Origin of the sequence: Idiomarina sp. 017G (assembly GCF_004362265.1) — a bacterium.
Taxonomy (GTDB): domain Bacteria; phylum Pseudomonadota; class Gammaproteobacteria; order Enterobacterales; family Alteromonadaceae; genus Idiomarina; species Idiomarina loihiensis.
In genome coordinates this window covers 402,451-633,136 of record NZ_SNWT01000001.1, presented here as the reverse complement: position 1 = coordinate 633,136, position 230,686 = coordinate 402,451, and the positions used below count along the sequence as shown (strand labels likewise).

The 230,686-nt window shown below is 46.1% G+C and carries 225 protein-coding genes, 6 tRNA genes, 2 pseudogenes and 1 riboswitch (2 of these 234 running past the window's edge); of the genes and pseudogenes, 89 read left to right on the top strand and 144 right to left on the bottom strand.

Features of this window, described 5'->3' with window-relative positions:
- From htpX to DEU30_RS03110, 3 genes are all read left to right on the top strand, one after another.
- A protein-coding gene (gene htpX / locus DEU30_RS03120) for a protease HtpX (protein ID WP_034823144.1) crosses the window boundary here: on the top strand, positions 1–526 show its 3' portion. The gene continues 338 nt to the left of window position 1, outside the view; the window shows 526 of its 864 coding nt (coding positions 339–864); the start codon falls outside the window, past its left edge; it ends in the stop codon at positions 524–526.
- A 72-nt stretch (positions 527–598) separates the two neighbouring features.
- Positions 599–1,957 carry a 3-deoxy-7-phosphoheptulonate synthase class II gene (locus DEU30_RS03115; RefSeq protein WP_114981305.1) on the top strand — a complete coding sequence of 453 codons (1,359 nt, stop codon included), beginning with the start codon at positions 599–601 and terminating at the stop codon, positions 1,955–1,957.
- Between the two features lie 40 nt (positions 1,958–1,997).
- A complete protein-coding gene (locus DEU30_RS03110; RefSeq protein WP_114981306.1) occupies positions 1,998–2,795 on the top strand; it encodes a DUF1338 domain-containing protein in 798 nt (265 codons plus the stop codon).
- Positions 2,796–2,825: 30 nt separating this feature from the next.
- Here DEU30_RS03110 and DEU30_RS03105 read toward each other — a convergent pair whose 3' ends face one another.
- Positions 2,826–3,635, bottom strand: a complete 810-nt coding sequence (locus DEU30_RS03105) for a pyruvate, water dikinase regulatory protein (RefSeq protein WP_114981307.1) — start codon at positions 3,633–3,635, stop codon at positions 2,826–2,828.
- 107 nt (positions 3,636–3,742) lie between these two features.
- On the opposite strand from DEU30_RS03105, the gene ppsA reads away from it, so the two are divergent.
- Positions 3,743–6,109 (top strand): phosphoenolpyruvate synthase, encoded by a 2,367-nt coding sequence (ppsA, locus tag DEU30_RS03100; protein WP_114981308.1) that lies wholly within the window; start codon positions 3,743–3,745, stop codon positions 6,107–6,109.
- A 2-nt stretch (positions 6,110–6,111) separates the two neighbouring features.
- Positions 6,112–9,141 (top strand): FAD-binding and (Fe-S)-binding domain-containing protein, encoded by a 3,030-nt coding sequence (locus tag DEU30_RS03095; protein WP_114981309.1) that lies wholly within the window; start codon positions 6,112–6,114, stop codon positions 9,139–9,141.
- A 26-nt stretch (positions 9,142–9,167) separates the two neighbouring features.
- On the opposite strand, the gene DEU30_RS03090 is transcribed toward DEU30_RS03095, so the two are convergent.
- From DEU30_RS03090 to DEU30_RS03065, 6 genes are all read right to left on the bottom strand, one after another.
- The gene (locus tag DEU30_RS03090) at positions 9,168–10,205 is read right to left on the bottom strand and encodes a Glu/Leu/Phe/Val dehydrogenase dimerization domain-containing protein (RefSeq protein WP_011234560.1); all 1,038 of its coding nucleotides are present in this window, start codon (positions 10,203–10,205) and stop codon (positions 9,168–9,170) included.
- Positions 10,206–10,337: 132 nt separating this feature from the next.
- On the bottom strand, positions 10,338–11,480 hold the full coding sequence (locus DEU30_RS03085; RefSeq protein ID WP_114981310.1) for a cupin domain-containing protein: 1,143 nt from the start codon (positions 11,478–11,480) through the stop codon (positions 10,338–10,340).
- On the bottom strand, positions 11,477–12,847 hold the full coding sequence (purB, locus tag DEU30_RS03080; RefSeq protein ID WP_016341327.1) for an adenylosuccinate lyase: 1,371 nt from the start codon (positions 12,845–12,847) through the stop codon (positions 11,477–11,479). Before purB ends, DEU30_RS03085 begins: the two co-directional genes overlap by 4 nt.
- 54 nt (positions 12,848–12,901) lie before the next feature.
- Positions 12,902–13,522: a high frequency lysogenization protein HflD gene (hflD, locus tag DEU30_RS03075; protein ID WP_011234557.1), complete on the bottom strand. Its 621-nt coding sequence runs from the start codon at positions 13,520–13,522 to the stop codon at positions 12,902–12,904.
- The gene (gene mnmA, locus DEU30_RS03070) at positions 13,519–14,634 is read right to left on the bottom strand and encodes a tRNA 2-thiouridine(34) synthase MnmA (RefSeq protein ID WP_011234556.1); all 1,116 of its coding nucleotides are present in this window, start codon (positions 14,632–14,634) and stop codon (positions 13,519–13,521) included. The genes hflD and mnmA overlap by 4 nt, the downstream gene beginning before the upstream one ends.
- An 80-nt stretch (positions 14,635–14,714) precedes the next feature.
- Positions 14,715–15,290, bottom strand: a complete 576-nt coding sequence (locus DEU30_RS03065) for a pseudouridine synthase (RefSeq protein WP_011234555.1) — start codon at positions 15,288–15,290, stop codon at positions 14,715–14,717.
- A gap of 106 nt (positions 15,291–15,396) precedes the next feature.
- Between DEU30_RS03065 and DEU30_RS03060 the strand changes: the two genes are divergently transcribed.
- Positions 15,397–16,152 carry a hypothetical protein gene (locus tag DEU30_RS03060; protein ID WP_110013131.1) on the top strand — a complete coding sequence of 252 codons (756 nt, stop codon included), beginning with the start codon at positions 15,397–15,399 and terminating at the stop codon, positions 16,150–16,152.
- 7 nt (positions 16,153–16,159) lie between these two features.
- Positions 16,160–17,005: a glucosaminidase domain-containing protein gene (locus DEU30_RS03055; RefSeq protein WP_114981311.1), complete on the top strand. Its 846-nt coding sequence runs from the start codon at positions 16,160–16,162 to the stop codon at positions 17,003–17,005.
- Between the two features lie 68 nt (positions 17,006–17,073).
- Here DEU30_RS03055 and ttcA read toward each other — a convergent pair whose 3' ends face one another.
- The 15 genes from ttcA to DEU30_RS02990 all read right to left on the bottom strand — a co-directional run bounded on the left by ttcA (position 17,074) and on the right by DEU30_RS02990 (position 31,683).
- Positions 17,074–17,976: a tRNA 2-thiocytidine(32) synthetase TtcA gene (gene ttcA / locus DEU30_RS03050; RefSeq protein WP_110013130.1), complete on the bottom strand. Its 903-nt coding sequence runs from the start codon at positions 17,974–17,976 to the stop codon at positions 17,074–17,076.
- A gap of 66 nt (positions 17,977–18,042) precedes the next feature.
- Entirely contained in the window at positions 18,043–18,969 is a 927-nt protein-coding gene (uspE, locus tag DEU30_RS03045) for a universal stress protein UspE (protein WP_011234551.1), read from the bottom strand.
- 65 nt (positions 18,970–19,034) lie between these two features.
- Positions 19,035–19,706 carry a sulfite exporter TauE/SafE family protein gene (locus DEU30_RS03040; protein WP_227016294.1) on the bottom strand — a complete coding sequence of 224 codons (672 nt, stop codon included), beginning with the start codon at positions 19,704–19,706 and terminating at the stop codon, positions 19,035–19,037.
- Positions 19,678–19,863 (bottom strand): cbb3-type cytochrome oxidase assembly protein CcoS, encoded by a 186-nt coding sequence (ccoS, locus tag DEU30_RS03035; RefSeq protein WP_114981313.1) that lies wholly within the window; start codon positions 19,861–19,863, stop codon positions 19,678–19,680. The genes DEU30_RS03040 and ccoS overlap by 29 nt, the downstream gene beginning before the upstream one ends.
- Positions 19,860–22,238, bottom strand: coding sequence for a heavy metal translocating P-type ATPase metal-binding domain-containing protein (locus tag DEU30_RS03030; RefSeq protein WP_114981314.1), 2,379 nt, complete (start codon positions 22,236–22,238; stop codon positions 19,860–19,862). The genes ccoS and DEU30_RS03030 overlap by 4 nt, the downstream gene beginning before the upstream one ends.
- A gap of 4 nt (positions 22,239–22,242) precedes the next feature.
- A complete protein-coding gene (locus DEU30_RS03025; RefSeq protein WP_011234547.1) occupies positions 22,243–22,740 on the bottom strand; it encodes a FixH family protein in 498 nt (165 codons plus the stop codon).
- A 53-nt stretch (positions 22,741–22,793) separates the two neighbouring features.
- Positions 22,794–23,747, bottom strand: coding sequence for a cytochrome-c oxidase, cbb3-type subunit III (gene ccoP, locus DEU30_RS03020; protein WP_114981315.1), 954 nt, complete (start codon positions 23,745–23,747; stop codon positions 22,794–22,796).
- Positions 23,740–23,922: a cbb3-type cytochrome c oxidase subunit 3 gene (locus DEU30_RS03015; protein ID WP_011234545.1), complete on the bottom strand. Its 183-nt coding sequence runs from the start codon at positions 23,920–23,922 to the stop codon at positions 23,740–23,742. The genes ccoP and DEU30_RS03015 overlap by 8 nt, the downstream gene beginning before the upstream one ends.
- On the bottom strand, positions 23,922–24,542 hold the full coding sequence (gene ccoO, locus DEU30_RS03010) for a cytochrome-c oxidase, cbb3-type subunit II (RefSeq protein ID WP_114981316.1): 621 nt from the start codon (positions 24,540–24,542) through the stop codon (positions 23,922–23,924). Before ccoO ends, DEU30_RS03015 begins: the two co-directional genes overlap by 1 nt.
- A gap of 11 nt (positions 24,543–24,553) precedes the next feature.
- On the bottom strand, positions 24,554–25,990 hold the full coding sequence (gene ccoN, locus DEU30_RS03005; RefSeq protein ID WP_011234543.1) for a cytochrome-c oxidase, cbb3-type subunit I: 1,437 nt from the start codon (positions 25,988–25,990) through the stop codon (positions 24,554–24,556).
- A gap of 142 nt (positions 25,991–26,132) precedes the next feature.
- Positions 26,133–27,773: a methyl-accepting chemotaxis protein gene (locus DEU30_RS03000; protein WP_114981317.1), complete on the bottom strand. Its 1,641-nt coding sequence runs from the start codon at positions 27,771–27,773 to the stop codon at positions 26,133–26,135.
- A gap of 99 nt (positions 27,774–27,872) precedes the next feature.
- Positions 27,873–28,184: an efflux RND transporter permease subunit gene (locus DEU30_RS13765; RefSeq protein ID WP_347813347.1), complete on the bottom strand. Its 312-nt coding sequence runs from the start codon at positions 28,182–28,184 to the stop codon at positions 27,873–27,875.
- A complete protein-coding gene (locus DEU30_RS13760) occupies positions 28,168–28,716 on the bottom strand; it encodes an efflux RND transporter permease subunit (protein WP_347813346.1) in 549 nt (182 codons plus the stop codon). The genes DEU30_RS13765 and DEU30_RS13760 overlap by 17 nt, the downstream gene beginning before the upstream one ends.
- Complete coding sequence (locus DEU30_RS02995; protein ID WP_243734114.1) at positions 28,713–30,611, bottom strand: efflux RND transporter permease subunit; 1,899 nt, start codon at positions 30,609–30,611, stop codon at positions 28,713–28,715. The genes DEU30_RS13760 and DEU30_RS02995 overlap by 4 nt, the downstream gene beginning before the upstream one ends.
- Positions 30,604–31,683: an efflux RND transporter periplasmic adaptor subunit gene (locus tag DEU30_RS02990; protein ID WP_114981318.1), complete on the bottom strand. Its 1,080-nt coding sequence runs from the start codon at positions 31,681–31,683 to the stop codon at positions 30,604–30,606. Before DEU30_RS02990 ends, DEU30_RS02995 begins: the two co-directional genes overlap by 8 nt.
- A gap of 102 nt (positions 31,684–31,785) precedes the next feature.
- On the opposite strand from DEU30_RS02990, the gene DEU30_RS02985 reads away from it, so the two are divergent.
- On the top strand, positions 31,786–31,977 hold the full coding sequence (locus tag DEU30_RS02985; RefSeq protein ID WP_114981319.1) for a CPXCG motif-containing cysteine-rich protein: 192 nt from the start codon (positions 31,786–31,788) through the stop codon (positions 31,975–31,977).
- A 16-nt stretch (positions 31,978–31,993) separates the two neighbouring features.
- Here the strand turns inward: DEU30_RS02985 and DEU30_RS02980 are convergent, their stop codons facing one another.
- Entirely contained in the window at positions 31,994–32,554 is a 561-nt protein-coding gene (locus DEU30_RS02980; protein WP_114981320.1) for an NAD(P)H-dependent oxidoreductase, read from the bottom strand.
- A gap of 115 nt (positions 32,555–32,669) precedes the next feature.
- Here DEU30_RS02980 and DEU30_RS02975 point away from each other — a divergent pair, with 115 nt between their 5' ends.
- The 3 genes from DEU30_RS02975 to fabA all read left to right on the top strand — a co-directional run bounded on the left by DEU30_RS02975 (position 32,670) and on the right by fabA (position 36,413).
- Complete coding sequence (locus DEU30_RS02975) at positions 32,670–33,581, top strand: LysR family transcriptional regulator (RefSeq protein ID WP_114981321.1); 912 nt, start codon at positions 32,670–32,672, stop codon at positions 33,579–33,581.
- A gap of 319 nt (positions 33,582–33,900) precedes the next feature.
- Positions 33,901–35,817 carry a Lon protease family protein gene (locus DEU30_RS02970; protein ID WP_114981322.1) on the top strand — a complete coding sequence of 639 codons (1,917 nt, stop codon included), beginning with the start codon at positions 33,901–33,903 and terminating at the stop codon, positions 35,815–35,817.
- An 83-nt stretch (positions 35,818–35,900) separates the two neighbouring features.
- On the top strand, positions 35,901–36,413 hold the full coding sequence (fabA, locus tag DEU30_RS02965; protein ID WP_114981323.1) for a 3-hydroxyacyl-[acyl-carrier-protein] dehydratase FabA: 513 nt from the start codon (positions 35,901–35,903) through the stop codon (positions 36,411–36,413).
- 73 nt (positions 36,414–36,486) lie between these two features.
- Here fabA and rmf read toward each other — a convergent pair whose 3' ends face one another.
- The 5 genes from rmf to rlmKL form a co-directional block, all read right to left on the bottom strand.
- A complete protein-coding gene (gene rmf / locus DEU30_RS02960; protein ID WP_011234532.1) occupies positions 36,487–36,663 on the bottom strand; it encodes a ribosome modulation factor in 177 nt (58 codons plus the stop codon).
- 174 nt (positions 36,664–36,837) lie between these two features.
- On the bottom strand, positions 36,838–38,583 hold the full coding sequence (locus DEU30_RS02955) for a DUF3466 family protein (protein WP_114981324.1): 1,746 nt from the start codon (positions 38,581–38,583) through the stop codon (positions 36,838–36,840).
- Positions 38,584–38,586: 3 nt separating this feature from the next.
- The gene (locus DEU30_RS02950; RefSeq protein ID WP_011234530.1) at positions 38,587–40,533 is read right to left on the bottom strand and encodes an ATP-binding cassette domain-containing protein; all 1,947 of its coding nucleotides are present in this window, start codon (positions 40,531–40,533) and stop codon (positions 38,587–38,589) included.
- Complete coding sequence (locus tag DEU30_RS02945) at positions 40,530–40,769, bottom strand: glutaredoxin family protein (RefSeq protein WP_011234529.1); 240 nt, start codon at positions 40,767–40,769, stop codon at positions 40,530–40,532. Before DEU30_RS02945 ends, DEU30_RS02950 begins: the two co-directional genes overlap by 4 nt.
- Positions 40,770–40,772: 3 nt before the next feature.
- Complete coding sequence (gene rlmKL / locus DEU30_RS02940; protein WP_114981325.1) at positions 40,773–42,887, bottom strand: bifunctional 23S rRNA (guanine(2069)-N(7))-methyltransferase RlmK/23S rRNA (guanine(2445)-N(2))-methyltransferase RlmL; 2,115 nt, start codon at positions 42,885–42,887, stop codon at positions 40,773–40,775.
- 202 nt (positions 42,888–43,089) lie between these two features.
- On the opposite strand from rlmKL, the gene DEU30_RS02935 reads away from it, so the two are divergent.
- A tRNA-Met gene (locus tag DEU30_RS02935) sits at positions 43,090–43,166 on the top strand.
- A gap of 112 nt (positions 43,167–43,278) precedes the next feature.
- On the opposite strand, the gene DEU30_RS02930 is transcribed toward DEU30_RS02935, so the two are convergent.
- The 16 genes from DEU30_RS02930 to DEU30_RS02855 form a co-directional block, all read right to left on the bottom strand.
- On the bottom strand, positions 43,279–43,833 hold the full coding sequence (locus DEU30_RS02930; protein ID WP_011234527.1) for a cell division protein ZapC domain-containing protein: 555 nt from the start codon (positions 43,831–43,833) through the stop codon (positions 43,279–43,281).
- 64 nt (positions 43,834–43,897) lie between these two features.
- Positions 43,898–44,902 carry a quinone-dependent dihydroorotate dehydrogenase gene (gene pyrD, locus DEU30_RS02925; protein ID WP_114981326.1) on the bottom strand — a complete coding sequence of 335 codons (1,005 nt, stop codon included), beginning with the start codon at positions 44,900–44,902 and terminating at the stop codon, positions 43,898–43,900.
- A complete protein-coding gene (locus DEU30_RS02920) occupies positions 44,902–49,749 on the bottom strand; it encodes an NAD-glutamate dehydrogenase (RefSeq protein WP_114981327.1) in 4,848 nt (1,615 codons plus the stop codon). The genes pyrD and DEU30_RS02920 overlap by 1 nt, the downstream gene beginning before the upstream one ends.
- Positions 49,750–49,945: 196 nt before the next feature.
- On the bottom strand, positions 49,946–50,173 hold the full coding sequence (locus DEU30_RS02915) for a DUF2835 domain-containing protein (RefSeq protein ID WP_011234524.1): 228 nt from the start codon (positions 50,171–50,173) through the stop codon (positions 49,946–49,948).
- Between the two features lie 23 nt (positions 50,174–50,196).
- On the bottom strand, positions 50,197–52,788 hold the full coding sequence (gene pepN, locus DEU30_RS02910; RefSeq protein WP_011234523.1) for an aminopeptidase N: 2,592 nt from the start codon (positions 52,786–52,788) through the stop codon (positions 50,197–50,199).
- A 60-nt stretch (positions 52,789–52,848) separates the two neighbouring features.
- Positions 52,849–54,303, bottom strand: a complete 1,455-nt coding sequence (nhaC, locus tag DEU30_RS02905) for a Na+/H+ antiporter NhaC (RefSeq protein ID WP_011234522.1) — start codon at positions 54,301–54,303, stop codon at positions 52,849–52,851.
- 12 nt (positions 54,304–54,315) lie between these two features.
- Positions 54,316–55,701 (bottom strand): sodium-dependent transporter, encoded by a 1,386-nt coding sequence (locus DEU30_RS02900; protein WP_011234521.1) that lies wholly within the window; start codon positions 55,699–55,701, stop codon positions 54,316–54,318.
- Between the two features lie 110 nt (positions 55,702–55,811).
- Positions 55,812–57,869, bottom strand: a complete 2,058-nt coding sequence (gene prc / locus DEU30_RS02895; RefSeq protein WP_011234520.1) for a carboxy terminal-processing peptidase — start codon at positions 57,867–57,869, stop codon at positions 55,812–55,814.
- Positions 57,870–57,878: 9 nt separating this feature from the next.
- A complete protein-coding gene (gene proQ / locus DEU30_RS02890) occupies positions 57,879–58,505 on the bottom strand; it encodes an RNA chaperone ProQ (RefSeq protein WP_011234519.1) in 627 nt (208 codons plus the stop codon).
- Positions 58,498–58,788 carry a hypothetical protein gene (locus DEU30_RS02885; RefSeq protein WP_011234518.1) on the bottom strand — a complete coding sequence of 97 codons (291 nt, stop codon included), beginning with the start codon at positions 58,786–58,788 and terminating at the stop codon, positions 58,498–58,500. The genes proQ and DEU30_RS02885 overlap by 8 nt, the downstream gene beginning before the upstream one ends.
- A gap of 1 nt (position 58,789) precedes the next feature.
- Positions 58,790–59,263: a GAF domain-containing protein gene (locus tag DEU30_RS02880; RefSeq protein WP_011234517.1), complete on the bottom strand. Its 474-nt coding sequence runs from the start codon at positions 59,261–59,263 to the stop codon at positions 58,790–58,792.
- A complete protein-coding gene (locus DEU30_RS02875; RefSeq protein WP_011234516.1) occupies positions 59,260–59,559 on the bottom strand; it encodes a DUF1315 family protein in 300 nt (99 codons plus the stop codon). Before DEU30_RS02875 ends, DEU30_RS02880 begins: the two co-directional genes overlap by 4 nt.
- A 3-nt stretch (positions 59,560–59,562) precedes the next feature.
- Positions 59,563–59,892 carry a Zn-ribbon protein gene (locus DEU30_RS02870; RefSeq protein WP_011234515.1) on the bottom strand — a complete coding sequence of 110 codons (330 nt, stop codon included), beginning with the start codon at positions 59,890–59,892 and terminating at the stop codon, positions 59,563–59,565.
- Positions 59,893–60,022: 130 nt separating this feature from the next.
- Entirely contained in the window at positions 60,023–61,699 is a 1,677-nt protein-coding gene (locus DEU30_RS02865; RefSeq protein WP_011234514.1) for an AGCS family amino acid carrier protein, read from the bottom strand.
- Between the two features lie 46 nt (positions 61,700–61,745).
- Positions 61,746–62,873 (bottom strand): M14-type cytosolic carboxypeptidase, encoded by a 1,128-nt coding sequence (locus DEU30_RS02860; RefSeq protein WP_011234513.1) that lies wholly within the window; start codon positions 62,871–62,873, stop codon positions 61,746–61,748.
- A 66-nt stretch (positions 62,874–62,939) separates the two neighbouring features.
- Positions 62,940–64,385: a glyceraldehyde-3-phosphate dehydrogenase gene (locus DEU30_RS02855; RefSeq protein ID WP_011234512.1), complete on the bottom strand. Its 1,446-nt coding sequence runs from the start codon at positions 64,383–64,385 to the stop codon at positions 62,940–62,942.
- A 189-nt stretch (positions 64,386–64,574) separates the two neighbouring features.
- Between DEU30_RS02855 and DEU30_RS02850 the strand changes: the two genes are divergently transcribed.
- On the top strand, positions 64,575–65,330 hold the full coding sequence (locus DEU30_RS02850; protein WP_011234511.1) for a DUF2989 domain-containing protein: 756 nt from the start codon (positions 64,575–64,577) through the stop codon (positions 65,328–65,330).
- On the opposite strand, the gene msrB is transcribed toward DEU30_RS02850, so the two are convergent.
- Positions 65,312–65,713 carry a peptide-methionine (R)-S-oxide reductase MsrB gene (gene msrB, locus DEU30_RS02845; RefSeq protein WP_011234510.1) on the bottom strand — a complete coding sequence of 134 codons (402 nt, stop codon included), beginning with the start codon at positions 65,711–65,713 and terminating at the stop codon, positions 65,312–65,314. The two genes, DEU30_RS02850 and msrB, sit on opposite strands and share 19 nt — an antisense overlap.
- 103 nt (positions 65,714–65,816) lie before the next feature.
- Here msrB and pyk point away from each other — a divergent pair, with 103 nt between their 5' ends.
- Entirely contained in the window at positions 65,817–67,247 is a 1,431-nt protein-coding gene (gene pyk, locus DEU30_RS02840) for a pyruvate kinase (RefSeq protein WP_011234509.1), read from the top strand.
- Here pyk and DEU30_RS02835 read toward each other — a convergent pair.
- From DEU30_RS02835 to DEU30_RS02820, 4 genes are read right to left on the bottom strand one after another with little or no spacing between them, the layout of a single operon-like run.
- Positions 67,244–68,089: a DUF6279 family lipoprotein gene (locus tag DEU30_RS02835; RefSeq protein ID WP_011234508.1), complete on the bottom strand. Its 846-nt coding sequence runs from the start codon at positions 68,087–68,089 to the stop codon at positions 67,244–67,246. The genes pyk and DEU30_RS02835 overlap by 4 nt on opposite strands.
- A gap of 2 nt (positions 68,090–68,091) precedes the next feature.
- Complete coding sequence (locus DEU30_RS02830) at positions 68,092–68,910, bottom strand: LytTR family DNA-binding domain-containing protein (RefSeq protein WP_011234507.1); 819 nt, start codon at positions 68,908–68,910, stop codon at positions 68,092–68,094.
- The gene (locus DEU30_RS02825) at positions 68,907–70,001 is read right to left on the bottom strand and encodes a histidine kinase (protein ID WP_011234506.1); all 1,095 of its coding nucleotides are present in this window, start codon (positions 69,999–70,001) and stop codon (positions 68,907–68,909) included. The genes DEU30_RS02830 and DEU30_RS02825 overlap by 4 nt, the downstream gene beginning before the upstream one ends.
- On the bottom strand, positions 70,001–70,690 hold the full coding sequence (locus tag DEU30_RS02820) for a flagellar brake protein (RefSeq protein WP_114981328.1): 690 nt from the start codon (positions 70,688–70,690) through the stop codon (positions 70,001–70,003). Before DEU30_RS02820 ends, DEU30_RS02825 begins: the two co-directional genes overlap by 1 nt.
- A gap of 76 nt (positions 70,691–70,766) precedes the next feature.
- Between DEU30_RS02820 and DEU30_RS02815 the strand changes: the two genes are divergently transcribed.
- Positions 70,767–72,536, top strand: a complete 1,770-nt coding sequence (locus tag DEU30_RS02815) for a PDZ domain-containing protein (protein WP_114981329.1) — start codon at positions 70,767–70,769, stop codon at positions 72,534–72,536.
- Here DEU30_RS02815 and DEU30_RS02810 read toward each other — a convergent pair.
- The 3 genes from DEU30_RS02810 to DEU30_RS02800 are packed head-to-tail and all read right to left on the bottom strand — an operon-like array spanning position 72,533 to position 74,938.
- The gene (locus DEU30_RS02810; RefSeq protein ID WP_114981330.1) at positions 72,533–73,354 is read right to left on the bottom strand and encodes a M23 family metallopeptidase; all 822 of its coding nucleotides are present in this window, start codon (positions 73,352–73,354) and stop codon (positions 72,533–72,535) included. The two genes, DEU30_RS02815 and DEU30_RS02810, sit on opposite strands and share 4 nt — an antisense overlap.
- Positions 73,347–74,231 (bottom strand): 6-carboxytetrahydropterin synthase, encoded by an 885-nt coding sequence (locus DEU30_RS02805; protein ID WP_114981331.1) that lies wholly within the window; start codon positions 74,229–74,231, stop codon positions 73,347–73,349. The genes DEU30_RS02810 and DEU30_RS02805 overlap by 8 nt, the downstream gene beginning before the upstream one ends.
- Before the next feature lie 59 nt (positions 74,232–74,290).
- Positions 74,291–74,938: a LysE family translocator gene (locus DEU30_RS02800; RefSeq protein ID WP_227016295.1), complete on the bottom strand. Its 648-nt coding sequence runs from the start codon at positions 74,936–74,938 to the stop codon at positions 74,291–74,293.
- Positions 74,939–75,018: 80 nt separating this feature from the next.
- Here DEU30_RS02800 and DEU30_RS02795 point away from each other — a divergent pair, with 80 nt between their 5' ends.
- From DEU30_RS02795 to alkB, 6 genes are all read left to right on the top strand, one after another.
- Positions 75,019–75,903: a LysR family transcriptional regulator gene (locus tag DEU30_RS02795; RefSeq protein WP_227016296.1), complete on the top strand. Its 885-nt coding sequence runs from the start codon at positions 75,019–75,021 to the stop codon at positions 75,901–75,903.
- Between the two features lie 108 nt (positions 75,904–76,011).
- Positions 76,012–76,530, top strand: a complete 519-nt coding sequence (locus DEU30_RS02790) for an acyloxyacyl hydrolase (protein WP_114981333.1) — start codon at positions 76,012–76,014, stop codon at positions 76,528–76,530.
- Positions 76,531–76,605: 75 nt separating this feature from the next.
- Positions 76,606–76,896, top strand: a complete 291-nt coding sequence (locus tag DEU30_RS02785) for a PepSY domain-containing protein (RefSeq protein ID WP_114981334.1) — start codon at positions 76,606–76,608, stop codon at positions 76,894–76,896.
- 22 nt (positions 76,897–76,918) lie between these two features.
- Positions 76,919–77,449: a cytochrome b/b6 domain-containing protein gene (locus DEU30_RS02780; protein WP_114981335.1), complete on the top strand. Its 531-nt coding sequence runs from the start codon at positions 76,919–76,921 to the stop codon at positions 77,447–77,449.
- Entirely contained in the window at positions 77,433–78,041 is a 609-nt protein-coding gene (locus DEU30_RS02775) for a GNAT family N-acetyltransferase (RefSeq protein ID WP_011234496.1), read from the top strand. Before DEU30_RS02780 ends, DEU30_RS02775 begins: the two co-directional genes overlap by 17 nt.
- Entirely contained in the window at positions 78,041–78,694 is a 654-nt protein-coding gene (alkB, locus tag DEU30_RS02770; protein WP_011234495.1) for a DNA oxidative demethylase AlkB, read from the top strand. The genes DEU30_RS02775 and alkB overlap by 1 nt, the downstream gene beginning before the upstream one ends.
- Positions 78,695–78,699: 5 nt before the next feature.
- On the opposite strand, the gene DEU30_RS02765 is transcribed toward alkB, so the two are convergent.
- The gene (locus DEU30_RS02765; RefSeq protein ID WP_114981336.1) at positions 78,700–80,010 is read right to left on the bottom strand and encodes a hypothetical protein; all 1,311 of its coding nucleotides are present in this window, start codon (positions 80,008–80,010) and stop codon (positions 78,700–78,702) included.
- 407 nt (positions 80,011–80,417) lie between these two features.
- On the opposite strand from DEU30_RS02765, the gene DEU30_RS02760 reads away from it, so the two are divergent.
- The 4 genes from DEU30_RS02760 to DEU30_RS02745 all read left to right on the top strand — a co-directional run bounded on the left by DEU30_RS02760 (position 80,418) and on the right by DEU30_RS02745 (position 84,202).
- Positions 80,418–82,760 (top strand): YdbH domain-containing protein, encoded by a 2,343-nt coding sequence (locus DEU30_RS02760; protein ID WP_227016297.1) that lies wholly within the window; start codon positions 80,418–80,420, stop codon positions 82,758–82,760.
- 12 nt (positions 82,761–82,772) lie between these two features.
- The gene (locus DEU30_RS02755; RefSeq protein ID WP_011234492.1) at positions 82,773–82,958 is read left to right on the top strand and encodes a YnbE family lipoprotein; all 186 of its coding nucleotides are present in this window, start codon (positions 82,773–82,775) and stop codon (positions 82,956–82,958) included.
- 18 nt (positions 82,959–82,976) lie between these two features.
- Positions 82,977–83,330, top strand: coding sequence for a YdbL family protein (locus DEU30_RS02750; RefSeq protein ID WP_114981337.1), 354 nt, complete (start codon positions 82,977–82,979; stop codon positions 83,328–83,330).
- A gap of 74 nt (positions 83,331–83,404) precedes the next feature.
- Positions 83,405–84,202 (top strand): hypothetical protein, encoded by a 798-nt coding sequence (locus DEU30_RS02745; RefSeq protein ID WP_114981338.1) that lies wholly within the window; start codon positions 83,405–83,407, stop codon positions 84,200–84,202.
- Positions 84,203–84,396: 194 nt separating this feature from the next.
- Here the strand turns inward: DEU30_RS02745 and DEU30_RS02740 are convergent.
- The 11 genes and pseudogenes from DEU30_RS02740 to DEU30_RS02695 form a co-directional block, all read right to left on the bottom strand.
- Positions 84,397–84,483 (bottom strand) — tRNA-Leu (locus DEU30_RS02740).
- Positions 84,484–84,508: 25 nt separating this feature from the next.
- A tRNA-Cys gene (locus tag DEU30_RS02735) sits at positions 84,509–84,582 on the bottom strand.
- 6 nt (positions 84,583–84,588) lie between these two features.
- Positions 84,589–84,664: transfer RNA gene (locus DEU30_RS02730), tRNA-Gly, on the bottom strand.
- Positions 84,665–84,760: 96 nt separating this feature from the next.
- Positions 84,761–85,309 carry a CDP-diacylglycerol--glycerol-3-phosphate 3-phosphatidyltransferase gene (pgsA, locus tag DEU30_RS02725; protein WP_011233905.1) on the bottom strand — a complete coding sequence of 183 codons (549 nt, stop codon included), beginning with the start codon at positions 85,307–85,309 and terminating at the stop codon, positions 84,761–84,763.
- Between the two features lie 23 nt (positions 85,310–85,332).
- On the bottom strand, positions 85,333–87,171 hold the full coding sequence (gene uvrC / locus DEU30_RS02720) for an excinuclease ABC subunit UvrC (protein WP_114981339.1): 1,839 nt from the start codon (positions 87,169–87,171) through the stop codon (positions 85,333–85,335).
- On the bottom strand, positions 87,168–87,818 hold the full coding sequence (locus DEU30_RS02715; RefSeq protein ID WP_034820779.1) for a response regulator transcription factor: 651 nt from the start codon (positions 87,816–87,818) through the stop codon (positions 87,168–87,170). The genes uvrC and DEU30_RS02715 overlap by 4 nt, the downstream gene beginning before the upstream one ends.
- Before the next feature lie 208 nt (positions 87,819–88,026).
- Entirely contained in the window at positions 88,027–88,620 is a 594-nt protein-coding gene (locus DEU30_RS02710; RefSeq protein WP_114981341.1) for a DNA-3-methyladenine glycosylase, read from the bottom strand.
- 7 nt (positions 88,621–88,627) lie between these two features.
- Positions 88,628–89,422 carry a thioesterase family protein gene (locus DEU30_RS02705; RefSeq protein ID WP_114981343.1) on the bottom strand — a complete coding sequence of 265 codons (795 nt, stop codon included), beginning with the start codon at positions 89,420–89,422 and terminating at the stop codon, positions 88,628–88,630.
- A gap of 29 nt (positions 89,423–89,451) precedes the next feature.
- Positions 89,452–90,081 (bottom strand): hypothetical protein, encoded by a 630-nt coding sequence (locus DEU30_RS02700; RefSeq protein WP_227016318.1) that lies wholly within the window; start codon positions 90,079–90,081, stop codon positions 89,452–89,454.
- Between the two features lie 12 nt (positions 90,082–90,093).
- A pseudogene (locus DEU30_RS13640) lies at positions 90,094–90,360 on the bottom strand (DUF3667 domain-containing protein); the annotation flags it as partial.
- Between the two features lie 119 nt (positions 90,361–90,479).
- Positions 90,480–90,571: transfer RNA gene (locus DEU30_RS02695), tRNA-Ser, on the bottom strand.
- A gap of 245 nt (positions 90,572–90,816) precedes the next feature.
- On the opposite strand from DEU30_RS02695, the gene DEU30_RS02690 reads away from it, so the two are divergent.
- From DEU30_RS02690 to DEU30_RS02670, 5 genes are all read left to right on the top strand, one after another.
- The gene (locus DEU30_RS02690) at positions 90,817–91,485 is read left to right on the top strand and encodes a Bax inhibitor-1/YccA family protein (protein ID WP_011233911.1); all 669 of its coding nucleotides are present in this window, start codon (positions 90,817–90,819) and stop codon (positions 91,483–91,485) included.
- Between the two features lie 66 nt (positions 91,486–91,551).
- The gene (gene tusD, locus DEU30_RS02685; protein ID WP_011233912.1) at positions 91,552–91,896 is read left to right on the top strand and encodes a sulfurtransferase complex subunit TusD; all 345 of its coding nucleotides are present in this window, start codon (positions 91,552–91,554) and stop codon (positions 91,894–91,896) included.
- Complete coding sequence (locus DEU30_RS02680) at positions 91,896–92,219, top strand: DsrE family protein (RefSeq protein ID WP_011233913.1); 324 nt, start codon at positions 91,896–91,898, stop codon at positions 92,217–92,219. The genes tusD and DEU30_RS02680 overlap by 1 nt, the downstream gene beginning before the upstream one ends.
- Positions 92,216–92,485 (top strand): hypothetical protein, encoded by a 270-nt coding sequence (locus tag DEU30_RS02675; protein WP_011233914.1) that lies wholly within the window; start codon positions 92,216–92,218, stop codon positions 92,483–92,485. The genes DEU30_RS02680 and DEU30_RS02675 overlap by 4 nt, the downstream gene beginning before the upstream one ends.
- A gap of 9 nt (positions 92,486–92,494) precedes the next feature.
- A complete protein-coding gene (locus DEU30_RS02670; protein ID WP_011233915.1) occupies positions 92,495–92,824 on the top strand; it encodes a TusE/DsrC/DsvC family sulfur relay protein in 330 nt (109 codons plus the stop codon).
- A gap of 1 nt (position 92,825) precedes the next feature.
- On the opposite strand, the gene serS is transcribed toward DEU30_RS02670, so the two are convergent.
- The 6 genes from serS to lrp form a co-directional block, all read right to left on the bottom strand.
- Positions 92,826–94,118: a serine--tRNA ligase gene (gene serS, locus DEU30_RS02665; RefSeq protein ID WP_011233916.1), complete on the bottom strand. Its 1,293-nt coding sequence runs from the start codon at positions 94,116–94,118 to the stop codon at positions 92,826–92,828.
- A gap of 7 nt (positions 94,119–94,125) precedes the next feature.
- Positions 94,126–94,515 (bottom strand): fluoride efflux transporter CrcB, encoded by a 390-nt coding sequence (crcB, locus tag DEU30_RS02660; protein ID WP_011233917.1) that lies wholly within the window; start codon positions 94,513–94,515, stop codon positions 94,126–94,128.
- Positions 94,508–95,794 (bottom strand): replication-associated recombination protein A, encoded by a 1,287-nt coding sequence (locus DEU30_RS02655; RefSeq protein ID WP_153849289.1) that lies wholly within the window; start codon positions 95,792–95,794, stop codon positions 94,508–94,510. Before DEU30_RS02655 ends, crcB begins: the two co-directional genes overlap by 8 nt.
- Before the next feature lie 59 nt (positions 95,795–95,853).
- Positions 95,854–96,456 (bottom strand): outer membrane lipoprotein chaperone LolA, encoded by a 603-nt coding sequence (gene lolA / locus DEU30_RS02650; RefSeq protein ID WP_011233919.1) that lies wholly within the window; start codon positions 96,454–96,456, stop codon positions 95,854–95,856.
- A 3-nt stretch (positions 96,457–96,459) separates the two neighbouring features.
- Positions 96,460–98,865: a DNA translocase FtsK 4TM domain-containing protein gene (locus DEU30_RS02645; protein ID WP_114981346.1), complete on the bottom strand. Its 2,406-nt coding sequence runs from the start codon at positions 98,863–98,865 to the stop codon at positions 96,460–96,462.
- Between the two features lie 94 nt (positions 98,866–98,959).
- Positions 98,960–99,454 carry a leucine-responsive transcriptional regulator Lrp gene (lrp, locus tag DEU30_RS02640; RefSeq protein WP_041291753.1) on the bottom strand — a complete coding sequence of 165 codons (495 nt, stop codon included), beginning with the start codon at positions 99,452–99,454 and terminating at the stop codon, positions 98,960–98,962.
- 138 nt (positions 99,455–99,592) lie between these two features.
- Between lrp and ald the strand changes: the two genes are divergently transcribed.
- The 5 genes from ald to infA all read left to right on the top strand — a co-directional run bounded on the left by ald (position 99,593) and on the right by infA (position 103,503).
- A complete protein-coding gene (ald, locus tag DEU30_RS02635) occupies positions 99,593–100,720 on the top strand; it encodes an alanine dehydrogenase (protein ID WP_011233922.1) in 1,128 nt (375 codons plus the stop codon).
- A gap of 147 nt (positions 100,721–100,867) precedes the next feature.
- Positions 100,868–101,827: a thioredoxin-disulfide reductase gene (gene trxB / locus DEU30_RS02630; RefSeq protein ID WP_114981348.1), complete on the top strand. Its 960-nt coding sequence runs from the start codon at positions 100,868–100,870 to the stop codon at positions 101,825–101,827.
- A gap of 9 nt (positions 101,828–101,836) precedes the next feature.
- On the top strand, positions 101,837–102,547 hold the full coding sequence (aat, locus tag DEU30_RS02625) for a leucyl/phenylalanyl-tRNA--protein transferase (RefSeq protein ID WP_114981350.1): 711 nt from the start codon (positions 101,837–101,839) through the stop codon (positions 102,545–102,547).
- Positions 102,547–103,275: an arginyltransferase gene (locus DEU30_RS02620; protein ID WP_114981352.1), complete on the top strand. Its 729-nt coding sequence runs from the start codon at positions 102,547–102,549 to the stop codon at positions 103,273–103,275. The genes aat and DEU30_RS02620 overlap by 1 nt, the downstream gene beginning before the upstream one ends.
- 9 nt (positions 103,276–103,284) lie before the next feature.
- Positions 103,285–103,503: a translation initiation factor IF-1 gene (infA, locus tag DEU30_RS02615; protein WP_008489926.1), complete on the top strand. Its 219-nt coding sequence runs from the start codon at positions 103,285–103,287 to the stop codon at positions 103,501–103,503.
- A gap of 70 nt (positions 103,504–103,573) precedes the next feature.
- Here infA and clpA read toward each other — a convergent pair whose 3' ends face one another.
- Both clpA and clpS read right to left on the bottom strand, forming a co-directional pair.
- Positions 103,574–105,844, bottom strand: a complete 2,271-nt coding sequence (clpA, locus tag DEU30_RS02610; RefSeq protein ID WP_114981354.1) for an ATP-dependent Clp protease ATP-binding subunit ClpA — start codon at positions 105,842–105,844, stop codon at positions 103,574–103,576.
- A gap of 27 nt (positions 105,845–105,871) precedes the next feature.
- Positions 105,872–106,180 (bottom strand): ATP-dependent Clp protease adapter ClpS, encoded by a 309-nt coding sequence (gene clpS / locus DEU30_RS02605; protein WP_011233927.1) that lies wholly within the window; start codon positions 106,178–106,180, stop codon positions 105,872–105,874.
- Positions 106,181–106,397: 217 nt separating this feature from the next.
- Between clpS and cspD the strand changes: the two genes are divergently transcribed.
- On the top strand, positions 106,398–106,613 hold the full coding sequence (gene cspD / locus DEU30_RS02600; RefSeq protein WP_011233928.1) for a cold shock domain-containing protein CspD: 216 nt from the start codon (positions 106,398–106,400) through the stop codon (positions 106,611–106,613).
- Positions 106,614–106,690: 77 nt separating this feature from the next.
- Here the strand turns inward: cspD and yejK are convergent, their stop codons facing one another.
- Entirely contained in the window at positions 106,691–107,734 is a 1,044-nt protein-coding gene (yejK, locus tag DEU30_RS02595; protein ID WP_011233929.1) for a nucleoid-associated protein YejK, read from the bottom strand.
- A 67-nt stretch (positions 107,735–107,801) separates the two neighbouring features.
- On the opposite strand from yejK, the gene DEU30_RS02590 reads away from it, so the two are divergent.
- Entirely contained in the window at positions 107,802–109,436 is a 1,635-nt protein-coding gene (locus tag DEU30_RS02590; protein ID WP_114981356.1) for a DUF3413 domain-containing protein, read from the top strand.
- Positions 109,437–109,522: 86 nt separating this feature from the next.
- Positions 109,523–109,599 (top strand) — tRNA-Pro (locus tag DEU30_RS02585).
- 31 nt (positions 109,600–109,630) lie between these two features.
- Here the strand turns inward: DEU30_RS02585 and DEU30_RS02580 are convergent.
- The 3 genes from DEU30_RS02580 to DEU30_RS02570 form a co-directional block, all read right to left on the bottom strand.
- Positions 109,631–110,686 (bottom strand): Fic family protein, encoded by a 1,056-nt coding sequence (locus DEU30_RS02580; RefSeq protein WP_114981358.1) that lies wholly within the window; start codon positions 110,684–110,686, stop codon positions 109,631–109,633.
- Positions 110,687–110,754: 68 nt separating this feature from the next.
- Entirely contained in the window at positions 110,755–111,159 is a 405-nt protein-coding gene (locus tag DEU30_RS02575; RefSeq protein WP_011233938.1) for an HIT family protein, read from the bottom strand.
- Between the two features lie 3 nt (positions 111,160–111,162).
- Entirely contained in the window at positions 111,163–111,663 is a 501-nt protein-coding gene (locus DEU30_RS02570; protein ID WP_114981360.1) for a YqiA/YcfP family alpha/beta fold hydrolase, read from the bottom strand.
- A 115-nt stretch (positions 111,664–111,778) separates the two neighbouring features.
- On the opposite strand from DEU30_RS02570, the gene DEU30_RS02565 reads away from it, so the two are divergent.
- Positions 111,779–112,621, top strand: a complete 843-nt coding sequence (locus DEU30_RS02565; protein ID WP_114981362.1) for a TIGR02285 family protein — start codon at positions 111,779–111,781, stop codon at positions 112,619–112,621.
- On the opposite strand, the gene DEU30_RS02560 is transcribed toward DEU30_RS02565, so the two are convergent.
- The 5 genes from DEU30_RS02560 to asnA form a co-directional block, all read right to left on the bottom strand.
- Complete coding sequence (locus tag DEU30_RS02560; protein ID WP_114981364.1) at positions 112,618–113,001, bottom strand: glutathione S-transferase N-terminal domain-containing protein; 384 nt, start codon at positions 112,999–113,001, stop codon at positions 112,618–112,620. The two genes, DEU30_RS02565 and DEU30_RS02560, sit on opposite strands and share 4 nt — an antisense overlap.
- Before the next feature lie 84 nt (positions 113,002–113,085).
- Positions 113,086–114,069: an LLM class flavin-dependent oxidoreductase gene (locus tag DEU30_RS02555; protein WP_114981366.1), complete on the bottom strand. Its 984-nt coding sequence runs from the start codon at positions 114,067–114,069 to the stop codon at positions 113,086–113,088.
- A 6-nt stretch (positions 114,070–114,075) separates the two neighbouring features.
- Positions 114,076–114,813 (bottom strand): SDR family oxidoreductase, encoded by a 738-nt coding sequence (locus DEU30_RS02550; RefSeq protein ID WP_114981368.1) that lies wholly within the window; start codon positions 114,811–114,813, stop codon positions 114,076–114,078.
- Between the two features lie 23 nt (positions 114,814–114,836).
- Positions 114,837–115,424, bottom strand: a complete 588-nt coding sequence (locus tag DEU30_RS02545) for a TetR/AcrR family transcriptional regulator (protein ID WP_110014008.1) — start codon at positions 115,422–115,424, stop codon at positions 114,837–114,839.
- 56 nt (positions 115,425–115,480) lie between these two features.
- Positions 115,481–116,461, bottom strand: coding sequence for an aspartate--ammonia ligase (gene asnA, locus DEU30_RS02540; RefSeq protein ID WP_114981370.1), 981 nt, complete (start codon positions 116,459–116,461; stop codon positions 115,481–115,483).
- Between the two features lie 150 nt (positions 116,462–116,611).
- Between asnA and asnC the strand changes: the two genes are divergently transcribed.
- The 11 genes from asnC (at position 116,612) to DEU30_RS02485 (ending at position 130,717) form a co-directional block, all read left to right on the top strand.
- Positions 116,612–117,082 (top strand): transcriptional regulator AsnC, encoded by a 471-nt coding sequence (gene asnC, locus DEU30_RS02535; protein ID WP_114981371.1) that lies wholly within the window; start codon positions 116,612–116,614, stop codon positions 117,080–117,082.
- Complete coding sequence (gene selD / locus DEU30_RS02530; protein WP_114981372.1) at positions 117,079–118,119, top strand: selenide, water dikinase SelD; 1,041 nt, start codon at positions 117,079–117,081, stop codon at positions 118,117–118,119. The genes asnC and selD overlap by 4 nt, the downstream gene beginning before the upstream one ends.
- Positions 118,120–119,124 carry a tRNA 2-selenouridine(34) synthase MnmH gene (gene mnmH, locus DEU30_RS02525; RefSeq protein ID WP_114981373.1) on the top strand — a complete coding sequence of 335 codons (1,005 nt, stop codon included), beginning with the start codon at positions 118,120–118,122 and terminating at the stop codon, positions 119,122–119,124.
- A 94-nt stretch (positions 119,125–119,218) separates the two neighbouring features.
- Complete coding sequence (locus DEU30_RS02520) at positions 119,219–121,837, top strand: M14 metallopeptidase family protein (protein WP_114981374.1); 2,619 nt, start codon at positions 119,219–119,221, stop codon at positions 121,835–121,837.
- A gap of 137 nt (positions 121,838–121,974) precedes the next feature.
- Positions 121,975–122,148, top strand: coding sequence for a DUF1328 domain-containing protein (locus DEU30_RS02515; protein ID WP_016341288.1), 174 nt, complete (start codon positions 121,975–121,977; stop codon positions 122,146–122,148).
- A gap of 122 nt (positions 122,149–122,270) precedes the next feature.
- Positions 122,271–123,950, top strand: a complete 1,680-nt coding sequence (locus DEU30_RS02510; RefSeq protein WP_110014012.1) for a carbon starvation protein A — start codon at positions 122,271–122,273, stop codon at positions 123,948–123,950.
- 20 nt (positions 123,951–123,970) lie between these two features.
- Positions 123,971–124,243, top strand: coding sequence for a cory-CC-star protein (locus DEU30_RS02505; RefSeq protein ID WP_011233950.1), 273 nt, complete (start codon positions 123,971–123,973; stop codon positions 124,241–124,243).
- A gap of 35 nt (positions 124,244–124,278) precedes the next feature.
- Complete coding sequence (locus DEU30_RS02500; RefSeq protein WP_114981375.1) at positions 124,279–125,289, top strand: ArsA family ATPase; 1,011 nt, start codon at positions 124,279–124,281, stop codon at positions 125,287–125,289.
- Positions 125,290–125,362: 73 nt separating this feature from the next.
- Positions 125,363–126,379 carry a zinc-binding alcohol dehydrogenase family protein gene (locus DEU30_RS02495; RefSeq protein ID WP_011233952.1) on the top strand — a complete coding sequence of 339 codons (1,017 nt, stop codon included), beginning with the start codon at positions 125,363–125,365 and terminating at the stop codon, positions 126,377–126,379.
- A 69-nt stretch (positions 126,380–126,448) separates the two neighbouring features.
- Positions 126,449–127,603 (top strand): efflux RND transporter periplasmic adaptor subunit, encoded by a 1,155-nt coding sequence (locus DEU30_RS02490; protein ID WP_011233953.1) that lies wholly within the window; start codon positions 126,449–126,451, stop codon positions 127,601–127,603.
- Positions 127,604–127,615: 12 nt separating this feature from the next.
- Positions 127,616–130,717, top strand: a complete 3,102-nt coding sequence (locus DEU30_RS02485; protein ID WP_110014016.1) for an efflux RND transporter permease subunit — start codon at positions 127,616–127,618, stop codon at positions 130,715–130,717.
- Positions 130,718–130,781: 64 nt separating this feature from the next.
- Here the strand turns inward: DEU30_RS02485 and DEU30_RS02480 are convergent, their stop codons facing one another.
- The 5 genes from DEU30_RS02480 to DEU30_RS02460 form a co-directional block, all read right to left on the bottom strand.
- Positions 130,782–131,825: a bifunctional glycosyltransferase family 2/GtrA family protein gene (locus tag DEU30_RS02480; RefSeq protein ID WP_114981376.1), complete on the bottom strand. Its 1,044-nt coding sequence runs from the start codon at positions 131,823–131,825 to the stop codon at positions 130,782–130,784.
- 21 nt (positions 131,826–131,846) lie between these two features.
- Positions 131,847–132,215, bottom strand: coding sequence for a hypothetical protein (locus tag DEU30_RS02475; protein ID WP_114981377.1), 369 nt, complete (start codon positions 132,213–132,215; stop codon positions 131,847–131,849).
- A gap of 75 nt (positions 132,216–132,290) precedes the next feature.
- A complete protein-coding gene (locus DEU30_RS02470) occupies positions 132,291–133,964 on the bottom strand; it encodes a M28 family metallopeptidase (protein WP_114981378.1) in 1,674 nt (557 codons plus the stop codon).
- Between the two features lie 41 nt (positions 133,965–134,005).
- On the bottom strand, positions 134,006–134,479 hold the full coding sequence (locus DEU30_RS02465) for a DUF192 domain-containing protein (protein ID WP_227016298.1): 474 nt from the start codon (positions 134,477–134,479) through the stop codon (positions 134,006–134,008).
- Positions 134,480–134,568: 89 nt separating this feature from the next.
- Positions 134,569–135,975: a protein adenylyltransferase SelO family protein gene (locus DEU30_RS02460; protein ID WP_114981380.1), complete on the bottom strand. Its 1,407-nt coding sequence runs from the start codon at positions 135,973–135,975 to the stop codon at positions 134,569–134,571.
- A gap of 106 nt (positions 135,976–136,081) precedes the next feature.
- Between DEU30_RS02460 and yvcK the strand changes: the two genes are divergently transcribed.
- Positions 136,082–136,978, top strand: a complete 897-nt coding sequence (gene yvcK / locus DEU30_RS02455; protein ID WP_114981381.1) for a uridine diphosphate-N-acetylglucosamine-binding protein YvcK — start codon at positions 136,082–136,084, stop codon at positions 136,976–136,978.
- Here the strand turns inward: yvcK and dcd are convergent.
- The gene (gene dcd, locus DEU30_RS02450) at positions 136,975–137,562 is read right to left on the bottom strand and encodes a dCTP deaminase (RefSeq protein ID WP_011233961.1); all 588 of its coding nucleotides are present in this window, start codon (positions 137,560–137,562) and stop codon (positions 136,975–136,977) included. The two genes, yvcK and dcd, sit on opposite strands and share 4 nt — an antisense overlap.
- A gap of 45 nt (positions 137,563–137,607) precedes the next feature.
- Positions 137,608–138,594: an iron-sulfur cluster carrier protein ApbC gene (apbC, locus tag DEU30_RS02445; protein WP_227016299.1), complete on the bottom strand. Its 987-nt coding sequence runs from the start codon at positions 138,592–138,594 to the stop codon at positions 137,608–137,610.
- A gap of 105 nt (positions 138,595–138,699) precedes the next feature.
- Here apbC and metG point away from each other — a divergent pair, with 105 nt between their 5' ends.
- Positions 138,700–140,733 carry a methionine--tRNA ligase gene (gene metG / locus DEU30_RS02440; protein WP_114981383.1) on the top strand — a complete coding sequence of 678 codons (2,034 nt, stop codon included), beginning with the start codon at positions 138,700–138,702 and terminating at the stop codon, positions 140,731–140,733.
- 12 nt (positions 140,734–140,745) lie between these two features.
- Here metG and DEU30_RS02435 read toward each other — a convergent pair whose 3' ends face one another.
- Positions 140,746–141,048 (bottom strand): PilZ domain-containing protein, encoded by a 303-nt coding sequence (locus DEU30_RS02435; RefSeq protein WP_011233964.1) that lies wholly within the window; start codon positions 141,046–141,048, stop codon positions 140,746–140,748.
- Between the two features lie 98 nt (positions 141,049–141,146).
- Between DEU30_RS02435 and hspQ the strand changes: the two genes are divergently transcribed.
- Positions 141,147–141,458, top strand: coding sequence for a heat shock protein HspQ (gene hspQ / locus DEU30_RS02430; RefSeq protein WP_011233965.1), 312 nt, complete (start codon positions 141,147–141,149; stop codon positions 141,456–141,458).
- Between the two features lie 61 nt (positions 141,459–141,519).
- Positions 141,520–141,888 (top strand): histidine triad nucleotide-binding protein, encoded by a 369-nt coding sequence (locus DEU30_RS02425; protein WP_011233966.1) that lies wholly within the window; start codon positions 141,520–141,522, stop codon positions 141,886–141,888.
- 5 nt (positions 141,889–141,893) lie between these two features.
- Here the strand turns inward: DEU30_RS02425 and DEU30_RS02420 are convergent, their stop codons facing one another.
- On the bottom strand, positions 141,894–142,334 hold the full coding sequence (locus tag DEU30_RS02420; RefSeq protein ID WP_114981384.1) for a hypothetical protein: 441 nt from the start codon (positions 142,332–142,334) through the stop codon (positions 141,894–141,896).
- Between the two features lie 6 nt (positions 142,335–142,340).
- Complete coding sequence (gene ggt, locus DEU30_RS02415) at positions 142,341–144,080, bottom strand: gamma-glutamyltransferase (protein ID WP_110014022.1); 1,740 nt, start codon at positions 144,078–144,080, stop codon at positions 142,341–142,343.
- Between the two features lie 77 nt (positions 144,081–144,157).
- On the opposite strand from ggt (DEU30_RS02415), the gene rrtA reads away from it, so the two are divergent.
- Positions 144,158–144,727, top strand: a complete 570-nt coding sequence (gene rrtA / locus DEU30_RS02410; protein ID WP_110014023.1) for a rhombosortase — start codon at positions 144,158–144,160, stop codon at positions 144,725–144,727.
- Positions 144,728–144,735: 8 nt separating this feature from the next.
- Here the strand turns inward: rrtA and DEU30_RS02405 are convergent, their stop codons facing one another.
- From DEU30_RS02405 to pspA, 14 genes are all read right to left on the bottom strand, one after another.
- Positions 144,736–147,219, bottom strand: coding sequence for a prolyl oligopeptidase family serine peptidase (locus DEU30_RS02405; protein ID WP_114981385.1), 2,484 nt, complete (start codon positions 147,217–147,219; stop codon positions 144,736–144,738).
- Positions 147,220–147,249: 30 nt separating this feature from the next.
- On the bottom strand, positions 147,250–147,888 hold the full coding sequence (maiA, locus tag DEU30_RS02400) for a maleylacetoacetate isomerase (RefSeq protein WP_110014025.1): 639 nt from the start codon (positions 147,886–147,888) through the stop codon (positions 147,250–147,252).
- Positions 147,888–148,913 carry a fumarylacetoacetate hydrolase family protein gene (locus tag DEU30_RS02395; RefSeq protein WP_114981386.1) on the bottom strand — a complete coding sequence of 342 codons (1,026 nt, stop codon included), beginning with the start codon at positions 148,911–148,913 and terminating at the stop codon, positions 147,888–147,890. The genes maiA and DEU30_RS02395 overlap by 1 nt, the downstream gene beginning before the upstream one ends.
- 6 nt (positions 148,914–148,919) lie before the next feature.
- Positions 148,920–150,050, bottom strand: a complete 1,131-nt coding sequence (locus DEU30_RS02390; protein ID WP_011233973.1) for a homogentisate 1,2-dioxygenase — start codon at positions 150,048–150,050, stop codon at positions 148,920–148,922.
- Positions 150,043–151,116: a 4-hydroxyphenylpyruvate dioxygenase gene (gene hppD / locus DEU30_RS02385; RefSeq protein WP_034820687.1), complete on the bottom strand. Its 1,074-nt coding sequence runs from the start codon at positions 151,114–151,116 to the stop codon at positions 150,043–150,045. Before hppD ends, DEU30_RS02390 begins: the two co-directional genes overlap by 8 nt.
- 190 nt (positions 151,117–151,306) lie before the next feature.
- Positions 151,307–152,887 (bottom strand): transcriptional regulator TyrR, encoded by a 1,581-nt coding sequence (gene tyrR / locus DEU30_RS02380; protein ID WP_110014027.1) that lies wholly within the window; start codon positions 152,885–152,887, stop codon positions 151,307–151,309.
- A gap of 115 nt (positions 152,888–153,002) precedes the next feature.
- Positions 153,003–153,344: a 4a-hydroxytetrahydrobiopterin dehydratase gene (locus DEU30_RS02375; RefSeq protein WP_011233976.1), complete on the bottom strand. Its 342-nt coding sequence runs from the start codon at positions 153,342–153,344 to the stop codon at positions 153,003–153,005.
- A 19-nt stretch (positions 153,345–153,363) separates the two neighbouring features.
- Positions 153,364–154,158 (bottom strand): phenylalanine 4-monooxygenase, encoded by a 795-nt coding sequence (gene phhA / locus DEU30_RS02370; RefSeq protein WP_011233977.1) that lies wholly within the window; start codon positions 154,156–154,158, stop codon positions 153,364–153,366.
- A 69-nt stretch (positions 154,159–154,227) separates the two neighbouring features.
- A complete protein-coding gene (locus DEU30_RS02365; RefSeq protein ID WP_011233978.1) occupies positions 154,228–155,454 on the bottom strand; it encodes an aminotransferase class V-fold PLP-dependent enzyme in 1,227 nt (408 codons plus the stop codon).
- A gap of 107 nt (positions 155,455–155,561) precedes the next feature.
- Positions 155,562–156,551: a TIGR01620 family protein gene (locus DEU30_RS02360; protein ID WP_034820673.1), complete on the bottom strand. Its 990-nt coding sequence runs from the start codon at positions 156,549–156,551 to the stop codon at positions 155,562–155,564.
- Positions 156,548–157,921: a YcjX family protein gene (locus DEU30_RS02355; protein ID WP_114981387.1), complete on the bottom strand. Its 1,374-nt coding sequence runs from the start codon at positions 157,919–157,921 to the stop codon at positions 156,548–156,550. Before DEU30_RS02355 ends, DEU30_RS02360 begins: the two co-directional genes overlap by 4 nt.
- Entirely contained in the window at positions 157,918–158,301 is a 384-nt protein-coding gene (gene pspC / locus DEU30_RS02350) for an envelope stress response membrane protein PspC (protein ID WP_034820668.1), read from the bottom strand. Before pspC ends, DEU30_RS02355 begins: the two co-directional genes overlap by 4 nt.
- Positions 158,298–158,540 carry an envelope stress response membrane protein PspB gene (gene pspB / locus DEU30_RS02345; protein ID WP_011233982.1) on the bottom strand — a complete coding sequence of 81 codons (243 nt, stop codon included), beginning with the start codon at positions 158,538–158,540 and terminating at the stop codon, positions 158,298–158,300. The genes pspC and pspB overlap by 4 nt, the downstream gene beginning before the upstream one ends.
- 15 nt (positions 158,541–158,555) lie before the next feature.
- Positions 158,556–159,230 carry a phage shock protein PspA gene (gene pspA / locus DEU30_RS02340; protein ID WP_034820665.1) on the bottom strand — a complete coding sequence of 225 codons (675 nt, stop codon included), beginning with the start codon at positions 159,228–159,230 and terminating at the stop codon, positions 158,556–158,558.
- Between the two features lie 190 nt (positions 159,231–159,420).
- Between pspA and pspF the strand changes: the two genes are divergently transcribed.
- From pspF to ggt (DEU30_RS02300), 8 genes are all read left to right on the top strand, one after another.
- Entirely contained in the window at positions 159,421–160,497 is a 1,077-nt protein-coding gene (gene pspF / locus DEU30_RS02335; protein WP_114981388.1) for a phage shock protein operon transcriptional activator, read from the top strand.
- Positions 160,490–162,115, top strand: coding sequence for an ABC transporter substrate-binding protein (locus tag DEU30_RS02330; RefSeq protein WP_034820659.1), 1,626 nt, complete (start codon positions 160,490–160,492; stop codon positions 162,113–162,115). The genes pspF and DEU30_RS02330 overlap by 8 nt, the downstream gene beginning before the upstream one ends.
- Complete coding sequence (locus DEU30_RS02325; protein WP_034820656.1) at positions 162,112–163,140, top strand: ABC transporter permease; 1,029 nt, start codon at positions 162,112–162,114, stop codon at positions 163,138–163,140. Before DEU30_RS02330 ends, DEU30_RS02325 begins: the two co-directional genes overlap by 4 nt.
- Positions 163,127–164,020 carry an ABC transporter permease subunit gene (locus DEU30_RS02320; RefSeq protein WP_034820655.1) on the top strand — a complete coding sequence of 298 codons (894 nt, stop codon included), beginning with the start codon at positions 163,127–163,129 and terminating at the stop codon, positions 164,018–164,020. Before DEU30_RS02325 ends, DEU30_RS02320 begins: the two co-directional genes overlap by 14 nt.
- Positions 164,020–165,012: an oligopeptide/dipeptide ABC transporter ATP-binding protein gene (locus DEU30_RS02315; protein WP_011233988.1), complete on the top strand. Its 993-nt coding sequence runs from the start codon at positions 164,020–164,022 to the stop codon at positions 165,010–165,012. Before DEU30_RS02320 ends, DEU30_RS02315 begins: the two co-directional genes overlap by 1 nt.
- The gene (locus tag DEU30_RS02310) at positions 165,009–165,821 is read left to right on the top strand and encodes an ATP-binding cassette domain-containing protein (RefSeq protein ID WP_114981389.1); all 813 of its coding nucleotides are present in this window, start codon (positions 165,009–165,011) and stop codon (positions 165,819–165,821) included. Before DEU30_RS02315 ends, DEU30_RS02310 begins: the two co-directional genes overlap by 4 nt.
- A gap of 23 nt (positions 165,822–165,844) precedes the next feature.
- The gene (putP, locus tag DEU30_RS02305) at positions 165,845–167,377 is read left to right on the top strand and encodes a sodium/proline symporter PutP (RefSeq protein ID WP_114981390.1); all 1,533 of its coding nucleotides are present in this window, start codon (positions 165,845–165,847) and stop codon (positions 167,375–167,377) included.
- Positions 167,378–167,482: 105 nt separating this feature from the next.
- Positions 167,483–169,192, top strand: coding sequence for a gamma-glutamyltransferase (ggt, locus tag DEU30_RS02300; protein ID WP_114981391.1), 1,710 nt, complete (start codon positions 167,483–167,485; stop codon positions 169,190–169,192).
- 67 nt (positions 169,193–169,259) lie between these two features.
- Here the strand turns inward: ggt (DEU30_RS02300) and rssA are convergent, their stop codons facing one another.
- Positions 169,260–170,237 (bottom strand): patatin-like phospholipase RssA, encoded by a 978-nt coding sequence (gene rssA, locus DEU30_RS02295; RefSeq protein WP_114981392.1) that lies wholly within the window; start codon positions 170,235–170,237, stop codon positions 169,260–169,262.
- A gap of 80 nt (positions 170,238–170,317) precedes the next feature.
- Between rssA and DEU30_RS02290 the strand changes: the two genes are divergently transcribed.
- Positions 170,318–171,640: an anti-phage deoxyguanosine triphosphatase gene (locus DEU30_RS02290; protein ID WP_114981393.1), complete on the top strand. Its 1,323-nt coding sequence runs from the start codon at positions 170,318–170,320 to the stop codon at positions 171,638–171,640.
- Positions 171,641–171,702: 62 nt separating this feature from the next.
- Here the strand turns inward: DEU30_RS02290 and recA are convergent, their stop codons facing one another.
- Complete coding sequence (gene recA / locus DEU30_RS02285) at positions 171,703–172,821, bottom strand: recombinase RecA (RefSeq protein WP_011233994.1); 1,119 nt, start codon at positions 172,819–172,821, stop codon at positions 171,703–171,705.
- Between the two features lie 99 nt (positions 172,822–172,920).
- Positions 172,921–173,427: a CinA family protein gene (locus tag DEU30_RS02280; protein WP_114981394.1), complete on the bottom strand. Its 507-nt coding sequence runs from the start codon at positions 173,425–173,427 to the stop codon at positions 172,921–172,923.
- A 30-nt stretch (positions 173,428–173,457) separates the two neighbouring features.
- Between DEU30_RS02280 and mutS the strand changes: the two genes are divergently transcribed.
- Entirely contained in the window at positions 173,458–176,073 is a 2,616-nt protein-coding gene (gene mutS, locus DEU30_RS02275) for a DNA mismatch repair protein MutS (protein ID WP_181813901.1), read from the top strand.
- Positions 176,074–176,112: 39 nt separating this feature from the next.
- Here mutS and rpoS read toward each other — a convergent pair whose 3' ends face one another.
- The 9 genes from rpoS to ftsB all read right to left on the bottom strand — a co-directional run bounded on the left by rpoS (position 176,113) and on the right by ftsB (position 182,656).
- Positions 176,113–177,081, bottom strand: coding sequence for an RNA polymerase sigma factor RpoS (gene rpoS, locus DEU30_RS02270; RefSeq protein ID WP_114981395.1), 969 nt, complete (start codon positions 177,079–177,081; stop codon positions 176,113–176,115).
- Between the two features lie 78 nt (positions 177,082–177,159).
- Positions 177,160–178,077, bottom strand: a complete 918-nt coding sequence (locus DEU30_RS02265) for a peptidoglycan DD-metalloendopeptidase family protein (protein ID WP_114981396.1) — start codon at positions 178,075–178,077, stop codon at positions 177,160–177,162.
- Complete coding sequence (locus DEU30_RS02260) at positions 178,078–178,662, bottom strand: YqaA family protein (protein ID WP_114981397.1); 585 nt, start codon at positions 178,660–178,662, stop codon at positions 178,078–178,080.
- Positions 178,659–179,303, bottom strand: a complete 645-nt coding sequence (locus DEU30_RS02255) for a protein-L-isoaspartate(D-aspartate) O-methyltransferase (protein WP_114981398.1) — start codon at positions 179,301–179,303, stop codon at positions 178,659–178,661. Before DEU30_RS02255 ends, DEU30_RS02260 begins: the two co-directional genes overlap by 4 nt.
- Entirely contained in the window at positions 179,300–180,052 is a 753-nt protein-coding gene (surE, locus tag DEU30_RS02250) for a 5'/3'-nucleotidase SurE (RefSeq protein WP_011234001.1), read from the bottom strand. Before surE ends, DEU30_RS02255 begins: the two co-directional genes overlap by 4 nt.
- Positions 180,049–181,101 carry a tRNA pseudouridine(13) synthase TruD gene (locus DEU30_RS02245; RefSeq protein ID WP_114981399.1) on the bottom strand — a complete coding sequence of 351 codons (1,053 nt, stop codon included), beginning with the start codon at positions 181,099–181,101 and terminating at the stop codon, positions 180,049–180,051. Before DEU30_RS02245 ends, surE begins: the two co-directional genes overlap by 4 nt.
- On the bottom strand, positions 181,101–181,580 hold the full coding sequence (gene ispF / locus DEU30_RS02240; protein WP_114981400.1) for a 2-C-methyl-D-erythritol 2,4-cyclodiphosphate synthase: 480 nt from the start codon (positions 181,578–181,580) through the stop codon (positions 181,101–181,103). Before ispF ends, DEU30_RS02245 begins: the two co-directional genes overlap by 1 nt.
- A gap of 14 nt (positions 181,581–181,594) precedes the next feature.
- On the bottom strand, positions 181,595–182,356 hold the full coding sequence (ispD, locus tag DEU30_RS02235; protein WP_114981401.1) for a 2-C-methyl-D-erythritol 4-phosphate cytidylyltransferase: 762 nt from the start codon (positions 182,354–182,356) through the stop codon (positions 181,595–181,597).
- Positions 182,357–182,374: 18 nt separating this feature from the next.
- A complete protein-coding gene (gene ftsB, locus DEU30_RS02230; RefSeq protein ID WP_011234005.1) occupies positions 182,375–182,656 on the bottom strand; it encodes a cell division protein FtsB in 282 nt (93 codons plus the stop codon).
- Between the two features lie 92 nt (positions 182,657–182,748).
- On the opposite strand from ftsB, the gene DEU30_RS02225 reads away from it, so the two are divergent.
- Positions 182,749–183,471, top strand: a complete 723-nt coding sequence (locus DEU30_RS02225) for a sulfite exporter TauE/SafE family protein (protein ID WP_114981402.1) — start codon at positions 182,749–182,751, stop codon at positions 183,469–183,471.
- A gap of 40 nt (positions 183,472–183,511) precedes the next feature.
- On the top strand, positions 183,512–186,001 hold the full coding sequence (locus DEU30_RS02220; protein ID WP_011234007.1) for an EAL domain-containing protein: 2,490 nt from the start codon (positions 183,512–183,514) through the stop codon (positions 185,999–186,001).
- A gap of 1 nt (position 186,002) precedes the next feature.
- Here the strand turns inward: DEU30_RS02220 and DEU30_RS02215 are convergent, their stop codons facing one another.
- Positions 186,003–186,269 carry a DksA/TraR family C4-type zinc finger protein gene (locus tag DEU30_RS02215; RefSeq protein ID WP_011234008.1) on the bottom strand — a complete coding sequence of 89 codons (267 nt, stop codon included), beginning with the start codon at positions 186,267–186,269 and terminating at the stop codon, positions 186,003–186,005.
- A 107-nt stretch (positions 186,270–186,376) separates the two neighbouring features.
- On the opposite strand from DEU30_RS02215, the gene DEU30_RS02210 reads away from it, so the two are divergent.
- Positions 186,377–186,679, top strand: coding sequence for a DUF2007 domain-containing protein (locus DEU30_RS02210; RefSeq protein ID WP_034820623.1), 303 nt, complete (start codon positions 186,377–186,379; stop codon positions 186,677–186,679).
- Positions 186,680–186,710: 31 nt separating this feature from the next.
- Positions 186,711–187,133, top strand: coding sequence for an MAPEG family protein (locus tag DEU30_RS02205; protein WP_011234010.1), 423 nt, complete (start codon positions 186,711–186,713; stop codon positions 187,131–187,133).
- Between the two features lie 26 nt (positions 187,134–187,159).
- Here the strand turns inward: DEU30_RS02205 and DEU30_RS02200 are convergent, their stop codons facing one another.
- Complete coding sequence (locus DEU30_RS02200; RefSeq protein WP_034820619.1) at positions 187,160–187,816, bottom strand: Fe2+-dependent dioxygenase; 657 nt, start codon at positions 187,814–187,816, stop codon at positions 187,160–187,162.
- 88 nt (positions 187,817–187,904) lie between these two features.
- Between DEU30_RS02200 and DEU30_RS02195 the strand changes: the two genes are divergently transcribed.
- From DEU30_RS02195 to thiH, 11 genes and pseudogenes are all read left to right on the top strand, one after another.
- Positions 187,905–188,699 carry a hypothetical protein gene (locus DEU30_RS02195; protein WP_110014049.1) on the top strand — a complete coding sequence of 265 codons (795 nt, stop codon included), beginning with the start codon at positions 187,905–187,907 and terminating at the stop codon, positions 188,697–188,699.
- Positions 188,700–188,918: 219 nt separating this feature from the next.
- A pseudogene (locus DEU30_RS02190) lies at positions 188,919–189,227 on the top strand (cytochrome c); the annotation flags it as partial.
- 33 nt (positions 189,228–189,260) lie between these two features.
- The gene (locus DEU30_RS02185; RefSeq protein WP_114981404.1) at positions 189,261–190,418 is read left to right on the top strand and encodes a multicopper oxidase domain-containing protein; all 1,158 of its coding nucleotides are present in this window, start codon (positions 189,261–189,263) and stop codon (positions 190,416–190,418) included.
- A 10-nt stretch (positions 190,419–190,428) separates the two neighbouring features.
- Complete coding sequence (locus DEU30_RS02180; protein ID WP_110014050.1) at positions 190,429–191,181, top strand: formylglycine-generating enzyme family protein; 753 nt, start codon at positions 190,429–190,431, stop codon at positions 191,179–191,181.
- Positions 191,174–191,818: an SCO family protein gene (locus DEU30_RS02175; RefSeq protein WP_114981405.1), complete on the top strand. Its 645-nt coding sequence runs from the start codon at positions 191,174–191,176 to the stop codon at positions 191,816–191,818. Before DEU30_RS02180 ends, DEU30_RS02175 begins: the two co-directional genes overlap by 8 nt.
- A gap of 40 nt (positions 191,819–191,858) precedes the next feature.
- Positions 191,859–191,977: riboswitch (TPP riboswitch) on the top strand.
- 83 nt (positions 191,978–192,060) lie between these two features.
- Complete coding sequence (thiC, locus tag DEU30_RS02170) at positions 192,061–193,764, top strand: phosphomethylpyrimidine synthase ThiC (protein ID WP_114981407.1); 1,704 nt, start codon at positions 192,061–192,063, stop codon at positions 193,762–193,764.
- Positions 193,761–195,278 (top strand): thiamine phosphate synthase, encoded by a 1,518-nt coding sequence (gene thiE, locus DEU30_RS02165; RefSeq protein ID WP_227016300.1) that lies wholly within the window; start codon positions 193,761–193,763, stop codon positions 195,276–195,278. Before thiC ends, thiE begins: the two co-directional genes overlap by 4 nt.
- On the top strand, positions 195,268–196,026 hold the full coding sequence (locus DEU30_RS02160) for a HesA/MoeB/ThiF family protein (RefSeq protein WP_114981411.1): 759 nt from the start codon (positions 195,268–195,270) through the stop codon (positions 196,024–196,026). Before thiE ends, DEU30_RS02160 begins: the two co-directional genes overlap by 11 nt.
- A complete protein-coding gene (thiS, locus tag DEU30_RS02155; protein WP_114981412.1) occupies positions 196,010–196,210 on the top strand; it encodes a sulfur carrier protein ThiS in 201 nt (66 codons plus the stop codon). Before DEU30_RS02160 ends, thiS begins: the two co-directional genes overlap by 17 nt.
- Before the next feature lie 3 nt (positions 196,211–196,213).
- Entirely contained in the window at positions 196,214–196,984 is a 771-nt protein-coding gene (locus tag DEU30_RS02150) for a thiazole synthase (protein WP_114981413.1), read from the top strand.
- Positions 196,981–198,123, top strand: coding sequence for a 2-iminoacetate synthase ThiH (gene thiH / locus DEU30_RS02145; protein ID WP_114981415.1), 1,143 nt, complete (start codon positions 196,981–196,983; stop codon positions 198,121–198,123). Before DEU30_RS02150 ends, thiH begins: the two co-directional genes overlap by 4 nt.
- On the opposite strand, the gene DEU30_RS02140 is transcribed toward thiH, so the two are convergent.
- From DEU30_RS02140 to DEU30_RS02055, 18 genes are all read right to left on the bottom strand, one after another.
- Positions 198,074–198,751 (bottom strand): hypothetical protein, encoded by a 678-nt coding sequence (locus tag DEU30_RS02140; RefSeq protein ID WP_114981418.1) that lies wholly within the window; start codon positions 198,749–198,751, stop codon positions 198,074–198,076. The genes thiH and DEU30_RS02140 overlap by 50 nt on opposite strands.
- Complete coding sequence (eno, locus tag DEU30_RS02135; RefSeq protein ID WP_114981420.1) at positions 198,705–199,997, bottom strand: phosphopyruvate hydratase; 1,293 nt, start codon at positions 199,995–199,997, stop codon at positions 198,705–198,707. The genes DEU30_RS02140 and eno overlap by 47 nt, the downstream gene beginning before the upstream one ends.
- A gap of 39 nt (positions 199,998–200,036) precedes the next feature.
- Entirely contained in the window at positions 200,037–201,674 is a 1,638-nt protein-coding gene (locus DEU30_RS02130; protein WP_114981422.1) for a CTP synthase, read from the bottom strand.
- Between the two features lie 152 nt (positions 201,675–201,826).
- Complete coding sequence (locus tag DEU30_RS02125) at positions 201,827–202,207, bottom strand: DUF6404 family protein (RefSeq protein ID WP_114981424.1); 381 nt, start codon at positions 202,205–202,207, stop codon at positions 201,827–201,829.
- Between the two features lie 16 nt (positions 202,208–202,223).
- Positions 202,224–202,454, bottom strand: a complete 231-nt coding sequence (locus tag DEU30_RS02120; protein ID WP_114981426.1) for a hypothetical protein — start codon at positions 202,452–202,454, stop codon at positions 202,224–202,226.
- A gap of 127 nt (positions 202,455–202,581) precedes the next feature.
- On the bottom strand, positions 202,582–205,713 hold the full coding sequence (locus DEU30_RS02115) for a CusA/CzcA family heavy metal efflux RND transporter (RefSeq protein WP_114981428.1): 3,132 nt from the start codon (positions 205,711–205,713) through the stop codon (positions 202,582–202,584).
- Positions 205,714–205,723: 10 nt separating this feature from the next.
- Positions 205,724–206,629, bottom strand: a complete 906-nt coding sequence (locus DEU30_RS02110; RefSeq protein WP_114981430.1) for an efflux RND transporter periplasmic adaptor subunit — start codon at positions 206,627–206,629, stop codon at positions 205,724–205,726.
- Complete coding sequence (locus tag DEU30_RS02105; RefSeq protein ID WP_114981432.1) at positions 206,626–207,873, bottom strand: TolC family protein; 1,248 nt, start codon at positions 207,871–207,873, stop codon at positions 206,626–206,628. Before DEU30_RS02105 ends, DEU30_RS02110 begins: the two co-directional genes overlap by 4 nt.
- 49 nt (positions 207,874–207,922) lie before the next feature.
- Positions 207,923–208,249, bottom strand: a complete 327-nt coding sequence (locus tag DEU30_RS02100) for a hypothetical protein (RefSeq protein WP_227016301.1) — start codon at positions 208,247–208,249, stop codon at positions 207,923–207,925.
- A gap of 67 nt (positions 208,250–208,316) precedes the next feature.
- Entirely contained in the window at positions 208,317–210,287 is a 1,971-nt protein-coding gene (locus DEU30_RS02095) for a hypothetical protein (protein WP_114981434.1), read from the bottom strand.
- Positions 210,288–210,324: 37 nt separating this feature from the next.
- Positions 210,325–211,035, bottom strand: coding sequence for a hypothetical protein (locus tag DEU30_RS02090; protein ID WP_114981436.1), 711 nt, complete (start codon positions 211,033–211,035; stop codon positions 210,325–210,327).
- Positions 211,036–211,231: 196 nt separating this feature from the next.
- Positions 211,232–211,624, bottom strand: a complete 393-nt coding sequence (locus tag DEU30_RS02085) for a hypothetical protein (protein WP_110014063.1) — start codon at positions 211,622–211,624, stop codon at positions 211,232–211,234.
- 47 nt (positions 211,625–211,671) lie between these two features.
- Positions 211,672–212,316, bottom strand: a complete 645-nt coding sequence (locus DEU30_RS02080; protein WP_114981438.1) for a class I SAM-dependent methyltransferase — start codon at positions 212,314–212,316, stop codon at positions 211,672–211,674.
- 28 nt (positions 212,317–212,344) lie between these two features.
- Complete coding sequence (locus DEU30_RS02075; RefSeq protein ID WP_114981440.1) at positions 212,345–212,971, bottom strand: HAD-IB family phosphatase; 627 nt, start codon at positions 212,969–212,971, stop codon at positions 212,345–212,347.
- A gap of 109 nt (positions 212,972–213,080) precedes the next feature.
- Complete coding sequence (locus DEU30_RS02070; RefSeq protein WP_114981441.1) at positions 213,081–213,299, bottom strand: type II toxin-antitoxin system Phd/YefM family antitoxin; 219 nt, start codon at positions 213,297–213,299, stop codon at positions 213,081–213,083.
- Between the two features lie 60 nt (positions 213,300–213,359).
- On the bottom strand, positions 213,360–213,725 hold the full coding sequence (locus DEU30_RS02065) for a cupin domain-containing protein (protein ID WP_114981443.1): 366 nt from the start codon (positions 213,723–213,725) through the stop codon (positions 213,360–213,362).
- Between the two features lie 30 nt (positions 213,726–213,755).
- The gene (locus DEU30_RS02060; protein WP_114981445.1) at positions 213,756–214,994 is read right to left on the bottom strand and encodes an aminotransferase class V-fold PLP-dependent enzyme; all 1,239 of its coding nucleotides are present in this window, start codon (positions 214,992–214,994) and stop codon (positions 213,756–213,758) included.
- Positions 214,995–215,066: 72 nt separating this feature from the next.
- Entirely contained in the window at positions 215,067–216,095 is a 1,029-nt protein-coding gene (locus tag DEU30_RS02055) for a DUF2157 domain-containing protein (protein ID WP_114981447.1), read from the bottom strand.
- 91 nt (positions 216,096–216,186) lie between these two features.
- On the opposite strand from DEU30_RS02055, the gene DEU30_RS02050 reads away from it, so the two are divergent.
- From DEU30_RS02050 to DEU30_RS02040, 3 genes are all read left to right on the top strand, one after another.
- Positions 216,187–218,517 (top strand): glucose/quinate/shikimate family membrane-bound PQQ-dependent dehydrogenase, encoded by a 2,331-nt coding sequence (locus DEU30_RS02050; RefSeq protein WP_114981449.1) that lies wholly within the window; start codon positions 216,187–216,189, stop codon positions 218,515–218,517.
- 122 nt (positions 218,518–218,639) lie between these two features.
- Positions 218,640–219,128: a hypothetical protein gene (locus tag DEU30_RS02045; protein ID WP_011234042.1), complete on the top strand. Its 489-nt coding sequence runs from the start codon at positions 218,640–218,642 to the stop codon at positions 219,126–219,128.
- Between the two features lie 91 nt (positions 219,129–219,219).
- The gene (locus DEU30_RS02040; RefSeq protein WP_011234043.1) at positions 219,220–219,999 is read left to right on the top strand and encodes an acetoin reductase; all 780 of its coding nucleotides are present in this window, start codon (positions 219,220–219,222) and stop codon (positions 219,997–219,999) included.
- A 58-nt stretch (positions 220,000–220,057) separates the two neighbouring features.
- Here DEU30_RS02040 and DEU30_RS13715 read toward each other — a convergent pair whose 3' ends face one another.
- Both DEU30_RS13715 and DEU30_RS13710 read right to left on the bottom strand, forming a co-directional pair.
- Complete coding sequence (locus tag DEU30_RS13715; RefSeq protein ID WP_208107274.1) at positions 220,058–220,402, bottom strand: DUF3179 domain-containing (seleno)protein; 345 nt, start codon at positions 220,400–220,402, stop codon at positions 220,058–220,060.
- Between the two features lie 22 nt (positions 220,403–220,424).
- Positions 220,425–221,225 carry a DUF3179 domain-containing (seleno)protein gene (locus tag DEU30_RS13710; RefSeq protein WP_011234045.1) on the bottom strand — a complete coding sequence of 267 codons (801 nt, stop codon included), beginning with the start codon at positions 221,223–221,225 and terminating at the stop codon, positions 220,425–220,427.
- A gap of 168 nt (positions 221,226–221,393) precedes the next feature.
- On the opposite strand from DEU30_RS13710, the gene DEU30_RS13630 reads away from it, so the two are divergent.
- The 3 genes from DEU30_RS13630 to yiaY all read left to right on the top strand — a co-directional run bounded on the left by DEU30_RS13630 (position 221,394) and on the right by yiaY (position 224,714).
- Positions 221,394–222,521: a TonB-dependent receptor plug domain-containing protein gene (locus DEU30_RS13630; protein ID WP_227016303.1), complete on the top strand. Its 1,128-nt coding sequence runs from the start codon at positions 221,394–221,396 to the stop codon at positions 222,519–222,521.
- Positions 222,522–222,529: 8 nt separating this feature from the next.
- Entirely contained in the window at positions 222,530–223,375 is an 846-nt protein-coding gene (locus DEU30_RS13625; protein WP_243734113.1) for a TonB-dependent receptor, read from the top strand.
- Positions 223,376–223,565: 190 nt separating this feature from the next.
- Positions 223,566–224,714: an L-threonine dehydrogenase gene (gene yiaY / locus DEU30_RS02025; RefSeq protein ID WP_011234047.1), complete on the top strand. Its 1,149-nt coding sequence runs from the start codon at positions 223,566–223,568 to the stop codon at positions 224,712–224,714.
- A gap of 88 nt (positions 224,715–224,802) precedes the next feature.
- Here yiaY and DEU30_RS02020 read toward each other — a convergent pair whose 3' ends face one another.
- Positions 224,803–225,249, bottom strand: a complete 447-nt coding sequence (locus tag DEU30_RS02020; protein WP_034820539.1) for a hypothetical protein — start codon at positions 225,247–225,249, stop codon at positions 224,803–224,805.
- Positions 225,250–225,339: 90 nt separating this feature from the next.
- Between DEU30_RS02020 and DEU30_RS02015 the strand changes: the two genes are divergently transcribed.
- Together DEU30_RS02015 and DEU30_RS02010 are read left to right on the top strand one after the other, a co-directional pair.
- Entirely contained in the window at positions 225,340–225,948 is a 609-nt protein-coding gene (locus DEU30_RS02015) for a superoxide dismutase (RefSeq protein ID WP_034820536.1), read from the top strand.
- A gap of 5 nt (positions 225,949–225,953) precedes the next feature.
- Positions 225,954–226,838, top strand: a complete 885-nt coding sequence (locus DEU30_RS02010; RefSeq protein ID WP_227016304.1) for a ZIP family metal transporter — start codon at positions 225,954–225,956, stop codon at positions 226,836–226,838.
- 510 nt (positions 226,839–227,348) lie between these two features.
- Here the strand turns inward: DEU30_RS02010 and DEU30_RS02005 are convergent.
- From DEU30_RS02005 to DEU30_RS01985, 4 genes are all read right to left on the bottom strand, one after another.
- Complete coding sequence (locus tag DEU30_RS02005) at positions 227,349–227,585, bottom strand: hypothetical protein (protein ID WP_016341294.1); 237 nt, start codon at positions 227,583–227,585, stop codon at positions 227,349–227,351.
- Between the two features lie 55 nt (positions 227,586–227,640).
- Positions 227,641–228,788 (bottom strand): IS3 family transposase gene (locus DEU30_RS02000; protein WP_114981451.1). Its coding sequence is split into 2 segments (ribosomal slippage): positions 227,641–228,551 and positions 228,551–228,788, totalling 1,149 coding nucleotides; the frame shifts between segments, so codons are not numbered across the junction.
- Positions 228,789–229,106: 318 nt separating this feature from the next.
- The gene (locus DEU30_RS01990) at positions 229,107–229,709 is read right to left on the bottom strand and encodes a hypothetical protein (RefSeq protein ID WP_016341296.1); all 603 of its coding nucleotides are present in this window, start codon (positions 229,707–229,709) and stop codon (positions 229,107–229,109) included.
- A gap of 187 nt (positions 229,710–229,896) precedes the next feature.
- Positions 229,897–230,292: a helix-turn-helix domain-containing protein gene (locus DEU30_RS01985; RefSeq protein ID WP_011234052.1), complete on the bottom strand. Its 396-nt coding sequence runs from the start codon at positions 230,290–230,292 to the stop codon at positions 229,897–229,899.
- Positions 230,293–230,371: 79 nt separating this feature from the next.
- On the opposite strand from DEU30_RS01985, the gene DEU30_RS01980 reads away from it, so the two are divergent.
- On the top strand, positions 230,372–230,686 hold the 5' portion of the coding sequence (locus tag DEU30_RS01980; protein ID WP_011234053.1) for a DUF2938 domain-containing protein. 177 nt of this gene lie beyond the right edge of the window; the window shows 315 of its 492 coding nt (coding positions 1–315); the start codon lies at positions 230,372–230,374; its stop codon lies off the right edge, out of view.

Here is a 230,686-nt window from a genome sequence, read left to right as displayed (position 1 = left end):
CGGGCGCAGTAAAAATGCTTCGTTGGTTGCGGTCAGTACCGGACTATTACAAAGCATGAATGCTGACGAAGTTGAGGCGGTTCTTGCACATGAAATGAGTCATATTGCTAATGGCGATATGGTGACGCTGACCTTAATCCAGGGCGTGATAAATACGTTTGTCATGTTTTTTGCGCGGATCATTGCCAGCGCGATAATGCGGGGCGGTGATAACCAGCGGGGCGGTGGGTTCGCCTATTATGGTGTCGTGATGTTGCTGGAAATCGTATTTGGCGTCTTAGCCAGCACTATTGTTATGTGGTTCTCTCGTCAGCGTGAGTTCAGAGCAGATGCCGGGTCCGCAGATTTAGTCGGTAAACAAAAAATGATTGCTGCTTTACGTCGCTTACAGCAAGGCAAAGAGTCGGAGCTCGATGGCACTATGCTGGCGTTTGGTATTAAAGGAAAACGCTCAACTATGTCGAAATTGTTTATGAGTCACCCGCCTTTAGAAGAACGAATTCATGCTCTTGAGCAACGGCGTTAGTCGTTGCTTTTCAAGGGATACAGAGGTACATTCTTAACTCTTACTCACCGATAAAGCGGATAAATTTTTGTTATGGCCCAATGGAGTGCGCGCAGTTGGCGCGATAAGCCAATAGAACAACAACCGAAGTATTCCGATCCGTCGCAGTTGCAGGCAGTAGAACAGCAACTGAGTCAGTTCCCGCCACTGGTGTTCGCAGAAGAGATACGAGCGTTAAGAAACCAGTTAAAGAATGTCTGCGTAGGAGAGGGTTTCCTGCTGCAGGGCGGCGATTGTGCAGAGTCGTTTAGTGACTTCAACGCACCGAAAATTCGTGACACTTTTAAGGTCATTCTGCAGATGGCCATTGTCATGACGTTTGCAGGTTCCTGTCCGGTGACAAAAGTTGCACGCATGGCAGGGCAATATGCCAAGCCGCGCTCTAGTGATTTTGAAACCATTGGTGACCTGAGTTTGCCTAGTTACCGTGGTGACATCATTAATGGCTCAGAGTTTGATGAAATGGCTCGTCAACCTGACCCTGAACGTATGATTAAGGCTTATCATCACTCCGCAGCGACCATGAACTTGTTGCGAGCGTTTGCGCAGGGCGGTCTGGCCAACTTGCACAAAGTGCATAAATGGAACTTAAGTTTTATTGCCTCTAATCCTTTAAAAGAGCGTTACCAGAAAATAGCTGAAGAAATTCAGTCGGCGCTGCGCTTTATGGAAGTATTGGGTATTAACTCAGAGAATAACGCGGCCATTCACGAGACTTCACTATTCACCTCGCATGAGGCATTGTTATTGCCTTATGAACAAGCTTTAACCCGCACCGACACTTTAACCGGATTGCCGTATGACTGCTCTGCGCATATGGTCTGGATTGGTGAACGCACTCGTAAGTTAGATCAAGCTCATGTCGAGTTTATGCGCGGCATTCATAACCCGGTTGGAGTAAAAGTGGGCCCAACAATGCCAGGGGATGAGCTCATTCAGTTAATTGACGCATTGAACCCTGACAACGAACCCGGACGTTTAACATTAATTACTCGTATGGGCGCCGATAATCTGGCTAATAAATTGCCCGAGTTAGTGCGCCGTGTAAAACAGGAAGGTCGCAACGTGGTCTGGTCAAGTGACCCCATGCATGGCAATACGATTAAGGCTGATAATGGCTTGAAAACCCGGAATTTTGACGCCATACATAAAGAACTAAGACATTTCTTTGCGATTCATCAAGCTGAGGGCACTTATCCGGGCGGCATCCATCTGGAAATGACCGGTGAAGATGTTACAGAATGTACCGGCGGTGCCTACCGTATAAGTGAAGCAGATTTGTCCAGTCGTTATCGCACCCAGTGCGATCCACGACTGAACGCCGATCAAGTGCTAGAATTAGCGTTTTTAGTCGCAGAATCATTAAAAGCAGCTCGCAACGGCGCGGGTTGATCATCCCCTTTAACCGGATATTTAAGAGGTAATTTTTTATATGTCGCAACAGGTAGAAGTGTTATTTGAAAACTTGTGGCAAGATTATTTATCGCGTACACCTTCAGCAAAAAAGGTGCATCAAATTTTAGGCGAAGGGCATCCGATCGTTAATGATCACGTTGCTTTTCGGACTTTTGATATCAGTCCTGTTGGTCTGGAAGTACTGGCACAACACTTTTTGGACTTAGGTTACAAAGAGGGTGGTGACTACCACTTTGAAGCGAAAAAACTGCGCGCAAAACATTTTGAACATGAAGATCCTGAGTTACCAAAAGTATTCATTAGCGAATTAATGACGGCTGAATTTTCTGATGAACTGCAGAGCAAAGTCAAAGATATGGTGGCTCAGGTTTCGGCTGAAGACACTAAAAAGCCGGACTTTCTTTATTCAGGTACGCACTGGAAAGTCAGTTATGCCGATTACCAGTCATTGTTGGAAGAGAGTGAGTACGCTGCGTGGATGGCTGCATTTGGCTATTGCGCTAACCATTTTACGGTCAGCGTTAACCAGTTACCGGGCTATAAAACGCTTGAGCAGGTAAACCAGAAGTTAAAAGACAATGGTTTCAAACTGAATACGTCGGGTGGTGAAATCAAAGGTTCTCCGGACGTTTATCTGGAACAATCATCAACTATGGCTGACCGTCACCCAGTTGAGTTTTCTGATAAGACTGTTGAGATCCCCAGTTGCTTCTATGAGTTTGCTAAGCGCTACGAAATTGAAGACGGCAAACTGTATACTGGCTTTGTTGCAGCGTCGGCGGACAAAATTTTTGAAAGCACCAACGCGAAGTAAAGTGTAGCTTCTCAGAATATTAGAGCGGCATTAATAACGGTGCCGCTCTAAGTTTGTTTTAGCCAGAATTTTTGCGGCTATTTCTTCTACTGAATAATGGGTTGAGTTGATAAAAGGTACTGCCTCCCGGCTATAGAGCCTTTCAACTTCAGCTAGCTCAAACCGACACTGCGCCATAGAAGCGTATTGGCTGCCTTCCCGTCTTTGACTTCTAATTTCATGTAAACGCTGTGACGACAAGGTCAGGCCAAACAGCTTATGACGATACTGCTTAAGTTCTTTAGGCAATTGCAGTCGTTCAAAGTCGTCATCGTCGGTCAGAGGGTAGTTGGCAACTTTAATTCCGTATTGCATGGCCAGGTATAAGCTGGTCGGCGTTTTCCCTGTACGCGACACTCCAATTAAAATCAGGTCAGCTTTATCCAATTGATTTAAGCGTTTGCCATCGTCGTTATCCAGCGCGTAATTAATGGCATCTATTCTGAAGTTGTAGTTTTTATGTACACCATGAGTACGGTGTGTTTTCGGTTCCGCTTTGACGCCCAGCTCTTTTTCCACCGGAGCAATAAAGTGGTCTAAAAAGTCGTAACAAATGCCTCCACAGTCGGTAATTTTTGCTTTTAGCTTCTCGTTAACGAAAGTATGGAAGATTAAAGGCGGCTCACCACTGTCGGAAACGGCTTTTTTTATTGTTTTACACACCTCATTCGCTTTTTCCTTATTATCGATAAAAGGTAATGTTTTGTGCTCAAAATTGACTGGGAACATGGACAAAAGCGCGTGGCCAAAGGCCTCGGCGGTTAATGCTGTACCATCTGAAATGTAAAATGCATAGCGCACTGGCAAATCTCTTTTTAACCGATTGTAGGTTCGATATTAACTTGTTGGGCCACAGCGTGTAAAATAGGTGCCACTTCCATGCCGAAAAATCAATTAAGGATTGTGACGTGCAAGAATACGTAGTTTGGTACCAACATCTGGGAATGCATGACGTAAACCGAGTGGGTGGCAAAAATGCCTCGCTGGGTGAGATGATCAGTAACTTAGCCGGAGCAGGAGTTGAAGTGCCCGGTGGTTTTGCAACAACGGCTGATGCCTATAACCAGTTTCTGGAGCAAAGTGGTTTAAACGATCGTATTCACGATTTGCTCGACACGCTTGATGTTGACGACGTACAGGCCTTGGCTAAGGCTGGCAAAAAAATCCGCCAATGGATTATTGATACGCCGTTTCAACCAGAATTTGAAGCGGCTATTAAAGACGCTTTTGCTGAGTTAAGTGAAAACAACGAGGAATTTAGCTTTGCGGTACGCAGTTCAGCGACGGCAGAAGATATGCCGGATGCTTCATTTGCCGGGCAGCAAGAAACTTTCCTGAATGTACGTGGCTTAAGTAGTGTAATGGAAGCCATTAAACACGTGTTTGCTTCATTATTTAACGACCGCGCTATTTCCTATCGTGTTCATCAGGGCTACGACCACCGCGGTGTTGCGTTGTCGGCTGGTATACAACGTATGGTGCGCAGTGACATTGCCTCTTCCGGGGTTATGTTCAGCATTGACACTGAGTCAGGCTTTGATGATGTGGTTTTCATTACCTCGTCGTATGGTTTAGGTGAGATGGTCGTGCAGGGTGCAGTTAACCCAGATGAATTCTACGTACATAAACCAACGTTAAAAGCAGGCCGCCCTTCAGTATTGCGCAGAACTCTGGGCAGCAAGAAAATCCAGATGATTTTCTCTGACGACAGAGAACATGGAAAACAGACATTAATAGAAGACATAGAAAAGTCGAAGAGCCTGACCTTCTCGGTAACAGACGAAGAAGTCGAAACACTGGCTAAGCAAGCTCTTATCATTGAAGAGCATTATGGTCGTCCAATGGACATTGAGTGGGCAAAAGATGGCGTCGACGGCAAGCTGTATATTGTTCAGGCACGTCCTGAAACGGTTCAGTCAAACCAAAAAGGGCAAGCCATTGAGCGTTTTGCGTTAAAAACTAAAAGCGACGTTGTCTGCACAGGGCGCGCTATTGGCCAGCGTATTGGTCGTGGTGTTGCTCGTGTTCTGAATGATATTAGCGAAATGGATAAAGTGCAGCCGGGCGATGTATTAGTTACCGATATGACCGACCCTGACTGGGAACCGATTATGAAACGTGCGGCGGCCATTGTTACTAACCGCGGTGGTCGTACTTGCCACGCAGCGATTATTGCACGCGAACTGGGCATTCCGGCGGTTGTTGGTTGCGGTGATGCAACTGACCATATCAGTAATGGTCAGGCCGTTACGGTTTCTTGTGCCGAAGGCGACACCGGTTATATCTACCAGGGTGAACTGGACTTTGATATTACCGAGTCACAAATTGACGCTATGCCGGATCTACCACTGAAAATTATGATGAATGTGGGTAACCCGGACCGTGCGTTCGATTTTGCCAGCTTGCCGCATGCCGGTATTGGCCTGGCTCGCCTCGAGTTTATTATTAACCGCATGATAGGGGTTCACCCTAAAGCCTTGCTTAATTATGATCAGCAAAGCGATGAGCTGAAAAAGACAATTGATAGCATGATGGCCGGTTACAGCAGCCCTCGCGAATACTACGTAGCGCGTTTAGCCGAAGGCATTTCTACCTTAGGTGCTGCATTTTCGCCAGAACGCGTCATTGTGCGTATGTCTGACTTTAAGTCGAACGAATATGCGAACCTTATTGGCGGAAAGCAGTATGAACCTGGTGAAGAAAACCCAATGTTAGGTTTCCGTGGCGCGTCGCGTTATATCTCTGAAGAATTCCGTGACTGCTTTGCACTGGAATGTGAAGCTATTAAACGCGTTCGTAACGATATGGGTCTGACCAATATCGAAATCATGATCCCGTTTGTCAGAACTCTTGAAGAAGGCCGTAAGGTTATTGAGCTTCTGGCCGAGCAGGGACTGGTTCAGGGCGAAAATGGTTTACGCGTTATTATGATGTGTGAGTTGCCTTCTAATGCTCTGCTGGCTGACGAATTCCTCGATATCTTCGACGGTTTCTCTATTGGTTCTAACGACTTAACTCAGCTGACCTTAGGTCTTGACCGGGATTCCGGTGTTATCGCGCACTTATTTGATGAGCGTAACGAAGCTGTGAAGAAACTGCTGGCCATGGCCATTCAAACCGCGAAGAAACGCGGTAAGTACGTTGGCATTTGTGGTCAGGGACCGTCGGATCATCCTGATTTTGCTGCCTGGTTGGTTGATCAGGGCATTGATTCGGTATCGCTGAACCCCGATACCGTTATTGAGACCTGGATGTACCTGGCGGAAAACCTATAAGTATGACTGTATTACCTGAGATTGCTGCTGAGAATGCGTTACCAGATGACTACCGGCACTTTATTGAGCAGGTAAGAAGCTCAGAGTTTGCAGGTGAAATTGACGTGAGTTATTCGGGCCGTTTAATCGCGGCCACGGATAACAGCGTTTACCAAAACCTGCCTCAGGCTGTTTTGTACCCTCTTAATCAAACCGACCTTGTATTGCTGATGAAGCTGGCAGGTCAGGAAAACAACAGCAGTGTGCAGTTCTCACCCCGTGGTGGCGGCACCGGCACCAATGGTCAGTCTTTAACTTCCGGTATTGTGGTGGACTTAAGTCGCCACATGAATAAAGTGTTGGAAGTTAACCCGAAAGAAGGCTGGGTGAGGGTGCAGGCGGGGGTAGTCAAAGATCAGCTTAACGATATATTGCGTCCCCATGGTTATTTCTTCTCGCCTGACTTATCGACCAGTAATCGCGCGACTCTTGGCGGAATGATTAATACTGACGCTTCCGGTCAGGGGTCGTTGGTTTATGGGAAAACCAGCGATCACATTCTTGGTTTAAAAACTGTATTGCTGGACGGCTCTGTACTGGATAGCGGATCGGTTTCGCTTGAACAGGCGGAAACCGTTGCGCGACAGGATAATCGTATAGCTCGAATTTACCGACAGGTTATTGATACTTGCGTGGGTGAAGCTGAGAGTATTCGTGAGAAATTTCCGCCGCTGAATCGTTTTTTAACCGGTTATGACTTGAAACATGCCTATAACGCCGGGCAGCAAAAGATAGATGTTTCACGAATCATTGCTGGCTCAGAGGGAACCTTAGGCTTTGTCAGTGAAGCCCGGTTGAATATTACTCCTATTCCCAAACATCGGGTGTTGGTGAACGTAAAATATTCAAATTTCCAGGCTGCTTTAGAAAACTCGCCTTTCTTAGTTGATGCCAAAGCAACCTCTGTAGAGACGGTTGACAGTACCGTACTGAATCTTGCACGTCAGGATATAATCTGGAAGTCAGTTGAGCCGTTGTTGTCTGATGTTGAAGGTCAGCGCATGGATGGCATCAACATGGTTGAGTTCACCGGGTTAAATCAGGAAGAAATAGACAGTAAAGTTAATTCTTTAACCCAACGTCTGGACAAGCTGATTAAAAGCAAAGACAGCAAAGGGGTTATTGGCTATCAAGTCTGTGACGATTTGCCCAGTATCCAGCTTATTTATGCTATGCGGAAAAAATCCGTGGGCTTGCTGGGCGCTACAAAAGGGCGTCGTAAACCCGTTGCTTTTGCTGAAGACACCGCTGTACCTCCGGAGAAACTGGCTGATTTTATTAACGAGTTTCGTGCTCTTTTAGACGCTAACGGCCTGCATTACGGCATGTTTGGGCATGCAGATGCCGGAGTTTTGCATGTGCGCCCGGCACTGGATTTGTGTGAGCCTGAAGATGAAGTCATGCTCAGACAAATCAGTGATAAAGTTGCCGAGCTGACACAAAAGTACGGTGGACTCATGTGGGGCGAACACGGTAAAGGGTATCGCTCAGAGTACGTACCGGCATTTTTTGGTGAGCATCTCTATACCGAATTGCAAAAAATTAAGGCCAGCTTTGACCCCTTTAACCAGCTAAACCCGGGGAAAATCTGTACGCCGTTTAACACCAATGCCGAGCTTATTTCTGTCGATGCCGTTAAGCGCGGCTTCTTTGATCGTCAAATACCGGTGGCTACACGCGACAGCTATAAAAATGCGATGGACTGTAACGGTAATGGCTTGTGCTTTAATTACGATCCTAAGTCCGCTATGTGCCCCTCTTATAAGATAACGCGGGACCGTCGTTATTCTCCTAAAGGGCGGGCAGGGCTTTTGCGTGAATGGTTGCGGTTAACTCACAACGCCGGCTATAACGCGGCTGAAAAGCCAGAATCATTGGGCTTTGCCAAACGCCAGCTTAACCGGTTTACCGGAAAAAATGACTTCAGCCACGAAGTGAAAGAGTCCATGGACAAATGCCTGGCTTGTAAGGCGTGTACCAACCAATGCCCAGTCAGTGTCGATGTGCCGACGTTCCGCGCTCGTTTTTATGATCATTACTACAGTAAATACGCTCGTCCGTTAAAAGACTATCTGGTCAAAGGTATTGAAAAGACCGCGCCGATAGCGAGTAAGTTTCCCCGGTTGAGTAATGTACTGATTAATAATCCGTTAAGCCGGTTTGTACTCAAATACGGTATTGGCTACGTCGATACGCCGTTATTCTCAACGCCTAATTTAAGGACTGCCTGGCGCCGGAACGGACTTATTGAGTTAACCACAGAGCAGGTGATGAGCCTGACTGAGGATGAGAAGTCAAAAGCGGTGGTTATTGCGCAGGACCCGTTTACAACCTTCTACGAGGCCGATCTGGTTCTGAAACTGGGGCTGCTTATCAGAAATTTAGGTTATACGCCTGTGTTACTGCCGTTTATAGGGCATGGCAAGGCTCAGCACGTAAAAGGCTTTATCAGCGACTTTGAGAAAACCGCCGAAAAAGTGACTGAACAGTTAAAACCTATTTCTGATGCTGGTATTCCATTAATTGGACCTGACAGCTCCACGGCATTGATATTCCGGGACGAGTATCGCAAGGCGAGCGATGGTCAACTACCCGAAGTTAACGTCATGACGGTTGTAGAATGGCTTAATACTTTGAACTTTGATGATATTAATTCATTTACTACCAGCCACTACGGTCTATTGCTGCACTGTACCGAACAGAGTTTCGTGCCTGAGTCAGCTAAACAATGGCAAGCCTTATTCCAAAATCTGGGACTAAAACTGGATATTGTTAATGTGGGCTGTTGCGGTATGGCCGGTACATTTGGTCATGAGAAACAGAACCAGGAAGACAGCCAGGGACTTTATCAAATGGGCTGGCAACAAGCGGTTCAGGAGTATGGAAGCAGTGGAGTACTGGTTACTGGATTCTCGTGTCGCTCACAAATAAAACGGATAGAAAAAAAGCGGGTGAGACACCCGCTTGAGATAATCTTACAAAGCCTGAGTTAACTCAGGCTTTTTATTTGCAGTGACGTTTACTGCTTACCTTTGGCGATAATTTCGCGAGCCATTTCATCAGCGACTGTTCCGGTAGGGCGGTCTTCGTCCTGTGCCCGGGCAAAAAGCTGATCTAAGGTATCGTATATACCGCGCACACGTTTTTCTGTTTCTTCCACAGTAAAGTTGGCGGCTTCTGAACAGATATGAATAACGCCACCGGCATTAATCACGTAGTCCGGAGCGTATAAAATACCCATATCTTTAACGGCTTTATCATGTTTAGGGTTAGCTAACTGGTTATTCGCGCTGCCGGCGATAATTTTGACTTTAAGTTGCTTCAAAGTCTCATCATTGATGGTGGCACCTAAAGCGCATGGTGCGTACACGTCAGCGTCTACGCCATAAATTTCATCCAGACCAACAGCTTTCGCGCCCAGTTCTTTAACGGCACGCTCGATGGCTTCTTCGTTAATATCGGTAACAATAAGTTCAGCACCGTCTTCTGCGCAGTACTTGGCGAAATCGTAGCCAACAGCACCCAGACCCTGAATGGCAATTTTAACACCTTTAAGATCTTCGCTACCTAATTTGTGTTTTGCTGCCGCTTTAAGACCAAGGTAAGTACCCAGTGCTGTATGAGGTGAAGGGTCGCCGGCTTTATCGGCCGTGCCTGCAACGTAGCTGGTCTCTTTTGCGACCATACCGATGTCTTCAGTACGAATGTTGACGTCTTCAGCGGTAATGTAACGACCACTTAAAGACTCGATGAAGCGACCATAAGCGCGGAAGAGTTCTTCGCTTTTGATTTTTTTCGCGTCGCCGATGATAACCGCTTTACCGCCACCTAAAGGCAGACCTGCCATTGCACTTTTATAAGTCATACCACGAGACAAACGCAGTACATCGGTGACCGCTTCGGCAGAAGAAGCGTAATTCCATAAACGAGTACCACCAAGGCTTGGACCTAAGGTTGTATCGTGGATGGCAATAATGGCTTTTAAGCCTGATTCCTGATCATGACAAAACACCACTTGCTCGTGGTGATCAAATTCGGGATGCTCGTATAGAGACATGAGTTTCACTTCCTCATTGCTTCAAAAATTGCGCGAACATTACCATTTAGATAAGGCTCGCGCTACTTTAAGATGTGAATAAATTTAGGTATTTAAACGGGCGTTTATCAACTCTTGTTTACACAGAATCACTTAAGATTCATCAATGTATAAGTAGATGATTCCCTGGTTAATTGTTTCGGCAATTAGCTCGCACCCGGCAACAGATTTTGCCAATTTAGCTAATTCTTCAGTAGCTTCAGAACCTTGCAACTGCGCCAGCCATTCAGCAGCTGGTAATGCCTCTTGTATAACGTGAAAAACTTCGCCATTACCGTAAAACTGGGTATCGCTGAGTTTTAAGAAACGTGCGCCCGAGGTCTTTTCTATAAATGCATTTTGCTGCGCGAGCAGAGTCGGAATTTGCTCAGCGGTGGTCGGCAGCTCTGGCTCGGGAAGAGGGCGTTTAGACTGGGAGATGATTTTTGCTAATAATGCGTCGGTTTCATCGCTTTCTAAAGCGTCTTTTAAAAACTGCTTTAATGCACTTAGCTGCGTTTTTTCAATAACCCATGAAACGTCTTCGCTGCTTAGAGCCGGGTCTTGATAGCGCTCCTGCAATGACTCCTGTTGCATCGCAATATCACCTAACTGCAGCAGTAGCTCGGCTTTCGATGGAGCACGAAAACCAACAGAGTAGTTTAAAGACGGTTCCAGCGAGATACCGTCATGAGGACAGCCAGCTGGAATATATAAAACGTCGCCGGCAGTCAGGTGTTCATCAATAACAGCGTTGAATTCACCTTTTATCTGGCATAGGTCTTCCGCGGGCTGATACTCCTGCATGGCTTGTCGTTCACCGACCCGCCAATGTCGGGAGCCTGCGCCCTGAATAATAAAAACATCGTACTGATCCAGGTGAGGGCCAACACCGCCGTTTTCGCAGGAAAAACTGACCATTACGTCATCAATGCGCCAGTCGGGCAAAAAGCGGAAAGGGGTTATCAATTCACCTACGTCTGGTAGCCATTCGTTTACTGACTGCACCAGCAAAGTCCAGTCAGTTTCTCCGAACTTTTCGTAGTCCTCAAATGGGCCATGAGTCACTAACCAACCCGATTCAGTGTCTGCTTTTGACTCAATAACTCGCGAGTCAGCGCCTTCTTCCATCGCCAGCCCAGCCAGAATTTCAGGGCTGACAGGGTCGGTAAAATCGGCAAAGCCCTGTCGAATAAGACAAGGCTTTTTCTGCCAGTAGTTCGTTAAAAAATCGTCTTTATCAAACACTAATTTCATAGGAGATCATCAACAAACTGAGTGGCGCGGCCAATGTAATTTGCCGGAGTCAGTGCTTTCATTTCGTCTTTAGCAGCATCGGGCACGTCTAAAGAGTCAATAAATTTCGCCAGATCATCGCTGGTAATGCGCTTACCACGAGTTAGGGTCTTTAGCTTCTCGTATGGCTTTTCAACACCGTAGCGGCGCATAACGGTTTGTACTGGTTCAGCCATCAGCTCCCAGTTTTCATCCAGCTCAGCCGCTAAACGGGCTTCGTTAACTTCCAGTTTACTCAAACCTTTTAAGGTAGCCTGGAATGCGATAACAGTATGGGCAACACCCACGCCTAAATTACGTAAAACGGTTGAGTCAGTCAGGTCGCGCTGCCAGCGTGAAATAGGCAGTTTCTGAGCTAAATGCTGCATAACAGCGTTTGCAATACCCAGGTTACCTTCTGAGTTTTCAAAGTCGATAGGGTTTACTTTATGAGGCATGGTTGATGAGCCAACTTCGCCTTCAACAGTACGCTGTTTGAAGTGGTTCAATGCAATATAGCCCCATACGTCACGATCAAAATCAATGAGTACGGTATTAAAACGAGCTAATGCATCAAAGTATTCAGCAACATAGTCATGCGGCTCAATTTGCGTTGTGTAAGCGTTCCAGCTCAAGCCTAATGAAGTAACAAATTGCTCTGAAATGTGGTGCCAGTCCACGTTAGGGTAGGCTGCCAGGTGCGCGTTGTAGTTACCGACAGCACCATTTATTTTACCCATAACGTCTACAGCTTTAAGCTGTTCCAGCTGACGTTGTAAACGCACGGCAACGTTTGCAAATTCTTTGCCCATTGTGGTTGGCGTTGCCGGTTGCCCGTGTGTACGGGCCATCATAGGAACGGTTTTGTGTTCTTTCGCCAGTTCTTTAACCCGGTCGACCAACTCCTGCATCATAGGCAGTAGTACTTCATCGCGAGCCGTGTTCAACATTAAACCGTGAGAAAGGTTGTTGATGTCTTCGGACGTACAGGCAAAGTGGATGAACTCGGAAACTTTATTCAGCTCTTCGTTATCTGCCACTTTCTCTTTCAGAAAGTACTCAACCGCTTTCACGTCGTGGTTGGTGGTACGTTCAATAGTTTTTATGCGTTCAGCGTCGTCGACCGAGAAATTCTCAACAATAGAGTTCAGTATCTGTGTTGCTTCTTTACTTAGCGCAGGTACTTCTTTAATACCGTCAACGTCGGCTAATAATTGTAACCAACGAACCTCAACAGTCACTCGAAATTTAATCAGTCCGTACTCACTAAAAATAGGACGTAACATTTCTGCTTTTGAGGCGTATCGTCCGTCAACAGGTGACACCGCCGTCAAGGAGGAAAAGGGCAACATAAACTGGCTCTCCGAGGGTTAATTAAATCGTTAATTGTTACTTGTTACTGGTTATGCGACATGCAGCAGTTGCTGCGCTGTATCTAACATTTTCTTTCTAGAAAACACGAAATGACGACGCTTGCCGCCTACTTGCTGCCAAAGCACGGCACTGCGAATGCCAGCTAGCAGCAGGGTTCTAATATGGTGTTGATTTGAGTCCCGTTTTAAAAACTCCGGGTTACCATTAATGCGAATAGGTTGTCCCAGGGGGCTTATCAGTTCGCGATAAATGCCCGCCAAACTTTGCTGAATACGGTAGTTTTCAAACTCAAACTCTTCTTTTTGACGTTTTACCTGGGTAATACGCTCGCCCAGTAAATTGAGTATATCTGGTTGCTTTAAGAGCCTTCTGGATAAATGAATGAGGCCTATCAGATAGCGGGTAACCTCAATGTCCTTATTTTTATTGCTGCCGGCCTGGCGAATAAACGCCTGGATACCGGGCTTAATGTTGTCCAGTCCGCCGTAAATATCTTCGATATTGTCCGGGTTTTGCTGTAAAAGGCTGTGCACTAAGGTATTGCTAATAGATTCCGGGTAAAGCTCTCCGCTGCGAGCCAGCTTTTGCACAGCCATAGCACTTAACGACATGCCAGCTAAGGCAATTACCCGTTGCTGCCATTCGTTCATAGCTTAACCTCAAAGTCGGTAATGCGTTGTTCAATAATGCCGCCACCTAAACAAACATCATCACTGTAGAATACCGCAGACTGTCCCGGAGTAACTGCTGCGACCGGTTCTTTAAATTGAACCTGAAAGTCACCGTTACTAAGCGGCGTAACCCGGCAGGGAATGTCCTGCTGGCGGTAGCGCGTTTTCACCGTGCAATCGAAGGCCTCCGGTGGGGCGTTTCGACTAACCCAGTGCAGTTGTCCGGCAATAAGGCCTTGAGAGTATAGACGCGGATGTTTCTTCCCCTGCGCTACAATTAAAACGTTACGTTCGACATCTTTGTCGACAACATACCAGGGTTCGCCAGAATTATCGGCCATTCCACCTATATGCAGACCTTTACGCTGACCCAGAGTGTGGTACATCAGGCCTTCGTGTTCGCCTAAGGCTTCACCTTCAACGGACTCAATGGGGCCGGGTTTAGCAGGCAGGTACTGCTGCAAAAAGTCCTTAAATTTGCGCTCGCCAATAAAGCAAATACCGGTTGAGTCTTTTTTGTCGGCCGTTACCAGACCTTGTTCTTCAGCAATTCGACGAACTTCTGGTTTCTCCAGTTCTCCGACCGGGAACAGAGTTTGTGCAATGTGCTCGTGGCTCAAGGTATACAAAAAGTAGCTTTGATCTTTATTACTGTCTAAGCCGCGCAGCATTTCCCATTTGCCATCACGCTGTTGACGACGCACATAATGTCCGGTCGCAATATAATCGGCATCTAATGCTTCAGCGGCAAACTCGAGAAAGGCCTTAAATTTAATCTCTTTGTTGCACATAATATCGGGATTAGGCGTGCGACCCGCCTTGTATTCTTCCAGAAAATACTCGAATACATTGTCCCAATATTCTGCAGCGAAATTGATTGTGTGCAGCTCAATACCCAGCGTTTCACACACTTTTTCAGCGTCAGCTAAATCGTCGGAAGCAGCGCAGTATTCGTCAGTATCGTCTTCTTCCCAGTTCTTCATAAACAGGCCTTCTACCTGATAGCCCTGTTGCATAAGAAGGTAAGCTGAAACCGAGGAGTCGACGCCCCCGGACATTCCGACAATGACTTTTTTACTGGCATTTGACATAGGTTGACCCTAACTGACTATAGCTCCTGAATTGGCTGCGCATTCTATCATTTTAGCGCGCACGAGGGTAGCTCAGGAAGTTACCAAACTGGTGGCTCTGAACGCCATTCGCCGGGCTGCATTGTTTTTAACTGAAAAGGACCCACAGCGGCCCGTATCAGGCGAAGGGTAGGTAACCCAACATGCGCTGTCATACGGCGAACCTGGCGGTTTTTGCCTTCACGTATTTTAAGGCAAAGCCAGCTGTCAGGAACGCTTTTGCGCTCACGAACGGGAGGGTTTCGTGGCCATAAGTTCATTGGTTCAGGCATAACGAAGGCTTCAGCTGGGCGGGTCATTCCGTCGTTTAACTCGACACCGTTCCTTAATTGCTCTAACTGCTCTTCGCTTGGGTCACCTTCTACCTGCACCCAATAGGTTTTCCAGACTTTGTACTTAGGGTTAGCAAGGCGAGCCTGATAAACGCCGTCATTGGTTAGCAACAACAACCCTTCGCTGTCTTTATCAAGACGTCCGGCGGGGTAAACGTCGTTATGGGGAATGAACGGCTTTAAAGTCTGGTCGCCTTCTTCTCCGGTAAACTGAGATAAAACGCCGTAAGGCTTGTTCAGTAAAACCAACTTGGGGTTTGCCGGTCGTTTTGTCTGCGATTTCATGACTGCCTCAGATTGTTCTGTCGATTTAAATTGGATCGTACCAGAGGATACTCTAGTATATCGGGCGCTAGTTTATCTTACTGATCAAAAAAGTGTGGGAATTTCTGTGGATGATAACAAAGTAATAATTGGTGGTTCATTAGTTGAATCGCTTAAAGGAAACTATCAGCTGTCGTTGCGGCAAGTTTTTGAACAGGCTTTTAACATTACCAAATCAAACTTGACCCCGTTAATTGGTGGCTTTTTGGTTTTACTGGGTATTAATGTGGTAATGGTACTCATTTTGATGAACGTGTTTTCGATTGAGAGCCTGCAAACATCAATAAAACTTCAGTACTTTTCCAGCATTATACAAGCTGTAATCAGCGCTCCTTTATTAGGTGGCTTGATGTTAATGGGTATCAAGCACAGCGTCGGTATTGGCACAAAAAGCGCAGATGTTTTTAACGGTTTCAATGTGATGTTCCCTTTAATTGCTGTCGCTCTAATAAGTACTTTGTTAAGCATCGTAGCCAGTCAATTATTTGGGTTGATTCATCCAAATATTTCTATTTTGGCGCAACTTTATATTACGGTTATTTTGACACTCGCCATGCCATTAGTTATTGAGCGAGGAGTTGGCCCGTTAAACGCCTTGTACTATTCAATAAAAATTATCCATTTCAAGCTGCCTAAATTTATCTTGTTATTTTTGATTCTTGCGGGCTTGTTACTTCTGGCCATTATCCCCTTCGGGCTAGGACTTATCTGGATGTTACCAATGATTTATAACCTTATTGGAGTGGTCTATAGAGAAGTCATTGGCGTAACAGTTATTGAGAAACCCAAAAAAGACAGTTCGTCTGAAAATATTTCAGCCTGAGGAATACATGCGATTATTAACCATACTACTATTTATTGTACTGAGCGTAGCGGCATTACTGTTGCCGTGGCTTATTAAAGAAACTGAAATAGAAACTCCGGAGCAATCGGTTACAGCTCATTTACCGGCCATTCCTGACGTGCCTGTGCATAGAGATTTACCTGACTTTATGTCGATGACCGATGTTACGGAAAAGAAAGAAGAGTTTTTTCGCTTTTTACTGCCTATGGTAGAAGCTGAAAATATACGTATATTGCATGACAGGGCTTACCTTAAAGCAACTTACGAGCGTTTTAAAAACAATGAGTTAACTGAGGCTGATAAAAAACAGCTAGCGGACTGGATTGAGTATTACCGTCTGGAAGACGACATTGCAATTGATGAAAATTTATTTGGCTTGCTAAAACGCCGCATCGATATTATTCCGGAAATGATGGTACTTGTTCAGGCTGCAAATGAATCGGGCTGGGGAACGTCCAGGTTTTCACGTAAAGGCCTGAACTTATTTGGTCAATGGTGTTATTCCAAAGGCTGCGGCTTAATTCCAACTGGCAGAGATGAAGATGGACGCCATGAAGTTGCGCAATTTGATTCGGTCAACGCTTCAGTAAAAAGTTACATGCGTAATATTAACACTCATGGTGCTTATCTGGATTTACGTTTGCTGCGAGAGCAAAAACGCCTGGATAACGAGGACATACTGGCAAGAGATTTAATTACCGGCTTATCAAGCTACTCTGAACGAGGAGAAGAGTATATTGATGAACTCCGCGCAATGATTCGTATCAATCGACCCATTGTGAAACGAGTCAGCGAGGAATTGAATACGCCGGAAGTTCCGCAGCCAGAGTAAAGTTTAAGCGAAATTATATTGGCAAAACATAAGAGAGGCTCAATTCAGAGCCTCTTTTTGTATCTGGTTTAGGCCAAATGTTTGATGGGAATATTGCTGGCAAAAACAGGACTCTCTTCAGTTTCAAAGTTTGAAGTAAAGCTGTCAGTATCAAAAGCTTTATCGCCATTTTCATCAGCAACGCCGTCTGCGGTAACGGCCTTAAAATCAAACAGGGCACTGTCGGCCAAATGTGAGGGTACAACGTTTTGCATTGCCGTAAATAAGCTTTCAATTCTGCCCGGAAATTGTTTGTCCCACCCGTTAAGCATTTGCTTTATTTGTTTTCTTTGCAGGTTTTCCTGAGAGCCGCATAAGTTACAAGGGATAATAGGAAACTCCATTGCAGCTGAGTATTGTTCTATATCCTTTTCACGGGCATAAGCCAAAGGGCGAATAACTACATGCTCACCATTGTCACTGGCCAATTTTGGCGGCATAGACTTTAACTTGCCACCGTGAAACATATTCAGAAAAAGGGTTTCAATCATGTCATCGCGATGATGACCCAGAGCTATTTTAGTCGCTTTTAACTCTTTCGCTGTGCGATACAAAATGCCTCGTCTAAGACGGGAACATAACGAACAGGTTGTTTTTCCTTCGGGAATTTTGTCTTTTACGATGCTGTAGGTGTCTTCTTCAACAATTTTGTAGTCAACACCAAGCTTATCCAGATAGGCCGGAAGCACATGCTCCGGAAACCCGGGTTGCTTTTGATCCAGGTTGACCGCAACCAGAGAAAAGCGAACAGGAGCAACTTTTTGCAGATAGAGAAGGGTGTCCAGCAAAGTGTAACTGTCTTTGCCGCCTGACAGACACACCATAATATGATCGCCGTCTTCAATCATGCCGAAATCTTGTATGGCTTTTCCCGCATCGCGACGAATACGTTTCTGTAGCTTGTTGAAACTGTATTTATTTTCACTGGCCATAGTGGCTCCTGCAACCTGTGTCATCTGGAAGTTCTGAGGAGCCGGATTATACCTGAGGCATTAAACTCAAGCGAGGGGACTGACAAAGTCTTCTGGTTTAATTGCCAGCACGTCACAATTTAACTGGTCCAGTACGTGTTCAGCTGTGTTACCTAATAAGGCGGCGCTTAACCCCGTGCGGCCAATGGTGCCTAATACCACCAATTCCGCATCGAGTTGTTTTGCTGCTTCGGGAATAACCTGTTCCGGCAAACCTTGCGACAAATGCTGGTAGTGGCTGGAAATGCCGTAATCACGTCCCAGCGCGGCCATACGGTTCACGTGGTGCTGCTCGAGTGCATCGCTGTATTCGCTGACATCAAATTCAGGAATCTCCACCGCTACGTTAACCGGAGCGCTGGGGTAAGCATTGACCAGGTGCACACTTGCATTCAGTACTTTGCTCATGGACTGCGCGTGTTCAATAATACGTTTATTTAACTGTTGGTGATGTTCTTCTTCAGAACCGGTATGAACGGCAGCAATGATCTGCCCGTGGCTTGGCCACTCATGTTCTTTAACCAGCAAAACCGGGCAGGGAGCTTTTCGTAACAAGTGCCAGTCAGTTGGTGTGAAAATTAAATTCTGGAAGCTGGCACTGACCTGAGTACCTTTTATTATAAGGTCGTGCTTGTGTTTTATCGCTTCTTTAATAATGGCTTCAAAAGGTCGGTTATGCCAGACCACATCAATATCAATGCGAACCGAATCGGTATCAAATTCGCTCAATACGTCGGTTAACCAGGCTCTTCTGTCCGCTATAAGATTTGAACGCATAACGTCGCGTTCCTCACTGGATAGCATGGTTGTCATTTCGTAAGAAAAGTCATAAATAGACAAAAACAGCGTTAATCTGGCATCGCTCAATCTAGCCATATGTAAAGCGCGTTTTAATGCTTTGTGCTGCTCATCTGCAGCGTCTATAACAACTAAAATATGACGGAATGCGTCCATACTGACCTCGTAGTTAATCTATGTTCATTGTTAAGATTAGACGAAAGCAGAACGCTTTGCAGGCTTTATTGGAAAAAAGGTTTGATTAAGGTCAACATGCTCCATAAAGCATAGATTATTAGCAAAACACCCATAGCTGTACGCACGCCCTGGGCGCGTAAAAAGCGGTGCAAAAATTGACTGAAATGTCCGGCGGCTATCATTGCTGGCAAGGTTCCCAGACCAAAAGCAGCCATGGTTAGCGCTCCACCGCTAGCTGAGCCACTTAAAGCTGCCCAGCTGAGGGCACTATAGACCATGCCGCAGGGTAACCAGCCCCATAAAGCCCCGGCAAAGAAGGTGGCAAAAATACCAGGCTTGTTTCTGAGTTTTGCGGCCAGAGGCTGTATTTTCTGCCAAATTGGACGTGCTGACTTTTCCAGATACACCAATCCTGAAAACCATCCGGTAAAATACAGTCCGAGCAAGAGGAGAAAAGCAACAGCTAACCAGCGAAGAATGATTGTTGTATAACCACCTTCCGGAGCAAACAAGCCAATAGCTCCCCCGACCAAAGCTCCAATAAACATATAGGAACAAACCCGGCCTAAGTTATATAGCCAGACATGGTAGGGGCGGGTATTAATGCCCATGGCACTGGCAATGCCCCCGCACATCATTAAGCAATGCCCGGCACCGGCCAGCCCCATCAAAAAGGCTGTAACTAAATCAGCGCTTGGGTTTATCGGATTCATCATCTGCGTTATTGGTATTATCTTCGTCGTCCATCAGAATATTGAGTCCCTGGCGTTCAATGTCCTCAAACTGGTCGGAGCGTACCGCCCAGAAAAAGACCGCAACAGCGATAATAACGAAAATTATAGCGATGGGAATTAATGCGTAAATTACACTCATTTTCGATACAACCTTAGGGAGTTTCCTATTACCAGAAGAGAACTAAGCGACATACCAAGTGCTGCTGCCCAGGGAGCAATCATACCGATAGCAGCTACAGGTAATACAGAAACATTATACACCAATGCCCAAATGAAATTCTGTTTCATAATCTGGCGTGTTTTGAGAGCGCTTTCTATTACCACTTTAATTTGATTCAGGGATTCAGACATCAACACAACATCGGCTGCCGTTTGCGCTAAATCAGATGCTTGAGAAAACGTCATTGAAAGGTCGGCTTTTGCCAGAACCGGGCTGTCATTAATGCCGTCGCCGACCATCCAGACCGTATGCCCAGCTTCTTGTTGAGCTGTGACAAAAGCAAGCTTTTCTGATGGTTTCAAGGCACTGTGATATTCAGGGATACCCAGTTCATGAGCCAGAGACTGAACTCTTGATTCGCTATCTCCGCTTAGAATAATGGGTTGATAACCGTTGTTTTTTAACCAGTTAATGGTTTTAGCAGCATCTTCTCTTATTTGATCTTCCACTCTGAACTCGGCCAGGATGCGTTCTTTACTGGCAATGACGACCTGGTGCTTGTTAGTCGCTTTAAACTCCGGATGCCACTGCTGAATGTAAGTTTCACTACCTGCGCGATATGACTGACCGTTGAATTCTCCTTGCAGGCCAAAACCCATCTCGTTAGTGACATCCTGAAATGACGCTGGGGTGTCCGACAGCTGGCTTAAAGGAACCGAAAGAGGGTGTTCGGAAAAAAGCTCCAGTCCGCTAATCAGTTCATCAACGGTGTTAGAGTCTATGTAGTCATTTCGCTCAACCAGCCGAAACTTTCCCTCCGTTAGGGTACCGGTTTTATCCAGACACACTTTATCAAGGTGTTTAACGGACTCAAGGACATCCGAGCCTTTTAATAAAATACCATCTCTGTTTAGTCGATGAATGATGCCAGTTAATGCTGTCGGTGCCGCGAGAGACAAAGCGCAAGGGCAGGTGGCAACTAAAACAGCCAAAGTAACCCACAAAGCATGATCTGGCTGGATCCACCACCAGCTAAAATAGGTAATAACTGCAACGGTTAAAATTGCAGCAATGAAATAGCCCGCCAGTTTATCGATAACTTGCTGTGCCTTGGGTTTAACCGCTAAAGCAGAATCCTGCATTGCGATAATGCCGGCCAAAACTGTTTGCTGAGCGGTTGCTGTTACTTTTATCCGTATTGGAGAGTGTTGATTAATACTGCCGGCAATAACCGCGTCTCCAAGTTTTTTTGATCTGGGCAGGCTTTCTCCGGTCAACAAGCTTTCATCAACCTGAGCTTGCTTATTCAGTAATTCACCGTCTGCAGGAATAGTTTCACCGGCTTTCACACGAATAATGTCACCGGTTTCCAGCAATTTAATAGCAACGGATTCATAGCCCTCGGGAGTTTCACGGTTAGCCAGCTTAGGCAGTAAGGTCAGACGGTTAGTGGCAAATTTTAATGCTCGTTCTTTTGCCAGTAACTCCAAAAAACGGCCCGTCAACAAGAAGAAAGTAAACATGGATATGGATTCGAAATAAACCTCACCCGTATTGGTTATTGTCGCGTACACACTGGCACTGTAGGCGCCTAATAAGGCGATACTGACGGGAATGTCCATGTTCAAACGCGATGCCTGTAAAGCTCTTAGGGCACCTGCATAAAAAGGTTGTGCGCTATAAAGAATAACAGGGGTCGCGAAAACCAGACTGACGCTCCAGAGAAAGCGTTGTAAGTCAGGTGATAAGTCGCTGACAACGCCGAAATACAGGCCAAAGGCAATCATCATAACCTGCATAGTAGCAATGCCCGCTACGCCTAATCGACGGATATAACTCTTTCGCTGCCTTGCATATTGTTGCTCGGCTTCATTGGGCTGGAATGGCAGAGCCTTGTATCCAATATTGGCTAAAACTCTTAAAATATCGCTTAGTTTTAATTGAGCAGGAGACCAGCTAACCTGAACCCGGCGGCTGGTAACATTAACCACCGCTTTTTGTATACCTTTAAGGCGCAATAGCTCACGTTCAATTAGCCAGCCACAGGCGCCACAGGTAATGTTCTCTACGGTGAGAGTTGCCAGCTCGGTGTCGGCTCCCTCATGCCTTACAAACTCTTTTTGTAAGTCAGGGTTGTCGTAGAGATCTAAATCATTTAATTCTTCAGGAAGAACGGGAGAGTCCTGTAATTGAGATGTGTCTCTGTGTTCGTAATAAGCGTGCAGGTTGTGCTGAATGATGGTTTGTGCCACAGCTTGACATCCAGCACAACAGACCGGTTTCTCAGAACCTTTGTACTCAACAGCAAGATTAACCCCTTTGGGAACCGGCTGCAGGCAGTGAAAACATTCCATTCAATCAAACTCCGTATAATAACGGACGAAGTTTAGTCAACTCGGATTTTGGTAGTTGATATTTTTCGCTTACTTTCCAGACTTCATTAAAAGGCTCAACGGTTATGGTCCACTTGCCCTCTATCTCTTCAGGAATATCTGCTCGATAGGTACCATCTGAAGCAACCGTCAACATGCGGGTAAAGTCTTTTTCATCTTGTGTAGCGTGAATAAAAAACACTCGTAGAGCAGACAGCTCTTCCGGCTGGCCAGAAGCATATTTAAGAGTAAACAGGCCTTTATCAGCAGTAAACTCAAAAGAGATATTACGGCGTTGTGCTTCTTCAACATGCTCGATAATTGCGTTGATGGTTTTGCCGCGTTTGTAGTAGTCATCAACCACCATGGAAACACCGCCCTGAGATACGGACAGATAAATAATAACGCCACAGACGATCATGACAGTAACGGGGAGGGAAATAAGAAACCATGGCCAGAACTGCTTATACCAGGGTTGAATCATAATGAGACCTCATACAAAAAGCCCCGCCGTAGCGGGGCTGTGTTTACTAGGTTTTATTCGTCGTTAGATAAGCTGTAGACATAAGCTGAAATAACGTGAATTTTATCTTCACCCAGAATGTTTTTCCACTTGGGCATAACACCGTTACGACCATGCTTCAGAGTTTCTTCAATTTTATTAATTGAACCACCGTAAAGCCAGACGTCATCAGTTAAGTTTGGCGCGCCGAGCTGCTGGTTACCTTTGCCATCAGCTCCGTGACACGCACTACAAACTGCGAAGTTTGCTTTGCCAGCTTCGACTAAATCGGCATCACGTTCACGACCACTTAAGCTGGCGACATAGTTCGCTAGTTCATTAATTTCTTTACCGCTGAACTGCTCACCAAATGCTGGCATATTGCCCTGACGCCCTTCACGCAAGGTGGTTTTTATATTGCTTGGTTCACCACCATATAGCCAGTCGTCGTCAGTCAGGTTAGGGAAGCCTTGACCACCCATAGCGTTCGAGCCATGACACTGCGCACAGTTTTGCAGGAACAAACGTTGACCAACATCTAGCGCATCTTCATTTTTTGCCAGCTCTTCAATTGGCTGCTCTGCAAATGCCGCAAAAATAGGGCCATACTTTTCTTCCGCAGCACGAACGGCACGGTCATACTCAACAATCATCCCTTTTTCATGGGCTTCTTCCATTGCTTGGCGAGACTCTTCTAAGGACTGAATATCCTGATTTGAGCTTTTCCAGCCAAGCAGTCCGTTAAAGTTCCCAAGCCCTGGGTATAGAGCCAGGTATATAAAGCCCCATACAAAGCAGGCCCAGAACAAATAGGTCCACCATTTAGGAAGAGGGTTGTTTAATTCTACAATCCCATCGAATTCGTGGTCCATTTCCTGACCTTCTTCGATGTGAGTGTAATTTTTCATGTTCCAGCGCAGTAGCCAAATTAATACCACTAAGGTGGCCAGCGTTAAAACAATTATCCATGCACTCCAGAAGCTACTCATCTTTCTTCGACTCCGGTTTGTCGCTGTTATCTATTGATGACTCGTCCTCAAATATAGAATTAGCCGCATCATCAAATTGCTTTTTTGTACGGCGACTGAACGCCCAGGCCACGATGGCAATAAAAATTGCCAGTATGATCAGGCTGAACACGCCGCGCCAAGTTCCGTAATCCATTACTTATCAGCCTGCTGTAGCGTTGTGCCAAGCGATTGTAAGTAAGCGATAAGAGCCTCCATTTCAGTTTTACCCTGAACGGCTTCTTTTGCATCGGCGATGTCCTCGTCTTCGTAAGGAACGCCCAATGTACGCATAACTTCCATCTTCTTAGCTGTGTATTCACCCGTTAGCGTGTTTTCTGCAAGCCAAGGGAACGCTGGCATATTAGATTCAGGAACCACATTACGAGGGTTCATTAAATGAACGTGATGCCATTCATCGCTGTAACGGTCACCCACACGTGCCAGATCAGGACCCGTACGCTTAGAACCCCAAAGGTGAGGGAATTCCCAAACGTGCTCGCCAGCTAATGAATAGTGTCCGTAACGTTCCGTTTCTGCACGGAATGGACGAATCATCTGGCTGTGGCAGTTGTTACAACCTTCGCGCATATAAATATCGCGACCTTCAAGCTCTAACGCGGTGTATGGCTGCAAACCTTTTATGGGTTCATTGGTCTGATTTTGAAACAGTAGGGGAGTAATTTCTACTAACCCACCGATTGAAACCGCAATGATCATTAAAATTGACAACCAACCTAAGTTCTTTTCAACAAATTCGTGTTTAAAACGACTCATTATTCTCTCCCTCAGGCAGTTTGTACGACGTTGCCTGCAGCTGTCTCACGACGGCCGGCACGAATTGTCTGATAACAGTTATAAGCCATCAGCAACATACCAATTACAATGAAAACACCACCGATAAAACGGCCTGTCCAGAATGGGTATGATGCCTGAACACTCTCTACGAAACTGTAAGTTAAGGTTCCGTCAGAGTTTGTCGCACGCCACATAAGACCTTGCATCACACCTGAAATCCACATTGAGACGATGTAGAAAACAACGCCAATAGTGTGCAGCCAGAAATGAACGTTCACCAGCTTAATGCTGTGAATTTCTTTCTGGTTAAACAGGCGAGGTACCAGGTAGTACATGGAACCGATAGTGATCATAGCAACCCAGCCTAAAGCACCTGAGTGTACGTGACCCACAGTCCAGTCAGTATAGTGAGAAAGTGCGTTCACTGATTTGATTGCCATCATCGGGCCTTCGAAAGTCGACATGCCGTAGAATGACAGAGAAACAATTAAGAAACGCAAAATTGGGTCGGTTCGTAGCTTATGCCATGCACCAGATAATGTCATGATACCGTTAATCATGCCGCCCCATGAAGGCACGAACAGGATAACAGACATGACCATACCGACCGACTGAGTCCAGTCTGGTAACGCGGTATAGTGTAAATGGTGAGGTCCGGCCCATATGTATAAGGAAATAAGTGCCCAGAAGTGAACAACCGACAAGCGGTAAGAGTAAACAGGGCGCTCAGCTTGCTTCGGTACAAAGTAATACATCATACCCAGGAAGCCCGCGGTCAGTAGGAAACCTACCGCGTTATGCCCGTACCACCATTGAACCATGGCATCGACAGCACCTGAATAGATTGAATAAGACTTCATAAACGACACTGGTAAAGCGAAGCTATTCACAATATGCAGCATGGCGATAACGATAATGAAACCACCGTAGAACCAGTTAGCCACATAAATGTGTGATGTTTTACGAATAGCCAGTGTGCCGAAGAAGACGATTAAGTAAGCCACCCAAACGACAGTAATTAAAATGTCGATAGGCCACTCAAGCTCAGCGTATTCTTTCGTGCTGGTAAGACCCATAGGCAGAGTAATAACTGCTGCCACTATAACGGCCTGCCACCCCCAGAAAGTGAAAGCTGCCAACTTGTCTGAGAACAAGCTCACTCTACACGTTTTCTGAACAACATAGTAAGAAGTGGCAAAAAGAGCGCTGGTACCAAACGCGAAAATAACAGCGTTTGTATGTAGCGGGCGAAGACGGGAGTAGGTTAGCCAGGGAGTATTGAAGTTAAGCTCTGGCCAGACAAGCTGGGCAGCTATCAATACGCCTACAGACATACCGACGATACCCCAAATAATCGTCATGACAGTAAACTGCCGGACGACTTTCATATTATATTCGATCGGTTGTTGTGGAATTGTTTGACTCATCTTTTAAATCCGCAGTGATGTAAGATCAGGAAAAAGGTGACTTTTACCAGACAGACACAATCCATGTAAAAGTGCATTTATTTTACGTCTTGTGAGTTGAAAGGTACAGGGGAGATTACCAGTATCCCCTGTATTTTTAAGGTTATTTTGTCTTAAACCGACTGACAAGTTGACTCAAATCAATACTGTTTTTACTCAAATCCCGACTGACTTCAGCAACGCGTGTATTAGCGTCCTGATTGGCTTGAGAAAGGTCGGAAATGCCAGTGATATTCTCGTTCAGATCTTTAGTTACCCGACTCTGCTCGTCGGTCGCAGAAGCAATTTGTATATTCATGCTCGATATATTCGCAACGGCTTCCTGAATCTGACTTATCGCTTGCTCGGCTTTCAGAGCCTCCTCGTTTGTAGAGGACGAGCGACGTTCAACATCGCTGATGATCTGGCTCACATCTTTAATCGCACCCTGGATACTTTCCACAATTGAAGAAATTTCATCCGTTGAATGCTGAGTTCTGGTTGCCAGCGTTCGAACTTCATCGGCAACGACCGCAAACCCTCGTCCGGCATCGCCAGCGCGAGCAGCCTCAATAGCCGCATTTAACGCCAGTAAGTTGGTTTGTTCTGCTATAGCAACAATGACGCCGAGTATGTTTCCTATTTTGTCAGAGCCGTCTTGCAGTAAGCGGGCTTTTTCGCCTGCTTTACCCAGCTCAGAGGTTAGTGCTTCAATATTATTAACGGATTCTCGTACGATAATAGCTGAGCGCCCAGCTTCTTCGTCTGCCGTATTAGCCGAGTCGGCAGCCTGACGAGCGTGATCAGCAACTTCTGCAGCGGAGGACGACAGTTCGGTGATGGCTGTCGCAACAGAACTTGTTTGCGAGCTAAGTTCATCACTTTGACGGCTGCTGGTACCCGATAACTCAGTCAGTTGACTTGCAGCTTCGCTCTCATTTTTGGCACTTTCCTGCACACTTTGAACAAGTTGCTGAATTTTATGAACAAAGGTGTTGAATGATTTTGCTAGTCGGGCAAGCTCATCAGAACCCGATTCATTCAGTCGTCTAGTCAAATCGCCTTCGCCTTCGGCGATGTCGAACATAGCACTATTAATGGTTTTTAAAGGGCTGGTGATACTGCGTATGATGACAACAAATAACAAAAGCAGGGGCACGGATAAAACAACGGCTAAACCAGCTAATTTAAAAAACTCCTGCCATAGAATAGCGGTAATGTTGTCGCTGTACTGTCCTGTACCAAGGATAATATTCCATGGTTCAAAAACTCGTATCCGGCTGACTTTCGCGACGAGGTTATTGGCATCACTGCCTTTTTGCCAAACGTATTCTACTGTAGCTTCGTTGGCCGAACGTGCTTTGCGAACCATTTCCTGGAAAAGACGTGTTCCTTCAGGATCCTCATAGCTCATTACATCCTTACCAACTAATTGTTTAGTAAAAGGATGCTGAACCAGAATTCCATCACGATTCAGTGTGAAAATGTATTCGCTGCCTTCGTATCTAATCTCGTCGAGACTGGTATAAGCTTTAGTTTTTGCTTCTTCCTCAGTCAAATTACCGTTTAGGTATTGCTGGTGGTAATGACTGACCACACTGTGAGCAGTATCAAGAACGGAATCGAGCTTACGTTTCTCTTCCTTGACCAACAGGTTATTCAGTAAGAACATCATAAAGGCTACCATCAGGGCAGTCCCCAGAGCGGCGATACCCAATAATGATATAAGTCTCTGTGTGATACTTAACTGCTGTACGATTTTCATTAATATTCCTTACTCAATCGTCGGAAAGCTTTCGTAATAGGCTATCGGCAGTTTACAAAATCTTTACAGCAGAAAAGTAGCTTAATAATGTTTATTTTTCTAGGAATTGATCTTTCTCCCTTTAAGTACCAACGCCGATAAAGCTGGCAAGGTAAACACAGTAACTAATGCTGCGCCGATTAAACCAAACATCACAATAGCACCAACGCCCCGATACAATTCCGTGCCGGCTCCGGGTATAAAAACCAGAGGCGCAATACCGCATAGCGTGGTTAAGGTTGTAATGGTTATCGGGCGGACGCGCGACAGCAAACCTTCCTGAACCGCCTCTTTAAGTGAGTAGTTCTCTTTATCGCGAAGATAAATTGCCCGCTCAATGACCAGAATGGGGTTATTAATGACGGTTCCCATAAGAATGAGGAAGCCAACCAAGCATGGTGATCATGTCAAACGGTTGGCTCAGAGGCTGTAACCCAATAGCAGGTAAAAGCTGACCCACACCATTCATAAGAGCCAGCCCGGCTATCCCCGCACTTATCCCCATGGGTATGGTTGCCATTATCAGTAGCGGATACCCCCAGTGGGCAAAAATTGCGACCATCAACAGGTAAATAATAGCGATGGAAATAATGTAGTTTTCACTCAGTGCGGCCTGGGTTTCCGCAAGCTGATCGGCCGCACCGGACAACTGAGTCGAAATATCAGCAGCTATATCACCTTGATCCCGTAAGTGCTTTAACACTTCTGAACGGACCATCTCAACGCCGGACTCAAGCGCAACTGACTCCGGAGGTATAATGTTTAAGGTTACTGTACGGCGACTATCGACCCGGCGCACGGTACTGGTATCAACAATCTCGCGTACATCGCTTATAGCATTCAGTACCACAGGCCGACCGTTGACATTAAGTAGTGGCAAGTCATCCAGCATCTCCGGTGTCACTTCTGTGCCTTTATTGCTATCCGGCTTTTATCCCGGGTTTCGGCAATAATTCTAATATTCGACGGAGCGACGCTTAAGCTCATTGTTTTTAACGAAGGAATAGTGACTCCCGAGCGAGTAACCTCATTATCTTCCGTCGTTAATGCCGGGTCGAAAATGTCACGTATTTCGTCTCCAATCGCAGACATAGTTTGCAAGTTATAGCCGGGTGGGGCGCTCATAGTGGCAAAAGTTTTAGCTTCTTCCCCCTCAGGCAAGTACTCTGCGGGGGGCATTAGAAACCACCAAATAGCCACCACTGCGACAAACGTGACTCCAACGGTACTGAGTTTTGACTTTTTGGAACGCAAAAGCCGACTAGTGATTGCTTCAATTCGGTTGGTCAGTTTGTCTGTCACTTTGGTTTTAGCCTGCGCAGGAAAATAAGCGGCGAGTAAAGGCACTAAGGTCACAGAAACAAACATCGAAGCAATAATGGATGCCGAAATGGCAATAGCGATATCGGAGTACAATTGTCCGGCTTCCTGAACAATAAAGAGAATTGGCAGGAAAACCATGACGGTGGTCAGGGTAGAGGTGAGCACCGCGGTCCAGACTCGTTTCACACCTTCAATTGCCGCATCTTTAGGGTTCAGTCCTTTACGTCGTTCAAGTTCAATACTTTCTAACACCACAATGGTGTTGTCCAAAGTCATACCAATGGCAAATGCTATGCCAGCTAATGAAATGACGTTGATGGTTCTGTCCAGTAGCAACAGCCCCAGAAAACCAGCCAGAGTACAAATTGGAATACCGATAACCGCAATTAACGTCGCGCGGCTTGAACGCATCAAACCATACATAACCAGAGTTGCGAACAGAGCGCCTAACAGTAAGTTCACCAGTACATTCTGAACTGAACTTTCGACATAGCGAACATCATCGGAATTTAGCGTAATTTCCATACCGGCCGGGCGCAGCAATTCTTCGTTAATGCGCTCAACTTCGTCCAGCATCGCGTATTTTATATCAATGACATTAGAGCCCAGCTCACGCTGAACCTGAAGGCTCAGTACCTGCTGGCCTTTAAACCAGGACTCACTGTTCAGCTCAAAGTGATTAAAGTCGATATCAGCAACATCTTTTAATCTAACCAGACTGTCACCGGTTCTGCGGATAATGGTGTTTTCTATTTCTTCAAGCGAATCAAAACGACCAACCGTGCGCAGCAGGAATCGGCGTTTGCCTTGTTCCAGTTCTCCGGCCGAGGTATCGCGGTTACGTCCGCTTATTGCGGTTCTGACATCATCAACCGATATGTTGTATTGAATCAGTGCGTCTTTATCCATAAGGATACGAACTTGTCTTTGTGCACCGCCACTAACATTCACTTGCGAGACGCCAGCAACTGAAGACATTCTTGGACGAACGTTGTCTTCAATGTAATCGCGCATCATGATCATGTTGATGTTTTTAGGGTTATCCTCAATTGGGGCAACCCTAAAATACATAAACGCGTTACTGGAAAAAGAAGCGGAGAAAATACGAGGCTCATCTACATTTTCAGGGTAATCCGGTACCTGACTTAACGCATTGTTAACCAGGATTAATGTTTCGGTAACGTCAACTCCGAAAGGAAAGTCCAGTTCTATGCTTGCTTCGCCATTACTGGCACTGCTTTCCATACGTTGTAAGTTAGGGACAGTACGAAGAAACTCTTCCTGCTCAATCAGTATCTCTTTTTCAATGTCTTGCGGCGTGGCCCCTGGCCATTGAGTCTGTACAGAAATAGTTCTGACTTCTAAATCAGGGATCATTTGTACCGGAATGCGCATCGCTGCTGTTATACCCAGTAAACAAAGTATTAAAATGGCAACAATGGTGACATGTTTATGCTTTATTACGGCTTCAATCATAGTCGGCAGACTCCGTAAGCTTTTGTACCTGACCATCAGTTAGAGCTTCGTTACCAAGTACAATGACTCTCTCGCCTTCATCTAAACCGTTTTCCACCTCTACATAACCATTGAAGCGTAAGCCAAGTTCAACGGACTGTTCTTTCGCTTGCCACTCATTGTCCCTTTCTATCGCAATCCAGACGGAGGTTCTGCCGTCGCTGTAGCGAACAACCGCATCCTGCGGCACCGAAGTCTGAACCCGTCCCGTATCTATCTCAAATGAAGCACTTAATGGAATTCCTACAACCCAGTTCTCAGGATAATCACCCGTCAGCCGAACCTGAAAAGAGCGGTCATTTCCGTCAACAAAGGGCACAATACGACTTAAACGAGCATCAATAGTCGTCTCTTGGTAGCTGAGCGAAGCCTGAGTAGCAGAGTTTATAGAGGAGTAGTAAGACTGCGAAAGAAACACATCTGCATGCTGGTTCTTACTGCCTACTAATTGAAACACGACTTGCTCAGCACTTAACCATTCACCTAAATCCGCAGAGCGACTCGTAATAACACCGTCAAATGGTGCCGTAAGTTGATGATAGTTTTGATTAACTTCAGTCTCGTTTAGCATTGCCTTTGTTTCTGCCAGTTGCGCTCGTGCAACTTGACCCCGGGTACGGGAGCGTCTTAAATCGCTAGCTGGAACAAAATCGGTTTCAGCTAATTCTTCCAGTTCGCTCAACTGCTGTCTTTCATCGGCAAGACTGGCCTGAGCGCTGTCTACCTGAGCCTGCAAAGACTCTATTGTCGAATTAATTTGACGCGAATCTAAACTGGCAAGTACGTCACCTTTGCTTACTTTGTCTCCAATATCCTTATTCAGGCTCAACAACTTTCCTTCAACAGCAAAACTGAGTTGCGAATTATTCAAAGCGGATAGGGTGGTGGGTACATCAACGCTATTAATAACTGGCTGATTTTTGGCTTCAACGTACTCAACCGGAGCCTGAGCCACTGCTGGGTTGCTAAATACTGCCAACATTAATAGTAACGGAATTAAAAAAACAGACTGCCTGAACCATGATGCCATCATTCGTACTCAGCTATTTTGTTAAAATAAGGTTGTCTGTATGTTACGCAAACTTCTTCAGATTCGATTACTATTGTAGATTACAGATAAAAATAAGAGGCTTGTATGAGCTTAACGGATCCGAAAACGTTCGAATGTCCTTATTGTATGGCAATAAATGACATTGAAATTGATTGGTTAAATGATATTGGCCAACACCAGATTATCGATTGCCAAATCTGTTGTCAGCCAATAGAGATCGAAATTTTGCAGCTCGGGGATGATGTGCAGATTAAAGCGCACCGTGATGATGAATAAGGTACGCTGTTAAACCTTATATTGCTTCAATTTCCTGTTCAGCTTCTTTAAAGCCATTTTCACGCGGCTCATCACCCATGTTCATGCCCTCGGCACGAATGATGGTTACGTCAGTAATACCGATAAAAGCCAGTGCCTGTTTTAAGTAGCTTTCCTGGTGATCCATAGCCTGAGCGTCACCTTGAGAGTAGATCCCCCCACGACCTGACGCGATATAAACTTTTTTGCCATTTACCAGACCCTGAGGGCCTTGCTCTGTATATTTAAAGGTGACACCAGCTTGCAATACACGATCAAACCAGGCTTTTAGCTGGGTTGGAATAGTAAAGTTATACATTGGCGCACCAATGACAAGGGTATCTGCATCGAGCAACTCTTTAACCAGCTCATCAATTAGCGGCTTCTCTTCAGCTAATAATTCATCGGCAGCAAGATGAGGAACAGGGTTGGCAACCAAGTCTCGATGCACAAGAGTAATATCTTGTTTTTCCTTAAGTTTATTAACAATGTTCTGACTAACCTGACGACTAACAGATTGTTCTAAAAAGATACCTGAATCCAAATGTAAAACTTTCATAGAAACCTCTTTGCTTTTTTAATTGATGCACGGATTATAATTCGTTCCAATTAACCTAATAAGTAGCTAAAATGGAAACTATCGTTCCAAAATCGGAACCTTTGAGGTTTTCACTATGTCTTTTCCTGATGTCACAAACTACTATCTGTTCGCTCAGGTAATGGCCTGCGGCAGTATCAGCGCAGCCTCAAGGGAGCTCGGTCTGCCCAAATCCACTATAAGCCGGAAAATGGCTATACTTGAGCAAGAGCAGGGGACCCGGCTGTTTCACAGAAGCCGGTCAGGCCTCAAGTTAACCGACATTGGAGGTGAGTTTCTGGTGCACTGCGAGCGTCTTGTCAGCGCAGCTGAATCGGCTCAACAAGTGACTCAACGTTTACTGGATAAACCCAGGGGTAAAGTCGAAATAAGCGCGCCCTATGCCTTAAGTCAAAGCTTGTTAGTCCAGGTTTTACCGGAATTTATGAGTTTGTATCCGGAAGTTGAAATTCAGCTTGTTGTGACAAACCGGCCGGTTAACTTAATAGAAGAGGGCATCGACATTGCTCTACGCGTACGAAAAAATATAGAAGACTCCAGTTTAATAGCCAGACCCATAAGTCAGGCACCTCAAACCCTTTATATTGCTCCCGACTTAATAAATCAGAAGTCGATAACTGAGCCTGAGGATTTATTAACGTTCGAACATTTGAGTATGCATTACACTAACGGACGATATGGTTATGAATTAATCCACAGTTCAGGCCAACAAAAGAATATCAGAATAAAACCCCGGCTTATCACCGACGACATGATTGTTTTGCGAGAAGCTGCAATAAAAAAACTTGGCATTGTCGCTTTACCAAATTACCTCTGTAACGATGCAGTGAATAGCGGGGAACTCGTCCCCGTTTTAACCGACTGGCATCTACCCATCGGGATCATGCATATGACGTACTCGCACCGACGCGGAATACTGCCGGCAGTGCGTGTTCTTATCGATTTCCTTGCTGAAAAGCTTCCTATTCTTGCACAGCAGCAGTTTTAAAAAGTAAGTGCTTCGTACTAGAGTTATACTGATATAGTTGTGATTTAACATAATATACATTATGCGCAATTGTATATTTAAGAGAAAACAGGCGTAAATTGAAGTCCTTACCATTAGCATGCCTTTAAGGTCGCGGGTTACCGCAGTTCAGCTTCAAACTATGAAAGCTAAATATAGCGACTGAAGCCAAACGGAAGCTTCACCAAGTGACAAAATGACAAAGATCCCGCAGACCGTTGTTATTTCCCACAGCAAAACTCTCTCAATTCAGCATTTCTGTTATCATGTCGTTATTGCTAGTTAAGAGAAGAACAATTCAATGAAATTAGACTGTCTGGCGCTACAGCCACAAACCGGCGAGTGGCTCAAAGAGCTGCCTGCGGAACTTAAAGAAGATGCCTTAGTTGGGCAAAAACGTGCAGTTACGGCCTTAAACAACGCATTACGCCAGCATGGCACATACTCTAATATTTATGCTTTATTTCCTGGTGGGCTTTTAAAACGGGACATCCTCGATGCCTACTTTACTGATAGCCGTTGGGAATTCACGAATTGGTATGACTGGCTGTATCTGGCGAATCCGTCCGATCCTCTGCGTCCTCTGTGTGTCAATTTGCCGTCAGGAACAGCTGACGCAGCAATTAAAGCGATATGGGGCTTTCTGCAGCGACCGCTAGATCAGCGCGAAGAAGCTTACAATACAATTATTGAGCAATTCGACACGCACAAGCTGCGTGACTACATGCAACAAATACGGGACAAGAAGGCTGAGGACATCCAGGGAGAGAGCCTGGCTTCTGTTTTAGTGGGACATCAGCACCCTGCCCCTTACTACTATTGCGACCGTGTTACTGAGGAACGTCTCTTTGGTCACGTTGGTGTGCAATCGGTTGAAGGAACGGTCAGTTCAGAGCTGCATTTGATTGAGGCCGGCCTTTTGCATAAAGCAAACGGGGGCATTCTTGCTATTGAGGTTGCTCAGTTGCTCGAAAACATCACGCTCTGGAAGCGCCTGAAAGATGTTATCGAAGGTGGAGAATTTGAGTGGCCGCGTCAGTCGCCGACTTCAGGTGCAGCTTTCTTTTACCGACCCGAGTCTGTGCCCATTAATATTAAGATTATTTTACTGGGTTCACGTAACGAATACGCACAGCTGCGCGAGTACGACGAAGACTTTGATAACTTCTTCCCGTTTTTGGCTGACTTTCATGGTCATTATGCAACTCAGAATGAGCCGGTAGCGCCCTACTTCAATTACTTACAGTATGTGTGGCAACTAGCCGATGTGCTGCCGCTAAGTACAGATGGTTACTCAGCCTTACTACGAGTTTGTGCCCGATACACGGATTATCAGCAGGAGCTCACGTTAAACACAATACAGTTACTGCAATTGCTTCGCGAAGCCAACGACTGTGCGCTGCAGAATCAACACGCGAAGATAGATAAAGCCGCAATAGATTTAGCGCTGCAGCAACAACGGGATCGTGAAGGTAATCTGGCTGAACTGAGCCGCCGTAGCATACTGGAACAGCAAGTTCGAATAGACACTCATGGCTCCGCGGTTGGCCAGTTAAATGGTCTGACGGTAGTGACTATGGGCGGCAGTGAGTTCGGTGAGCCTTCCCGAATTACTGCGACCATTCACTATGGTGATGGCGATATTATTGATATTGAACGTAAATCAGACCTCTCCGGCAATATTCACACGAAAGGGGTTATGATTTTAAGCGCCTATTTGGCCAACCAATTTGCCCGCCACGAACCGCTATCAGTATCAGCAACTGTGGTATTCGAGCAGTCTTACTATGAGGTAGATGGCGACAGCGCATCACTTGGCGAGCTTTGCTGCTTGATTTCAGCTCTGGCTGAGCAGCCGTTAAAACAGTCACTGGCTATTACTGGTGCGATAGATCAGTTTGGTAACGTTCAGTCTATTGGTGCAGTGAATGAAAAAATTGAAGGTTATTATGCGCTTTGTGCTCACAGGGGCTTAAATGGCGAGCAAGGCGTTATTATTCCTCAGTCGAATAGACATCAGCTTAACCTCAATGACGATATCATTGACGCGGTTAAAGCCGGTAAATTTCATGTGTACACGGTAGAGCATGTTGAGGAAGCATTAGAATTACTGACAGACACGCCGGTTAAAGAACTTTTCCAGAAAGTTCGGGAACGAACACTGGATAGTTCTGATAATGATCAACCCCGGGGTTTCTGGCGGCGCCTTTTTAGCTGAGAAGTCACTTGTCGGATTTGTCTAGCGTACAGTTGTACGCTAGACTGCTGCCTAGTTTTTTCGAACAATTAATTAGGGTATTTATGAATCAATCGAGCTTTACTCGCGAAGAACTTCTCGCCTGCAGTCGCGGGGAAATGTTTGGTCCCGGTAACAGTAAGTTGCCTGCACCTAATATGTTAATGATGGATCGCATCATTGAAATTAGCGAAGACGGCGGATCGGCCGGAAAAGGTTTTATCCATGCCGAGCTCGATATTAACCCAGATCTTTGGTTCTTTGACTGTCACTTTAAAGGTGACCCGGTAATGCCTGGCTGTTTGGGTCTTGATGCTATGTGGCAGCTGCTTGGCTTTCACCTGGCATGGTCTGGTGGCCCTGGGCGCGGTCGTGCGTTAGGTGTTGGTGAAGTTAAATTCACCGGACAAATTCTGCCGGAACACAAAAAAGTCAGTTACTTTATTGATATGACACGAGTTATTAAACGTAAACTATTTATGGGCGTTGGTAATGGTCGTGTTGAAGTTGATGGTCGCGAAATTTACACAGCCAAAGACTTAAAAGTTGGCTTGTTTACCGACACTTCTACCTTTTAGCCCCTTTTTGAATTAAAAAAACGCCGATGCTTTCGCTATCGGCGTTTCGTCTAACCTTCAATGTCTCTGACAATCAGCGGAATAAGCCGGTATTTCGGGCTTCCATTGCATCTCGCCAACCTCCCAGCCAGTGGGAACGAAAATCATCCTGGGTTTGATAAGGACAGTTGTCTTTTGAGCGACCATGCAAACCAGCTTTAAAGCCTTGAGTATGTGCTCTTTCAAAGCGATCGCGCTTTTGTCTTTTCATAAATCTATCCCTCGCCTGTTATTCACAGATTATTATTTAGAGAGTTGAGACTTTTTTGCTGCCTCATTACTATTGATAGACTTATTTGGTGAGAGTTCAATTGTAAAAGCAGCACAGTATCCATTGACTTTTTTTAACGGATTGAAACTGTGCTACTTTTTATTTTAAGACCTATTATGATTTTTTGGTCTTAAGGAAGGTTCTTCTTCTTATTCCGGTAATAAGCAAACCTAAGACGCCAAACCCAAGCAGCGAGCCAAGCCCGACAGCTGCGCCCTGACGCTCTACAGGTTCTTCATTGTCAGTACAGTTATTAAGTTCGCCTTCAATAGGATCGAGCTTTATATTGACAAGAATTTCACGGGTCCGGGTTTCCCCTTCTTCGTCTGTATACTCTTCAGTTTTGAGCGCTGTAGCAATAATCTCACCGTTTTCGGTAATATCATTGGCATCAACAATATTGTATTCACTGTCACAGCTAATGGTATTGTTCAGGTTGATAATTTGTGGGGCTTCTGCACTCATATCATAGTAGAAACCAGCACGAGCACGAACCTGAGACAATGTAGGGTCAACCTCTGCTGTACCGACCATTTCGCCGTTATCATTGATACTGCGGATGACAGTCGATGCGCCATTAAAGAAACTGTCAAGAATCGTCAATTCACTCGCATCAACATCGTAATAGAAGCCGTAGCTTCGCAACGTTCCTGCGGGACGTTTGGTTAAATGGCCTACAGCAATATTCGAGTCATTGATGTCTGTTGCTGAGCCCCACAAATAAACCGGGTCTTCAGTTACAGGCAGCGCTTCTTGATTCTGGAAAATTGCCGGCATGCGAATAGCACCGCGATCAGGATGATAAGTCCAGCTTTGCCCTACTGCGATGTCGTTGTTATTAACGGCGTAAGCGTAGCTTGAAAAGTCATTTTCATCGTCACTTCTTCTTTCTACCAGAGTTGGTAATTCAACTGCGTCAATGACCTCACCACTAGCGTCAAACTGCCATAACTTTCCGCGAATGTCATAGATAGAACGACCCGCATTATAACCTGAACGCGGACGACTATAGCGATAACGGCTATTATTAAAGGCCGCGATATTCGACGCATCGGCATTTTGCAAGCCTCTCCAAATGCCCCATACACAAACCTCCAGGGGCTGTGATGCACTGGCAACTTCAGGGTCTTCGCAGCTCTCTTCAATTCGAGTCGTCGCAGCAGGACTTAAACCAATGCTTTCATAACCGGCAGCAAGTCCACTATCGTTGATATCAAAAATGGCACTTTCGCCCCCCAGGTAATCCTGAGCTTGAGGTTCAACGACACTGGATTCGCCGTTGTTGTACCACATTCCGCGACTTAGAAAGTCTGATACGAAGTACTCTGCAGTCTCAGTTTCGTCGTCGGCATTGGTATATTGATGTTCAATAAGCTCAAACGGTGCACTAGTAACACCAACCGCTGTATTGGCATTATTGATAGAGTATAAGAAGCTGTCGACGCTATTAGCGAGTTGATCCGCAGTTGCTGATACCGCGTTAACTTCACTGCTAGTCCCGTTATAAATAAAAGCCTGGTTCAATCCAATACGCTGAGTCTGAAGGCTGCTATTTGCATAGTTTCCCAGGTTTTCTACAATTGCCTGATACTGAGCAATAGTCAGTTCTTCATCTTCTTCGGGATCAAAACCTATCTGCGCGAGTAGTCGCGAAGGAACTTTAGAAAAATCAATTTCGACATTTTCGGGAAAACGTGCAACACCAACAATTTGCCCACTTGCGTTAATACTTTGCGGGATACTGCTTCGATAATTATTCAAAGTTTCAATTGTTTCAATATTATAAGTGTCTGCTGCAGATGCAAAAGAGACTGTTGAAACAATTGCTACGGTAAGTGACTTCAACGTAAATGATTTCATTAACTAACTACTCTGTTCTGATAAGTTTTCCAGTTCTTCCCAGCGCTCCAGATCCTGCATCAACTGCCCTTCAATTTCGGCAATTTGAGTCATGACTGGTTCGGTTTTTTCTAATGGCTGTTCGAAGAACCCCGGTTCATTCATTAACTGTTGTAATTCTTCAAGTTTTGCTTCTTTTTCTGCAATAACTTTGGGTAACTGCTCTAATTCGCGTTGCAATTTATAGGATAACTTCTTCCGCGGCTTGTCTGAACCTTTGTCTGCGGTTTTTCCCTTACTTTGCGAACTTTTGTTGCTGTCAGACTCTTTAGCTGCCGCTTTGGTTCCGTTGCTATGAAATGAATTTTCAGCTTTTGCCGCTAAATAGTGGTTTAGTTCGGTAAAACCACCAATAATTTCAGTAATAACGCCCTCACCTTCAAAATACAGCACGCTGGTTGCTGTGTTGTCTACAAATTCCCTGTCGTGACTGACCAGCAGAACCGTACCCTGATAATTCGCAACAATTTGCTCGAGCAGTTCTAAGGTTTCAATATCCAGGTCGTTAGTCGGCTCATCGAGTACTAGAATATTACTGGGTTTCAGCAGTATTTTCGCTAACAACGCCCGGTTCCTTTCTCCACCGGAAAGCGCCCGAACAGGGGTTCGTGACTGTTTCGGTGAAAAGAGAAAATCCTGCAGGTAACTTAAAATATGTCGGCTGCGGCCCTGAAACTCTATGTCCTGCTTGCCGTCACCAACGTTGTCCATAACGGTTTGTTCAGGGTCAAGCTGCGCCCGGTGTTGATCAAAGTAAGCGACTTCCAGATTAGTGCCTAGCTGAACTTTACCGCTGTCCACTTCCTGCATGCCTAAAATAACTTTAATCAGCGTACTTTTACCACAACCATTAGGCCCGACAAACGCCACTTTGTCGCCGCGCATCAACAAAAGATCCAGGTCATTAATAATAGGCTTGTCGCCAAAACGCAAAGCCATATTTTCGCCTTCAAAGACCTTTTTACCGGAACGTGAGGATTCGTTCACTGCCAGATTTGCCTTACCCTGAAGTTCGCGTCTTTGCTGACGTTGCTTCCGCAGATCCTGAAGTGCACGTACCCGCCCTTCGTTACGAGTACGGCGAGCCTTAACGCCCTGGCGTATCCAGGTCTCTTCAGCTGCCAGCTTTTTATCAAACTCAGCGTTGTGGTTTGCTTCAACTTCCAGTGCTTCCTGTTTTTTCTGCAGGTAGGTATCGTAGCTGCCCGGGTAACTGGTTAAATGTCCGCGGTCTAAATCGATAATTCGTGTAGCCAAACGGCGGATAAACGCCCGGTCGTGACTGATAAATAACACAGCCCCGGAGAAGTTAACGATTTGCTCTTCCAGCCAACGCACCATTTCAATATCCAAGTGGTTGGTCGGCTCATCCAGCAGTAAGATGTCCGGATCAACAACCAACGCCCGAGCTAGCGCCACGCGACGCAACCAACCGCCGGAAAGTGCGGCCATGGTTTCATCTGCGGGTAATTGCAGCTGAGTCAAAACCTGTTCAATGCGTGTATTGACTTGCCAGCCGTTAATAGCATCCAGTTGATTCTGCAGTTTGTCCATTTCGTCAAGCGTTGCGCTGCTGGGGGAGTCAGTAAGACTGGCAGACAATTCATGGTAACGAGCCAGTGCTTTGCCCGATTCAGCCAGCGCTTCAGCTACGTAGTCAAACACTCGCTGTTCCGACTGTTTAGGCGGATCCTGCGGCAAACGGGTCACTTTGGTATCGCCCACCCACTGTATTTGGCCTGAATCTAAGACCACTTCGTTATCTATCGCTTTTAAGAAAGTGGATTTACCGGCGCCGTTACGGCCAACCAAACAAACTCGTTCACCGGCTTCAATGGTAAAATCAACACCGTCTAAAATGGCATCAGCGCCAAAGGCCAGGTGTGCATCCTGTACACGTAATAAACTCATTGCTCTACAAACTCCAGCAATTGATTAGCATCGAAAGGCCAACGCAACTCTGCGTCGTCTTTTCCCCGAATAAATACTGGTACTAACCAGCCATACTCTTCTTGCAGCTCCTGCTGTTCGGCAATGTCGACTACTCCAAGTTCAACCGGCTCTTCCAGGTCAAGCGAGTGCAGTAACTGAATAGCCTGAGTACAAAGCGGACAGTTTGGTTTCGTAAGCAAATAAAACGCAGACATTAATTAAGCCCGTGAAATAATATAATAATGATGAATACCTTTATGGCGTTTGAAGTCCTCGGGTATTGAAGCCTGGGTCTGATCATTTACTTCAAGACCGGCTTTATCCAGGCCTTCGGTGTCGATGCGGAATTTCTTTCTATTGTTAGAGAATAGAATCACGCCATCCTCTTTCAACATTCCCGTGGCGGTTTTTATCAAACCGACGTGGTCACGCTGTATGTCTAAGGTTCCGCTCATCCGTTTTGAGTTACTAAAGGTAGGCGGATCAAGGAAAATAACGTCAAACAGTTGCTTGCCACGTTGTTCCCGCATCCAGCTAAAGCAGTCAGCCTGAATAAACTGGTAGTCGCCTCGTAAGCGGTTTAAGGCAAAGTTACGCTCGCCCCACTTCAGGTAAGTTTTCGACATATCGACGGAAACCACGCGTGCGGCTCCGGCTCTGGCGGCCTGTACAGATGCGGTGCAGGTATAGGCGAATAAATTCAGTACATCCAATTCTTCGCACTTATCCAGCAATTCCTTACGCACCAGTCTATGGTCCATAAATAAGCCGGTATCAAGGTAATCGGTTAAATTCACCTCAAATTTGGCGCCGTATTCATTAACCGTTAACACCGTGCTGTCCTGCGATTGTTTTTCGTATTGCTGCTTACCGCTTTGGCGCTGGCGGCGTTTTAGAATAATTTTATCTTCAGATACCGGCAGAGCTGAACTCAAGGACTCGAGCATGAACCACAAGCGGTCATTCGCCACTCCTTCAGGAATGTCTTTTGGAGCTGCGTATTCCTGTACAACCACGTAATCCTGATAAATATCGATAGCGGCGTTGTACTCAGGAATGTCGGCATCATAAACACGCCAGCAATCCAGTCCTTCCTTGTCAGCCCACTTGCTTAATTTTGCATGGTTCTTCTTAACCCGATTAACCAGGTCGTCAGCTTGACTCTCTGCGAAGTCAGGTTGCTCTTTAGTTAAGTCGTAAAGAGCCAAATTAACCGGAATTGCACCGTTTAATAGCGGGTATTTCTTATGGCTGCGCAGTTTCAGACGTTTAAGTAACTGTTCGTCTCCTGCCAGTACCGCTATATGCCAATTCTGGAAAGTGTCTTTTAGTTGACGGCCAAAACGGCGGTACAACAGTAAGGTTTCAACGGCCTCACCCAGACGTTCACCGTAGGGAGGATTACAGACTAACAGGCCACTTTCTGCCGGTGCTTCACAGTTTGTTGCATCCGCAACTTCAAACTCTATCACTTCATGCAATAGCACACGCTTGGCGTTATCTTTAGCTTTAGCGACCAAATGAGGGTTGTTGTCAGAGCCTTTTAAATGGCCTTTAAAGTTCTTCTTACCTTCTTTAAAGCGCTGCTCAGCCTGCTCTAGCACGTCGTGCCACAGTTGCGGCGAATGTTCATGCCAAAACAAGAAGCCCCAATGCGCGCGGCTCAAACCTGGTGCGTGGTCCATTGCCATCATGGCGGCTTCAATGACTAAGGTACCCGAGCCACAAAAGGGGTCAAAAATAACGGGCTCGTCTTTTTCCAATTCGTTTTTGATGCCGGCGCGGACTAATATAGCGGCAGCTAAGGTTTCCCGCAGCGGTGCTTCACCCTGCTGCAGGCGATATCCCCTTTTGTGCATGCCGTCACCGGTAAAGTCTAAAGACCAGGTGAGCTTGTCTTTATGTACTCGCACGGCAATACGAATGTCCGGGTCCTGCTTATCGATACTGGGGCGTTCAAATCCGCTATTACGAAAGTTATCGACAATACAGTCTTTTACTAACTGTGCGCCAAACTGAGTGTGGCGAATGTCGTCGTTACCGCCAGAGAAATCAACTACAAAGGTTCTGTTCGCATCGAAAACCTTGCTCCACGAGAATTGAGTCAATGCCAGTTTAATCTCATCCAGGCTGGAAACTTCCTTTTCACCCAGTTGTAATAGCATACGGCTTGCTAACCTGGACCACATAGCCACGGTATACGCTTGCTGCAAATCAGCCTCGATATAGCAGCCCGCAAGGGTTTGCTTAACGTGACTTAAATTGAACTCTTGCAACTCATCAAACAAAAGCCCTTCAAGGCCTTTGGAGCACGCAATAAAAAAACGATACATAGAAACTTCGCCTAAAAAATTAAGGGGACAATTATAACGGAGAGCTCAGTGGCTGTCTGTAATTCCAGCTGAAATAAGGGAATTACATAGAGAATGACTAATAAAACAGCAGTTAAACCGTATTTGTATAAATACTATGCAGTTGGTTTAAATAAAGCTTGCGCGGCACGAATTATGACTATACTATGCGCTCTCAATCGGACGCGGGGTGGAGCAGTCTGGTAGCTCGTCGGGCTCATAACCCGAAGGTCGTAGGTTCAAATCCTGCCCCCGCAACCAACGTCCGGAATTAGAATTCAGTAATGCCTTCCTGCTAAATACTCTTTCTTTGAATAAATTCCCAAGTAAGCCTGAAAATAGACTTAAGACGCAAGCTTTATATTTAAAGCCACTACGCCAACTGTTGTCCCCAGTTAGACTGAGCTGACAAAGCTAAATCGACGGTTGCCGGTAACAAGCGGTTTAAGGTGACTTTAATGACATGGTACTGACGCAGCGATTTAATCGCAGAAAGCTGCATGCCCTCACTTAATAGTAAGCAAGTCGCAAATTCATCATCGGTATCAAGAATTAAGAACAGCCCCTGATCAAAACCTGAGTTCAATTCGCATAAACGCCGCTCTAACGGCCATTCGCTAATATCAGATTTTTGAAAATGCCAACTCTGTGGCATTTGAGGACGACCAAAGCGACACCAGGCAGTTGCATTAAGAGCTGCGTTTTGCGGTGCACAAGGCATTTTATCTGCAGGGTAAGCCTCTAATGTTTCACTAACGATTTGGAAAGTTGTCGCGTCTTCAATATCCATCATTTGTTCATTAAAGTGAATATTGACTAGCTGACTCGGTTTGTAAGGCGTATCAAATACGTCGGTATCACTTAGCTTAACGCTAAGCTTGCCGCTTTCTGTATTGAATAACCATAACCAATGGGATTCCGATTCCACGATGTTAGCCTTTATTATTAGAAGAATTTAAGCTTTGCGATAAGATACTAAAGTCACTTAACCATTACAAGTGACTAACAATTGAGCGAATTAGCCCAGGCCCTTGATAGATAAACCCTGTGTAAACTTGCACCAGGCTCGCTCCAGCCTTGAGTTTGGCCTCTGCTGACTCAACTGAATCAATGCCACCAACGCCTATAACCGGTATTTTTCTTTGCAAAGTTTTACATAACAGCTCTATCACTCGAGTACTTTTATCCTGAAGTGGTTTACCGCTTAAGCCCCCTGCTTCGCCGGCCTGACTGCTTTGCAGTCCGTCACGCGACAAAGTTGTGTTGGTTGCTATTACGCCATCCATTTCATTCTTTAATAGTGACTGCGCCATAACTTCCACTTCATGATCTTCAAGATCCGGAGCTATTTTAACCACCAGCGGCACGTAGCGCTCATACTCTTTTGCCAAAGTCAGCTGAGCCGTTTTAAGGCTGGACAATAAGCCATCAAGACTGGAGCCGTGCTGAAGGTTTCTTAAACCCGGAGTATTAGGAGATGAAATGTTTATCGTTACGTAGTCTGCATAAGGATAAACCTTATTCAGACACGCAAGGTAGTCATCAATGGCCTGCTCTTCCGGCGTGTTTTTGTTTTTACCGATATTAATGCCTAGCACGCCTTTATAGGAAGACGCTTTGACATTTTTAACAAGCTCATCAACCCCATGGTTATTAAAACCCATGCGGTTAATAATTGCTTCGTCTTCGGTCAAGCGGAATAAACGAGGTTTATCATTACCCGGCTGAGCTACAGGTGTCACTGTACCAACTTCGATAAAACCAAAACCCATCTGAGAAAATGCATCTATACACTCGGCATTTTTATCAAGACCAGCGGCTAAACCTACCGGGTTAGGGAAATCAATTCCCATAACCCGAACCGATTTGCTGGGTACGTTTTGTTTCCAAAACAGCGACAACGGTGTGCGATGCCATTTACTCAGGATCCCGAGCATTAATTCGTGCGTTTTCTCAGGATCCTGACGGAACAACAATGGTTTTATAAGGTTGTACATTAACTGATCACTTTAGGTGCACAGTTATGGCTTAACAGCATAAGCTCGCGCAAAGCGACCGAGAATTTAGCAAACTCGTGGCTCTTCGTTGTACGGAAATCGGATAGCATTTGCTGCCAGCGCGATAATAGTACTTCGTTTTGCTCTATCCACTCGCTGATCATCTTTTCCGGATCGCTCACGTCTGGTGTTGAACGCAGTACAACTTGAGTTAATGAACGTTGCTGCCAGTCGAGCTCTTCGCGGAATGCCGCTCTTGCCAGAGCTTGCCAGTGGTTCGCCACAGGTTGGTTATTAATTTGTATTAAGAACCAATGTAAGTTTATTTCCGCACCTAAGCGGAAATAAAGCGTACCAACCGTCTTGAACGACTGTCCGGTTTCATTAGCAACTTCAGCAAGATCCATAGCAGAAAATACCGTGCTCAGGCTTGCAACTTGTTTTGCCAACTTGGCCGGAAAGCCATGTTCTTTGTACTTCTCTATCGTTTCTTCAATGACTTTAGCTTCATCTTCAACCATATACTTGAGGCTGTTCTCGCGTAAGTCATCAAATGCACCCATGTAAAAATCTAAGTGTTCCTGAATGCCACTCAGAGCTGGGTTGCGGTGACGCAAGAACCAGCGAGTTGCGCGGCGAACCATACGACGAAGCTGGAATAAAACTTCATTCTGAACTTCGGCAGGTACTTTATTATTCAGCGCTTCAATTTGTTCCCACAGCTCTTCAACTTTAAAACACTCGCGGGCAACAACATAAGCTGAAGCTATTTCAGCAACTGTCGAGCCGGTTGCCTCCTGCTTGCGGAAAACAAAGTTTGGTCCCATATCGTTAACGATATTATTGGCAAGCTTAGTTGCAATAATCTGACCTTTCAGCGGATGAGATACCATACTGTCAGCAAAACGCTCACGTAAAGCCTCCGGGAAAGAGTCAAAAAGTTCACGCATGTGGTACGGGTCTTCCGTGATTTCATCCGTTATCAGCTGCTCTTTAAGAACCATTTTTCCGTAAGCCGTAATAATGGACAGCTCCGGACGTGTTAAGCCCTGGTTCGTTGCCTGACGCTCAATTAATTCATCATCATCAGGTAAAAACTCAAGCTGACGGTTCAACGAATGCTCGCGCTCAAGGTGGTGAATAAACCGCGTATACTCTTTAACTTGATCGGTACCACGCAATGCTGTTACCGAAATTGACTGTGTTTGTCTGTTACAGTCATCCAGTACAATTTTCGCGACATCGTCGGTCATATCGTAAAGCAGTTTATCGCGTTGCTTCTTCGTCAGATCGCCACTGTTAACTAAACCGTTAAGTAAAATTTTAATATTAACTTCGTTATCTGAGCAGTCCACGCCACCCACGTTATCGACAAAGTCGGTATTAACTCGTCCACCGTTTTGTGCAAATTCAATACGGCCTAACTGGGTAAAGCCTAAGTTGCCGCCCTCACCGATAATTTTCGCGTTCAGCTCGCGACCGTTAACGCGCAACGCATCGTTAGCGCGGTCACCAACATCGCTGTCGGTTTCGGCTTTGCCTTTAACGTAAGTACCGATACCACCATTCCAGATAAGATCAACTTCCATCGTTAAGCAGGCTTTGATCAAATCATTAGGTGTCATTGATTTTTTCTGGGTACCCAGCATTTTCTTAATTTCAGGCGTTAGCTCAATCGCTTTAGCACTTCTGTTGAAGATGCCACCACCTTTTGAAATCAATTCTCGGTTGTAATCATCCCAGCTTGAACGCGGCATTTTGAATAAACGGTCACGCTCTTCCCAGGATTTCGCAGCGTCTGGCTCCGGATCAATAAAGATGTGCAAGTGGTTAAATGCCGCTTGTAATCGCGTATGCTTGGACAGCAACATGCCGTTACCAAATACATCGCCACCCATGTCACCAATGGCAACACAGGTAAAGTCTGTGGTTTGGCAATCAATACCCATTTCGCGGAAATGGCGTTTAACTGATTCCCAGGCACCACGAGCGGTAATACCCATTTTCTTATGGTCATAGCCAACTGAGCCGCCAGATGCAAAGGCATCACCCAGCCAGAAGTTATATTCAGCTGAAATGCCGTTAGCGATATCAGAGAAAGTTGCAGTACCTTTATCTGCGGCAACAACCAGGTATGGGTCGTCTTCGTCACGGCGAACAACACTTTTCGGAGGAACAATTTCGCCTTCAACGATGTTATCGGTAATGTCCAGTAACGCACGGATAAAGGTTTTATAGCACTCTTTACCCTCGGCCATCATGCCTTCTCTGTCTTCCGGTAAAGCTTTACAAATAAAGCCGCCTTTTGCACCCACAGGTACAATAACGGTGTTCTTCACTTGCTGAGCTTTTACCAGACCAAGTACTTCGGTGCGGAAGTCTTCACGACGGTCTGACCAGCGCAAGCCACCACGAGCTACTTTACCGCCACGAAGATGCACACCTTCGACTTTCGGCGAGTAAACAAAAATTTCAAACTTAGGTAACGGTAACGGCATTTCCGGTACCAGCTCAGGCAAGAACTTAACTGAAATATAAGGTTTGTCGTTGCCCTGCTCGTCTTTCTGGAAGAAGTTGGTACGCAAAGCTGCATCAATCAGTTCGACATAGCGACGAATAATACGGTCATCGTCAAGGTTGGCAACGTTATCCAACTCGGTATTAATACGGGTATGAAGTGCTTCAAGCTTTTTCTCAACACCTTTTGTACCCGGTTCAAACTTGCTGTAAAACATCTTCACAACCAGCTTGGCCAGCAGAGGATACTTACTGAACGTACTCTCTATGTAGCTTTGGCTGAATGTGGTGCCAATTTGACGCATGTATTTCGCAAACATACGCAAAATAGTGGCCTGACGGCCATTCATGCCGGCACCTAGTACCAAGCGGTTAAAGCCATCGTCTTCTAATTTACCGTTCCAGACTAACGCAAAGGCTTCCTGGAAGGTTTCACGACTCTCTTCCAGATTCAACGAGCCTGCAGTGTGAAGCATGTGGAAATCAAGAACCCAGTACACATCACCGTCGCCCGTTTTAATCTGGTAAGGGCTTTCGCCAATAACCCGTAACCCGAAGTTCTCGAGCATCGGCAGTACGTCCGACAGATGAATCGGTTCGTCTTTATGGAACAACTTCAAGTGCAGATGTTTACTGTCGTCTTTTTCTTCCTGAGCACGGTATAACACCATACCCAGTTTATGTTCGTCATTTAACGATTCCAGTTGTTTTATGTCTGAAATTGCTACCGACGGTAAAACGTCTTCTTTATACGCACGGGGAAATGCCGTAGCGTATCGTTTGTTTAAACGGGTAGCATTTGCTTCCCCGAAAGTGGACTGCAAAATACGTTCGAAGTTGTCTTCCCACGTGCGGGCCGCTTCAATTAAGTTCTGTTCTAATTCTTTCACGTTCACATCCTGATGGTCTTCGCTCAAACGCACGGTATAATGTGTTCTTGCTAACGAAGACTCTGAAAAATAAGTGGTAAAGTCGACGTCGTATTCGGTTTTCAATGTACGCGCCAACACACTTTGAGTTCGTTGACGTAACAAGGTGTTATAGCGCTCTTTTGGCACATAAACCATGCACGACATAAAGCGGCCGAAAATATCGCGGCGCAGAAAAGCGCGGGTCATGTCGCGCTCCTGCATTTGCAACACGCCCAGACCGACAGTTAGTAAGTCATCTTCTTCTGCCTGCACAATTTCGTCACGAGGATAAGTCTCTAAAATATTCAACAGTGCTTTAGCCGCGTGAGACTGCGGAGCAAAGCCTGACATGTCTAATACGCGGGATATTTTCTCACTCACCAACGGGATATCACGTGCACTGTTGTTATAGAAGTTGGCCGAATACAAACCAATAAAGCGGTCTTCACCTATGACTTCGCCGTCTTCATTAAAGCGTTTAACACCAATGTAGTCTGAGTATGCTGGACGATGAACCCGTGATTTCGAGTTGGTTTTGGTCAACAGTAACAGGCGTTCGTTGTGCGTTATTTCGCGCGCATCTTCCGGTAAGCTGGAAACCAAACGTCCTTTTTCACTAACGGAGTTTTTCATTAACCCCAGACTGGAGTCTTTAACCTGTTTGAGTTCGTAGTCGCCTTTCACCGGAGTTAGCTCATAGGAACGGTAACCGGTTAACGTGAAGTTATCATTGGCCAGCCATTGTAAGAACTCTTTAATTTCTTTCTTTTCTTTTTTTGAGCCCGGATAGTATTCATGATCCAGTTGCTCCGAAACCGTCTGTAGACGCTTACGCATAGCCTGCCAGTCTTCAACAGCAAGACTGATTTCTTCCATTACCGACACCAGCTCACTTTTTAACGTTTTTATCTCTTCCTTGCTGGTTTGGCGGTCTATTTCAATAAGAAAAACCGTGTCGACATAGTTATCATCGCTACGGGTACCCGGTTTCTGTAATTCAGTAACCTGGCTATTTTTGTCCCGTTTATGGCTCAACGGCATATGCAGTAATAAATGCGATGTAATGCCCAGACGAGCCAGCGCCATGCGCACTGAGTCGACCATAAATGGCATATCATTTTGAATAATTTCAATAATGGTATGAGGAGACTCCCAGCCGTCCGTCGGGACTTCAGGGTTATATACTTTTATCAGTGCTTTATCACCGGGTTTATACTCATTAAAGCTGTGCCATAAACCCAAAACCGCACCATACATATCACTATCGTGGCGGTTCGTTAAATCATCACTGGCAATATTGCGATATAAGCGCTTGGCAAAATCTGCTACTAAGTGCGCTTGAGAGGCGGGAACTTTCTTTTTTATCAATTCAACGACTTTTTCCAGTAAAACCGGAGATTGACTATCGACCAACGACATAATTGCAGAGTCCTTGAGGTTGTTGGTGAAACGTCGTAGGCAAGCCCAAATGCGGCCCACGGCCAGAGAATATATGATTGATGTTATTGTCGAACATTTACGCTGGGGTTTCAACGCTTATTCGCGCTAAAAACAGGTGTTTAGACCAGATATGGCAAGTAAAATAATATAACTATTTAGTTTAAATGAATGGACTCTAAGTCAGCCGTTTTAATCCCACGAACTTTTGCTGCTCATCAACTTGTAAAAGGAAGCGTCCACGCACGCCCTGGTTATCGATAAAAGGAATTAAACGCCCCGCGGGTAGTGCTACCCGCGTGCCGTTAACGGTCGTTACTACAATTTGTTGATAACCCTTGCTGTAATAAACATCGCAAAACTCCTGATAGCTCATACTCAGGTTAAAAACATACTCAATGATCACCGTTGGTTAATACCTTTAAATAATTATTCAGTTAGACAACTTTCTATTTTTTCAAATAAGTCACTGGCCAGGTTTGGCAATTGACGTAAAGACTCAAGCTGATTCCGCATTAATTTCTGGCGATTCTCATCATACCGGCGCCAACTGACAAAAGCAGAGAGCAGTCTTGAGGCAACCTGAGGGTTGCTGGTATTCAGTTGTTGAATGACTGAGCCTATCAGTTCATACCCTGCCCCGTCAGCTTTATGAAACTGAGCTTGATTCTGAGTGAACGCGGCAAGCAGTGAATACACCCGGTTTGGATTTTTTAACGAGAAATCGGGGTGCGTCATTAAATCTTTAACGCGCTCCACCGTAGCTTCGTTATTAGCAAGAGCCTGAGTGCTGAACCACTTGTCCATTACCAGTTTTTCGCCACGCCATTGCTGCTCAAACTTATTAAGTAAAGACTCGGCTGCAGAATGATTAGCCCACACTCCGGCCTGCATTGCACCCAGTTGATCAGTCAGGTTATCGGCCTGGTCAAACTGTTCTGTCAACTTATCGGTCGCTGCGTCGCCTAATTCGGCTAAGTAGCTTAAACAAACCTGTTTCAGTTGCCGTTTGGCTATTTCATCACCCACTAACTGGTAGGCTTTTTCTGACTTACAGGCACTCAGAAGCTGGCTGAAATCATTCTCGAGCGCAACTGCCAGTTGTGTTTTTAGTGACTTCAACTGGGTATTAATTGCTTCTACCGGAATGGTTTCATAATTATCAGCAATCGTTGAGGCTGAAGGCAGTGTTAAGGCCAGAGCTTTTAGTGCCGGATCTGTATTGGCCTGAAGCAAGTTCCTGCATGCATCAATCGTTTGTGCTGATAATTCGATAGCGGAATCATCATTAATTCCCTTTTCTATCATTCGGGTAAACAACGACTGTGCCGCATCCCAACGACTAAAGTCATCTTTGCTATGAGCCAGCAGTACCCGCAATTCGTCATCGCTTATGGTGCGTTTTACTTTAACTGGCGCAGAGAAATTATCGAATAAAGATAAAATGGGTTTCTCCACAACATTATCAAAGGTAAAAGTCGATTCATTCTCTTTTAAGTGCAATAAATTATTATCACTTAATGACAGTTCTGCGCCCTGCTCGCTATAGGCTGACCATTTAACCGGAATATGGAAAGGTGCCTTTTGCTCTTGTCCGGGAGTAGACGCTGTTTCCTGTTTGAGCACCAAGGTCAGTTGTTTCGCGTCTTTATCGTAAGACTGCTCCGCTGTAACAACCGGCGTTCCTGCCTGCGAGTACCAATGACGGAATCGACTGAAGTCTTCGCCGTTTGCATCTTCCATAGCCTGAACGAAATCTTCACAGGTTACAGCCTTACCATCGTGACGCTCAAAATAAAGCTTCATACCTTTCTGAAAACCGGATTCTCCCAATAAGGTGTGGATCATCCGAATAACTTCGGCGCCTTTGTTATAGACCGTAACCGTATAAAAGTTATTCATTTGAACAACTTTATCCGGTCGAATCGGATGCGCCATGGGTCCGGCATCTTCAGCGAACTGGTGGCTGCGAATAACGCGGACGTCCTGAATGCGGTTGACGGCTCTGGAGCCGAGATCTGAACTGAACTCCTGATCGCGGAAAACAGTCAGCCCTTCCTTTAAGCTCAGTTGAAACCAGTCGCGGCACGTCACGCGGTTGCCAGTCCAGTTGTGGAAATATTCGTGACCAATAACGGATTCAACGTTAAGAAAGTCCTGATCGGTTGCCGTCGCGGGATTAGCCAAAACGTACTTCGCATTGAAAACGTTCAGGCCTTTGTTTTCCATGGCGCCCATATTGAAGAAGTCGACGGCTACAATCATATAAATATCCAGATCGTAGACCAGGTCGAAACGCTCCTCGTCCCACTTCATCGCATTCTTAAGCGATAACATGGCATGATCAGCTCTGTCCAGGTTGCCTTTATCGACAAAAAGCTCTAAATCAACGGTACGCCCTTCCCGGGTAGTAAATTCGTCACGTAATACATCGAAATTACCCGCGACAAGAGCAAACAGATAGCAAGGCTTAGGAAACGGGTCCTGCCAGGTTGCCATATGCTTTCCGTTATCAAGATCCAGCTGCTTTATGCGGTTACCATTTGATAATAAGTATGGAAACTCTGCTTTATCGGCAATAATTGTGGTTGTAAATTTTGCCAGAACATCAGGCCGATCGGGGTAATAAGTGATGCGTCGGAAGCCTTCTGCTTCGCACTGCGTACAGAAGGTGTTTTCAGCCAGGTACAGGCCTTCAAGCGCCTCATTAGCCGTCGGGTTAACGCTATTTTCAATTTCAAGGGTAAACGCCTTGAGCGAAGTATTAAGTGAAAGGCTGTGCTCATTGCATTCATATGAATCCTCAGCAACGTCTTCACCATCGACTTTTAAGCTCAGTAAGGTGAGTTGTTCCCCGTCGAGTACCAAAGGCTTTGTATGATCGCCTTGCCGTACAACTTTTAAGACGCTCGTTACCCGAGTTTCTGTTGGATGAAGATTAAAAGTTAAATCGACATCCGTTATTGTGAATTCAGGTTCCTGATAATCTTTACGATATTTAGCCTTTGGTAATTGTGTCATAGCTTCCTTCTGTATTTAGTTCTCTTAAGTCGCTCTCTTGCGTACGGCTATTCGCTCTAATTAGGCTTCAGCCGTTTTGTCTTTTGGGTTCAAATACAAGATAGTCCAGCCGGTATAAGCGAGAATTATGGCAATTAGCGGTGTCAGGTAATTAAAGAACGCATAAATACCATATTCGAACGGACTTACGGCAAGTACTGAAAACATATAAGCTCCGCATGTATTCCAGGGAATAAGAGCCGATGTGATGGTACCACTATCTTCCAGAGTACGGGAAAGCACTCTGGGATCCAGATTGCGACGCTCATATTCTTCTTTGAACATGCGCCCTGGCAATACAATTGCCATATATTGGTCTGCGGTTAGTACGTTCGCACCAAAACAGGTAAAAATGGTCCCGGTAACCAGCGAACCGACACTCTTAGCTGACTTCAGCATGCCGCGGATAAAGCGTTCCAGCAGGCCAACTTTTTCCATAATGGCGCCAAAGGTCATGGCACTTAAAATGAGCCATACGGTATTTAACATTGACGACATGCCACCGCCGCTTAACAATGAATCAAGATTGGCACTCCCTGTACTCACCGATACGCCATCTGATAAGGCTAACCAAACTACTTTTAAGGCAGCAACCCAGCCCTGTTCTCCGGCTATTTGACTGACCATTTCAGGTTGGAAAATTAGCGCCCACACACCACCGAGCAAGGCTCCGAAAAATACCGTGGGTAGCGCTGGTTTGCGGGTTGCTGCCAAGTATAGCAACACCGCCAGAGGAACCAGCATTTCCCAGCCAACGTTAAAGGTTGCGCTTAGTTGCTCCTGCATCAGTTCCAGACGCTGTAAACTAACGTTGGTATCGGTGTTAAGACCAAGAATTAAGAACAAGGCTATCGAGATAGCAAAAGCAGGTCCTGCGGTATACCCCATATAACGGATGTGAGCGAACAGTTCTGTTCCTGCGACCGCTGGTGCCAAGTTGGTGGTATCAGACAAAGGTGACATTTTATCACCAAAGTACGCTCCCGAAACTATTGCACCAGCAGCGATACCTGGCTCTAAGCCCATACCGGAAGCTACTCCCATTAATGCTACACCAATGGTCGCTGCGGTTGTCCAGGAACTTCCGATAGATAGCGCTACTACACCACAAATAATACAACTTGCCGCATAGAATAAGCTTGGGTTTAGCAGTTCCAGACCAAAGTAAATTAATGTTGGAACGGTACCTGACAACAACCAGGTACCAATTAACGAACCGACAGCAAGAATGATTAACATTGCGCCCAGGGCTACAGAAATCCCCTCGGTTATGCCCTCTTCTATTTGTTGCCAGCTAAAGCCGTTTTTAAAACCTATGATGACAGCAATACCGGCCGCCACTAACAAGGCTATCTGATTGGGTCCATAAGAAGAGTCTTCGCCAAATAAATAAACCGACGAGGACAACATTCCGATTAGCGCAAGTAAAGGAATCAGCGCCTGTAATAAACTGGGTGCTTTTGTTTTATGACTCATTAATTATTCAACCTAAAGTTTTATAAAGCCGATCAGCTGTAAAAAAATAATAATGATAGCGACTGGAGAAATATATTTAACGCACAGTAGCCAGACATCGAAAATGCCCTTTTTTGTATCCAGTTCGTCTTTCGTGAACTCCGAACGCATTACCCAGCCCGCTAATAGCGCGAGCAGAAGGCCGCCTAGCGGGAGCAGTAAGCTCGACGTTAAAACGTCAATAATATCAAAGAGTGATTCAATTGGCTTACCTAACCACTCGGAGTCTAACTGAGCCCAGCCGGAGCCAGCAAACGAATGGATAGTCAACTGTCCCAGAAGCCATAGCACTCCGCCAGAAACTAAGGTTGCCGGCCAACGGCTTAAGGAAAATTTTTCTGAAACAAAGGCAACCGATGATTCAATCATGGCGATAGCGGAAGTAAACGCCGCAATAACCAGCATAATGAAGAATACGGTTCCAACAAAGCCTCCGGCAGGCATTTCACTGAAAGCTAAAGGCAAGGTAGTAAAGATAAGACCCGGGCCTTCACTTGGCGTTAAACCATAACCGAACACCAGAGGAAATATTGCCAGTCCCGCTAACAGCGCGACAAAAGTATCAATAACAGCAATCCAGACACTGGTTTGTACTATAGAGGTTTCTCGCGGTAAGTAAGCGCCGTACATAATCACAACGCCAGAAGCTAGCCCCAGAGTGAAAAAAGAGTGGCCTAGCGCGACCATTACGCCGTTAACTGTCAACTTGCTGAAATCAGGTTCAAACATAAAGCTAACAGCCGAGGAAAAATCACCGATGCTGCCAGAATAAACAGCAATGCAAACCAGCAACACAATCATGCAGGGAAGTAAGAAGCGTACTGACCTTTCCAGACCATTTTTAACCCCGTTGCCAACCACTAGAATGGTAGCGATAACAACCAAGCTGTGCCAGATCATCAATTCTCCGGGTGACGCCTGCAGTGCGTCAAAAGTTTTACCTATGTCCTCGGCAGAAGCTTTGGTAAACACTCCTTGCGCGGCTTTAAAGACATAAGCCAGCGCCCAACCGGCTATAACCGCATAGAAACTTAACACCAGATAACCGGTCAACATTCCCAGCCAACCTGCAACTTGCCATGCGGGATGCTTACCGGACTCTAATGCGACCGATTTGGCTGCATAGCCTGGTGAGTGTCGGCCACGGCGACCAATAATCACCTCGGCCATCATAATTGGAATGCCAATGGCTAAAATACAAAGCAGGTACACCAGAACAAAGGCACCGCCTCCGTTCTCGCCCATCACGTAGGGAAACTTCCAAATATTGCCTAAACCAACAGCTGCTGCTGAAGAGGCCAGTATAAAACTTAACCGACTTGACCATCGGCTTGATATCGCCTGATTATTTGTTGTCATTATTATTAATCGTTTGTGTTCAGTAACGCGCTATATGACCACAAAACTGGGGTCTATGACAAGCGCACAAAAAAATACCGCCGTAAAGGCGGTATTTTTAAACGGTCAATTTAATTCGAGGCAAGTTGATTTTTATCAATGAAATCAAATGCAACCAAAGCGGCTTGATCGAGGAAGGGATCTACCTCGGTAAACTCATCGGGAGCGTCTTCAACGTTCTCGATTGGCTCTTTTCCCGCACGTTTCAGGCGTTCGTTAACTCGCTCAAGTTGCTTGGCTTTTTGCTGCTCTTGTTTCTTTTCGCGCTCAGTTAACACCAAGCTGACCCACGTTTTATCTTTCTCTTCTCTATAACGTTCTATTTCTTCAAATATGTAAGAAAATTCTGGGTCATCTTCAATTCTCTGATTTAACTGCTGTTGCAAATCTTTCACTTCAGCACTGTTAATTTCACCAACGGGACTATAACTCGCCTTATCTATTTTATCCCAGGGTAACGCGTTGTCTTCTTTGCTTTCACCCCAGTCTGAAGCTTCAACAAACGAAGGGAAAACAACGTCTGGCTGAACACCTCTTAACTGTGTACTGCCACCATCTATGCGGTAGAATTTCGCAATGGTATATTGAACGCTGCCTAATGGCTTATCGTAGAAATCGAAGCGCCGGGCAAGTCCTCGATGTTGTTGCACAGTACCTTTCCCAAAGGTATTTTCACCTATTATTAAGGCACGTTCATAATCCTGCATGGCCGCGGCAAAAATTTCAGACGCTGAAGCACTGTAACGGTCAACCATAACGAACAATGGTCCGTCATAGTAGGTTTTACCGTCTTTGTCTTCACTGACATCGACACGCCCGCGCCCGTCACTCACCTGAACTACTGGGCCTTTATCAATAAATAGTCCGCTCAAACCAATAGCTTCGGTTAAAGCACCGCCACCATTACCGCGCAAATCAATCACTAAGCCTTCTACTTTCTGGCTTTCTAAATCCTCAATCAGCTTTTTGACATCAGCTGTTAGGTTATTGTAGAACCCAGGAATTTCGATAACACCAAGACGACGACCTTTATAAGGCCCCTCTTCGAACTCTTTGACTTCGGCTTTTGCTGCACGATCCTCCAGTTTCACCTTGTCACGGACAATTTCAACTTCACTTGGAGTGCCGCCGGCACCTTGGCTGGCTTTTAAGACCTGCAAACGGACGGTTGTTCCTTTGGGTCCTTTAATTAACTCAACGACATCGTCCAGACGCATGCCAATGATGTCAACAAACTCCTCTTCATCCTCGCCGGAGCCTTGGCCTACAGCTATGATCTTATCTTCTGGAGAAAGCTCATCGGTTTTATCCGCAGGACCGCCTGGGACTAAACTGCGAATTATTGTGTAATCGTATTCTGACTGAAGTACTGCGCCAATTCCTTCCAGTTCGAGATTCATATTTTGCTGAAAGCGCTCTGAGTTGGAAGGCGATAGGTAACTTGTATGCGGCTCAACTGAACGGGCAAACGCGTTCATAACGGTTTGAAAAACATCTTCGCTTTTCGATTTTGTCAGTCGATTTAATGCACTGTTATAACGCTTGCCGAGTGTCTCAACTATCTCTGGCCACTCTTTACCGGCCAGTTTCAAATTAAGCGCATCGTATTTAACACGGTTTTGCCAAAGCTCATCCAACTCTTCTTTGGATTCCGCCCAATCAGCATCTTCACGATCGTAGTAGTACTTGTCACCCTCAACCGAAAAATCCATGGGCTTGTCTTCGTCCAGTATAGACAGCGCATACTCGTAACGCTGAAAACGTCGCTCAAGACTTTTCTGATAAATGTCGTAAGCAACATCAAGCTCCCCCCGTTTCAGCATGTCATCAAACAAATGACGATACTCCTGGGCGGCTTCTATATCCTCTTTCAGAAGAAACATTTTGCTGTAATCCAGCAAGTCAAAGTAGCGCTCATGAATTTGCTCAGATAACTCGTTATCCAGCGTCAAACTACTGAAATGATAACGGGTAAAATAGGACGCAATACGCTCACTGGCTGTATCATGCTGAGCTTCCTGCTCTAACTCTGGTAATTCACTGATCTTGTGCTCTGGCGGTATGGCAACCGCAACAGGAACAACACACATCAGTGCCAATGCACATTTCTTTACAGCCCAGTGTTTCATTGACTACTCCTAAGCGCGCAGAAAAATCTTATCTGCTTTTACTTTCATAATTAAACCGTTTTGCAACTGAACTTGAACGTCGTCCTTGTCCAGCTCTAAAACTGTTGCTGACATGGGGGTGTTCCCCGCTTTTACCTGAACCTGTTGACCAACAGAAAGCTTGTTGAGTTCCACATCAGCCAATTTAACTTTTGGTTTGGCCGGTTTTTTTGCGGTTTTCGGTTTAGCTTTTGCTGTATTTTCAGGTTTATCTTTAGCCGGAGCTTTTTTAGCTGCAGCCTTGTTGGTTGCTTTGTTTTTCTCTGCAACTTTAGCTTTAGATTCTTTTAAAGTCTCTTGTGCATGCTGCTGATGTTCTTCTGTTACAGCTTCTACCTGCTCGCCGTCTAAATTCACTCGCTGAGCACCCGTTTTAACGCTGTATAGATACCGCCAGCTATTGGTGTAATGACGCAGAGCCGTTCTTAAACGTGTTTTACTTACTTTGTCATCGTCCTCAAGGCGTTTCGCCAAATCCTCAAAAATACCAATTTTTAAAGGTTTGGCATCGCCTTTAATAGTAAAACAGTCTGGAAACTGTTCGGCTAAATAGGCAATGACATCTTTACTTTTCGTCAGCTTTTCAGGTTCACTCATTCCATTCTTCTTCCTGTTCGCGGACAACTTTCATTAAGTTTCGAACATAGTCGTCCATTTCATCAAATGACAAATCTAGCAATGCAGGCTCTTCAATCCAGTCGTACAAAGTACGGCGAACCATTTCTTCAAGCTGCTCTGTTGTATCGTCATCCTCTCGTAATGCATTAATAAGATGCAGCATTTCATTTATTTTATCAGCGGCTTCTTCTTCATGCTCTTCAAAGAAAATAACATCTTGTTTGGTTACTAAATAACTGTGAATATCGAATTCAACAAACATATTATGACTGCAACCCTTGCCAATTCAGAGTTTGGCAGTAGTCAGCAATAGCCTGAATGGCTTTTGCGTCTTCTTCACTAAAGCGCCCCACCGACGGGCTATCGACATCCAGTACCGCGACGGTTTTACCATTAACGACTATAGGTGCAACAACTTCACTGTTTGATGCTGAGTCACAAGCTATATGCCCGGCAAATTGGTGAACATCTTCAACTCTCTGGCAGGTTTGGGTTTCTGCAGCAACGCCGCAAACGCCCTTGCCAAAAGGAATACGAACACAAGCGACGCGGCCCTGAAAAGGACCTAACACCAACTCGTTATCGGAACGGGTAAGGTAGAAACCTAGCCAGTTAATGTCTTCAATGTGCTCATAGAGTAGCGCAGAGATATTCGCAAGATTTGCAATTAAATCGGGCTCACCTTCTGTTAAGGCCCGGCTTTGGGCTAATAAGTCAGAATACAGCTGAGAGCTCATAATTCGCCTTCTTGTTGGTCGAGTTTGAAACGAGCAATTTGTTCGCCAGAGTCAGTTTTGAACTCCTCTTTTAATTGCCGTTTGGTTTTCGTAATTATTTCGCCGTTAGCACCAATAGTAAAAGCTTCCTCTGTGCTGGCGTATCTAGCCTGGTAAGCCATAACCAATTGAATAGAGTTTTCACGTTGCTCATCAGTTAAACGATTACCATCTGGCCATTTACCGGTTTCAACCGCCTGAACCAGACGCTCGTAAATGTCCTGATTCATACTTTTAATTAAGTCGTCGAATTGCATAGTTTACCGCTTTTTCTTTTTTAAAAAGACAAGCTGCACGCGGTTGATTATAAACCAAACTAATCCCCCGACCATTAAGCCAACGGCAACGCTGTATTGCCAAGTTTTTGGCATGGGTTGCTGAAGGAATAAATAAGTAAAAGCGGCAATCGATATCAGTAAGGCGAGCATTGAACGGGAAACCAGCTTATCGGATTTTTCCTGCTTTATCCGTATGGCTTCACGCTCTATATCATCTTTAGACTGACCAGCCAGAACAAACTGGCAATGCGGGCACTCTTTTACTTTGCTTGAAATTCGCTTATTACACGAAGGACATTGTGTTAACGCCATAAACTACCTATCTCTTATGTAGTCCTTGCAATATAAGGCTTTTGCTCTCAATTTCAAGCATTGCGAGGGAATAAAAAATAAAACGGCCAACTTTAAGTTGACCGTTTTGCTTTAATTGATGCTTATTCTATTACTTTTTCTTGTCGGCGTCGCCAAAGTCTTTCCAATAAGACTTAACCGTTGATTTCATTTCCCGATGCAGCAAAATCATACCCAGTAAGTTAGGTAATGTCATTAAGACAATAGCGACAGCAGAAGCTGTCCAAACTAAGGTGGTATCTGCAAATGACGCCCAGAAAAAGCCTGCGACATAAAGTATACGGTAAGGCATAACACCCTTTTGGCCGACCAGATAAACAACCGCCCTGTCACCGTAATAAGACCAGGCAATAGCCGTTGAAAAGGCAAACATCAATAAGGTAATAGGAATAATGTACTGCCCATAGTCTCCGAAATACCCATTAGCAAAAGCCAGTGAGGTTAGAGCTGCGGAATGCACTAGTGATTTGCCGACAACTTCAATGTCTTCTTTAATCAAGTTGCCATTTTCAATTTTCACCTGACCATTGTAAGCATCTTCTCCGGCAATAATGAAACGCACGTCTTCAGCAACCGAGCGCGCATGCAAAATAGTGATTTCACCATCAGTCTGCGCCTTACCATCAACAACATTCAGCGTACCCGAATAGCGTTTGATTTCAGTGTCGTCGTAGTCGTTCAGGTATCTGTAAAGCTCCTGGCGATCTTCTTTGTCAACGTCATTGTACTCACCAACAACGAAGTCCAGATCGCTTCTGGCAAAGTTATTTTCAAACTTCTCAGTCCAAACTCCGGAAGACAGAATAACCAGACCGGTTAAGGTACAGATTAGGATGGTATCCAGGAAAGGCTCAAGAATTGAAACCAAACCTTCAGCAACAGGATCTTTGGCTTTAGCTGATGCGTGTGCAATTGGAGCAGAACCCTGGCCCGCTTCGTTCGAGAATAAGCCACGGTTTACACCACGGTTAAAGGCATAGGCGAAGCTGGCGCCAAGGAAGCCGCCTGCCGCCGCTGAACCGGTGAAAGCGTCAGTGAAAATAGAAACGAAAGATGAGCCTATATTATCGATATTGAAGAAAATAACGCTCAAAGAACCAATGACATAAACAATTCCCATAATAGGAACAATTTTCGAGGTAACCGCTGCTATTCGCTTGATGCCACCAATAATGACCATTGCCAGTAAAATAGAGAGGATAGCCCCTGTCCAGACCGGATCAATTGAGAAAGTCTGTTCCATTGACTGCGCAATGTTATTAATTTGCGGCATATTTCCGGTGCCAAAGGAACTAACAATAGTCGCAATGGCAAAGATAACCGCTAACCATTTCATATTAAGGCGGCGATCCATGTAGTACATTGGTCCGCCAGCCATAGTGCCATCTTCGGTTTTTACACGGTATTTATGTGACAAGGTCACTTCGACAAACTTCGTGGTCATACCGAGGAATGCCGTCATCCACATCCAGAAAATAGCCGCCGGGCCACCCAGGAATATCGCAAGTGCAACACCACCAATATTACCGGTACCTACAGTACCTGATAACGCGGTCGATAAGGCCTGGAAGTGACTGGTATCACCTTGTGAGTCTTTTTTATCGAATTTGCCGGCCAGTACTCTCCAGGCATGTCTGAAATAGCGTACCTGAGGAAAACCAAGATACAGTGAGAAAAATAATCCCACACCGAGCAAAAGAAACGGGAAATAGGCTGCAGAGCCTAAAAACCCGTCAATCCAAAGCAAAAAATTGTTGAGCGCTTCCAAGGAAGACCCCCTTTTGTTGTTATTATTTTGTGATCCAACTCTAGTTTTAACGCAATTTTGGTGAGACTGCCAATATTGCGGTTAAAACATCTTCTCCTAAACGCTGACAACGAGCTACTGACCAGCCGAAATCTTCGTCAGGTAAGTCTGCATTGTCTTTAAACGGCATTTCCAACGTATAAGATAAACACTTGAAGCGCTCACCCACCGCTGAGTTTGCGACTGTCATATTCGCTTTACCCGGCTCATCCAGCTCATAACCATACTTCGTCTGGAACTCTGGAGTTGCTGCTAAAAAGGCTGACTTGAAAGTGTCTTCTAAGTCTTTATGGCGCTCGTCATATGAAGGAATACCTTCACAGCCTGCGACAAAGTTATAAGGCAAAGCTTCATCACCGTGCACATCAAGAAACATATCAACACCGGTTTCCTGCATGCGTTTTAGCACATAAAAAACTTCCGGGCTTTTTTCCAGGCTTGGTTCCGCCCATTCGCGGTTCAGGTTAGTACCAACAGCGTTAGTCCTAAGATGCCCACGAACGCTACCATCTGGGTTCATGTTTGGTACGACGTAGAAAACGTTCTCGTCTAACAACTTACGGGCCACGCCATCTTCGTCGTCTAGTAAACGTGTAATTAAGCCTTCCATAAACCACTCAGCCATTGACTCACCAGGATGCTGGCGTGCAGTTACCCAAATGGTATTTTTGTGCTCAGCGGGTTCACCTATAACCAATAAGTTTAATTCGCGGCCGTCTATCGTTTCTCCTAATAGCTCGTGATAACAATCAATTGACTGTTGAGCTGATTGAATCAGGTCTTGATGACGCTCGTAAGAATAAGGAATGAAATACGCATAATAGACGCTTTCTTGCTCTGGTGTATGACGAATAGTCAGCTCTTTGCCATTGTACTCGGTCGGAACCCGGAACCAGGTTTCACGATCATATGAGGCGAGTGCCTGGTATTCTTTCCAACCATCCGGATACGCAGAGTCAGAAGCGTTTTCAATGGTCATCACGTGCTCTTCGCCGGCTTCAGCAAACAGCTTAAAATGGAACCATTGGTAAAAATCAGATTGATGATCTTTTTTGATAGCTAAACGAATGTTATCGGCATTGTCTGAGCTGATAACTTGAATATTGCCACTGTCAAAGTTTGCAGTGATATGCATACTTCACCTTTATGTGTTGTTTCTGAGAAAGTGAGTAGAAAAAAAGCGCCCGCAGGCGCTTTTCAATTATTTTGGTAAATTAGGAACCTTAAGTCCGGCCATAGCTTCAGCCACACGAATAACCTGGCAACTATAACCAAATTCGTTATCATACCAAACGTACAGCACGGCTCTGTCGTCTTCAACTATTGTTGCCTGAGAGTCAACTACACCAGCATGACGTGAACCCACTAAGTCTGAAGAAACGATTTCAGTCGAAGCAGTGTAATCAATTTGGTTAGCCAATTCTGAATGCAAAGAAACCTGACGCAGATAATCGTTTAATTCATCGCGACTTGTCGACTTTTCAAAGTTCAGATTCATTATTGCCATTGACACATTCGGGGTCGGTACGCGAATGGCATTACCTGTCAGTTTACCCGCCATTTCAGGAAGCGCTTTAGCAACGGCTTTAGCCGCTCCGGTAGAGGTAATAACCATGTTCAGAGGCGCTGAGCGACCGCGACGTTCTGCAGTATGATAGTTATCAATCAGGTTCTGATCGTTAGTGTACGAGTGAACCGTTTCTACGTGACCATTACGAATACCAAACTCGTCATTTATTGCTTTGAGCACAGGAGTAATTGCATTGGTTGTGCAGCTTGCTGCAGAAACAATTTTATCACTGTCTTCGATCATTTTATCGTTCACGCCAAACACGATATTCTTGATATCACCTTTTGACGGGGCCGTCAGAAGCACTTTATCAACACCTTTTGATTTCAGGTGCAGACCCAGGCCATCTTCATCTTTCCAGATACCGGTATTATCGATAACAATCGCGTTATTAATACCGTACTGGGTATAATCCACTTGGTCCGGTCCATTAGAGTAAATCACTTTAATACTGGTACCGTTAGCTTTTATGCTCTGGCTATCGTGATCAACGGTTATTGAACCATTGAATAAACCATGGATTGAGTCACGACGCAGTAAACTTGCCCGCTTTTCTAAATCACCATCGCGACCGCCACGAACAACAATGGCACGTAAGCGCATTTTATTGTTGCCACCATTACGTTCAATTAACTGACGAGCCAATAAGCGCCCTATCCGTCCAAAACCATATAAAACCACGTCGCGAGGTTCGATATTATCTTCTGAATCAATGATGTCCGCTAACTCACGTTTGACGTAATCTGTAACCGACAAACCATCAGCTTTATCTCCAAACAAGTAGCCATAGGCCAGTTTGCCCAAATCAACGCGTGCCGGGGACAGTTTCAGCTCTGCCATAGCCTGCAAGAACGGAAAGCTTTCGCGTAAACGAACTTTCTGCCCTTCGTGGCGAAGAATAAGACGGTGTGCCTTAATAATATTAATGGTCGATACGTTCAGTAATGAACGGCCATAAACCAAAATTTCAACACCGAAGTTCCGGTACAACTTCCCAAGCAAAGGTTGCATTTGCTCGGCGAATTCCTGACGTTCCTGCCAACTTGATAAGGTTGGATCTTGCTGGTTAGAGTTCATAGTGAGCCCTGTCCTCTATGGTAATGTCTGTGAGCTTATAAAGTGCTACGCTTAAAAACCGCGATATTGTACTGAAAAGCTTGGCATGAAGCCAATTTTACGGAACAATTGTGTTTCACAAAAAAAATGTTGATATCTATGCTAAAAAAAATTGTTATTACAAGTGCTGCTCTCGCTTTAACCGGATGTATGGAAGGAAAGCCGTCAGTCAGTAAAATCTGCGAGTCTACTCCTGGTATTTGTAGCGATTTAAATACCGATAACTGGTGCAACGTAGAACGTAGCGAATTTATTTACAGTCGTTATGAACGTAGTCTAAACGATACGAGCGAAAACCAGTATTTCGTCATGCGGGATCTGGAAAAGTACTCAAAATGTATCGAGCTGGCTGCAACACTTGAAATGACAAAATCAAAACAGAAGCAGTCGGATCGTTTAGAGGCCTTTATTAACTCACGAAAAAATATAGAGAAGCTGGCTGACGAGACCGCCGATTCCGAACACCCTCTATGGCTATACTGGCATTGGGCCAACCGAAGCGACCATGAAGCACTGGATAAGCTTCTCGCACTAGAGGGCAGCAAACAAATGGAAACGCCTGAACTTAAACTAGCGTTAGCCACCTATTATACCAAGAAAGACTCGGAAAAAACCTTTGAGCTTCTTTACAGCGCGCTCCGGCTGTATCGTCCCGATGACAAAGTAAATCCTGAAATACCTTCAACTCTAGTTTCTATGTATTTAAAAGAAGGCAATGGCCCTGAAGCTTATGTCTGGTCCCAGGTTGCCTGGCAGTTCGGCCAGAAAAACCTGGATAAAAACAGTATGAAATCAATTGTTAATGCCAGCGAAGACCAATACGACGACTGGGATGATCGCGCTGAAGCGATTGTCGATAAAATTGAAGAGGGTAAATTCCGCGGTTACTACTCATCGTCTTCGTGACGCATCGCTAGTGAGTTAACGCAATAGCGTTGTCCAGTTTCTGTTGGGCCATCGTCAAATACGTGGCCCAAATGCCCACCACATTGACTGCAGAGTATTTCAGTACGAGTCATGCCATGGCTTGAATCTTTTACATAGTCAATTGAGCCTTTTATGGCTTCATCAAAACTTGGCCAGCCGCAATGTGCATCAAATTGATGTCCTGCTTCAAAAAGTTTCTGACCGCAACCGGCACAATGGTAAACGCCGTCTTTATCACAGCTTAAATACTTTCCGGAAAACGGCCGTTCAGTGCCCTTTTCTCTCAGTACATAATAAGCTTCATCGCCTAATATTTCGCGCCACTCCTGTTCATTTCTGTTACTCCAGTCGTGTTCACTCATATTTGCTTAACTCCTTTATCTTTCAATTAAATTTCGTACTACTGTAACAGTCCATGTGCTAAACTTAAGCTTAAATTCATGGGTAAATTTGCTGAGGTTTTGCATGCTTCGTCGTACCAAAATTGTAACTACTCTCGGGCCTGCCACTGACTCTGAGGAAACACTCAGAGAGTTAATAAAAGCGGGTGCCAATGTTGTTCGTTTAAACTTTTCTCACGGCAATGGTGACGATCACAAGCAGCGCGCTTCCATGGTCAGAAAAATTGCCCGGGAATTAAACGCCCATATTGCCATTTTAGGCGACTTGCAGGGACCAAAAATTCGAGTTGCGCGCTTTCAACAAAAACAAATTACGTTGGCTGTCGGTGATAAGTTCATTTTAGACGCTGCGCTTGGAAAAGACAGCGGCAATCAGGAACGTGTTGGCCTCGACTATAAAGACCTGCCAACAGATGTCAGTCCCGGCGATCTTCTCTTACTGGATGATGGTCGTATCCAGTTAAAAGTTGAAGAAATTGATGGTAGCCAGGTTAAAACAGAAGTCACCGTTGGCGGCGTGCTTTCTAATAATAAAGGTATTAACCGTCAGGGTGGTGGTTTGTCAGCTGCCGCATTAACGGAAAAAGATTTAGCCGATATTAAGCTCGCAGCAGAAATCAATGTAGATTACCTTGCGGTTTCATTCCCTCGCTCTGGCGATGATATTAACCAGGCTCGGCACTTGCTCCGCGAAGCTGGTGGACAAGGCGTATTATGCGCTAAAATTGAACGCGCAGAAGCCGTTGCCAGCGAACATGCATTAGATGACATTATCAGAGCATCCGATGCCGTTATGGTTGCCCGTGGCGATTTAGGCGTTGAAATTGGTGATGCGCAATTGGTGGGTAAGCAAAAACAAATTATTTCGCGTGCACGCCAACTAAACCGTGTGGTTATTACCGCGACTCAAATGATGGAGTCGATGATTGAAAACCCAATGCCAACCCGCGCCGAAGTGATGGATGTTGCCAACGCCGTATTGGATGGTACAGATGCCGTAATGCTGTCGGCTGAGACGGCTGCCGGTAAACATCCGGTAGCAACCGTAAAAGCCATGGCTGAAATTTGCCTGGGTGCAGAAACACATCCAACCGCTCAGTTACGCCACCAGGATCTGGAAGAAATGTTTTCCAGCATTACCGAGGCGACAGCCATGTCTGCCATGTACGCAGCCACCCACTTGAATGGGGTCAAGGCCATTATAGCGTTAACTGAATCCGGTTTTACTGCCAAGCTTATGTCGAGAATTACTTCCCATTTACCGATATTTGCATTATCCCGCCATCCGCAAAGTCGCGACAAATCAGCTTTATACCGTGGTGTTTACCCTATAGATTTCGATTCTACTAGTGTCAGTAATCCGATAACTGAAGCTATTGAGGTAGTGAAAAAAAGTGGACACATAAAAGCCGGTGATTTAATCATACTAACCCACGGCGATGTAATGGAAACCGTGGGCTCAAGTAATACCTGTAAGATGATAGAAGTTCGTTAATCGTTAAAATCATTAATTAAAGAATCAAGAAGGTCGATGTATTCATCGGCCTTTTCTATCACTTTTTTACGTTGTTCCCCAGTCAGGCTCTGATATATATCCCACAAGAACTCTTTACGAAGCTGGCTATTTTTATCCGCTTTTTGCTGAAGCTCTTCGCTTCTTAATTGTTGTGGGTCAAGAATCAATGCTGATAATTGATTTTCATCTACAGGTTGCTTCAGCAACGCTTTCTCAAATTCACCTAACCAATTTGAGCGATAGCTTAACCATTGCTCACGTAATTCAGGAGAATCAGCCACCCAGCTGCGTAATAACTTATCCTGCTCTTTAGTCAGAGAACCGATAATATCTTCTAAGTCCTCTTCCACTTCCGAAATGCGGTCCAGCCTTCTTAGTATCGGGTTCTCTTCCTGGTCGTCCTGAAAGCGCTGATAACGCTCTTCCTGCGCTTCTTCTAATCGACGGATAAGTTGTTGCCGTTGTTTGAGTGAAAGAGTCGCTAATAAGCCCGCTTCGGCTTCTGTTCGTACTAAAACATTATCCCAGAACGTCCAGAGCTTATCTTCAAATTTGCTGATATCGTTTTTGCTCAGCGTCTGCTTATCGACCTTATCTCTCAGGTTTTTCAGTTCATCTCTGTACAACGGGAGCTGAGTTTGTGCATGCCAAAGATGCATTTCATCAACTTTCTCTGCTAGCAGCTCTTCCTGCTCACCGGTTAAGTCAACGTAATCCTTTACTTTCCACTCAACCAGAGTGTCAGCAAACTTGTAGCCAAGGTTCGCCGTACACCCTGCTATCAGGATTAAAAAGGTTATTACTGCCAGCAGTCGATACATGATTAGCTCAGAATAAGTTGTTTAATACGGTCTTTATAACTACGACTTACTTTCAGTTTTTGACCATTTTTTAATTGTAAATGATATTCGCCATTTTGTTGGTTACAGAGCTTTTCAACCTGTTTAATGTTAACAATGGCGGAACGATGAACCCGCTGAAACAGCTTAGGGTTTAAGTCCTGCTCCAGTTCTTTCATTGTGCGTCGCAGAATGTGGGTATCGTCACCGGCATGTATACACATGTAATCTCCAGCGGCATCAATCCACTTAATGTCTTTGACGGCAACCCGGGTTATCTCACCGCTGTCCTTTATAGCGATATATTCCGGATATTGGTCTGCGGTAATACTTTCGCCTGAAGCCAGCTTCTGTAATAGAGTATGCGTATCTTGCCCGGTTACCTCCGCAACTAAACTGATCAGTTTTTCCTGGTGCTCGTCGTTAACCGTCTGATGCTCGCTTATAACTCGGTTAACGCATTCAGCCAAGCGGTCGTCATCAACGGGCTTCAACAAATAATCTAACGCCCTGACTTCAAAGGCTTTGATAGCGTAGGTGTCATAAGCTGTTACAAAAACAACGACTGGCAACTCATGTCCCTTCTCCTGCACAGCTTTTAATACTTCAAAGCCATTAAGCCCGGGCATTTGTATATCGAGAAAAATCAGATCAGGTTTATTTTCGATAATGATATCGACGGCTTCCCTGCTGCTTTTGCACTCGGGCATTAACTGCAGTTGCTCAAACGCCTGTAAACGAATAGCCAACCCCTTTCTGGCGAGGGGCTCATCGTCAATAACCAGGGTTTTCAATCGATTCATCTTTGACTCTCCAACATTTCCATCGGAATGGTAATACGAACACAAAGACCGCTCTCAGCACCCTTTAGCATTTCAAAGCGATACTGCTTGCCATATAAGGATTTAAGCCTTTGGCGAGTGTTATTAAGCCCGACACCGTCTTTGCGGAATAGCTTTTCCGGATCGGTTTCTATTTTCGGCCCATTATCACACACCTCCAGAATAAGGTTCTCTTTTTCTGACCAGGAACGAACTCTGATTTTCCCCACCCCTTCTACATTTGAAATGGCGTACTTAATTGAGTTCTCGATTAAAGGCTGGCAGATTAAGCTAGGAACCAGAGCATTCTTAGTTTCATCTGACAAATGAATATCAATTTCAAGCTGCTCGTCAAAACGTACTTTTTCGATATCCAGATACAAAAGCAGCGCATCCACTTCTTTTTCCAAAGTCACTTTTTTAATCGGTTCATTATCTAACGAAAAACGCAGGAAGTGGCTTAGCTTATTCACCATTAAATTCGCTTTCTCATTCTCTTTTAGCAAAATAAGCGTAGAAATTGCGTTTAAGGTATTAAACAAAAAGTGCGGATTGAGCTGATATCGCAGCATTTTCAACTGCGCCTGATGCGCCATAGATGAAGCCAGTAACGCTTTTTGCTTCTCCTCCTGCAGCATCTGATAATACTTAATACCAAAATAAAGCCCGCTCCAGCTAAGAATGATGTAAAACTTGGCCAAACTGTTTTTCAAATAGAAAAAAGGACTGTCCGGGCGAAACCCAAATTTATAAATTTCCCAGTAAGTTGCGTTATCAACAATGGCCCAGGCCACGGCGGTAACATAGGAAACCACAATGGCAATTAAAACCATAAGCGCCGGGGGAAATTCCCATATACGCCGGTACAAATAGCGGAGCGGAATGGTACTCAAAAAGCCGGCATACGCCCCCAAAATAATAATGAGGGTGTAGATATCCCGCATTTCATGCATTAGTGACCCTATGTAGTTCACTAACGCATAACCTATCCAGCCTCCCGCCTGCAGCAACCAGAAGAACCGGTTACGGTTATCCATCAATAATTGCCACTGCGTTTTTATCGGTTTTTCCATTATGTTGAGGACTCTAAACGCGATAACTCGTCAATATCCACCAGGCTTCCGGAGAAAAGAGAGTTAACCTCGTCCTTCTGGTTCCCCATAAACTGGACACCTAACTCAAGCTGGTCATCCACTTGCTTTACTTGCCGGACTATAGCTTTAAGAGTTAAGTCGCCGTTATTTTTCTGTTCTATTTTAAGAACAATTTTGCTGCCATTTTCCCAAAGCTCGTCTATTTTCCCTTCGGGCTTTTCATGCTTAAGACGACATCCGCTCTCAGATACATCCAGCACGTGTCCCCTGAAAGTTTTCTCTTCACCTTTTATTGACTGCCCTGAAACTGAAGCGGGCAGAAAGGCGTCGAACCGGCGCCCTTTTCTAATAACCCGGTGCTCAATCTGATTTGGCCACATGATAAAGAGCATTTTTGTTGGGTGCGAGATGACATAGCTTATTTCACTGCGAAACGCGCAAATTTCACCACTTTCGTTTTCCAGAACAAAGCGGACAATGACCGGGGTTTTTTCCTGCAAAAGATCACGCATGTCATTGTATTTACGTGCGTCAGGCATATTAACGATAACCCAGCGCTCGTTAACCGCGCCAATAAACTCTGAATAAAACCGAGCAGGAACGTTCGAACTGGACAGCTGAACTTCTATTTTCTGACCTGTAACGAGCTGCGAAATTTTGCTTGGCATAGGGGTCTCTTTGCGATGAATCAATATGTTACTATGATCGCTAGTTGTCAGGCTGTGTCAAGCAAAGGAGAGTCTCTTGATCGCTTACGATATAACACCCATCGATTTACATGGGCATTTATTTAATGTCACTCTCACTATTGAACAAACCAATGATGAGCAGGAACTCTGGTTACCAAACTGGATTCCGGGCAGTTATTTAATACGGGATTTTAGTAAGCACATTATTGGCTTGCACGCCGAGAGTAACGGCCATTCTCTGGCGGTTAAACAAATAAGTAAGAACCGCTGGCAACTGGCTCGTTCGAAGCATCCTGTTACTGTGCACTATCAGGTATACGCCTGGGACTTATCGGTTCGTTCGGCTTATCTGGATCAGTTTCAGGGCTTCTTTAATAATACCAGTCTGTGCCTTGCTGTTGAGGGACAAACCGACCTTCCCTGCGAGCTACATTTGCATGCGCCGCCAGAAGCTCCACAGTGGAAGGTCGCAACCGGGATGCCCCGGAAAAATGGGCAAGCACATTCCTGGGGATGCTTCCGGGCCGATGATTATGATGCGTTAATTGACTATCCTTTTTTAATTGGTGACTTAACCATCGAAGAGTTTATTGCTCACGGCATTAAGCACTCTCTGGTCTTAAGCGGCCGCCATTATGCTGATACCTCGCGTATAACGGCGGATTTAGCCAAAATTTGCGAAACTCAAATTAGCTTATTTGAGGAAGCACCTTTTCAGTCTTATACCTTCCTGACCATGGTGGTAGGAAGTGGTTTTGGCGGACTGGAGCATAGAAATTCAACCGCATTGCTTTGCAGCCGTAAAGATTTAATCAGCGCTCATCAATACGAAATGAATGACAACTATCAGACCTTTTTAAGTCTGTGTTGCCACGAATACTTTCACAGCTGGAATATTAAAACTCTGAAGCCACAGGCTTTTCTTCCTTATCAGTTGGATAAAGAGTCGTACACTGAGCAACTCTGGTTCTACGAAGGTATGACATCCTACTTTGACGACTACCTTTTGCACACTAGCGGCATTATCGACGAAAAACGTTATTTAAAGCTTTTGGGTGACACTCTGTCGCGAGTTGAGCGTGGTGCCGGGCAATACCAACAAAGCGTGACAGAGTCGAGCTTGCTGGCCTGGACTAAGTTTTATCAGCAGAACGAGAATGCGCCGAACAGTATTGTCAGCTACTACGCCAAAGGGGCTTTAATAGCACTTAGTCTCGATCTCATGTTGCGTTTGCAATCCGATCATAAACTGACTCTGGCAAGAGTTATGAAAGAGCTTTGGCATGAGTTTGGTAAAACATCCATCGGCACAGCTGACGACACGGTCATTAACTGGCTAAATCAATACCCCGGTATTGATGTTTCCGACTTTTTGAAAGATGCCCTATACAACAAAGAATCGCTGTCGCTTGTGGAGTTGCTGCAAAACTTTGGCGTTATGGTTCAAAAACAGGTGCCCGTTGATGATAACAGCTTCGGTGGAAAAGCATCAGAGCAGCCTGCTCGTGTCAACTTTGGAGCTAAGTACAAAGCGTCGTCGCAGGGTCTGGACGTTATTAACGTGTATCATGATGAAAGCGCTTATCACGCAGGTCTTTCTGCAGGCGACAAAATCATCGCAATTGACCATTTGCAGGCAACCGAGCAGTCGGTTAAACGAATTCTGGAGCGATATATTCCCGGAGATACGGTTACGATTCATGCGTTTCGCCGCGACGAGCTAATGACACTGGAGCTTACCTGGCAAGAACCGGCTAAAAGCAGCTATGTTTTAAGCGTAGAACAACCAGATAAGCTGAAAGGCTGGTTAACGCCTTCCGGTTAATCCTGATAAAGCTGGGGAAGTAAGGCCGGATCTAACCGTTCATTTCCCCAGTTAACCCGCCAGTCCAGGTGAGGTCCCGTAGCACGGCCTGTGGCACCGATAGCACCAATTGAGTCGCCCTGCTCAACTTTGTCACCAACCTCGACATGCAGCTCACTCAGGTGCAAATAGGTTGTGTTCACTTTATAACCATGTTCAATAATGATGGTACCGCCTGAGTAAAATAAATCAGGTTCAGCCAGCACAACCTCACCCGGCCACGGCGCTTTAACCGGAGTCCCTGTTGGCCCGGCGATATCTTCCCCATAGTGTGGATTGCGGGGCTCGCCATTAAAAATTCGCTGACTGCCGTAAACACCACTAATGCGGCCTTCGGCGGGCTTAGTAATTGCAGTCAAAAAGTCCGTTCGTGTGGTTTCTTTTTGTCTGGCTAACCAAACCTTTTCCGCTTCTTTTCTGGCTCGTTTTACCTGTTCAGGATCTGGTGTCACGGTCTTTTGCGGTACACCATCGACACGATCAATCTTGTATTCACGAGGCTCTAGTTTGAGTTCCTTAGTGATAGTTTTCTCGCCTTTACTGACAACTAAGGTGTTTTCTAATTCAGCCTTGCGCGGAAAACCAAAAACAATATACCCCTGCTCGGTTACCTGCAGAGCTTCGCCGTTCAGTGTTGCAGTAACACCAGGCTCAGATTTAGCCAGAATTAAAGCCCCCTGAGTTAAAGACCCTTTTATTTCTAACGATAAAGGCTCATCGGCTGAGGCCACATTCGCCGAACACAGCGCTAAAGCAGCGGCAACAATCATTTTACGCATAGGCTATTGCTCCTTTTCCTACCCCTTCGAAGGCGCGAACTTCTACAGCCTGACCCGCATGCTTAGATTTAATTTCTGCAGCGAGAAAATCCGCAATACACTCAACTGTTGAGTCTGTCTCTATAACAAAGTTCTCTGCATTCGGAACAATAAGCTCAAACAGCCCCTGGTCGGCAACATAGCTGTAATAGGTATGAGTCGAGTCGCTGGTTACAGACGTTGCAGCCTCGGACAGCGTCAGTTCTTTCTTTGAACGAAGATCTTCGGTAGTGCCTAGATAGATGTCTTCCCATTTATCTGACCATTCTTTTTCCAACACCGGTTGGCGAATGTTATCCAGTCGAATTTGAATTTTTGAACGATGACCATGAGCAATACGTTGGCAATTACCGTCGTGCTTTTTCAAACCATGTGTGTAGTGATAGTAAAAACCGTCGATATTTTCTGGCCTCAGAAACAATTGCAGACCTTCGACATTAACCGGTAATTCGCGCTTTATAACAGCTTTCAGGTAGTCCGTTACTGTCTCTATGGAGACAACATCTGCATCGATAAAGGCAAAGGCATCGGCCGGGCAAAACAGATGAATAGAACCTTGTTCCGGGCGCAGAAAATCGACCCAGTTAGCGCTGTCATCAGAGTTGTGCGTTACTTTTGTATACGAATGCTCTGCCGGTACGACCAATTTATGGTCAACCGAGTTATCGATAATGGCTTTAACCTGCTTTTTAACCCGACCAAAGTCGAGCACCATAGATTGCTCATTTAACGCGCCATCCAGCACGATATCAACAATCCAGCTCTCACCAACTATCCCCCTTTCCGGGCATAAGTAAGAGCAATCAATAACGGTCAAATCATTCACAAATAACTGCATAGTGAGCTTTTCTCATCTCTTCTTCGGTAACTGTAACTAGTATAACCTGAAACGCTTTATCAGATAAGCTCTATCAGGTTTGCCCACTCCCATAATAATTTTAACGACAATAAAATAAGGGCAGCTCCCATCGTACGATCAACCCAGTGACTGTAGTGCCATAGTGTTTTAAAAATGCGGGGTTGAGTCAGCAACCATGTGAGGAATAAAAACCACATACCGGTCGCAACAATTAGGTAAATACCATAACCAAACTGGATAGCAAAAGGCGTTTCCGGGGCAATAATAGTAGTAAATAAAGTTAAAAAGAAAATAGTCGCCTTTACATTTAAGCCATTAGTAATAAAGCCGACAATAAACGCTTTCCGTTTACGCGGCTGGGTCGCGGCCAATTCACTATCGGACATATCCTTTCTGGGTTTAGCTTTAATAGCCTGAGTTCCGATGAAGCCTAAATACAATGCACCGGCACAAAGTAAAGTCTGATAGAGCCAGTCAGTCTGGTGAATAATCAGCGCCACACCAATAAGCGAATAGGTAACATGAATAATGATTCCTGATGCCACACCTAAACTCACCCAATAACCTGCCTTACGACCAAAACTCAGGCTATAACGTGAAACCACCGCAAAATCAGGCCCCGGGCTCGCGACCGCAAACAGGTGGATCAAAGCGATAGTTAAAAACTCACTCCAGTAAGACAACACAAACTCCTTATTGCGAAATTTAACTTTAGATGCCAGAATCAAAGTTACTTTTTATTAATTACAGATTACTATTAATCAACATGAAAAACACTAAACTCCCCTCATTAAATGCATTGAGAGTGTTTGATGTCGCCGCCCGAAGTGGCTCTTTTAAACAAGCCTCGCAAGAGCTTGGAGTAACTCAGTCTGCCGTCACCCGACAAATACAAACTCTGGAAGAACAGCTTGAAGTTCGCTTATTCCAGCGAGACAACCGGGTTCATTCGCTCACTCCTGCCGGTCTGGAATTAGCACCTCAAATTGAGCAAATATTTGAACAACTGGAGCGTACCATTGAGCGCACCCGAAACCTCAGTGACAATACAACAACCCAGTTAACCGTCGCAATCAGTTCTGAGCGACTGCGCTTTTGGTTAGCAGCAAAGCTTGCCGATTTTCATTCTCTGTACCCGCACATTCAACTTAGCTTCAGCCGTTGCAATGAGTACTTTATTAATGAAAGCGCCGCAGAAATGGCGTCAGCAATACAACATCAAAGCTGGGATCTTGCCATTGGTTATGGAAAAGTCACGGATAAGCACATTCAGTCCATTGTGTTACAGAAAAATCAAATGATCCCGGTTTCTGCCATTAAGACCAATGAGTCACCTTTCCAACTGCCCTGGTTAGTAAACCCTGAGAATCCCGATCATCAGGCAATATTAAAGACCTACAGTCAACAATTGAAATCCACACGTATTATTCATTGCAATGATGTACAAATGTCGCTGGACTTATCATTCGCAGAACAAGCCGTGGCATTAATTGACAGTAGTCTTATTACGCCCGGACTGTCTAATTTAAAAGTTTATAACGACTCCGCACAGCCCTGTCAGTATCCGCTAAGCATCTATTATCGCAAACGACAGAGGCAGCCCGTAGCCTTGGTAGCGTTCATAAAATGGCTGCAAATGATTATTTCTTGAATAAAGACTAAAAAACGCGCAGTCAGTTAGCCAAAGTTCATTTTTCAATTTACATACATTCATGTTTGTATGTAAAATATCACCCCGTTTTGGTTATTGGAGAGTGATATGTGGTTAAGAGCATCACTGGTTGTACTAATAATATCGAGTTTTTCATCTTTTGCGGACGAGGTTCACGTTGCCGGAGCCTATTCCACAGACCAACTGCGTGGTGTAAGAGCGGGTTATAGGGTCACCAACCTGCCGATCGAAATGCCTACCTGGTTAGGCTCACCTAGCCTTCATTTAGAAGCTGCTTTAAACCACTGGCAGGATTCAGATAATACAGCGGACAATATTACCGCTTTTACCATTAGCCCTATCCTCTCCTGGCAAATAGCCGGAGCAGAGCGGCCACTGTACGTAGAAGCAGGTATTGGCGGCAGCTACTTCGACAAAACCCAGATAGCTAACCGACGCTTATCAACTCAGTTTCAGTTCGAAGATCGGGTATCGCTTTCGTGGCAATACAGCCAAAGTTCCAATGCTCGCATCGCTTTAGGGTATACCCACTACTCAAATGCTGATATTAAGCGTCCAAATGACGGACTGGACTTTTTATGGGTGAGCTGGGTTTTGCCATTTTAATGTTTGAAGAGCGTTAGCGTTATTCAGTTGAAGTTGCTACATTTGATTCTAAGTTTTATTTAAAATGGAGAACTTATGAAAAGCCAACTTATTAAATTATCTGCAATTGCAGCCAGTGCTTTATTTGTCACCGCTTGCGGAGCCCCTGAATCAGGCACCACACAGTGCACTATGGAGCCGAAGGAAAACTGGCTGGATCAAGAGCAGTTCCAACAGTCGTTGAAAGAACAAGGTTACGAGATTAATGAGTTTAAGGTAACTGACGGAAATTGCTACGAAATTTACGGTCAGGATAAAAGTAAACAGAAAGTTGAAATTTACTTTAATCCTGTAGATGGCAGTATCGTCAAGCAAGAAACCGAGTAACTCAGTAAGGAAGGCAGTACCAATGATCATTTGGGATAGATTTATCAGAACTTTTCATTGGTTGTTGGTGCTGTGTTTTTGTCTCAATTACTTTTGGCTTGAACCCGGAGGTAGTTTTCATCAGGCCGTCGGTTATACTGCCGCAACCTTAGTTATTATAAGGATTATCTGGGGTTTTACGGGGCCGGAAAAAGCACGCTTCCATAACTTCCTCCCTTCTGTTGCTGGAGTTAAAGAGCACGTCGCAGAACTTCGCCACAGAAAAGTAAACCAGGCTCAGGGGCATAACCCGCTTGGTGGCCTTATGGTGTTCTCTTTTTTGGCTTTATTCTTACTGCAAGCCATTACTGGCTTCCTCCGCGAAGAAATTAATGCGCTCTATGGAGACAGTTTTTTAACCTCCGTTCATTCTGTTTCTGCCAACATCATTTTTGCTCTGGTTATTATTCATATCATAGCGGTAGTTGTTACCGCATATATTGGTAAAATAGAGCTTATTCGTCCTATGATCAGCGGCAAACGCCGAACCAAACACCATGACCGAGCAAAATAAAAAGCGAGAACGTGTTTATCAGGTCTCCAGTAACAGGGAGAAGTCCTCTCATAAGCTGCGTTACGTTGAGGCATCTGCGCCTCATGAAGATGACTGCCGTTTATGCGTAGGTTCCCTTGCAACGACAGATGCGCAGCCTTGCGATTTTACAGTAGCCAATACCAGCTATAACGACATTTCCAAAATTGCATTTTTAGAAAAACAGCTTTATTCAAATGACGCTTATTCTGCGGCCTTTTTCTATCAGGCATTAAGACAATGGCCACACACTTTTTTAACTCTAAAGGCGGGAGAAAAAACGGCAGGTTATAGTTTAATGGTTCCGGTTTCAGACTCTGATGTATCTCTTATGTCGTTATTGGTAGGGAAAATGTTCCAGGGCAAGGGACTGGGCAAGTTGCTATTAAGCGATTCCATAGCACTTGCGCGCAGCCTTGGTTATAAACAAATGGAGCTTAGTGTCGCGCCAGACAACGCCTCAGCAGTTTCGCTTTACCGGAGCTTTGGTTTTAACACCACCAAAACGGTGCGTGACTATTTAGGGCCAGGCCAGGACCGCTTGCTAATGACGCTTTCACTCTGGGAAAACTGATGTCGTCTCTTGACCTCTTTGCCAACGATGGTTCTGAACCATTAAGCACCGAAATAAGTGAGCAAGCTACCCTTTTTCACCAGTTTTTGCTGGCGGATGATGAAGCTTTGCTCAATGATATCCGTGGCGTTTTAAAGCAATCACCGCTGCGTCACTTAGCAACCCCTGCAGGCCATAAAATGTCGGTAAAAAGTAGCAGTTGCGGAAGTTACGGGTGGCTCAGCGATAAACACGGTTATCGCTATCAGAATATCGACCCTGTAACAGGTCAGCCATGGCCCGACATTCCCCAGAGTATTTTAGTAAAAGCAACGCAGGTCTCACGCTTAGCCGGTTTTCAGAATTTTCAGCCAGACTCTTGTCTCATCAACGTTTACACGCCAGGCGCAAAAATGGGGCTCCATCAGGATAAAAACGAAGCCGATTTCTCAAAGCCCATCGTCTCATTTTCTTTCGGGTTACCTATAACCTTTATGTGGGGCGGTTTTAAGCGTTCTGATAAGTATCAGAAGTTCAGTCTTCAGCATGCCGATGCGCTTGTCTGGGGAGGAAAAGATCGCTTGAGATATCACGGAGTTCAACAGCTTAAGGAGGCTATGCACCCGTTAACCGGACGCTGTAGAGTAAATTTGACTATACGTCAGGCTGGTTAACTCAATCAGCAGCTCCCCAACTTTTCCATGTAATTGAAAATATCGTACTCTTTTGCTTTTGCCATAAGTTCATTGCGCTTTTCACTACAGAGGCTCTCTGTCGCAACGTGAAACTCCTGAAATAGCTGAAAGCTTTGTTGCAGCAAAGCGCTATCGCGCTGGTTAAAAAAGCCGTGATGTTGACTGCCCCAATAATGAGCATGATGAAACAACTGCTCTGCTACCTTGGCAAAAACTAAAGGATTAAGTACCCGGTAATGGCGGTATTGCTGAAACAACTGATAATTGGCTTTACCCTGCTCTGTTAACAGATCCATAGGCTCGTCCATCAGCATATAATTGTATAAATAGTTATTATTGAATGATGCCAGACGTTGCCAGTATTCACGCTCATCATCGTTTTCGCAACTATCAATTCGAGCACTCAGTTCAGAGATATCATAGAACCTAAAGTTTTTTAATAAATGGCCACGCATAAACCGCACGAATGAGTCAGACTGCTGCACCGCGAAATTCTCAAAGGCTTCGAAAAGCTCCGGCGTAACATAGTTAAATTTCGGCTTTAATGTCTGGTACTTATTCGACAAACAACGAAACCGCGGATGCTCTTTAAGACCATCGAGATCTTCATCATGTAAAAGGCTTTCCATGCCGGTGTAACGAAAATCTAAAGCAAGCTCAATACAGTCAAGGGCACTGTCCTGCTCTCCGGCTAACCAGTACACACACGCGGCGTTGTGCAAAATAGACGGGTTTAACCAACTGAATTGCGCCATGCTTAAGTAAACCTGAACTCCTGCATCCAGAAATGCCTGATCGGGCTTTTCTTTGTATGCATCACAGCAAAGAGCCAGATAGTATTGAATAAGATTATAGAACTCAGGGCTTTCCTGATAGGTTTCCCACTTCACATCGAAGTCTTCATTAAACCAACGCTCAATTAAAGCTAACGACTTTATAGGTGATAAATTTTCGGCTTTCGGAAGCGGTACACGTTCATCAACTTTATTGTCATTTGCGGCATTCACATTGGGTAATACACTGTGGGCTTTCTTAGCTTGTGCTGGTGAGCGAAAAAGCTTATCGCCAATAACGACATAATGTTTGTCAACTAAACCAAAAGGCTTCACCGTAGCGGTTGCGACATCGAGCTCTGTAAAACAAGTGCAATGCCCAGTTGTATGATTATACGAATAGATAAAACAACCATTAAAAAAATAGCTAAACTGAACATCACTTTCCAGAGGTTTACTGCACCCCATAAACACCGGGGTATCCGGCGTCACATTGACTGCTGTATTGGTTATAGTGCTCACGGATAGCTCCTGTCGCAAGTTATTCAAAAGCCATTAATGGTGAATTAATAGACAGCGTTTAGACTATCTGCGTAACTCAGCGTATAAAAGAGGCTTTACAGAACTTTAACTTTCAAAGTGCAATTTCTGACTAGAAGCTAGAACCAATAATGACGAAATGCCTGCAGTCAGCGCTTTTTATAATTATGATAGTTATCATAATCGAAATTAAATGAAGGTAAAGCTTTTGTTTGTTTTTTAACCAGATCAAGTGAAAAGCTTTTAAAGAGAGGCCGCGAAGTTGGTTTTGCCTTGAAGGGTTCATCCGTGCTAACTATAGTTATAAAACAGCAAGTTAAAGAGCATCGTTTATTAAAAGGACTAATATCTAAATGAAGCTATGGCGGTTAATATCACTCGGCAGCTCCATGCTTCTCACACTTCTGCTCATTGCATTTGCTATAGCATTGTTCGGCTACTTCTATTTAAACCAGCAACTGAAATTGGCTGGTGTTACTGACTGGGAAGTGGAATTTGAGAAACTGACTACCAGCCACATTGTTATTAAGCAGCTGGAAATAACAATTGATTCCTTACCCGAATCGTCAGGAGCAAGTTCCACCGCAGCGGTAAACCTCACGCAGATATTCTCCATGGAAATGCCGGCTTTATTACCAGAACGTATCGATATTAAGTCGCTACAACTGAAAGGCAAGTTACTGCCTGAAAGCGTCTCTGCAAGTCTTTCACTGATAAACAAGCAGCAATTGCGGTTAGAGCTCAATAGCCAGGAGCCACTTGTCGCCGATGTGAGAGTTATTCGACACGATAACCAGGTAAAACTAAAAGCTCGCTACGACAACGCCCTGTTACAAGCTAATTATGACTATAACTCAGGGAAGCTTATAGCCGGTGGTAGTTATCTTTTAGCGGCACAGCAATTTGCAGACAAGGTAACGACCGAGCCAGTGTCGGTTGATGCAAAGTGGAACGGTAATCTTTCACCTTATATTGAGTCAGCGACAGTGGAGAGTCTTATAGCTGAATTGTCCGGCGAGCTTGTTGTGTCAATTACGCAACCCACTTTAATCGAAATTACCAGCAGTACCACAACAGCAACAGGTGAGCTTCAGCTAAATTTGAATAAGGGTATTATGGACTCTTATCAGCTCGAGCTGAAAGGTGATACTGAAAACTTAGCGTCATTAATCGAGTCCGATCTACCACTACAATTGTCGTCGTTGTCCTGGGAGCTGAACAGCCGCGACAGTTTGGGTGTTTCATTGCTCAGTGCTCAACAGGCTGTTAATAAAGCCCGTTGGCCTCTAAAGCTAAATGCTGTAGCTAAAGGTGAAAAAAACGAGACGATTCGCCTCGCGTCTGAGTTATCGATACAACAAAAACAATGGCAATTTAACTCGCTTGAACTCGATTATGTGCAGCTGAATGCGGACAGCATTAAGCTTCCTGTTGCCGGGCAATCAATGACGATAAGCAAACTCATATCGAAGTTTTCCGGAACAGTCTCGACCACAGTTGCCGAACTCCATAGTACTGAGCCAACCCGCATTGAGCTTAAAGCTTTAGACAACGACGCCTTAGCCGTACTCAACTTCAATCAAATTTATTATCCGTACTCCGAACCTCATAATGCGCTTGCAGAGTTTGACCTTAACATTCACAGCAACGCAGTTAATTTCGACCCCATACGGAACCTCAAAGCCGTTTTTGACAGTAAGTTTCAATATCAACAGCAGCAACTGACCGGTGACGGAGAGCTCGTACTCGGTGATCATATAAAAGTGGCACACCATAGCCAGGTTACTTCTGATCAGTTAAAAAGCAAAATTGAAGTTGCCGATTTTAACTGGCAGCAAATTCCGCAACTGGATGCCCTGCTAGCAACTATGATGCCTCAACTTATTGTCAGTAAAGCGGCTATTAGCGGCCAGACAGATGTAACTTACTCCATAAATAATAACCGCTGGCGCCTCGACAACGGGCAATTAGAGATTCAAAAAGGTGACTGGGTTTTTGATACCTTATCCGTGGTTAATAGCAATATTGATTTTGGTTTCACCGCCAATAACGAACAACTTAATATGAATAATGCAAAGCTCCACATTGGCAGCGTGCAACAAGGCTTTGCGCTGGGGCCAATCACCGCTGAATTTAGAGCCCAACTGCCCTTTCAACAACCTATGCAATCCACTCTCGACTTAACCAGTCACACCATTAAAGCTCTTGGTGGCAGCATAAGCATTCCCAACCAGCGTTACTCTTTAACCGACAGCTTTGCACTACCCATTGTGTTCGAAAAAATTTCGCTGGGTGAACTCATGCGTCAATATCCAAGCAACAAAATTTCCATAGATGGTGAGGTTTCAGGAACCATCCCTGTTTACTGGGACTCTAACGATTTAACAGTAGAAAGAGGTTATCTGGATGCGCTGGCGCCCGGTGGTCACCTGCAGGTAGATTCGTCCGCCCTGGTTCAACTTGCCGGCAGTAACCCCAGCTTACAAACTTTGGCAGGCGTATTGGGTAACTTCTATTATAATCAACTGTCTACGACCGTTGATTATAATGACAATGGTAAATTGACCTTAGCAGTACAACTAAAAGGCTCGAACCCTGAGCTTGAAAATGGACGTCCGGTTGAGCTTAACGTAAGCTTGGAAGAAGACTTACCCGCATTGATAAAAGGACTGCAAATAAGCAACAGTCTGAACGATGTTATCCGTAAACGAGTACAGCAAAAAATCAATTAATCAGGGGATGGTATGAAACGATTATTGCTACTAATAAGCGTGCCTTTATTCGTTCTGGGGTGTACCCCAACGGTACAGGTCGCAGCACCTAAAGAGCCTATTACTATTAACTTGAACGTTAAAATAAAGCATGAAATTTACGTTAAAGTTGATAAAGCGCTCGACGACGTAATTTCTGAATCCAGTGGCCTATTCTAACGACAAAGGAATGCAACGATGAAATATTTACTAACCGCAATTTTAGTTGCTTTTATTGGCTTATCAAGCCCTATGACACAAGCACAACAGCTAAACTTAGAGCAGTCAATGTCACAGTTAAGTGACGCCAAAGAGCAGGGCCTGGTGGGTGAAAAACCCGACGGTTACCTGGGAGTCGTAAAGTCCACCGAAACAGCCGAACAAATCGTTAAACACATTAACGAAGCTCGCCGTCAGGAATACACGCGCATAGCCAACAACAATGACATTGCTGTTGCCGATGTCGAGCTGTTAGCCGGCAAACGCGCCATTGAACGCACCAAGTCGGGTCACTATGTAAAAATTGACGGAGAATGGAAGCAGAAGCCTTGATTGGCTTCTGCAAAGGATTGCGGTGCATGAGCAAGAAGCTATTTTCAGTCATAACTTTTAGAAGGAACTAATTAATGAAACCCACCTTAGTGTTTCTGGCTTTGGTACCTTTTTCTTTTGCGTTTTCAACATCTGCAGTAGCTCAAATTACTTGTGACAAGGCCTCTCATTTCCATAAAGCAAAAGCCGACTTCGACAACGCCTCGTCCTCCGGAGAGTTATTGGATGCGTTCATGCAGCTCGATCGCTATCGGCCTAATTTAGACAGCAGTGAATATGAGCAACTTGATCAGCTGCAGAAAAAGTGTCATGACGATATCCAAGAGTCCTACAGTAAATTGCTTAGCGCATTTAAAGAGCGTTCAGCGGCGTTAGAAGAGAAAGAATCTGAAAAGACGGTTAAAGAGACTTCGCAAGGAAAAGAAATACAGAATGAACAAGAACAGCAGTCGGCAAATCTCATCAGTCAGAACGCGGCAGTTCAGCAGGCTATAAAGTATCTAGACTCTGGTTCAGCCAGCCCAATGCCTATAAACCAAGACGTTATTCTGGATTATCTTCAAATTAGCCAAAACAAGTCATCAAGTTTTTCTCGTGCTCAGCTTGAAGATGCGACTTTTATAACGGAACAAAAAGAGGTAGTTAATACATACTTGGTAAAACCGCTGGAGGAAATGGGTTATAACTTCGATGACACAATAAAATATGCAGCGTTAAAGTTACTAACGAAAGATTATAATACCCAGGAATTTATTCCGCTGTCGAGTCTCTCAATCCACCCCATGCAGATTAGAGAAGCGTTACTCTCTTTTGGATTCATTTCCGAAAACACCTACGATTTGCTTAACCTGCTTTATGAATCTCAGAACTAACTTTTAGTTATTTATTAGTACGCGAGTGATGAACGGGGCGGATCCTGATCACCAAACTGGAATAGCACTAGAAGTAGCACCAAATGGTCGCATTTTCCAATAGGTTTTAATAAACAAGGGGAATCAAGGAATCGCCTGAGAGGCTTTATTTATAAGACTTTATAAACTTTCAGATACTGCTGTAAATTCGGAATTGGTGCCCGGGGCCGGACTTGAACCGGCACGAAGTTACCTTCGAGGGATTTTAAATCCCTTGTGTCTACCAATTCCACCACCCGGGCACTACATAGAAGTGTTCTCGAATAATGGAGGCGGGTCCCGGAGTCGAACCGAGATCCACGGATTTGCAATCCGCTGCATAGCCATTCTGCCAACCCGCCAGAATTTGGAGCGGGAAACGAGATTCGAACTCGCGACCCCAACCTTGGCAAGGTTGTGCTCTACCAGCTGAGCTATTCCCGCACCGTCATCTGCCGTGGCATTCTACTGTTTAATCGTTTTCAGTCAATGACTTTTTATCATTTTAATGACTGTTTGCACAAATTTACGGCAAAGCAGTTAATTTCTGGTCAATTCACTCTTGGCGCCGCGTAAATATTCCCACATGGACCACACAGTCAAAACGAAAGCCGAATAGAACAAGAACATCGATAACCAATAAATATAGACGTTCGCATTCCAAAGTAGTCCAATTAAGGCCAGCATCTGTGCCACTGTTTTCCATTTACCTAGGTTCGAAACAGCAACTTTTGCTCTGTGGCCGCTTTGCGCCATCCATTCCCGTAGTGCACTTACTATAAGCTCACGACAAATCATCGTCAGCGCCGGAATGGTAATAAAGGCAGAATTATAATCTTCAACAATGACAACCAGCGCAGCAACCACCATCGCTTTATCAGCTACCGGGTCAAGAAACTCGCCAAACTTAGTAAACTGGTTAAAGCGACGGGCAATATAGCCATCCAGAGCATCTGTGATTGCCGCTAACCAAAAGATAAAAGCAGCCCAGAAACGCGCATCTTCCATTGGTAAATAGAAAACCACCAGAAATACCGGAATAAGTACTATCCGGAAGCTGGTCAAAATATTAGGGATATTCCACTTCATTATCCGCTGATTCCTTATTGTTTTTACTCATCACGAAATGAGTAATAGATTTTCTCTGCCAATGATCGGCTAATGCCAGGTACGCTGGCTAATTTATCAATACTAGCGTTTTTTACCTCTTGTAATCCACCTAGATTTTTCAAAATGGCCTGTCTGCGCTTCGCTCCTACCCCGTCAATCTGTTCTAACGTCGAGGTTTTCTTAACTTTAGCCCGCTTCTGGCGGTGCCCGGTTATTGCAAAACGATGTGACTCATCACGTATGTGCTGAATCAAATGCAGCGCACTGGCGTCTTTACTCAGCGGAATGGTTTCATGGCTACCGGCCATGATCAAAGTTTCCAGACCCGGTTTGCGCGACTCGCCTTTCGCCACGCCAATTAATACCGGCGCTTCTTTTCCCCAGTCATTAAAGTAGTTCTCCGCCTGAGCTAACTGTCCTTTACCACCGTCGATAAACAGAATATCCGGTATATTGCCCTGCTCTTTCGCATTGTCGTACCGCTTAGCCAGGGCTTTAGACATGGCAGCGTAATCATCGCCCGGCGTTATGCCGGTAATATTATAGCGGCGGTAGTCTGACTTTTTAGGCCCGTTTTGATCAAATACAACACAGGAAGCCACCGTTTGTTGACCCATAGTGTGGCTAATATCAAAACATTCCATGCGCTGAATGGGTACACCAAATTCCAGCACCTGCTGTAATGCCTGAGTCCGGCGGTTCATCGTACTTTGCTGATTCAACCGACTCTCTAGCGCATTAACCGCATTCTTTTGAGCCAGTGACTGGTACTGACGCTTATCTCCACGTACCGAGCTTTGCAATTTAACCGGCTGCGACAGCGCATCACTCATCACTTCCGCTAAAACATTGTCAGGCTGTACATCGACGGGAAGCACGACTTCTCGTGGAATTTTCCGTCCAGCCGTATCTGACAAATAAAACTGCAGAAGAAAAGCCCTGAGTACTTCATCGTCAGGGGTATCTGTCGGCACTTTAGGAAAATAGCTGCGACTGCCTTGCAAATGATTATCCCGGATAAACAACATTTGCACTGTCGTCATTCCGTTACCACGTGCTAAACCAATAACATCCAGTTCTTGTTGGCTTCCGGTAACCGAGTTACGTTCCTGAGTTTTTCGTAGCGCAGCTATCTGGTCACGAAATCTAGCGGCTCGTTCAAAATCGAGATCTGTACTCGCCTGCTCCATTTTATTCATCAGCTCGTCAATAACCTGCTGATTCTTGCCCTGCAGGAACTGTTTTGCCAGCGCCACCTGTTCATTGTATTCGTCGTCAGTGCAAACATTAACGCAGGGCGCGAGGCAACGTTTTAACTGATACTGCAAACAAGGCCTGGTGCGCGCACGATAATAAGAGTCATCGCACTGTCGAATTGGAAACAGTTTCTGCAGCAGGTTTAGGCTTTCACGTACAGCCGAACCATTAGGAAAGGGACCAAAATAGTCACCTTTCGCGCGCCGGGCGCCCCGATGAAAACCAAGCTTAGGGTGCTGGTGAGCAGTTAAAATAATATAAGGATAGGATTTATCGTCACGCAACAAGACATTGTAGCGTGGTCGATATTTTTTGATAAAGGTGTTTTCTAATATTAACGCTTCAGCTTCGGTGTTGGTAACGGTTACGTCCATAGACGCAATTTGCTTAACCAACACCTGTGTTTTCATCCGGTCGACCTTCTCACGAAAGTAACTGGACACACGTTTTCTTAGATCCTTTGCTTTTCCGACATAAATCACGTCACCCGACTCATCGTACATCCGGTAAACGCCGGGCTGATGAGTCAGGTGACGAAGAAAGCTGTCGCTGTCAAACTGCTTTTGTTGATTACCTTCTGTCATCTACCTTCAAACTGAATTAGGTCAACAAGACCTGACTGAATTGCAAGATGAGACAATTGTACATCACCATCGATACCGAGTTTAGAGAAAATCCGATAACGGAAGGTATTTATTGTTTTACTGCTAATGCATAAATGCCGGGATATTTCTCTTACCCGAATGCCCCGGCTGAGCATTTGTGCGACCTGAAGCTCGCGTTCACTCAGCATATCAACCATTGTTTTTTGCTGTTGCGAACGCGGATTCTGTGCAAGATAAGCGGCAACCGGCGCTGCGACAAAAACATTGCCCTGTTTCAACGAACGAATTGCCTGAACTAGGTCGGCACTGTCGCACGAGTCCAGTAAATATCCGTCAACAACGCTAATACCGCACTGAAAATCAAGTATATCTTGTTGGCTGCTACCCCAGACAATAAGCTTTAGATCGCAGTGACGACGTTTCAAGCGACGCCAGTGCTCCACTGTTGCAGCACCACCAAGTCGGCTGCATAAAACAACTACTGCGTCTTCATACTCGTAGCAAGCTCGGCGTAAATCGGCAATACCGGTTACGGTCAATATTTGATCACTGAAGTGTTGCTGCAGAACAGAGGCCATGCCGGCGCTAATAATGGGGTTGGGGATCGCTAAAATAATACGGTTCATTTTCACATTCCTTATTTGTATACCTTGTTAGTCTTCCTGATTAGGTTAAATCCGTACCACCCTGCCCGAATTCGGATAGAATATTCTGAGCTTTTAAAGACAATAACAAGCGGCTTTTACAGAACTTTACAAAAACTCTGAAAAAGCCAATTCAAAGGTGTGAAAATAACATTTGAAGACTAGCTTCAATGTGAATTTTTATACCGGACTACAGACGTGCCTGATCCAGCATGTCCCACAAATAGCAGGCTAAATAACTGCGGTAAGGCTGAGCCCGTTCGGGGATGATCAAAATATCCTGGTCTTTCAGCAGGCTCATGGCTTTACGCAGCGAGCTATCCTGAATGGGAAAAAGATCTTCGTGGGCAAAATGAAACATAGCTAAAATAGACGCCGTCCAGGGACCAATACCTTTAAGCTGAGTCACATCCTTAATCAGGTCAGCTGAATTCATCTGCGACCAGGCATCTATTCTCTCGGGCTGAGTTTGATGACAGTGAGCAACGCTGTTAATGGCCGAAGCTTTGGAACGACTGACACCGCACCCGGTTAATTCCTCCGCAGGAAGGTAAGCAATGCAACCCACTCCTAATGCTTTTGCCTTTTGCTCCGCTCTTTCAATAATAGTTGCGGAGGCTTTTAAAGACAGCATTTGACGAATAATAATTCGTGGAAGAGCTTCAATAACAGGTGTTTCAGATGCCGCCAATAAGCCCCGCTCTGGCAACTGGAGCAGCAACAAGTCGATACCCGGCTGAGTATCGATAAGGTGTTGTCTGACGATTGCTGGTGTCGTTTTCATACAATTATTACGCAAATACCGTAAAAGTCTGTCGACTTATAGCTAATAACTCGCCCTTCTCACTCCACAGACCAGCGCGGCTGTGCCCATAACCATTTTCAGCATGCTCAATAAAAGCTTCGTACTGAAACCAGTCGTGGCTACTGAAACTTTGTAGAGGAATATCGGGAAACTCAATAGTCCAGGTTAAAGACGAGGCCGGCGCAGGGCTGTCCAGATGAGGCAAGACTGCCGGTGGCCAGGCGTCAACTAAAGCCAGTATAGTTGCCGTTGTCAGCGGCTGTTGTTCTTCACGAAAACGTATCCAGCCACCAAAAGTTCTTCCCGGTTGTCCGCTAAATGGCATACCACCTGACGTAATACGGTAATCGAAGTTTTTCGCAAACTCTGGGACAATATCCGCTTCAGGTAAACCTGGTCCGTCGTTGATGGTTTTAAGATCGGGCGGCGTTTCACTTACCACTGTAACCGTTGAACTTCGGCCTTTGCCCAGGCTCGCCAGACAAGACAACATAATCTGCCCTTGCTGCTGCAGTTCGACAGCAACCTGAATAACCGATTTTCCCTCGCGCAAAATTCGGTAATTTAACTCAGCCTCACCCGGTTCAGCAGGCGCGACAAAAGAGATACTCATGGAACGAAGATGATATTCAACCGGAAATTGTTTCAACAAAAACTGAGCAGCCAATGCTCCGCTGAATCCGCCGAAAAACGCGCGTCCCTGAGCCCAGCCGGAAGGTAGTTCAATGACTTGATTGTTCTTATCCGCAACGATTTGTTCTACAGCTGTGTGGAAGTTCATACTATTCCCTATTTAAACGACTGTTTGATTTAAGCTTTAAGAATACCAATTATCACCATTAATACAAAAGAAGCGCTTAATAAAAGAAAATAACCAAAAACACAGGCTAAAAATTTGAATACAGTTAATGTCCAGCTTTGCTGATAGAAGCTCTTTTGCGTCAATAGCAGATAAGTGAACATCCATCCAATAAGAATATAACCTAACCAGTCGGATGGTAAGGTTAACCAGGTCCAGCCAAAGTTATCAATCAGCGGGTTAGTTATATAGCCTAATGTCGACAACAACATCAGGGAAAGCAGTAAAAAAGCATGTGTATGCAAAGCTACAGTTAAGTGCTCTAAGTAGTAACGGTTACTGAATAAATAAAGGACTTTTAAATACAGAGCCCAAAAAGGCAGCATCAAAAGCATCATCTGCGGCGTCATTGAAATCAGTTTTTGCGTAAACAGCTGGGGGTTTTGCTTTAAATGCTGAAGTTTCTGTTCAAGCATCCGCGTTTGCTCTTCATTCAACCAGGGGATATCACCAAACTGCAACTCAAATCCGCGCCGTACGGTACTTTCGTTAGAGTCACTTTCAGATACTTCTGTTTCGGACTGTCCATCCTCGGTCTTTGACCGTGAATCGTTAAAGGTTATCTGTGATGTCAGCACCATAAATGATATCAACGAGATAAAGAAATAGAGCCTGAGCGGAGGTACATAAGAGGCGTGGCGACCTTTCATAAACTCAGATGATAGAAAACCAGGTTTTAGAAAGAGTCCTCTTAGAGTACGATAGAATCTGGAGTCCCAGTGCCCTAACTCACCAAAAAGATCGCCGACAACGGCAAAAACGCTGCGTATGCTTTGTTTATCCTGTTGGCCGCATTGATGGCAGTATTCACCGGTAAGAGGTGTATTACAGTTCTTACAATTACTGACGGTCGATTCCATGGCAAAATTCCATTTTTGCTTAATATAACAGGAGGTTTAAAGTTGCGCTATCGGCTAGAACAAAAAGCGGCGGGAACAAAAAAAGCCCTACTCAAATGAGCGGGGCTTTTTTCTGAATTTGGCGGAGAGGGAGGGATTCGAACCCCCGGTGGGTATGAACCCACGCCTGATTTCAAGTCAGGTGCATTAAACCGAGCTCTGCCACCTCTCCGTATTTTTGTTCTCTGCAACTGCGTTGTTGAGAACGAGGCGAATATTAAAGACCTAAGTTACGCTTGTAAAGTAAAAATTTGAACAAAGTGTTCGTTTGGGCGTTTATTAAACAAACCGACCAAAATTCGCCAGAAATTACTACCTTCTGCTCTACCCAACGCCCCCATTAATGCTGTAGTATCGAGGAAACTTTTTAAATAAAAAACAGTCTTAACAGACAGTAAGTTCAACACGGAGAAATCTATGAACAATCGCAGTCAGACTTATGTCGGTCAGAACGAATCGACGCTGGCCGTTAATAAGGTATTACGCAACACCTACACTTTATTGGCAATGACATTAGCCTTTAGTGCTATTGTTGCTACTATCAGCACGATGATGAACTTGCCCTATCCGGGTTTCATTATCACTTTAGTTGCTTACTTTGGCTTACTTTTTGGTATTCACAAAACCAAAGATAGCGGCATGGGCATTGTACTAACCTTCGCTCTAACAGGCTTTTTAGGTTACACCCTTGGCCCTATCCTTAACATGGCATTATCAATGCCTGGTGGTGGCGAGATGGTTGCTACTGCGTTAGGCGGTACAGCTCTGACCTTCTTTGCAACTTCGGCTTATGTGTTAACCACGAAGAAAGACATGTCTAAACTGGGTGGTCTGGTTACTGCCGGTATTATCATGGTTTTTGTGGCGATGCTGGCTAACCTGTTCTTCCAACTGCCAGCATTACAGCTTGCAATATCTGCTATCATGATTCCATTGATGGCAATGCTGATTATGTGGCAGACCAGCGACATTATTAACGGTGGCGAGCGTAATTACATCCTTGCAACAGTCACTTTGTATGTTTCGATTTATAACTTGTTCCTTAGCTTGCTACAATTGCTAATGGCGTTTAGCGGCGATGATTAATCTCTCCTGCTAAAATAATAACAAACGCCCCGCCATGCGGGGCGTTTTTGTATAAACGGACAGTTTATGGCTAAACTTACTCTCATTCTTCAACGTTCTGTTAAAGAACGAGCTCGTTCTTTAGACGCTCTGGCATTTGCAAAAGCGGCTATCAACACCGGCCACACCATAGCCTGTGTGTTTTTTTATCGGGAGTCGGTAAATCACGCGGAATTTCCCACTCCAGCAGAAAATGAAGACTTGATTACGCAATGGGAAGAGTTTAGCCAGCACCACCAAGTCCCCCTGGTGGTCTGCCATACCGTAGCTGAACGCAAAGGAATGGAGAAATTCCATCCCGGTTTTGAAGCCTCAGGTTTAACCGCTCTGGCAACTGCCATGGCTAACAGCGACCGGACCTTACAGTTTTAATGACCATGAAAAAAATTGCTATTTTACAATGCAGTGCCGCTAGCGACTCGGCGACCGAAGCACTCGATATTGCTTTAGCATTGGCCAGCTTTGATTATCCGGTGCAATTAATATTGTCCGGTGAAGCCGTTAAGTCTCTACTGAACCAACCTTCTAAGCGTTATGCCATGCTGGAATTACTGGATGCTGAGCCTGTTGTAATAAGTTCAGAAGAGTTAACCGATACAAGCGCCCTGCCCGCAAACATTGATACGGTTATCGTCTCGCCAGAACAATTAAAGCGTCACCTAAGCCAATTTGACGAGGTATTACAATTCTCATGACCTCTACTTTACACTGGTTAAGAAATTCGTCTTTAGTGCCTTGGCTGGAACAACATGGCCACCTGCTGAGTGACACTGATGCCTTGCTTATGTCGGGCGTAGCACTCAACGAACTGCCACCTGAGTCACCTGTTGAATTACCGGTTTATGCGCGCAAACAGGAAGCTAACGCTTTGGATACTGCACTGCCTGACTACGTCATGTTAAAATCGGACGAGCAGTGGGTTGAGCTGGTGCTTAGCTTCCAACAACAAATAACCTGGTAATATCACGGCATGATTGAATTTAACGGTAAAGAATACGAAACCGACAAACACAACTACCTTGCAAACTTAGACGACTGGAGCGAGGAGCTGGCCCTTCACTTTGCAGAGTTAGAAAATATCGACATGACCCCGGCACACTGGGAAGTCGTGACTTTTGTGCAGGATTTTTACCGTGAATTTGATACCAGTCCGGCAATGCGCGTACTGGTTAAAGCCATGAAAAAGCAGTTAGGCGAGGATAAAGGCAACAGTCGTTATTTGTATAAGCTGTTCCCTAAAGGCCCGGCAAAGCAGGCCACACGAATTGCGGGCCTGCCTAAACCGGCTAAATGTATTTAATTTAAGCCTTAAGCACTTCTACACCGCCCATGTAAGGACGTAATACCTCAGGCACAACAATTGAGCCGTCTTCCTGTTGGTAGTTTTCCAGCACGGCTACCAGCGCACGGCCAACAGCCAGACCAGAGCCGTTTAATGTGTGCATAAGTTCAGGTTTCTTCGCGCCTTTACGACGGAAACGAGCCTGCATACGGCGCGCCTGAAAGTCCTGCATGTTCGAGCAAGAGCTGATTTCACGGTACGCTTCCTGCGCCGGCAACCAAACTTCCAGGTCGTAGGTTTTAGCTGCCCCAAAGCCCATATCCCCAGTACACAGCAGTACTTTTCGATACGGCAGCTCAAGCTTTTGCAGCACAGTTTCGGCGTGGCCTGTTAATTGCTCCAGCGCATCCATCGACTGTTCAGGTTTAACCAACCAGACCAGTTCCACTTTATCAAACTGATGCTGACGAATAAGCCCACGAGTGTCGCGACCGTGAGAACCGGCTTCACTGCGGAAACACGGCGTATGCGCGGTAAACTTAAGCGGTAGCTCTTCTTCGTCAGCAATTTCATCACGGTATAAGTTTGTTAACGGCACTTCAGCCGTTGGAATCAACGACATAGGAATTTGATCCTGAGACTCGCCTTCAATATGGAATAAATCCTTACCGAACTTAGGTAACTGACCGGTTCCGTATAATGAGTCCTGGTTCACCATATAAGGCACATAGGTTTCAAGATACCCATGCTCGTCAGTATGTAAATCCAGCATAAACTGAGTCAGAGCGCGATGCATGCGGGCGATACCACCACGCATAACCACAAAGCGTGCTCCAGTGAGCTTCGCGGCCGTTTCAAAGTCCATACCTTTGGCTAATGCTTCGCCTAAATCGACATGATCTTTCACTTCAAAGTCGAACGACTTAGGCTTGCCCCAAGTCAGGACCTCCTGATTTTCATCTTCATCCGCACCTTCCGGGACTTCGTCTGCCGGCAAGTTCGGAACACCCATAATAATATCGTTAAGTTCTTGCTGGATAACTTTTAGCTCTTCTTTAGCGTTATCCAGTTGCTCGCCTAAATCGCTTACCGCATCTAACAAAGGTTGTATGTCTTCACCTGAAGCTTTTGCCTTACCAATGGCTTTCGAGCGGCTGTTACGCTCTGCCTGCAACTGCTCGGTGCGCACCTGCACCTCTTTGCGCTGCTCTTCCAGCTTTTGTAATTTGGCAACGTCTAAGTCAAAGCCTCGCGTTGCTAGCTTTTTTGCGGTCTGGTCTAATTCCTCTCGGAAGTATTTTGCGTCTAGCATGAGTGTCCTATTTAACCGTTGTTGAGTACAACATCATTGCCGCGAAAACTGCAGCAATACAAATAATTACATTAAAGGCAATGTGCAGAGCGGCTTTAAGCAGCTCACCCTGACTGGCTAAGGCCACAACTTCGACAGAGAATGTCGAGAAGGTTGTAAAAGCCCCCAGTAAACCAACGCCTAAAAATAAACGAGTTGTTTCAGAAACAGGTTGTTGCTCTGCGTAAGCCAGCAACAACCCTAAGAAAAATGAACCTATTATGTTAACGGTCAACGTGGCAAAAGGGAATGCCCGAACCCCAAATGATTGCATAGCAAGAACCATAGCAAAACGTGCCGATGCACCTATTGCGCCCCCCACTGCAACGCAAAAGAAATGAAGAAGAAGGTTATTCATCAGGTTCCCTGTGCCAGTCTGACTTTGAATCCATATCTTGCAGCCAACGGAGCTTTTCCTGCAACTTTATTTCTAAACCACGCGGCTCAGGGGCGTAGAACTGGGTATCGGCGATTTCCGACGGTAAGTAACGTTCACCCGGAACGTAAGCGTTAGGATAATTATGTGCGTACTGGTAGTCAGCACCATATCCCTGAGCTTTGTGCACCTTGGTTGGTGCGTTACGCAAATGTTCAGGCACCGGCGCATCGCTGTGTTCTTTTGCGGTTCTTAGTGCGCTTTTAAAGGCATTATAAACGGCATTACTTTTCGCCGCACAGGCGCAATAAATAACCGCCTGAGCAATGGCTCGTTCACCTTCGGCGGGGCCAACTCTGTGGTACGTATCCCAGGCGTTTAATGCCAACTGTAATGCCCTGGGGTCAGCATTACCTATATCTTCAGAGGCGATAGCCAATAGCCGGCGGGCAATAACCAAAGCGTCCCCACCACCGGTCAATAAGCGCGCGTACCAATACAAGGCTCCGTCTGGAGACGAGCCTCTGACAGACTTATGAAAAGCGGATAAAACATCGTAGTAATGGTCACCCTGATGATCAAAAGCCGTGGCTTTTTCACCAATAGCCGCAGTGATCAACTCGGGCGTAATTGGCTGGCTGCTGCTCTCAACAAAATCAGCAACCACTTCCAGATAGTTTAATAAGCGACGTGCATCCCCACCAGCTAAGTCCAGAAGCTTTGCCCTGGCTTCACCTTCCAGTTGCAATTGACGTTGACCAAGGCCTCGTTCCGCGTCCGTTAACGCGCTTTCCAGAGCCTGTTCAAGATCCGTTTTGGACAGTGTTTGTAACCGGTAAACCCGCGCCCGCGACAGCAGTGCGTTGTTAAGCTCAAAGCCGGGGTTTTCGGTGGTCGCGCCAATAAAGACAATAGTGCCGTCTTCAATGTGGGGCAAAAAAGCGTCTTGCTGGCTTTTGTTGAAACGGTGCACTTCGTCCACAAACAAAATGGTGCGGCGTCCCTGCTGCTGAGCCAGCAACTTCGCTTCTTCAATGGCTTTTCGAATGTCTTTAACACCGGAGGTTACCGCACTAATGCGGCTGACCGTAGCATTTGCCTGAGTCGCAATGAGTTCAGCTAAGGTGGTTTTACCGGTACCCGGAGGCCCCCATAAAATCATTGAATGCAGATGTCCCTGTTCTACCGCTACCCGCAAAGGTTTACCGGGAGCAAGAAGATGTTGCTGACCTACATACTCGTCAACCGTACGCGGGCGCATTCGCGCCGCAAGAGGTTTGAAATCGGGTTGAAAATCTAAGTCCAGACCTGCCACAACAATTAACTTTGATCGTCGACGTCGACATCAGCGGGCACATCAAAAACAAATTGTTCGTCGCTGATGGTTTCATTTAACGCCACATTATTCAGCATCAGTTCAGTCCGCTCGCCCTGAGCCTGAACCATAGTTATCTCTGTGAGTTTTTCATCAGTAAATCTTAACTCCAGCTTACTGCCATTCGTTTGATGCTCAACAAAGTAGCGGTTATCGCGAAAGCTGACATTATAGTTCTGCCACTGATTACCGTTGCTGTTCAACACCAGCAGTAAAGGGCTGTCGTCAACCATGTCCTGCTGTGCATAAATGGTTACTTGTTCAACAAAAGGATTGTAGTACCAGACCTTTTTGCCGTTAGCGACCATCACGCTTTCGTCCGGCTCTTTCGTATGCCAATACAAATTAGCGGGTCGTTTTAGCTTTAACGTACCGCTTAATGTTTGTAGCACTTCGCCCTGTTCATCTTTTACTTGCTGTTCAAACTCTGCCGATAAGCTTTGAGTTTGTTTCAGTAAACTTTGCAGAGCCTGCTTGTCTGACTCGTCGCCTGAGGCAAACACATTAAACGAAACGGCCATGACCATGGCAAATACAACTGCTTTCATGAATTAATCCCTTGGAGCTCGTGGAGCCAGCACTTCGCGCTGGCCGTTATTGCCTGCACTGGTTACGACACCACTCACCTGCATTTGTTCGACGATACGGGCGGCGCGGTTATAACCGATACGGAATTTGCGCTGTACACTGGATACTGAGACCCGTTGAGTCTCAGTAACAAAAGCAACAGCCTCGTCGTATAGAGGATCAGATTCAGCATCGTCAGATTCCTGCTGTTCCCCCGGAAGCAGCGCTTCCTCGCCCTGATCGCCCGATAAAATTTCTTCCAGATAGTTAGGTCGACCACGTTTTTTCCAGTCTTTAACCACCGCATGAACTTCATGGTCATCGACAAAAGCACCATGTACACGCACCGGAGAACCGCTACCCGGTGGTAAATAGAGCATATCGCCCTGCCCTAACAATTGGTCGGCACCCGGCTGATCCAGAATGGTTCTCGAATCTATTTTTGATGATACCTGAAACGCAATTCGGGTTGGAATATTCGCTTTAATTAAACCGGTGATAACATCCACCGATGGGCGTTGAGTTGCCAAAATTAAGTGAATACCGGCAGCACGGGCTTTCTGAGCGATACGAGCTATTAGCTCTTCGACTTTTTTACCGACAATCATCATCATGTCGGCAAATTCGTCTATCACCACGACAATGTTTGGTAATTTTTCCAGCAACGGCGGTAACTCATCCATAGAGTCGCCGGGCTTCCAGATAGGGTCTCGCAGTGGTTCACCAGCGTCTTTAGCCGCCTTCACTTTCGCGTTGTAGCCTTTTAAATTACGTACCCCTAAAGATGACATGAGTTTGTAACGACGTTCCATTTCTCCCACACACCAACGCAGTGCATTGGCGGCATCTTTCATGTCAGTAACAACCTCGGTCAACAAGTGCGGAATGCCCTCATAAACCGACAGCTCAAGCATTTTAGGGTCTATCATAATAAGGCGAACGTCTTCCGGCGTGCTCTTGTAAAGCAGGCTCAGAATCATAACGTTAACACCAACAGATTTACCGGAGCCGGTGGTACCCGCCACCAGCAAATGCGGCATTTTTCCTAAGTCGACAACGACTGGAGTGCCCGCAATGTTTTTGCCCAGAATCATCGTTAACGGCGAGCCGCTATGGGTGAACTGGTCGCTATTAATCACTTCGCTTAGCTGCACAATTTCGCGGTGTTTATTAGGCAGTTCCAGACCAACATATGACTTACCCGGAATAACCTCTACCACACGTACAGCAACAGCAGACAAGGTACGGGCAATATCTTTTGCCAAATTCGAAATTCTGGAGACTTTAACGCCCGGTGCTAAGTCGAGCTCAAAACGGGTAATGACCGGACCGGGTTCAACGTGCGCCACCCGAACATCCACCCCAAAATCTTTCAGCACTGTCTCGACCGTGCGTGATACCTGATCCAGTTCTTCCTGAGTTACCGGGTGCTCTTTTTTATTCGGTCTATCCAGAAGCTCTATTGACGGCAACGGCGGAAGTAACTCGCCCTCGCCTGAATCAGCCGCTGATTGCGGTTCGTCTTCCGCAGAGGTGTCTGAAGAAGGCGCCACAGCTGGTTTATTAGGTGTGTCTTTTTTCGCAGCCGCTTGCTTGCTAAATTTAGGCGCATCGCTGTCTACGTCATCATCTTCATCAACAGAGCTCATTGAAGGCAGGCTCAAAACAGGTTCTTGTTTGTCAGCCCCGAATAAGTCGCTACTGAGCGTTGTGGATTTCTTTTCTTCAAGCGTTTGCTCACGCTCGTTGTCATCATAAGCTTCTGAGTCGTCTTCTTTATCTTCCGTTTCTGAGCTTCCGCGACTTTGCCAAAGAATTTTAATTTTTTCGGTTAGCCACAAAGCCCCGTCAATAACCCACTCACCGAGTTTGTCAGCAACCTGCAACCAGCTAATACCGCTGACCAGAGTGATGCCAGTAAAAAAGAAGGTTAACAAGAGTAAGGTTGTACCAACAAAATTCAGATAAGGAAGCAAAGACGCCGCAATAACATCGCCAATAACACCGCCAGCAGAAAAGTAGTAAATATCGTCGAAATTAATAGAGGACAGTGCAGATGCACCAATAAGCGCGAGCATAGCGCCTATCATACGCAAACTGACCGCAAGGTAATCCATTTCTAATAAATGGTAAGTTTTGCGAAATAGTAGGTAGCCAAGGCCAACAAAGCCGAAAGGAATAAGGTAGGCAACGAAGCCAAAAGCAAACAAGAGTACATCTGCCATCCAGGCACCTACGGCACCGCCGGCATTATGTATGCTTCCTTCATAACCGGTCTGTGACCAGCTGGGATCAGCGGGATTAAAGCTCACCAATGACAAAAAAATGAAAATGGCCAGCGCACCACTTATTAGCAACCCTGCTTCTAAAACTCTTTGTACACCTGTCATTATCTTATTGCAGCGCCTTCGTTGGTATTCTTGTTACGATAAAATATCGAGATAAATTTTATCCGCATGATTGTAGCGAATATCAGCCCCAATGTTACCCCTTTACTAATACTTTATTTTCTTGTTTGACCTCTTCCATAACCACATAGGTTCTTGATTCATCAACCCCCGGCATCATTAACAGGGTTTCACCCAATAATTTGCGGTAAGCACGCATATCCGGCACCCGTGCTTTTATCAGGAAGTCGAAGTCACCCGCCACCAAATGGCATTCAAGAATTTCATCCGTTTTACGTGCAGCCTCGCTAAATTCGGCAAAAGCGTCGGCTGAGGTTCGGGTTAAGGTAATTTCAACGAAAACCATCAGGTTTGCACCTAACTTAGCAGGATTAATCCGGGCATGATAACTTTCAATTACTTGTTCCCGCTCAAGCTTACGCACACGCTCCAGGCAAGCAGTCTGGCTAAGCCCTACACGCCTTGCCAGTTCAACATTCGACATGCGTCCATCATCCTGCAAAAGCCGCAGGATCTTCCTGTCGGTTTTATCAATAGTGACTTCTGCTGGTTGTTCGGCGTTAAACATAATAAATCTCTAAATAAGTAATTAAAATTAGTATATCACACCAAAAAATAACTTAAAAAAAGTAAGTCATGCACTGTTATTTGCGTCTATAATTTGCGCCAAACAATTCCCCCTTAAACACGAAATTGTAAGAGGCAGATAATGTTAATTGGTGTACCAAAAGAGATTAAAAACCACGAATACCGTATCGGCTTAACTCCAGCAGCCGTGCGTGAATATGTGGAAAACGGCCATGACGTCATCATTGAAAATAACGGTGGTGCAGCAATAGGCTTCACAAACGAGCAATATATGGAAGCCGGTGCAACTATTATTGATACACCAGAAGAGATTTTTCAGCGCGCCGACATGATTGTTAAAGTAAAAGAGCCTCAGCCAAACGAATGCAAAATGCTTCGCGAAGGCCAAATTCTTTATACTTTCCTTCATTTAGCACCAGACCCAACTCAAACTGAGTTACTGGGTAAAGCGGGTTGTACTGCTATTGCTTACGAAACGGTCACTGATACTCGTAACGGTTTGCCTCTTTTAGCTCCTATGAGTGAAGTTGCCGGGCGTATGTCAATTCAGGCAGGCGCTCACTATTTAGAAAAGGCCCATGGTGGCAGCGGCACCTTATTAGGTGGTGTTCCTGGCGTAGCACCGGGTAAAGTACTTATCATTGGCGGCGGTGTTGTTGGTACTAACGCTGCGAAAATGGCTATTGGCCTGGGTGCTGAAGTCACTATTTTAGATCGTTCTCTGCCTCGCTTACGTGAACTGGACGATATTTTTGCCGGCCGTGTACAAACTGTTTACTCAACCGTTGATGCTATCGATAAATACTCTCGTGAAGCCGACTTAGTCGTTGGCGCGGTTCTTATTCCGGGCGCCGCCGCACCTAAACTGCTGACCCGCGAAAACATCAGCAATATGAAGCCAGGCTCAGTATTGGTTGACGTTGCAATTGATCAGGGCGGCTGCTTTGAAACATCAAAAGCAACCACGCATCAGGATCCTGTTTATATTATTGACGACGTTGTTCACTACTGTGTGGCAAACATGCCGGGCGGTGTTGCACGTACCTCTACTATTGCACTGAATAATGCAACCTTGCCTTATGGTATTGCGCTTGCAAATAAAGGCGTGCAAGCCATGCTCGAAAACGAGCACCTGTTACGTGGCCTGAATATGCACAAAGGTAAAATTACCTACAAAGCTATTCACGATGATCTTGGTCAGCAGCTAGGTCTGGATTATCAGGACCCACGCGAAGCGCTACAAGCGTAATTACCAGGTTGTTCTGAATAAGCCCGTGAACAAAAAGTTTGCGGGCTTTTTTATTGGCAGTTCTTGTTCGCTAAGCTTGTAAACCCTACAATCAACCCCCATAGCTAAAGAACGAACAATCAAAAACGAATTAATGGAGTTTTCCTAATGGCTGAAGCCAAACACTGCAAGTTACTTATTCTGGGATCAGGTCCTGCTGGCTATACAGCTGCAGTCTATGCTGCACGCGCTAATTTAAACCCTGTTATGGTAACGGGTATGCAACAAGGTGGGCAGTTAACCACCACGACCGATGTTGAGAACTGGCCGGGCGACGCCGAAGGTTTAACCGGGCCCGACCTTATGGTCCGCATGCAAAAGCACGCTGAGCGCTTTGATACCGAAATTGTGTTTGACCATATTAGCAGCGTCGACTTTTCCAAGCGCCCTTTTCAGTTAAAAGGTGACGTTGGTGAATACACCGCAGACTCAGTCATTATCAGCACTGGCGCCTCAGCTAAATACTTAGGCTTAGACTCAGAAGAAGCCTTTATGGGTAGAGGCGTTTCAGCTTGCGCAACATGTGACGGCTTTTTCTACAAAAAGCAAAAAGTCTGCGTTGTCGGCGGCGGTAATACTGCGGTTGAAGAAGCGTTGTATCTTTCAAACATTGCCAGCGAAGTGCATGTTATCCACCGTCGTGACACTTTCCGGGCAGAGAAAATTCTGGTCGACCGTCTGCATGAAAAAGAGCAGAACGGTAATATTACCTTCCACCTGAATAAAACCTTAGATGAAGTGCTGGGTGATGACGCCGGTGTTACTGGCGTTCGTATTCAAGATACTCAAACCGGTAGTACCGAAGAGCTGGAAGTTGCGGGCTGCTTTATTGCTATTGGGCACCAGCCTAACACCGGCATTTTTGACGGGCAGTTGGAGATGCAGGACGGTTACATTCAGGTGCAAAGCGGGCTTCAGGGCAATGCGACAGCAACCAGCGTTCCGGGCGTTTTTGCAGCCGGTGACGTAATGGACCACATTTACCGTCAGGCAATTACCTCTGCCGGTAGTGGCTGTATGGCCGCGTTAGATGCCGAGCGTTACTTAGACGCATTGACTAAGCCTTAATCTTTTAACGTGATTGTTCAGCTTGATCCAGCATCAATAAGCTTTCCACCCGCAGCGACAGCTTTGCATGAGCCCAATGGGCTACTCGCTGTCGGTGGAGACTTATCGCCGGGTCGGCTGATACACGCTTATCAGCAAGGTATATTTCCCTGGTTCTCAGAGAATGACCCCATTCTGTGGTGGTCCCCTAACCCCAGAGCCGTATTCTTCCCCGACCAAATCCATACCAGCCGCTCTTTGGCTAAAACCAACCGTAAACCAAACTGGCAAATGAGCATCAATTGTAACTTTGCCGAAGTGGTTCGCGCCTGCGCAGACGAGCGTGCCGACAAAGAAGGTACCTGGATAACGGAAGAAATGATTGAAGCTTATTGCAAGCTTCATCAGCTAGGTCACGCCCATTCGATCGAAATTTGGTTCGACAATGAACTTGCGGGCGGTTTATACGGTATTTCAGTAGGCCGTGCTTTTTGTGGAGAAAGTATGTTTCACTACAAAACTAACGCGTCAAAAATAGCCTTGTTACGTTTCGCTCAATATTTTAAAAAGCATGGCGGCCAACTAATTGATTGTCAGGTGGGTAATCCGCATTTATTTTCATTAGGTGCTGTTAATCTTCATAGGGAACGTTTTTTAATGAAGCTCAATATTGCGCAACAACAAAAGATGCCGGAGACTTTTTGGCAAGCTCGTGAGCTTTCTCATTCTGGAGAACTGTAGTGCAATTTGGTGTCACGAAAGAAAGCCAGTGTCACTATTTAACCGACCAAGAAGAGCGGCTTGTTGTTGCCTTGCCTAATGATTTAGAAAACCTTAATGCAGACGCGTATCAGCAACTAATGCAATACGGCTTCCGTCGCAGCCATAATGACGTTTACCGCCCTCACTGTCGGCTCTGTAGTGCCTGTCAGTCGCTGCGTGTGGTCGTGCCTGAATTTCGTTTTAGTAAAAATCAAAAACGAATTCTAAAAAAGAATGACGACTTAACGCTGCAGATTAAACAGCAGCCAGAAGCCGATTACAGTCAATTATTTTCTCAGTTTATTGAACAACGACACGCAGATGGGGAAATGTACCCACCCGACCCGGACAAGTTCTGGAACTGGATAGATTGCGACTGGTTAACTCCCGAATTATTAGAGTGGCGCAATGCCAGCAATGAGTTAATGATAGTTTCGGTAGTTGATCGCACTGCTGACGCAATGTCCGCGGTTTATACCTTTTTTCATCCCGATGAGGAAAAGCGTTCGCCTGGTACCTTCGCTGTATTAGAAATGATTCGATTGGCTCAGGAGCGAGAAGTTGCCAGACTCTATTTGGGTTACCAAATTGATGACTGCAAAAAGATGAATTATAAGACTCGATTTGCCCCATATGAACGACTGGTTGGCAATCATTGGAAAAAAGAGCTAAAATCGCACACACTTAAAGCTCAAAACAAAGATTAGAGGATTTTAATGGCGAAAGAAGACAGTATTGAGATGCAGGGAACGGTTCTTGACACCCTTCCTAACACTATGTTCCGAGTAGAATTGGAAAATGGTCACGTAGTTACTGCCCATATCTCAGGAAAAATGCGTAAGCACTATATCCGCATCCTGACCGGCGATACCGTGACTGTGCAGTTAACTCCTTACGACCTGACCAAAGGCCGCATCGTCTTCCGCGCACGTTAATCCGCACTGAGGATTAAAAAAAACCGGCTTCATTTAATGAGCCGGTTTTTTCATTTCTGTCGAAGATTTATTAACCTTCTACGGTTTCATTTTTGCTGTCGTAATCAAATTGCAGTCCGTCCGTGCCATCAGCAGTCACTTTCACGCTGCCGCCACTAGCCAGTTTCCCGAACAGAATTTCGTTGGCTAAGGTTTTCTTCAAGTGTTCCTGAATAACCCGACTCATTGGGCGCGCACCCATTTCCTTGTCATAGCCTTTTTCTGCAATCCAGGCATGAGCAGAAGGGTCAACCTCAAGCGAAACGCCTTTTTTATCTAACTGAGCCTGCAGTTCACAAATAAATTTATCGACAACCTGTTCCAGTACTTCCGGTGACAGATGGTTAAACCAGACAATACCATCCAGACGGTTACGAAACTCCGGTGTGAAAATATTATTAATTTCAGCCAGCGCATCGAAGCTGTGATCCTGCTGCTTAAAGCCAATAGACTTACGCACAGTTTCACGAACACCCGCGTTGGTTGTCATAACAATAATCACGTTACGGAAGTCAGCTTTACGGCCGTTATTGTCCGTTAAGGTGCCGTTATCCATCACTTGCAACAGAATGTTAAATACATCGCTGTGGGCTTTCTCCAGCTCATCTAACAGCAACACGCAATGTGGCTGCTTGATTACGGCGTCGGTCAATAAACCGCCCTGCTCGTATCCTACATAACCCGGAGGCGCACCAATTAGGCGACTGACCGCATGGCGCTCCATATATTCCGACATATCAAAGCGCACCAGATCAATGCCCATGGCTTTCGCCAGTTGCTGTGTTACCTCGGTTTTACCAACACCTGTTGGTCCGGCAAAAATAAACGAACCTATTGGCTGGTTATCGTTGGCAAGACCCGAACGCGACAACCGAATAGCACCAGTAAGTTTGTCGATGGCTTCATCCTGACCAAACACCACCATTTTCAAATTGCGATCCAACTGCTTCAGTAAGTCCTGGTCGGAGCGTGAAACAGATTGCTCCGGAATACGGGCTATCTTGGCGATAATGGTCTCAATATCAGAGACCCCCACGGTTTTGCGGCGCTTAGACGGCGGCAATAAACGCTGAGAAGCACCGGCTTCGTCCATTACATCAATGGCTTTATCGGGCAAATGGCGTTCATTAATGTATTTAGCAGAAAGCTCCGCTGCCGCTTTAATAGCCGGTTGCGTGTAACGAATACCATGATGGCTTTCGTAACGCTCTTTCAAGCCCATTAGAATCTTAGTGGTGTCTTCTACAGAAGGCTCAACCACATCCACTTTCTGGAAGCGACGAACCAATGCTCTGTCTTTTTCAAAAACATTTTTGAATTCATTATAAGTAGTGGAGCCAATGCACTTAAGCTGGCCACTTGAAAGCAACGGCTTAATCAAGTTAGAAGCATCTAAAACGCCTCCGCTGGCGGCGCCGGCTCCAATAATGGTATGAATTTCGTCAATGAACAGAATAGCGTGTTCTTTTTCCTGCAGCTCTTTTAAAAGCATTTTAAAGCGTTTTTCAAAGTCGCCACGATATTTAGTGCCCGCCAGCAGGTCGCCCATATCCAGTGAGTAGATGGTGGCATCCGCGAGTATCTCCGGTACTTCACCTTTAATAATGCGATAAGCCAGACCTTCTGCAATAGCAGTTTTACCCACACCGGCTTCGCCGACTAACAACGGGTTATTCTTACGACGGCGACAAAGAATTTGCGCACACCGTTCCAGCTCAAAATCGCGGCCAATTAGAGGGTCAATTTTGCCCTCCTTTGCCTGCACGTTAAGATTGGCACAAAAGCGCTTCAAATAGCTCTCTTGCTCTTCGCCACCCTTAACGGCCTCTTCTTCCGCCATTTCTTCGTCCATCGGCTCATCGTCATCGATACGAGAAATACCATGAGAAATGAAGTTAACAATATCCAGTCGGGTGATATCGTTTTTACTTAGCAGATAGACGGCTTGAGATTCCTGTTCGCTGAAAATGGCAACCAATACATTGGCACCCGTTACCTCAGCATTACCGGATGACTGAACATGGAACACCGCGCGCTGCAAAACTCGCTGAAAACCAAGCGTAGGTTGAGTATCCGGACTTTCTTCTTCCGGACCAAACAGCGGTGTACTGCGGTCAATATAACTTAACAGTTCTTCTTTCAATTGTTGAAAGTTTGCCCCACAAGCTCGAAGCGCTTCCGATGCATCTGGGTTATCCAGTAATGCAATTAGCAAGTGTTCAACTGTCATCAATTCATGATTACGTTCGCGCGCTAGCCGAAACGCATCGTTCAGCGTTAATTCAAGGGCTTTATTCAACATAGACCACTCCTTACCAGCCAACCCGGATCATTCTTGCTCCATGGTACACAATAATGGATGCTGATTTTCCCGAGCATACTGATTTACCTGTACTACTTTAGTTTCGGCGATTTCCGCAGAATATACACCGCAAACGGCCTTTCCTTTATAATGCACCTGTAACATGGTGTCCGTGGCGCGCTCCTGATCCATCTTAAAAAATCTCATCAATACTTCAATCACAAAATCCATAGGGGTGTAGTCATCATTATTTATAATGACTTTATACATGGATGGTGGCTTGAGCTCCTGCTTTTCCTCTGTATCGCTAAGGTGCTGGTGATCAAACTGACTCATTTATTAACAACCTGCCATAATAATAGTTTTAAATTTACCAGAAAACAGAAAAAAACAACCAAAATATTAACAATCTAGGTTACTTTTTAAACTTTAGGGCTTGACTAATCACTCACGTCACCTAGAGTTAAACATGGTGCTAAATCGGCGATTTTTCAAGCCACCGCACCTAATAATAATAAACTATCTATCTGTTGCAGAAGAAGGATGTAGAAGTATGGCTACCGGAAAAGTCAAATGGTTCAATAATTCGAAGGGCTTCGGCTTTATCGAAAGCGAGGACCGCGAAGGTGATATTTTCGCTCACTATTCAACCATTGAAATGGAAGGCTATCGCACACTTAAAGCGGGGCAACCCGTAGAGTTTGAACTCGAAGAAGGCCCCAAAGGCTTGCATGCCAACAACATTGTTCCCGGTGCTGCCGATAAATAACATCGGCTAAACCAAACAATTTAAGTACTTTCAAAACGCCGGCTTGTCCGGCGTTTTAATTTACTTAATCACTTCAACTAACTATCTATACCAAAATAACGCCGTAATTGATCACGTAAATTTGGCGGCGTACCATTAATTGTCAATGTATCTGTCGCCGCATCATAATGCACTCTCTCTCCCAGGGCGGTGTGATCAAAGCCAACGCTGACGCCTCCGCCTTGTCCCTGAAACTTAACTAACTTGCGTAATGTCGACTTATCTGCCGGAAAATCATCGACTAATTCACGAGAATTCTGTTCAGCAAAATCCTTTGAGAAACTCTCGAAGCTTTTTTCTACCGGGTACTGCTCTGCAAATTGCTCTGATAGATCTTTAATCTTTACTGTGTCGCCCTGCTTCCATTGGTCGTCACAATATTCATAAGCCGCTTTGTTCAAGGCTTGGCGTTGTTCCGTTTCCAGTTCGGACTGTTTCGCATATTCTTGAACGGAATCGACTAACTGTTGTGTGTGCGCTTTTGAGTTTAAACGCTCAGTGCATCCCAGAAAATCCAGAAAGAAGTCTGAAACCTTGCGGCCGGCACGTCCTTTAATAAAGGAAATGTACCGCTCACTTTCCGGAGATGTTTTCCACTCGGTTAAGTCAATACGAGCCGCCAATTGAACTTTTGTTATATCTAACTGCGACGAGCGGTCAACAGCCAGCTCGGGGTTTATTGTTACCCCTTCTTTAACGGGTAAGAAGCAGACCAATAAATACTCGGTGCTAATGTGCTGGTAGCGTGTGACTAACAAAAAGCCCGCTTCTAACAAATTATAGTTTTGCAGTTGTTCCAGCAATAGCTTGGCAGACTGCTGGCTGAACTCGACAAAGTCTAGTTGCCCGTCATACCAGGAGGTTAAATGCTCAGGAAAAGGACCGGGTTCCCCTTCTTCTTCGTCTTTAAGAAAACTCGCATAACCTTTTGCCGGTTTGCTGGTATACACATCCGTTAATTCAACTAACAAATCGTGCAACTGGTCATCTTCGGTTAATGCCGAAGGAGCCAGTCGAAGCCCGACTTGTCCGTCATTTTGATAAAACTGGTGAATAATGCTTTCTTCTATCCGCAATTGCATAACGGGGACTATCCTTGCTGTTTTGCTGTGTTACTATAATGCCATTGTAACACGGGACTGACGAACGATGGGAAAGTACCAACGTAGGGATAAAATTGCCCGATTAATAAGCTGGGGACATTGGTTTACCTTTGCCAATATCATCCTTTGCCTGTTTATTGGACTTTTGTATATTGAAGCGGCCCCGAAGCCTTCCACGGCTATCGGTAATCTCTACATGCTTGTCAGCTGGATAGGTCACTTTGCCTTCCTGCCTTTTATATTCTTCATTATTCTTATATTCCCGTTTTGCCTGGTTGTTCCCTACTCCAAAATATTACGAGGGTTTGCCGCCCTGATAGCCTCATTCGGCCTGATAGCACTTATCGCCGATGCGCTGTTCTTTCGTCAGTACGGTTATCATTTAAATACCTACTCTATGGCGCAAATGACCCGCGATGCAGAAGCGGTTTTCACAGGGGCAAGTTTCGTTATTATTTCCGGTGTTCTGTTAGGTTTCTTACTGACTGTCGGAATACAGCTGCTACTGGCTAACCTCGCCTGGAAACGTCTGGAAGATTTACAACAACGAAAAATCGGCGCTCCGGTTACAGCCATTTTCCTTTTATGCTTTTTCGTTAGCCACAGTATTCATGTTTGGGCTGACGCGGTGTTGTACGACCCTATTACCCAGCAAGACGATATGTTTCCGTTGTCCTATCCAACAACGGCTAAAACATTAATGGCTAAGCACGGAGTCATTGATGTCGAAAGCTATCAGGCCAGACAACAAATGCTGATGGCTACCGATAAAATAAAACTTAAGTATCCTCAGCACCCGCTTTTATGCTCTAAAATAGATTCTCAGCAATCAACAACTCTGATTCTATTCGAACGTAGCAGTAGCGAAATTCAAAAAGAACTGGAAACTCTGGCAGCCAAACATCAACTAGAGCGACCGGAGCTTAAACTACTGGCTCATCCGAACCGCGACGGTGGATTATTTCAGGTGCTTTATGGCTTGCCCGACTTTTATCAGGAGTCCATTGAGCGACAGCAGCTGAAACCCGCTTACCTTAAGCCGCTAAACGACTTTAATTTTGATGTGCGCTGGTATCACAGTGAAAACTGGAACGACTCTCTGAGTTTAAGTCAGTTTCATCCTGACTGGCAAAGCCAGGAGCTGACAGAGTTTAGCACTCATCCTCAAAACCAAATTAATGTCATTTTAATTGCTGAAGACGATATTTCTACTTTAGATAAAGTGCTTCAGCAAACCGGAGACCAACAACTGCTGCTCACGGCGTTGTCTCCTGCGCAAAGTGACGAGTTATTGGGTAACAAGCAGTTTGCGCTTGAAAACATGCAGGTTCCGCTATGGCAAAGAAATTACCAGTTGGCAGACCAACCTATAGCCGGACTTATGGATTTAGTTCCAACCATGCTGGAAGAGCGTATCTCCTGCGCTGGTTCTCATAAAAATTACACCAATGGGGAAAGCTTGCAGACATCTAAACGTCGCTGGCCACTGGTTGAAACCTACAGTCCTTATATTGTTATTTACGACCAGAAAGAGATTACGATTTTAGATAATAGTGGTCAGTTTAGCGTATACAGCAGCAGCGATTTTGAACTGAAAAAACAGGCCGAACCACCCGTTCCGGTGCTTATCGACGCCCTGAAAGATTTAAAACGCTTTAGCGAAACTGAAAACAAGGATTAATTGTCGAAAATAGCAGCAGTCGAGCATCGGAGAGCTTGTTGAGACTTGCTAATTCGGCTTAATCCAGTAACATAGCAGTCCTCGGTCGGCGTGTGGCGCAGCTTGGTAGCGCACTGTCATGGGGTGTCAGGGGTCGGAGGTTCAAATCCTCTCACGCCGACCAATTCTTCTTCTAGTGACACTCAATAAAACATTCACTGGTTCCATTCTGGTAAGCTAAGTTGCTCTCCCATTTCAGTTGCCACTCGCCAATAACCTCCTCTGGCAGAACCTTTTCGAATTAATACTCCTTGTTCTTTCAATTTAGAAATGTGTTTTTCTACCGCACGCGACGAAATATTCAACACTTCAGCGACTCTGGCGGCACTCCATTCGGGTTGCTCATTTAATAGCCTAAGTACCATGTTTCGTGTGCTCGTGCCCGAATATCGACCTTTACCCGAACCGTTATCCGAACCTAACAGCGAACTTTTTACCGAACTCAATGCCATTTCACTGGAAAAATCATGCGAAATATTCGCTTCTTCCAGCACCTCTGCTTTGTCTTTTTCTTCTTTTACTGTGGTTGAAATACTCTGTTGCAAACAATCCAGAATAAACTCAACCATAAGACCTCTGTCATTTTCACTAATTGAGCGTCGCAAGCAATCAAGATATTCGTCTTTATTGAATTTAAAGATTTGCTCAAAGCTTAACCAGGCAACTGCCGGATGCCATTTAGCTAAAATAAGGCTAAACCAGAGTCTTCCAACACAACCGTTGGCAACAGAAAACGGCTGAATAAATTCGAACTGCTGTAAGAAAATAGCCGCTTTAATTAAAGGGTGTTCGTTGCTTTCGTCTAACCAGGACAATAAACTTCTTACCGACTTGCCGGCCTGCCCCGCCGGAGCGGTCATATGAACCAGTTTGTTGTTGCGGTAAACGCCCATTCCCGTTGCGCGATAGCTTCCGGCACTGGGGGTTACTGCGGCGCAAATCATCTGGTGAGCGTTTTTAAGATCTGACTCCGAATGTAAATTCCACTCAGACAGCTTTTTATAGGCTTCATCTAGACGAATACCCTCCAGCGGTTGTGACTGCTCATCCAGGCCTACCGACGCATGAGCTTTAATTGGCAATTGTTGAGACTTAAAATCTTCTAAATTGCTTTTATCGGATTCAAGTAATGCTAACCAACGGCCAAAGTCGGTGCTTATTTGCGCCACTAAATTCACGCATTTACTGGTAATCAAATAATCTGCTGCCATTTGTTATTAGTAACCTCTGGGGGTTACTCTCCGTTATTTTGTTAACGCACACACTCAGTCTAAAACACTTACACTGTAATATCAGCGAATACCGATTGCAGCCTTGCCACTTCACTTTCTTCCAGCGGAAGCATAGGTTGTTTCCCCCAGACTGGAGCAGGCCAGGCAGCGTCAGTTTGAAACCGCGCTATATGATGAACATGCAACTGCGGAACCTGATTTCCTAAAGCAGCGACATTAAGTTTATCGGGTTGGTATTCAGCCTTTAGCCAGTGGCATAGAAATCGGCTTTCTTTTAACAACTGCAGTTGATCGTCTTCAGAAAGGTCTATGGCTTCGCGCACGTCTGCCACTTTAGGAACCAACAAAAACCACGGAAATTGCCTGTCATTCATGACTCTGACTTCGCATAGCGGCCAATCGGTTAAATGATAACTGTCTCTGGCTAATTCCGGAGCTAATGTATATTCCATAACCTACCCTTTTAATAACGTTTCAAGAAACCGTTTAAACAGTGCATTAGTTTGCGGCAGGCTGTCAATTAAACGGTGGTCATCATTCACCAGGTGTAACTCTGCCCTGGTTCTTTCCGCATAACGCCAACTGTTCTCAACAGGAACAATATCGTCGTTCCAGCCATGAACAATTTGAGTCTTACAAGCCGGTGTTAGTTCGTCAAAATTTGCCTGACCACCTAAGTAAAAGGCCGGAGCCATTAAGAACAGCCCCCGGCTCTTTGTTTTAGCTGCAGCGACCGTTGCCACGTAACCGCCCATGCTGGAACCGACCAGTAAGAAATTTTCCGTTAGTGCTTCAATATATGTTGTGAGTTTTTCCACGCGCTGATCAGGATCATCAATACCCTGATAATCGACACTGGTTACGCTAACCCCCAAAGCTTCAGCGGTTTTGGCTAAAACTTTAATTTTGGTGCCCCAGGGGCCACTCTCTTTTCCGTGATTAAAAATAACCAGCATTTAGCAATTACCTATATTTTGTGCTTAGATAAAACTATCAGATATAACAATTAAGTAACAATGTAAGCTTTTATCATGATAGTCAAAACGTTCATTATAAAGAAAGGCGGTTACTATGACCTTTAACAAGCAACTTGTTGCGCTGTACACCGCATTATCTATAGTGGCTCTGTTTAGCTCAAGCAGCCTTGCCGAGCATGAAGACATTATTTGGGGAGTAAACTCCTCCCCGCCGTTTCATATATTTGATGGTAAATACGAAGAACAAGGCTTTTGCGATGCTTTAGTCAGCAGCTTTCAGCGCCAGCTACCGGAACTGTCGCACAAGGTCAGAAAACTGCCCTCCCGCCGTATTACCATGCTTATGAAAAAGAACAAAAACCTCTGCTTTCCCTGCCTGATTAAAGGAGCAAGTTACAATTCCGAATTTAATTACACCGACATAACTCATCGGTACCAACCACACGGCATAATTACCCGTGCTGACACCGCGGCCAGAATCATTGGAAAATATGGCCAGCCAGTAAATTTTTCCAACCTGGTTCAGGACTCAAATTTACGCTTTGCGCAACCAGCTGAACGCCGTTATGGACGACTGCAGCCCCTGCTGGAAGAGCACCTTATCGACTCAGATAATTTCAGTTTTATCAGCGGCGACAATGCCCACATCAACTTGCTGACCATGATAGTCAACGAGCGTATTGATTACACTATCGATTATGAAATGATCATGACTTACTACAACGAAACTGAATTTAAAAACAGCGGACTGGTGTTTTTACCTATTAAAGAGTACGAGGGTGTGATTATCGAGGGTGCAGTGGGTTGTAGCAATAATGAATGGGGGCGTAAAGCTGTGCGGCACCTTAATGAAGTCATTAACGAGCTTAACGCTGATCCGGACTTTCAGCAAAGCCTGGATCAGTGGTTAGGAACTAGTCGCCCAATGTTTGATTAAGCAAAGCGCTGTTGTAAATACTGGTTAATGTCGTCGGACTCATACATCCACTGTACTTTATCGTCCTGCTCAATGCGCAAACACGGCACTTTAGCCCTGCCGCCGCCATCTAGCAGCTCTTGTCTGTGCTGCTCATTATTTTTCGCGTCTCTTAACTCTATATTCAAATTAAGACGGGCAATTTCCTTACGCACCTTGACGCAAAAAGGACAAGCGGCAAATTGATAAAGAGCCAAAGACTTGCAAGCTTCATCTACCTGTTGCTGAGCCTCATCACTGCGGCTCTGGCCTTTTGGTGTGGTCAACTTTTCAACTAGTAAAACAATAGGCGTTAAAATAAGCCGTAGAGTACGAAAAAAGTAACGAATGATAATTCTCATAAAAATACAACCAGACTGCCTGTTAAAGATGCCGCTATTCTAACGTGTTTAAGGTAAAGCGTCAGTCTTTTAGCTAAACGCTTTTCACTTTCCGTTTAAAGCTTCTGCAGCAATTTCTAACGACCTTAAACGAGCCTGATGATCAAAGGCATGGCAGGTAAGAATAACTTCATCTATACCGGTATCATCAATAAACTGATTAATATGCCGTTGAACTGAATCCTTAGTGCCAACCGCCGTATAGGTTAATGCATGATTCGCCCCGGCCAGTTCATGAGGCGCAGCAACCGTTCTTATGTCATCCACCGGTGCTTTCAAAGGCCCGGGTGTACCGCGACGCAACGCAATAAACTGTTGTTGCATTGAGCTCATCATTTTTCGCGCATCGGTTTCGCTGTCTGCCGCAAAAACGTTCATTGCCGCAGCAACATAAGGTTTACTGAGGTAACGCGACGGACGAAAGTTCTCGCGATACGCTTTTAATGCATGCTGCAAATAGTCTGGTGCAAAATGCGATGCAAAGGCATAAGGCAGACCTAAATGCGCTGCAAGCTGGGCGCCAAAAGTGCTTGAGCCGAGCAACCACACCGGAATTTTCTGTCCAAAGCCGGGCACAGCTTTAATGGCATCACTTTCCTGTGCTTCTTCCAGGTAACCTAAAAGCTCCTGAACATCGTTAGGAAACTGCTCGGCGTCGTCGGGTTTACGTCTCAATGCCCGTAGGGTTCGGCCGTCTGTTCCCGGCGCTCGACCCAAACCAATATCAATACGTCCGGGGTACAGGGCATCCAACGTACCAAACTGCTCAGCCACCACAAAAGGCGCATGGTTAGGCAACATGACACCACCTGAACCTACCCGAATTTTATCGGTTTTGCCGGCAACATAACTTAAGGCAACAGCGGTTGCGGCCGAGGCAATTCCGGTCATATTGTGGTGCTCAGCCATCCAGAAGCGGTGGTAACCCCACCGCTCTGCATGCTGGGCTAAATCAGCAGAATTATGCAATGATTCAGCCACAGACCCACCTTCGGTAATAGGTGCTAAATCAAGAACTGAATATTTCATAACAAATTACAGCTCTTGCTTGGTTGGGCGAATGATCATTTCATTCACGTCAACTTGCTGAGGTTGCTCAATCACAAACGTAATGGCACGGGCAATAGCCGCAGAATCAATAGCGTCTGAATACAAACTGTCAGCCATTTCTTTCGCGTCTTTGTCACTAATGTGGTCAGTCAGTTCTGTTGCTACAGCGCCCGGTGAAATATTGGTTGCGCGAATTTCACCATTAGATTCCTGACGAATGCCTTCAGAAATGGCTTTTACCGCAAACTTAGTTGCGCAATACACCGTTCCGCCGGCAAAGACTTTCTGACCTGCAACTGATGACAGGTTGATGATATGACCGACATGCTGTTCACGCATAACCGGTAATACAGCAGCTACACCATACAAAACACCTTTAATGTTCACATCAATCATGGTGTCCCATTCGTCCACTTTCAGCGCGTCGAGCGGGGCCAGTGGCATGAGTCCGGCGTTATTAATTAAGACATCAATACGACCAAATTCAGCTTTAGTGTCGTCAGCCAGTTTTTGAACTGCGGCTTTGTCGGTTACATCAACCACACGGTAAGCTGCCTGGCCACCGTCTTTCTTAATTGACTCAGTCAATTCTTTTAGGCGATCTTCGCGACGCGCCGCTAACATCAGTTTTGCGCCTTTTGCTGCAAGCATACGAGCGGTCTCTTCTCCTAAACCACTGCTTGCACCTGTAATAATCACAACTTTATCTTGTACTTCTGACATAGCTTTACCTCCGGTTAGTGCTATTAGTCAACTGCCCCTAACTGCTTTAATATCATCTCTTCAAAACGCAGTAGCGGCAGCATAGAACGCTGAACTTTGGCTCGCAGTAATGCCCCCTGCCAACCAGAAAGAATGAAGGCTCCCATCTGTTCGGTGTCAATGCACTGCTGAATTTGCTGTGCGTCCTGTGCAGCTTTTAAACACCGGGCAATACGCTGCTCCCAGTCAGAAAAAATGTCATCTAACCGTTCGCGAAATAAGTCACTCTGAGATGCCATTTCCTGACCCAGGTTGCCTATCAGACAGCCTTTGGAGAAATCACACGACTTTAAGTCCTCTACCGAGCGACGCAAATAGCTGCGCAAACGATCAACCGGCTCCAACGTCTCGTTAGCCAGAGTTTCGTCCATGCGTGCTTCATAATCCTCGGCGTAGGTTTCGATAACAGCCAGGCCAAAATCATTCTTACTTTTGAAGTAATGATAAAAGGAGCCCTTGGGCACCTGCGCCTCGCTCAGAATTTTATTCAAACCGGTGCTGCCGAACCCATGTATGGATATCAGGTCAGCACCGATTGTTATGATGTTTTGTCGTGTGTCATTCTTAGTCATGCGGTCTATATTAGACCAGTCGTCTAGAAACTTCAAGATCAGTCTGTTAATTGCAACTATAGGGCTTCAGCAATGGGTTCCGGCCAGACACCGCACTGAACTTTAGCAATGTGGTCACTTTGTAAAATTTGCATAACCACCCGTGACTGACCTATTCCCCCTCCAATAGTTAAAGGCAATTCACCCGCTAACAAGGACTGATGCCAGGGTAGCTTGAGCTTTTCCTCCTGTTGGCTAATAGCCAACTGACGCTTTAATGCCTGCTGGTCAACACGTATCCCCATAGAAGAAAGTTCCAGCGCGTCATCTAATACCGGATGCCAGACAAGAATATCGCCGTTTAAGCCCGTACTGCCCTGCTCGTTAACCGAACTCCAGTCATCGTAGTCCGGCGCTCTTACGTCATGTGCATGACCATGACTCAGCTCCCCGCCAATACCGACCAAAAATACTGCGCCATGTTGTTTAACCACTTTGCGCTCACGTTGTTTTGCAGTAAGGTCTGGATAGGCAGTAATTAAATCCTCTGCATGCACAACCTGTATTTTCTCCGGTAAGGTTCCGGTTCCACCGTGTTGTTCAATATATTGCTGCTCCGTTTGACGCAAAGCAGCGTAAATACGCTCGACGGTCTGGATCAGAAACGCCAGCGAACGCTGCTCTTCAGTAATGACTTTTTCCCAGTCCCACTGGTCAACGTAAACAGAATGTACGGAACTCAAAGCTTCTTCGTCAGGCCGCAAGGCTTTCATCTGGGTAACTATGCCCTCACCTGCACCAAAGCCGTAACGGCCAAGGGTAAAGCGCTTCCACTTAGCCAATGAATGAACTACTTCATAATCTTTGTCGGGCACGGCTTTTACTTTAACTGCAACCGCCTTTTCCCAGCCCGACAAATCATCCTGAACACCACTGCCCAATTCACTTAGTAGTGGCGACTGCACTTCAATAAGCCCAAGCTGAAGCTGCAACTGCTGAGTAAAGCAGGCTTTTACGAATTGAATTTTCTGTTGCTGTAACATGTATTGTGACTTCATAAATACTCCGAACCGTTAATAAAAGAATAAAAACACAATTCAATTAATACCTTTCAGGATTATTTATTCAATAACGTTTAATAAAAATAGCTTTACTTATTGTTTTTCGTTAATTTATACCTAAATTAATTAACGAAGCTTTAATAAAACATGAAAAAATCACCTGAAAATTATCAAATCGATGATCTGGACCGTTCCATACTCAAAACCCTGATGGAAGACGCACGGATTCCTTATGCTGAACTGGCTAAACGCTATAAAGTGAGCCCGGCCACTATTCACGTGCGGGTTGAAAAAATGAAGCGCGCGGGAATTATTGAGGGCACGCGTTTACAGGTTAACGCCAAACGCTTAGGCTACGATGTCTGTTGTTTCATTGGCATTACCTTGAAAAGCGCGGGTGACTACCCGGCCGCAATTGAAAAACTGGAAAAGCTCGAGGAAGTTATTGAGGCGTACTACACCACCGGTCAGTACAATGTCTTTATTAAAATTATGACACCTTCAATAAACGAGCTACAACACACGCTAATCAACCGAATTCAGGCTATTGATGAAATACAGTCGACAGAAACGCTCATTTCACTACAGCAGCCAATTAACAGGGACATACAGCCATGAGTCAGGACGTTAAACTAACAGAATACAGTCACGGCGCCGGTTGTGGCTGCAAAATATCGCCGCAGGTTCTATCAAGCATTTTGCAAAGCAAACTGGATATAACACCCGATCCTAAACTGCTGGTGGGTAACAGCACCCGGGACGACGCTGCAGCCTATGATTTAGGCAATGGTAAGGTTGTATTAAGTACCACTGACTTCTTTATGCCAATTTGCGACGACCCCTTCGACTTTGGCCGCATAGCTGCAACAAACGCTATTAGTGATATTTACGCTATGGGCGGTCAGCCTTTAATGGCTATCGCTATTTTCGGCTGGCCAATCAACAAACTACCAGCGGAAGTGGCGCAGCAAGTTATTGATGGAGGGCGACAGGCCTGTGCTGACGCGGGCATTATGCTTGCCGGCGGACACAGTATTGATGCGCCAGAACCTATATTTGGGTTGGCGGTAACAGGTCAGGTAGAAAAACAAAAACTCAAACAAAACGATACCGCCCGGGAAGGCGATGTATTAATGCTAACCAAACCTTTAGGGGTTGGTATTTTAACTACGGCACAAAAACAGAAAAAACTGTTGCCTGAGCATAGTGGCATTGCAATTGAAACTATGTGTCAGCTGAATCGAATTGGCAACGTCTTTGCAGATATTAAAGGCATTAACGCCATGACAGACGTGACCGGATTCGGTTTAGCCGGACACTTGATTGAAATGGCTGAAGGTGCCGACCTTTATGCAAAAATACAGTTCGACAAAATCCCGACCCTGCCCCACGTACATGATTACCTCAATCAGGGCTGTGTTCCCGGAGGTAGCTTGCGCAACTTTGAGAGCTACGGCCAGCATATTAGCCCGGTACCGGAGCAACAGCGTAACCTTTTATGTGACCCACAAACCTCCGGCGGCTTACTCATTAGTGTGGCAAAAGAAGACGTTGAAGCCGTTTATCAAACCTGTCGCGAGCATAATCAGTCAATACAGATTATTGGTGAGCTCTATACGGCAGAAACACAAACATACCGAGTGGTTGTTGAGTAAATGTCTGGTAAATGGATAACCCACTCACAATTTGACGAACTCTTTATTAACGATACACCTTTGCTGGATTTAAGAGCCCCGGCGGAATTTAAAAAAGGCGCTTTTTGTACCGCGGTGAATCAACCTCTAATGACAGATAACGAGCGCGCAAAAGTGGGGACTTGTTATAAACAGCACGGTCAGGATGCCGCTATTGCGCTGGGACACGAGCTGGTCTGCGGAGAAACAAAGCAGCAAAGAGTTAGCACCTGGAAAAGTTTTTTCAATACACATCCGGATGGTGTGATTTATTGTTTCCGGGGCGGTTTACGATCACTAATAGTACAACAGTGGTTAAATGATGAAGGCATTGCCCGACCTCGTATTGAGGGAGGTTATAAAGCACTCAGACAACACCTGATTCAGCGCACGCAAGAGCTTGTCTCCGAGTTTAACTGGATTGTCGTAAGCGGTCGCACCGGCTGCCAGAAAACCGAGTTTATTAAGAATCAGCCGAATTCAATTGACTTAGAAGGCTTCGCCCACCATAGAGGGTCAGCATTCGGCCGTTACCCTGAGCCTCAACCCACCCAGATTGACTTTGAAAACCAATTAGCCGTTAAACTGATAAAACTTAAGGCTCATGGCGCGACCAGCCTATTTATAGAGGACGAAGGCAGCCATATTGGCTCAGTTTCCGTTCCTGAATGCCTTCGCCATGCAACTCAAAAAGCTGAGCGGTACCCTATTGAAGCCAGTATAGAGCATCGTGTGGAAGTCATTTATCAGGAATATGTTGTAGCCGCCCAGGATCTTTACCCGTCACGTGAGCAGTTTGAGAGTTATCTGCTCGACAGTCTAGCCCGAACCCGCAAGCGACTAGGCGACCTCCGCTTTCGCCAACTGTTCGGCATATTGCAGCAGGCTTTAAGCCAAGACAGTGCAGAGCTGCATAAACAGTGGATAGAAGGCTTACTGGTTGACTACTACGACCCCATGTATGACTACCAAATGAAAAAGCGATAAGCATCGCTAAAAATCTGCGACCCGCCGAAAACAACAGTCAATGCGTTACGCTTTTGTTATGGTATTGGCATAATAACACCAAGGGGATCTATCTATGTTGAAACGAATGTTAAGCCGTGTCACCGCGGCCGCATTGGTCATCGTTGCCCTGCCTTCTATGGCAGCAACAAAAGACCTTTCTTACTACCTGCCACAGGATGTCAGTTACAACCCGGAAATTACCAAACCCAAAGATGTGCTGGGTTATCAGGTTGGTGAATGGCATGCCCGCCCCGAGCAAATAGTAAAGTATATGGAAGTTCTGGCTGAAGAGTCAGATCGTATTACGCTGGAAGTAACCGGTCGCACGCATGAGCAGCGTCCTTTGCTACTTCTTACCGTCACTTCAGAAGACAACCACCGCAATATTGATGACGTTCGTGAGCGTCACCTGGCAGCGGCAGACCCTAACCGTGACGCCGACCCGGACAATACGCCGGTAGTCATGTACATGGGCTATAGTATTCACGGAGACGAATCGAGCGGCAGTAATGCAGCAATACTTTTTGCTTATTACCTTGCCGCCGCTGAAGGCGAAGCCGTGGATGAGCTTTTGAATGATTCAGTTATTCTGCTTGATCCCGCGTTTAACCCGGACGGTCTTGCTCGCTTCGCACAATGGGCAAACCAACACCGGAGTCAGAACCTTGTTGCCGACCCTCAACACCGGGAGCATGTGCAGCCGTTCACCCGTGGTCGGGTTAACCACTATTGGTTCGATATGAACCGCGACTGGCTGTTACTGCAACACCCTGAATCGCGCGCGCGTATCGCTAACTTTCAGAAATGGAAGCCAAACGTACTGACCGATTACCACGAAATGGGAACCAACAGCACGTATTTCTTCCAGCCGGGTATTCCGTCTCGTAAAAACCCATTAACGCCAGATGAAAACGTGCGCTTAACCGAAATTTTGGCAGCTGAACACGCTGACTCGCTGGATGATATTGGCAGCCTGTATTACACCGAAGAATCATTTGATGACTTTTATTATGGCAAAGGCTCAACGTATCCGGATATTCAGGGCGCTGTCGGCATACTATTCGAACAAGCATCCAGTCGCGGACACTTGCAGGACTCGGTTAATGGTGAGGTCAGCTTTCCGTTCACTATTCGTAACCAGTTTGTCGCCTCACTCAGTACCATTTACGGCACACACAAAAACAAAAGTCGTTTTATTGAGTTTCAGGAGCGCGCTTACGACGAAGGTATGGAAGCAGCCAAAAAAGCCAAGTTTGAAGGTTATATAATTGGTGACTCAAGCGACCCGTCGCGTGTAGAAGGCTTACTGGAAATATTTAAACAGCACGGTATTAAAGCTTACCGCGTAGAAAAAGATATAGAGCAGAACGGTACTCAGTTTAAAGCCGGAAGCAGTTATTACATCCCTCTGGCTCAGGCTCAGTACGGCTTAATTCAGGGAATATTCAGTACGCGCAAGAACTTCCCGAACAATACCTTCTACGATGTTTCTGGCTGGACTTTACCATTAGCCTTTAACGTGCCATTTGAGACTCATCGTGGTCGTATTCAAATAGCGGATAACGCCTGGGATGCGCCAAAACGCAAAACATCGGCTCTCACTGATGCCTACGCTTACGCATTTAACTGGAACGATTACCATGCTCCGGGCTTATTACAGGAATTACTAGAGCAGAACATTCACGCTCGTCAGACCACCAAGCCCTTCACTGTAGAAGGTGAAAAAGGCCGTCAGGAATTTTCAGCAGGCTCTATTGTTGTACCTAAAGCCTATCAGCAGCGGGAATGGCGCGATGTACAACGCCGTCTGGCTACCGCAGCAAAAGAAAAAGGTATTCAGGTAACCTCTATCGAGACCGGATTGACACCTGAAGGTGTTGACCTGGGTAGCCGCAATATTCAACCGGTAGAAAAGCCCAGCGTAATGATGCTGACCGGCGAGGGGGTTAACCTTTACGAAGCTGGGGAAACTTGGTACTACCTTGACCGTCATGTGGGTATTCCCTTGTCGATGGTTGATACTGAACGTCTGCCCAGCGCTGACTTAACCCGTTATAGCCATATTATTATGGTGGACGGACATTACAGCAATTTAGATAAACAACTGCGTAAAAAAATCCAAAACTGGGTAAGCCAGGGTGGAACAATAATTGGTCAGCGTGGTGGTGCTGAATGGTTAGCAGAAAATGGTCTTCTGCAAACTCGCTTTATTGATGATGCCGTCTTCCAGAGCGCTTTTACTAAAAAGCAGCTAAGTTACGAAGAGCGCGACGACTTCTACGCTGAACAGCGAATTGCCGGAGCGATATTCTCAATGGATGTCGATACTTCTCACCCATTATTCTTTGGCTTCCCGCGTGACCAAATGCCAGTATTCAAGAATTCGGCTGCCGCCATGGAAGAACCCGAGTCGCCTTTCGTTTCAGTCGCTCGCTATTCGGAGCAGCCTTTAATGAGTGGTTACACTGATGAGCGCAATCGCGAAATACTAAAAGGTAAAACCAATATTGCCGCCCATCGTTTAGGCAACGGTCAGGTAATTGGTTTTGCCGACAACATTAATTTCCGCGCCTATTTTTGGGGAACCGCTAAATTACTCAGTAATGCTATTTATTTAGCTCCCCGTATTCAGGTTTATGCGAAAAAACTGGACGATAAAGCGGCAGCTGATGCCGCCGCAGAAGCCCATTAATTAATTAGCTTTTGAGAAATAAAAACCGTTAGGACTTCCCGTCTTAGCGGTTTTTTTACACTTGGATATATTGGTTATTTTTCAAATCATGGTCTACCTTACTAATTGAATCTTCTAAATTAATCAGTGAGGTGAATATGTTACGTTGGGTTCTTATCTTTCTAGCCGTGGCTGTAGTTGCTGCTATTTTAGGCTTTGGTGGAATTGCCGGAACAGCAGCCGGAATAGCCAAAATTATCTTCTATATCTTTATTATCCTCTTTGCGATTTCTTTAGTTGTCCGCCTGCTTCAGGGTAATAAAAGGCTTTAAATGTTTTAGCCTTTGTTAGATATTAGACATTGGTCGTATGCCAACAGTTATTGAATCTACGATACAATAACTGTTGGCATTTTTCGTTATCTGTCTAACACTACAACAATGAGGCTCTTGCCATGAACGCAATCGTAATGATGGTTCTGGGTTTAGGCGCAATGTTTCTCGGTTACGTTTTTTACTCTAAATTCATTGCTGAGAAAATTTTTAAGCTTGATCCAGACTTCAGAACACCCGCTCACGAATTAGAAGACGGCGTCGACTTCGTCCCTACCAATAAATACGTTCTGTGGGGCCACCACTTTACTTCTGTAGCCGGTGCGGCACCTATTATTGGTCCTGCCATCGCGGTTATCTGGGGTTGGGTACCTGCTTTCTTATGGGTTATTTTCGGTACCATATTTTTTGCTGGCGTACACGATGCTGGCGCTATCTGGGCAAGTAACCGTAATAAAGCCAAATCTATCGGTAACCTGACCGGCGATGTTGTAGGCAAGCGCTCTCAAACGCTGTTTATGATCGTTATCTTCCTTGTGTTACTAATGGTTAACGCAGTGTTCGCCACCGCTATTTCGGGTCTGCTGATTAAATTCTCCAGCTCAGTAGTGCCAGTTTGGGGTGCTATTTTTGTCGCACTTATTATCGGACAAATTATTTTCCGTAAATGGATGGGCTTAGGTGCAATATCCATTATCGGTGTACTAGCGCTGTACGCACTTATCTGGGCAGGTCCATCATTCCCAATAGAGTTGCCGGAAACGGTAATGGGTATTAGCGACAACGCGCAATGGGTTCTTATCCTGTTTGGCTACGCAGCCATCGCTTCGTTACTACCTGTTTGGATGTTGCTTCAGCCACGTGATTACATCAACGGTCTGCAGCTTTTCATCGGTCTTATTTTGCTTTACGGCGCCACCTTATTACTGGCTCCGGAAATTTCAGCACCGGCCTTCAATAGCAACACTCCGGAAGGCACCCCATCAATGTTGCCGCTGTTGTTCGTGACCATAGCCTGTGGGGCAATTTCGGGCTTCCACGGTCTGGTTGCATCTGGCACAACCTCTAAGCAACTTGATAAAGAAACCGACGCCCGTTTTGTCGGATACTTTGGTGCGGTTGGTGAAGGCTCATTGTCGCTGGCGACTATCATCGCTGCCACAGCCGGTTTTGCAACATTAGCCGACTGGGAAGCGGTCTACTCTTCTTTCGGACAAGGCGGCGTATCAGCCTTTGTTGAAGGTGGCGCCAACATTATTAGTCAGGGGCTTGGCCTGGACATTGGCGTATCAGAAACCCTGCTGACGGTAATGGCTGTGCTTTTTGCCGGTACCACAATGGATACTGGATTACGTCTGCAACGCTATATTTTCCAGGAATGGGGAAACCTGTATAACATTAACTGGATGCAAAAAGCCTTTCCGGCAACGATGCTAGCTGTAGGAAGCTGCTTATTGTTAGCCTTCGGTGCTGGCGGCGCAGACGGTTCCGGCGGCTTAGTTATCTGGCCTCTGTTCGGTACCACAAACCAGTTATTAGCAGGGTTGACCTTGTTGGTTATTACGGTCATGTTGGTGCGCTTAGGCCGACCAATGTATTACACCTTAATACCGTTAATTTTCCTGTTGATAATGACAGTCTTCGCTCTTATTGTTCAGCTTAAAGATTTCTATAACAGCGGTGACTGGTTCTTAATGGGTCTGGATTTAGTGGTGCTGGTTGCCGCTATCTGGATTGCTCTTGAAGCTAGCGCAGGCTTAACTAAAATCCGTAAGGAACAAAAAGCCCAGAAGCAGCAATAAGAGTAACGGGAGTAAGTAGCATGAATATACAGTCAGTGCGCCGTTGGTTCAGCCGGGCAAGTGATTTGGCCAATGAGTTTTATAATGCGCCCTATCGCTCTGCTATTGCCCGGGCAAAGCGCGACGAAGACGATTTATTCATGCTACTGGTTTTTTCTGAAATGATGGGCGTGCCGAACCCGGCCGCCTATTATACTTTAGAGTTACAGCCATTAATGCTGGAACGTTTCCACGAATGGCATCAACGCATGGGGATGGAACACTCACCTCTTGATCACTTCCGTTGTTGCTAATTTTATAACCCGACCAAAAACAGGGTTCATTTCTCATGTTGTTAAGCGATAAAAAAGTTTTATTAGTTGGTGGTAAAGGCGGAGTTGGTAAAACAACCGTGTCTTCTGCTCTGGCGGTTCTTGCTGCACGCCAAGGTAAAAAGGTATTGCTGGTTTCAACCGACCCGGCGCATAGCCTGGCCGACGTATTCGACAAGAAAATCGGCGATAAAAAAACTGTTATGCGCGAAAATTTAACCGCATTAGAAATTGATCCTGACCACGAAGTTAAGGCTCATATTGAACGCGTCAGTTCTCAAATGAAGCGTTTTACAAACCCCGATCTCTTTCCCGAAATTGAACGCCAGATGCGTTTAACCCAGCAGTCTCCGGGAGCCCAGGAGGCTGCTTTGCTAGAGCGCATTTGCAACGTCATTGATGAAGCAGAGAAAGACTACGATTTGTTAATTTTTGACACAGCCCCGACCGGTCATACTTTGCGTTTACTGACATTACCCGAGGCTATGGCAGCCTGGACGCAGGGAATGCTGCGCTCGCAAAAGCGCTCTGAAGACTTTGATTCAGTCCTTGAGCATTTATCACCCAAAGCTGGTAAAGATATTAATAACCCAATGGCTGACCCTCAAGACAATGCCAGCGACGGTATGTCCGACCGCACTAAAGCAATTACAGAACAACTATTAACACGACAGAGGCTTTTTCAACGAACCCGACGCTTACTGCAGGATAGCAGTTACACATCCATTCTATTTGTGCTAACACCAGAACGTCTCCCTATTCAGGAAACTGATCGGGCACTGCTGTCGTTAACCGCGGAGAAGTTACCCGTTGGTGGTGTTGTTATCAATAGAATATTGCCTGAACAGGCCGACGGCAGCTTTTTGGCCAAACGCAGGCTTCAGGAAAAAACTTACATAGAAGACATTCACAAACGTTTTAAAGCATGGCGAAATTACTCTCTTTATCTATTAGAAGAAGATGTCCAAGGTCTTGATGCATTAGAAGCCTTTGCAAATAATCTGGAGCAAGCAGGATTTTCTGCCTAACTGCCATTTTTTTGTCATCGCTTTCTCTAATAATACGTATACAGTGTGATTGTTGTTAATTAAGGAGAAGACTATGCGCGCTGTAGGATACAAAGAATCACTTCCGGCTGAAGATCCAAGTTCACTGCTGGATATTACTGTCGATGATCCGGTTCCCGGAGCCAACGATTTACTGGTTAAAGTTAAAGCCGTAGCCGTTAACCCGGTTGATACCAAAATCAGAATGCGCATGGCGCCTGAATCTGGCCACAAAATTATTGGCTGGGATGCAGTCGGGGAAGTTGTCTCTGCCGGAGATAAAGTAACAGGTTTTAAAACCGGAGACCGTGTTTGGTACGCGGGGGACTTGACCCGACCAGGTTGTAACGCGCAATTGCAAACCGTCGATTATCGCATTGTAGGCAAAGCACCGGAGAACCTCGATGACACTCAGGCAGCCGCCCTTCCACTGACCAGCATTACCGCCTGGGAAATTCTGTTTGATCGCTTACAGGTTGATAAACCCTCACCGCACAACAAAAGAACGTTATTAATCATTGGCGGAGCCGGTGGCGTTGGTTCGGTCTTAATTCAGCTTGCCGCGCAGCTAACCGATGTCACCGTTATCGCTACGGCCTCCCGCGCAGAGTCTCAACAATGGGTAAAAGCTCTGGGGGCTGACCACGTTATCAATCATTACGACGACTTAGCTGAGCAGATAGAGTCTGTTGGCGCCTCTCCGGTAACCGATGTGGCCTGTTTGACTCATAGCGAACAGTATTTCGCACAATGCATGAAATTAATGGCTCCTCAGGGTCGCTTTTGCCTTATAGATGATCCGTCAGAAAGTATCGACATTACCCTGATGAAACAAAAAAGTATCAGCTTGCACTGGGAGTTTATGTTTACCCGTTCTATGTTTACTACAGCAGACATGATAAAGCAGCAGGAATTACTGAACCATATTGCGAAAATGGTCGAAAAAGGCCAAATTCGTTCGACTCTGGGTAAAAGCTTTGGCGAAATGAATGCGAATAATCTTCGGAAGGCGCATCAGGCATTAGAAAGTCAGAAAACCATCGGAAAAATAGCGCTAACTGTCGCTGAATAGTTTTACAAACATACATGAATGTATGTATAATTCCGGATTGATATAAATTAATAGGTCAGAGGTAATTTAATGAACACGCGTTTTAGGTTTGCCCCCATTTTTGCCGCGAGTCTTCTGTTAACGGGAGCACTAACCGCATGCAGCGACCAACAACAGCAGCAACAAGGCCAGCAGCAAGCAGCTCAGGTTGATGTGATTACCGTAACGCCTGAGTCAATCAGCCTTAGTACCGATTTACCTGGACGTACAGCTGCCTACCGAGTTGCTCAGGTGCGTCCACAAGTTAGTGGTGTATTGCTGAAACGGACTTTTGAAGAAGGAACTTTTGTAGAGAAAGGACAACAACTCTATCAAATTGATCCTGCCGTTTACGAAGCAGAATTAGCCAGCGCCAAAGCTGAAGTTGAAAGCGCCAAAGCTGTGCTGCGCAGCTCGGAACTTCGTTATAAACGCTTTCAGGAATTACTTGAAGAGAACGCTGTCAGTCAAGACGAATTTGATAGTGCAGAAGCCACTTTTTATCAAAACAAAGCGGCTGTTTCAGTCGCTGAAGCCCAGTTAAAAAATGCCCGTATTAATCTTGAATATACAAAAGTCAACGCCCCTATTAACGGTGTCATTGGCCGCTCTAATTTCACTGAAGGTGCATTATTAACGGCGTCGCAGACTGAGCCTTTGGTTACGATTAATCAACTGGATCCAATTTATGTTGATATCAACCAGTCCAGTAAACAATTTATGGAATTACAGGCTGATATAAAATCTGGCCGTATTCAGGCGAACGAGAAAGGTAACGCACCCGTTCGTCTAAAATTAAATGGTCTGGATTACGATCAAAAAGGTGAGCTGCTTTTTTCTGAAGTCAGTGTCGATGAGGATACAGGAGCAATTCTATTACGTGCTGAATTCCCTAACCCGGATAAAACGCTGTATCCCGGCATGTTTGTGCGTGCTGAAGTGAGTGAAGGCACTATTAACTCAGCCATTAAAGTACCACAAACAGCCGTAACTCGAGACCCCAGAGGACGACCTTATGTCATGCTGGTAAATGATGACAAAAAAGTTGAACAACGGATGATAACGACAGAACGCGCTGTAGGCAGCAGTTGGTTAGTATCTGAAGGCCTTAAAGAAGGCGATACCGTTATCACTTCAGGTCTGCAAAAAATTCGTCCGGGCGCATCGGTGACTATCGATTCATCTAACTCTGAACAGCAGCAGTAAGGGAAGTCAGTAATGGCCAAGTTTTTTATAAATCGCCCGATATTTGCCTGGGTTATCGCGCTGCTGACCATGATGGCCGGTGCTATCGCGATGCTGCAGCTACCTATAGCTCAGTATCCGACTATCGCTCCGCCTGCAGTCGAAATTCAGGTGAGTTACCCTGGCGCTAACGCCGAAACCGTTTCAAATACCGTAACCAAAGTGATTGAGCAGAATATGACAGGTATAGATAACCTGCTCTACTTCTCTTCTCAGAGCAACTTTGGCAACGGTACCGTTAGTCTGACTTTTGCTTCAGGAACGGATCCTGATATTGCTCAGGTGCAAGTTCAGAATAAGCTTTCTCAGGCAACCCCCCAGTTGCCTCAGGCAGTTCAGGCTCAGGGCATTACCGTTAGTAAAGCAAGTAGCTCATTCTTAATGGTAGCCGCACTCGTGGCCTCAGACGACCGTTACTCTCAAACCGACTTAAGTGACTATATTGCGTCAAATATTCAGGATCCTATAGCCCGTACAACCGGCGTTGGTAACGTTCAGCTCTTTGGCTCGCCCTACTCAATGAGAATTTGGGTAGACCCGTCAGCGCTGGTTAACTACGGCATGACAATGGCTGACCTTAAAAGTGCTATTCAGGCACAAAATGCTCAGGTTGCTGCCGGTGAACTCGGTGGTACCCCAGCCGTAGAGGGACAACGTCTAAACGCAACCATTATTGCGCAAACTCGTATGTCTGATGTCTCTGAGTTTGAAAACATCACCTTAAAAGTGTTGTCCGATGGTTCGCAAGTCCTTCTTAAAGACGTTGCTGAGGTCGAAAAAGGCGCAGAAAACTATTCCATTCAGGCCAATTATAACGGTAAGCCGGCAACAGGTCTGGCAATTAACTTGCAGACCGGCGCTAACGCCCTGGAAACAGCCGATGCGGTAAAAGCGCGAATGGCTGAACTGGAAGAGTTTTTCCCTGATGGAATGGAGTTGGTTACAGCGTACGATACGACTCCCTTTATCAAAATCTCAATTTCAGAAGTTGCGCAGGTTTTAATAGAAGCCATTATTCTGGTCTTCCTGCTGATGTTCGTTTTCCTGCAGAACCTACGCGCTACCTTAATACCCACCTTAGCAATACCGGTGGTTATTCTGGGAACCATGGGGGTCATGGCATTAGCTGGTTTCTCAATTAACACCCTGACCATGTTCGGTATGGTGTTGTCCATCGGCCTGTTGGTTGATGATGCCATCGTGGTTGTAGAGAACGTTGAGCGCTTAATGTCTGAAGAGGGCTTGTCACCCAAGCAGGCAACGATTAAGTCGATGGGACAAATTACCGGTGCACTTGTTGCTATCGGTGTTGTTATGGCCGCGGTATTCGCACCTATGGCCTTTTTCCCAGGCTCGACTGGTGCCGTTTACCGACAGTTCTCACTGACCATCATTACCTCGATGGGTCTGTCTGTTCTCGTCGCAATCGTGTTCTCACCAGCATTGTGTGCCACCCTGCTGAAACCGGTTAAGCACGACAAAAGCAGTGGCTGGGGCCCGCTTGGTTGGTTCAACCGTACCTTAGAAAAATGGACCGATAAGTACACCAATACCATTCACTCAATTTTACGTCGTACCGTACGGTTTGGCGTACTTTACCTGGGTATTATTGGTATTCTGGTGTTCTTATTCATGAAATTGCCAGCGGCCTTCTTGCCCGACGAAGATCGCGGCGTATTCTTGACTCAGATGCAGTTACCGGTCGGTTCGACTATTGAGCAGTCGGTTAATACCATGGACAAAATAGAAAACTATTACCTTAACCAGGAAGATGCGGTTCAGTCAGTATTTTCTGTTGTTGGTTTCAGTTTCTCAGGACGAAGTCAGGCTAATGGTATCGCCTTCGTGCGTTTGAAAGACTGGAGCGAACGTGACGAAAGCCAGAGTGTTAATGCCGTTATAGGCAGAGCTTTTGGGTTCTTCGCTGGTATTAAAGAGGCGATGATATTTGCCTTTAACCTGCCACCTATTCCAGAACTTGGTGTTTCCAGTGGTTTCAACCTGTTCCTGCAGGATCGCGGTAACCTGGGTCATGCAGGTTTACTCGAAGCCCGTAACCAATTGCTGGGTATGGCAGGACAGAACGACAAGCTGGTACAGGTACGTCCAAATGGTCTTGAAGATGCGCCACAGTTGCGTATTGATATCGACTTTGAAAAAGCTCAGGCGCTGGGACTGACTATTACCAATATCAATGAAACCTTAAGCACAGCCTGGGGCTCATCCTACGTTAACGACTTTATCGATCGGGGCCGGGTTAAAAAGGTCTATCTGCAGGGCGAAGCGGAATCGCGTATGTTGCCTGAAGATATCAACGAATGGTATGTCAAGAATAACCAGGGTGATATGGTGCCATTTAGCTCATTCTCGAGTTGGGAATGGACTTATGGTGCCCAGCGAGTTGAAAGCTATAACGGTGTTTCTGCAATGGAAATCCAGGGGCAGGCAGCTCCGGGAGTCAGTACCGGCGAAGCCATGATTGAAATGGAAAAGATGATTGCTAAGCTTCCTCCGGGTATTGGTTTCGAATGGACAGGTATTTCTTTACAAGAGCGTCAATCCGGTGATTTTGCGCCGATCCTTTATAGCGTATCGCTGATTGTTGTATTCCTGTTCCTGGCAGCCCTGTACGAAAGCTGGTCAATACCATTCTCAGTCATGCTGGTTGTCCCTCTGGGTATTCTGGGTGCTGTCGTTGCTGTTATGCTTCGCGGTATTTCTAACGATGTTTACTTCCAGGTAGGTCTGCTGACAACCGTTGGGGTGTCGGCAAGGAACGCCATACTGATCGTTGAGTTTGCGAAAGACTTGCAGGCTCAGGGTAAAGAACTACTGGATGCCACTCTGGAAGCCGTACGCTTACGTCTGCGCCCTATCCTTATGACGTCCTTAGCCTTTATCTTTGGTGTTATGCCTCTGGCGCTAAGCGATGGTGCAGGTGCAGCAAGCCGTAATGCCATCGGTACCAGTGTTATAGGCGGGATGATTGGTGGTACTGTACTGGCAATCTTCTTCGTACCATTATTCTTCTATGTTGTACGGCGAATATTCCCGCCTAAGCAAGCTGAAGAATAACGAATAGCGGATACAAAAAACCCGGAGCTTAAACTCCGGGTTTTCTTTTTAAAACGACAACTTGTTAAGCTGCTTTTTTAAAGACCAAGCGTTTTTGTCCACCGTAACTCAACAAGAAGACTAAGCCTTCCGCTAATGGCTTACCAATAAAGGGAGTAACACCAAGGTAGCGGAACGCCTCTGTAAGGCCGTAATTAGCTGCCACTAAGACAATGGCGAGACAACTGTATTTAGTTGCATCCCAGGCAACATGAGACCCTTGTTTGAATACCCATTGGCGATTCAAAGAAAAGTTGAACACCCCGGATATAACTCGAGCCAGAACAATAGATTCCAACACCTGACCGGAGAAAAAGTAAGCTGTTGCAAAAACGGAGTAATCCAGGCCGGCAGACAAAATCCCAATACTCGCAAACTTTAAAAACTTTTGGTAAATTTTTATCGAGTCGATTACTGGTCGGTAATGACTTGTTTCATTACCCTCTTCATAAACCGTGGTTATTTCCTGAGAATTTATGCGATAGCCGCAGCGCTTAGCCGAAAGCAGCATTTCTAATTCAAACTCATAACCTGAACTGGTAAAGTGAACTAACTTTTCAAGAAAACCCAAAGGAATTCCGCGCAGCCCTGTTTGGGTATCTTTAATGTCCTGCCCCGTTACCAGTCGAAAAATAACCCGGGTAAATTTATTACCGAGTCTGGAACGAAAAGGAATGTCTTTTTCATCGAAAGTGCGGCTACCCAGCCATAGCTTATCCGGGTATCCTTTTAGGCAGGTACAGATAGCAAGAATGTCTTTAGCCAAATGTTGGCCGTCCGCATCTGCTGTGACAGCACCGGAACAGCGTTCATCACTTTGCTTGATGATCCAGTCAAAAGCCGTGCGCAATGCAGCGCCTTTTCCCTTATTTTGCTCATGGCTTAGAACATGAACACGATGGCGATCAGCCAGTTGCTGAAAAACGTCTGAGGAGCGACTACCGTCATCAACAACAATAATACCCAGATAGTGATTCCATTCTGGATCTTCAGTGGTAATTCTATCAATAAGCTCCAGCAAGTGCTGGTCGGGATCCAGCGCCGGAATAACAATATAAGGTTTTTTCATTCCAGCACTGGACCTTTGTTTCTATGGTTTTTTGTCCTGATCTTCTTTGACTTCGTACTCTCCATCAATAACCGAGCCACGGTCTTCCTTATTATTTTCATAATGTTCTTGTTGTTTTTGATGCTGCCGCTGTTGCTCCTGATAATGCTGCTTCGCTTGTTTACGCATGCGCCAGACCTGTTTAATAGTATGACGTTGACGCCACATAACCGGAATCATCAGCACAAATAGTACGGCCGCGATGACCATGCCAAAAGCCAGCCCAAGGCCTATCAGAACCAATAACAAAAAAAGGCCCAGCAAACGGCTGAGCCAGTTACCGGAGGATGAACCTCCGGCGCGTGAACCCTGGTTGAAACGGACATAAACTTTATCTCGTTTATGAGTCATAACTGCTCCTAAAAAATGACTACAAAGCTAAGACAACATAAGGCACAGACCGTTCCTACAAGGTTATCTTAACGTCTATTTACGCATATCTTCTGTTGCTTTACGTGCCGCTTCAAATTCATTACCCGGTGCCCATTGAGGCCATTCACGTGAGTTTGCTAACTCATTACCGATTGAATAAAAAACGGACATATCCTGCTGTACACCACGTAAATCCCAGTTTTCATCAAATTCATCAGCCGGTTTATGATAAGCATCGCGGTTAAATATAGCACGCTGCTCTTCAGTCCACTCACGGCCTTTTTCAACATGGTCATTGCCGCCTTTAGCGTAAAGCATTGGAACACCTCTTTTCGCCAGATTAAAATGATCTGAGCGATAGAATGAACCCACTTCAGGAGTTGGCTCAGGTGCTACATAACGATCTTGGGCCTTTACGTAGCGTTTCAAGTAGTCTTCCATAGAAGAATTGCCATAACCTACGACAACCATGTCTTTCATCGGCCCATAAACATTCATAACGTCCATATTGATACCACCAACGGCTTTGCCCAGTGGCAGCATTGGATGCGACGCGTACCAGTCAGAACCAAGCAGGCCACTCTCTTCTGCACCGACCGCAGCAAACACAATAGAGCGCTCTGGTTGTGGCTCTTTGGCAAACTGCTCAGCCATAGCCATTAATGCAGCCGTGCCCGAGGCATTATCCTGCGCACCATTATAGATAGGATCATCTTCACGCACCGGATCGGTTCCCAGATGGTCATGGTGAGCCATATAAATAACGTGTTCTTCTGGATACTTAGAGCCTTCGATGTAACCAATCACGTTATTGGTATCTAAATATTCAAATTTGTTTTTAACCGTCAATGAGGCTTCAATGTTCAGCGGCTGAGGCTTGAAGTCACCACTTAAAGCCAACTCTCGCATTTGCTCTAAATTTTTCCCAACACTGGCGAATAACGCGTTAGCGCTTTCTTCTGTCACCCAACCTTCAATGGCTGAGCGGTCCATATTCTTGTTTTCACGTTTTAAGTCAAAACGCACTGGAGAACCACCAGCAACAACGCCCCAACCGTAACCGGCAGGCCCTGTTTCGTGTATTACAAACGCGGCTTTAGCTCCCTGACGCGCGGCTTCTTCATATTTGTATGTCCAGCGCCCATAATACGTCATGGCATTACCATTAAATAGCTCTGAATCTCCGGTTGCATAACCCGGGTCATTCACCAGCATAACAACGGTCTTACCTTCAACGTCCAGTCCTTCGTAGTCATTCCAGTCGTATTCAGGAGCAACAATGCCGTATCCGACAAAAACGACGTCGCTGTTTTCGACGTTAACTTCGTCAACCACACGCGGTGTCCACGCCATCATTTCAGTACGATACTTCATAGACTCGGGTGCTGAATCACCAGCAAAGTTCAGAGAACTCACTTTATACGGCATCAATTTGACTAAGGGGACGGGCTGACGGTAGCTGTCATTTTCCTGGTCATACGGCTTCAAGCCCCACTCCCGAAAATTATTTTCAATAAAGCTAACCGCTTTCTCGCCGCCGGCTGACGCAGGTGCGCGCCCTTCAAACTCGTCAGAAGATAACGTCTTTAGATAATCCCGGTAATTGGGGTTAAAAGCTGAATCCTGTATATCGGCAACCGCTTTATCTGTTTCTTTGTTTGACTCGTTTGCCGGCCCGCAGGCAGCTAGAACACTTAAGCTCAGTGCTCCTAATATGACGTACTTCATGGTTTCTCCTTTTTTATTACTCTTCATTATTATTTTTTACCCTATTTTTGCTTACAACTTTCGCCCTCAGCTTTTCTTAATTGATCGCCCATGCGAATATCATGCTCAGCAAAGAATCCGCCATTTACCTCAAGCACACTCCAGTAGTTTTTCCCCGGAGAATAGCTTCGGCATTGCGTCGGATCATCGCTGCCGCAAGGTCGCATCGTGAAAGTTTTCACAATACGGCCCTGTCGATCAAGGTAAGCAATATCTAATGGAATTAATGTCTGATACATCCAGAAACCACTGTAGCCCGGACGTTCATTGCCGTAACGGAACCACATACCTTTATACTCGCCCAGTGACTCACGCTGCATTAACCCCCGCGCTTGTTGCTGCTGATTATCTGCCAGCTCGACGGTTAAAGGTTGTTCAAGTTCGCCCAGACAAACTTCGGTTTTATCAAATTCTTGTGGTTCAGGAACATTCCATTGTTGCGCCATACCGCAAAAAGGTAAGGCGCTGATTAACATAAAAAGCACTCGATAGTTCATTCGCTTGACCCTGTCATAATCAGTAACTCTGATTTTGTCCTATCCAGTGGGAGATCGCAATTCAAACCTCAACTCGAGCAGGACAGTTCAGAGACCTGCTCCTCAGCTGTTGGCGGCTTCGCCCAGGGGCTTTCGCGTAAACGTTCAGAAAAGGGGTTCATTAAAGCCTGCACATAGTCATGTAATAACGAGTCGTCACCGGCTTCTGCAGCATCGATAACCCGCTGCGCGTGGTGTGTTCTGACAATAACCCAGGGGTTAACTTGCTTCATCACGTCAATATCGCTCTTTCCGTTTACCACGTTATTGTATTCCTGCCACCAGCTGTCACCGCTTCGTGCCAACAACCCTTTCGGCTCTTTCGCTTCAAGCGAGTCAATTAAGTCACGGAACGCCAATTGATAATCGGCCTGGTTCACTTCCAGCAGACTTAACCAGCCGCCAACTAACTGCATTCTCTCTTTGGCCGGTACTGACGACATCCCCAGACGCTTTGTCATTCGGTTTAAGTAAGCTTTTCGAAGTTCAGGTTCGTAGGTGTCCAGCGCCGCCCTTAGTTTATCTGCCTCAATTAAAGGACTAATTGCCTGAGCCAGTCGCTGTAAATTCCAGAGTCCAACTCCCGGTTGTTGCAAAAGCCCGTAACGCCCGCCCGCATCGGTATGATTAAAAATCTTTTCGGGCTGGTAATCATCCAGAAAGGCGTAGGGGCCAAAGTCGAACGTTTCACCCGCTAAACTCATATTGTCAGTATTCATTACACCATGAATAAAACCATAAGCCTGCCACGCAGCAATCATCTCAGCGGTACTTTTAACCACCTGCGAAAATTGTTCCTCGATATCCGCATCCGCTAAGTGTGGCCAGGTCACTTCTATGGTGTCCTGCCAGAGGTTGTGCATGGTATCTTCCAGTCCGCGGTGAAAACAGTGTTCAAAATGACCAAAACGGACATGCGTCGTCGCTGTGCGGGCCAGCATCGCGCCGGGTTCAACCCGCTCCCGTTGTATCTTCCCTTGTGTCGAGATTAAGGCCAAAGCACGCGTTGTCGGAATAGTTAGCGCGTGCAGCGCTTCGCTTGCCAGCAATTCCCGTATAGAAGAGCGCAACACCGCCCTGCCATCTGCGCCCCGGCTGTATGGAGTCGGTCCGGCGCCTTTTATATGGATATCCGTTATTTTATCTCCCACTACGGCCTGACCCAGCAGCAGGCCGCGACCATCGCCTAAATAAGGGTTAAAATGTCCGAACTGATGCCCTGCGTACTTTTGCGCAACCGGGTCACTTCCCGGGCAGTGCTCGAGCCCTCCCAGCCACTGAGACAATTCAGCCGGCGGCGTTTCTCCATTGGTTAATTCAGCCCATAAAGGGCTATTTAACCAACGTAAATTGACCTCGCCATCGGGCTTTATTGGCTGGCGAGTTGTAATTTCCGGGAACTTACGGGCAAAGCGGTTATCAAAAACTATTGGCATACATCCTCCTGCTAAATAGATTGTTACACAGTCAGCGAGGCTTGCATAACTCATAATAAATCAGCTAAGGTCGCAACGTTTGGCCATTGGCAGCAAAGGAAGCCACATGCAACTTCATTCTTTACGACGTATCACCGCAATAGGCGGTGGCCACGGTCTCGGTCGGGTACTGTCGACTCTGTCGTTTATGAAACATAAGTTAGTCGGTATTGTAGCAACCACAGATAACGGCGGCGCAACCGGTTTGTTACGTGAGTCACAACACTGCATTGCCTGGGGGGATATCCGCAACTGCCTGTCACAACTTGTTGAACAACCGCTAGCGGCCGAAGTACTGAATTATCGTTTTGATTGCACATCGTCACTGCATGGTCATAACTTCGGTAACCTGCTGCTTTATACACTGGACCAGCTCAGTGCCCGCCCGTTAGATGGTATACAGCTATTAAGTCGTTTGCTGAACGTCGATAATCGCATACTTCCTATGTCGGAATGCCCGACCGATCTCATTGCGACAACCAACGATGGCATTCAGTGTCATGGTGAAATACGCATTGATAAACTGCCGGTTATGCCACGCAAGCTCTCCTTATCCGGCAGCGTTACTGCAACCCCCGAAGCGATACGCCATATTCGAAGCAGTCAGTTAATCTTGCTGGGACCGGGAAGTTTCATGACCTCGGTTATGCCACCGTTACTCATTAATGGTGTCCGCGATGCCTTACGGACAACTCAGGCCAAAGTGGTGTTTATTGATAATCTGGTGGATGAAAACGGCCCTGCTGGCAAGCTTAGCCTGGCTGAAAAAGTCGGCTTTATTGAGGAGCAATTGGGTAAGCAGGTTATCGACTTAGTTTTAAGCAACAAGCAAGAAAAAGACCTAAAATTACCGGTTATTGGCGGTTTGCAGAGTGATGAAGATGTCTACTACCGCCATAATACAAGCAATTTACTGGCTAAACTGGAAGAAGCCGCGAAACAACTCCTGGTGGAGAGTGCTTAGCCGCCGTCAGCTGAAATACGCGAAGCCACGGCGCTGTGCTGATCCCGATATTTAGCATCTTCACGCTTGTTGTAGGGCCTTGCACAAGGGCCACTGAGCTTCTCAAAACTAATAGCACCTATCTTCATACCCGCTCGTAATGCCAAAGGTAACTTACCGCTATTAAAGAACTCCAGAACAATTTGTCCTGACCAACCCGGGTCAATGCGGTGAGCCGTTACATGTACCATCAATCCTAAACGCGCTAATGACGAGCGACCGTCTAACCAACCCACCATATCGGCCGGCAAGGTAATAGACTCATGTGTTACCGCTAAAGCAAATTCGCCAGGGTGAATAAAAAAGGCCTGGTCATCTTTAAGCACAATTTCATCACTCATGACTTCCTGAATTGCCGCTTCAATAGCTTCGCGCGAGCCGCTAATATCTATAAAAGGTGCCGCATGATCCTGCAGCACACGAAAATCGTTGCCTAAATGAATATCTAGTGTAACGCCTGAGATATTATTGGCTTGGGGTGCAGGTTCGACACCTATAATTCCATCTTTCAAATGCTGTTCTATTTCAGTGTCGTTTAGGCGCATGGTTCATCGTTCTCCGTGTTGTCATTTAAGACCTTAAGGCCAGTACTATAACGAATTTTCTTGCTGATAATAGAGTTTTGCTGCAACTTGTTGCGCTGAATTTAAAATTAGCTGACTTAACGGGTGTTCCGGCTGTGCTAACAATAGTGGTGTATCGCCATCCAGACTCTCGCGCAGCTCACTGTTCAAAGGCCACTGTCCCAATAACGGTAAGTTGTGCTCAGTTGCCATAACCGCCCCCCCGTTTTTGCCAAAAACCGCATCTTCATGCCCACACGACGGACATTGGTAAAAACTCATGTTTTCCAATATGCCTATAAGCGGAATATTCAGCTTTTCAAACATAGCCACGCCTTTCTCAGCGTCTTTAAGTGCAACGGTTTGAGGTGTGGTTACTACCACCGCGCCAGTTACCGGTAATTTTTGCGCCATGGTCAACTGAATGTCGCCAGTACCCGGCGGCATATCCACAATAAGATAATCAAGCGCTGGCCAGGCCGTGTCTTTGTAAAGCTGCTGCAGAGCGCCACTTGCCATAGGACCGCGCCAAATAGTCGCATCGTTGTCCTCAACCAGGTATCCCAGCGAATGTACCTGCAATCCGTGGCGCTCTAAAGGCATCATTTTATTGTTCTTGGTCAGCTCCATCTCTGAGCCGCCACCGCCAAGCATGGTCGGAATTGATGGCCCGTAAATATCGGCATCCAGCAAGCCAACCTTGGCGCCTAGCTGTGATAAAGCTAGTGCCAGATTCACACTGACAGAGGATTTCCCCACTCCGCCTTTGCCTGAGGAGACGACAATGACATTACCCGTGGTAAGCGGTAATTCCGGCTGTGAGTTCTTCAATTTTTTGATCTGACAATTAAGCTGCCAGTCAAACTCGCCCAGTTCAGAATCCTCTTGTATGGCTTTCAGCAAGGACTCGCCAGCAACAAAAGGCAAATTCAATACCCGTTGCTTACCGGAGCCAGTTACCCAGTTATCGGGTATGCCATTAGGCAATAAGGGGTGAGTAAAATCTTTCATCATCAACCTCGGGGATCTGTGTATCAGCCAAGAGCTATGCTAACATGAGCGGCATAAAACTTTAGGGTTTACATTCGATTAATCAACAAAACGGAAGCAGATTTTCGCATGAGCCAATCCGCACGTAAAATACTGGTTACTAACGCACTGCCTTACGCAAACGGCCCTATCCATATCGGTCACATGTTGGGCTATATTCAGGCCGATATCTGGGTACGCTTTCAGAAGCTGCGCGGTAACGAATGCCACTTCGTCTGTGCTGACGATGCGCATGGCACACCGATTATGCTGAAAGCCCAGCAGCTTGGTATAACGCCTGAACAGATGATTGGCGACATGCAACGCTCGCATGAATCCGATTTTAGTGACTTTTTAGTCGGTTTTGACCACTACTACAGCACGCACAGTGACGAAAACCGTGAGTTGGCTGAGACTATCTACACGCGTCTTGATAAAGCCGGACATATTAAAACCAAAGTCATTGAACAGCTGTATGACCCGCAAAAAGAGATGTTCCTGCCCGATCGCTTCGTTAAAGGCGAGTGTCCGGATTGCGGCGCAGAAGACCAGTACGGCGACAACTGCGATGTTTGTGGTGCAACATACGCACCAACCGACCTGAAAAACCCCAAGTCGGTGGTTTCTGGCGCAGAACCCGAGCTGCGTGAGTCTGAACATTACTTTTTCGACCTGCCTGCATTTGGTGACATGCTAAAAAGCTGGACGCGCTCTGGCTCATTGCAAAATGAAATGGCGAACAAGCTCAACGAATGGTTTGAACAAGGCTTGCAACGGTGGGACATTTCTCGCGACGCGCCCTACTTTGGCTTTAAAATTCCCGGCACCGAAAATAAATACTTCTACGTATGGCTGGATGCGCCTATAGGCTACATGAGCAGTTTTAAAAACTATTGCTCAACCACAGGCAAAGCAGACTGGGACACTTATTGGCAAGCTGACAGCGAAGCCGAGCTTTATCACTTTATTGGCAAGGACATTATCTACTTCCACAGCTTATTCTGGCCTGCCATGTTAAAAGGTGCCGATTTCCGTCAACCAACCAATGTCTGGGCACATGGTTTTATTACGGTTAACGGGACTAAAATGTCCAAATCGAAAGGGACATTCATTAAGGCTCGTACCTACCTTGAGCATCTTGACCCGGAATATCTGCGTTATTACTTTGCAGCCAAACTGACAAGCCGTATTGACGATTTAGATCTGAATCTGACCGACTTCGCACAACGGGTCAATTCAGACCTTGTTGGCAAGGTGATTAATATTGCCAGCCGCTGCGCCGGTTTTATTCAGAAAAAGTTCGATGGAAGACTTTCATCTAACGTAGCTGACTCAGCACTGTTAGAAGACTTTCAGCTGGCCGGTGACAACATCGCTGAGCTTTATGAAAAACGAGAGTTCTCACGTGCCATGCGCGACATTATGGCGTTGGCTGATCGTGCGAACCAGTACATTGCTGATAAAGAACCCTGGCAGTTAATTAAGCAGGAAGGCAGCGAGCAGGAAGTTCATGAAATTTGCTCGTTGGGTATCAATCTATTCCGAGTGTTAATGGTGTATTTAGCGCCAGTTGTACCAAAACTGACCGAAGAAGTGCAGAGCTTCTTAAACGACAACTTCACCTGGGACAGCCACAAAACGGCTTTAACAGACCACCCGATAGATAAATTCAAAGCGCTCATGCAGCGCGTTGAAATGGATGACGTAAACGCCATGATTGACGCATCAAAAGAAGAGCAAGCTTCACAAGCTCCGGCTGTGGAAATCAATGACGAATTGAAGAAAGAACCCATTGCCGATGAAATCAGTTTTGACGATTTTGCTAAAGTTGATTTACGCGTTGCCCGCATAGCAAATGCTGAGCACGTCGAAGGTGCTGATAAGTTATTGAAACTGACATTGGATCTTGGCGGTGAAACTCGTCAGGTATTTGCCGGCATTAAATCAGCTTATGATCCGGAAGCATTGAAAGGTCAATTAACCGTTATGGTTGCGAACTTGGCACCTCGAAAAATGCGCTTTGGTTTATCTGAAGGCATGGTGCTTGCAGCAGGCCCGGGTAAAGATGAAATCTACATTCTGAACCCGCACGATGGCGCCAAACCCGGTATGAGAATAATGTAATCAATCGGGCAACTAGTCCATTGATATAATACGACACCCCAGAATAAAGTCGCCGCTGTTGTCTTCCAGTCTCTGACTGCGAACAACTTCAGCGGTAACTTTCAACGGGGCTATGGAACCAGACGAGCCAATTTCCGCAAATAAGCTATCGCCAATTTCTGCGTTTTCAGGTAATTGCAAAGATAAACCAACCGCACTTAAATCCAGACAAATCCCCTGTAACTGCTGCTCTCCCTTTTCATTTTTAAGAGTAACCTTTACATCCGCATTGACTGCCATTCGCATGAAATTTCGATTTTCCGGGGATTCCAGCATGTTGTCCTCTTATTTGTATATTAAGTGTAAATCTTACTTAAGTTTTAGCACGCCTTAGCCGATAAAAAAACATTATCGGATAACATGGAACCGTCATCATGGTAGAAGCGAAGTTTTCAATTGGTCAACTTATCACACACAGCCTTTACGGTTACCGTGGCGTGATTATTGATGCTGACCCGTGCTTCACGCTATCTGACAGCTGGTACAATAAAATGGCAACCTCTAAACCGGCCAAAGATCAGCCGTGGTACCATATTTTAGTTAACAACTCGTCAATTCAGACTTATGTCAGTGAAAGCAGCTTAGAAGCCGACTTTTCAGAGCAGGCAATTCAACACCCAATGGTTGACCTTTTGTTTTCGGGAAAATCCGCCAGCCAATATAAGCTGTCCGAAAACCTCAACTGAATTTGCCGATGCCCAATGCTATAGTTACCATAGACTAAAATAGCGTAATAAGGGTAAGACAATGGCAGAAGAAACGATTTTCACAAAAATTATTAACCGTGACATCCCTGCGGACATTATCTACGAAGATGACAAAGCGCTTGCGTTTAAAGATATAAATCCACAAGCCCCGTTCCACTGTTTGATCATTCCCAAACAACCTATTGCGACAGCAAACGACATTAATGAAGACAACGCCGGTTTGGTTGGTCACTTGTATGTGGTTGCAGCTAAATTAGCAGCGGAACATAATTTTTCACAAGACGGTTACCGGTTAGTCATGAACTGTAATGAGTATGGTGGCCAGACGGTGTATCACATTCATCTGCACATGCTGGCTGGAAAACAAATGGGCTGGCCACCTTATACTGATAAGAAAAAAGAAGCGTAAAGCAATTAAGGGCGATACCGGGTATCAAGAATTTTATCAACGACCCAGGCATCGTCCCTTTTAATCAGTACCACATCACGGCTGTCCTTCGCTCTTTCACCGTTGTGATAGCCGTCAAAAATGACCGTTACTCGTAAATCTTCCGAATTATTTAAGTAATCGGTAAAAGAGTTGGTTTCCACTTCAATTTCAACGGTTTCAAAATAGCGGCCAAGAACGTACCTCTGAACCGCACTAACCGCACCATAATGATCAATTAAGTCAGCCATACGCTCTGAAGACAGCTGTTTCGCCTGCTCTAAGTCTCCGTCTTTATAAATTGAGTCATAAAAACCCTGGATAACTTCTTCCGGCTGGGCTTGTGCATAATTTATCGGCTCGTCGTCTCCACACGCAGATAACGTCACTACAGCGCAAGCCAAAATCAACAGTTTTATAATTTTCATCGCCTGCTATTCTCCTTTTGCCACACCTTCGCGACGTGGGTCAGCACCGCCAATAAGAGTGCCGTCTGAATCAATGCTAACTCCGTGTAAGCCACTGTTTAAATCAATAACTTTAACGTCATGTCCGCGCTTCTCTAAATCTGCTTTGAGTTCACTTATGTCCCGACCTTTTTCCAGCGAGGTATAATCATTACGGTTAGTTACGTGACCAAGATTGATAGCTTGCTGGACGTTTAGGTTCCAGTCCAGCATGCCAACTAATGTCTGGCTGACATAATTAATAATTCGGCTGCCGCCGGGGGAACCTAACGCGTGCAAAACTTGTTCTCCCTTCTCGTCCAGTACAATAATGGGATCCATTGAACTACGGGGGCGTTTACCCGCCTCAACTCTGTTCGCATACTTTTCTTTGCCATCGCCCGGCGCCAGAGAAAAGTCCGTTAATTGGTTGTTTAACAAGAAACCGCCGGCCATGACTGTTGAGCCGAAACCCATTTCAATACTGGTGGTCATAGACAATACATTACCTTCGGCGTCGACTATTGAAACATGGCTGGTATTTGGCAGTTCATAAGCAATATCCTGCTCATACTCGGGCTGTAACTGAACTCCCGGTTTTGCCTTGCCCATGTCATTTTCGGTAATTTTATCTGCCCGGCTCGACAAGTAAGTTTTGTCCAGCATGGCTTCAACTGGCATCTCTACAAAATCAGGATCCGCAATCCATTGGTTCCTGTCGGCATAAGCCATGCGTGACGCCTGAGTAAACAAATGAACGAATTGTTCTGAATTAGGTTCAAGCTCACCTAACTCAAAGTTTTCCAGCACGCCTAGTGTTTGCAGTGTTGTAATCCCCCCAGAACTTGGAGGTCCCATGCCACAGACTTGATATTGTCGATATGCGCTGCATACTGGTTCGCGCAGTTTGGCTTTGTATTGGCTTAAATCTTTAAGACTTAATGCGCCTGGCTCGATAGGGCTGTTTTGTACCGCATCCACAATCTTTGCTGCCAGTTCCCCCTGATAAAATGCATCAGCCCCCTGCTCAGCAATAAGACTTAAGCTCTTTGCATAGTCAGGGTTCTTGAGAATGGACCCCGCTTTCAATGGCTCTCCGTTAGGGAAAAAGTAGTCGCTGGCTTCAGGCATTTTTTTCACACCAGGGTTAATCTCCATCTCAACCAGCTTGGCCAGTCGCGGAGATACTTCAAAACCCTCTTTTGAAAGTTCAATAGTTTGACTGAAAAGTGACGACCAATCCGCTTTGCCCCAACGTTTATGAGCTAATTCCAGGCCGCGAATGACTCCCGGTGTCCCGACTGAACGGCCACCGACTACGGCGTCAATCCACTTAGGCGCATTACCTTCTTCATCCAGAAACAAAGACTCAGTAGCGTCCATAGGAGCAGTCTCACGCGCATCTATGCTGTATAGTTTATTCTCTTCGTTATCCCAATACAGAATAAACGCACCGCCCCCCGGCCCCGATGACTGAGGTTCAACCAGCCCGAGCATAGCCTGTACAGCAATAGCGGCATCAACTGCAGAACCACCACGTTTTAAAACCTGATAGCCAGCGTCAACAGCGTGCGGGTTTGCTGCAGCCACCATAAAGTTATCGGCAGTTACCGCACTCTTCTCAACAAAGCCAGTTGCGGCTTCCGGTTCACGCGTTTCTTGTTCGGATGCAGGCGTACAGGCAGTTAATACGCTTGCTGCAATTATTGTCGGTAGCCAGAACTTCATAAGGCCTCATTCATATTGGGAGGAATTTCCCCTATCATACGAATCAGAAACCAATGACGCAACGAAAAGGAAAACGAATGGAGAGGTTTAATCAATACTGGGCAGGGCTTGCCCTTGTTCTGATTTTATCCATTTTTTTACAACTGATGCCTCAGTGGCACTCGTTACTGACTTTTAACTCAGAAACAGTTATGGCTGAAGGCTGGCCATTGATTAGCGCCCACTTTATTCATTTAGACTGGTGGCATGCGTTGTTTAACTTCATTGGGCTGGCGCTCATTGTTCTCATTTGGCGTGAATACTGGAGCACTCGGTGGCTAATAAACGCTCTGCTGATAAGCGGTGTTGCAACCTCTCTAATGCTCTGGATTATGCCGGTTAATTTAAGCTTTGTCGGTTTATCTGGTGTGTTACACGGACTGCTTGCTTATTGCTTAATTAAGGACATTCGTGCGGGTAAAAAATGGATGTTGCTTATTCTAATTGCACTTGTGGCAAAGGTCGTTGCCGAGTTACTTGGCTGGCAGCCGGATCACTTTGTTGGCGAGCATGTCAGCTACATTCACGCGGCAGGTTTAGTGAGCTCATTATTGCTTTATAAATTAGAACGGCGCCGCATTAGTGACGCCGTTCCCTTCGATAAGTAAAGTTCGCTTTACTTCAGGTTTTCTTCAAACAACTTAAAAATCCGACGGTATTCGTTCAGCCAACTTTCAGGCTGACGGAAACCGTGCGGTTCCACCGGATAAATTGCCGTTTCCCAGTCTTCTTTCTTCAGCTCAATTAAACGCTGCACAAGGCGAACACTGTCCTGAAAGAACACATTGTCATCAACCATCGGAGAGTTGATAAGCAGCGCATCTTCTAACCCCTCAGCAAAGTAGATAGGGGAACTGCGACGATACGCAATAGCATCGTCCTGCGGCAAATTCAGAATGTTTGAGGTATAACTGGTGTTATAATGTGCCCAGTCAGTCACCGGACGCAAAGCAGAACCAGCCTCAAATAAACCTGGCTCTTTAAACAAGGCCATAAAAGTCAAAAAGCCACCATAAGAACCGCCATAGGTTCCTAACTTGTCGCCATCAACGTTCAAGTCACTTTCTAAGTAAGTAGCAACGTCGACCAGGTCTTCAACTTCCGGCGTTCCCATTTGACGATAAATAGCGGTACGCCAGTCGCGTCCGTAACCTTTTGAACCGCGGTAGTCGAGGTCTGCAACCACATAGCCATTTTTATTCAGTAAGCTGTGGAACATAAACTCGCGGAAATACCCTGACCAGCCCATGTGCGCGTTTTGCAAATAGCCGGCACCGTGAATGAACACAACCGCAGGATATTCTTCGGTTCTGTTTTCATCAAAACCTTCAGGCTTATAGATGCGGGTATAAATAGGCTCATCAACATGAGAAGACTCAACCCCGACCAGTTCCGGCGCAGTCCAGTCAATACTCAGGAACTTCTCCGAAACCGTATGTGTCAGGCGCTTCGCTGTTTGAGATGAGCCTACAGCTTTATGATAAAGCTCAGGTGGCATTAACGGTGTTGAATGAGTCAGCAACAGCTCGTCACTTTCAGGGCTGAGCTCAAATGCGGTCATACCATCAAGGTCAGTCAAAGCTTCCGGTTCGCCGCTACCATGGGTTTTCACCCGGTACACTTCGTAAATACCAGGATGTTCAATGTTCGCCTGAAAATACAGATAGTCTCCGCTACGATTTAAGTCGGCAGACTCGACAACATAATGACCTTTAGTTAACTGGCGCGTACTGCCATCAATGCTCGTCGCATACAACTGTGAATAACCATCAGCCTCGGACATGAACCACAACTCACTGCTGTTTAACCAACCAAACTCGTTGTGAGTGTAATTGATCCATGCATCGTCGTGTAAGCGGTCTTGAGAAATCAGTTTTTTACCGGCAGTATCAACAGTAGCAAGCCAGCGATCTTTGTTATCCCAGGCTTCCAGCATCACCGCAACTTCAGTTCCTTCAGCGTTCCACTGAATAGCACCGTTATCCCAACCCCAGTCGGACATCAGAGTTATTGGGCGCGGCTTCTCTTCAGAGGTGTAGCTTTCGCCTTCTGCCTCAAGATTTTCGCGCTTCACTTCTGCCAAAACATCTTCATTCCAGCCTGGTAACGTGTTGTAGGTTAGCGTCGACTGGCTGCCGTCGCTTAAATTGAGTAAAACCAATTGGTGTTCAACAGGCTTGGCATCAGCAACACGGCGACGCACGTTCTCACTTTTTACGCGGCCGTCTTCACTGATGTAGTTTGGCATAATATCGCCTTCATCACGCCAGCTTTGCGGCTTAGTAATAGCCACCAGCAAAAAGTCGCCTTTTGGTGACAAACTGGCCGACACCAACTCTTTATTTTCAGGTAAGTAGAAAGGCTTAGGCGCTAAGGTTGAGTTTTGCGCATGTAAATTGGAACGCTGAGCAAAACGTTCTTCCGATGCCTTACGCTCTTTTTGCACAAACTGAATTAACTCTTGTTCTTCACGAGCAAGGTAATCCTTCGGTTCTTCGTTTGCCTTAGGTTTTTCTTTAAAAGCTAATGAAGCAACCTGGCGGCTTAACCCCGAGTTCACATCAATAACAAAAAAGTTATTATCTTGTTGGTAGCTCAACTGCCCATTGGTCATAGGCTGCAGATTATGCTGGCGAGCATCGTCACGGGTTAATTGACGGAGACTGCCGTCATTAAAACGAACAAAAATATTGCCTTCAAAGGTATAAGCTAAAAAGCTGTCATCCGCTGCATGCACTTTTTCATCGGCAACGTACTGATGCAGGTTTTCTATAGCCACTTTCTGTGGTTCACCGGCACCATTTTCCAGCATCATTAAGTCACGAATGTCGCTGCCTTCGCGCTTTTGATAAAAAAGAATGTCCTCACCATCCATACTCCAGAAAGCCTGCTCCGGGAAACGTCCCATCCAGTCCGGATCAGCCATAATTTGTTCCATGGTGAGAGCGGCGGTTCCCTGCGCACTGGCAAGAGAGTTAGCTTGTAAGGTCGGTGTGTTTTTCTGCGTGTCAGCAGTATTCGTATTCTGAGGAGAGGTTGATGCGCAAGAGGCGACAAACAATGCCGCCCCAATGGCCATCACCAGACGTGACTTCACCATATTATTATTTTCCTTTTTAGGATCCCTGGATTACTGTGCATCCGCTTGATTTTCAGGCCGAGCCTGTTGCACTGCGTCAAGCGCCTGCAAACGTTCATGCACCGCCATTAAAGTTGGATATGCCGTTAAGTCCAAATTAAAGCGTTGTGCATTGTATACCTGAGGTATCAAACAGATATCAGCCAATGTTACCGAATTACCATAGCAATAATCACCTGCATACTCGGTAAGCCGCTGTTCAAATGCGGTAAAACTTCGTTCTACCCAGTTAGCTATCCAGGCTGAGCGTTGTTCGTCACTGCAATTCAGCTCACCGGTTAAGTACTGTAGGACTCGTAAATTTGTAACAGGTTGCAGTTCGCAGGCTAAATCATAAGCCAAGGCTCTGACTCTGGCTTTGTCAGCTGGAGCGGAGGGCAATAAAGGTTTCTTTGGATAACACTCTTCCAGATACTCAATAATGGCTAAGGACTGATTTAATCTAACGTCGCCATCTAAAAAAGTAGGAACCAAACGCGCAGGATTAAGCTTTCGATAAGCCTCACTGTGCTGTTGTCCGCCGTCTTTTACTAAATGCACCGGTTCGTACTCGTACGCCAGTCCTTTGAGGTTTAACGCAATACGAACCCGGTAACTGGCGCTTGAGCGCCAGTAGCCGTAAAGTTTCATCACTTTTCAGGACCTTCGTATTGAACAACTTTTTGGTTAATGGTGCCGAATATTGACTGGCCACCATCATCTTTCATTTCCATTTTGATGGTGTCACCAAATTGCATAAACTGCGTCGCCGGCTTGCCATCACGAATGGTTTCAATCATACGCACTTCGGCAATACAGCTGTAGCCAACACCACCTTCTTCAATAGAGGTTCCGTGGTCAGTTCCCTGTTTATTGGAAACTGTACCCGAGCCAATAATAGCACCAGCCCCTAAATGACGAGTCTTCGCTGCATGAGCAACCAACTGGCCAAAGTCAAAGGTCATATCTTCACCGGCATTAGGTTTACCAAAAGCTTTACCGTTGTACTCTGACAATAGTGGCAAATGCACCTTGTTGGCTTTCCACGCGTCGCCCAGTTCATCTGGTGTTACCGCGACCGGCGAAAAAGCTGAGGATGGTTTACTCTGGAAAAAGCCAAAACCTTTGCCCAGCTCGCCCGGAATAAGCCCGCGCAATGAAACGTCATTAACCAGCATCAATAACTTAATGTGCTGCCCGGCGGTCTTAGCATCAATACCCATTGGAACATCGTCAGTAATAATGGCAATTTCGCCTTCAAAGTCGATGCCCCATTCAGTGCTGCCCATTTCAATATCGTCGTAAGGCGCTAAGAAATCATCAGAGCCGCCTTGGTACATTAAAGGATCTTCCCAGAAGCTCGGTGGCATCTCGGCACCACGTGCACGCCGAACTAATTCAACGTGGTTTACATAGGCACTGCCATCAGCCCACTGATACGCACGAGGTAGAGGCGACTCACATAAAGCTTCATCGAACTGGATACTGCCATCCACGTCGCTGTCGTTAAGCTGCTGATAGATTTTTTCGAGCTTAGGTGCAATGCCGTCCCAGTTGTCGAGCAACTCTTGCATGCAAGACGCAATAGCAGGAACCGCTACTGCTGCATTTAAATTCCTGCTGACGACCATTAACTGACCGTCACGAGTACCATTTCTGTATGTGGCGAGTTTCATAAGTTGTTATTTCTCCTGCCAACTGTAGACGTAGTCCGGGTTTTCAACCGCTAAAGCCTCATCACTTGCTTGCAAGGCATCGCGGGTATCAAGCATAACCGCAACTTCGTCTGTGAATTTCTTTTTATGCTCACGCCCGGCTTTAAACGCTTTCGGGTGTGGGCCATGAGTAAATCCTGCCGGATGGAAGGTTACCATACCGCGGTCGATATTATCACGACTGAAAAAGTCACCTTCGTGATAGAACAGCACTTCGTCGTAATCATCATTATTGTGGTAGAAAGGCACTTTTAACGCGCCCGGATCTGACTCGATAGGACGCGGCACAAAAGTACAGACCACAAAACGGTCAGCCACAAAGGTCGTATGTGCCGACGGCGGCAGATGATAACGATGACTCATTAACGGCCGGATATCGCGCCAGTTTAAACGAACCGGAGCTAATTCTCCGTGCCAGCCTATCGCATCCAGTGGGTTATAAGGGTACGTAATAACCGACACCTGCTGATGACGTTTTACATACACCTGCCACTGCTCTTCACTGTATTGCGCCTGAAACGCCTCATCGATATCCGGTGTATCCAGCACTGCCGGATCGAAAATAGCATGATTACCCACCAAACCTTTTTCCGGCAAGCTATAAGAGCCATTTGTTGCTTCAATCATCAACAACTGCATGGTTTCATCGGGCTCAAGACGCCAGTTAGTAGAACGGGGAATTAAGAAGTAGTCCCCTTTCACCAGGTGAATATGCCCGTAATCACAATGCAGATGACCACTGCCTTCATGAACAAAGAGCAAGTCATCGCCGTCGGCATTACGCACTAAATAATCCATTTTGCTATGGCAATGCCACAAGCGAAAACGGCAGTTATTATTGTGCAATAAGTCAGGCGTTAACCAGGGGTTTTCCGGAGCTATGGCTTCTAACTTATTAAAGTCAAACGCCCGTGGACGCAGAGGCCCACGCCACTCCGACCAACCGGTCGGAGCATGCTGATGGTGAAAATGCGTGGCCGGACCGAAAAAGCCACTACGACCAGCTTCACGTTCATAAATGGCTTGCTCCGGAAAATCAGCGTGGGCCTGTCGAGATGACTTGCCCACCTGTTTCGGAAAGCTGATCCATTTACGCATCGCTTAACACTCCCCGGCGGATCTGGTCTTCTTCAATGCTTTCGAATAGCGCTTTGAAGTTACCTTCGCCGAAACCTTCGTTGCCTTTACGCTGAATGATTTCAAAGAACACCGGACCAATTACGGTTTGAGTAAAGATTTGCAGTAAAATGCCATCTTTCATTGGCGCACCGTCGATTAGGATACGCTGTTCACGTAGTGCGTCTAAATCTTCCTGATGCCCTTCAACGCGGTCATTCACTTTCTCGTAGTAAGTTTCCGGCGTATCCATGAAGTCCATGCCAATAGAACGCAGGTCTTTTACGGTTTTGTAGATATTGTCACTGGTTAAAGCAATGTGCTGAATACCCTCGCCTTTGTACTCTTTTAAGTACTCTTCAATTTGCGATTTGTCATCGTGAGATTCGTTAATTGGAATACGGATCTTACCGCAAGGCGCTGTCATCGCGCGGCTTAACAGGCCTGTCAGTTTGCCTTCAATGTCAAAGTAACGAATTTCACGGAAGTTACCAATGCGCTCATAGAAGCCAGCCCAGGTATCCATGTTGCCGCGGAATACGTTGTGCGTCAGATGGTCTATTTCAAACAGACCAGCGGCGTGCCCGCTCATTTTCGCTTCCCAGTTTTCATAGAAGTCGAAATGCTGCTTATAAATTTCATGGTTTTCGTAGTTGTCGACAAAATACAACGCACTTTCGCCAATACCAAACACTGCCGGAACACCTTCAACAACGCCTTTATCGGCAGGGAATGCTTTGGCACCGTTATCAAGTGAATGCTTCAATGCATGAGCCGAATCTTCCACACGCCATGCCATACCACAGACACTCGGACCATGGTCTTTCGCAAACTCTTCAGCCTGCCCACCCGGTTCAGCGTTAATAATGAAATTAATGTCGTTCTGTTTGTACAACCAGGCCTGCTTGCTCTTGTGCTTAGCCACTTCAGTGAAACCCAGTTTGTCGAACAAGTCTTTTAACGCATCAATGCCTTTCTGATCCGGAGCGGTATATTCAACGAACTCAAAACCGTCTGTATTTAACGGATTAATCATTTTATCTGTCATGGTTACTTCCTCTTATTATTCGGTTGTTAACACCATGACTGTAGCGGTAGTTGTGGGGAAAAGGCGAATAAGAGGAGAAGATAGCAAATTACTGAAGTTAAGGTTAAAACGTAAAGTTTAATGTACAGGCTGAACACTTGCTCTGGATCAAGGTACAGCCTGTTTGACTTGTAAAGCTTTTGTTACAAGGCTACTTTTTTGTCTGTTCTGCTTTACGGGCACGACCACTACGTTGCTTACCAATGCCATAATCGCGTAATTTATTGGCCACTGCGGTATGGGAAAGCCCTAAACGTTTTGCCAGTTGCCTTGTACTGGGGAAGCTCGGATACAAACGGCGTAGTACGTGGCTTTCAAAACGACGAACTGCATCGTCCAGGCTCATATCGTCAATATCCAACGCTAACTGATCATCTTCCTGATTCAACTCAGGCAAACGGATATCCGCGGGCTCCAGCGTATAACCTTCTATCATTGAAACCGAGCGGAACATAGTGTTCTCCAACTGGCGCACGTTGCCCGGCCACTGGTAACGCTTGAGCCGCTCTTTCGCCGCCCGACTTAAACTTACCTGACTGCGCCCGAGCTTTTTACAGGCCTGAGTCACAAAATGCTCTGCCAACAATAAAATATCGCTTTTGCGTTCACGCAGTGGCGGGACATTCAGTGCCAAAACGTTAAGCCGATAATACAAGTCTTCGCGAAATTCGCCGTTTTCAACGAGTTCGTATAGATTACCCTGAGCAGTACAAATAACTCGCACGTCTACGCTCACTTCCTGCTCTTCGCCAATGCGGCGAAACACACCGTCTTCTAAAAAGCGTAGTAATTTTGCCTGCAGGCCAATAGACATTTCACTGACTGAGTCCAGTAATACTGTGCCCCCGGCAGATTGTTCCAGAACCCCGGTTTTACGAGTGCTCTGGCTACTTATGCTGCCTTCGCCATGACCAAACAGTTCGCTCTCAGCAACATTGTCCGGTAGTGCCGCACAATTTATGGCCAAAAAGGGTTTATCCTGACGCTGGCTGGCTAAATGACAGGCTTTTGCCAACAGCTCTTTACCGACACCCGTTTCACCTTCAATTAACAGCGGCGCGTCAAGCTCTGCCATACGCTGGGCATCTTTAATAACGCGCTTCATAGTGCTGTTATCGGTCAGCAGGCGCTCAAAGGCTTTTTCATTGTCCTGACTCTGCCAGGTTGCTGTTACGGGCTCTGACTTACAAGTCATTACCGCACCGGCAAACGCCGTACTGCCTTCTTCGTCGTTAACCCAGATAGGCAATAATTGAGCGTAGTACTCTGAATTGCCTATGGTCACGGCCTCGTAAATAGGGTCACGGGGCTTTTTATCCAGCCAGCGTTGTAGCGAGATGCCATGCACATACTGCATAAGCGGCTCACCTTTAAGGCTGTCTTCCTGACCCGCTAATAAACGTAAGCCGGCGTCATTGATAATGTCGATATGACCTTTGCTATCAATGGAAAGAACCGGATCCGGCAAGGTACTTAACAGCAAACTAAATTCATAATGCTCGCGTTCAAACGGCATGTAAGGAATGGTTTTTACGTCAATAATATTGGGAATGCGACGAATCTGAGGCATCAAATGCCGAAAATCATCGAAGGCTAATTCAGGAAAATTTAGGAAGATTTTTCCTTTAGGATCGACTTCAATGCCACGTAAATCAATTTCGTGGTCTCGCAAAATTTGCAGAACATCCTGACAGATACCCAGACGGTCATCACAAGTTATCTCAAGTCGCATAAACCCTACTGCATTGAACTAAATGTAAAGCAAATAATACACTATTGTTCCCGCTTAAAAAACAAAAACCCCGGCCAATAGACCGGGGTTCCATGCAGTTCATCGACAAAGCTGGCTAAGCGTCAACTACACTGTCGGTTTTTGCCGCCATAATAAAGTCATTTTTATGCAAACCGTTAATAGCGTGGGTCCACCAGGTAACCGTTACTTTGCCCCATTCAGTCACCAGCTCAGGGTGATGTTTTTCTTCCTCAGCAAGGTCACCTACTCGGTTAGTAAAAGCCAGCGCCTGCTTAAAGTTTTTAAACTTAAATTCGCGCTGCAACATCATAACGTTGTCGTTTGTTACCGGCGTCCAGTCAGGTATCTCACGCATCAGCTCTTTCAGCTCTTCATCGCTGACTTGTGGCGCGTCTGCATGACACGCTTCGCAACGTGCATTTTCCAAGTTTGACATTCTTTAATACTCCTTTGCCTTAAGCTGCATCTTTTGGTGGAAATTTTGGTTCAAACAACCCTAGCTCCATAGCTTCATGAACCAGCGACATGATATCCATATCGGATATCTTAAACAGCTCGTCCACACTCTCTATGGTGTAGTAGATAGGTTGAATAATATCAATTCGGTACGGTGTACGTAGCGCATCTAACGCTTTCAGTGGTTTGCGCTCTGGCGTATCGCTGTTAACGGCGTATTCCGTTTCAGCCGGAGACGATAAAATACCGCCACCATAAATTCGGATACCCTCTTCGGTTTTCAATAACCCGAACTCTACAGTAAACCAGTACAGGCGAGCCAGATAGACCCGTTCTTTGGGTGTGGCTGCATAACCCAATTTACCGTATTGGTGAGTAAAATGCGCAAACGCCGGGTTGGTTAATAGCGGGCAGTGTCCGAATATTTCGTGAAAAATATCAGGTTCCTGCAAGTAATCAAACTCTTCCCGTGTGCGAATAAAGGTTGCTACCGGAAACTGCTTGTTTGCCAGTAGGCGAAAAAACTCGTCAAATGGAATTAACGCTGGAACTGCTGCAACTTGCCAGCCTGTCTCTCTCTCCAGCACATTATTAATTTCATGCATTTGTGGCAAGCGATCCTTCGGCAAGTCGAGTAACTCCAGTCCCTTCATATACTCATCGCAAGCTTTACCCGGTATGCATTCCAACTGACGTTCGACCAAATCCTTCCAGACCTGATTTTCTTCGTCACTCCACTGAATAATACCGTTTTCATCCGGTTGCCTTGATACGTATTGACTTTGTTTACCCATAATTCAGCCTTGTTGCTTCCTCATTAATGTTTGATCGTTTTTGTTATTATTAGTTCATCTTTCGCAGAATTACGCGGACTTCTGCCACTGCACACGGCAGGCCTCCAGCGCCTGTTCAAGATCCGCAATAATATCGTCTGCTGCTTCTAAGCCTACCGCAATTCGGATCAATGTATCCGAAATCCCCGCCTTAAGACGAGCCTCCGGCGTATACGGGGAATGCGTCATTGACGCCGGGTGCTGAATGAGAGTTTCAGCATCGCCCAGACTCACTGCCAGAGCTATCATCCGCAATTGATTCAGAAAGTAACGTGCTTTCGCTTCATCGCCTTCCAGTTCAAAAGCAATAACCGCCCCGTTACGGCTCATCTGTTTACCCATTAAAGCTTGTGCCTCGTGGTCAGGAGCTCCGGGGTAGTAAATCTTTTTTATATCCTGCCGCGCGGCCAGAAAATCGTAAACCGCATCGGCGTTTTCACAGTGGCGCTGCATGCGCACATCCAGGGTTTTCAGACCACGCAGTATAAGCCAGGCGTCATGTGGACTGATGGTGGCGCCCATATCCTTTAAGGTTGTACTTTTAATGGTGTTAATATCGTCGTCACTGCCACAAATAATGCCGGCGACCACGTCACCATGACCATTGAGGAACTTAGTTGCACTGTGCACAACAATATCGGCACCATGTCGTTTGGGCTGCTGCATCAGTGGCGTCATAAAGGTATTATCCACCACCAGACGAATATCTGAGTCAGCAATTACCGCATGAACTTTTTCGATATCAACCACTTTCAGGTGCGGGTTAGCCGGGGTTTCCAGAAAAACTAAGCGGGTATTCTCACGCAGGGTTTCTTTCAACAGGCCTTCGTTGTTTAAATCAATAAAGTCGGCTTCGACGCCGAAGCGCTCAAACAACTCACTGAACAATGCAAAACTGCAACCGTAAATGGCATCAGATACCACAATATGATCACCGCTGCGCACAAAAGCCATAGTAGCAGCCGCAATAGCACCCATCCCGGTCGCTGCCGCCGCAGCAGCTTCATAGCCTTCCAGCGATGCCATTCGGCGCTCTAGTTCTGCTGTTGTCGGGTTACCTAAACGGCTGTAAATATAGCCTTCTTCCTCGCCGGCAAAGCGACGAGTGCCCTGCTCCGCAGAAGAAAACCGAAAAGTCGATGTCTGATAAAGTGGCGCAGTTAACGCCCCGTGAGGGTCGTCATGCGCGGCTCCTGCATGAATGACCTGAGTCGCTGGCTGCCATTTATTATTATGTGGTTTTAAATCAGAAGACATGCGTTTTGGCTCGTTTGTCAGAAATTTGTTAACGAGCAACAGAGTGCAACGAGCTTACCTTAGTTGGCAATCTTTGCGCTGTGTCAAACCTATAAACAACTGTAACGCTAGTTTTCCACTTCCTGATCAGATGTCGTTGTAGCCTTTGCCTGACGCGATTTATAAACAAAAGGTAAAACGCTCTTTAGTTGGCTTAGTAAGTCTTTTTGCAGTTTTAAATAGCCCGGCTTTTTAACCTTTTCGAACGGCATAGGTCGGCATAATTCAATCACTTGGTAGCCCAGTCTGGCGGTGAGCAAACCGGCTCCTAAACCTTGTCCCGCCCGGGTTGATAAACGTGTTAATAGTTCAGCGCTAACCCATTGAGCACCTAAATCTACCGCAACTTCGCTAAGCCCGGCATAAACAATATTGGCAAACACCTGACGCCATAAGCGAACTCTGGCCCAGTAACCCAGTTTAACGCCGTACAACTCGGCAATACGCGATATCATGCGCTGGTTACGCCACATAACGATGAGCATATCCAGTAAAGCGAAGGGGCTCACTGCCACCATGGCGGCGGCTTCTGCCGACCAGCGACTGATAATACGAGTAGCCTGCTGGTCTATACGACTTAAGACGTCCACTTCAAAACGTTCACGTTCTTCATCCGCGGACCAATACGGTTGTTTAATTTGCTGCCAGCGATGTTCTAAATCCGGATGTTGCAGAAGCTGCAACTGTTGCTCTGGTTTGGGATCTTCAGACTGTTTTTTCCAGCGCCGTTTCAACTTTTGCAGCAACCAGATTTCGCGCACCATAAAGCTCAGTAACGCCAGCGCGATAACACCAAAACCAACAGCCCATAAACTGCCTAAAAATATATTCTGCTGAAAACGCTCAATAACCATCAGTACCGATTCAATAACGGCGGCGGTTAAAGCAACCACTAAACCCAGTGCCAGCCACTTACCCCAGCGACCAGGCTTGGAGTTCGCAGCGGCTTGTGCGGCTCCCGATTCATGTCCGGCTTGTTCAGGAATATTATCGATATTAGAAACTTCAACTGCCGGTTCATCCACCGAATAGTAAGTTAATTTGCGCGGATCACTCATTTGAGTTTATCTCCCAGAACGTATTCAAGTAGCTGATCCAGCCGGATATGCGGCAGAGGTGAATTCTGCGCGGTGAAGCCGGGATAAAATTGCGGATAAATATAGCCTTGTTGCCAGTCCGCAGCCGTTGGTATGGCATCTGGTACCTCTGGTGCACCAACCCGGACAAACTCACGGTTTTCATTAATACCGTCCAGAACTGTCGTGCCGTTACTTAATTTCTTAATTTGACTGGTGGCAATGCCCGCAACGCTAAATACCTGGTGCGGTATTTGATCAAACTGCAGCTCCTGACGCTGCTTCTGCGTCATAACACGCAGTAAATCCGTCAGTTTTTGATGATCTTGTGGGGCAATGCTGTCGGCTTTTGTCGCAACCAGCGCGACTTTATCAATAACCGGCGACATCAATCGTTTAAGCAAACTGTTATTGCCATACGAAAAGCTCTTCATCAGTTCATTTATTGCCAACTGCAATTCCGCAAAATGATGCTCACCATTCTGCAACGCCTGCAGGACATCAACTAACACAACCTGCCGATTAAAGTGCTTAAAGTATTTTTGATAAAACGGAGTCACCACATGCTGTTGATAGTAGCGGTATTTCTCGCGCAAACGTTTCGCCCAGGCATCGGGTACTGGTTGTGACAACGGCCAGGGGAAAAACTCCAGCGCCGGAGCTCCCTCAAGCTCTCCGGGTAACACCATTCTTCCGGGTTGCAACAATAATAATTTTTGCTCCCGGCACTGACGTAAAAAAGTGCGATAACCCGATGCCAGTTCACGTATCTGCTGCTCAGCTTTATCCTCTGACGCGGCGTTTGCGGCCGTCTGGACCTTAATCAACCAGCTATCGGCCAGTTGATGTCGTAACTCAGCTTTCAGTAAGCGCTGCTGTTGCTGACTCCACTCGTCATAGCTCAGTTTTAATAACGGCAAATCCAGCAGCCATTCGCCCGGATAATCAATTAAATCCAGGGTTAAGCGACGAGTGTCGAGCACTCGCCCGGCTAAGCCTCGATGCGGCTTATATTTTATTTCGACACGTATTTCACTCACATCGCGTGTCGACTGCGGCCACCGGGGCACATCTCCGGTTAAACAGTCTATTGCCCCTTCGTAGTCAAAACGCGAGACTTGCCAGTTACTACTGGTGTGCAAACGACAACCATTAAGACGCTGTTGTTGCTTCACTTTAAAATAAGGCAATTGCTGGGTTTCGTTCGCATATAAAAGCTGCTCAAGTAAACCGGTGATTAACGCGGTTTTTCCCGCTCCACTTAACCCCGTTACAGCCAGGCGTATATGACGATCAAACCCGCGATGAATAACGTCGCGGGTTTGGTGTTGTAGCTTTTGAAAACGGCTCACAGACGATTAAATTCTCGTTGAAGATTATAGTGATTTGAGGTTACGTACTTTTCCATTGATTGCAACTGTTGCTCCAGTTCATCAAACTCTCGCTTTATGTCGCGAAAAGCTTCACGCGGCGGTTCTCCGCCCTGCCAGACCTTAGTCTTTACATCAACATTATGACGCTCAGTATTCGGTAGCTTTTTATCCAGAATTAACCAACCGGCGATATAAAGTACAAAGAAAGAGCCGTTAGTAAAAATCACTCCAGTAACAAAGGCCACTCGTATTAGCCAGGGTTCCAGATTCAGGTAATCTGCAATACCAGCACAAACACCTGCAATTTTTCCTCGCTCTGAGTCACGACGCAGTTCTCGTTTGGGTCTTCTCTCGCTCATTGTCTGTCCCTCCAGCCCGGAGCGTCAGCATCCAGAATACGTTCCAGTGTCTGTACACGCTCACGGATGCGTTTTGCCTGATTCGCCAGTAACGCTAAAGATTCCCTTTCTTCCTCGTTCAATCCCTGATTCATTTGTCGTTTACTGCGGTAATGAAGGATGATCCAGATAGGCGCGACTATAATGACAAACAAAATAATCGGCGCCATCAACATCCCTAGTATTGCTTCAATATCCATTTTTTTAAGCCTGTTTTAAGAGTCTTGTTTGGTTTTTGAGCTCATACGAGCACGCAATGCTTCCAGCTCGTCATTCACTTTACTCTCGTTTTCCAGCTCTGCAAATTCGTCACGTAATGTCCGTTTACCCATATCATAAGATTCAACCTGGGCTTCCAAATCATCGATTTTGGCTTCGTAGCGGTCAAACCGCTGCATCGCGTCATCTACTTTGCCACTATCGACCTGTTGCTTAACCTGCAAGCGACTGCTGGCCGCCTTCTGACGCATCAGAATAGCTTTTTGGCGAGACTTCGCATCGGCCAGTTTTTCCTGAAGTTGACCAATTTCGTCGTTTAGCTTGTCCAGGTTTTCATTAACGCGATCCATTTCCTGCTGCAACGAGTCAACGCCCTGCTGCGCTTTTTGCTTTTCAATTAATGCCTGGCGCGCTAAATCGTCACGCTCTTTGGTTAACGCCAGCTCAGCTTTTTTCTCCCAGTCCTGAACTTCGTTTTCCATCCGTTGCTGCTGGCGCTGAATGTCCTTTTTTTCAGCCAGCAGGCGCGCTGACGTAGAGCGTACTTCAACTAACGTATCTTCCATTTCCTGAATAATCAGGCGTACCATTTTTTGCGGATCTTCGGCTTTATCCAATAAAGAATTGATATTGGAGTTCACGATATCGCTAAAACGTGAAAAAATACCCATAATAATGACCTCATACTGGTTTAATAAACAACTCGATGATTTATTATTCAAGTATCAGGCCAACTTTTATTTATGCCATAACAACTTGTTTTATAAATACTTTTTATAGTTTATGTGAATTACACCCTTGCGGGAGTTCGTAAAATAAACTAATAATTAGCAAAAATAACTATAATATAAGGCATTCGACATGCGCCCTGAGCGAAAACCCGACAACCTCATCGGACAATCCAACAGCTTTTCCGATGTGCTGGAACAAGTGTCGCAGATTGCTCCCCTCGATAAGCCCGTATTAATTATTGGTGAACGTGGTACAGGTAAAGAGCTTATTGCGGCGCGTTGTCATTATCTTTCCAGACGCTGGCAACAGCAATACGTTACCCTCAACTGTGCCGCACTTAATGAAAACTTACTCGACAGTGAACTCTTTGGACATGAAGCCGGCGCTTTTACCGGCGCGGCAAAAAAGCACGAAGGTCGTTTTGAACGCGCTGACAGTGGTTCGTTATTTCTTGATGAATTAGCCAATACGTCCTTGCGGGTTCAGGAAAAGCTGCTGCGGGTTATTGAGTACGGAGAATTTGAACGAGTGGGTGGCCGCCATTCGGTTAAAGTCGATACTCGCCTCATTGCCGCTACCAATGAAGACCTCCCGTCATTGGCTGCCAAGGGCAAGTTTCGTTCCGATCTGCTGGATCGCCTGGCATTTGATGTTATTACCCTGCCACCGCTACGTGAACGCCGCGACGATATCATGTTACTTGCTGAGCACTTTGCTATTTCTATGGCACGCGAAATGGAACTGGAGTTATTCAGTGGTTTTTCCGAGAAAGCCCGTAAAACCTTGCTTGAATATCATTGGCCCGGTAACGTACGCGAGCTTAAAAACACAGTAGAGCGAAGCTTATATCGGCTGGGAAATGGTCATGTCCCTATTCATGACATTATTATTGACCCATTTAACAGTCCGTTCCGGCCAAAAACTCCGGTTACGGAAAAAACAGTTGCGCAAGAGCCATTGGCCAATGAACAAAGCAATACTGAAAGTAATGAAATAATTGATATGCCGAAACTCAACGCCGATCAACCAATAGACTTTAAGCAAAAGTCGCAAGAGTATGAAATTGATGTCTTGTCGCAAGCCTTGCGTTTATGTCAGTTTAACCAAAAGAAAACAGCTAATTTTCTTGGACTGACTTATCATCAGTTACGAGGCTACTTAAAAAAGTATCAGTTATTGGAAGGGGCTTCTGCAGCTAATGATTAAAGCGTACGCCAATGTGCTTGTTATTGCAGCAGTGTTTCTCTCAGGCTGTCAGTCTGAGGAGCCAGAGCCTGCTCCCCTGGCCAACGGTATTATTTACTGTTCAGAAGGCAACCCCGCTTCTTTTAATCCACAGCTTGTTACTTCGGGCACTACCGTTGATGCAACTGCAGCTCAACTCTACGACCGGTTAATTGATTACGATGCTGAGCAACAAAAATTTGTACCTGCACTTGCGAAGCGCTGGGAAACTCTGGATAACGGCACTCGTTATCGGTTTCATTTGCGCGAAGGCGTAAAGTTTCATACCACCAACTACTTTCAGCCCAGCCGCGAACTAACCGCTGAAGACGTTCAATTCAGCTTTAACCGGTGGCTGGATGAGACCAGTCTTTATCATCAGGTCGGAGGGAGCTATCCCTTTTTCAGAGCCACAGGGCTGGATCAACTAATAAATAAAGTTGTCAAAATTGACAAAATGACGGTCGATATTGTGCTGAATAATGCCGACAGTTCCTTTTTAGCGAACCTTGCAACAGACTTCGCCATTATTTTATCCGCTGAGTACGCCCAACAACTTTTGATTGACGACCGGCCCGGGCAAATTGATGCTTTACCCATAGGAACCGGCCCCTATCGTTTCGAGAGTTATCGCAAAGACGTGTTAATACGTTACTCCCGACATCCTGGGTATTGGCGGGAAGGCCCGGGAATTGAACATCTGGTGTATTCTATTACTCCGAACGCGAACAAGCGTATGCTTAAATTGGTCACCGGCGAATGTGACATTATTCCTTATCCGCTAGTGAGTGAGTTGCAGGCGCTCAACAGGGAACAGTTAATCGTCACCGATGAAGTAAGTCCAAACGTCTCTTTCTGGGCATTTAATACTGAGAAAGCACCTTTTGATGACCCCAGGGTTCGTCAGGCTCTGAGCCACGCCATTAACCGCGAAGCAATTATTCAGACCATATATTACGGTAATGCTGAGCTCGCACAATCAATACTACCGCCAACATCCTGGGCTTATGATGACCGTGGCATTCAGTATCAGTATGACCCGGAAAAAGCCAAACGTTTATTGGAAGAAGCCGGTCATTCAAATTTGAATATTAACATCTGGGCTATGCCGGTACAGCGCGTCTACAACCCTAACGCCCGCAGAATGGCGGAACTGATGCAGTCAGACTTAGCTCAAATTGGCGTTTCTGCTAGCATTGTTTCTTATGAGTGGAACACCTTTCGCCGACGCCTTTCTCGTGGTGAACACGATACCGTGCTCATTGGTTGGTATGCCGACAATGCTGACCCTGACAACTTTTTCAGACCACTGTTGAGCTGTGCTGCCGTAGCTACCGGTGGCAACCGGGCTAACTGGTGCCACCCGGGTTTTGACCAGTTGCTTTACAGCGCCATAGCAACCACGGTTCCGGAAGAGCGTAAAGCTCTGTATCAGTCAGCTCAGCACTTACTGAATCAGCAGCAACCTTTATTACCTATTGCCCACTCAAAACGCTTTCAGGCACAGCAGAAAAACATCAGCGGCGTAGAACTTCCCCCTTATGGCGGTATTAACTTTCGCCTGGCCACCAAAGATACCGCGGAGGAAGAGTCACAATGACCCGCTATCTTATAGGCCGTTTAAGCGTTTTTATTATTGCTGTGTTTTTACTAACGGTGTTTAGTTTTAGCCTCAATTACTTGTTTCCGGGCGACCCAATAACCAATATGAGCGGCATCCGGTCGTTCCAGAGCAGTTATCCACTCATGGTTGAACTGCGTGGCGGTGACCAGAACCTGGCCATTCAATACATGCGTTACCTGCAACACTTGTTTGCCGGCGACTGGGGGCTATCGCTGAGTAATGGTACACCGGTATTTGCCGATGGTATTCAACACTTTATGGCCTCAATGGAGCTCATTCTTCTGGCCTTACTGGTTGCCATTATTTTTGGTTTACCATTAGGTGTATTTGCTGCCTCCCGCTTTCGTCAGCGCTCCGATCAGACGGTAATAAGTCTGGCTATGGTTGGTTACTCTATCCCGGTTTTCTGGTTAGCTCAGTTACTGATACTACTGTTTGCCATAAAACTCGGTTGGTTCCCTATTACCGGCCAGATAAACCCTTTATATGGTGTCGAACCACAAACCGGTTCAATTCTCATCGATGTATTTTTAAGTGACTCGGAATATAAAGCCGCGGCGCTTCAGGACGCTTTAAATCATATTGTTCTGCCGGTGATCATACTGGCTATCATGCCAATGATGCTGTTACTGCGCTTAATGCGAAATGCAACCCAGGAAATGCTGCAAAAACCTTTCGTAAAAGCGGCTCGTGCCCGCGGGTTAAGTGAATTTAGAGTACTGGTAAAACACGCTATTCCTAATGCCGTGCAATCGGTACTGCAACAGACCACCCTAATTTTCAGTTTACTGTTAACCAACAGCATTGTGGTTGAATCCATTTTTAACTGGCCGGGAATGGGCAATTGGCTTATCCGCAGTATTTTTGAACGTGACTACCCTATTATTCAGGCCGCTGTATTAATGTTCGCTTTCGTTATTTTGTTCTTTAACTTACTGGTCGAGCTATATCATGGCTGGCGATTCCCAATAGTGAGGCACGAACAATATGCCACACGTTAATCTTTACCATCACGATGAAACCCCGTCGCCACTCAAGCTAGTCTGGAAGAGCTTCCGCTCAAGGTTTCTCTCCATGGCCGCCTTGTATGTTCTGCTGGCAATGATATTGGTTGTGTTGCTGTCCCCCTTGCTCGCACCCTTTAATACGTCAGCCCAGTTCTCTGATGCCATTGCACTTCCCCCTTCATGGGTCGAAAGCGGCAATATGAATTATTTGTTTGGCACCGACGATTTAGGTCGGGACATGCTATCGCGGCTATTAATTGGTGGACTATACAGTCTGGGACTCCCCATACTTATGGTTGCTGTATCCTCACTAATTGGCATGAGCATAGGGGCTCTTGCCGGTATCGACCGAACTATAAAATACCAAAGCTTATCGCGACTTTTTGATACTTTGCTGTCCATTCCTTCCTTCTTGATGGCGCTTATCATCATTGCGATTCTCGGTACCGGTTTTAATAACGTAGCCTTTGCTATAACGCTTTCGTTAATTCCACAGTTTATCTTCGTTACCCGTAATGCGGTGCACGAAGAATGGCATAAGGACTATGTTACCGCCTCGAGACTCAATGGTTGCTCCAAAGCCTACTTGCTTTACCGGGTGATATTACCTAACGTGACCCCCACATTGGTCATGCAGCTTACGGTATCGCTTTCCGTTGCTATTATGGATATTGCGGCTCTTAGCTTTCTTGGGCTGGGTATTCAGGCACCAACTCCCGAATGGGGCAGCATGCTGGCACGCAGTCTGGACGAGGTTTATTTATCGCCCTGGTCCATGGTGCTGCCGGGCGTAACCTTGTTTATTACCATTATGGCCATTAACATTGTCGGAGACAGCCTGCGCCGTGCATTAAAAGAAAGGGTTAACAGCTAATGCAGTTACTCGATATACGCAATCTGACAGTAGAGATGCAAACAGCGCACGGCATCGTTCGAGTATTGGATAAAGTCAATCTGCAGCTTACCGAGGGAGAAATTCACAGTATTGTGGGCGAATCCGGGTCGGGGAAAAGCTTGCTGGCAAAAGCCATTATGGGTTTTATCAACCCTAACTGGCAAGTTACCGCCGACAGACTTTGGTGGAACGGACAGGATTTACTGGCAATGACGCCAAAGCAGCGCCGGCAAATTACCGGCCGCGATATGGCTATGATTTTTCAGGACCCTAATGCCTACCTCGATCCTAACAGCACAGTAGAGCAACAAATTGTGGAAGCTATTCCACAAGGGGATGTTCGGGGTACATTCATGCGTCGCCGGGTTGATCGTAAAACCCGGGTCAAAAGACTGCTTCACCGAGTGGGCATTCGCGACCACGAATCTATAATGGAAAGCTACCCTTTTGAATTGTCTCAGGGCATAGCGCAAAAAGTGAGTATTGCTATAGCCATTGCTCACCGTCCCAGACTCCTTATTGCCGACGAACCCACCACCGCGATGGAACCTTCAACCCGTTTACAGATCCATCGTTTGCTGGCACGACTGGCGGTTAGCCAAAAAATGTCCGTGGTGCTAATTTCTCAGGATGTCGGCTCCATTTTGCCTGAGACCAAACGCTTAACCTTGCTTTATTGTGGGCAGCTAATGGAGACCGGTCCTGCTCAGGACATTTTGTCGGAACCGGCGCACCCTTATACCGACTCGATGCTTCGCATGTCATTGCAAACGCAGCAGGAGTTGCCTCACAAAGCGCGTTTACCGACCCTACCCGGTTCTATACCAACCTTGCGGCATATGCCAATTGGGTGTCGTCTGGGTCCCCGGTGCCCTTACGCTCAAAAGACCTGCGTTAAAGCCCCACGGGCCACTCACGACCGGCAACGTGTGTATCATTGCCATTTCCCGCTACTGGATAGCAGCTCATGAGTCACTTACTGGAAGTTCGAAATCTCGGCAAGACTTATCGCTCCCGAAAAGGCTGGCCATGGACTCCTAAGTCGATAGCGATAGAGCCTTTATCTTTCACCCTTGAAGCTGGCGAAATACTGGCAGTAATGGGCGAGACCGGATCGGGAAAATCGACCCTGGCACAAATTATTGGTGGTGTAGACACCGCAACCAGTGGCGAAATTCTGCTTAATGGCCAGAAGCTTCATAGCAATAACTACCCTCAGCTATGTAACAACATTCGTATGATATTTCAGGACAGTGAAAACTCTCTGAATGCGCATCTGAATATAGGTAAACAGCTGGAAGAGCCTCTGTTATTTAATACCCAGTTAACGGCTGCCGAACGTCAGGAGCGGGTCAATTTAACCTTGCAACGCGTTGGTATGCTACGTGAACACTGGGAATTCTACCCTCACATGCTGTCCAGCGGACAAAAACAAAGAGTCTGTATTGCGCGTGCCATTATTCTGGAACCGCAGATTGTTGTCGCCGACGAAGCCCTGGTTGCACTTGACCCATCAATTAGAGCTCAAATCATTAATCTTATGCTCGATCTTCAGAAAGATATGGGTATTTCTTACATTTTAGTGACACATTCGCCGCAAATCGTGAAACACATTGCGGATAAGATCTTAATTTTATATCGTGGTAAAATGATCGCGTTTGATAAAACAGACATAGTACTAGAGGACACGCAGCAAACTTACGTTCAACAATTGCTGCACGAACATTTAAAACAGAACATTCAATATAACAGCGACAGAAGCGCTAAGATCGCTGACTAAAAACTAAAAAACGGGAGTTTAATGTGGAAACAGGTACTCTGATATCACTAGCGCTGTACTTTATTGTCATGCTAGGTATTGGGCTTTACGCCTATAAAAAGTCTACCGACTCAGTTTCAGGCTATATGCTTGGAGGACGAGGCTTAGGCCCTGCAGTTACGGCATTATCAGCAGGTGCATCCGATATGAGTGGTTGGATGTTGATGGGCTTACCCGGTGCAATTTACGTCTCTGGCGTATCTCAGTTGTGGATTGCAGTGGGTCTGGTCATTGGTGCATTCTTAAACTATGTCATTGTGGCGCCCCGCCTCAGAACCTACACCGAAGTTGCTAACGACTCAATTACGATACCAGGCTATTTTTCTAATCGTTTTAACGATAAAGGTCGACGTCTGCGTATTTTTTCCTCAGTCGTTATTATCATCTTCTTCACCTTGTACACGTCTGCCAGCTTAGTTGCGGGAGGCAAGCTGTTCGACAGCTCCTTCGGCATGGACTACACCACTGGCCTTTGGGTAACAGCCGGCGTGGTCTGCGCCTATACCTTATTTGGAGGTTTCCTAGCGGTTAGCATGACCGACTTTGTGCAAGGCTGTATTATGTTTGTCGCTTTGGTGCTGGTGCCTATCGTGGCTTTTGTCGACCTCGGTGGATACAGCAGTGTAGTTGGACAGGTTAACGACATTGATACTAACTTCCTCGACTTTTTCTACAACGTAGACAAAGGCGAAGCGATTGGCTTTCTGGGTATCGTCTCACTGCTGGCCTGGGGTCTTGGCTACTTTGGCCAACCACACATTATCGTACGCTTTATGGCAATACGTTCAGTTAGCGATGTAAAAGCAGCTCGTCGTATTGGCGTGTCGTGGATGGTGGTATCCATCATCGGCGCTATGGCAACTGGTTTTGTTGGTATCGCCTATGTGGCAACTCAGCCAATGGGAATAGCTGATGCTGAGACCATCTTTATTGAGTTCTCTCAGGTACTGTTCCACCCACTTATTGGTGGTTTCCTGCTTGCCGCTATTCTTGCCGCAATTATGAGTACAATTTCTTCTCAGTTACTGGTTAGTTCCAGTTCATTAACTGAGGACTTTTATAAAGCCTTCCTGCGTAAAGACGCAAGTGAAAGAGAGCTTGTAATGGTCGGTCGATTGTCGGTTTTAGTTGTGACTCTGGTCGCTATTTACTTGGCATACGGTGAGACAGAAACGGTACTGGCTCTGGTATCTAAAGCCTGGGCAGGATTCGGGGCAGCCTTTGGCCCAGTCGTTATTCTCAGTCTGTTCTGGAAGCGTATGAACCGTAATGGTGCACTAGCGGGTATGCTTACCGGCGCAATTACCGTTCTACTTTGGATTTTCAGTCCAATACTGTTCGGTATCGACCTTAGTGAAGAAGTCGTCTATGAAATGGTACCCGGCTTTATTCTGTCGACTCTGGCGATTATTATCTTCAGTAAGCTGACAGATGAACCGTCTCAGGAGCTTCAGGACAAATTTGTTGAAATGGAAAGTGTCATCGACGGCTACTACCATGGTGACAAAAAAGGCTAAGCTATTTACGCCTTGTAACTGATAAAAAGACCAGCCCATCGTGGCTGGTCTTTTTTGTTTTAGAAGTCCGGCCTATAGTGGTAGAAAAACAAGAAGGTAACCACTATGGCTAAATTAAATATTATTGCATCCGCGGCGCTCGCATTTTCCTGCGCGGCAACAACCTTACCCAGTAATGCCAGTGACCGTATTACCGGGCATCACTTTGCTACCCGCTCAGAAGCGATGGCACCTACGGCAATGGCCGCAACAAGCCAGCCATTAGCTACGCAAGTTGCGTTAGATATTATGCAGGAAGGCGGCAATGCAATAGATGCCGCTATTGCAGCTAACGCGGTATTAGGTCTGGTTGAGCCAACCGGAAACGGTATTGGTGGTGACCTCTACGCTATTGTCTGGGATGCTGAGGCTAAGAAACTTCATGGCCTCAATGCCTCTGGCCGTTCCCCCCAGAGCTTAACGCTCGACTATTTTAAAGAAAACGGGTACGAATCAATTCCGGCTCGCGGTGTACTTCCCTTATCCGTACCTGGGGCGGTAGATGGCTGGTTTGAGCTACACGACCGTTTTGGTGAGGCGAGCATGGAGAAAATTCTGCAACCCGCCATTCATTATGCAGAGTCTGGCTTTCCGGTGACTGAAGTTATCGCGTATTACATGAAACGCAATGCCGAGGTACTGAAAGATATTCCCGGTTTTGCCGATGTCTTTATGCGTGACGGTAGTGTTCCGGAAAAAGGCGAACGTTTTAAAAACCCCGACCTTGCCAATACATACAAAATATTGGCAAATGAGGGTCGCGACAGCTTTTACAAAGGGAAGATAGCCCGTACTATCAGCGACTTTGTCGAAAAGCACGACGGTTTTCTCTCATATGATGATTTAGCGCAACATAGCTCTACCTGGGTTGATCCCGTATCCACTAACTATCGCGGCTACGACTTATGGGAATTACCACCCAATACACAGGGCATAGCAGCACTGCAGATTCTGAATATACTTGAGCAATTTGATATCAAAACCATGGGTCACGATAGCCCCGAGTACATTCATCATTTTGTAGAGGCCAAAAAGCTGGCGTTTGAAGACCGTGCTAAATACTATTCGGATCCGGCGTTCAATGACGTACCGGTTCAGGGTCTTATCGACAAAGAGTACGGCAAAAAACGCTCGCAGCTAATTAACTCTGAACGCGCCGGACGCTCCTTTGAGCCGGGTAACCCGCCAACAGAGGGCGACACTATTTATCTGACCACTGCCGATAAAGATGGCAATATGGTGTCACTCATTCAAAGTAACTATCGCGGTATGGGTTCAGGCGTTACTCCAACCGGTTTAGGTTTCGTTCTGCAAAACCGGGGCGAGCTCTTTGCGTTAGACCCAAACCACCGTAACGTATTTGAACCAGGTAAACGCCCTTTCCACACCATTATCCCTGCTTTCGTCACTAAGGACGGTAAGCCGCTTATGAGCTACGGAGTTATGGGAGGAGCTACGCAGCCACAAATGCACGCACAAATTCTTATCAACCTCATTGATTTTGATATGAACTTGCAAGAAGCCGGTGACGCGCCGCGTATTCTGCATACAGGCTCAAGTCAGCCAACAGGATCGATAATGGAAGATGGTGGCGTTGTTAGTCTGGAAAATGGTTTCTCAAAAAACACTCGCCGTGAATTAATAAAAATGGGGCACACACTACAGGAAGCCGTGGGACCCTACGGTGGCTATCAGGCTATCTGGAAAGACCATGAACAAGATGTCTATATTGGTGCTTCTGAAAGCCGTAAGGATGGGCACGCCGCTGGTTATTAAGAATAATAGCCGTCTCGTCTCAGCGCAGGCGAGACGGCTTTATCTTTTCAACTCAGAGAAAATCTGACTAACCTCTGCGCTCACGATAAAGTTCAATTTCTTCCATAATCAAGTCACGCATTCTGGTGGTTGTATCGTAACCCAGATCAATGGCTTCCTGACCCCGATAAAACTCCATAATACCGATATGGCCAAGCTTAGGCTGCACTAAAATATCCGGCGGATCACCCGCCATACGGGCCTTAGTAATACGCTCCTGCATAATGTCTATGGAGCTTGCCATAACACTGAACATCCCCGGCGCTTTTTCACCATTATTTCTAAAGCGTTCTTTAAAACTGTCCAGATACTCTTTACTGCCTGACCAAAGGCTGTCAAAAAAGCCGTTATCATCCTCTCCGTGCTCTTCCATATCAGCTTTTTCTTTTTCAACCTGCTCGGTTTCCGTCTGAGGTGGGATGCTTCGCCCTCTGCGTTTCAACGCTTTTGAATTTAATTGCGAATTAAGATGCACAGCAATAACAAAATCTGCCCCCAAAGCTCGGCACAACGACACCGGCACTGGGTTCACCAAGCCTCCGTCTATTAGCCAGCGTCCGTCAAGAGACTTCGGTGACAACACGCCCGGCATGGCACAAGATGCTCTGGAAACATCATAAAGGTCGCCCTTACGTAACCAAATTTCGCGACCGCTGTATAAATCGGTCGCAACGGCACCATAAGTAACAGGCAAACCTTCTATATTGCGTTGACCAAATTCTTCCCGCGCGCGGTTAAAGACTTTTTCTCCACCAATAATGCCGCCATGGTTAAAACCAAAATCCAGCAAATTAAACACTTCCCAACGGTTCATGCCCTGAACCCATTGTTCTATCTCCGCCAACCGCCCGGACGCATAACCAGCCCCCACTAACGAGCCAATTGATGTACCGGCCACCATATTTATACGTACGCCCATCTCTTCCAATGCCTTAATGACACCAATGTGCGCCCATCCTCTTGCCGCTCCAGAGCCCAGAGCTAAAGCGACTTTCACTTCAGACATGTGCTGTTTCCTACTTTTCTTAATAATGTATCTATCGTACTATGATTACTCATTCGTCAACAACATCACTGAGCAGTTAGATGATTTGGACAGAACGTCAGTCAGGTACATCAGAACAGCGCCCTAACGATACCCGCACAAACTTTCAACGGGACAAAGCCCGAATTCTTCACAGTGCGGCATTCAGACGGCTGCAGGCAAAAACTCAGGTTATGTATGTTGGTATGCACGACTTCCCCCGTACACGATTGACCCATTCGCTGGAAGCCAGTCAAATTGGTGCCAGCCTGGTAGTTCATTTAAGTAACCGGCATCCGGCACTGGCTGAGCAACTGGAGCTGTCAGAGCCTTTGCTAGAGTCTTTATGTCTGGCTCACGACATAGGCCATCCGCCATTTGGCCACGGTGGCGAAATTGCTCTTAATTATATGATGCGCAATAACGGCGGGTTTGAAGGTAACGGCCAAACATTTCGTATTGTCACCCAGCTTGAAGCTTACACGCCTGAGCATGGCATGAGCTTAACCAGAAGAACTCTGTTGGGGCTGTTAAAGTACCCGGTATTAGCGAGCGCAATCCGAAGGCAAGAACTTCCCCCTGAGGTAACAAACTTTCGTCATTTGCCCACCCGCGAATGGCTACCACCAAAAGCCTTGTATGACGACGACTCAGAGCAGCTAGACTGGGTACTTCAGCCGCTAAGCACTAACGATAAGAAAAATTTTCAGGCATTAGTGCACGAAGCGACACAAAGTACCCACGGAAAAAGCGCCCTTAAAAGTATTGATGCGTCCATTATGGAAGCTGCAGACGATATCGCATACGGCGTTCACGATCTTGAGGACGCCATTGTTGTCGGCCTGATCCAGCGGCATCACTGGGAAGAACACATGTTCTCCGATTTACAGCAGCTTGAAGCAGAGCTTTCCGGCTTTAACGCCCGAAAGTTAACCGAAGATCTTTTTTCTGGCAGCCATCACCTCCGCAAGCAGGCAATAGGAGGGTTAGTTAACCGGCTGCTTACCTCAGCAAGACTGAACTCTACTGAATACAATTTTGACTGCCCTTTGCTGCAATATGAAGTTCAGTTAGGAGCTGCCGAAAAAATTCTACTGAACTCGTTAAAGCAATTTATTTTTAAATGGGTGATTCGAAAGCCTGAAATGCAGGCACAGGAGTTTAAAGGCCAACAGATTGTTATGGAACTATTTGAGGTTTTAGCCGTAGAGCCGGAACGTTTATTGCCTGAAAATACCCGTTTGCGTTATCTGCAACAGCAACAAAAAGGTGGGAATGCTCTGCGCGTAATTTCTGATTACCTTTCCGGCATGACTGACGGGTATGCCGCTAAACTTTATCAGGAGCTGTTCTCAGTCAGCTCACCCAAAAGTGCGTTTCAGTAATTTTTACTTATAAAAAAACCGGAGCAATAAGCTCCGGCTTGTTATTCCGAAAAACAAATCAGTTATGACAAACTGATATCATCTTTCTCATTACCTTTCTTTTCTGTTTTCTTGTCTGCTTTAGCTTCGCTCTTCGCATCTTCTTTCGCAGCAGCGCGCTCAGCTTCACGAATTTCTTTTGTTCTCTTTTCTGGTTTTGACAACAACAGTTCGCGAATACGACCTTCTAATTCATCGGCAATTTTAGGGTTGTCCTGCAAAAACTTCATTGAGTTAGCTTTACCCTGACCAATTTTGTCGCCGTTATAACTGTACCAGGCACCGGCTTTATCAACCATTTTGTGCTTAACACCCAGGTCAATAAGCTCACCTTCTTTAGAAATACCTTTGCCGTATAAAATTTGGAAGTGCGCTTCTTTAAACGGAGGAGCCACCTTGTTTTTAACCACTTTCACGCGGGTTTCGTTACCCACAACTTCGTCACCTTCTTTCAATGCACCGGTACGGCGAATATCCAGACGAACAGAAGAGTAAAACTTCAGGGCGTTACCACCCGTGGTGGTTTCAGGGTTACCAAACATCACACCAATTTTCATCCGAATTTGGTTGATGAAAATACACATGGTGTTGGATTTTTTAATGTTCGACGTTAATTTACGCAGGGCTTGTGACATTAAACGAGCCTGCAAGCCAACATGGCTATCGCCCATTTCGCCTTCAATTTCCGCTTTTGGTGTCAGCGCTGCTACCGAGTCAACAATCACAATATCGACTGCGCCGGAACGAACCAGCATGTCACAAATTTCTAAAGCCTGCTCACCGGTATCTGGTTGCGATATTAATAAGTCATCAACGTTAACACCTAAAGCTTCGGCATAAATAGGGTCTAACGCGTGCTCAGCATCTACGAAGGCACAGGTCTTACCCATTTTTTGCGCTTCGGCGATGACTTCCAGAGTCATGGTCGTTTTACCACTGGACTCAGGACCGTAAATTTCTACAACCCGCCCAAAAGGCAAGCCACCAATACCAAGAGCAATATCCAGCCCTAACGAACCGGTTGAAACAGAATCGATATCCAGAGTCTGGTTATCACCCAGACGCATGATAGAACCTTTACCAAATTGACGTTCGATTTGTCCGAGCGCTGCATCTAACGCCTTTTGACGATCATTGCTCATTATAAGCTCCGTTATTAATCACTGGTTTTATAAACAGTATACTGTACACATTTACAGTATCAAGCGTTGTTCTTATTTTTTCATTAAAACAAAAGTAAGTTATTGTAATTCAATTAGATTTATAAGTTTATCCAGAACTGTATCTAAGGTTTGTAAGCGCACCTGAGTGCGGTCACCTGCAAATTGTTCAGACCAGCACCAACAGCTTTCACTATTTGCTATTGCCATCCACACCAAACCCACTGGTTTATCCGCTGTGCCGCCTGCGGGGCCTGCCACACCACTCACAGCAATAGCCCAATCGGCATCACATGCCGCTATGGCTCCAACGGCCATTTGCCGAACACAGGCTTCAGAAACTGCACCATGCTTTTCCAGTACGTCAGACTCAACCAGCAGCAACTTTTGCTTAAGGGCATTAGTATAGGTGATTAATCCACCATTAAACCAAGCAGAACTTCCCGCAACTTCGGTAATAGCGTATCCTATCCCTCCTCCGGTACAAGATTCTGCGGTGCATAATGTCTGCTGCTTCTGCTGTAGACTCGAACCCACTTGTTCCGCGAGTTTAAAGGTTTGCGGCGCGATTGCCGTGGTTGCTAACATAACACTGGCTCCAGATAAGAATAATCAATTATGCCTGAATTCTCTGATAAACAGATCCAATCACATACCCCAATGATGCAGCAATACCTACGGATAAAAGCGGAGCATGCTGACATGCTTTTATTCTATCGCATGGGGGACTTTTACGAACTGTTTTTTGAAGACGCGAAACGCTCAGCCCAACTGTTAGATATCTCCCTCACAGCGCGGGGTCAGAGTAATGGTGAACCTATTCCAATGGCAGGTGTTCCCTATCACGCAGTAGAAAACTATCTGGCGCGCCTGGTCAATATGGGCGAATCCGTTGCCATCTGCGAACAAATTGGCGATCCGGCAACCAGCAAAGGTCCGGTTGAAAGAAAAGTCGTGCGTATTGTCACGCCGGGAACCGTCACTGACGAGTCGCTGTTAGCGGAAAAAAGACAAAATCTGTTAGTTGCGATTTGTCCGCTGAATCCAAAACAGCCGGAAGCGGAATACGCAATATCCAGTCTGGAGCTAAGTAGCGGCCGTTTCTGGCTAACCAAAGCTCATTCCAGTGAACAACTGGCTGCAGAAATGCAGCGTTTAGAGCCAGCCGAACTGCTATATCCCGAGTCTATTTCCTTGGCCGGACTACCTTTAGCAAAAGCGAAATGCAAACGCCGACCGGCCTGGGAGTTTGAACAACAAACCGCTTTTATGCTGCTTATTCGCCAGTTTGGCACTCAGCATTTAGAAGGCTTCGGTATCAAAAATAATGAGCCTACCCTGGCAGCCGCCGGTGCTATTCTGCATTATGTAAAAGAAACTCAACGCGCCGCCCTGCCTCACATTCAGGCGCTAATAACTGAACATCCGCAAGACGCTATTATTCTCGACGCAGCAACACGCAGAAACCTTGAGCTGCAGCAAAGCATGGGCGAAGGCGATACACACCTTTCAGCTGTACTGGACAAAACCGTTTCAGCTATGGGAAGCCGCCAGTTCCAGCGTTGGCTGCAGCGCCCTATTCGGAACCATCAGGAACTTAACCAGCGTTATGATGCTGTCGACGCATTAAAAGAAAATCTGAATTTTGAAAATATACAGCTAACATTAAAACAGTTAGCCGATATTGAACGTATTGTTGCCCGTGTAGGCTTACGAAGCGCGCGTCCGAAAGACTTTGCTCGTTTGCGCGACAGCCTGGCTAAAATACCGGAAATCAGAGAGCTTTTATCTCACCGTTCGCTGAGTTATCTGCACGACATTATTGCTCCCTTTCCAGAAGTGGTCGACTTGTTGACTAAAGCCGTTATTGAGCAGCCACCTTTATTGATTCGCGACGGCGGTGTTATTGCCGAAGGATATGATAGAGAGCTTGATGAATTGCGCGATCTTGCAACGGGTGCTACCGACTACCTGAAACAACTGGAGCAGCGTGAACGTGAGAGAAGTGGTATCGCCACATTAAAAGTTGGCTATAACAGAGTTCACGGCTACTTTATTGAGGTCAGCCGGCAGTCGTCAGAAGCGGTACCCGATGACTATCAGCGTCGCCAGACACTAAAAAATACAGAGCGCTATATTATTCCAGAGTTAAAGGAGCACGAAGACAAAGTTCTGAATGCTCAGGCGCGTTCTCTGGCCAGAGAAAAATGGCTTTACGACCAACTCTTTGAGCACTTACTGCCGCAGGTGACTGCATTGCAAAAAAGTACTTCGGGTCTGGCTCAACTCGATACCTTGTGCTGTTTTGCACGGCTGGCTGACAATTATCGTTATTGCCGCCCGCAACTGCAAAAGGAAACCAGCTTAATTGAACTAGAAGCTGCCCGTCATCCGGTTATTGAACAACTGAGCGATGAGCCTTTTATTGCTAATCCCATGTCGCTGACGCCGCAGCAGCGTATGCTGATGATAACCGGCCCTAACATGGGTGGTAAATCGACTTACATGCGACAAGCTGCGTTAATCGTTATTTTGGCGCACATGGGCTGCTACGTACCGGCTGACAAGGCAATTATTGGCGACATTGACCGTATCTTTACCCGTATTGGTGCCTCTGACGATTTAGCCTCAGGCCGTTCGACTTTTATGGTAGAAATGACAGAAACCGCGAACATTCTGCATAACGCCACGGCAAAAAGCCTGGTGCTTATGGATGAAATTGGTCGTGGCACTTCAACTTATGACGGCTTGTCACTGGCTTGGTCTTGTGCCGATTACCTGTCCCGACAACTCCAGTGCCTGACCTTATTCGCCACTCATTACTTTGAGTTAACGGAATTGGCAGAAGAGTTACCAGCCACGGTAAACGTGCACGTCGATGCGAAAGAGCATGGCGATACCATTGCTTTTTTACATAAAGTCAGCCCTGGAGCAGCCAGCCAGAGCTTTGGCTTGCAAGTGGCTAAACTGGCCGGGGTTCCGGAGCATGTCATTCATAAAGCAAAACAAAAGTTGTCCGAACTGGAGCATACTCACCATGGTGGTTTAAACGAACCCGAACAAGCCACTATGGAGCTCACTCCTCCACCTGAAGCTATCCCGTCTCATACAGAAAAACGCAACCCACTGCTTGATGAGCTGGAACAACTGGACATTAATGATCTGACTCCGAAGCAGGCGCTGGATATTCTTTACCAATGGCAACAGAAACAAAAAGGCTCAACACAAAGTTGAGCCTTTTAAAGCTTTAAATACTTTTAGTAACTGCTATTTTTACTGAGCAGTAAATAGTGAGTCTAACGTTAGGCCTTGCTGTTTTAACGAATCGCGTAATTTACGCAGAGCTTCCACTTGTATCTGCCGGACTCGCTCACGCGTAAGGCCTATTTCACGACCAACATCCTCCAGAGTCGAAGGCTCATAGCCCATCAGTCCAAAGCGGCGAGCCAGTACCTCACGTTGTTTCTGATTTAGCGACTGCAACCATTCGGTGATATTCCCTTTCAGGTTTTCATCCTGCAAGACACCTTCCGGTCCGGTATCAGCATCATCGGTGAGGATATCCAACAAGGCTTTGTCGTTATCACCGCCTATAGGCGTATCTACCGAACCAATGCGTTCATTCAGACGCAACATTTTAGTGATATCACCCACGGGCTTATTGAGGCTTTTAGCAATGTCTTCGGCGGTTGGCTCGTGATCCAGTTTATGCGCAAGTTCACGGGCAGCACGAAGATACACGTTAAGCTCTTTAACGACGTGAATCGGCAGTCTAATGGTGCGCGTCTGGTTCATAATTGCGCGCTCAATAGTTTGTCGTATCCACCAGGTAGCGTAAGTTGAGAAGCGGAACCCGCGTTCAGGGTCGAATTTTTCAACCGCCCGGATAAGGCCGAGGTTACCTTCTTCAACTAAATCTAATAAAGGCAGTCCCCGATTAGAATAGCGACGGGCAATTTTAACAACCAACCTCAGATTACTCTCAATCATACGACGGCGGGCTGCCTTGTCGCCTTTTAACGCACGACGGGAATAAAAGACTTCCTCTTCAGCAGTCAGTAACGGAGAGAAACCAATTTCTCCCAGGTATAGCTGCGTCGCGTCCATCTTCTTTTGATACTGAGTTGAAGACGATGATAACGCTTCTTCCAGCTCATCTGCTGCACTGTCCGTGCTATCTACAATAGATTCTTCTTCATTAGCTTCGACGTTTTCAACTGCTTCTTCCTTTATGCGGCTCATAACAAGCTCCTGTTATACTGAACACCGTGTTACAACACACGTCGACTTCCTTATCTTGTTATTATTATTCCCACATGACTAGCGAGATTTGGGTAAGTAATGCCTCGGATTGACCGACTTACCACGGAAACGAACTTCAAAATGCAATTTCACCCGAGAACTACCGGAGTCTCCCATACGTCCGATAGTCTCACCTACGTCCACCCATTCCTTTTCCTTCACCAGAATGTCTTCGTTGTGAGCGTAGGCAGTAATAAAATCATCGTTATGTTTCAAAATGATTAAATTACCAAACCCGTGCAATGCGCTTCCAACATAAACCACTTTTCCTGCCGCCGCAGCGTTAACTGAGTCCCCCCTGCTACCGGCAAAATCTATTCCTTTATTGCCTTGTTCACGCAACGAGAAATCGGCTATTATTTTCCCCGATGAAGGCCAACGCCAAATAATATTATTATTGCTCGGTAGCGCCACTTCAGGCCGTTCAATTCGCTGTCTCGGCTGGCTATTGCTACCCTTATCGGTTTGTTTTGCAACCGTTTTTCTTGTGCTTGTTTTTTGACCATACCCTTTCTGTTTCTTATTAGCAACGGGCGTTTTTATATTATTTTGTGCGTTATCAGAGGCTTTTTTATTCTGTTTAGCACTAGCTGTTCGCTGTGCCTTTCTGGCTGTGGTGGTACCTCGTTGTGGCACGCTTTCCAGACTCAACTTTTGTCCCGGATAAATAGTGTAAGGTTTTTGTAAATTATTGATTTGGGCAATATCCTGGACATCCAGGTTAGCCCGGAAGGCTATTGAGTAGAGTGTTTCTCCGGGCTGAACTTCATACTCTTTGTCGTTAATTGAGTTGGCTTCAAAATCGAGGTAAGTTTTTCCAGTATAAAGCTCTTCGACTGGAGCAGGTGCCGACCGGCCACTGCAGGCCTGCAGTAGAATTATGGCAAACACCAATAATACAGATTGTTTAATTGCCCCGGACGATGCCAACATCATTTATACCAACTGCGCTATTACGTATCCAATAATAACCAGTATTACCAGTGTCCAGCCGATGCGGTCAACATATTCACGAAGTTTTACGCCCATTTCAGGGCCACCAGTACGCAACAACCAGGCCACCAGATAAAAGCGCATACCGCGACTGATAGCCGATGCAATAACAAAGGGAAAAAAAGCTATCTGCATAACCCCGGCAGTTACAGTAAACAGTTTATAAGGAATGGGGGAAAAGCCTGCAATAAACACTATCCAAACGCCCCAGTCTGAGAACCAGCCCTGAACGGTGAGAAGTTTCGATTCATACCCCAGTGCCTCAACTGCCGGCAGCACTAAAGACTCATACGCCCAATAACCCAGAAAATACCCTAAAATTCCGCCTGCGACTGAGGTAACTGTGGTCAGAAACGCTAATCGCCACGCCCTTTTAGGTTGAGTCATTGCCATTGGCGCCAGCATGACATCCGGTGGAATAGGAAATATCACCGATTCTGCAAAACTCAACAGACCAAGAATAATGTCTGCTCTGGGGTGCTGAGTCCAGGATAATACTTTATCGTACAGTGCGGAGAACAACTTCAAACGACATCTCCCTTAACTAAAGGCACGAAACGCACATCACCAATACGTTGTTGCTCCAGCGAGTCACCAAAGCGACGCATAACTACCAGGCTCTGCGACTGGTTCTGCTCGCCGACCGGAATAATCATCACGCCGCCGTCGGCAAGCTGATCGACTAAATCCTGAGGTATGTCGCTGGCAGCTGCGGTAACAATAATACCGTCGAACGGCCCTTTGCTGCGCCAGCCTTTCCAGCCATCACCATGACGCATGGCAACATTATGTAAGTCCAACTGCCGCATACGTCGCTTGGCCTGATACTGCAACGTAGCAATACGCTCAACACTGAAAACCTTATCAACCAGTTGAGCCAGAACCGCCGTCTGATAACCCGACCCCGTGCCTATCTCCAGCACATTTTTACAATGATGCTGCATTAATAACTGCGTCATTGTTGCCACCATTAACGGCTGCGAAATGGTCTGCCCATTACCAATGGGTAACGCCGTATTTTCATAGGCTTTATGAGCTAATGACTCGGGCATAAACAGATGTCTTGGGGTTTCAGATATCACCCGTAAAACCTCTTTGTTGGTAATACCGAGATCCTCTAATTGTTGAATCAGTCGCTTAACCCGCGACTGCCCATTACTAATCATCATTTTTGTTGTTCTAACCAGTCTGTCAGTGTATCGGTGTGGCGTTGAGCCGTCATATCCAGGCTTAACGGTGTAATTGAGATATAACCTTCATGAATCGCGGTAAAGTCGGTATTAGGCTCATCACTTGCATGATGCCCAATGGGTCCATACCAAAAGATTTCGCTGCCAAAAGGGTCACGGTCGTGAACCATAGTCTCTGCGCGATGCCGACGTCCCAATTTAGTCACCCGGGTACCTTTTAACTTATCGTAGGTCGTGTAAGGCACATTGATATTCAGTACCGTATCAAGCCGCAGCGGATCGTTTTCCATATTTGCGACAATTTCTGCCACGACCCGCCCGGCGGTATCATAGTAGTCGTGTCCACGACCACCCATCGATACTGCAATGGCAGGCAGTCCCATAAAGCGCCCTTCCATCGCTGCCGCCACCGTGCCTGAGTACAACACATCGTCACCCATATTAGGGCTGTCATTAATACCCGACACGACTAAATCTACGTCTTCAGCCATCGGCGAGTTAGTGCCTAAATGAACACAGTCTGTGGGCGTACCATTAACAGAATAGAAACCATTATCCAGCCGACGCACCCGCAAAGGATTATGTAAGGTTAACGAATTACTGGCACCACTGCAGTTACGGTCCGGAGCTATCACTCGTACATCTGCCACTTCTTTTAAAGCCTGGTACAACGCGAGAATACCCGGCGCATGCACGCCGTCATCATTACTTAATAAAATTTTCATCATCTGGATTCACCACTTAAGTCGACAATTTCATTCAATACGGTTGTTGCATAAGCACCGGACGGAAGCGTAAAGCGAAGCTCTGCGTCCTTGCCCTGCCAACTAATTTCGGGGTTTTCTACGCGCAACAAAATAGTCCGGCGAGCCGCCTCTACGCGCAGCTTTCTGAGCGCCTGTAACCAACTATCGAACGGTTGTAATAAACTTTGTTCAAAGGCGTCGGCTTCCCCTTTCACTAAGGGTTTATTTGTGCTTCCTGCTAGAGGTGCCGTTAAGTAAATATTGTTATTTGCCAGCCGCTGTTTAAGTTCGTCGTCCCATTGCTCTACGGTAAAAACCGACTGCGAGCCTTCCAGCATGACACAATCACCAGTCAAAGTTCCTTCTATACCAAACTGACGTATTCGCTCAGCTACTATCTCGTTGAATAAATAGCTGCGCAGTGCAGACAAATAAAGGCTTCGCTTGCTGCGGCTGATACGCGGAGGGCGGCTCGCCATAAGCCAGCGCTCAGCTTGTGCAACGTTATCTCCGCTGCGGCCAAAGCGCTGTTCGCCAAAATAATTTATTACGCCCTGCTCACTCACACCTTGCCAGAGGTTTTCAAGTGCCTCGCGGGAGCTGACATTAGCTAACCTGATAACGAAGCGGTTCGCACGGTGAAACCCCGTCTTTAATTTCTTGGTTCTGCGTATTACTCGCTCAACTGACATTTCTTCATCGTTTAACTCATTCCAGTTAAGCGTTTCTTTGCCGGGTAGTTGAATGGAAAACCATTGCCAGGTCACTGCCTGGCGATCTTTTAATCCGGAATAACTGACATTTCTTTCTGATACTCCGGCAAACCGGGCTATTTTTTCTGCACAAAAATTTGTATTAGCCCCGGTTTTTCTAACCCAAAGCCACTGGTGCTCACCTTCACCGTCATCAATAACATCCAACTGCTCAATAACCTGAAAATCTTCCGGCGTTTGTTTAAATTCGGCCTGCGGTCTGTCGCCTTTATGTAAACGCGGTAAATCAGCCAAAGACACTTGTGAGGGTGCCAACATTAAAATGACTCCATCAGAACCACAGCATGACAGGCAATACCCTCTTCACGCCCCACAAAGCCTAATTTTTCTGTCGTTGTCGCTTTGACATTCACATTGTCGATGCAGGTTTTTAAACACTGGGCAATGCTGGCCCGCATATCGTCAATATGTGGTGCCATTTTCGGAGCCTGAGCTACAATGGTTACGTCAATGTTACCCGTCTTAAACTCTTTTTCCTGACATAGACTTACGGCATGACTCAGCAATTCGGCACTATCCGCCCCGGCATAGCGTTCATCGGTATCAGGAAAGTGCTGGCCAATATCACCTAACGCTAAAGCGCCTAATACCGCGTCGGTGACAGCATGCAGAACAACATCTCCGTCGGAATGAGCGACAAGTCCCTGATGATGCTCAATTTCAACACCACCTAAAATCAAAGGCTTATCAGAGCCCCAACGATGAACGTCATAACCATGACCAACACGGATTTTCATGAACGATGCCCTCTTTAATTTTTATGATCATTATTGTCCGCTAATAACCAGTCGCGAACACATTCAAAATCTTCCGGGTGAGTCACTTTTAAGTTGCGGATAGAGCCAGGAATAAGCGCCGGCTGGAAACCACACCACTGCATAGCAGAAGCTTCATCAGTTAACTGAGGGTTTAATGCCCCCATATGCTCTATGGCTTGTTGTAAACGCTCTGCATTAAAAACTTGTGGTGTCTGTGCCTGCCACAACGCTTCCCGATCAACACTGGATTCTATATGGGTAACGCCGGTTTCATCATTAACAGAGATAACAGCGCGTTTTAAGGAGTCTCTTACCGGAATGGCAAGAATTGCGCCTTGAGGATCCTTTAAGCCGGTATTAATGACCGCTGTTAGTGCCGTTTTAGGTAAGCATGGGCGTGCCGCGTCATGTACCAGCACATGGGTAGCCCCTTGCGAAACAGCAACTTTAACTCCAGCCAATACGGATTCAGCGCGGCTGTTGCCGCCTGTCACAAAATGAACCTTTGTTGGCAGGCTCTTTTTAAGTTCAATAAGGTATTCAGCATTAGAGTCAGAAACCGCAACGAAAACCTGTTCAACCCGCGCATCCTTTAATACGGCTTCGATGCTGTACTCCAGCAAAGTCCGGTTAGCGACCATCAGAAACTGCTTAGGGATGTTAGCCTGCATCCGGCTTCCGCTGCCAGCTGCAGGGATCACAGCCATTAACGAATCAATCTGGCTTTGTGCGTGGCTTTCAGACTCACTCTTCATCTCGCTCACCCGCTCAGGCTATGGATTACGATCAGGTACAAGACGGAAGAAAACTTCATCCTTTTTTACCATCCCTAGTTCGTTACGGGCACGCTCCTCCAGCGCATCCTCCCCTTCGCGCAAATCTTCAATATCTGCGTAAATGAGTTGATTACGTCTTTCCAGATTTTCATTCGTATTTTTCTGATTGCTGACTTCTTGCTGCAACCGCCAATAATCCGGTAGGCTATTTTTGCCAAACCACAGACGGTATTGTAACGCAAGGAACAAGGCCAACAACACGACCAGAGTCACCCTCATGCTCAGCTCCGTTGTTTTTCCTGTTATCATTATGAAGACTATTGACGTGACTGAAAAGCCGTTTTCAGCATTATAAGACAAAAGAGGTTCATTTGGAGTATTTCGCTGCCGCAATAGTATTTTTCTTCGCAGCTTTGGTTCAGGGGGTAAGCGGTTTTGGCTCCGGTTTGTTAGCCGTCCCAATTCTGGCGCTGTGGTTCCCTATTAGCGTACTTACGCCTGCACTGTCTGTCATTAATATCGTGATTGGCGGCTGGATCTACTGGAAAAACAGAGAGGCGGCTCGCCCATCTCAGTGGAAATGGTTAATTTTTTCAGGCGTCATTGCTTCTCTGGTATCGGGATCTTTGCTGTTAAGCGTAAACGAACAGTTTATTAAACTGATTCTTGGTTTTGTCATACTGGCTGTTGCGCTCGCTTTGGCTAGCGGTAAACAACTCCCTACTGCTGAACATGCGCCCGGACATATTGCGGTAGGTACAGGCTCTGGCTTGCTCAACGGGTTAATGACATTAGGCGGGCCTCCTATTGTTTTATTTCTGGCCAATGCCCGTATCCCAAAACAACAGTTTCGCGCTACACTCAGTCTGTTTTTCTGCTGCATTGCCATGGCAAACGTCGCTAACTTCTCACGCCAGTCTATTTACGCAGAGCCCCATCTCTATCTGGTACTCGCTTTACTACCTTGTGCGCTTATAGGCGCCAGCGTGGGACAAAGACTTCAACAGCATGTATCAGAACAACGTTTTAGACAATTTACTCTGGCACTAATGATACTTTCGGGACTCAGTGTCGTATTGCAAAGTATTAAATAGTTTTAGTACTCCCGCCAACGGCTCTGGTAAAATTAAATTTATGCTTGAAACCCTGTACGCATTTTTCGATTTGGGTCAATTTTCCCAGTCCCCTATAAATGGCTCCCATAACCCGGGGTTAGTCATACTCTCCTATTGTGTCGCGCTGCTAGCTTCTTATACCGCGATACTCACACTGGAACGTGTACAAATATATCAGGCTAAGGTTGCTCGCTACAGTTGGTTAATTGTCAGCGCAGTTATCTCTGGCGTTGGTGTCTGGAGTATGCATTTTATTGGCATGCTGGCTTTTGAGCTTCACCTGCCCATGAGTCATAGCGTGTTGTTAACGCTTATTTCAGTTGTTCCTGCCATTGTCGGCAGCTTTATAGCAATGAAAATTCAAATGTCTTTGTCATCGGTGCGTGCAACACTCATCGCCGGAACTGTTTTGGGCGCCGGTATTGGCCTGATGCACTATACCGGAATGGCTGCAATGGAAATGTCAGCTCACCTTCGTTATGACCCTCTCTGGTTTGTACTTTCGGTATTTGTCGCCGTATCGTTGGGCATCATAGCTTTATTGGCATATCGCCATTATAAAAAATCGGAAAGAACCAGCTGGTTCAGGCGCAGAAGCGCACAAATTGTTGTTGCCGCCATTATTGCTCTGGCTATTTCTGGTATGCACTATACCGCCATGATAGCAGCCAATTTTTACCCTACCCGGGCACCCGATGCGGTATTCAGCGGCCATGGCAACTGGCTGGCTTACGTTGTCGGAATTGGCTCGTGCTTAACCGCTATAATGGCCATTATAGCCTCTCAGATAGACAGACGCTTGCAACAACAGCAAAAGTTAGCCCAAATGTCTGCAGAGCAACTTTATGAAGTTATTAGTGCCATAGATGACGGCTTGCTGCTATTCGACGAACACAACCGTGTTTTGTTAGCGAATCAGGCATTTACGCGACTTACCGGAGATGACCTGGAACGAATAAAAGGCAGTAAACTCAATATTGAAGACTATATTGAGCGCTCAGATAAGTTACTGGAGAATATTAAGAACTCACTAGCCCGCAGAGTTGCCTGGCAAGGTAAAGTTAATGTAAGAAAACGTTCTGGTACGACTTTCCCTGTTCGCTTAAGTATTTCAAAAGTACGCTATAACCAACAGAAAGAACGACATTTTGTAGCAACGGTCACAGACATTAGTGCAGAAGTTGAATCCAGTGAACGTATTCGTTATCTGGCTTACAACGATGCGTTAACCGGGTTAGCGAACCGCCGCTCTTTGTTGGATCATTTGCAAGATCAGCTCGCAACTTATAAAGAAGCAGGCCAAAACGGCGCGTTAATTCTCTGTGATATCGATAAATTTAAAATACTGAATAACACCCTGGGTTCGGATATGGGTGATTTACTGTTAAAACGCGTGGCAGAAAGGCTGCAAAGTTCGACGAAAGCCAACTCATTCCTGGCGCGTTTGAGCGCGAACGAATTCGCGGTCGTGCTAACCGGACTTGAGCGTGGTAATTCAGTCAATATAAAACAGCAATTGCTGACCCGAATTTATCAATTGCTGGATCAACTGCAACAGCCCTATCAGCTCAACAGCTACACGCACCTTTGCTCCTTTAGCGCAGGCGCTTCCTTGTTTGACGACAGCGAATCAAATGCTGAAACCTTAATGACCCAGTCAGGCCTGGCATTATCTCACTCAAAACGCAAAGGTACGGGAGAAGTCTCACTGTTTCGTCAGGAGTTTGCTGATGCAGTAAGTAAGCGAGTCAAACTGGAAGAGCAACTGCGTAATGCAATAAAACAGAACGAATTCGAACTTTATCTGCAACCTCAGGTAAATATTGAGTCAAAGCCCACCGGAGCTGAGGCGCTCATCCGCTGGAAACAAAGTGATGGCCGCTTTGTTTCTCCTGCTGACTTCATTCCTTTAGCCGAGGAAACCGGCTTAATTGTTCCTTTAGGGTACTGGATTACTGAGCGTGCCTGCCAAATTCTCCAGCAATGGCAACAGAGCCCTGAAAAAGCAAAGATGCAACTGTCGATTAACGTCAGTGCCAAACAGTTTCAGCAGCCCGAGTTTGTTGAGCAGGTTCAACTTCTGGTAGAGAAGTACGAGATACGGCCTCATCGGTTAAAGCTAGAGCTCACTGAGAGTTTGCTGATGGATGACATTTCCAGCGTAACCAATAAAATAAAGCAATTAAAGCGCCTTGGGATTGAGTTCGCACTGGATGACTTCGGTACGGGTTACTCGTCGCTTTCTTATCTTATGCAAATTCCGTTCGACACCCTGAAAATTGACGTATCTTTCGTACGTAACATGCTGGATAGTATGGAAAAGGCTCAAATTGTTTACACTATTATTCAGCTAGGAGAAAGCCTTAAACTGAATATTGTTGCTGAGGGAGTAGAAACCGAAGAACAGTTTAATTATTTGGCGCGACTAAATTGCGATACCTTTCAAGGTTACCTGTTCAGCAAACCCGTACCTGAGTCTGAATTTCTGGCAGATAAGACAGCCCCATAGCTTAACGTAACTGGCTGTCTTTACTTCCACGCCGGTTAAAACCCGCTTTGTTTGAGTCCTGCTTGTCGAGTTCCGCCTGACATTCCACACACAGACGAACACCAGGAATCGCTTTGCGCCTGGCCTCCGGAATAGGCTCGCCACATTCTTCGCAAAACTCCAGACTTTCCCCGCCGGTAAGTTTGCTGCGTACACGTTTTACTTCATCTTCGGTACTGGCATCAATTTGTTCCTGTACGGCACCATCGTGCGACCAGCCACCCGCCATATACAACTCCTTAGAAAAATGGAGAACACAAACAGACGCTGAGTCTGATACATTAACTATAACGTAAAAATACATTGCTATTCAGGTTTTACCTATAAGAAACGCCTATGAAACTTATTTATACCCATGAAAACAAACTATTAGTGGAAAACGCCCGTAACCTATTACAAATGGAAGGCATTGAAACAGTTATGAAAAATGAGTTTTCCAGTGGCGCCGCTGGTGATTTAGCGCCATTGGATACCTGGCCTGAATTATGGCTTGTTGATGATACTCAACTCGCTGTCGCAAAAACACTGATTGAAAATATGGAAGAACAAGCGAACGGCCCGGACTGGCGTTGCAATAATTGTCAGGAAATTAACGGAGCCGCTTTTGAAGTATGCTGGAGTTGCGGTAGCCCAGCTTAACCAAATCATACGGAACAAAAGGAGACATAAAATGAACGGAAGTGAAACTTATACAATGGCTTATTGGGGCGTACTCATTGCTCTGGTCATTTTGCTGGTTCAATGGGTTATTGCCAGCGGTCAAAAAGCGAAACAACCCGGTGCCGTTCCGGGTAAAATCGACGACTCACTGAGTCATTCATCTTTTGTGTTTCGTGCTCACCGCACGCTAATGAACTCGTTAGAAAACTATCCGCTGATGCTGGGCACAGTATTTCTGGCCTTCTTCATAGGTGTCAGCGCTTTCTGGACAGGGATATTTATCTGGATTTTCGCTATTGCTCGCTTAATTCACATGGTTCTTTACTACGCCATAGCAACGGAGAAAAACCCCAGCCCCCGCAGCTATTTCTTTATGATTGGGCTAGCAGCTAACGTTGCTTTGCTTATTTTGTGCGGTGTCACTCTGGTTTAAAAGCCGTTAAATTTTTTCTGGGCTGATCACACATCAGCCCATTCTCTTAACAGGTTATGAAACACCTTGGTCAGGCGATCAAAGTTTTCAGACTTACCGTTTGCATCAAATTCAGCTTTCAACGATTGTTCTATATCAAAGAGTAGCTCCCTGTAATTCGGCTGTTTAACCAAGCTTTGCACCCAGCCTATCATTGCCAGCCGGGAACCTTTAGTCACCGGATTAACCCGATGCAGGTAATGGCTCGGATACATAAGAATATCCCCCTGCCCAAGCCGCCAGCTCCGCTCACCACTGGCATCCTCAATAACCAGCTCTCCGCCTTCAAAATCCGATAAGGGTGACAAACCCAGCGTAAAAGAAATATCGGTTCTTACCCCGTTCATCAAGGAATCATCCATGTGAGTACCATAGTACTCTCCCTGCTGATATCGGTTTATAGTCACCCGCGCCACCTGCTTTGGCCGCATAACCGATTGCACCAGAGCGTTTTGCTGAAGCCTGTCCAGCAGCACTTGTGTAGCTGCCTCAGACTTTTTACCCGACAGTTGCTGGTTATTTTTTACATCTTTCGCTGCCCAGCCTGCGGTTTTCTTACCATCACTAAACTGCCCGGCATCAAGGCCTGCAACAATACTCTTTACCGTATCTGTATCTACGGCATTGCTAATTTGTAATATCATTATTCCACACTTCTAACTTGCGAATAGTTATCATTTCTGCAAATATACATGAGTTAACTCTCGCAAAAAAGCATACTAAGGTCTTTATATGTTTGAAAAGAAAAAAGTTTGGCTTGGCGTTGGCAGTGTTCTGGCCACCACCGTAGCAGCATCACAGGTAACAGCAGCGCCACTGACGCAACCGGGCGCGGCACCTTCCATGTTCATGGCTGCCCCTATGGCAGAAGGCGAAATGGCCGCTCCTGAAATTGATTTAAACACCAATGACACGGCGTTTCTGGCTCAGCTCGGTTTTATTCGCGGCCATTTATGGGTGGGAATGAAACTGTACGAGCAAGGCCACATTGAAATGGCTAAAACTCACATGAAACACCCAGGTGACGAGCTCTATAGTGGTCTTACTGAAGCATTTGAAGCACGCGGCTTGCCTGGGTTTGCCGAACCGTTAAATACTCTGGCGGAAAGTGTCATCAATGATAAAGATGAAGACACGGTTATGAACAACTACAAGGCTCTGCTGGACTCTATCAGCGCTAACGAGCCTATTGCTGACATGTCAGCTAAAGACGTCATACTGAGTGTTTCATCAATGCTAATGGTAGCCGCCGACGAGTACGCTATAGGCATTCAAAATGGCGAAGTCACTAATGTTCACGAATATCAAGACGCCATGGGCTTTAAAGAAATTGCGCTTGAACGCTTAAACCGTATTAATGATAAAGAAGCAGAAAAAGCTGAAGAAGCCATTAGCGAAACCCGCAAGGTCATCAGTAACCTTGAAAACCTCTGGCCTACTACTACCCCAGAAGGTGAATTTGAGGGAGATCCGAGTAAAATTTACGGTGCTGCCTCTCGTATTGAACTGGAAGCACGCAGCATTTAATACCTACCAACCTGCATTCGGCTTACTTCTTTTACACATAAAGGAGTAGGCCTGAGTTACCCCTTCATTTCACTCGCAAAAGCTCATTAAAGCAGTATTCTAAAGGCATCTTAAGTCAATTACGAAGGTGTCGTTATGAGCATTCAGTCTCTTTGCAAAATTTCAGTCATTGCCGTGTCATTAGCTGGTTTGTTTATAAGCCAGTCAGCCAACGCAGGCGAAGGCGAAAACGTTTACAAAAAATATTGTCAGGCATGTCATCAACCAAATGGCAAAGGCATGCAGGGCGTATTTCCTCCGCTGGCAGGAAATACAAATATCAAAGATAACCCCGACTACATAGCTAAGACAATTATCAATGGTAAGTCCGGCGCGCTAACCGTTAACGGAACAAATTACAACGGAGCTATGCCGCCCATGGGTTATCTGAAAGACGCCGATATCGCAACCTTAGCTAACTACATCAATACCGATCTTGCAGGCGGCAGTGAGACTATCACAGCCGAAGCCGTTGCCAGTTTGCGTTAAACCTCTTTGTTATCAGTTAAAGGAAAAATCATTATGAAAACTCTAAGCTTATCAATTATCAGTGCCTCTCTTCTGGCTGCTATGGCGTCAGCGTCAGCTCCGGTTCATGCGGAAGAGCTCAGCCTTAAGCACGACAGCGAATATGTCATTGATGGTAAAATCTTTGGATTACCAGAAGCTAAAGTCTACCGCGAAGACTACAACGGCCCGGCGGTTGTTGGCGATTATCTAACTCAGGTTCCAAACATAGCCAAGCTCGACTATGAAGGTAACAAAACTCACGATGTACGCATGGATGTGTTCTCTCAGAAAATAGAAGTAGCACCGGGAGTAACCTATTCGGCCTGGACATTCGGTGGCTCAGTACCCGGCCCGGTATTGCACGTACGTGAAGGTGACCGTGTCATTTTCAAAATGAAAAACCGCTCTGACGAAGAAGTGACTATTACTAAGCCAGTTAAAAATGGTGCTCCGTTCATTCAGCAACTGCAGGCCAACGGTTATCAGAATAACCAGCCAGTCGTTAACCCAATGCCCCACTCTATGGACTTTCATAGTGGCACAGTAGCAGCGGAAGACAAATGGCGTACCATTTCTCCGGGTGAAACTATTGAGTTCGAATGGATAGCCAACTACGCGGGTACTTATATGTATCACTGTGGTACTTCCAGCGTACTCATGCACACAGCTATGGGCCAATACGGCGCCGTTGTGGTATCTCCTAAAGATGGCTACCCAACTGACAAAGACGTTGATAAAGAATTCGTTCTGGTTCAGTCAGAGCACTATTTGGAAGAAGCCTCAGAAGGTAACTACATCTATAACCACGGTGCAGCTTTAGACCGCCAGCCAAGTCATGTGACCTTTAACGGACATGTTGCAGCACTTAGCGACAACCCTTTACGTGCGAACGAAGGTGATCGTGTGCGCTTACATGTGTTAAACGCAGGTCCATCAGGCACTTCCAGCTTCCACGTAATTGGTGCGATTTTCGACCGCGTCTGGTACGAAGGTGACCCGCGTAACGAATGGTATGGCATGCAAACCGTGCTGCTGGGTGCCAGTAACAGCGCAACCATTGAATTTATTGTTCCGGAAGAAGGCATCTATAAGTTGGTCGATCACGAATTTGCTGATGCAGAACGCGGTGCAGCTGGTGCGTTAGTCGCTGGCCCTCGTAAAGAGAAATAAGGGGAAACTTATGGTTAAGTGGCTTGGAGTTGCAGGTGTTTTATTGTCACCCTTAGTGCTCGCCGATCCAGTTCTGATCAATGGTGGTACTTTCGAACCTCCGGTCTTACTGGACAAAGAGCGCCTCAGTATAGAAATGGAAAGTTTCATGCTGGACGCAACCCCTGTCACTAACCAAGAGTTTCTGGAATTTGTCATTGAACAACCTCAGTGGCAGCGAGACAACATCGCTGCCCTATTCCATGATGGAAATTACCTGAAGCATTGGGATGATAATACTGAATTTGCTAAAGGCAAAGACAACGAACCAGTCACTTATGTGTCCTGGTTTGCCGCACGCGAATACTGCTCCGCACAAGGTGGCCGTTTGCCTGGTCTTAACGAGTGGGAGTATGCGTCGGTCAAATATCGCCAACAGCAGAACATCAGCGACGATGATTATGCCCGTAACCTGTTTGCCTGGTACAGCCAGCCACACAGTGCGAAACAACAAACCGTCGACCCAAATGCTGACCAATTGATGCACATGCACGACCGTGTCAATGAATGGGTAGACGACTATCAATTATTATTAACCAACGGCGATGACGTCGATTTGCTCTCCGGCTCATGTGGCGACGGAGCGCGCTTTATGTCGAGTTTTAGTAACGCCAATTACGCCACATTTTTCCGTTATCAGTCACGCAGTGATTACGCCCCGCAAAGTGCGACCAGCACTATGGGTTTTCGTTGCGCATACGACCTGGAGAACGACCATGAATAAATTGCTAAAATTGACAGCCCTGGCCTCTTTGATCTTTGTTGTCCAGTCTTTTGCGCAGGATCACTCGCATCACAATATGCACAAGAATCAGACAGCTAACGACCACAGCAATCATACGGCAATGAACGCAGCAGAGGTCTCTCACTCCGAGTCGGTATACCAGATAGATGCTACCTGGAACACGCATAAGAATAGCCAACTCAAGCTTTCAGAACTTGAAGGTCATCCCGTTATTCTTTCCATGATTTATGGCAGTTGCACCACCGCCTGCCCAGTGTTGGTTCATGACGTAAAACGCTTATACAGCAAGCTGGACGAAGACACTAAACAGCAAGTTAAGCTCGTTATGGTGAGTTTTGACACCGATCGCGATACACCCGAGGCACTCGCTGACTATGTTAAGCAGTATCAACTTAACAACGACAACTGGCTGTTTCTGAACGGTTCGGAGCAGGATATCAGAACCTTAGCTACAGTACTTGGCGTGAGGTATCGACAGCGTCCGGACGGTGATTTTGATCACAGCAATTTGATCACTATTCTCGATAAACAAGGGCTTATTGTTGAACGCATAGAAGGCCTAAGCCAGCCAATGGAGAAGCCAGCTAACGTTGTCGCTAAACTGGTTAACGATTAACAGCGGTTGCATTCGCTCTAAGATTTTGTTCCACTAAAAAGGAATCTTGTCGGAGTGCCGGTAGCTTTCTTAATGAAGTTACCGGCTGAGACCGCAATTGCGGGATCCGTTGAACCTGATCAGGCTAATACCTGCGAAGGGAACAAGAGAGCATCAGCATGACACGACCGTTGTTTCTGCGCTGATGTTCCTTTCAACACTCCTGACAAGCATCTCTAACATCAACAAAATGAGAGAATGCTATGTCAACTGCACCATCGAATAACCGTTTAAACCGCCAACAGGCTGAATCTTTTTTATCATCGCTATCCGGGCATTATTACCCTAATTCCAGCCGTGAATTTCTGTCCGGTAACAACGATATCCAGGTACCCTTTCGTCGCATTCACCTTAGCGAAACCCTGCACCAGCCCACACCGGGCGTGAAGTTACCACCGAACGAGCCGGTGGACGTGTATGATACGTCCAGCGTCTACGGTGACCCGGAAGCTGCAATTGACGTAAAAGTGGGTTTGAAAAAGGTTCGTGAGAACTGGATTCAGCAACGCCACAGCAAGAACCAAGAAGACAATCACGGTATTACTCAACTGGCCTACGCCCGGCGCGGCATCGTTACGCCCGAGATGGAGTTCATTGCACTGCGCGAGAATATGGGGCGGGAGCACCTTGAAAACCCCATAACGTCGGAATTTGTGCGCGACGAAGTCGCCAGTGGACGCGCGATTATTCCCGTTAATACCCACCACCCCGAATCAGAACCAATGATTATTGGCCGCAACTTTTTGGTTAAAGTGAATGCCAACATTGGAAACTCATCGGTCAGTTCGTCTATTGAAGAAGAAGTCGAAAAGCTGGTTTGGGCAACTCGCTGGGGCGCTGATACCGTGATGGACTTATCTACCGGCCGTAATATTCACCAAACCCGGGAATGGATCTTACGCAACAGTCCAGTGCCTATTGGTACTGTGCCTATTTATCAGGCTTTAGAACGGGTCAATGGCGTTGCTGAGGATCTGAGCTGGCCAGTATTTAAAGACGTACTGCTGGAACAGGCTGAGCAAGGTGTGGACTATTTTACGATTCACGCCGGCGTACTGCACGACTTCATTAAACTGACTGCAAAGCGAGTTACCGGCATAGTCTCCCGTGGCGGTTCGATAATGGCGAAATGGTGCATGGCGCACCAGCAAGAAAGTTTTCTTTATCAGCACTTCCGCGATATCTGCAAAATTTGTGCGAAATATGATGTGTCGCTGTCTTTAGGTGACGGCCTGCGCCCCGGTTCCATTGCCGACGCCAACGATGAAGCTCAGTTCGCAGAACTTCGGGTACTAGGCGAGCTGACTCAAATTGCCTGGGAGTACGATGTACAGGTGATGATAGAAGGCCCCGGCCATGTGCCCATGCATAAAATTCAGGAAAACATGGATGAGCAGTTAAAGCACTGTCACGGCGCGCCGTTCTACACCTTAGGGCCGCTAACCACCGATATAGCCCCCGGTTACGACCACATTACCTCAGGTATTGGTGCTGCCATGATTGGAGCATTTGGCTGCGCCATGCTCTGCTATGTTACCCCGAAGGAACACTTAGGCTTGCCTAACAAGGAAGATGTAAAACAGGGGATGATCGCTTACAAAATAGCGGCTCATGCGGCCGATTTAGCCAAAGGACACCCAGGTGCACAGGCGAGGGATGACGCTATGTCAAAAGCCCGCTTCGAATTCCGCTGGGACGATCAATTTAACCTGGCGTTGGACCCGGTTACCGCTCGCAGCTATCACGATGAAACACTGCCTCAGGATTCGAACAAAACCGCGCAGTTTTGCTCCATGTGCGGTCCTAAGTTCTGCTCCATGAAAATTTCTCACGAGGTACGTCAGTACAACCCGGACACTCGCATTGATGTAAAAGTGAAAGACGCGGCGACCGAAGGAGCAGAATGATGTCGGTACCTGTCGTATGGACCATCGCAGGTTCTGACAGCGGCGGTGGCGCAGGCATTCAGGCGGACTTGCACACGTTCCGTAGTCTGAACGTGCATGGCTGCAGTGTCATAAGCACAATTACCGCCCAAAACTCTGTTGCAACCACCGGGTTATTCCCGTTAGCTGCTGACGCCGTTCGTCAGCAGTTGGAATGCCTGCAACAGGACATGCCGCCTGCTGCGATAAAAATTGGGTTGCTTAGTAATGTGCAACAGCTTCAGTGTGTGGCTGACTTTTTAAAGCAATGGTCTGATCCCCTTCCCCAGCCTTTCGTGGTCTGGGATCCGGTGGTTGTCAGCACTCAGCAGGATCGCCTGTCGGAGCTCAAGCCTCAACATTGCGCGGAGTTATTCCCGCTGGTTGATATTATGACACCGAATTTGGATGAACTCAGTTGGTTGAGCGGATTAGAGGTTACTGATGAGGACTCAATGTATCGCGCTGCAGAACAACTCTTTCAGGCCGGACTGTCCCGAATTCTGGTAACAGGCACCGATTTTGGTCGCGCCGATGAAATCTCTGACTATTACCTTAGCTCCGATGGACATACCCAGTACATTCAGCAGAAGTTGAGAACAAAACACAGCCACGGAACAGGCTGCACCTTGTCTTCAGCCATTGCCGCGGCGTTAGCACATGACTATCCACTTGAGGATGCCATAACAGTCGCTAATGCCTACGTGCATCAGGGCCTGATTGAGGCGAAAGGTATAGGCAGAGGACCAGGCCCTGTTGCTCATACACACTGGCCACAGCAAATTGACCATTTTCCAAAGATTAATACGCCGGAGTTGCCCTGTGTTGACCTCCAGTTTCCCAGTCTAGACCAGGAACCCGGATTGTATCCGGTAGTGGATTCTTACGAGTGGATAGAAAAGCTCTTAAAACTGGGCATTAAGACACTGCAACTGCGTATTAAAGATCCTGATGCTCCTCAGTTGGAAACCGCTATTAAAAAAAGCATTCAGCTGGCAGAGAAATATTCAGCGCAGTTGTTTATTAATGACCACTGGCAACTGGCTATTAAGCACAACGCTTATGGCGTGCATTTAGGTCAGGAAGACTTAACCGAGGCTAACCTTCACGCTATTCAGCAAGCAGGGTTGAGGTTGGGCATTTCCACTCACAGCTACACCGAGTTATTAATTGCTCAAGCGTACAAGCCATCTTACATCGCGTTAGGTCATATTTTCCCAACTCAAACCAAGACTATGCCATCCAAACCGCAAGGGCTGCAGCGACTACGCCGCTATGCCGCGTTATTAGCGCCAACGAACATACCGACAGTCGCTATTGGGGGCATTTCTTTAGAGCGCGTAGCTCCCGTAACAGCTACTGGCGTAAACGGAATAGCGGTTGTTAGCGCGATTACTGCTGCCAGAAACGTAGAGCAGGCTGTTCATCAGCTACTAACGGAGATGGAAGCTGAACTCGAGGTTAAAGAAAAGAACGAGGTTGCTCATGCTGAGTAACGAACAACTTCTGCGTTACAGCAGCAACATACTGATGAAAGAAATTGGCGAAACCGGACAACAGCGTTTGCTCAAAAGTCATGTGCTGATTATTGGCTTGGGTGGTCTCGGTTGTCCTGCCAGCCAATATCTGGCGTCATCGGGCGTTGGGCAAATCACACTGGTCGATCACGACACAATAAGTCTCAGCAACTTACAGCGCCAAACACTCTATTCCAGCGACGATATTGGTTTGTCCAAGGCGTGGCAAGCTGGTCATTCTTTGTCGCGGTTAAACCCGGACATTCGTATCACCGCTATTGAAGAAAAGGCCTATGAAGGCAATCTGGACGCGCTCGCCGAACAAGCCGATTTAGTCCTCGACTGCACCGACAATCGCGAGACCCGGTACCTGATCAACCAAAGCTGCTACCGCCTGAACACCCCGCTCATTTCTGCTGCGGCGCGCGGCTTTAACGGGCAACTCATCGCGTTAAATCCGGGGCAATCGCACGGCTGTTATCAGTGCCTTTATCCCGACGCTGTTACCGAGCCTCTGAACTGCAGTAACGCGGGTATAGCCGCTCCTGTTGTGGGCATTATGGGATCCAGTCAGGCGCTACTGGCAATTAATTATTTTACCGGACATAAGCTTGCCTGGGGTTACCTGCAAACCTTCAATGGCTTATCGCAAAACTGGCAACAACTCTATTTACCGCGGGCCGCTTCATGCCCTGTATGCGGAGGTCAAAATGCGCATTCAAATTAATGACAAAGATTTTGAGATCTCTGAGAAAAGCAATTTATCGCAGCTACTGTCTGCTCAGAATGTCGATACCTCGGCCGTTGCCGTCGCTTTAAACGGACAGATTATACACCGGGAACAATGGCAACAAACCGAGCTTAAAAAAAACGATACCATTACACTTGTTCAGGCTGTGGCCGGAGGTTAAACCATGCTGAAAATAGCCGATCGCGATTTTCATTCCCGCTTACTCATAGGCTCAGGCAAATACAGTAGCGCGGACGTTATGCAGAAGTCCCTTGCGGCTTCCGGTAGCGAGTTAGTAACGCTGGCATTAAAGCGCGTTGAACTTGAGCGCCCCACTGACGACATTGTCACGCCTATACAAAACTTAGGTTTACAGCTTTTGCCAAATACCTCTGGTGCCAAAACTGCACAAGACGCTATTTTTGCTGCACGCCTTGCCCGTGAAGCTTTAGGTACCCATTGGCTTAAACTGGAAATACACCCCGACCCCAACTATTTGCTGCCGGACCCGATAGAAACCCTAAAAGCCGCTGAAACTTTGGTAAAAGAAGGCTTTACCGTACTGCCCTACTGCGGTGCTGATCCCGTATTGTGTAAACGCTTGGAGGAAGTTGGCTGTGCGGCAGTTATGCCGTTAGGCGCCCCCATAGGCTCAAACCAGGGCCTGCTTACTCGAGACTTCCTACGGATTATTATCGAGCAGGCTTCGGTGCCGGTCATTATCGATGCGGGCATTGGTGCACCCAGCCACGCCGTTGAAGCCATGCAAATGGGTGCAGACGCTATACTGGTCAATACCGCGATAGCCACCGCGAATAACCCTGTCGCTATGTCAAAAGCCTTTCGCGACGCGGTTATTGTTGGGCGTCAGGCCTTTGAAGCAGGTTTAAGTCAGAATGCTTCCTTAAAAGCTTCCGCATCCAGCCCATTAACGGAGTTTCTGGAGTCGCTATGAGCTTTTATACTACCTGGGAGCAGACCAGCTGGGACAATACCCGCCTGCAGCTTTACAGTAAAAACACGGCTGATGTTGAAACCGCATTAAGCAAGCAGTTCCTGGATACCAGTGATTTCATGGCCTTACTGTCGCCGGCGGCGGAATCCTATCTGCCCCTTATGGCAGAGCGCTCACAACAACTGACCCGGCAGCGCTTTGGTAATACCCTGCACCTGTTTATTCCGCTGTATTTGTCGAATCTGTGTGCTAACGATTGCAGCTACTGCGGCTTTTCCATGAGTAACCGCTTAAAGCGCAAAACCCTGTCGCCAGCTGAAATCGAGCAGGAATGTCAGGCCATAAAAGCCAAAGGTTTTGACACCCTGCTGATAGTGACTGGCGAGCATGAAACCAAGGTAGGTATTGATTATTTTCGTCAGGCGCTACCTATTATCAAACGCTATTTCAGCTATGTGATGTTTGAAGTGCAGCCATTGGCTACCCATGAATACGCTGAATTACGCACGCTGGGTCTGGATGCGGTTATGGTCTATCAGGAAACTTATCAGGCCGCCACGTATGCTAAACATCATTTAAAAGGCAAAAAACGCGATTTCCGCTGGCGGCTTGAAACGCCCGACCGCCTGGGAGAATGCGGTATCGATAAAATTGGCCTCGGCTCGCTGATCGGACTGGAAGACTGGCGTATGGACAGCACCTTTACCGCCATGCACCTGGATTATCTACGGCGACGCTACTGGCGCAGTCGTTATTCGCTGTCGTTTCCCCGGCTACGGCCCTGTGCCGGTGGTGTCGATAACGCAAGGACAATTTCTGATAAACAACTGGTTCAGTTAATTTGCGCCTATCGGTTGCGGTTCCCCGATGTAGAACTCAGCCTTTCCACGCGCGAACAGCAGGCGCTTCGTGATGGATTGTTCCGGTTAGGTGTGACCTCGGTCAGTGCCGAATCGAAAACTCAGCCCGGCGGTTACGCCAACGAGCAACAAGAGCTGGAACAGTTTTCCATAGATGACGACAGGCCAGTAAGTGAAGTGGCGCAGGCAATAAAAGCGAAAGGATTACAACCGGTATGGCAGGACTGGCTTAACGAGCTATCCGCAATGCCACCTGAAACTTTTTCCAGTCCAGAGTAGCCACCAGTAACAACTCACGCAGCGTTAAGGTGCGTGGGTTAACGCGCCCTTTATGATTCCACTGATGTCCACAGCTGGCTGCGGTCATAACACGCTTATTAGGCTTGAGTAAGGTATCCTGACTATGTTCACCCTGCCCGGTAAAATCAAACCAGCCACGGTAATTCAGATGCAGACGCTTTTTATCAGGATCCACACGGTCGATGCTGTCGAGCATTATGGTCGTAAATTCAGGAGTTTGATAACGAACAGGAACCACCAGACCCAAAGCTGCATGTTTAGCAAACCATTGGCTCTGCCCTTCGGCAGATATACCGGCTGAAGGAGCTTTAGTTGGCTGAGGAGCCTGCCAGCTGGCGTTCTGAACATCCAACTTTAACGGCGAATACTGCACTGCATTGAGGCAACCATGAGCGGCGTGACGAATATAGTGCGGGAGACTGGCTAAACGACGTTGCAGAGCCGCAACAGGCATATCATTAACCTGTGCCAGTTGCGGTAATTCACGTTCATACAGCGCTGAGCACAGCTCGGCAAAATCGCCCTGCTGAGCCAGCGGCTGAAATATGTCCGCCTGTTGATTAGCCAGCGTTGACTTCCTGTCGTCCGCGGTAAGGCGCTTGGCCATTCAAATCGCCCTCTATACGCAATAATTGGTTGTACTTAGCAACCCGGTCAGAGCGACACAGCGAGCCGGTTTTAATTTGACCCGCTGCGGTGCCTACTGCCAAATCGGCAATAGTGGCGTCTTCGGTTTCACCCGAACGGTGAGAAATAACCGCCGAGTAACCTGCTTCACGCGCCATCGCAATGGCTGCTAAGGTTTCTGTCAGGCTACCAATCTGATTAAATTTAATCAAAATTGAATTGGCAATCGACTTGTCGATACCTTCTTTGAGAATACGCGTATTGGTTACAAACAGGTCATCACCGACCAGCTGAACTTTGCTGCCCAGTTTTTCGGTTAAGATTTTCCAGCCGTCCCAGTCGCTTTCATCCAGGCCATCCTCAATAGAAATAATAGGATAACGGTCACACAGCTCTGCCAGATAATCAGCAAACTCTTCGGCGGTAAAGGACTTACCTTCGCCAGACAATTCGTATTTACCGTCACGGTAGAATTCAGATGCAGCGCAATCCAAAGCCAGGGTAATGTCGCTGCCCATTTTATAGCCCGCGTTTTCAACCGCTTCGACAATCACCTGCAAGGCTTCTTCATTAGATGCCAAGTTAGGCGCAAACCCGCCCTCGTCACCAACCGCTGTGCTTAAACCGCGCTTCTGCAGAACCTTTTTCAGAGCATGGAACACTTCAGCGCCCATACGCAGGCCTTCTTTGAAGCTTTCAGCGCCAACCGGCTGGATCATGAACTCCTGAATATCCACGTTATTATCTGCATGTTCACCACCGTTTAAGATGTTCATCATTGGCAGTGGCATGCTGTATTTACCGCTGGTGTTATTCAGGTTGGCAATATGTTCGTAAAGCTCAATGCCTTTACTCAAAGCCGCTGCTTTCGCCACCGCCAGAGACACAGCTAAAATAGCGTTAGCACCTAGCTTTTCTTTATTATCGGTACCGTCCAGCTTCAACATAATGTTGTCGACAGCTTCCTGGTTAATCGCATCAATACCGCTTAAGGCTTCAGCAATAGCACCGTTAATATTGGCGACTGCCGTTTCAACACCCTTACCTAAGTAACGAGAAGTGTCGCCGTCACGTAACTCCAGAGCTTCACGTGAACCGGTTGATGCACCACTTGGTGCTGCCGCACGGCCCATGTGGCCAGATTCTAAATAAACGTCGGCTTCAACCGTCGGGTTACCACGGGAGTCCATAATTTCACGACCAACAACTTTAACAATCTTACTCATGCTTAAATCCTGTTTAATGCTTAATCATTAGCCGGGTTATTAACCCAAACGCTCTTTATGAAATTCGCCAGCAGCTTCTATAAAGCCTTTAAATAACGGGTGCCCGTCACGCGGCGTTGAAGTGAATTCCGGGTGGAACTGTACTGCCACAAACCAGCGGTGTTTCGGGTTTTCCAGAATTTCAACCAACTGCTTATCGTGCGAGTAACCGGTAATTTTTAAGCCAGCTTTCTCCAGTGCTTCAACATAATGGTTGTTCACTTCGTAACGATGACGGTGGCGTTCTTCAATAGTCTCTTTACCGTACATTTTAAGTGCTTTAGAGCCCTTTTCTAAATGACATTCTTGTGAGCCCAGGCGCATAGTGCCCCCCAAATCAGAATGCTTATCGCGCAATTCTTTCTGGCCACTGGCATCCATCCATTCAGTGATAAGTCCCACCACAGGATCGCTGCAACTCTCATCAAATTCCGTACTGTTAGCGCCAGCTAAACCAGCCACATTACGAGCGAATTCAATCATTGCGACTTGCATACCTAAACAAATGCCCAAATATGGAACATTGTTTTCACGAGCGTATTTCGCCGCAATTAGTTTTCCTTCAATACCACGACCACCAAAGCCACCGGGAACCAAAATAGCATCCACGTCTTCAAGCTTAGAGGTACCTTTGGTTTCTAAATCTTGTGAGTCTATGTAACGAATGTTCACTGTTAAACGATTCTTAAGGCCAGCGTGCGCTAAGGCTTCGTTAACTGACTTGTAAGCGTCAGGCAGTTCAACGTATTTACCGACAAAACCAACCGTGACTTCACCGTTCGGGTTCGACTCCTGATAGAGTACCTCTTCCCACTCATGCAAGTCGGCTTCAGGACAGTCCAGACGGAAACGTTTGGTCACTATATCGTCCAGACTCTGAGCTTTTAGCATAGAAGGTATTTTGTAAATACTGTCAACGTCGCGCAGGCCAATAACCGCGCGCTCTTCTACGTTGGTAAACAAAGCGATTTTCGAGCGCTCAGTTGCCGGTAAAGAACGATCTGAACGGCATATCAATATATCGGGTTGAATACCAATAGAACGCAGTTCTTTCACTGAGTGCTGTGTTGGCTTGGTTTTCACTTCACCCGCAGCGCCTAAGAATGGCACCAGGGTCAGATGCATAAATAAGGTGTGGTCACGACCAATTTCCGTGCCCAACTGACGAATGGCTTCAAGGAAAGGTTGTGACTCAATGTCACCCACCGTGCCACCAATTTCAATAATGGCAATATCGAAGCCTTTACTGCCTTCAATAACACGACGCTTAATTTCGTTGGTAATGTGAGGAATGACCTGAATGGTCGCTCCTAAAAACTCACCTTTACGCTCACGGCGGATAATGTCTTCATAGACACGGCCGGTGGTAAAGTTGTTGCTGCTGGTCATACGGGTGCGAATAAAACGCTCGTAGTGACCAAGGTCAAGATCGGTTTCAGCTCCGTCTACGGTGACAAAAACTTCACCGTGCTGAATTGGACTCATGGTACCCGGATCTACGTTAATGTAGGGATCCAGCTTCATGATAGTAACGTTAAGGCCCCGTGCTTCTAGAATTGCCGCCAGGGAGGCTGCAGCAATGCCTTTACCCAGCGAGGATACAACTCCGCCGGTTACGAAAATATAGTTTGTCGCCATGTGATACCTAGTTGGTCAGGTCAAATTTGGGATTGCATTCAGACGGGAAAGTAGTATACCGAAAGACGCCCCTAACAACAAATAAAAGCTGTCGTTAGCTAAGCCTGAACATCTGGCGTCGACATCAAAATCTATGCAACTCTAGATTAGAGTCAGGAATATTGCTGAGCGCTCTCATCTATCTCGGGCAGTTCTTCCCAACGGGATAATTTTTTTCGCTTTGCGCTAAAGCTATAGTAACAAGCCATAATAAGACCAAATGTTAAGCCAGCCAGTAGCGGCGCACCAATACCCGCTAATACTGAGAGCCCGGTAGAGTTCCAGACAAGTAGCCACATAATTAAGCCCCAGCCGACAGCAAAAAAAGAACCTAAACTCAGAGCATTACGCATAAAACTATTATAATGCGGTGGTCTTGTTTTTTTACCTAACCACCACATAAACAATAAGAACGGCGGCTCATAGTTAGGCCGCCAGATTTTGGAGTTTTCAAGTTCAGCCAGTGCGGCCTGCTTTTTTGCTTCAAAAGGCATTAAATAAACCTAACAATCAAAACCGTTTTAAATAATGAAAAAGAACATATGTCCAAATAACAGCTGCGGGTATCAGACTAAAAGCAAGTTGAGAGTACATTTCAGAATTGCCGGTAAACTCAATCAGACTTATTGCCAACCCTAGCCCCACACCGAAAAGTAAACTTAGAACGGAAAATAAAATGGTAAAGGTTTTGCGGTCGAATTTAGTTTTGCTAGCAGCTAATGCCTTCGCGCCGGAGTTCATGTTGTTTCCTTAATAATCGGAACTTATTGTTTTAATCATGTTAATAAAACCAAACTAACTTGTTAAGAGTAAATCAATAAAAAAGCGCGCTCAAAATGAACGCGCTTATTCGGAGGCATTAATAAAATTACGTTTTCGCCTGTTTAAATCGATTTACCAAATAAAACAACGCGGGTAGAACAACCAGCGTCAGAAGCGTTGACGAAATAATACCGCCAATAACAACGGTGGCCAGAGGCCGTTGAACCTCTGCTCCTGTACCCGTATTAAACGCCATAGGAACAAAGCCTAAGCTCGCGACAAGAGCGGTCATTAATACCGGTCGCAGACGTTGTTGCGCTCCCTCAAATACAGCGTCTTTCAGCTGTAAGCCATCGCGGAGTAACTGCCGGATAAAAGACAGCATAACAACCCCGTTTAACACCGCGACGCCGGACAAGGCAATAAAACCCACCGCCGCAGAAATAGACAGAGGCATCCCTCGCAATGACAAAGCGAAAATTCCGCCAGTTAATGCCAGCGGCACTCCGGTAAAGATGATCAATGCGCTGCTTAAAGAACCAAAAGCACTATACAGCAGACCTAAAATAAGCAGCAGCGTCAACGGAACCACCAGACTCAGTCGCTGTGAAGCTGACTGCAACTGCTCAAAAGTGCCGCCATAATCAATCCAGTAACCCGTCGGAATATCCAGGTTTGTGTTTAAACTTTCCTGAACCGCATTAACGAATGAGCCCAAGTCGCGATCAGTAACGTTAGCACTGACAATGACATTCCGTTTACCACTTTCCCGGTTAATTTGGTTAGGACCATTAGCCAGGGTTAGTTTAGCTACTTCACCTAAGGGCACGTACTGTAGCTCTGGGTTATTTGCCGCAGGCACATCTACCGGCAGTTGTTTCAATTTTTCAATGTTCTGCCGCCAGTCATTGTCCAGCCGAACCAATAACTTGAAACGTTTGTCACCTTCATAAATAACCCCAGCCTGAATGCCGCCTACGGCACTCTGCAGTGTACTTTGTACATCAGCAACCGTAAGCCCCAGCAACGCCAAATGGTCTCGCTTAGGTTCAACAGACAAGATAGGTAAGCCGGTCATTTGCTCAACGCGCACGCCGGAAGCCCCCGGAGCCTCTCTGATAATAGCCGCGGCTGAGTCACCCAGTTGTTTGAGCTGCTCAAGGTCGTCGCCGTATATACGTACGCCAAGATCAGCCCGCACTCCAGCAATCAGCTCGTTAAACCGCATTTCTATCGGCTGGGTAAATTCGTACTTGTTACCGGGTAACTCTTGTACCTCCTCACGAATTTCACTGACCAGTTGCTCTTTAGTTTTATCCGGGTTGGGCCAGTCTTTGCGCTCCTTCAGCATAATAAAGGTATCAGCCACGCTCGGTGGCATCGGATCCGTTGCTACATCTGGTGTACCAATTTTAGAGAAGACGCGCTTTACTTCGGCAAATTCCGCCACCACGGCTTCTACGTCTTTTTGCATATCAACCGACTGCTGTAAGCCTGTGCCCGGAATTCGCAAGGCATGCATCGCAATGTCGCCTTCGTCCAGTTGCGGCAAAAACTCCGTACCCATACGACTGGCCTGAAACAAAGAAACAGCGAACAAGCCGAAACCGATAGCAATAACGAACACCGGAAGTTTTAGAGCCCCCCTTAATACCGGTTGATAAGCTTTACGAGCGCCGCGCATCACTTTGTTCTCGCCGTGCTTAATATTGCCACGGACAAAGATAGCGACAGCGGCAGGGACAAAAGTGACCGAAAAAATCAAGGCACCCAGCAGCGCCGCAACGACAGTAAAGGCCATAGGATGGAACATTTTTCCTTCCACGCCGCTTAACGCGAATATGGGCAGGTATACCAGCATAATAATGAGGACACCGAATACCGCCGGATTGAATACCTCACGCGTACTTTTCATAACCTCAACTAAGCGTTCCTGAGTTCTTAACACTCTTCCTAACCGCTGTTGCGCATTACCCAGTCGTCGCAAAGCATTTTCCACTACAATAACGGCCCCATCGACAATAATGCCAAAGTCTATCGCACCCAGGCTCATCAGGTTGCCGGACACTTTATTCGTGACCATTCCGGTAATAGCAAACAGCATACTAAGCGGGATAACGCATGCGGTGATCAAGGCAGCACGTATATTGCCGAGCAAGATAAACAGAACCACAATAACCAGAACCGCACCTTCAAAAAGGTTCTTCTCAACCGTGGCAATGGTTTTATCCACTAAGGTAGTACGATTATAAATAGGCTCAGCAACCACGCCTTCTGGTAAGCTTTGTTGCACTTGTTCCAGCTTTTCAGACACCGCTTGTGACACTATGCGGCTGTTCTCACCAATAAGCATCATGGCGGTGCCCAGAACCACTTCTTCCTGATTAGATGTAGCTGCACCGGTGCGCAGCTGTTCACCCAGTTTGACTTCAGCGACATGGCGCACCCGAACCGGCGCATCGTCCCGCTTTGATACCACCACATTGCCAATGTCTTCCAGAGATTGTAACTGACCCGGCGAGCGCACCAGCCACTGTTCCCCGTTCTTTTCTATATATCCGGCGCCGGCGTTTCGGTTGTTCAAGTCCAGAGCTTTTAGTAAGTCCTTCATGGTCACTTTGTAAGCCAGCATACGCCCCGGTTGAGGTGCAACCTGGTATTGCTTTTCATAGCCGCCAACACTGTTTATTTCGGTAACCCCCGGTACTTTTACCAACTGCGGTTTAATGATCCAGTCCTGTATAGTGCGCAGACTTTCCGCAGTATAAGCCTTACCCTCTGCGTCGGTTGCCCCTGGTTTTGCTCTGACAACGTAGTTAAAGATCTCTCCCAAACCGGAGGCTATGGGTCCCATTGCGGGTTCAACGCCTTGCGGCAGTTCCCCTCTAACCTGCTGTAGTCGCTCACTAATTTGCTGTCGAGCCCAGTAAATGTCGGTGCCTTCTTCAAATACCACGGTTACCTGAGACAAACCATAACGAGAAATTGAGCGGGTATAATCCAGCTTCGGAATGCCCGCCATAGCCGTTTCTACCGGGTAAGTGATACGTTGTTCTGTTTCCAGCGGTGAATAACCCGGCGCCTCGGTATTCACCTGTACCTGCACATTGGTAATGTCCGGCACCGCATCAATTGGCAGCTTCATGGTGCTATACACACCAACAGCCGCAATCAAAAAGGTCGCAGCCACCACTAACCAGCGGCGTTCAACCGCAAAGCGAATGAGTGCATCAATCATGATAGTCCCCCTAGTGGCTGTGCCCTGCACCTTGTTTGAGAATGTCAGCTTTAATCAAATAACTGTTGCCAATGACATACTCTGCGCCTGACTGAAGCCCCGAAAGAACCTCGACGTAGTCACCCGATTTGCGCCCTGTTTTAATCTCACTGGCTTCAAACCGGTTGCCGTTGCGGATAAAAACTACGGTTTCTCCGTTCAAGGTCTGAATGGCATCGGACTCAACCGCGATATCGGCAGTAAAGGTGTCAGTTGTGACATCCGCTTTAACATGCATTCCCGGGCGCCAATGTCCTGACTTATTGGGCAACACGACGCGTGCCCGGGCTATGTGACCGCCGGTCATCTGAGGTGCAATGTAAGATACTGTACCGCTTACCGTTTTATGGTGGTGTAAGTCATATACCTCAGCGCTCTGACCTTCTTGCATTGCCTCCACGTTTTCGGGAAATGCTGACAACTCTACCCAAACTGAAGCGGTATTAATTACCTGAAATAAAGGTTGTTGATCAACCAGTTCACCAATATTAGTAAATCGTTCAGAAACCTCGCCACTAATGGGGCTGACCACATTGAACTTGGTACCTGTACTGACGTTTTCGACTACGGCAAGTACCTCGCCCTTTTTAACTGAGTCGCCGATATTGGCATTAAGCGAACTCACAATGCCTTTATAGCGGGCGCTAATATGCGCAATATTGTTATTCTCCGGGGCAATTACGCCGAAAACAGTTTGAGTCACAGCCATGCGTTGGGAGCTAACTTGTCCCATAGTCAGGTCGGCGTTTTCAATAGCTTTATCGCTCAGTTCGGTATGCGACTTTTCATGGTGGTCATCTTCCGACGCCCAGATTTTTTGGGGGTAACTACAGACAGCCAACAAAGCAGCTGCTAAAAAGTAAGTTGATAGTTTCACTGCTGTTCTCCTAAAAATGCTTGTCCGGTCATACGTTCCAGCTGAATGACATCGCTGTATATGGCGTGCTCCCGCGAAACTCTTTGGTACTCGAGCTGAGCTAGCTCATTCTGCGCATCCAGCACCTGCAATAACGAATGCGTACCGCGCACATAGCCCTGGTTCGTTTGTTCGACCAGTTGCTGTGCCAATGGCAATAGCGTGTCTTTCACTTTTTGTCGGTAGTTTTGGTGGGTTTGCAGGCTGTTTATTAGCGCCAGTGCCAGCGAGCGCAACTGAGTTCGCACTAGTTTTTGCTGCTGCAGGTTCGATTGATGCAAAACCCGACGCTGCTTAATACGCCCGATATTAGGATCTTGCAGTTGCAATGGCATCGAAGCTTCAACAACAAAACCGGTATCATCCGACTGATTGTTGTAACGTACGCCAAATCCGAGACTTAAGTCAGAGGTAGAGTCTGCTTCCAACGCCTTTGCCTGAGCCCGCAATAAGCGTTCGGAATCTAACAGGCGTAAATATTCAGGCGCTTTATTTACTGCATTTAGAACGTCCGATTGCTTCGGCAACTTTAAGGGGAAATAAAAAGTCCCCGAAACTTGGTTAAAGTTTGGCTGCTCAGCCCACATTGCGCTGAGCTTTGCCTGCGCTTTAGCCAACTGGCCTTTCAGTTCCTCTATATCAGCCCGTTGGCTCTCGCGCTGAAGTTGGATACGGGTTACCTCAGAGTTTGGAACCGCGCCGGCATTTGCCCGCTCCTGCGCAGTTTCTAAGAGACTCTCCATACGATGAAGCTGCTGCTTGCTAAGACGAATAAACTCCTGCAGCTTGAGTACTTGGTAAAAGCGTTGTGTGGTTTGTGCCAGTACCTCAATGCGCTGGTATTCAAACTCGGCCTGTTGCACTTTTTCTTCGGCTGTAGCCGCATTCATACGCTGCTGGCGTTTCTCACCTAACTCAATGACCTGAGAGAAGGACAGCGTCATCTGCGCACTATCCAGACCGGAGCTTTCACCAGAGCCAGCAAAGTTTTCAACTTCCAGTCCAACTCTCGGATTAGGTGAAAACTCAGCCTGCAGAGTCAGTGCCTCGGCGGCCTGCTGTTGGTAATCGTACTTTTGTAAATCGGGGTTACTCTTCAGCGTGCGGTTTAATGCATCACTTAAAGTTAAATCTGACGCGGCAGCACTAACCGGAAACACCAATATGGCACCCAGAAAGACCACCACGAAGCTCAAACGCTTCATGTTTTTTCTCCAATTGTTCGCTATTTAAAAATGACGGTAGAAATGGAGATTAAGCGTTTGGTGGGGGAACCGGCGGTTGATGGGCTAAACCCTTATCAAAAATCACAGCGGTAGGTTGAGCTTCGGTAATAACGGGACAAGCAGAGACACTAATGCCATAACCAGTAATGCAACTAACGTGCGCATGAAACTGGTGGTCGTGCCCCTGCTCAAGATCTAAAGATGAAGAATTCGGGCTATGTTCCAAACCATGGTTTACATCAAAAACAACATCCACACTGCTGTGGCTTGCGTCTTCCATATGGCCAACCACAGACGCACAGGTAAAAAAGCTGTATATCAGGATGACTGTAATGAGTAACCATGAGATTTTCATGCCCGCTACTTTATCGAACTTAAGCCGCGAACGCTAGCGCAGAGCAATAAAGCTATAAGCCTATAAACTACTTTGCGTTCTGCGTGCCAGTAGAATTCAAGTCAATATCTACGTCATAGTCGATAAATTTAGCCTCCCCCATATACCAAACTTCAAAGGTTTCGGGCTCGCCATAAAAATAGTAAACATCTACCGGTGGCTTGTTCCGACCATGAGCATACACAAAAGACTGCCTCGTTATTTCCTTGAGGTATCCCTTGCTATCCTTAACAAAAACCTCATTCCGGCGACGTTCTTGTTCGTACGCTTTTCTTTTTATCGTTTCGCGCGGCTCAAACTCCGCGTAGTCAATAATGAGTCGGTTACCTTTTAGACTTACGCCTTGCGGCAGTTCGTCTTTAGCATAGCTTTCTTTCGTTAGATTAGGCGCGATAAGCACTGGAAGCGCGGCTTTAAAACGTTCAGGTTTGGTTGTGAACCTTTTTGGATAATAATCAATACTGTGCGCTTTAAAGTCATAAGCAAATTCAATGCTCTCTAAGTCCGTGCTTTCGAGGTTTCCACTTTTCTTTAACTCAACTTCAGCGGCATCCTGCACTGGCTCATTATTTTCATCAAAGAACTTATGACCGGCCATTGCAGATGCCGCCACCCGGTTACCACTTTCAATAAATACATCACTTTGTACATTGGGGTAAAACCACCTTATAACTCCGGGGGTTTCAACATCCTGTCTTTTCGGGTCGTCGAACTCATATCCCCGGAAATGCAGTAATGTCATTAAATCTGAAATTTCTTGTGCATTTAATTCGGTACGGGATGCTGTAACAGGCAGACGATCATTGTAAACAGGAGCCGTTAGCTCAATCTCAGGTATATCGCCCAGGCTGATCTCATAAGTCCGGGAATATGGCAGGTCAAGCACTGGAAGCTCTAACTCACGTTCCACTTTTTGGCTTTCTTCACCGTACACTAATAGCGTTAACAATCCTTTGTCTACTTGTCCGTTAAAGGCCCTGCCTAAGTATATTTTACCAGCGCGCGCCTCTTTACTGTCTTTTTGCCAGGCCTCAAAATCCTTTTTTACAGCTTCTAAATCGATATTTCCCTGTTTAGCCTTTTCTATCACCTCTTCCAGCAGGTCGTTTTCCTGATAAACCTCAGACATAGGCCGACGTCGAGTTGACCGCCAGGCAAGATAATCCCCATTGGCTGTAACGGCCTCAGCAAGAACATCTTCATTCCCAAACAATTTAGCGGGGGCAGTGCCGTCTTCAGTACTAATTTCAACTACGTAATAGTCTTCCCCAAACTCCAGCACGTTAATTAAAAAGCCGTCCCGCTCCAGAGTTTCTCCAACATCTTCAGCGCTGAGTTCAAATGTAATTATCTGTTCTGGCAATTCTGCATAAAACTCTCCCTTTACAGCAACTGGTCTGGGGGACTTCTCATCGCGTGCCTCGGTGAAACAGAATTCTTCACGTGTATCGACAATATCGCCCAATGCCTGCTTATTATTTGCCATATCAGGAAAGCTCGCATATTCAGGGAAGCCCAAGGTATCACCGTTGTCGAAAATCATATTGGTGTATGTCAGACTGTAACGAAACGGAAACTCAAAGCCAGGCTTCAGAGTAAAACCCTGTTCGTTTGAATATTGCATGCAAGAGAGGTGTTTCCAACTGTTTACCGCTACCATACTTTGCAAGTACGCTTCGATCATTGCGTCCCTGTCACTGTATTGGTTGAAATGGAAAAACTCCGGCTGAGTGTATTCAACTTTTTCTATCCCGGCATAAAAGACAAAAACGTCCATCATCCATTGGAAGTTAGACATTTCCTGACCGTACAGTGCACGTCCGAGCTCTTCGTCCTCAAGCCCTTTTAATATTTCAAAACGGGCGTCGTGAAGTTCATCGCGTTGCTGAATTTGCTCGTACACAGTTCGACCCTCCTGCTTAGCTTCCTTGCTTTCTGCACAACCCGCGCTCAGCATTGCGCTGACAAAAGCAACACCCAAAACTTTGTATATATTCACTGTTTCCCTACCTATTTTTTTGGTACATCTTTGTGTGCTACTCGTTTATTTGAAACCACCAGAACAAGTACGGATATTCTTCTAAAGCTTCCGGCGGCGGTTGCTGTAAAAAGCCATGACCCGGATCAAGATCAAGCGCTCCGGTTTCCTGAACAATACCTCTAATTGCCTTAATGGATGCATCCGACTTAGCCTCTTCCAGCTGCGCTTCCTCGTGAAAAGACCATAAATATAAGCCTAATGCGGAATACCACAGGCTGACTAATTCAGGGTTACTCTGCTCTTTTGCCTCAACAATGACTTCTTTTGCCGTATCCTGAATAGCCATTTCCACCGGCGGCAATGCATCGTCGCCCGTAAGCAAGCCTGCTTCGACGAATTTCTGCCAGAGCGGTGAGCCAGCATCGCAATATAGGTAAGGTGGTTCAATGTAGCCGACGGTGGGGTTTGTCTCGCCGTTCCACTTTTCTTCAGGGTGAAGTCCAACAAAAGTAAACTCGCGTACGCTATCGAAAAAGGCTTTATGCGCGGCGTAGTCAGGGTGTTGAGTGAGTTTAAATTGGTAAACAAAGTTGTGTTTCAACAAAGTGTCAATAACACGAAGATGAGTAAAACCAGTATCCCAACATTCCTGAAATTGATAGAGGTTCCAGAATAGCGAGCGCAGTTCCTGGCTCGTCTTTGTTTTCGACTGAGCCAGACAGTTAACCGACGACTCAACCAGGTCTTCAAACTCGTGCATCGACATAAGACATTCCCTTATTAGTAATAGCGCGGCTCTTCACAATACAGCTAACGGAAGAAAACTTACTATGCACCTTCCATTGGCACCGTGTTGTCATTTTGTAAACTGAGTTTACCCAACTTAATACCCAGCTCCAATACAGTTGTGGACACCTTTACAGAAACTTAACCCTAAGTTTCTGCATAACGGCCTGGAGGAACTAACGTATGCGACGAGCGCCCTCGTCCATTCCGGTCACTCTAAACTTCTTTCCAAGTGGTGCCCTGACAACGGGGCTTGATATCAATTCATCACCACAATAAATTCGCATGGGTAAACCAATATGCTCTTTACTCGCGGCTTTCCATTTACTCAGCGCATGGTCGGCCACTTCTATTGTCCATTGAACCGTATTATTGTCGGTAGTTGTATTTAACGAACTAAGGTCAGAACGCTCTAACAGTAAGGTATCCGGGGCTCCCTCACTCTTTGCTGGTAAATATAAGTTAAAATCACAGTACTTTTCTTTGTCCTCTGCGATCGCAGTATCGTCCGCATACGTGAAAGCACTTACCAATAAAGCAAGAACCAGAATGTATTTAAAATTGGTCAAGTTTTGTCCCTGTAACTGAGTCGGTAAAAGGGTTTCCGGCTTTCTAGTTAAGCTTCGCAGATAATGATATTTATTATTTTATCAACGACTTCACCTGTATTACTAACGCCCTGCTCTACATAATACTCCGCATTTAGTAATCTAAACCCCGATTCTTGCAACAAGTTACAGGCAAGTTCTTTATCGTATAGCTCAAAACCATAAGGCACAAAAGGTAAGTCTTTCATAAACGAACTATCGCCAAAAGCGAGGCAAAATAGCCCTTGAGGTTTAAGAACACGTCGAATTTCCGCTAAATGTTCAAGCGGTTTGTCCCAAAAGTAGAGAGTATGAACGGTCAGAATCTTATCGAATACATTACTATCAAAATTGAGTTGAGAGGAATTGCCCTGCTGAAATGTCGCTTGCCCCGAAGTCACTATATCTTCGTTCATGCGTTTCGCTTCGGCAATCATATCTGCTGACCAGTCAACGCCGGTATAGGAGAGGTTATCAGCCCGTTTGATTATGTCAGCAGCAAAAACTCCATTGCCGGGACCAATTTCAAGCAGTGATTCTGAATGTTGTAGGTTTAAAAGGTTTATGCATTTTACGTTCAACTGACCGTTTGCACTGTTCATGTTTAAAGCGACTTCAGCGGCATGCTCTCCACTAGGGTGACGTAGCTGTGAAGCCAGAGTATGTGGATCCATTTTCGGTTACCCATTAACAAATAACATTTTAATTTTTCAAACCAGCAGAAGGCTCTGCTAATTCAGATATACGTTGCCACCTAAAGTACTTTTCATCCGCTAATGCCAACATGGGCATGTCTTCTTCGGTATTACCATAGGCAAATATGGTTTCAAAAGCTGACAAATCGAGGGTACGTTTAATCCCTTTCACCTTATTGCCCAGGCTGCAGTCGCCGAAAACATAACGGCCTGTTAATTTATTGTCTTTAAGCTCCAGTTCACTGCATATGAACTTAATACCCTGAGCCTTACACCAAAACGATAAATATGAATTTAACGATGCTGACACCACATAAATTTCGTCGCCGCGCTCTTTATGCCATTCAATTTTTGCAAGTGCTTCCTCTCTTATAACGCTAGGGAGGTAATGCGTAGCAAATTCTTTCGCTGACTTTAAAATTTCAGACTCACGACGATTCCAGAATACAATTCTGGATAACGCAGGCCTCGTTCGTGAGGCTTTTAAAAGCCCCAGTTTATACAGAATAATAATTGGTGCGGCTAAAATCAGAGCTGCTATAACGCGGTGCTTAGGGGTTGCGTAAAGCAGGAACTTTGTGTAGGTGTCTTGGTTAGTTATTGTGCCGTCAAAGTCAAAGAGAGCTAAGTTCATTGAGTTAGGCTATCCCGAATCCACTTTCATCAATCAATTTTTTGCAGGTTTGGCTCTAAAGCGTTGTAACGATAATCTAAATACCGTTGAAGCAACCACCGCGCAGTTATTATTCGAAGGCTTCATCTAGACTCAGCTCTTTGCTGCTTAGAGTCTTTTCAGACAACTTGACCAACTTAAGTAAAGCCATGATTTCCTGCTGAAACTCGTAATCAGAATATGACTGCACCATATAGGCGGGCTTACCTTTTTTAGTTACCAGTAAGTCTTCTTCTAGCTCAAGCGAGTTAGCATGCTCTTTTAAATAGGTAACCGTTTCCGTTTTCATAACCAACCTTAAAAAGGCTTTTTAAAGACTGTTTCAACTGTAGCAGGTTACGAATTAACCTCAAACCCAAACATTGTTCTTCGCCTTAAGCTGACCACCGGCTTCACCTGTATTGATAACGCCACTTGGTTCAATCAGGAGCACCTGGCATTCGCTCTCGGCAAAGGGTTTATGCTCTACTCCTTTAGGCACCACATACATTTCGCCTTCCGCTAACTGCACAACGTTATCCCTGAACTCAATACCCATTTTTCCCTTGAGTACCAGAAAAACTTCATCAGTATCTTTATGATCGTGCCAGACAAACTCCCCTTTAATTTTAACGACCTTAATTTGATAGTCGTTCATTTCGGCAACCACCCGTGGCGACCAGTGTTCGGAAAACTTACTCAATTTTTCGGCAAAATTAACGACCTTTGATGGCATTGATGTTCCCCTTTTTTGGCTGTTCCATACCTACTCTGTTTCAATTGCGGCAAGAACACTATCAATCACGCGGTCTGGATCGGCTTGTGGGTTAGCCGCTACTGAACGAAACCAGCTTTCATAACCTACTTGGGTCAATGAAACAAACGCCTCGTTCATTCGTTTGCGCACTTCAGTCGGAGAAGCATTCCGAGGCCGCCAAAGCACAACGCCAGTAACCGGTTTTGCGAAAAGCTCTAAGGCTGGTTCAGTTTCTATACGAGACGCGAGCCGCTGCGCTAATTGCATGCAATGCTCAATTTTCTCCGCAATACCCTCTTTACCCCAGGCCATAAGCGTTGCAGCCAGAGGAAGCGCAGTAGAGCCATGAGAGCCCAACAACCCGACATTCGGCACCGCAAGGTACCCTCCGCCGAAGCTCATTGCCTCATGAGCCTCCTTAGACTGCCTAAACATTACAACACCACTCTCTTTAGGTTGAAACAGCCATTTGTGAGCTGACACAGAAACAGAGTCTGCACTCTCAATACCATCCAACAAATTGGAATGTTTAGTTAAACGAAGGGCCCCCGCCCAGGCTGCATCAACATGACGCCATGCAGCATCTGGAAAAGCATTCAAAGGATCTATAGCACCCGCCGCAACAGTCCCGGCGGTTAGTACAACAGCAGTTTTCTCCATATCGATATTCTCTATCGCTTCCGGGCGCAGCTGATGCTGACTGTCCGCGGGTACCTCGTGGAAGTTTAAGTTAAGAAGAGAGGCGGCCTTACGAATACTTAAGTGTGCCATTTCACTCGCAACCACATTATGTACGCCCTTAAGCTCACGTGCCGCCCAAAGTGCTGTAATATTCGCCACTGTCGATCCCGGAACCAGATGCCCACCGTCCATACCAAAAAATTTACTAAGCCAGTGAACGACGGTTTCCTCAAGCTGCCGAGCCCCTTTTCCGGTATCTGTATGTAAAAGGTTCTGGTTACACGACGCAGCCCAGAGCGCACCAACCCAGGACACCCAGGGAGTCGGCGGATCCATATGCGCAAAATAGCCGGGATGATTAAGCCGGGCTGCCGAAGGAAAAAAGCCCTTCGCCAAATGCTCTAAAGCAGCCGAGCCTCCAAGTCCCTCGACCGGAAGCTCTGTCGGCAGATTAAAAGCGGGCTTTTCTGGCGTCACGCCGCGGTCGCCAGCGAGATGCTTTGAAAGTATAGCGAGCGCTTTTTCAAGCTCTTCTGACTGAAATAGAAAATCATCATCTTTCGACATGGAAACCTCCAATTTCGGGCTATGTTTCAACACAAAGTATCAGTTGCCAGTATCCAACATCCAGCTTGTCCGTTAAGATCTTTCCTCTAACAACTCCCGTAACGCCGCAGGAAGCAACTCACGCGACCTTTTGGTAATAGCTTTCTCATGCTTTTGCCAGAGAATGCCTAAGTAAATAATCCCCAGACCAATAGCAGTTAAAGCGGCCGGAAATAGCCAGCTATCCTGGAAAACATCCTGAGCTAAATAACCAAGATAGAAGCAACTTCCAAGGGCTCCAAGCACCACAAATATCCGGCGAACCAGTAATACACCAACACCTATCATCAGAAGGTTTACGCAGAAATAAACAAATTTTGACAGCTCACTGTCTGATTCCATAAAAGATAGGCCGCCCCAAAAAGCCAAAGCACCGAAGATATAAATCCAGAAAGCATAGTCGACGGTATCACGCGCACGAATGTCCACCCAGAATGCAAGACCTATCATTAATAGCCCAGTGTACAAGGATACGAGTTTTCTTAACTCCCAACTGATGTCACCGCCAGCAATCATGACGGCAATATCCATAGTCATATACCAAAGAGTCACAGCTATAGGCATAACTAAAAAAGGATATTTGTACTTCCACGCCATAATGACACCGACAGCCAGGGTGCCCAGCTCCATGTATATCCAGTGCCACTTTATATATCGGTGATACTCACGATAGACAGTTTCGTCGGGCCACACTCCCAACCATTGCTGAAGGCCATAAATAGCCAACGGCGTTAAGCAGACCACAAAGGCGGCACAGATTCCTGCGGGAATAGATAAGCTTTTAGCGGAGAAAACATGAGTAAGCTTTAAGCCAATAGCGGCATAAAGAACGGATATCAGAACAATGCCGACACCACCGAAGGATTCCCACCCCAGGTTCATGAACAGCGTCATTGCGCCAATAGCAATCAGCCCGCCCAGATAATACAGCACATGATTGAACGTAAACTGAGGCTTGTCCTGATGTTGCTCTTTAAAAAACTCAAAAAGAGCGTCGGCTTGCGAAGTAGATATAATGTTTTTATCTGCCGCCTCGCTTAAGTTCTTCCTTGTAATGTTCATACTGTTCCTTCAAATTCAGCGGTGACTTGGTATTCCATCTGCTAGAATATCGCTCACATCTGTATGCATTTCAACATATGGAATCATTGCTATGATTTTATTCGCTATTCTAATTGCACTTCTTGGCCTCGCCTTAACAGTAGGCGGTATTTACCTGCTTACATTGGGTGGCAGCTTCTATTACGCTCTAGCAGGCGTGATTTTACTATTTAATGCCTGGCTTGGTTACAAACGGCATCCGTTAACCCGCACTTTGTTCGCTGTATTCCTGATCCTCACCATGCTGTGGTCATTATGGGAATCTGGGTATGACTGGTGGGCATTAGCACCCCGCATAGGTTTATTTTTGGTGCTTGCCATACCTTTGCTACTTTCCAAAGTGGCAGACAATGGCAGGCGCAAAGTATTGCTCCCCGTTTGGGCCGTTCTCGCGTTAATGACACTGGGCAGCCTTTTCGCGAACCCGCATGACTTATCCGGCAAATTGGATACTCAAGTAGACAGCGAGTCACCTAAACTGGGCAACTCTCCGGAAGGCAGTTGGTACGCTTATGGCCGGACGAATATGGGTCAGCGTTATTCGCCACTGGATAAAATCACCACCGAAAATGTGGGGCAGTTGGAAGAAGCCTGGCGTTACCGCACCGGCGACATGAAAGGGCCTAAAGACGTCGGTGAAACCACCTATGAAGCAACGCCATTGAAAATTGGCGATACACTCTATTTGTGTACACCGCACAATTGGTTAGTGGCACTGGATGCCGACAACGGCTCTAAACGCTGGGTATTTGACGCCAAAGTACCACCGGAAAGCCAGCGCCAGCATCAGACCTGTCGCGGCGTGTCCTATTTGCCACCCAGCTCCGGTGAAGCACCGTCTGCTGAAAAGCTGGATATAGCAGCCGAAACTCTGGCACCAGTTCAGTGTGACGCCGAACTCTTTTTGCCAACTTCTGATGCCCGCTTAATTGCGATTGACCCAACCAGCGGCGCACGTTGTGCAAACTTTGCCGATAACGGTGAACTGGATTTAACCCACAATATGCCCTTCAAACAAGCCGGTTATTATTACTCTACGTCGCCGCCAGTTGTAGCCAATGGCGTAGTGGTGGTTGCAGGCTCCGTAAACGACAACTACGATAAAAACTCACCTTCCGGCGTTATTCGTGCCTATGACGTAAAAACTGGCGAGCTGGTATGGAACTGGGATTCCGGTAACCCGGATGAAACCGCTCCTATTGCCGAAGATGAAGTTTACACTACCAGTTCCCCTAACAGCTGGTCGGTAGCCAGTGCCGATGAAGAGCTGGGTCTTATTTACTTTCCTATGGGGAACCGCACACCCGATCAGCTGGGTTGGTACCGCTCTGAAAATGAAGAGAAATATTCCAGCTCTGTGGTTGCGCTAAGCCTTGAAACCGGACAGGTAGAGTGGGTACAACAATTTGTTCATCATGACCTGTGGGACATGGATACCCCTGCCCAGCCGGTATTGCTCGACTTAGACACCGTAAGCGGAAGACAACCAGCTCTTGTGGTACCCACTAAGCAAGGCGATGTGTATGTGCTGAACCGCGAAACCGGCGAACCTATCTTCCCTATTACCGAAAAATCAGCACCTCAGGGAACGGTGGCTCCAGATAATGCCTCGCCAACACAGCCAATTTCAGCGCTAACCTTCCGTCCACCCACCATGACTGAAAAAGACATGTGGGGAGCGACGCCGCTGGATCAGATGATGTGCCGTATTCAGTTTAAGTCTCTACGCTATGAAGGCCAGTACACACCGCCATCAGAACAAGGTACATTGGTGTATCCGGGTAACTTCGGGGTCTTCAACTGGGGCAGCATTGCAGTAGACCCAAAACGTCAGGTTATGTTCGGTATGCCTTTATACCTGGCCTTCACACAAACGCTGGTTAAAAAAGACGGCTCCGACATGGGTCCGGCCAACCAGGGAGAACAAGGTCTGAACTCAAACGAAGGCGCGCCTTATGCGGTGGATATGAAACCTTTGCTTTCTCCTGCCGGCGTCCCCTGTCAGCAGCCACCATGGGGCTACGTGGCCGGTGTTGACCTGAAAACGGGCGAAACCGTGTATAAGCATAAAAACGGTACTGTTCGTGACCTGACACCGCTCCCGCTGCCAATTAAAATGGGCGTCCCCGGTATTGGTGGCCCTATCATCACCGAAGGTGGTGTGGTCTTTATGGCAGCCGCTGTCGATAACTACCTGCGCGCTTATGACTTATCCACCGGTGAAGAACTTTGGCGTGCTCGTTTGCCAGCTGGCGGACAAGCCACACCAATGACCTATCTGAACAGTCAGGGTGAACAAATGGTGGTTCAGGTAGCCGGTGGTCACGGCTCTATTGGCACCACTATTGGCGATTATGTGATTGCCTATAAACTCAAACGCTAAACAATATAGGCGCGAGTTGTAAGCTAAAGGCTATTTCCAAGGACGAACTCAAGTATTCGCAAACGTTGCCGATACTAAGGCAAACCTACGGAAATAGCCTTTAACCTTCTGGAGAGAGTGCCATGCCCATCTCTTTATACACGAAGACCGCCTCTTCCAGTGTGCCTTCGGTTAGTACTAAGCCGCTCAACACCACAACGAATAGCCAACCTGCGAGCGACAAAACCAGTAGCAGCGCCAGTTTTTATGTTGACCTGTCACCTTTGGTTAAAGAACTTACCTCTGCCTCTGAAAAAGGGGAAAGTTCCCTGCTTTCTAAGAAGGAAAAAATTGACGAAAGTAGCCTTCCCACAGGGCTAAAAGACTTACTAAAACGGATAGCGGAGTACAGAGAAAAGCTTAAGGAGAAACAGCAGGAACTGCGGGACGTTATGAACGATAGTGCCCTGAGCGATGAAGAACGCAAGGCTCGAATAGACGCTCTGCAAAAGGAAATCAGTAGCTATAATACCGCACTTAGCCAGGCCATGCTCCAACTCGGCGAAACGGTTGATCAAATGGACTTAGATGACAAAGCAGTTGCGGAAGTGATGTCCTTGGTTATGTCGTAATGAAAATCCTCACTTTTTGATCTGCATTTGCGAAACTTAACCGCCGCGTATGTACTCTAATTGAAGTGCAATCTTCAAATAGGAGTACGTTATGTCTATACAAAATAAAGTAGCTTTAGTGACTGGAGCTGGTCAGGGAATTGGGCGCGCTATAGCTTTGCGATTGGCAAAAGATGGTGCCGACATTGCCATTGTGGACCTAAACGAAGACAAGATGAATGAAGTCTCCCGAGAAGTAGAAGCATTAAACCGGAAAGCAACAACATTCAAAGCTGATGTAAGTGACCGGGAGCAGGTTTACGCTGCCATTGATCACGCTGAAAAAACGCTTGGTGGTTTCGACATCATGGTGAACAACGCCGGTATTGCACAAGTTCAGGCGATTGCGGATGTCACTCAAGAAGAATTAGATAAAATTCAGAAAATTAATGTTGATGGTACCCTTTGGGGCATTCAGGCAGCAGCGAAGAAGTTTATTGAGCGCAAACAAAAAGGCAAAATTATCAATGCCTCCTCTATCGCGGGTCATAACGGTTTTGCATTATTGGGTGTTTACTCATCAACTAAGTTTGCCGTGCGCGCGTTAACTCAAGCCGCAGCCCTGGAATATGCAAGCCAGGGTATTACGGTAAATGCCTACTGCCCCGGAGTCGTTGGCACCGATATGTGGGTTGAAATTGACAAACGCTTTGCTGAACTTACTGATGCGCCCGTAGGCGAGACATATAAAAAGTATGTTGATGGCATTGCTCTTGGCCGCGCGCAAACACCAGAGGATGTAGCAAGTTTTGTATCTTATCTGGCTGGCCCCGATTCTGACTACATGACGGGTCAGGCTCCGTTAATTGATGGCGGTATCGTTTTTCGTTAAGAGAGTCATCGTATTCCACATACCGATGAATCGCTAAATTTCCGGTATTTGCTGGTGCTTATTTGCAATGCACCAGCTTACTGCCGGGATTAAACAGCTTCCAGGAGAACCAATATTCATCGGAAATAGCTACAGGAACCAGGTTCGATTCTATTTCGCCTTTTATAAACTTACCGCGAACATCCCACACCGTTCCGCTTTTAGTGTCGCAAAGCGTGCTGTTAGCACCGGGTTCAATGCTCACCGGCTTTTCCTCGACTGAGCTTTTAAAACCAAGAACTGAGCCGTTCACAGCGACAAGCACAACACCTAACTCTTCGTTGTTAACCACGCCCTGCTTTAGTAACTCGCCTTTAAGGTACACAACCTGCGGGTTAGCGATTTTATCGGTAATGCCCACCACATGCGTTCGGGGCGAAAAGGTATTATCCCGGTTTTTTTGATGACAGTCCTGGGGTCAAACCATTCGCTATAACCTTTTTCCAAAGGCCCTTAACGGGAAGCTCAAACGCTTTAAAGTCCTGCTTTGTTACTCTCACGACCTTAGGACAGGGGTTCAGCTTTTTCACCTCACTCCAGGTTAAAACCTGAAACGGGATCATTGTTAGTGTATACGGGTGTAACTTGCCAATAACCGATTCACAACTGGCTTGCTGAAAAAAGGTTTTAGTTTTCTTGTCAGCCACAATCATATTCGCGTTTTTAAACGAGCCGACAAACAAAGGGCCAATATCGGTGACATCGAAAGGAATAATACTGTGGCACATAGCGCAATAAGTTAATGCTACCAGTCTGTCATCGAAACGATCATTAATAATATGGTGATGTATTACATAGTCTAGCGGGTAAGCCTTAGTAACACCATCGCACTCAATAACAGCCAGCTCCATGTTGTCCTGAAGAGAAAGCTTCAGCGGCTCATCTGCCATGGCGGGGAAATCAACCGCTTTAAACGCATTCTCCTGATGCATTCGATGCGCTAATACAACGGCCAACGCCATTAGGATAAGAGGAGGAAACGTCCATAAAGGCAGCTCGTCAATTTGCCAGCTCATTAGCAAAGTACCGATAACACCAGCAACCAGCACAGCCCAGGTAAAAGGCTTTCGAATAAAGTAATGGTAATACGACCACTGAACAGGAAACGACTGGATAAGCGTCATATATACGGCAGCAGCGCTCACTGCCAGAGACAAAATTGCGAATGCATAAAAGATAAATACCATAACGGTCTCTCAGTTAAAGCAAAAAAGCGGCGCATGCGATTACCGAAGTAAACATCATCTCATTAAATAAAGCCATAGCGGCAATAGCTCACCTTAAATACAATTGATAATAGTTATCATTAACATTATAGTAACCTCTCTACACTTTACACAGGTGAGGATATAAAGGTGATAACTCAGCATTTAAAAAAATCCCCTCTTCACTTAGCGGTATTACTGGGCATAGGCGCAGCCTCAGCTGCTTTGCCGTCTTACGCTCAGGACGAAAGCAGCAAAAGCGAAGAAATGGAAAGAATTGAAATTAAAAACTCTTACACAACACGTGTTATGAATTATTCCACCGGGCTTAACCTCTCACTTAGAGAAACCCCGCAGTCAATGACCGTAATTACCCAACAGCAGATTGACGATTTAGCAATAACAGAAATTGCTCAGGCACTCCGATACACCACCGGCATTAACGTCAACCGAGCCGAAACAGATCGCATTTTTCCGACCGCACGCGGGTTCTCTATTGATAACGTGCAATTTGACGGTGCTAATGTGCGCGGTGCTTACGGTGGTGTTGAAGGCGACTTTCTCTCTGACATGGCCGTTTATGAGCGTGTAGAAGTGATTCGGGGCGCTGCAGGTCTACTACAGGGGGCGGGCAATCCATCAGCCGCTATCAATTTAATTCGTAAAAAACCAACGGAAGACCTCCGCTCTTCTATTAACATTAAAGCCGGTCGATGGGATTTAACCCGAGCGGAAGCCGATGTCTCGTCAAGTCTTGGTTTTGACGACAAGTTAAGGGGACGCTTTGTTGCGGCTTATCAGGATGCCGGTTCTTACATGGACAGTGTAGAGCGTGATAAAACGATTCTTTACGGTATTCTGGAAGCTGACATAACGCCCTATACCGAAGTCAATTTCGGTGTCGACTACCAGAAACATCATGTTGATGGAATAAGTTACGGTGAGCCCGTACCTTTATATTACAACGACGGTACACGTACTGATCTCCCCCGCTCCAGCAATACCGGAAGCGACTGGACGTATCGTGATCGCGACCGCAACATTACTTTTGCCTCACTGGAGCATCGTTTTGCCAACTTTTGGCAATTTGATTTCTACGCCAGCCATATTGACGGACACTACGACGACAAAAGAATGTATGTAACCGGATTTCTTGATCGGGACACTGGCCTCGGACTTGGAGCCAGCCCCAGCTCGACCAGAGGTGACTGGAACCAATATACTCTGGACTTTAGACTAAGCAAAGCGGATTTTACAGTGGTGCGCAATTTGACCTAGCGGAGCCTTTGTCACTAATTGTAGGGCTTCGCACCAGTTCATGGTCACATGAAGAGTACAATTACACTCCTGAGGCTATGAGTTCCCCTGTCACCGCGGTGGATGAATCTGACTCGGGTGTTATTACTCCGTACGTAGGCATTGTTTATGATATTAATGATCATTTCTCCACCTACGCCAGCCTGACCGATATCTACAACATTCAAACTCAAAAAGATCGGTATGGTAATTTGCTTGACCCTGTGCACGGCGAAAACTATGAAATAGGTCTGAAAGGCGAATTCTTTAACCAACGACTGAACTTCTCTACTGCAGTATTCCAGGTTAAGCAGCGAAATGTTGCGGTTCCGGATATTGAAGTGATTGTCGCTGGCCAACCAGAGCAACGCTATAAAGCAGAAGACGGTGTTGAAACCAAAGGTTATGAAGCTGAGCTTTCTGGCGAGCTAATGACCGGCCTTCAAATTTACGCCGGTTATACACATCGGGTAGCCCGCAACAATGACGGCGAAAAAGTCAGCCGACAAGCGCCTGAAGACATGGTAAGAATAACCAGTTCTTATAGCTTTGCAGAGAATTTGCCGGAGCTTACTCTCGGTGGTGGGCTTCGCTGGCAAAGTGAAGTATTCCCTTCAAGAAACCAAGGTGTGGGCCCCAATGGTGAAATCCCCCGCCAGGAAAGTTATACGGTTGCCGACCTGTTTGCCCGCTATCAGATCTCTGACAGCCTTACTGCGTCATTAAATATTAACAACCTTTTTGATAAGAATTACTTTGAAAGTGTCGGCGTGTACAACTACGGCTCTTATGGCGAACCACGTAATATCAGTGCCAGTGTGCGCTGGGACTTCTAAGGTATTGCCCTTTCATGATCTAAAAAATCGATATAGCCCTGCTACTACGTATGATAGCGGGGCTATATGCAGACTCTCTGGTGTGCTGATTTTATCTTTACGCCAAATTATTGATTCAGATCAAGCTATTCGGCGAAACAAAGGAACACAATAATAGAATATAAATTCACTGACAGAAAAGGCTAATGCCATGAGCAGTACTTTTTATATTCCAGCGGTCAATATTATTGGCGAGAACGCCCTTAAAGATGCGGCTACGCAAATGGACAACTATGGATTTAAACAAGCCTTGATAGTCACCGACCCCGGCATGACCAAACTGGGCGTTACTGCCGAAATCGAAGCCCTGCTCAAAGAGCATGGAATAGACAGCCTAATTTACGATGGCGTACAACCCAACCCGACAGTAACGAACGTGAAAGCCGGGTTAGATGTTCTGCAGAAACATCAATGCGATTGTGTTATTTCACTAGGTGGAGGTTCAGCTCACGACTGCGCCAAAGGTATAGCCCTGGTTGCCACTAATGGCGGGCATATTAGTGACTATGAAGGCGTTGATGTCTCGAAAAAGCCACAACTGCCACTCATTAGTATTAATACCACCGCAGGCACAGCGTCCGAAATGACCCGCTTTTGCATCATTACCGATCCGGAACGCCATATTAAAATGGCAATTGTCGACCAAAATGTGACACCAATTCTGTCGGTTAACGACCCAAGGTTAATGGTCGGTATGCCTGCCAGCTTGACTGCAGCAACAGGCATGGATGCGCTGACCCATGCCGTTGAAGCCTATGTATCTACCGACGCTACGCCGATTACCGATGCCTGTGCCATAAAAGCCATAGAGATTATCCGGGACAATCTGCACGAAGCGGTTCATAACGGAGCGAATATGGAAGCTCGTGAGCAAATGGCTTACGCACAGTTTCTGGCGGGTATGGCGTTTAACAATGCGTCCCTGGGTTATGTACATGCCATGGCGCACCAACTCGGCGGATTCTACGACTTGCCGCACGGCGTCTGCAACGCGGTTTTATTGCCTCATGTGCAACGCTACAACAGTCAGGTTGTCGCACCGCGCCTGAAAGACATTGGTAAAGCACTGGGCGCAGAAGTACAGGGATTAACAGAAAAAGAAGGGGCTGACGCTGCTATTGCCGCCATTGTAAAACTATCTCAAAGCGTCAATATTCCGGCTGGTTTGGAAGAATTAGGGGCAAAAGAAGAGGACTTTAATACATTGGCAGACAATGCCATGAAAGACGCTTGTGGCCTGACTAATCCAATTCAACCCAGTCACGAAGACATTGTTACTATTTTTAAAGCGGCTTTTTAACCGGAGTCTTTTAAGCTTGGCCGTCCGACATCGGACATAGCTAAAGTTTATTGTACTGTGCTAACAAAATCCTATACCTGCGGCTACATTAATGTAGCCGCGAATACGCTGATGTATCATATCCAGCAACGGTAGTCCCATTCATAGGCATAGTTTGTTCCTCTGTTTCCTTGTACGTAAACATGAGTTGTCGCAACTTGCAGCCTTCGCGAAGCATAGCTATAGCGGCCGGATGATCTGACGAAAGCGTATTCTGTAACTGCTGAAAATTGTGTAATGCCCGACTTAACAGAGAAACGCAGCAATTCACGCGATTTTGACGATTATATGTCTCAGACAGATTCTGCACCGCAATTGACAAGCAAATAATAACCTCGCCAGCCTGCTCATGCTGGTTTTTCAGGATATCACTCAAATGTCCTCGTAACAGAAGAATACTATTCATGTAGTAATGATTGGCATTTTGCCATTGTCCCTGCTCAAACTCATAATTCCCCATACGCTGTAACATTTTCCAATTCTGTATCAGTTCCATAATAACCTCCTGCGTTACTCATCAGCATGCCTTGCAATTTAATTAAATGATAATGATTACCGTTAACTTCAAATTAATCAGGAGTAAACTATGTGCTTTAAATTACCTGCGTTACCCTACAACTACGATGCACTTGAGCCTCATGTCGATGCCATGACAATGGAAATTCACCATCAGCGACATCACCAGACCTATGTCAACGGTCTGAACCAGGCACTGGCCGAAACCCGTTACGAAAAATGGGACTTATCTGAACTGTTACGACAAATTGAGAGTATACCTAGTAATATGCAGTCTGCTGTGCGTAATCATGGTGGTGGCCATGCTAACCACTCATTGTTCTGGGAGGTAATGTCGCCTGACGGTGGCGGCGAACCAACAGGCAATCTGGCTAAAGCCATAGAGACCGACATTGGCGGCTTTAAGGCCTTTCAGGAACAATTCACTCAGGCTGCGGTCAGTCGGTTTGGTAGCGGCTGGGCCTGGTTAGTGATTAATGCCAACGGACAACTTGAAATAACCAGTACAGCGAATCAAGATAGTCCATTAATGGATGGACTGACTCCCATACTCGGGCTGGATGTTTGGGAACACGCTTACTATTTAAAGTATCAGAACAAACGTGCAGACTATATTGCAGCATTTTATGAAGTGGTTCACTGGCCGGAAGTTGCCAGGCGTTTTGAGGAACATGAATGAAGGTAATGGAATTATTTCAACCGGGTTGGCGTCTTGGAAGCAAGCTAGTCGGTTGGTTCGTCCTGGTTTTGGGCGCTGGCTATGGTTTATATCAGCTCATTCTGTTAATGCAGAATCAGGACCATGTACGCTACGCGTTTTATGCCGGAATGGTAGCGGCTGGAGCCACGGCTGCGGGTACCCTTCCCGCTCTTTTCTCTCGTGGATTATCAACTCGTTTACATGCTGCAATATTGGGGTTTGGCGGCGGAGTTATGCTGGCAGCCAGCATTTTTTCTCTCATTGTACCGGCGTTAGATCTATTTGAAGTAGCGACACAAACCGCTTGGCATGCGCCGCTAAAAGTGTCTGCGGCTATACTTTTGGGCTCTTTTTTAATGATGGCTCTGGAGCGCAGTGTCCCACATGAGCACTTTATTAAAGGTACTGAAGGACGCCAGGCACTGATATTGAAGCGCAGTTGGTTGTTTGTTTTTGCAATTATTCTGCACAATATTCCTGAAGGGTTGGCAATAGGCGTAGCTTACGCCGGCGATGACACAGTCGGAGCGTCCACTCTGGCAACCGGTATTTCTGTGCAAGACATACCTGAGGGCTTTGTCGTAGCCATGGCTCTATTGGCCGCAGGTTATAGCCGTAAGATAGCAATTGGTGTCGGGATGTTATCCGGTTTGGTGGAGCCATTAATGGCTGTTATTGGCGCCATTGCATTAAGCAACTCAGCTGTGCTGCCCTGGGGGCTGGCTATGGCCGCGGGTGCTATGTTATTCGTCATCAGTCATGAAATGATTCCCGAGTCACACAAACAAGGCCACGAAATGTCTGCAACGAATGGTCTGATGCTGGGTTTCGTGCTGATGTTTGTGCTGGATACAGCCTTGGGTAGTTAGCGCTCAGCTTAACTACCTGAAGCGAATTCGCATTTTCTTTTAAATAAGTAACAGTTTCCGTTTTCATAGCATTTTTCACAAAGCTTATTTATCAAGTAACCACATGACAAAGGCGTACAAGTTGGTAAAAAGGTAAAAAGCACACAGACACAGTGTCACAAAATAAACTGAAAACAGCACCACTTTGGGTACTACTTCCCTGACTAGCCACAGGAAGCCTGATGCGGCTAGCCAACAAGGCAATGCCGCGGTCAATGCTAAAATCACAACTTGCATATACTCGTGGCGATACTCCGCAGCGGAGTTAGCGTAATACCCGAATGTGTATTTTCGTTAAATCGACTACTTTCGAACAAAGCGACACATACCTTTCCCGAGGTTTTCGCCGTCTCGCGCAATAAACTCGTAATGCTGATAAAAAGCCTCTTTTCATTTTGTGACTCTGGTCACCCATTCAGCAAGGAACTGTCTAACGACATTCCCTCTTACTGACAGGGTCATTATATTCAACTACTGGGACTCAGTATTTTCAGACAAGCTCTCTTTAACAAATAGCTCTACGAGTACTTTCTGAAAAGTGTACAAACAAGCACCTATAGAGAAAAACGCTATCAATATCGGTGAAACAGGAGCACCTTCAAAAAGATAGCCGTTTAGAATTTGGCTTGCAACTACTAGTAAAATAACGGCAATGGCTGGTTTTACGCTATGTTTATTTATCAATTTTGAGATATCTCTTTTTGTCATTCTGTTTTCTCCATAAATCCAACTAAGTAAACCATTTTGGACTTCCCAGCTTTCACTAGACAGTCTGTAAATCCTCAAAGTACGCCTTTTCAAAGTTAGCAGGCGATACCCCGCCTGTATGAGAATGACGCTTTTTCGGATTGTAAAACATCTCGATAAAATTAAATATCTCAGTCTTTGCCTCATTTCGGTTTGGGTAAATCTTCTTTCGGATAACCCGCTTTTTGAATGTAGCAAAAAAGCTCTCAGCAACGGCATTGTCGTGACAATTTCCACGTCGACTCATCGACGGTACTAAATTGTGCTCTTTCATGAACGCCAGATAATCAGAGCTGCCGTATTGGCTGCCCTGATCGCTGTGCACCAACACCTTCTCTTTCGGGCGTCGTTGATAAACCGCCATAAGCAGTGCTCTGATAACCAGGTGTTTATCCATATTTTTGTCCATTGACCAGCCGACAACGCGTCTGGAGAACAGGTCGATAACCGTTGCTACGTAAAGGAAGCCTTCGTAAGTGCGCACGTAGGTGATGTCACTTACCCACGAGGTATTCGGCGCTTCAGGGTTAAACTGCCGCTCTAAGACATTGTCTGCCACTCGGCCAGGCTTGCCGCCTTTTATATGCCGACGCTTATAACCGATTTGAGCTCTGAGCTTATTGAGGCGCATGATCTTAGCAACACGATGCACACTGCATTTTTCACCGGCTTCACGTAAGTCTTTGTGGATCCAGGGGCTGCCGTAAGTGCCGCCACTGGCAATGAAGAACGCTTTAATGCGTTTTAAAAGCCGTGCGTCTTCTATGGCGCGATCGCTCAAAGGCTTCTTTAGCCAGGCATAGAAGCCACTGCGGTTCAATTTCAACACCCGGCACATAGCCGAAACAGAGAACTGATTTTGATGATCTCGGATAAAGGCGTACTTTACTCGGACTCGCCTGCAAAGTACTTTGCGGCCTTTTTTAGTATATCCCGTTCCTCCTTAACGCGTTTTAGCTCAGCCTCAAGCTTCGCTATGCGCAGTTGTTCATCGGAGGATTGGTTAGTTTTATTGTCCTGACCATATTTAGCACGCCAGTCGTAAAGTGACTTGACGGAAATGCCCAGACGATCAGCGACGTCATAAACAGAGTGACCGCGCTCGGTGACCTGCTTGACGGCTTCAATTTTAAATTCTTCGGTATACCGTTTGCCTTTGCTCATAAACACCTCTCATTTTAGTTACATTGTAACCGTTAAAAGTGTCTAGCAAAGTCTGGGAAGTCCATTTCATTTTCTTGATGGACTCACGAACTGATAATTCTTAAACAAAATATAGCCAGCGAAAAGTATCATCAATAAAATAAAACTCGAAAACATCAAAGAAAAATCACGTTTCGCCAAGCTTATAAAGGTAAAAACTCCTAACGGAAAACAGCAAACCAGAATCTCAATAAAAGCTATTTTAAACCATGGCTTTTTAACCATACTGTTCATTAACCCTCCCCATTAACTCATAACTCTTGAACACATCCAGATCACCTACTCGGCCTCCCCACAATTAGGAATAGCATTAATATTGCGCTGAATATCGCCGTCTAATTTAGTGATATCCATGTCCTCAAGGAACAAGAAAAAATCTTCATCGTCTTGAGTCTTTAAATAAACATCCAACTCTGAATTACTCCATGAGAAGTTATCGCCACGGCAGGCAGAGACTAGTCTCACGTTCATACTGCCAGCTCCTCCGGCCTCATTCTTACTACGATACTCTTTTACAGCTTTCTGCCCTTCATACATTGTCTGTGCGTCTTGTTTTGATAACTGCATGATCGTTATTTTCTCGTTGTCCTCAATATCTTCTTTTAAGTTATCAGGAACGAGGTAGTCATCATTAATTATTACCGGAAAATTATGACTAAAACTGTATTCAGGATCGTCAGTTCGAAAATCAAAATCAATAACCACGTCGCCATCGCGCACGTCAACGCCTTCCGGGGCCTTTACCGCAACAACCAACTGCTTCGGATCAGTCTCTAAAGGATTTAGATCCATCAGTTTTATCATGGTGCTAAGTGGAATGTTACTGCATGCCGTTGCCAGAGTTAGAATGCTGGCTAGTAAAATTATTTTTATTTTATTCACAATGAATCCTAATTGTAAAAACCAAATGTAGAATTACATCTTATATTGTTGAAAAAATGTAACTCCTGCAAATAACTGACTATGGTTATGCAGTAAAGTTTCAATCTTGGTTTAGGAAATTAATTTTCAGTGAACACCGATAAGATAGGCAAGAACCGGAAAGTTGGTTGTTATTTTGGCGAAACGGTTATTTAGACCATGCCCCATCTGCCGCTAATCCAAGCAGACGACGAAATTTCGGGCACTCCATATGGCTTGGCGCGGAACAAGCGGCAGCATGTCGAAGGCCGTCGCGCATTCCTGTTAACTTTTGAATCGTTCTATCCAGTTCATCGGCCTTATTCGCTAATAACTCTCTATCTATATTGGGTTTTCCCTTTGAGCCGATCATGCGTGCAATTTCATCAAGTGAAAAACCTGCCGCCCGCCCAAGAGCGATCAATGCCAATTGATCGAGTATGTTCGCGTTAAAAACCCTACGCAACCCTTGCCGCCCGACAGAAGTGATCAGTCCTTTCTCCTCATAGAAGCGCAAAGTAGAAGCTGGAACTCCAGAAAGTTTGGCAACCTTAGCAATATCCATAAATTCCTCTTGACCTAAAGTTAACTTTAAGTTGTACGCTGTCATTGGTTCAAAATCAAGACGAACAAAGGAGATAATTATGAGCAATTTTCTAGTTATAGTATTAATCGGGTTTGGAGCAACTGCAGTGATGGATTTGTGGAGTATCGTGCGTAAATCGCTGCTTGGTATCCCTCTTCCAAACTATGGAATGGTTGGGCGCTGGATTACCCACATGACTCACGGTCAATTCAGACATAACGCCATTGCGAAGTCCCGTAAGGTAACCGGGGAGCATTTTATAGGATGGACGGCGCACTATATAATAGGCGCTATTTTTGCTGCGTTACTCATTACTATTTGGGGAGAGTCGTGGCTTCACAATCCGACAATTACCCCGGCACTACTAGTCGGT

Coding starts and splice junctions, on each gene's coding strand:
- DEU30_RS03115 (WP_114981305.1), top strand. CDS start 599: ATGGCCCAATGGAGTGCGCGCAGTTGGCGCGATAAGCCAATAGAACAA.
- DEU30_RS03110 (WP_114981306.1), top strand. CDS start 1,998: ATGTCGCAACAGGTAGAAGTGTTATTTGAAAACTTGTGGCAAGATTAT.
- DEU30_RS03095 (WP_114981309.1), top strand. CDS start 6,112: ATGACTGTATTACCTGAGATTGCTGCTGAGAATGCGTTACCAGATGAC.
- DEU30_RS03090 (WP_011234560.1), bottom strand. CDS start 10,205: ATGTCTCTATACGAGCATCCCGAATTTGATCACCACGAGCAAGTGGTG.
- DEU30_RS03085 (WP_114981310.1), bottom strand. CDS start 11,480: ATGAAATTAGTGTTTGATAAAGACGATTTTTTAACGAACTACTGGCAG.
- hflD (WP_011234557.1), bottom strand. CDS start 13,522: ATGAACGAATGGCAGCAACGGGTAATTGCCTTAGCTGGCATGTCGTTA.
- mnmA (WP_011234556.1), bottom strand. CDS start 14,634: ATGTCAAATGCCAGTAAAAAAGTCATTGTCGGAATGTCCGGGGGCGTC.
- DEU30_RS03065 (WP_011234555.1), bottom strand. CDS start 15,290: ATGAAATCGCAGACAAAACGACCGGCAAACCCCAAGTTGGTTTTACTG.
- DEU30_RS03055 (WP_114981311.1), top strand. CDS start 16,160: ATGCGATTATTAACCATACTACTATTTATTGTACTGAGCGTAGCGGCA.
- ttcA (WP_110013130.1), bottom strand. CDS start 17,976: ATGGCCAGTGAAAATAAATACAGTTTCAACAAGCTACAGAAACGTATT.
- uspE (WP_011234551.1), bottom strand. CDS start 18,969: ATGGACGCATTCCGTCATATTTTAGTTGTTATAGACGCTGCAGATGAG.
- DEU30_RS03040 (WP_227016294.1), bottom strand. CDS start 19,706: ATGATGAATCCGATAAACCCAAGCGCTGATTTAGTTACAGCCTTTTTG.
- ccoS (WP_114981313.1), bottom strand. CDS start 19,863: ATGAGTGTAATTTACGCATTAATTCCCATCGCTATAATTTTCGTTATT.
- DEU30_RS03030 (WP_114981314.1), bottom strand. CDS start 22,238: ATGGAATGTTTTCACTGCCTGCAGCCGGTTCCCAAAGGGGTTAATCTT.
- DEU30_RS03025 (WP_011234547.1), bottom strand. CDS start 22,740: ATGATTCAACCCTGGTATAAGCAGTTCTGGCCATGGTTTCTTATTTCC.
- ccoP (WP_114981315.1), bottom strand. CDS start 23,747: ATGAGTAGCTTCTGGAGTGCATGGATAATTGTTTTAACGCTGGCCACC.
- DEU30_RS03015 (WP_011234545.1), bottom strand. CDS start 23,922: ATGGATTACGGAACTTGGCGCGGCGTGTTCAGCCTGATCATACTGGCA.
- ccoO (WP_114981316.1), bottom strand. CDS start 24,542: ATGAGTCGTTTTAAACACGAATTTGTTGAAAAGAACTTAGGTTGGTTG.
- ccoN (WP_011234543.1), bottom strand. CDS start 25,990: ATGAGTCAAACAATTCCACAACAACCGATCGAATATAATATGAAAGTC.
- DEU30_RS03000 (WP_114981317.1), bottom strand. CDS start 27,773: ATGAAAATCGTACAGCAGTTAAGTATCACACAGAGACTTATATCATTA.
- DEU30_RS13765 (WP_347813347.1), bottom strand. CDS start 28,184: ATGGGAACCGTCATTAATAACCCCATTCTGGTCATTGAGCGGGCAATT.
- DEU30_RS02995 (WP_243734114.1), bottom strand. CDS start 30,611: ATGATTGAAGCCGTAATAAAGCATAAACATGTCACCATTGTTGCCATT.
- DEU30_RS02990 (WP_114981318.1), bottom strand. CDS start 31,683: ATGATGGCATCATGGTTCAGGCAGTCTGTTTTTTTAATTCCGTTACTA.
- DEU30_RS02985 (WP_114981319.1), top strand. CDS start 31,786: ATGAGCTTAACGGATCCGAAAACGTTCGAATGTCCTTATTGTATGGCA.
- DEU30_RS02980 (WP_114981320.1), bottom strand. CDS start 32,554: ATGAAAGTTTTACATTTGGATTCAGGTATCTTTTTAGAACAATCTGTT.
- DEU30_RS02975 (WP_114981321.1), top strand. CDS start 32,670: ATGTCTTTTCCTGATGTCACAAACTACTATCTGTTCGCTCAGGTAATG.
- DEU30_RS02970 (WP_114981322.1), top strand. CDS start 33,901: ATGAAATTAGACTGTCTGGCGCTACAGCCACAAACCGGCGAGTGGCTC.
- fabA (WP_114981323.1), top strand. CDS start 35,901: ATGAATCAATCGAGCTTTACTCGCGAAGAACTTCTCGCCTGCAGTCGC.
- rmf (WP_011234532.1), bottom strand. CDS start 36,663: ATGAAAAGACAAAAGCGCGATCGCTTTGAAAGAGCACATACTCAAGGC.
- DEU30_RS02955 (WP_114981324.1), bottom strand. CDS start 38,583: ATGAAATCATTTACGTTGAAGTCACTTACCGTAGCAATTGTTTCAACA.
- DEU30_RS02950 (WP_011234530.1), bottom strand. CDS start 40,533: ATGAGTTTATTACGTGTACAGGATGCACACCTGGCCTTTGGCGCTGAT.
- DEU30_RS02945 (WP_011234529.1), bottom strand. CDS start 40,769: ATGTCTGCGTTTTATTTGCTTACGAAACCAAACTGTCCGCTTTGTACT.
- rlmKL (WP_114981325.1), bottom strand. CDS start 42,887: ATGTATCGTTTTTTTATTGCGTGCTCCAAAGGCCTTGAAGGGCTTTTG.
- pyrD (WP_114981326.1), bottom strand. CDS start 44,902: ATGTACAACCTTATAAAACCATTGTTGTTCCGTCAGGATCCTGAGAAA.
- DEU30_RS02920 (WP_114981327.1), bottom strand. CDS start 49,749: ATGTCGTTGGTCGATAGTCAATCTCCGGTTTTACTGGAAAAAGTCGTT.
- pepN (WP_011234523.1), bottom strand. CDS start 52,788: ATGACACAATTACCAAAGGCTAAATATCGTAAAGATTATCAGGAACCT.
- nhaC (WP_011234522.1), bottom strand. CDS start 54,303: ATGAGTCATAAAACAAAAGCACCCAGTTTATTACAGGCGCTGATTCCT.
- DEU30_RS02900 (WP_011234521.1), bottom strand. CDS start 55,701: ATGACAACAAATAATCAGGCGATATCAAGCCGATGGTCAAGTCGGTTA.
- prc (WP_011234520.1), bottom strand. CDS start 57,869: ATGAAACACTGGGCTGTAAAGAAATGTGCATTGGCACTGATGTGTGTT.
- proQ (WP_011234519.1), bottom strand. CDS start 58,505: ATGAGTGAACCTGAAAAGCTGACGAAAAGTAAAGATGTCATTGCCTAT.
- DEU30_RS02885 (WP_011234518.1), bottom strand. CDS start 58,788: ATGTTTGTTGAATTCGATATTCACAGTTATTTAGTAACCAAACAAGAT.
- DEU30_RS02880 (WP_011234517.1), bottom strand. CDS start 59,263: ATGAGCTCTCAGCTGTATTCTGACTTATTAGCCCAAAGCCGGGCCTTA.
- DEU30_RS02875 (WP_011234516.1), bottom strand. CDS start 59,559: ATGCAATTCGACGACTTAATTAAAAGTATGAATCAGGACATTTACGAG.
- DEU30_RS02870 (WP_011234515.1), bottom strand. CDS start 59,892: ATGGCGTTAACACAATGTCCTTCGTGTAATAAGCGAATTTCAAGCAAA.
- DEU30_RS02860 (WP_011234513.1), bottom strand. CDS start 62,873: ATGCATATCACTGCAAACTTTGACAGTGGCAATATTCAAGTTATCAGC.
- DEU30_RS02855 (WP_011234512.1), bottom strand. CDS start 64,385: ATGAACTCTAACCAGCAAGATCCAACCTTATCAAGTTGGCAGGAACGT.
- DEU30_RS02850 (WP_011234511.1), top strand. CDS start 64,575: ATGGAAGGAAAGCCGTCAGTCAGTAAAATCTGCGAGTCTACTCCTGGT.
- msrB (WP_011234510.1), bottom strand. CDS start 65,713: ATGAGTGAACACGACTGGAGTAACAGAAATGAACAGGAGTGGCGCGAA.
- pyk (WP_011234509.1), top strand. CDS start 65,817: ATGCTTCGTCGTACCAAAATTGTAACTACTCTCGGGCCTGCCACTGAC.
- DEU30_RS02835 (WP_011234508.1), bottom strand. CDS start 68,089: ATGTATCGACTGCTGGCAGTAATAACCTTTTTAATCCTGATAGCAGGG.
- DEU30_RS02830 (WP_011234507.1), bottom strand. CDS start 68,910: ATGAATCGATTGAAAACCCTGGTTATTGACGATGAGCCCCTCGCCAGA.
- DEU30_RS02825 (WP_011234506.1), bottom strand. CDS start 70,001: ATGGAAAAACCGATAAAAACGCAGTGGCAATTATTGATGGATAACCGT.
- DEU30_RS02820 (WP_114981328.1), bottom strand. CDS start 70,690: ATGCCAAGCAAAATTTCGCAGCTCGTTACAGGTCAGAAAATAGAAGTT.
- DEU30_RS02810 (WP_114981330.1), bottom strand. CDS start 73,354: ATGCGTAAAATGATTGTTGCCGCTGCTTTAGCGCTGTGTTCGGCGAAT.
- DEU30_RS02805 (WP_114981331.1), bottom strand. CDS start 74,231: ATGCAGTTATTTGTGAATGATTTGACCGTTATTGATTGCTCTTACTTA.
- DEU30_RS02795 (WP_227016296.1), top strand. CDS start 75,019: ATGAAAAACACTAAACTCCCCTCATTAAATGCATTGAGAGTGTTTGAT.
- DEU30_RS02790 (WP_114981333.1), top strand. CDS start 76,012: ATGTGGTTAAGAGCATCACTGGTTGTACTAATAATATCGAGTTTTTCA.
- DEU30_RS02785 (WP_114981334.1), top strand. CDS start 76,606: ATGAAAAGCCAACTTATTAAATTATCTGCAATTGCAGCCAGTGCTTTA.
- DEU30_RS02780 (WP_114981335.1), top strand. CDS start 76,919: ATGATCATTTGGGATAGATTTATCAGAACTTTTCATTGGTTGTTGGTG.
- DEU30_RS02775 (WP_011234496.1), top strand. CDS start 77,433: ATGACCGAGCAAAATAAAAAGCGAGAACGTGTTTATCAGGTCTCCAGT.
- alkB (WP_011234495.1), top strand. CDS start 78,041: ATGTCGTCTCTTGACCTCTTTGCCAACGATGGTTCTGAACCATTAAGC.
- DEU30_RS02760 (WP_227016297.1), top strand. CDS start 80,418: ATGCTTCTCACACTTCTGCTCATTGCATTTGCTATAGCATTGTTCGGC.
- DEU30_RS02755 (WP_011234492.1), top strand. CDS start 82,773: ATGAAACGATTATTGCTACTAATAAGCGTGCCTTTATTCGTTCTGGGG.
- DEU30_RS02750 (WP_114981337.1), top strand. CDS start 82,977: ATGAAATATTTACTAACCGCAATTTTAGTTGCTTTTATTGGCTTATCA.
- DEU30_RS02745 (WP_114981338.1), top strand. CDS start 83,405: ATGAAACCCACCTTAGTGTTTCTGGCTTTGGTACCTTTTTCTTTTGCG.
- pgsA (WP_011233905.1), bottom strand. CDS start 85,309: ATGAAGTGGAATATCCCTAATATTTTGACCAGCTTCCGGATAGTACTT.
- uvrC (WP_114981339.1), bottom strand. CDS start 87,171: ATGACAGAAGGTAATCAACAAAAGCAGTTTGACAGCGACAGCTTTCTT.
- DEU30_RS02715 (WP_034820779.1), bottom strand. CDS start 87,818: ATGAACCGTATTATTTTAGCGATCCCCAACCCCATTATTAGCGCCGGC.
- DEU30_RS02710 (WP_114981341.1), bottom strand. CDS start 88,620: ATGAAAACGACACCAGCAATCGTCAGACAACACCTTATCGATACTCAG.
- DEU30_RS02705 (WP_114981343.1), bottom strand. CDS start 89,422: ATGAACTTCCACACAGCTGTAGAACAAATCGTTGCGGATAAGAACAAT.
- DEU30_RS02700 (WP_227016318.1), bottom strand. CDS start 90,081: ATGGTGCTGACATCACAGATAACCTTTAACGATTCACGGTCAAAGACC.
- DEU30_RS02690 (WP_011233911.1), top strand. CDS start 90,817: ATGAACAATCGCAGTCAGACTTATGTCGGTCAGAACGAATCGACGCTG.
- tusD (WP_011233912.1), top strand. CDS start 91,552: ATGGCTAAACTTACTCTCATTCTTCAACGTTCTGTTAAAGAACGAGCT.
- DEU30_RS02680 (WP_011233913.1), top strand. CDS start 91,896: ATGACCATGAAAAAAATTGCTATTTTACAATGCAGTGCCGCTAGCGAC.
- DEU30_RS02675 (WP_011233914.1), top strand. CDS start 92,216: ATGACCTCTACTTTACACTGGTTAAGAAATTCGTCTTTAGTGCCTTGG.
- DEU30_RS02670 (WP_011233915.1), top strand. CDS start 92,495: ATGATTGAATTTAACGGTAAAGAATACGAAACCGACAAACACAACTAC.
- serS (WP_011233916.1), bottom strand. CDS start 94,118: ATGCTAGACGCAAAATACTTCCGAGAGGAATTAGACCAGACCGCAAAA.
- crcB (WP_011233917.1), bottom strand. CDS start 94,515: ATGAATAACCTTCTTCTTCATTTCTTTTGCGTTGCAGTGGGGGGCGCA.
- DEU30_RS02655 (WP_153849289.1), bottom strand. CDS start 95,794: ATGCGCCCGCGTACGGTTGACGAGTATGTAGGTCAGCAACATCTTCTT.
- lolA (WP_011233919.1), bottom strand. CDS start 96,456: ATGAAAGCAGTTGTATTTGCCATGGTCATGGCCGTTTCGTTTAATGTG.
- DEU30_RS02645 (WP_114981346.1), bottom strand. CDS start 98,865: ATGACAGGTGTACAAAGAGTTTTAGAAGCAGGGTTGCTAATAAGTGGT.
- ald (WP_011233922.1), top strand. CDS start 99,593: ATGTTAATTGGTGTACCAAAAGAGATTAAAAACCACGAATACCGTATC.
- trxB (WP_114981348.1), top strand. CDS start 100,868: ATGGCTGAAGCCAAACACTGCAAGTTACTTATTCTGGGATCAGGTCCT.
- infA (WP_008489926.1), top strand. CDS start 103,285: ATGGCGAAAGAAGACAGTATTGAGATGCAGGGAACGGTTCTTGACACC.
- clpA (WP_114981354.1), bottom strand. CDS start 105,844: ATGTTGAATAAAGCCCTTGAATTAACGCTGAACGATGCGTTTCGGCTA.
- clpS (WP_011233927.1), bottom strand. CDS start 106,180: ATGAGTCAGTTTGATCACCAGCACCTTAGCGATACAGAGGAAAAGCAG.
- cspD (WP_011233928.1), top strand. CDS start 106,398: ATGGCTACCGGAAAAGTCAAATGGTTCAATAATTCGAAGGGCTTCGGC.
- yejK (WP_011233929.1), bottom strand. CDS start 107,734: ATGCAATTGCGGATAGAAGAAAGCATTATTCACCAGTTTTATCAAAAT.
- DEU30_RS02590 (WP_114981356.1), top strand. CDS start 107,802: ATGGGAAAGTACCAACGTAGGGATAAAATTGCCCGATTAATAAGCTGG.
- DEU30_RS02580 (WP_114981358.1), bottom strand. CDS start 110,686: ATGGCAGCAGATTATTTGATTACCAGTAAATGCGTGAATTTAGTGGCG.
- DEU30_RS02575 (WP_011233938.1), bottom strand. CDS start 111,159: ATGGAATATACATTAGCTCCGGAATTAGCCAGAGACAGTTATCATTTA.
- DEU30_RS02570 (WP_114981360.1), bottom strand. CDS start 111,663: ATGCTGGTTATTTTTAATCACGGAAAAGAGAGTGGCCCCTGGGGCACC.
- DEU30_RS02565 (WP_114981362.1), top strand. CDS start 111,779: ATGACCTTTAACAAGCAACTTGTTGCGCTGTACACCGCATTATCTATA.
- DEU30_RS02560 (WP_114981364.1), bottom strand. CDS start 113,001: ATGAGAATTATCATTCGTTACTTTTTTCGTACTCTACGGCTTATTTTA.
- DEU30_RS02555 (WP_114981366.1), bottom strand. CDS start 114,069: ATGAAATATTCAGTTCTTGATTTAGCACCTATTACCGAAGGTGGGTCT.
- DEU30_RS02550 (WP_114981368.1), bottom strand. CDS start 114,813: ATGTCAGAAGTACAAGATAAAGTTGTGATTATTACAGGTGCAAGCAGT.
- DEU30_RS02545 (WP_110014008.1), bottom strand. CDS start 115,424: ATGACTAAGAATGACACACGACAAAACATCATAACAATCGGTGCTGAC.
- asnA (WP_114981370.1), bottom strand. CDS start 116,461: ATGAAGTCACAATACATGTTACAGCAACAGAAAATTCAATTCGTAAAA.
- asnC (WP_114981371.1), top strand. CDS start 116,612: ATGAAAAAATCACCTGAAAATTATCAAATCGATGATCTGGACCGTTCC.
- selD (WP_114981372.1), top strand. CDS start 117,079: ATGAGTCAGGACGTTAAACTAACAGAATACAGTCACGGCGCCGGTTGT.
- mnmH (WP_114981373.1), top strand. CDS start 118,120: ATGTCTGGTAAATGGATAACCCACTCACAATTTGACGAACTCTTTATT.
- DEU30_RS02520 (WP_114981374.1), top strand. CDS start 119,219: ATGTTGAAACGAATGTTAAGCCGTGTCACCGCGGCCGCATTGGTCATC.
- DEU30_RS02515 (WP_016341288.1), top strand. CDS start 121,975: ATGTTACGTTGGGTTCTTATCTTTCTAGCCGTGGCTGTAGTTGCTGCT.
- DEU30_RS02510 (WP_110014012.1), top strand. CDS start 122,271: ATGAACGCAATCGTAATGATGGTTCTGGGTTTAGGCGCAATGTTTCTC.
- DEU30_RS02505 (WP_011233950.1), top strand. CDS start 123,971: ATGAATATACAGTCAGTGCGCCGTTGGTTCAGCCGGGCAAGTGATTTG.
- DEU30_RS02500 (WP_114981375.1), top strand. CDS start 124,279: ATGTTGTTAAGCGATAAAAAAGTTTTATTAGTTGGTGGTAAAGGCGGA.
- DEU30_RS02495 (WP_011233952.1), top strand. CDS start 125,363: ATGCGCGCTGTAGGATACAAAGAATCACTTCCGGCTGAAGATCCAAGT.
- DEU30_RS02490 (WP_011233953.1), top strand. CDS start 126,449: ATGAACACGCGTTTTAGGTTTGCCCCCATTTTTGCCGCGAGTCTTCTG.
- DEU30_RS02485 (WP_110014016.1), top strand. CDS start 127,616: ATGGCCAAGTTTTTTATAAATCGCCCGATATTTGCCTGGGTTATCGCG.
- DEU30_RS02480 (WP_114981376.1), bottom strand. CDS start 131,825: ATGAAAAAACCTTATATTGTTATTCCGGCGCTGGATCCCGACCAGCAC.
- DEU30_RS02475 (WP_114981377.1), bottom strand. CDS start 132,215: ATGACTCATAAACGAGATAAAGTTTATGTCCGTTTCAACCAGGGTTCA.
- DEU30_RS02470 (WP_114981378.1), bottom strand. CDS start 133,964: ATGAAGTACGTCATATTAGGAGCACTGAGCTTAAGTGTTCTAGCTGCC.
- DEU30_RS02465 (WP_227016298.1), bottom strand. CDS start 134,479: ATGTTAATCAGCGCCTTACCTTTTTGCGGTATGGCGCAACAATGGAAT.
- DEU30_RS02460 (WP_114981380.1), bottom strand. CDS start 135,975: ATGCCAATAGTTTTTGATAACCGCTTTGCCCGTAAGTTCCCGGAAATT.
- yvcK (WP_114981381.1), top strand. CDS start 136,082: ATGCAACTTCATTCTTTACGACGTATCACCGCAATAGGCGGTGGCCAC.
- dcd (WP_011233961.1), bottom strand. CDS start 137,562: ATGCGCCTAAACGACACTGAAATAGAACAGCATTTGAAAGATGGAATT.
- apbC (WP_227016299.1), bottom strand. CDS start 138,594: ATGATGAAAGATTTTACTCACCCCTTATTGCCTAATGGCATACCCGAT.
- metG (WP_114981383.1), top strand. CDS start 138,700: ATGAGCCAATCCGCACGTAAAATACTGGTTACTAACGCACTGCCTTAC.
- DEU30_RS02435 (WP_011233964.1), bottom strand. CDS start 141,048: ATGCTGGAATCCCCGGAAAATCGAAATTTCATGCGAATGGCAGTCAAT.
- hspQ (WP_011233965.1), top strand. CDS start 141,147: ATGGTAGAAGCGAAGTTTTCAATTGGTCAACTTATCACACACAGCCTT.
- DEU30_RS02425 (WP_011233966.1), top strand. CDS start 141,520: ATGGCAGAAGAAACGATTTTCACAAAAATTATTAACCGTGACATCCCT.
- DEU30_RS02420 (WP_114981384.1), bottom strand. CDS start 142,334: ATGAAAATTATAAAACTGTTGATTTTGGCTTGCGCTGTAGTGACGTTA.
- ggt (WP_110014022.1), bottom strand. CDS start 144,080: ATGAAGTTCTGGCTACCGACAATAATTGCAGCAAGCGTATTAACTGCC.
- rrtA (WP_110014023.1), top strand. CDS start 144,158: ATGGAGAGGTTTAATCAATACTGGGCAGGGCTTGCCCTTGTTCTGATT.
- DEU30_RS02405 (WP_114981385.1), bottom strand. CDS start 147,219: ATGGTGAAGTCACGTCTGGTGATGGCCATTGGGGCGGCATTGTTTGTC.
- maiA (WP_110014025.1), bottom strand. CDS start 147,888: ATGAAACTTTACGGCTACTGGCGCTCAAGCGCCAGTTACCGGGTTCGT.
- DEU30_RS02395 (WP_114981386.1), bottom strand. CDS start 148,913: ATGAAACTCGCCACATACAGAAATGGTACTCGTGACGGTCAGTTAATG.
- DEU30_RS02390 (WP_011233973.1), bottom strand. CDS start 150,050: ATGCGTAAATGGATCAGCTTTCCGAAACAGGTGGGCAAGTCATCTCGA.
- hppD (WP_034820687.1), bottom strand. CDS start 151,116: ATGACAGATAAAATGATTAATCCGTTAAATACAGACGGTTTTGAGTTC.
- tyrR (WP_110014027.1), bottom strand. CDS start 152,887: ATGCGACTTGAGATAACTTGTGATGACCGTCTGGGTATCTGTCAGGAT.
- DEU30_RS02375 (WP_011233976.1), bottom strand. CDS start 153,344: ATGTCAAACTTGGAAAATGCACGTTGCGAAGCGTGTCATGCAGACGCG.
- phhA (WP_011233977.1), bottom strand. CDS start 154,158: ATGGGTAAACAAAGTCAATACGTATCAAGGCAACCGGATGAAAACGGT.
- DEU30_RS02365 (WP_011233978.1), bottom strand. CDS start 155,454: ATGTCTTCTGATTTAAAACCACATAATAATAAATGGCAGCCAGCGACT.
- DEU30_RS02360 (WP_034820673.1), bottom strand. CDS start 156,551: ATGAGTGATCCGCGCAAATTAACTTACTATTCGGTGGATGAACCGGCA.
- pspC (WP_034820668.1), bottom strand. CDS start 158,301: ATGAGCGAGAGAAGACCCAAACGAGAACTGCGTCGTGACTCAGAGCGA.
- pspB (WP_011233982.1), bottom strand. CDS start 158,540: ATGGATATTGAAGCAATACTAGGGATGTTGATGGCGCCGATTATTTTG.
- pspA (WP_034820665.1), bottom strand. CDS start 159,230: ATGGGTATTTTTTCACGTTTTAGCGATATCGTGAACTCCAATATCAAT.
- pspF (WP_114981388.1), top strand. CDS start 159,421: ATGCGCCCTGAGCGAAAACCCGACAACCTCATCGGACAATCCAACAGC.
- DEU30_RS02330 (WP_034820659.1), top strand. CDS start 160,490: ATGATTAAAGCGTACGCCAATGTGCTTGTTATTGCAGCAGTGTTTCTC.
- DEU30_RS02325 (WP_034820656.1), top strand. CDS start 162,112: ATGACCCGCTATCTTATAGGCCGTTTAAGCGTTTTTATTATTGCTGTG.
- DEU30_RS02320 (WP_034820655.1), top strand. CDS start 163,127: ATGCCACACGTTAATCTTTACCATCACGATGAAACCCCGTCGCCACTC.
- DEU30_RS02315 (WP_011233988.1), top strand. CDS start 164,020: ATGCAGTTACTCGATATACGCAATCTGACAGTAGAGATGCAAACAGCG.
- DEU30_RS02310 (WP_114981389.1), top strand. CDS start 165,009: ATGAGTCACTTACTGGAAGTTCGAAATCTCGGCAAGACTTATCGCTCC.
- ggt (WP_114981391.1), top strand. CDS start 167,483: ATGGCTAAATTAAATATTATTGCATCCGCGGCGCTCGCATTTTCCTGC.
- rssA (WP_114981392.1), bottom strand. CDS start 170,237: ATGTCTGAAGTGAAAGTCGCTTTAGCTCTGGGCTCTGGAGCGGCAAGA.
- DEU30_RS02290 (WP_114981393.1), top strand. CDS start 170,318: ATGATTTGGACAGAACGTCAGTCAGGTACATCAGAACAGCGCCCTAAC.
- recA (WP_011233994.1), bottom strand. CDS start 172,821: ATGAGCAATGATCGTCAAAAGGCGTTAGATGCAGCGCTCGGACAAATC.
- DEU30_RS02280 (WP_114981394.1), bottom strand. CDS start 173,427: ATGTTAGCAACCACGGCAATCGCGCCGCAAACCTTTAAACTCGCGGAA.
- mutS (WP_181813901.1), top strand. CDS start 173,458: ATGCCTGAATTCTCTGATAAACAGATCCAATCACATACCCCAATGATG.
- rpoS (WP_114981395.1), bottom strand. CDS start 177,081: ATGAGCCGCATAAAGGAAGAAGCAGTTGAAAACGTCGAAGCTAATGAA.
- DEU30_RS02265 (WP_114981396.1), bottom strand. CDS start 178,077: ATGATGTTGGCATCGTCCGGGGCAATTAAACAATCTGTATTATTGGTG.
- DEU30_RS02255 (WP_114981398.1), bottom strand. CDS start 179,303: ATGATGATTAGTAATGGGCAGTCGCGGGTTAAGCGACTGATTCAACAA.
- surE (WP_011234001.1), bottom strand. CDS start 180,052: ATGATGAAAATTTTATTAAGTAATGATGACGGCGTGCATGCGCCGGGT.
- DEU30_RS02245 (WP_114981399.1), bottom strand. CDS start 181,101: ATGTTGGCACCCTCACAAGTGTCTTTGGCTGATTTACCGCGTTTACAT.
- ispF (WP_114981400.1), bottom strand. CDS start 181,580: ATGAAAATCCGTGTTGGTCATGGTTATGACGTTCATCGTTGGGGCTCT.
- ispD (WP_114981401.1), bottom strand. CDS start 182,356: ATGAAGAGTGAGTCTGAAAGCCACGCACAAAGCCAGATTGATTCGTTA.
- ftsB (WP_011234005.1), bottom strand. CDS start 182,656: ATGAGGGTGACTCTGGTCGTGTTGTTGGCCTTGTTCCTTGCGTTACAA.
- DEU30_RS02220 (WP_011234007.1), top strand. CDS start 183,512: ATGCTTGAAACCCTGTACGCATTTTTCGATTTGGGTCAATTTTCCCAG.
- DEU30_RS02215 (WP_011234008.1), bottom strand. CDS start 186,269: ATGGCGGGTGGCTGGTCGCACGATGGTGCCGTACAGGAACAAATTGAT.
- DEU30_RS02210 (WP_034820623.1), top strand. CDS start 186,377: ATGAAACTTATTTATACCCATGAAAACAAACTATTAGTGGAAAACGCC.
- DEU30_RS02205 (WP_011234010.1), top strand. CDS start 186,711: ATGAACGGAAGTGAAACTTATACAATGGCTTATTGGGGCGTACTCATT.
- DEU30_RS02200 (WP_034820619.1), bottom strand. CDS start 187,816: ATGATATTACAAATTAGCAATGCCGTAGATACAGATACGGTAAAGAGT.
- DEU30_RS02195 (WP_110014049.1), top strand. CDS start 187,905: ATGTTTGAAAAGAAAAAAGTTTGGCTTGGCGTTGGCAGTGTTCTGGCC.
- DEU30_RS02185 (WP_114981404.1), top strand. CDS start 189,261: ATGAAAACTCTAAGCTTATCAATTATCAGTGCCTCTCTTCTGGCTGCT.
- DEU30_RS02180 (WP_110014050.1), top strand. CDS start 190,429: ATGGTTAAGTGGCTTGGAGTTGCAGGTGTTTTATTGTCACCCTTAGTG.
- DEU30_RS02175 (WP_114981405.1), top strand. CDS start 191,174: ATGAATAAATTGCTAAAATTGACAGCCCTGGCCTCTTTGATCTTTGTT.
- thiC (WP_114981407.1), top strand. CDS start 192,061: ATGTCAACTGCACCATCGAATAACCGTTTAAACCGCCAACAGGCTGAA.
- thiE (WP_227016300.1), top strand. CDS start 193,761: ATGATGTCGGTACCTGTCGTATGGACCATCGCAGGTTCTGACAGCGGC.
- DEU30_RS02160 (WP_114981411.1), top strand. CDS start 195,268: ATGCTGAGTAACGAACAACTTCTGCGTTACAGCAGCAACATACTGATG.
- thiS (WP_114981412.1), top strand. CDS start 196,010: ATGCGCATTCAAATTAATGACAAAGATTTTGAGATCTCTGAGAAAAGC.
- DEU30_RS02150 (WP_114981413.1), top strand. CDS start 196,214: ATGCTGAAAATAGCCGATCGCGATTTTCATTCCCGCTTACTCATAGGC.
- thiH (WP_114981415.1), top strand. CDS start 196,981: ATGAGCTTTTATACTACCTGGGAGCAGACCAGCTGGGACAATACCCGC.
- DEU30_RS02140 (WP_114981418.1), bottom strand. CDS start 198,751: ATGGCCAAGCGCCTTACCGCGGACGACAGGAAGTCAACGCTGGCTAAT.
- eno (WP_114981420.1), bottom strand. CDS start 199,997: ATGAGTAAGATTGTTAAAGTTGTTGGTCGTGAAATTATGGACTCCCGT.
- DEU30_RS02130 (WP_114981422.1), bottom strand. CDS start 201,674: ATGGCGACAAACTATATTTTCGTAACCGGCGGAGTTGTATCCTCGCTG.
- DEU30_RS02125 (WP_114981424.1), bottom strand. CDS start 202,207: ATGCCTTTTGAAGCAAAAAAGCAGGCCGCACTGGCTGAACTTGAAAAC.
- DEU30_RS02120 (WP_114981426.1), bottom strand. CDS start 202,454: ATGAACTCCGGCGCGAAGGCATTAGCTGCTAGCAAAACTAAATTCGAC.
- DEU30_RS02115 (WP_114981428.1), bottom strand. CDS start 205,713: ATGATTGATGCACTCATTCGCTTTGCGGTTGAACGCCGCTGGTTAGTG.
- DEU30_RS02105 (WP_114981432.1), bottom strand. CDS start 207,873: ATGAAGCGTTTGAGCTTCGTGGTGGTCTTTCTGGGTGCCATATTGGTG.
- DEU30_RS02100 (WP_227016301.1), bottom strand. CDS start 208,249: ATGAAAATCTCATGGTTACTCATTACAGTCATCCTGATATACAGCTTT.
- DEU30_RS02090 (WP_114981436.1), bottom strand. CDS start 211,035: ATGTCGATGCACGAGTTTGAAGACCTGGTTGAGTCGTCGGTTAACTGT.
- DEU30_RS02080 (WP_114981438.1), bottom strand. CDS start 212,316: ATGGATCCACATACTCTGGCTTCACAGCTACGTCACCCTAGTGGAGAG.
- DEU30_RS02075 (WP_114981440.1), bottom strand. CDS start 212,971: ATGAACTTAGCTCTCTTTGACTTTGACGGCACAATAACTAACCAAGAC.
- DEU30_RS02070 (WP_114981441.1), bottom strand. CDS start 213,299: ATGAAAACGGAAACGGTTACCTATTTAAAAGAGCATGCTAACTCGCTT.
- DEU30_RS02065 (WP_114981443.1), bottom strand. CDS start 213,725: ATGCCATCAAAGGTCGTTAATTTTGCCGAAAAATTGAGTAAGTTTTCC.
- DEU30_RS02060 (WP_114981445.1), bottom strand. CDS start 214,994: ATGTCGAAAGATGATGATTTTCTATTTCAGTCAGAAGAGCTTGAAAAA.
- DEU30_RS02055 (WP_114981447.1), bottom strand. CDS start 216,095: ATGAACATTACAAGGAAGAACTTAAGCGAGGCGGCAGATAAAAACATT.
- DEU30_RS02050 (WP_114981449.1), top strand. CDS start 216,187: ATGATTTTATTCGCTATTCTAATTGCACTTCTTGGCCTCGCCTTAACA.
- DEU30_RS02045 (WP_011234042.1), top strand. CDS start 218,640: ATGCCCATCTCTTTATACACGAAGACCGCCTCTTCCAGTGTGCCTTCG.
- DEU30_RS02040 (WP_011234043.1), top strand. CDS start 219,220: ATGTCTATACAAAATAAAGTAGCTTTAGTGACTGGAGCTGGTCAGGGA.
- DEU30_RS13710 (WP_011234045.1), bottom strand. CDS start 221,225: ATGGTATTTATCTTTTATGCATTCGCAATTTTGTCTCTGGCAGTGAGC.
- yiaY (WP_011234047.1), top strand. CDS start 223,566: ATGAGCAGTACTTTTTATATTCCAGCGGTCAATATTATTGGCGAGAAC.
- DEU30_RS02020 (WP_034820539.1), bottom strand. CDS start 225,249: ATGGAACTGATACAGAATTGGAAAATGTTACAGCGTATGGGGAATTAT.
- DEU30_RS02015 (WP_034820536.1), top strand. CDS start 225,340: ATGTGCTTTAAATTACCTGCGTTACCCTACAACTACGATGCACTTGAG.
- DEU30_RS02010 (WP_227016304.1), top strand. CDS start 225,954: ATGGAATTATTTCAACCGGGTTGGCGTCTTGGAAGCAAGCTAGTCGGT.
- DEU30_RS02005 (WP_016341294.1), bottom strand. CDS start 227,585: ATGACAAAAAGAGATATCTCAAAATTGATAAATAAACATAGCGTAAAA.
- DEU30_RS01985 (WP_011234052.1), bottom strand. CDS start 230,292: ATGGATATTGCTAAGGTTGCCAAACTTTCTGGAGTTCCAGCTTCTACT.